Genomic DNA, 186,178 nt, shown 5'->3' with positions numbered 1-186,178 from the left:
AATACTAATTGCCCGTGAGGCTTGACCATATAACACCCAAGCAATTTGTTTCTCGAAAGAGCATCAGATTGCGGTGTGTGAAGACGAAATGAACCGAAAGTTCGAATCTCACAAAACACCGAAAGCTATCACATACCCAATTTGCTGAAGCGAGGCACTTGCCGCGACTCAGTACCCGAATTTCTTGACGACCATAGAGCATTGGAACCACCTGATCCCATCCCGAACTCAGCAGTGAAACGATGCATCGCCGATGGTAGTGTGGGGTTTCCCCATGTGAGAGTAGGTCATCGTCAAGATTAAATTCCGAAACCCCAATTGCGAAAGCAGTTGGGGTTTTGTTTTGGGCGGTCGAAAACCGGAAAATGCTTGGTCGGTTGTCTAGTTGAGGTTGCTCTATCGCCTGTTATGTTGCTTTCTATGCAATGGCTCTGCGCATGGCTATCATGCGTGCCTCATTGTGAGGCGAGACCTGCATGCTGACGTTGTTAAAACTTCTGAAAGATGGCCGATTCCACTCGGGTGAAGCGCTAGGTGCGGTCCTGGGTGTCAGTCGTAGTGCTGTGTGGAAACAGCTCCAGCATCTGGAGGTTGAGCTGGGCCTGACGATTCATAAGGTCAGGGGGAAAGGCTATCAATTGGCATCCCCGCTGGTTCTATTGAGTGCTGACGAGATCGCCTTGAAGTCGCCGGTCTGTGCGGGTTCGGTTTTCATCTCGGATACCATCGATTCCACGAATGCCGAAGCTTTGCGTCTAATCGATGCGGGGCAGGCGGCGCCGTTCCTGGTTCTGTCGGAGCAGCAGACTGCAGGCAGGGGGCGTCGAGGGCGTAAGTGGGTCAGTCCGTTTGCACAGAATGTTTACTACAGCCTTGTACTTCGTATCGATGGTGGTTTGCGACAGCTCGAGGGTTTGAGTCTTGTGGTGGGCTTGGCGGTAATGCAAACCCTGCGCGACTTGGGTGTTCAGGGTTCGGGTTTGAAATGGCCGAATGATGTTCTTGTTGGGTCAAAAAAGATTGCGGGCATCCTTCTTGAGTTGGTAGGCGATCCTGCTGATGTGTGCCATGTAGTGCTCGGTATTGGTATCAATGCCAACATGCAAAGCGCCGCAGAAGTTGATCAGCAGTGGACATCGATACAGCTCGAAACGGGTCGCAGGGTAGATCGAAATCATCTGGTCGCTCACCTGGGTCAGGCATTGCAGGCTTATCTCGAGCGTCATAGAGATTCCGGCTTCTCGGTGATCCGCGAGGAGTGGGAGCGGAGTCATCTATGGCAGGGCAGGGCGGTGTCATTGATCGCCGGTGTTAACCAGGTAAACGGGGTTGTGCTAGGTATTGACGGTCAGGGCGCGCTGCGTCTCGAAGTGGATGGTGTTGAGAAAATATACAGTGGCGGTGAGTTAAGCCTGAGGTTGCGTGATGATTCTTGAGCTCGACTGTGGGAATAGCTTCATCAAATGGCGAGTTCTGGAGGCGAACCAGGCGGTCGTTTTCGCTGAAGGCGTTGTGGATTCCGATGTGGCGTTGTTGGGTGGTCTCCATTCATTGGCTGGTCTTTCACTGCAACACTGTAGGTTGGTGAGCGTGCGCGCCCAGGAGGAGACGAATCGTCTGGTCGGCGTGTTGGTTGCCGCTTTTGGTGTCTCTATAAGCTGTGCTGCGCCGTCGCGTGAGATGGCGGGTGTGCGCAATGGATATGAGGAATATGCCCGTCTGGGGCTGGATCGTTGGTTGGCAATGCTGGGAGGCTTCCGCCTGGCCTCTGGAGCATGTTTGGTGCTGGATTTTGGTACGGCGGCCACTGCTGATTTCATTACGGCGGATGGCGAGCATCTTGGGGGATTTATCTGCCCTGGCATGCCGCTGATGCGCAATCAGCTGCGAACCCACACCCGTAAAATACGTTATGACGATGTTGCAGCTGAGCGTGCGCTGGAAAGCCTGGTGCCTGGACGTACGACTGCACAAGCCGTAGAGCGTGGTTGTACGCTCATGCTTCGCGGCTTCGCTGAGTCGCAACTGGAGCTGGCCCAGAGTTACTGGGGCGAAGACTTCTCAGTATTCCTTACGGGTGGTGATGCTGAGTTAGTCGCCGATGCTCTGCCAGGCGCTCGGTTCGTTCCGGACCTGGTATTTGTTGGTCTGGCGATGGCATGCCCTTTGTCTTGAGGTTTCTATGCGTTGGTTGTTTCTGTTGTTGCTGGTTCTCAATGTCTTTTATTACATCTGGCACCAGCAAGAGGCCCCGTTGCGTGCGAAGGATGTAACGCCCCTGGCGCTATATCGGGGCTCTCAGCAGGATATTCAATTGCTGAGTGAGTCGGCCGACGCAATGACCCGTCGTGATCGGCCCAGGGCGTCAGAAGCGCCGGCCGATTGCTTGTATATTGGCGGCTTTGCCAGTCAGGAGCAGGCGCAGTTCCTCGAGCAGCGCCTGACCAGTCTGGATATCAAGGTCAGGATCCAGTCATTGGCTGGTGCAGGTATGCCCGCTTTTTGGTTGCGTGTGGCACCTGAAAGTCGCCGCTTGGCTGACGATCTGCCGTTTGAAAGCCTTGCTAATGAATTCAATGAGTTAAAACATAAAATAATGCCGTGCGAAGGCATTGCAAGTGTCGAATAGTTTGCATAGAATGGCGCCCGCTCCACAGCGATGACCTACTTGGGAAATTGATGTGAAGCGATCGTCACGCAGCTAACCTCATATTTTTAATGAGAAAATGCTTGACAGAAGGTCGGCGTAATGTAAAATGCCGGCTCGCTTAGGAGGGGTTCCCGAGCGGCCAAAGGGATCAGACTGTAAATCTGACGTCTACGACTTCGAAGGTTCGAATCCTTCCCCCTCCACCATTTTTAGCGTGAGCTGCAAGCTCCGCGGGTATAGTTTAGTGGTAGAACCTCAGCCTTCCAAGCTGATGATGCGGGTTCGATTCCCGCTACCCGCTCCAAGTTTGCAGGTTGTGCAAGGTGTTTTGCTCTTGTAGCTCAGTTGGTAGAGCACACCCTTGGTAAGGGTGAGGTCAGCGGTTCAAATCCGCTCAAGAGCTCCATATAACAAGGCAGATATGAAAATATCTGCCTTTGTTTTAACAGCTGTCTCGGCTTGATTCTTTTTTACCTGGTGTTGTCGGGTTGTTTCAAGTCTCTTGGGGTTGGTTGTTGTAAAGTCTTTTTCAGGCCTGCATAATGGTCGGCCTGATTTTGTTTTAGGTCAGTAGCTCAATTGGCAGAGCGACGGTCTCCAAAACCGTAGGTTGGGGGTTCGATTCCCTCCTGACCTGCCAGATTCACGTGGTGTATCTGGCTTTCTTTTCACAGGATCTTCATAGATGACTCCTAAGGCTGAAGCTCAAAGCTCTCGTTTCGATCTGGTTAAGTGGCTCGCTGTCGTCGCTTTGGTGGTCGTAGGCGTTGTTGGCAATCAGTATTATTCTGCTTCGCCGATCCTGTACCGCGTACTCGTATTGCTCGCTCTCGCTGCTGCGGCTGTCTTCATCGGTCTGCAGACTGTAAAGGGTAAGTCTTTCGCCGTACTGGTTAAGGAAGCTCGCACCGAAATACGTAAAGTCGTTTGGCCGACTCGCCAAGAAACCACGCAGACCACGCTGATTGTTGTGGCTGTTGTTTTGGTTATGGCGTTGCTGTTGTGGGGGCTTGATTCCCTGCTCGGCTGGCTTGTTTCCTTGATTGTTGGCTAAGGGTGTCCCGTGGCTAAGCGTTGGTACGTTGTGCATGCTTACTCGGGTTACGAGAAGCATGTCATGCGCTCTTTGCTAGAGCGCGTAAAGCTGGCAGGCATGGAAGATGGCTTCGGCGAAATTCTGGTTCCCACTGAAGAAGTGGTTGAAATGCGTAATGGCCAGAAGCGCAAAAGCGAACGCAAGTTCTTCCCTGGCTACGTGCTGGTACAGATGGACATGAATGAGGGTACTTGGCACTTGGTCAAGGATACCCCTCGCGTCATGGGCTTCATTGGCGGTACCGCCGATAAGCCTGCGCCGATCACTGACAAGGAAGCGGAAGCGATTCTGCGCCGTGTTGCTGACGGTAGCGACAAGCCGAAGCCTAAGACGTTGTTCGAGCCGGGCGAGGTTGTTCGTGTCACTGATGGTCCGTTTGCTGATTTCAACGGCACTGTCGAAGAAGTTAACTACGAAAAGAGCCGGATCCAAGTGGCGGTGCTCATTTTCGGTCGCTCTACCCCGGTAGAGTTGGAGTTCAGTCAGGTCGAAAAGGTCTAGCTGACAAAGCATCCCAACCCCGCAGCCTTAGGCTGTGGGGTTTTGTCGTCACTGGGATAAACGCGCAAGTAACCGGGGAGCCTTTCGAGGCGCTTGAACCCGTAATTGGAGTGCCTCATGGCCAAGAAGATTACCGCTTACATCAAGCTGCAAGTGAAGGCCGCACAGGCCAACCCTAGCCCACCCGTCGGTCCAGCTCTGGGTCAGCACGGCGTGAACATCATGGAATTCTGCAAGGCCTTCAACGCCCGTACTCAGGGTATTGAGCCAGGTCTGCCGACTCCAGTGATCATCACTGTATACAGCGACCGTAGCTTCACCTTCGAAACCAAGTCGACCCCGGCTTCGGTTTTGTTGAAGAAAGCTGCAGGTCTGACTAGCGGTTCCGCTCGTCCGAACACCGTTAAGGTTGGCACCGTAACTCGTGCTCAGCTGGAAGAGATCGCGAAAACCAAAAACGCGGATCTGACTGCAGCTGATATGGATGCAGCCGTGCGTACCATCGCCGGTTCTGCTCGTAGCATGGGCCTTAACGTGGAGGGTGTGTAATGGCTAAGCTGACCAAGCGCCAAAAGGCTATCGCCGGCAAAATCGAAGCGGGCAAGTCCTACAATTTTGTAGACGCTGCTGCTCTGCTGACCGAGCTGTCGACTGTCAAGTTCAGCGAGTCCGTTGACGTTGCTGTAAACCTGGGTGTTGACCCACGTAAATCCGACCAGGTCGTTCGTAGCGCTACTGTGCTGCCACACGGTACTGGCAAGACCGTACGTGTTGCTGTCTTCACCCAAGGCCCGGCAGCTGAAGCTGCTCTGGCCGCTGGCGCCGATCGCGTTGGCATGGACGACCTGGCTGCCGAAATGAAGGGCGGCGACCTGAACTATGACGTAGTTATTGCCTCCCCGGATGCAATGCGCGTTGTAGGTCAGTTGGGTCAGATCCTGGGCCCACGTGGTCTGATGCCTAACCCGAAAGTCGGTACCGTAACTCCAGACGTAGCTACCGCGGTTAAAAACGCCAAGGCTGGTCAGGTTCGTTATCGCACTGACAAAAACGGCATCATTCACACCTCCGTTGGCAAGGTCGGCTTCGACGCCGTCAAGCTGAAGGAAAACGTTGAAGCCCTGATCGCTGATCTGAAGCGTATCAAGCCAGCTTCCTCGAAAGGTATCTACGTCAAGCGCGTTACCCTGAGCACCACTATGGGCCCAGGTCTGGTCATCGACCAAGGCTCGCTGGACGTATAAGACACAAACTGGCGCGAGAGATCGCGCCAGTTGAAAAAATTGGGGTCCCTGCCTGGCGGGGGCTATCCAAGACCGTAGGCGACGCAAGTCTTAAACCATCAAGCCTACGCAGATGGTGCTCCCGGTTCCTTACCGAATCAGACACCAAAACGACATCCGGCCTAGGCCAGATGAAACGGTAACAAGCAGGAGTTAAACCCGTGGCAATTAATCTCGAAGACAAGAAGGCCATCGTCGCTGAAGTCAACGAGGCTGCCAAAGCTGCTCTGTCCGCTGTCGTGGCTGATGCCCGTGGTGTGACAGTAGGCGCTATGACCGGACTCCGTAAAGAGGCTCGTGAAGCTGGCGTATACGTACGTGTTGTACGTAACACCCTGCTCAAGCGCGCTGTTGCTGACACTGAATACAGTGTCCTCAACGACGTGTTCACCGGCCCGACTCTGATCGCGTTCTCCAAGGATCATCCAGGCGCTGCTGCCCGTTTGTTCAAGGAATTCGCCAAGAGTCAGGATAAGTTCGAGATCAAGGCAGCTGCGTTCGAGGGCAAGTTCCTCGCAGCTAACCAAATCGACGTACTGGCAACACTGCCGACCCGTAACGAAGCTATTTCGCAGCTGATGAGCGTGATTCAAGGCGCTACCAGCAAGCTGGCTCGTACTCTGGCCGCAGTTCGCGAGCAAAAAGAAGCTGCAGCAGCCTAAGGCTGAGCAACTTCTCTCGCGTTTTTTTGTTTATTTCGATGGCCGCGTAGGCCGTCCCCCAATTCAGGAAATACAGCAATGTCTATCTCCCAAGACGATATCCTCAACGCCGTAGCTGAAATGTCGGTTCTGCAGGTTGTTGAGCTGATCAAAGCTTTCGAAGAAAAATTCGGCGTTTCCGCTGCCGCTGCTTCCGCTGGCCCAGCTGTTGCTGCTGTTGCTGCTGAAGAGCAAACCGAATTCAACGTCATGCTGCTGGAAGCTGGCGAGAAGAAAGTAAACGTGATCAAGGCAGTACGTGAACTGACCGGTCTGGGCCTGAAAGAAGCCAAGGCTGTAGTTGACGGCGCTCCTGCCCAGGTTCTGGAAGCAGTGTCGAAAGACGCCGCTGACAAAGCCAAAGCAGTACTGGAAGAAGCAGGCGCTAAAGTCGAGCTGAAGTAAGCATCGACCTTGCGTTTCCAGCCCAAGCGTTAAGCTGAAGGCTGATGGCTGGTGGCTCTTGCCACCGGCCTTTTTCCGTTCTTGGCTGTCGACTCGGTCGCCGCCACTAACGCGCTGTAGCCACCCGATGCGGTGGTGCAAACCATGGGGTTTGCAAGATTTTCTGGCTGCTCCCGTCGGGAGGGCCAAACAAGCAGGTGACCAAGCTGGGGAACGCTGATGGCTTACTCATATACTGAGAAAAAACGTATCCGCAAGGACTTTAGCAAGTTGCCGGACGTCATGGATGTCCCGTACCTTCTGGCTATCCAGCTGGATTCGTATCGTGAATTCTTGCAGGCGGGAGCGACCAAAGATCAGTTCCGCGACGTGGGCCTGCATGCGGCCTTCAAATCCGTTTTCCCGATCATCAGCTACTCCGGCAATGCTGCGCTGGAGTACGTCGGTTATCGCCTGGGCGAACCGGCATTTGATGTCAAAGAATGCGTGTTGCGCGGTGTTACGTACGCCGTACCTTTGCGGGTAAAAGTTCGTCTGATCATTTTCGACAAAGAATCGTCGAACAAAGCGATCAAGGACATCAAAGAGCAAGAAGTCTACATGGGCGAAATCCCATTGATGACTGAGAACGGTACCTTCGTTATCAACGGTACCGAGCGTGTAATCGTTTCCCAGCTGCACCGTTCCCCGGGCGTGTTCTTCGACCACGACCGTGGCAAGACGCACAGCTCCGGCAAGCTCCTGTACTCCGCGCGGATCATTCCGTACCGTGGTTCGTGGTTGGACTTCGAGTTCGACCCTAAAGACTGCGTGTTCGTGCGTATCGACCGTCGTCGCAAGCTGCCGGCCTCGGTACTGCTGCGCGCGCTCGGCTACACCACCGAGCAGGTGCTGGACGCTTTCTACACCACCAACGTATTCAGCCTGAAGGATGAAACCCTCAGCCTGGAGCTGATTGCTTCGCGTCTGCGTGGTGAAATTGCCGTCCTGGATATCCAGGATGAGAAGGGCAAGGTCATTGTTGAGGCTGGCCGTCGTATTACTGCGCGCCACATCAACCAGATCGAAAAAGCCGGTATCAAGTCGCTGGACGTGCCTCTGGACTACGTCCTGGGTCGCACTACCGCCAAGGTTATCGTTCACCCGGCGACAGGCGAGATCCTGGCTGAGTGCAACACCGAGCTGAACACCGAGATCCTGGCAAAAATCGCCAAGGCCCAGGTTGTTCGCATCGAGACCCTGTACACCAACGATATCGACTGCGGTCCGTTCGTCTCCGACACCCTGAAGATCGACTCCACCAGCAACCAATTGGAAGCGCTGGTCGAGATCTATCGCATGATGCGTCCTGGCGAGCCACCAACCAAAGACGCTGCCGAAACCCTGTTCAACAACCTGTTCTTCAGCCCTGAGCGCTATGACCTGTCTGCGGTCGGCCGGATGAAGTTCAACCGTCGTATCGGTCGTACCGAGATCGAAGGTTCGGGCGTGCTGTGCAAGGAAGACATCGTTGCGGTCCTGAAGACTCTGGTCGACATCCGTAACGGCAAAGGCATCGTCGATGACATCGACCACCTGGGTAACCGTCGTGTTCGCTGCGTAGGCGAAATGGCCGAGAACCAGTTCCGCGTTGGCCTGGTGCGTGTTGAGCGTGCGGTCAAAGAGCGTCTGTCGATGGCCGAAAGCGAAGGCCTGATGCCGCAAGACTTGATCAACGCCAAGCCAGTGGCTGCGGCGGTGAAAGAGTTCTTCGGTTCCAGCCAGCTCTCGCAGTTCATGGACCAGAACAACCCGCTCTCCGAGATCACCCACAAGCGCCGTGTTTCTGCACTGGGCCCGGGCGGTCTGACCCGTGAGCGTGCAGGCTTTGAAGTTCGTGACGTTCACCCGACGCACTACGGTCGTGTTTGCCCGATCGAAACGCCGGAAGGTCCGAACATCGGTCTGATCAACTCCCTGGCTGCCTATGCGCGCACCAACCAGTACGGCTTCCTCGAAAGCCCGTATCGTGTGGTGAAAGACGCCCTGGTCACCGACGAGATCGTTTTCCTGTCCGCCATCGAAGAAGCTGATCACGTGATCGCTCAGGCTTCGGCCACGATGAACGACAAGAAAGTCCTGATCGACGAGCTGGTAGCTGTTCGTCACTTGAACGAGTTCACCGTCAAGGCGCCAGAAGACGTCACCTTGATGGACGTATCGCCCAAGCAGGTAGTTTCTGTTGCGGCGTCGCTGATCCCGTTCCTGGAACACGATGACGCCAACCGTGCGTTGATGGGTTCCAACATGCAGCGTCAAGCTGTACCGACCCTGCGCGCTGACAAGCCGCTGGTGGGTACCGGCATGGAGCGCAACGTAGCCCGTGACTCCGGCGTTTGCGTCGTGGCTCGTCGTGGCGGCGTGATCGACTCTGTTGATGCCAGCCGTATCGTGGTTCGTGTTGCCGATGACGAAGTTGAAACTGGCGAAGCCGGTGTCGACATCTACAACCTGACCAAATACACCCGCTCGAACCAGAACACCTGCATCAACCAGCGCCCGCTGGTGAGCAAGGGTGATCGCGTTCAGCGTAGCGACATCATGGCCGACGGTCCTTCCACCGATATGGGTGAGTTGGCTCTGGGTCAGAACATGCGCATCGCGTTCATGGCGTGGAACGGCTTCAACTTCGAAGACTCCATCTGCCTGTCCGAGCGTGTGGTTCAAGAAGATCGCTTCACCACGATCCACATCCAGGAACTGACCTGCGTGGCGCGTGACACCAAGCTTGGGCCTGAGGAAATCACTGCAGACATCCCGAACGTGGGTGAAGCTGCTCTGAACAAGCTGGACGAAGCCGGTATCGTTTACGTAGGTGCTGAAGTTGGCGCTGGCGACATCCTGGTCGGCAAGGTCACTCCGAAAGGCGAGACTCAACTGACTCCGGAAGAGAAGCTGCTGCGTGCCATCTTCGGTGAAAAAGCCAGCGACGTTAAAGACACCTCCCTGCGCGTACCTACCGGTACCAAGGGTACTGTCATCGACGTACAGGTCTTCACCCGTGACGGCGTTGAGCGTGATGCTCGTGCACTGTCCATCGAGAAGACCCAGCTCGACGAGATCCGCAAGGACCTGAACGAAGAGTTCCGTATCGTCGAAGGCGCGACCTTCGAGCGTCTGCGTTCCGCCCTGGTAGGCCACAAGGCCGAAGGCGGCGCAGGTCTGAAGAAAGGTCAGGACATCACCGACGAAATCCTCGACGGTCTTGAGCACGGCCAGTGGTTCAAACTGCGCATGGCTGAAGATGCTCTGAACGAGCAGCTCGAGAAGGCCCAGGCCTACATCGTTGATCGCCGCCGTCTGCTGGACGACAAGTTCGAAGACAAGAAGCGCAAACTGCAGCAGGGCGATGACCTGGCTCCAGGCGTGCTGAAAATCGTCAAGGTTTACCTGGCAATCCGTCGTCGCATCCAGCCGGGCGACAAGATGGCCGGTCGTCACGGTAACAAAGGTGTGGTCTCGGTGATCATGCCGGTTGAAGACATGCCGCACGATGCCAATGGCACCCCGGTCGACGTTGTCCTCAACCCGTTGGGCGTACCTTCGCGTATGAACGTTGGTCAGATCCTTGAAACCCACCTGGGCCTCGCGGCCAAAGGTCTGGGCGAGAAGATCAACCGTATGATCGAAGAGCAGCGCAAGGTCGCAGACCTGCGTAAGTTCCTGCACGAGATCTACAACGAGATCGGCGGCCGCAAAGAAGAGCTGGACACTTTCTCCGACCAGGAAATCCTGGATCTGGCGAAGAACCTGCGCGGCGGCGTTCCAATGGCTACCCCGGTGTTCGACGGTGCCAAGGAAAGCGAAATCAAGGCCATGCTGAAACTGGCAGACCTGCCAGAAAGCGGCCAGATGCAGCTGTTCGACGGCCGTACCGGCAACAAGTTCGAGCGCCCGGTTACTGTTGGCTACATGTACATGCTGAAGCTGAACCACTTGGTAGACGACAAGATGCACGCTCGTTCTACCGGTTCTTACAGCCTGGTTACCCAGCAGCCGCTGGGTGGTAAGGCTCAGTTCGGTGGTCAGCGTTTCGGGGAGATGGAGGTCTGGGCACTGGAAGCATACGGTGCTGCATACACTCTGCAAGAAATGCTCACAGTGAAGTCGGACGATGTGAACGGTCGTACCAAGATGTACAAAAACATCGTGGACGGCGATCACCGTATGGAGCCGGGCATGCCCGAGTCCTTCAACGTGTTGATCAAAGAAATTCGTTCCCTCGGCATCGATATCGATCTGGAAACCGAATAACACGTGACGCGAATCGAGAGCGGGGCTGTTTAGCCCGCTCTCTGCTCCGCCAGGAGGAAAGGCCTTGAAAGACCTACTGAATTTGCTGAAAAACCAGGGTCAAGTCGAAGAGTTCGACGCCATCCGTATTGGATTGGCATCGCCTGAGATGATCCGTTCGTGGTCGTTCGGTGAAGTTAAAAAGCCGGAAACCATCAACTACCGTACGTTCAAACCTGAGCGTGACGGCCTGTTCTGCGCCAAGATCTTTGGCCCGGTAAAGGATTACGAGTGCCTGTGCGGTAAGTACAAGCGCTTGAAGCACCGTGGTGTGATCTGCGAGAAGTGCGGCGTTGAAGTTGCGCTGGCCAAGGTTCGTCGTGAGCGCATGGCGCACATCGAGCTGGCTTCGCCGGTTGCCCACATCTGGTTCCTGAAATCGCTGCCGTCCCGTATTGGCTTGCTGATGGACATGACCCTGCGTGATATCGAACGCGTTCTCTACTTCGAGAGCTATGTCGTTATTGATCCAGGCATGACCACCCTTGAAAAGGGTCAGCTGCTCAACGACGAGCAGTACTTCGAGGCGCTGGAAGAGTTCGGCGACGATTTCGATGCCCGCATGGGTGCTGAAGCTGTCCGCGAACTGCTGCACGCTATCGACCTGGAACACGAGATTGGCCGCCTGCGTGAAGAAATTCCGCAAACCAACTCCGAAACCAAGATCAAGAAACTGTCCAAGCGTCTGAAGTTGATGGAAGCCTTCCAGGGTTCCGGCAACCTGCCAGAGTGGATGGTGCTGACCGTTCTGCCGGTTCTGCCGCCAGACCTGCGTCCGCTGGTACCGCTGGACGGTGGTCGTTTCGCGACGTCCGACCTCAACGACCTGTACCGCCGCGTGATCAACCGTAACAACCGCTTGAAGCGCCTGCTTGATCTGTCCGCTCCGGACATCATCGTGCGCAACGAAAAGCGTATGTTGCAAGAAGCGGTCGATGCCCTGCTCGACAACGGCCGTCGTGGCCGCGCTATTACCGGTTCCAACAAGCGTCCTCTGAAGTCCTTGGCTGACATGATCAAGGGTAAGCAAGGTCGTTTCCGTCAGAACTTGCTCGGTAAGCGTGTTGACTACTCCGGTCGTTCGGTAATTACCGTAGGCCCGACCCTGCGTCTGCACCAGTGCGGTCTGCCTAAGAAGATGGCTCTCGAGCTGTTCAAGCCGTTCATCTTCGGCAAGCTGGAAATGCGCGGTCTCGCGACCACCATCAAAGCGGCCAAGAAAATGGTCGAGCGCGAACTACCAGAGGTTTGGGACGTTCTCGCTGAAGTGATTCGCGAACACCCGGTCCTCCTCAACCGTGCACCGACCCTTCACCGTCTGGGTATCCAGGCGTTTGAACCGGTACTGATCGAAGGTAAGGCTATCCAGCTGCACCCTCTGGTCTGTGCTGCGTACAACGCCGACTTCGACGGCGACCAAATGGCCGTGCACGTACCGCTGACACTGGAAGCCCAGTTGGAAGCGCGTGCGTTGATGATGTCGACCAACAACATCCTGTCGCCAGCCAACGGTGAGCCAATCATCGTTCCGTCGCAGGACGTTGTATTGGGTCTGTACTACATGACCCGTGAAGCGATCAACGCCAAGGGCGAAGGTCGTGTGTTCGCTGACCTGCAAGAAGTTGACCGTGTGTTCCGTGCTGGCGAAGCCGCACTGCACGCCAAGGTCAAGGTGCGCATCCACGAAACGGTCAACGACCGTGACGGCGGCAGCGTGAGCAACACCCGTATCGTCGACACCACTGTCGGCCGTGCGCTGTTGTACCAGGTTGTGCCAAAAGGTCTGTCGTACGACGTCGTCAACCTGCCGATGAAGAAAAAGGCGATCTCCAAGCTGATCAACCAATGCTACCGCGTGGTTGGTCTGAAAGAGACCGTGATCTTCGCTGACCAGTTGATGTACACCGGTTTTGCTTATTCGACCATTTCCGGCGTTTCCATCGGTGTTAACGACTTCGTTATCCCGGATGAAAAAGCCCGCATCATCAGTGCTGCCACTGATGAAGTGAAAGAGATCGAGAGCCAGTACGCCTCCGGCCTGGTAACCCAGGGCGAGAAGTACAACAAAGTGATCGACCTTTGGTCCAAGGCCAACGACGAAGTTTCCAAGGCGATGATGGCCAACCTCTCGAAAGAGAAAGTCATCGACCGTCATGGCGTCGAAGTCGATCAAGAGTCTTTCAACTCGATGTACATGATGGCCGACTCGGGCGCACGGGGTTCTGCTGCGCAGATCCGTCAGCTCGCCGGTATGCGTGGCCTGATGGCCAAGCCGGACGGCTCCATCATCGAAACGCCGATTACTGCGAACTTCCGTGAAGGTTTGAGCGTACTTCAGTACTTCATCTCTACTCACGGTGCTCGTAAAGGTCTGGCGGATACCGCGTTGAAAACCGCTAACTCCGGTTACCTGACTCGTCGTCTGGTAGACGTTGCACAAGATCTGGTTGTAACCGAGATCGATTGCGGCACCGAGCACGGCCTGCTGATGACTCCGCACATTGAAGGCGGTGACGTTGTAGAGCCGCTGGGTGAGCGCGTATTGGGTCGTGTTATCGCCCGTGATGTGTTCAAGCCAGGTACCGAGGAAATCATCGTTCCTGCCGGCACCCTGGTGGATGAGAAGTGGGTCGAGTTCATCGAACTCAACAGCATCGACGAAGTGATTGTTCGCTCGCCGATCAGCTGCGAAACCCGCTACGGTATCTGCGCCAAGTGCTACGGCCGTGACTTGGCTCGTGGTCACCAGGTGAACATCGGTGAAGCGGTCGGCGTTATCGCTGCCCAGTCCATCGGTGAGCCGGGTACCCAGCTGACCATGCGTACGTTCCACATCGGTGGTGCGGCAAGCCGGACCTCCGCAGCTGACAGCGTTCAGGTGAAGAATGGCGGTACTGTCCGTCTGCACAACCTCAAACACGTTGAGCGAGTGGATGGCCACCTGGTTGCTGTGTCCCGTTCCGGTGAGCTGGCGATCGCTGATGACTTCGGTCGTGAGCGTGAGCGTTACAAGCTGCCGTACGGTGCTGTGATTTCGGTTAAAGAAGGTGACAAGGTCGACGCTGGCGCAATCGTGGCCAAGTGGGATCCGCACACTCACCCAATCGTTACCGAAATGAAAGGTACCGTGACCTACGTGGGCATGGAAGAAGGCATCACGATCAAGCGTCAGACTGACGAATTGACCGGTATGACCAACATTGAAGTCCTCGACGCCAAAGATCGTCCAGCTGCCGGTAAAGACATCCGTCCTGCCGTGAAGATGGTCGATGACAACGGCAAGGATCTGTTGCTGCCAGGCACTGACGTTATCGCTCAGTACTTCCTGCCAGCCAACGCCCTGGTCGGTGTGGCGGATGGTGCGAAGATCGCGATCGGTGATGTTATCGCGCGTATCCCGCAAGAAACTTCGAAGACCCGTGACATCACCGGTGGTCTGCCGCGTGTTGCCGACTTGTTCGAAGCTCGTCGTCCGAAAGAAGCGTCGATCCTGGCTGAAGTCAGCGGCACCATCGCGTTCGGTAAAGAGACCAAGGGCAAGCGCCGTCTGGTCATTACCCCGAACGACGGTAGCGATCCGTATGAAGAGCTGATTCCGAAGTGGCGTCACCTGAACGTCTTCGAAGGCGAACAGGTAAACCGCGGCGAAGTTATCTCCGACGGCCCGAGCGATCCACACGACATCCTGCGTCTGCTGGGTGTGAGTGCGCTGGCCAAGTACATCGTTAACGAGATCCAGGACGTTTACCGTCTGCAAGGCGTGAAGATCAACGATAAGCACATCGAGACCATCCTGCGTCAGATGCTGCGTAAAGTTGAAATCGCTGAATCCGGCGATTCGAGTTTCATCAAGGGCGACCAGATGGAACTGACTCACGTACTGGTAGAAAACGAGCGTCTGGCAACCGAAGAGAAATTTGTTTCCAAGTTCACTCGCGTGTTGCTGGGTATCACCAAGGCGTCGCTGTCCACCGAATCGTTCATCTCGGCGGCCTCCTTCCAGGAGACCACTCGCGTACTGACCGAAGCGGCGGTAACCGGCAAGCGCGATTACCTGCGCGGCCTGAAAGAAAACGTGGTTGTGGGTCGTCTGATCCCGGCCGGTACCGGCTTGGCCTACCACAGCGAGCGCAAGCGTCGCCGTGAACTCGACAAGCCGCTGCGCGTAAGCGCCAGTGAAGTGGAAGCTGCACTGACCGAAGCGCTGAACTCTAGCGGTAACTGAGTTCTGCGATAAATGAGTCCGGGCCCTGGCAGCCCCGTTCGTCGGAACAAGACAGTTTTGTCGGGTTTCGATGGAGGGGGAGGTCGGGGCCTTGCCTTGACTGGGGGCAAGATCCTCTTTAGACTCTTGTACCCCTAAATTTGGCGGGAATTCGTTCCTGCCATTTTGCTTTTCTTGCAAGACAATAGCGTCGCAAGACAACAGTGGAGCTAGTAGATGGCAACTATCAACCAGCTGGTACGTCAGCCGCGTAAGCGTATCGTCGAGAAATCCGACGTACCTGCGCTGCAGAACTGCCCGCAACGTCGTGGCGTATGCACTCGCGTGTATACCACTACGCCGAAAAAACCTAACTCGGCACTGCGTAAAGTATGCCGTGTGCGCCTGACCAACGGTTTCGAGGTTTCCTCGTACATCGGCGGTGAAGGCCACAACCTGCAAGAGCACAGCGTGGTACTGATCCGCGGCGGTCGTGTAAAAGACTTGCCAGGTGTTCGTTACCACACCGTACGCGGCTCCTTGGATACTTCCGGCGTTAAAGGTCGTAACCAGGGTCGTTCGAAGTACGGTACCAAGAAGCCTAAGTAGTAGCGGCTTTTTGTAAACTGAATCATCTTATTTTCTGAGTCGATAAGAGTAAGGTCGGAGGCGTCCCGCAAGGGCACCGATTCCGAACGAACCTGAAGACCGTTTGAGGGCTTATCCATGCCAAGAAGACGCGTAGCAGCCAAGCGCGAAGTGCTTGACGATCCAAAATACGGAAGCCAAATCCTGGCCAAGTTCATGAACCACGTGATGGAAAGCGGCAAGAAAGCCGTTGCCGAGCGTATCGTTTATGGCGCGCTGGAAAAGGTTAAAGAGCGCAAGAACAGCGACCCCCTGGAAATCTTCGAGAAAGCTCTCGACGCCATCGCTCCGCTGGTCGAAGTGAAGTCGCGCCGTGTAGGCGGTGCTACTTACCAGGTTCCGGTCGAAGTTCGCCCGTCCCGTCGTAACGCCCTGGCAATGCGCTGGTTGGTAGACTTCGCCCGTAAGCGCGGCGAGAAGTCTATGGCTCTGCGTTTGGCCGGCGAGCTGTTGGACGCTGCTGAAGGTAAAGGTGCTGCTGTTAAGAAGCGTGAAGACGTGCACCGTATGGCTGAAGCTAACAAAGCTTTCTCGCACTACCGCTTCTAATCTTAGCTTCACTAATTTTGCGAGGGCTTTATGGCTCGTACTACTCCGATTAGCCGCTACCGTAACATCGGTATCGTTGCTCACGTGGATGCTGGTAAAACCACCACCACCGAGCGCGTACTGTTTTACACCGGCAAAAGTCACAAAATGGGCGAGGTGCATGATGGCGCCGCGACCACAGACTGGATGGTTCAGGAGCAGGAGCGTGGTATTACCATTACTTCTGCTGCTATTACCGCCTTCTGGAAAGGTTCTGCCAAGCAGTACAAGGACGAGCACCGCTTCAACGTAATCGATACCCCGGGCCACGTTGACTTCACTATTGAAGTTGAGCGTTCCCTGCGTGTACTCGACGGCGCCGTCGTTGTGTTCTGCGGTACTTCGGGTGTTGAGCCTCAGTCGGAAACCGTATGGCGTCAAGCCAACAAGTACGGTGTTCCACGTCTTGTTTACGTAAACAAGATGGACCGTGCTGGTGCCAACTTCCTGCGCGTGATCGGTCAGATCAAGCAGCGTCTGGGTCACACTCCGGTGCCAATCCAATTGGCTATCGGTTCCGAAGACAACTTCCAGGGTCAGATCGATCTGATCACCATGGAAGCGGTCTACTGGAATGACGCCGACAAAGGCATGGTTCCTGTTCGCAAGCCTATCCCTGCAGAACTGCAGGAACTGGCTGACGAGTGGCGCAACAACCTGGTTGAGGCTGCTGCCGAAGCCAGCGAAGAGCTGATGAACAAGTACCTCGAAGGTGAAGAACTCACCAACGTGGAAATCAAGGCTGCTCTGCGTCAGCGTACTATCGCTGGTGAGATCGTCTTGGCTGTTTGCGGTTCTTCCTTCAAGAACAAGGGTGTTCCCCTGGTTCTCGACGCCGTTATCGACTACCTGCCTGCTCCAACCGACATTCCTGCTATCAAGGGTACTAACCCTGATAACGAGGAAGAAGAGATGGAGCGTCACGCTGACGACAGCGAACCGTTCTCGGCTCTGGCGTTCAAGATCGCTACCGACCCATTCGTGGGTACCCTGACTTTCGTCCGCGTTTACTCGGGCGTGTTGGCCTCCGGCGACGGCGTGATCAACTCGGTCAAGGGCAAGAAAGAGCGTGTGGGTCGTATGGTGCAAATGCACGCAAACGCCCGCGAAGAGATCAAGGAAGTGCGCGCTGGTGACATCGCGGCCCTGATCGGCATGAAGGACGTCACCACTGGTGAGACTTTGTGCGACGCTGCTAAGCCAATCATCCTGGTTCGCATGGACTTCCCGGAGCCGGTTATCTCGGTTGCCGTAGAGCCTAAGACCAAGGATGACCAGGAAAAAATGGGTATCGCTCTGGGCAAGCTTGCTCAGGAAGATCCATCTTTCCGCGTCAAGACTGATGAAGAGACTGGTCAAACGATCATCTCCGGCATGGGCGAGCTGCACCTGGACATCCTGGTTGACCGGATGCGCCGTGAGTTCAACGTCGAAGCCAACATCGGTAAGCCTCAGGTTTCCTATCGTGAGCGCATCACGAAGAACTGTGAAATCGAAGGCAAGTTCGTTCGTCAGTCCGGCGGTCGTGGTCAGTTCGGTCACTGCTGGATCCGTTTTGCTCCTGCTGACGAAGGTCAGGAAGGTTTGCAATTCGTGAACGAAGTAGTAGGTGGTGTGGTTCCTAAGGAATACATCCCTGCTATCCAGAAGGGCATCGAAGAGCAGATGAAGAACGGTGTTGTTGCCGGCTATCCGCTGATCGGCCTGAAAGCAACCGTTTTTGACGGTTCTTACCACGACGTCGACTCCAACGAGATGGCGTTTAAGGTGGCTGCTTCCATGGCAACCAAGCAACTGGCCCAGAAGGGCGGTGGTGAGTTGCTTGAGCCAATCATGGCGGTAGAAGTTGTTACACCTGAAGACTATATGGGTGATGTCATGGGCGACCTTAACCGTCGTCGCGGCATGATCTTGGGTATGGAAGACACGGTTTCCGGCAAAGTGATTCGCGCCGAGGTTCCGTTGGGTGAGATGTTCGGTTATGCGACCGACGTTCGCTCCATGTCCCAGGGTCGCGCAAGCTACTCTATGGAATTCAAAAAATACAACACAGCTCCGGCGCACATCGCTGAAACTGTATCCAAAAAACAAGGCTGATTCAGTCCTTTAGGCAAGGAGTTAATTGTCGTGGCTAAAGAAAAATTTGATCGTTCCCTACCGCACGTCAACGTTGGCACTATCGGTCACGTTGACCATGGTAAAACCACTCTGACTGCTGCTCTGACTCGCGTTTGCTCCGAAGTATTCGGTTCCGCAATCGTTGATTTCGATAAAATCGACAGCGCACCAGAAGAAAAAGCTCGTGGTATCACCATCAACACCGCGCACGTTGAATACAACTCGCTGATCCGTCACTACGCTCACGTTGACTGCCCAGGTCACGCCGACTATGTGAAGAACATGATCACCGGTGCTGCCCAGATGGACGGCGCAATCCTGGTTTGCTCGGCCGCTGATGGTCCGATGCCACAAACCCGTGAGCACATCCTGCTGTCCCGTCAGGTAGGCGTTCCGTACATCGTGGTTTACCTGAACAAGGCAGACCTGGTAGACGACGCTGAGCTGCTGGAACTGGTTGAGATGGAAGTGCGCGATCTGCTGAGCACTTACGACTTCCCAGGCGACGACACTCCGATCATCATCGGTTCTGCTCGTATGGCTCTGGAAGGTAAAGACGATAACGAAATGGGCACCACGTCCGTTCGTAAACTGGTTGAGACTCTGGACAGCTACATCCCAGATCCAGTTCGTGTTATCGACAAGCCGTTCCTGATGCCAATCGAAGACGTATTCTCGATCTCCGGTCGCGGTACTGTTGTAACTGGTCGTATCGAGCGCGGTATCGTCAAGGTTCAAGATCCACTGGAAATCGTTGGTCTGCGTGACACTACCGTCACCACCTGCACCGGTGTTGAAATGTTCCGTAAGCTGCTCGACGAAGGTCGTGCTGGCGAGAACTGCGGCGTTCTGCTGCGTGGTACCAAGCGTGACGACGTTGAGCGTGGCCAGGTTCTGGTCAAGCCAGGTTCGGTTAAGCCGCACACCAAGTTCGAAGCTGAAGTGTACGTGCTGAGCAAAGAAGAAGGCGGTCGTCACACTCCGTTCTTCAAAGGCTACCGTCCACAGTTCTACTTCCGTACTACTGACGTGACTGGTAACTGCGAACTGCCGGAAGGCGTTGAAATGGTAATGCCAGGCGACAACATCAAAATGGTTGTCACCCTGATCAAAACCATCGCAATGGAAGACGGTCTGCGTTTCGCAATCCGTGAAGGCGGCCGTACCGTTGGTGCTGGCGTTGTAGCTAAAATCATCGAGTAAGCATCTCTTCTGAGATAGCTTCGATGCTTTGAAAAGCCCCCGCTCAGCGGGGGCTTTTTTATTGGGTTGACACCTATCTGGGGCGTCTATAGAATTGCGCCTCCTTTTAACGGGCGCAGTGCGCTCGGTGGGAATAGCAGCCGGAGTCTGAAATCCAATGCAAAATCAGCAAATCCGTATCAGGTTGAAGGCTTTTGACCATCGCCTGATCGACCAATCCACCCAGGAAATCGTGGAAACCGCGAAACGTACTGGGGCACAAGTGCGTGGTCCTATTCCACTGCCTACCCGCAAAGAGCGGTTCACCGTTCTGGTCTCCCCGCACGTCAACAAAGACGCGCGTGACCAGTACGAGATCCGTACTCATAAGCGCGTTCTGGACATCGTCCAGCCAACGGATAAAACCGTTGATGCACTTATGAAGCTTGATCTGGCGGCCGGTGTGGAAGTACAGATCAGCCTCGGCTAAGACTCGGGTCTTAGTCGTGTAACGCTCTGAAATGGGCGGCCATAGCGGGTGAAAGCCCCGTACACTCATGAGGTTTACAACATGACTATTGGTGTAGTCGGTCGTAAATGCGGTATGACCCGTATTTTCACCGAAGAAGGTGTCTCCATTCCGGTCACGGTCATTGAGATCGAGCCGAATCGCGTCACCCAGTTCAAAACTGAAGAAACCGATGGCTATCGTGCAGTGCAAGTCACTGTCGGCGAGCGTCGTGCTTCGCGCGTGACTGCTGCTCAAGCAGGTCACTTCGCTAAAGCAAACGTTGCAGCTGGTCGTACTGTCATGGAGTTCCGTCTTGAAGATGGCGACTACCAGGCTGGCGATCTGATCAACGCTGAAATCTTCGCCGCTGGTCAACTGGTTGATGTAACCGGTCAGTCCAAGGGTAAAGGCTTCCAGGGTACGATCAAGCGTTGGAATTTCCGTGGCCAAGACAACACTCACGGTAACTCCGTTTCCCACCGCGTCCCGGGCTCTATTGGCCAGTGCCAGACTCCTGGTCGTGTATTCAAGGGCAAAAAAATGTCCGGTCATATGGGCGCTGAGCGCGTGACCGTGCAGTCCCTCGAAGTAGTGCGCGTCGACGCTGAACGCAATCTGTTGTTGGTCAAGGGTGCTGTTCCTGGCGCTACTGGCGGCAACCTGGTTGTACGTCCAGCGGCCAAGGCTCGCGGTTAAGGGGAAGCTGACATGCAATTAAATGTAAATGACGCTCAAGCGATCGAAGTTTCCGAACTGACATTTGGCGGCGAATTCAACGAGACGCTCGTTCACCAAGCAGTCGTGGCCTACATGGCCGGCGGCCGTCAAGGTAGCAAGCAGCAAAAGACCCGTTCCGACGTTCGTGGTGGCGGTAAGCGCCCTTGGCGTCAGAAAGGTACTGGCCGTGCTCGTGCCGGTACTATCCGTAGCCCAATCTGGCGTGGCGGCGGTACCACTTTCGCAGCTCGTCCGCAGGATCACTCTCAGAAGCTCAACAAGAAGATGTATCGCGCAGCACTGCGCTCCATCCTTGCTGAACTCGTGCGTACTGATCGTCTGGTCGTGGTTCAGGACTTCGCTGTTGAAGCGCCGAAAACCAAAGATCTGCTGAACAAGCTGAACGGCATGGGTCTGACTGATGTCCTGATCGTGTCCGAAGCTGTTGATCAGAACCTGTACCTGGCTGCTCGCAACCTGCCACACGTTGATGTACGTGACGTGCAAGGTTCCGATCCAGTTAGTCTGATCGCATACGACAAGGTGTTGATCACCGTGTCGGCCGTGAAGAAATTCGAGGAGCTGCTGGGATGAACCAGGAACGCGTATTTAAAGTTCTGCTTGGCCCGCACGTTTCCGAAAAGGCTACGGTTCTGGCTGACAAGAAAGGCCAGTTCGTTTTCAAGGTTGCAACTGACGCAACCAAGCTGGAAATCAAGAAGGCCGTCGAAAGCCTGTTCAGCGTGAAAGTAGAGCGTGTTACTACCCTGAATGTTCTGGGTAAGAGCAAGCGCACTGCTCGCGGTCTGGGCAAGCGTAATGACTGGAAGAAGGCAGTTATCTCCCTTCAGCCAGGCCAAGATCTCGATTTCAGCAGCAGTGCTGAGTAAGGAAGGGGTGCATCATGGCAATCGTTAAATGCAAACCGACTTCCCCTGGCCGCCGTTTTGTGGTCAAGGTGGTCAATCAGGAGCTGCATAAAGGCGCTCCTCACGCACCGCTGCTCGAGAAGAAATCGAAGACTGGTGGTCGTAACAACAATGGTCGTATTACCACTCGTCACATCGGTGGTGGCCATAAGCAGCATTATCGTCTGGTCGATTTCCGTCGCAACGACAAAGATGGCATCTCTGCCACTGTCGAGCGTATCGAATACGATCCAAACCGTACTGCTCACATCGCTCTGCTGCTGTACGCAGATGGCGAGCGTCGCTACATCATCGCGCCTAAAGGCGTGAGTGCTGGCGACCAGCTGATCGCAGGTGCCCTGGCACCGATCAAGCCGGGCAACGCTCTGCAACTGCGTAACATTCCAGTTGGTAGCACCGTACACGGCATCGAATTGAAGCCAGGTAAAGGCGCACAGATCGCTCGTTCCGCTGGTGCTTCGGCTCAGCTGATCGCTCGTGAAGGTGTCTACGTGACCCTGCGTCTGCGTTCTGGTGAGATGCGTAAAGTATTGGCTGAATGCCGTGCGACCCTGGGCGAAGTCTCGAACTCCGAGCACAGCCTGCGTTCGCTGGGTAAAGCTGGTGCCAAACGCTGGCGTGGCGTTCGCCCAACCGTTCGTGGTGTTGCCATGAACCCGGTTGACCACCCACACGGTGGTGGTGAAGGTCGTACCTCTGGTGGTCGTCATCCGGTATCGCCATGGGGCTTCCCGACTAAGGGCGCGAAGACTCGTGGTAATAAGCGTACCGACAAAATGATCGTCCGTCGTCGCAAGTAAATAGAGGGATACGACAGTGCCACGTTCTCTGAAAAAAGGTCCTTTTATTGATCTTCACCTACTGAAGAAGATCGAAGTGGCGGCGGAAAAGAACGATCGCAAACCAGTTAAGACCTGGTCGCGCCGTTCTATGATCCTGCCACAAATGGTCGGTTTGACCATCGCAGTACACAACGGTCGTCAGCACGTCCCAGTTCTCGTTAACGAAGACATGGTCGGCCACAAACTGGGCGAGTTTGCCGGTACCCGCACTTATCGTGGGCACGTGGCAGACAAGAAAGCCAAGCGTTAAGGGGTTAGGAAATGGAAGTAGCCGCTAAGTTGTCGGGCGCTCGAATCTCCGCCCAGAAAGCCCGCTTGGTCGCCGACCAGATCCGCGGGAAGAAGGTGGGCGAAGCGCTCAACTTGTTGGCTTTCAGCAGTAAGAAAGCCGCCGAGATCATGAAGAAAGTGCTGGAGTCGGCCGTAGCCAACGCCGAGCATAACGAAGGCGCAGACGTTGATGACCTGAAGGTCAGCACCGTTTTCGTCAACGAAGGGCGTTCGCTGAAGCGTATCATGCCGCGTGCCAAAGGCCGTGCTGATCGCATCGTCAAGCGGTCTTGCCATATCACTGTCAAGGTTGCTGACAAGTAACGGAGTCGAAGAGATGGGTCAGAAAGTACATCCCATTGGCATTCGCCTGGGAATCGTCAAGGAGCACACCTCCGTCTGGTACGCAGACGGTCGGACTTATGCGGACTATTTGTTCGCTGATCTGAAGGTGCGTGAGTATCTCCAAGACAAACTAAAAAGCGCGTCCGTAAGCCGTATCGATATCCATCGTCCGGCCCAAACTGCACGTATCACCATCCACACCGCTCGTCCAGGTATCGTTATCGGGAAGAAAGGTGAAGATGTTGAGAAACTGCGTCAGGACCTGACCAAGCAAATGGGTGTGCCTGTGCACATCAATATCGAAGAGATCCGCAAGCCGGAGCTCGACGGTATGCTGGTTGCGCAGAGCGTAGCTCAGCAGCTGGAGCGCCGCGTAATGTTCCGTCGTGCTATGAAGCGCGCTGTACAGAACGCCATGCGCATTGGTGCCAAGGGCATCAAAATCCAAGTGAGCGGTCGTCTCGGCGGTGCTGAAATCGCACGTACTGAATGGTATCGCGAAGGTCGTGTGCCGTTGCACACCCTGCGTGCCGACATCGACTATGCCAACTACGAAGCTCACACCACTTACGGTGTGATCGGTGTAAAGGTTTGGATCTTCAAGGGCGAAGTAATTGGTGGTCGCCAAGAAGAACTGAAACCACAAGCACCAGCGCCTCGTAAAAAAGCTGCTAAGTAAGGGGTACGCCAAATGTTGCAACCTAAGCGTACGAAGTTCCGCAAGCAGATGACAGGCCACAACCGTGGTCTGGCTCAGCGCGGTAGCAAAGTCAGCTTCGGCGAGTTCGCGCTGAAGTCTGTAGCTCGTGGTCGTCTCACCGCTCGTCAGATCGAGTCAGCGCGTCGTGCACTGACCCGTCACGTAAAACGTGGTGGCAAGATCTGGATCCGTGTATTCCCGGACAAGCCGATCTCCAAAAAACCTCTCGAGGTTCGGATGGGTAAAGGTAAGGGTAACGTGGAATACTGGGTAGCCCAGATTCAGCCAGGCAAAGTCCTGTATGAAATCGAGGGTGTAACTGAAGAGCTGGCGCGTGAGGCTTTTGCCCTGGCTGCTGCAAAGCTGCCGCTCGCCACCGCCTTTGTTAAACGGACGGTGATGTGATGAAAGCGAATGAACTTCGTGAAAAATCCGCACAGCAGCTGAACGAGCAACTGCTCGGCCTGCTGCGCGACCAGTTCAATCTGCGTATGCAGAAAGCAACTGGCCAGTTGGGGCAGTCTCATCTGCTCTCGCAAGTTAAGCGTGACATCGCTCGCGTGAAGACTGTGCTCAACCAGCAGGCAGGTAAGTGATCATGGCTGAAGCCGAAAAGACTGTCCGTACGCTGACTGGCCGTGTTGTCAGCGACAAGATGGACAAAACCATCACCGTTTTGATCGAGCGTCGCGTTAAGCACCCGATCTACGGTAAATATGTTAAGCGTTCGACTAAGCTGCACGCGCACGACGAAACCAATCAGTGCCACATCGGCGACAAAGTCACTATTCGTGAAACTCGTCCGCTGGCCAAGACCAAGTCTTGGGCACTGGTTGATGTTCTCGAACGCGCTGTGGAAGTCTAAGGACTAGGGGTCGGAGAAATTATATGATTCAGACTCAATCCATGCTCGATGTGGCCGATAACAGCGGCGCTCGCCGTGTTATGTGCATCAAGGTGCTGGGTGGCTCCCATCGTCGTTACGCTGGTATCGGTGACATCATCAAAGTTACCGTGAAGGAAGCAATTCCTCGCGGTAAAGTGAAAAAAGGCCAAGTGATGACTGCTGTTGTAGTCCGCACTCGTCACGGCGTACGTCGTGCTGATGGCTCCATTATCCGCTTTGATGGCAACGCTGCTGTTCTTCTGAACAACAAGCAAGAGCCGATCGGCACCCGTATCTTTGGGCCAGTGACCCGTGAACTTCGTACTGAGAAGTTCATGAAGATCGTCTCGCTCGCCCCAGAAGTGCTGTAAGGAGATCCGACATGCAAAAGATTCGTCGTGACGACGAGATCATCGTGATCGCCGGCAAAGACAAAGGTAAGCGCGGTAAGGTGCTGAAGGTTCTTGCTGATGACCGTCTGGTCATTGGTGGTCTGAACCTGGTCAAGCGTCATACCAAGCCAAACCCCGCGTCGGGCGTACAGGGCGGTATCGTCGAGAAAGAAGCGCCATTGCACGCTTCTAACGTCGCCATCTTCAACGGCGAAACCAACAAGGCTGATCGCGTTGGTTTCAAAGTAGAAGACGGTAAGAAAATTCGTGTCTTCAAGTCGACCCAAAAAGCGGTTGATGCTTGAACACTGCTAGGTAGATAAGACCATGGCACGACTAAAAGAGATTTACCGGAAGGAAATCGCTCCGAAGCTTAAGGAAGAACTTAAGCTTTCGAACGTGATGGAAGTTCCGCGCGTTACCAAAATCACCCTGAACATGGGTCTGGGCGAAGCGATCGGTGACAAAAAAGTCATCGAGCACGCTGTTGCTGACCTGGAAAAGATCACCGGTCAAAAAGTCGTTGTGACTTACGCTCGGAAATCCATCGCTGGCTTTAAAGTCCGTGAAGGTTGGCCGATCGGTGTCAAAGTGACTCTGCGCCGTGAGCGTATGTACGAGTTCCTGGATCGTCTGCTGTCGATCTCCCTGCCTCGGGTTCGCGACTTCCGCGGCCTGAATGCCAAGTCCTTCGATGGTCGTGGTAACTACAGCATGGGCGTTAAAGAGCAGATCATCTTCCCGGAAATCGACTACGACAAGATCGATGCTCTCCGCGGTCTGGACATCACCCTGACCACCACTGCCAAGAACGATGATGAAGGCCGCGCTCTGCTGCGTGCGTTCAAATTCCCGTTCCGCAACTGATTGGAGTAGGACCATGGCCAAGATGAGCATGAAAAACCGCGAGCTGAAGCGTCAGCTCACGGTTGCCAAGTACGCCAAGAAGCGTGCAGCACTGAAAGCTATCATCGTTGATCTGAACGCAAGTCCAGAAGCGCGTTGGGAAGCTACAGTAGCTCTGCAGAAGCAGCCACGTGACGCAAGCGCTTCGCGCATGCGTAACCGCTGCCGCCTGACCGGTCGTCCACACGGTGTTTACCGCAAGTTCGGCCTCGGCCGTAACAAACTGCGTGAAGCTGCAATGCGTGGTGACGTACCAGGTCTGGTTAAAGCCAGCTGGTAAGTACTTTCGAAGTCTCGGTGGCCAGGATCGCAAGATACTGACCGCCGGTGGCCTAGAATCTGGAACAAGCCCCTTTTGGGGCTTGTTTCATTTCCGGAGTGTGTCTAAAATACGCGGCTCGCCTGAGCCCGTGTGTTTTATGCCCGGAGATTCTCGGTGACATATGTAGCCGCAAGGCTAATTTTTTTGTATTAGGAGCGTCTAGCCCATGAGTATGCAGGACCCGTTAGCGGACATGCTAACTCGTATCCGTAATGCCCAGATGGCTGAAAAGTCCGTCGTAAGCATGCCATCTTCCACGTTGAAGGTAGCTGTTGCCAAAGTCCTGAAAGACGAAGGCTACATTGCGGGTTATCAGATCAGCAGCGAAATCAAGCCACTGCTGTCCATCGAGCTGAAGTACTTCGAAGGCCGTCCGGTCATCGAGGAAGTGAAGCGCGTTAGCCGTCCAGGCCTGCGTCAGTACAAGTCCGTTGAAGATCTGCCGAAAGTTCGTGGCGGTCTTGGCGTGTCTATCGTCTCCACCAACAAAGGTGTGATGACGGATCGTGCTGCGCGCGCTGCCGGTGTCGGCGGCGAAGTTCTTTGCACTGTGTTCTAAGGGGGGATAAGCATGTCTCGCGTCGCTAAGAACCCCGTTAAGCTGCCAGCCGGTGTCGAAGTAAAATTCGCAGGCCAACAGCTTTCGGTGAAGGGTGCCAAGGGTACTCTTGAACTGAACATCCATTCGTCCGTTGAGATCGTTGAAGAAGCTGGTGAGTTGCGTTTCGCTGCTCGCAATGGCGATCAACAAACTCGCGCAATGGCCGGTACCACGCGTGCGTTGGTAAACAACATGGTCCAAGGCGTAAGCCAAGGCTTCGAGCGTAAGCTCCAGCTGGTCGGTGTTGGTTACAAAGCGCAAGCAAAAGGCACGGTTTTGAACCTGGCCCTTGGCTTCTCGCACCCAGTGGATTACGAACTGCCGGAAGGCATCACCGCTGAAACTCCTAGCCAGACCGATATCCTGATCAAGGGCATCGATAAGCAGCTGGTAGGTCAAGTGGCTGCCGAGATCCGCGACTTCCGTCCACCAGAGCCGTACAAAGGCAAAGGTGTGCGCTACGCGGACGAAGTCGTCCGTCGTAAAGAAGCCAAGAAGAAGTAGGGCATAGCAAATGACCGACAAAAAAGTTACTCGACTGCGTCGCGCTCGCAAAGCACGCCTGAAAATGCACGAACTCGAAGTCGTGCGTCTCTGCGTGTTCCGCTCGTCGCAGCACATCTACGCCCAGGTCATCTCGGCCGACGGCAACAAAGTCCTGGCAAGCGCCTCGACTTTGGATAAAGAACTGCGTGATGGTGCCACTGGCAACATCGACGCGGCCACTAAGGTTGGCCAGCTGGTCGCTACGCGTGCTAAGGCCGCTGGCGTCTCGCAAGTGGCTTTCGACCGCTCTGGCTTCAAGTACCACGGCCGCGTTAAAGCGCTGGCTGATGCTGCTCGTGAAGCTGGGCTGGAGTTCTAAGTTATGTCAAATAACGACCAAAAGCGCGACGAAGGCTACATTGAGAAGCTGGTTCAAGTTAACCGCGTAGCCAAAACCGTTAAAGGCGGCCGTATCTTCACCTTCACCGCGTTGACCGTGGTTGGTGATGGTAAGGGCCGTGTTGGCTTCGGCCGTGGCAAGTCGCGTGAAGTGCCTGCTGCGATCCAGAAGGCAATGGAAGCTGCTCGTCGCAACATGATCCAAGTTGACCTGAACGGCACCACCCTGCAGTACGCAATGAAGTCCGCTCACGGCGCTTCGAAGGTGTACATGCAGCCTGCCTCTGAAGGTACCGGTATCATCGCTGGCGGCGCTATGCGTGCTGTCCTCGAGGTTGCTGGCGTTCAGAACGTTCTGGCCAAGTGCTACGGCTCGACTAACCCGGTAAACGTGGTTCATGCCACTTTCAAAGGTTTGAAAGCTATGCAATCTCCTGAATCCATTGCCGCCAAGCGTGGCAAAAGCGTCAAGGAGATCTTCTGATCATGGCTACCGTTAAAGTAACGCTGATCAAAAGCATGACCGGCCGCATCCCTAACCACAAATTGTGCGTTAAGGGTTTGGGTCTGCGTCGCATCGGTCACACTGTAGAAGTCCAGGATACTCCCGAGAATCGCGGGATGATCAACAAGGCTTACTACATGCTGCGTGTCGAGGGTTAATCGATGAAACTCAATGATCTGAGTCCAGCGCCGGGTTCCCGTCGCGAAAAGCATCGTCCGGGCCGTGGTATCGGTAGCGGTTTGGGTAAGACTGGTGGCCGTGGCCACAAAGGTCAAACCTCCCGCTCCGGTGGCACCATCGCTCCAGGCTTTGAAGGCGGTCAACAGCCGCTGCATCGTCGCCTGCCGAAGTTCGGTTTCGTTTCCCTGAAGGCCATGGACCGCGCAGAAGTGCGTCTGTCCGAGCTGGCTAAAGTGGAAGGCGACATCGTTACCGTGCAGACCCTGAAAGATGCCAACGTGATCAACGTCAACGTACAGCGTGTGAAAATCATGCTGTCCGGTGAAGTGACTCGCGCTGTCACTATCGGCAAGGGAATCGGCGCCACCAAAGGTGCGCGTTCGGCTATCGAAGCAGCTGGCGGCAAGTTCGAGGAATAAATGGCTAAGCAAGGTGCTCTCTCAGCGCTCGGCAAAGGCGGTATGTCTGAACTTTGGGCTCGTCTGCGTTTTCTGTTCCTGGCGATTATCGTCTACCGAATAGGCGCACACATCCCGGTTCCAGGTATCAACCCGGACCGACTCGCAGACCTGTTTCGACAGAATGAGGGGACCATTCTTAGCTTGTTCAACATGTTTTCCGGCGGCGCGCTGGAGCGGATGAGCATCTTTGCACTGGGGATCATGCCGTACATTTCGGCATCGATCATCATGCAGTTGATGAGCGCCGTCAGCCCGCAGCTGGAGCAGTTGAAGAAGGAAGGTGAAGCTGGTCGTCGCAAGATTAGCCAGTACACCCGCTACCTCACTGTCGTTCTTGCTCTTGTCCAGGCTATTGGCATGTCCATTGGTCTGGCGGGGCAGGGCGTAGCGTTCACTGGTGACTTTGGCTTCCATTTCGTTGCAGTAACCACATTTGTGGCTGGTGCGATGTTCATGATGTGGCTGGGTGAGCAGATTACTGAACGTGGTGTTGGCAACGGTATCTCGATGTTGATTTTCGCAGGTATCGTCGCCGGTCTTCCGAGGGCAATCGGGCAGTCTTTCGAGTCTGCACGTCAGGGTGATATCAATATCTTCGCCTTGGTTGCCATCGGTTTGCTGGCAGTAGCGATTATCGGTTTTGTGGTGTTCATTGAGCGTGGTCAGCGTCGTATCGCTGTTCACTACGCCAAGCGTCAGCAGGGCCGCAAGGTCTTCGCTGCGCAGACCAGCCACTTGCCGCTGAAAGTGAATATGGCCGGTGTTATTCCTGCTATCTTCGCGAGCAGCATTTTGCTGTTTCCGGCTTCGTTGGGTGCCTGGTTCGGTCAGTCTGAAGGTATGGGCTGGTTGCAGGACATCTCGCAGTCGATCGCTCCTGGTCAGCCGTTGAATATTCTGCTGTTTAGTGCAGGGATTATTTTCTTCTGCTTCTTCTATACGGCGTTGATGTTCAATCCGAAAGACGTAGCGGAAAACCTGAAGAAGTCCGGTGCCTTTATTCCGGGTATTCGTCCAGGCGAGCAGTCGGCGCGCTACATTGATGGCGTTCTGACCCGCTTGACCCTGTTCGGTGCTCTATATATGACGGCCGTGTGCTTGTTGCCCCAGTTCCTGGTGGTTGCAGCAAACGTTCCGTTCTACCTTGGCGGGACCTCGTTGCTGATCGTGGTCGTGGTTGTGATGGACTTCATGTCCCAAGTACAATCGCACCTCGTTTCGCACCAGTACGAATCCCTGATGAAGAAAGCCAACCTGAAGGGCTACGGCAGCGGCATGTTGCGCTGAGTACCCCATAAGGTTCGAGGAGTTGGTGATGAAAGTTCGTGCATCGGTGAAAAAGCTGTGCCGTAACTGCAAGATTATTCGCCGCGAAGGTGTTGTTCGAGTAATTTGCAGCGCGGAACCGCGTCACAAACAGCGCCAAGGCTGAGTGTGATCCGCTTGAAGCCCGGCAGCTAGTGCGCTGCCGGGTTGATTATTTGTTATTACAGCGATATTATCTCGCGCCCTATTTCTTGGCTTCCGGGGCGTAGGTAGCTGTCAATTGGAGTCCCACTGAATGGCCCGTATTGCAGGCGTTAACATTCCAGATAACAAGCACACTGTTATCTCGCTGACCTACATCTATGGTGTTGGTCGCACTACTGCGCAGAAAATTTGCGCAGTTGCTGGGGTAAACCCAGCCGCTAAGATCAAGGATCTGAGCGACGAGCAGATTGAATTGCTGCGTGGCGAAGTGGCGAAGTTCACCACTGAAGGTGACCTGCGTCGCGAAATCAACATGAAAATCAAGCGTTTGATGGACCTCGGTTGCTATCGCGGTCTGCGTCATCGTCGTGGTCTTCCAGTACGCGGTCAGCGTACCAAGACTAACGCGCGTACCCGTAAAGGTCCGCGTAAGCCGATCCGCAAGTAATCGCCCCAGCGAATCGACAGGAAAATTATCATGGCAAAACCTGCTGCTCGTCCTCGTAAAAAAGTTAAAAAGACAGTGGTTGATGGCATCGCCCACATCCATGCATCTTTTAACAACACCATCGTGACCATCACCGACCGTCAAGGTAACGCGCTTTCTTGGGCTACCTCTGGTGGTTCGGGTTTCCGCGGTTCCCGCAAGTCCACCCCGTTTGCTGCTCAAGTAGCTGCTGAACGTGCTGGTCAAGCTGCGCTGGAATATGGCCTGAAAAACCTCGACGTTAACGTCAAGGGTCCAGGTCCAGGTCGTGAGTCTGCTGTCCGTGCTTTGAACGGCTGTGGCTATAAGATCGCCAGCATCACCGACGTGACGCCAATCCCGCACAACGGGTGCCGTCCGCCGAAGAAGCGCCGCGTGTAATCCAGGAGATTGTAAAGAATGGCTCGTTACATTGGTCCAAAATGCAAACTCGCTCGTCGCGAAGGCACCGATCTCTTTCTGAAGAGCGGCGTGCGCGCGATCGAATCGAAGTGCAACATTGAAGCAGCACCTGGTATCCACGGCCAACGCCGCGGTCGCCAGTCCGACTACGGCACCCAACTGCGTGAAAAGCAGAAGGTCCGTCGTATCTACGGCGTTCTCGAGCGTCAGTTCAGCGGCTACTACAAAGAAGCTGCTGGCAAGAAAGGTGCAACCGGTGAAAACCTGCTGCAACTGCTCGAATGCCGTCTGGACAACGTTGTATACCGTATGGGCTTTGGTTCGACTCGTGCCGAATCCCGTCAGCTGGTATCGCACAAATCCGTTAGCGTAAACGGCCAAACCGTTAACGTCCCGTCCTACCAGGTTCGTGCTGGTGACGTGGTCGCGATTCGCGAGAAAGCAAAAAACCAACTTCGCATTGTCCAAGCTCTCGATCTGTGTGCCCAACGTGGCCGCGTAGAATGGGTAGAAGTAGACACTGAGAAGAAGTCGGGCGTTTTCAAGAACGTTCCTGCTCGCAGTGATCTGTCCGCCGACATCAACGAAAGCCTGATTGTCGAGCTCTACTCCAAGTAAGGGCTAGAAAATAGGTGCATCCATGCAGATTTCGGTAAATGAGTTCCTGACACCCCGCCACATTGATGTGCAGGTTGTCAGTCCAACCCGCGCCAAGATCACTCTCGAGCCTCTCGAGCGTGGTTTTGGCCACACCCTGGGCAACGCGCTGCGCCGCATCCTGTTGTCCTCAATGCCCGGCTGTGCAGTAGTCGAGGCCGAGATTGACGGTGTGCTCCACGAGTACAGCGCCATCGAAGGTGTACAGGAAGACGTAATTGAAATCCTGTTGAACCTTAAAGGTCTGGCTATCAAGCTGCACGGCCGTGACGAAGTTACGCTGACCTTGTCGAAGAAGGGTTCGGGGGTGGTTACCGCTGCCGATATTCAGCTGGATCATGATGTCGAGATCGTTAATCCCGATCACGTAATCGCTAACCTGGCGTCTAACGGCGCCCTGAACATGAAGCTCACCGTAGCTCGTGGTCGTGGTTATGAACCGGCCGACTCGCGTCAGAGCGATGAAGACGAAAGCCGCAGCATTGGTCGCTTGCAGCTTGACTCTTCGTTCAGCCCGGTTCGCCGTATCGCATACGTGGTGGAAAACGCCCGTGTCGAGCAGCGTACTAACCTGGACAAGCTGGTTATTGATCTGGAAACCAACGGTACTCTGGATCCTGAAGAGGCTATTCGCCGCGCTGCAACCATCCTGCAACAGCAGTTGGCTGCGTTCGTCGACCTCAAGGGTGACAGCGAACCAGTGGTAATCGAGCAGGAAGACGAGATCGATCCGATCCTGCTTCGCCCGGTTGACGATCTGGAACTGACTGTACGTTCGGCTAACTGCCTTAAGGCGGAAAACATTTACTACATCGGTGACCTGATTCAGCGTACCGAAGTAGAACTGTTGAAGACTCCGAACCTGGGCAAGAAATCCTTGACTGAAATCAAGGACGTTCTGGCCTCCCGCGGTCTGTCCCTCGGCATGCGCCTCGACAACTGGCCGCCTGCAAGTCTTAAGAAGGACGACAAGGCGACTGCCTGATCGTCGTAATCACCGAACGTGAGTTTGGTAAGGAATGAACCATGCGTCATCGTAAAAGTGGTCGTCACCTGAGCCGTACCAGCTCGCACCGCAAGGCCATGTTTCAAAACATGGCGGTGTCGCTGTTCGAGCACGAGCTGATTAAAACTACACTGCCGAAAGCCAAAGAACTGCGTCGCGTTGCTGAGCCGCTGATCACTTTGGCCAAGACAGACAGCCTGGCTAACCGCCGTCTGGCTTTCGACCGTACTCGCTCGAAAGCTATCGTTGGTAAGCTCTTCAACGACCTGGGCAAGCGCTACGCTACCCGTGAGGGTGGCTACCTGCGCATCCTCAAGTGCGGTTTCCGCACTGGCGACAACGCGCCTATGGCGTACGTCGAGTTGGTTGATCGTGCTACTGCTGGCGAAGCTGTATCCGCCGAGTAAGACGACAGTCTGCTACGAAAAACCGGGCCTAGTGCCCGGTTTTTTGTGGGCGATAGGAAAGTTCATGACGGGTATTGATTGAGTTGTGGCTATGCGAGCCAAGTCATCGTTAGTAATTAACTATCGATAAGCATGATTTAATAAATTTGATGGTGTCATCTTCCTGGTCAATACTCCCTCCAAGCCGATTAGCCGGCAGTTCCAAGACTGACCTGAGGAGATTGAGCATGAGCCAGAATAAAACCCTTACAACCGCCAGCGGTGCTCCCGTTGCCGATAACCAGAATTCACGTTCCGCAGGTCCGCGTGGCCCGCTGCTGCTCGACGACTTTCATCTGATCGAGAAGCTTGCCCATTTCAACCGCGAAAACATCCCAGAGCGTCGTGTACACGCCAAAGGCTCGGGAGCCTATGGCACGTTCACGGTCACCAAGGACATCACCCAGTACACTAGCGCCAAGCTGTTTGACGCTGTTGGCAAGCAGACGCCAACCTTCCTGCGTTTCTCGACAGTGGGTGGCGAGCGCGGCTCCGCAGATACCGAGCGCGACCCACGTGGCTTCGCATTGAAGTTCTACACCGAAGAAGGCAACTGGGACATCGTTGGCAACAATACCCCGGTGTTCTTTATCCGTGACCCACTGAAATTCCCCGATTTCATCCACACCCAAAAGCGTCTGCCGCAAAGCAACCTGAAAAGTGCGCAGATGATGTGGGACTTCTGGTCGCATTCGCCTGAGGCGCTGCACCAGGTCACCATCCTGTTCTCGGACCGGGGTATCCCGGACGGCTACCGCCACATGCATGGCTTTGGTAGCCACACCTACAGCTTGATCAACGCCAATGGCGAGCGTCACTGGGTGAAATGGCACTACAAGACCAAGCAAGGCATCAAGAACCTGGCGCCTGCCGATGCTGCGCGCCTGGCCGGTACCGATCCGGATTATGCTCAGCGCGATCTGTTTGGGGCCATCGAGCGCGGCGACTTCCCGAAATGGCGCGTGTGTATCCAGATCATGACTGAGGCCCAGGCCAACGCGCACTACGAGAATCCCTTCGACGTGACCAAAACCTGGTCTCAGAAAGAATTCCCGTTGATTGAGGTGGGCGAGTTGGAGTTGAACCGCAATCCGCAGAACTACTTCGCCGAAGTGGAGCAAGCCGCGTTCGGTCCAAGCAACATGGTGCCAGGTGTCGGTTTGTCGCCAGATCGCATGCTGCAGGGGCGTGTCTTTGCTTACGCCGATGCGCATCGCTACCGTATCGGGACCAACCATCAGCACCTGCCGGTGAATGCTCCACGCAGTCCCGTCAATACTTACCAGCGTGACGGTTCCATGGCGTTCGGCAGCAACGGTGGCGCGGCCCCGAACTACGAGCCAAACAGCTACGCCGATGCCCCCAAACAGGCGCCGCAGTACGCAGAACCTGCCCTGGCTCTGAGTGGTGCAGCTGATCGCTACGATCACCGCGAAGACACGGATTACTACAGCCACGCCGGTGCGCTGTTCCGCCTGATGAATGCTGAGCAAAAGGCGCTGTTGATCAACAACATCGCGGGCGCGATGGCGGGTGTTTCCAGCGATGTGGTTCAGCGTCAGTTGCAGCACTTTTTCAAGGCCGATCCGGCGTATGGAGAAGGGATCGCAACTGCACTGGGTGTATCGCTTAACTAACTCTAAGTGATAAGCAGAACCGCCCTCATTTGGGCGGTTTTTGCGTTATTTCAGCTACTTTTCTCCGAAAAACATCACTTTTATGCCGTTCATCCCGTGACCTGCGGGTCCGCTTGGTTCAAACTACAGTCTTTCAAGTAGGGAGATGTAGGGCGATGCAAGGTCACCCCGACGTAATCGATTACCTCAACACGTTGCTGACGGGCGAACTGGCAGCTCGTGACCAATATTTCATTCACTCGCGTATGTACGAAGACTGGGGCTTTACCGAGCTCTACGAGCGTATCAATCACGAAATGGAAGAAGAGGCACAGCACGCCGACGCGCTGATGCGCCGTATCCTGATGCTCGAAGGTACGCCGCGTATGCGTCCTGACGACCTGGATACCGGTACCACTGTGCCTGAGATGCTCGCCAGCGACTTGCGCCTGGAATACAAGGTTCGTGCAGCACTGTGCAAAGGCATCGAGCTTTGCGAGAAGCACAATGACTACGTGACCCGGGAAATCCTGCGCGTACAGTTGAACGATACTGAAGAAGATCACACCTACTGGCTGGAAAAGCAGCTGGGTCTGATCAAATTGATCGGCCTGGAAAATTACCTGCAATCGCAGTTCTGATTCCGTCGGCAATAAAAAAGCCCCTGTCACCGCTACGGTGACAGGGGCTTTTTGTTGGGCCTGAAGAGTCAGGCCCGGTCGCGCGCCAGCAACGGCTTCAGATAGTAGCCCGTGTGGGATTGCGGCATCTCGGAGACCTGCTCCGGCGTGCCCACCGCAATAATCTGCCCACCCTTGGAACCGCCTTCCGGCCCCAGGTCCACCAGCCAGTCGGCCGTCTTGATCACATCCAGGTTGTGTTCGATCACCACCACGGTGTTGCCGTGGTCGCGCAGGCGATGCAGCACGTCGAGCAATTGCTGGATATCCGCGAAGTGCAGGCCGGTGGTCGGTTCATCGAGGATATACAGGGTCTTGCCGGTATCGCGCTTGGACAGCTCGCGAGACAGCTTCACCCGCTGCGCCTCGCCACCGGACAGCGTGGTCGCCGACTGCCCCAGCTTGATATACGACAAGCCCACGTCCATCAGGGTCTGGAGCTTACGCGCCAAGGCCGGTACCGCGTCAAAGAACACCCGCGCTTCCTCGATGGTCATCTCGAGGGTTTCGTGGATGTTCTTGCCCTTGTACTTGATCTCCAGGGTTTCGCGGTTGTAGCGCTTGCTCTTGCACACATCGCACGGAACGTAGATGTCAGGCAAAAAGTGCATCTCGACCTTGATCAGGCCGTCGCCCTGGCAAGCTTCGCAGCGCCCACCCTTGACGTTGAAGGAAAACCTCCCAGGCCCATAACCACGGGAGCGGGACTCCGGCACACCGGCGAACAGTTCGCGTATCGGCGTGAACAGCCCGGTATAGGTCGCCGGGTTGGAGCGGGGAGTGCGACCAATCGGGCTCTGGTCGATATCCACTACTTTATCCAGCAGCTCCAGGCCCTTGATGCTGTCATGGGCGGCTGCTTCCAGGGTGGTGGCACCGTTCAATGCCGTGGCGCTGAGGGGGAAGAGGGTGTTGTTGATCAGGGTCGACTTGCCTGAACCGGATACACCGGTCACGCATGTCAGCAGGCCCAGGGGGATTTCCAGGTCGACATTGCGCAGGTTGTTGCCGCGCGCGCCCTTGAGGTGCAGCGCCTGTTTTTTGTTGCGTGGCGTACGCTTGGCGGGCACTTCGATTTTTACCCGGCCAGACAGGTACTTGCCGGTCAGGGAGTCCGGGTGGGCCATGACTTCAGCCGGGGTGCCCTGGGCAACAATATGCCCGCCATGCACGCCCGCACCGGGACCGATATCGACCACGTAGTCCGCCAGGCGAATGGCGTCCTCATCGTGTTCGACCACAATCACCGTGTTGCCGATGTCGCGCAGGTGCTTGAGCGTGCCCAGCAAGCGATCATTGTCGCGCTGGTGCAGGCCGATGGACGGCTCGTCGAGGATGTACAGCACGCCCACCAGGCCGGCGCCGATCTGGCTGGCCAGGCGAATGCGCTGGGCCTCGCCGCCGGACAGGGTGTCGGCACTGCGATCCAGGGACAGATAGTCCAGGCCCACGTTGACCAGAAACTGCAGGCGCTCGCGGATTTCCTTGAGGATCTTGTCGGCAATCTCGCCACGTCGCCCGGTCAGCTTCAGTACGGCGAAGTATTCGCAGGCATCACCGATCGGCAGGTTGGTCACCGCCGGCAGGGTCTTCTCGCCGACCCACACGTGGCGGGCTTCGCGACGCAAGCGGGTGCCGCGGCAATCCGGGCAGGGCTGGGTGCTGAGGAACTTGGCCAGTTCCTCGCGCACGCTGGCCGACTCGGTTTCCCGATAGCGGCGCTCCAGGTTGGGCACGATCCCTTCGAACGGGTGGGAGCGCTTGACGATGTCGCCACGGTCGTTCAGGTACTTGAAGTCGACGTTCTGCGAGCCGCTGCCATGGAGGATGACTTTCTGTTGCTCGGCCGGCAGTTCGTTGAATGGCACTTCCAGGCTGAATTTATAGTGGGCAGCCAATGACCCGAGCATCTGGAAGTAATACACATTGCGCCGGTCCCAGCCACGTATCGCGCCTTCCGCCAGTGTCAGGTCACCATTGACCAGGCGCTTGATGTCGAAGAACTGCTTGACCCCCAACCCATCACAGGTCGGGCAGGCGCCGGCCGGGTTGTTGAAGGAGAACAGCTTGGGCTCCAGCTCGCTGATGGCATGGCCGCAGATCGGGCAGGCGAAGCGCGCGGAGAAGATGATTTCTTCGCCTGGCTCGTCGTCCATCGGCGCCACCAGGGCGATACCGTCCGCCAGTTTCAGCGCGGTCTCGAACGACTCCGCCAGACGTTGTTGCAGATCGGCGCGCACCTTGAAACGGTCGACCACCACATCGATGGTGTGCTTCTTCTGTTTATCCAGCTTTGGTGCTTCATCCAGCTCATAGAGCTTGCCGTTGATCCGGGCGCGGACAAAACCCTGGGCGCGCAGCTCTTCGAACACCGACAGGTGCTCGCCCTTGCGCTCGCGAATTACCGGGGCCAACAGCATCAGCTTGGCGCCTTCCGGCTGGGCCAGCACCAGGTCGACCATCTGGCTGACGGTCTGCGCTTCCAGAGGGATGTCGTGGTCCGGGCAGCGCGGAATACCGACGCGTGCGTACAGCAGGCGCAGGTAATCGTAGATTTCGGTGATGGTGCCCACGGTGGAACGCGGGTTGTGGGAGGTCGATTTCTGTTCGATGGAAATGGCTGGCGACAAGCCTTCAATGGTGTCGACATCAGGCTTTTCCATCATCGACAGGAATTGCCGGGCGTAGGCCGATAGCGACTCCACATAGCGACGCTGGCCTTCGGCATACAGCGTATCGAACGCCAGCGACGACTTGCCGGACCCGGACAAGCCGGTGATGACAATCAGTTTGTCCCGGGGCAGGGTCAGGTCGATGTTCTTCAGGTTGTGGGTTCTAGCCCCACGAATCAGGATCTTGTCCAAGATGGCCTCGCACGGCGGGCGTATAAATAATGCAGGAGTATACGGCTAAAGACTGGATGAATATACACTGTCAATTTGCCCATTTCAGCCTTACATGAAAGCTGCGCGGCAAAGCGCCGCATATACCCTCTCAATCGATGGGACTGGTAGAATCGCCGCCGGTTCACACGAGGTTTTTCCATGCACGATCCCCACAGCGAACGCATGAGTAGCGGCGAGACCCGAGCAGCAAGCGGTCTGGCCCTGGTGTTCGCCTTCCGTATGCTGGGCATGTTCATGGTGTTGCCGGTACTGGCGACCTATGGCATGGACCTCGCTGGCGCGACCCCGGCCCTGATCGGCCTGGCGATTGGCGCCTATGGCCTGACCCAGGCGATTTTCCAGATTCCGTTCGGGATCATTTCCGACCGCATTGGCCGCCGGCCGGTGATCTACCTGGGGTTGATCGTCTTCGCCCTGGGCAGCGTGCTGGCGGCCAATGCCGATTCGATCTGGGGCGTGATCGCCGGACGCATCCTGCAAGGCGCCGGGGCGATTTCCGCGGCGGTGATGGCGCTGCTGTCGGACCTGACCCGCGAACAGCATCGCACCAAGGCCATGGCCATGATCGGCATGACCATCGGTCTTTCGTTTGCCGTTGCGATGGTGGTTGGCCCGCTGTTGACTCGTGCGTTCGGTTTGCACGGCCTGTTCCTGGCCACCGGTGGCCTGGCGCTGTTCGGCATCCTGATCGTGGCCTTTATGGTGCCGCGCTCCACCGGGCCGCTGCAGCACCGTGAGTCGGGCGTGGCCAAACAGGCGCTGCTGCCGACGCTCAAGCACCCCGACCTGTTGCGCCTGGATTTAGGTATCTTCGTATTGCACGCCATGCTGATGTGCAGCTTCGTCGCCTTACCCCTGGCGCTGGTGGAAAAGGCCGGGTTGCCCAAGGAGCAGCACTGGTGGGTCTACCTGACCGCGTTGCTGATTTCGTTCTTCGCCATGATCCCGTTCATCATCTACGGCGAGAAGAAACGCAAAATGAAACGAGTTTTGCTCGGCGCCGTCGCGACATTGATGCTCACTGAACTATTCTTCTGGCAGTTCGGCGACAGCCTACGGGCGCTGGTAATCGGCACGGTGGTGTTTTTCACCGCGTTCAACCTGCTGGAGGCGTCACTGCCTTCGCTGATCAGTAAAGTTTCACCGGCGGGCGGCAAGGGCACGGCGATGGGGGTGTATTCCACCAGCCAATTCCTCGGTTCGGCGCTGGGCGGCATCATGGGCGGCTGGATGTTCCAGCATGGCGGTTTGTCGGTTGTGTTCCTCGGATGCGCCGGGCTGGCTGCACTTTGGCTGGTCTTTGCTGTTACCATGCGCGAACCTCCCTACGTCACAAGCCTGCGTTTGCCGCTATCGCCCGAGGCGATCCGTGAAAGCGGTCTGGTAGAGCGCCTGAAGGCCGTCGTAGGGGTAACAGATGCAGTCGTGGTCGCTGAAGAGGCGGCCATTTACATCAAATTGGACACCGAACTATTGGATCGCGCGACGCTCGAGCAACTGGTAAATCCAGTGCCGACAGCGCGCCCAGCCTAGGAGAACGTTATGGCCCGTGGGGTTAACAAAGTCATATTGGTCGGTACATGCGGCCAGGATCCCGAAGTTCGCTACTTGCCTAACGGTAACGCCGTGACCAACCTGAGTCTGGCGACCAGCGAACAGTGGACTGACAAGCAGACTGGCCAGAAGGTCGAGAAAACCGAATGGCACCGTGTGTCGATGTTCGGCAAGGTCGCAGAGATCGCCGGTGAATACCTGCGCAAGGGTTCGCAGGTCTACATCGAAGGCAAACTGCAGACCCGCGAGTGGGAAAAAGACGGCATCAAGCGTTACACCACTGAAATCGTGGTCGACATGCAAGGCACCATGCAACTGCTGGGCGGCCGTCCACAGGGCGACCAACAGGGCCAGGGTGGCATGTCCAACTCGGCTCCGCGTCCACAGCAGTCCCGTCCGCAGCCAAGCCAGCAGCCACAGCGTGAGTCGCGTCCAGCGCCACAGCAGGCGGCACCGCAGCCAGCGGCTGACTTCGATAGCTTTGATGATGATATTCCGTTCTAAGGCTACCTCGGCACGGACTATCCAGTAACACCAGGAACCCCCGCTGGCATTTGCCTCGGGGGTTTCTTGTTTTTGAGTGGGAAAAGTCCCGAGCCCTGGCATTTGTCCCTGGGCGCCACAAGACTTAGGCTGTAGCGCATTCCCTTACCCAAGAAGGAAGCCCCGATGACCTGGTCTGCCAAGCAGTATTCGATGTTTGAACAACAGCGCACCCGTCCCGTCCAGGACCTGGTCGCCGCCATCCCCGCGGGCGATGTGCGAACGGCGGTCGACCTGGGTTGTGGCCCGGGCAATTCCACCGAGGTGTTGGCCGGGCGTTTCCCCCAGGCGACGATTACCGGCTTGGACAGCTCGCAGGACATGCTGGTTAGTGCCCGCGAGCGGTTGCCGGCACTTAACTTTGAATTGGCCGATATCGGCGCCTGGAAGCCTGCGCAACAGTTCGATGTGATCCTCGCCAACGCCTCACTGCAATGGGTGCCGGACCACGCCAGCCTTTATCCACACCTGGTGGCGCAATTGACAGCGGGCGGGACGCTGGCGGTGCAAACCCCGGATAACCTCAACGAGCCGGCTCACCGCCTGGCCCGTGAGGTGGCAGCGCAAGGCCCTTGGGCGGGCAAGATCGGCGCGGTCAAACATGAAGCGCGTCACCCGGCGAGTTACTACTACGAGTTGTTGAGCAAACATTGCAGCACCGTGGATGTATGGCACACCACCTATTACCACCCGCTCACCGGTCATGAGGCGGTGGTGGAGTGGTTCAAGGGCACGGGCTTGCGGCCATTCCTGGCGCCGCTGGATGAGGCCGCGAAAGGCGCCTTCCTCGACGCCTACCTGGCGCGCATCCGCGAGGCTTACCCGGCCCTGGCCGATGGCACAGTGTTGCTACCGTTTCCACGGCTGTTCATTATCGCTACGCGCTGACAGTCTTCAGGAACTCCTCCGCCGACACCACGCTGGCATAGGCAAATGCCAGCGATGCCATGTAGGCATCATGTACCTGGGCGGCGGCAATGGTCTTGCCATTGAATTCCAGGTCGCGCGTGGCACAGGCGTCATGGATCACCGTCACGTTGTAGCCGTAGTCCGCTGCTGCCCGAACCACTGCGTCAATGCACATGTGGCTCATGCTGCCGACCACCACCAGGTCGGTGATGCTGCGTTGTTCCAGTACCTCGCGCAGGTTGGTTTGGCGAAACGCATTTACAAAATGCTTGAGCACCACCGGCTCGTCGTTTTCGTTCTGCACCTTGGCATGTATATGTGCGCCTTCGGAGCCTGGGGTGAAGAAGGGCGCATCCTCGGAGGTGAACTCATGGCGCACGTGGATCACCGCGTCGCCGGCCTGGCGAAATGCCTGGAGCACCTGTTGCGCCTTGTCGGCCGCCGCTTCCACGCCGGTCAATGGCCACTTGCCCTGGGGGAAGTAGTCGTTCTGGATATCGATTAGGATAAGTGCTTGCTTGGCCATGTGTATGTTCTCGTGATGGGTTGATGCGCCCAGTATCGTGACTGGCGCGTGGCACGGGGATTGGCCGTACCGACAATAACAGGGGGAAAACTGACAATGGCTCTGGAACGCTCGATCGTCGAGCTCGGCGTGCTGATTTATCGCGGTGCGCAGATGGCCGCAGTACATGGCTTGACCGACTTGTTTGGCGTCGCCAATCGCATTGCCGCCGAGCATCAGAGCCAGCAGTTGCCCTTGTTACGTGTCAGCCACTGGCAGGTCAATGACGATGGTACCCCTGTTCGAGGTTTCGATAGCCAGCCCGGCCCCGATCAACCCCTGATGGCCGTGCTGGTGCCGCCGTCGATTGGCGAGTTTTGCGAAGAGCAGGCGCCGCCCGCGCTGCTGCACTGGCTGCGCGAGCAGCATGCGGCCGGCACCGTGCTGGGAGGCGTGTGCATCGGTTCGATCATGCTGGCGCGCAGTGGTTTGCTCGATGGGCGCAGCGCCACCACCCACTGGTCTTCGGCCAACACCTTCGCCAGCCGGTTTCCTGCGGTGCGCCTGGAGGCCGACAAACCCATAGTCGACGACGGCGACTTGATCACCTCCGCCGGGCTGATGGCCTGGTCCGAACTGGGCCTGCGCCTGGTCGACCGTCTCATGGGCCCCAGCATCGCCGCCGACACCGCGCGCTTTCTGGTGATTGAGCACAGCGACAGCGCCAGCCAGTGCGGCAGCAATTTTGCACCGATTCTCAGCCATGGTGACGGAGCGATCCTCAAGGTCCAGCACGCGTTGCAGGCCAGTGGTGCGGTGGATGTCTCGCTTGCGGCGATGGCCCAGGCGGCCGGCCTTGAAGAGCGCACCTTCCTGCGCCGTTTTCGCAATGCCACCGGCTTGAAACCCACCCAATACTGTCAGCACCTGCGGGTCGGCAAGGCGCGGCAGATGCTTGAATTCACCAATACCACCATTGATCAGATTGCCTGGACCGTGGGTTATCAAGACCCGAGCGCCTTTCGCGCGATCTTCAAGAAAATCACCGGCCTTGCGCCCAGCGATTACCGCAACCGATTTGGCGTGAAGGCCCCTGCTTGATTGCCGGACACGCCACCCCACCAATGTGGGCGCGAGCAAGCCCGCGGCCACATTTTTGATCGCCTGCGCGCCCTGGATCGTGCAGAACGCCGGCCGCTCCATCGCCCTTCGTGCAAAATGAAGCAGGCCAAATGCCACTGCTCTTCCCCTAACCGCTTGATCCACCAACCCTTTGCCTGGGCCGCGCCTTGGCCTGATCCCTGCAACCTTTGCGCTACACACCCGCAAGCCTTGCCCAAGGGGGACGCATGACCCCGACCAACCGCAAAAAGATCGTGGTGGCGCACTCGGTCCGGCCCGATGCCCCGCTCCATGAAGTGGAAAGCAACCGCGCCCTCGCTCGCTGGCTGGCGCAGATCCTCGGGCTCGACTACGGCGGCAGCTACAGCGCCGAGCTGCATGCCCATACCGATCTGTACCTGCTGCCTACCCAGACCCTGGTCGGGCCGGCCCAGGCACTCAGCCTGGGGGTGAAGGGGCCGGAGGATTTGTGGGGCGGTTATGTAGACCACGATTTCATCTGCACCAAGGCCATCACCCATGGCTTGCACGACACGGCTGCCCTGGCGCCCGAGGGTTGGTCGCCGCTGTTTGCCGAGCGGGTGCGCGCCGTGGTGCTCGACGGCTGGAGTGTGTATGGCGTGGAAGATGCCCGCGCTGCCGCCATCCAGTTGCTGGCGCTCGGGCCGATTCGCCTGAAGCCGGTACATGCTTGCGCCGGTCGTGGTCAGGAGGTGGTCGACAACCTCGAGCAATTGCATGCAATCCTCGCCCGTGCCGATGCAGCGCAGCTGTTCGACCAAGGCGTGGTGCTGGAGCAAGACCTGCAGGACGTAGTGACCCACAGTGTCGGCCAGAGCTTTATCGGCGGGCATGTATTCAGTTACTGCGGCGAGCAGTACCTGACCCAGGACGGGCAGGGCGAGGCGGTCTACGGCGGCTCCGACCTGCTGGTGGTGCCGGGTTATTACGAAGCATTGCTGGCCCTGGCGCTCAACGAGGACGTGCGCCTGGCCATTGAGCAGGCACAAGTCTTCGATAACGCCGCCGATGAGGCCTATCCTGGTTTCTATGCCTCGCGGCGCAATTACGACATCGCCCAGGGCCTGGACAGCCAAGGCCAGCGCCGCAGCGGGGTGCTCGAGCAATCCTGGCGCATGGGCGGTGCCAGCAGCGCGGAGGTGGCGGCATTGCAGAGTTTTATCAACGACCCCGGCCTGCGTGCGATTCGCGTCTCGTCCGTAGAGACCTATATCGAGCAGTCCTTGCCCGCCAATGCCATCGAGATTTATCGCGGCCCGGCAGAAAACAGCGACTTTCTTCTCAAGTACGTAACGGTCAAATCCTATGACGGCTAGAAGCGAAACCATCACCATTGATATCGACGACGAACAGATGAGCGCCACCTTCCTCAGTCCCAAGTCAAAAGTGCCAGGGGTGTTGTTTGTGCATGGCTGGGGCGGTAGCCAGGAGCGTGACCTGGAACGGGCCAAGGGCATCGCCGGCCTTGGCTGTGTGTGCCTGACCTTTGACCTGCGCGGGCATGCTGGCAACGGCATTCCCTTGTCGCGGGTCACCCGGGACGACAACCTGCGGGACTTGCTGGCGGCCTATGATCGACTGCTGGCGCACCCGGCCATCGATACCTCGGCGGTGGCGGTGGTGGGCACCAGTTATGGTGGCTACCTGGCGGCGATCCTCACCTCATTGCGCCCGGTGCGCTGGCTCGCACTGCGGGTGCCGGCGCTGTATCGCGACCAGCAATGGCACACCCCCAAGCGCGACCTGGATAAAGCCGACCTGATGGATTACCGCAGCACCCTGGTGCAGGCCGAGACCAATCGCGCGCTGCACGCCTGCGCCGCATTTACCGGGGATGTGCTGATTGTCGAATCACAAACGGATGACCATGTACCCCACGCCACCATCATGAGCTACCGGGCTGCGTGCCAGCAGACCCATTCGCTGACGCACCGGATCATCGACGGTGGCGATCATTCATTGAGCGACCCGGTATCCCAGCAGGCCTACACCTCGATCCTGGTGGACTGGATCACCGAGATGGTGGTGGGCGAGCGGTTGAGCATCATCCAATCCCAATGATGCGTTTCACGCCGGTGTTTTTTTCACCCGCAAGGCCTTGGCTTTCGCCTCCACCGCGAGGTACATCACCAGGGCGATCAGCAGCGGCAAGATAAAATAGATCGCCCGGTAGGCAATCAAACCGGCGAGCAAGCTGCCCCGTGAGGCCTCATGTTGCAGCAGCGCGATAAACACCGCCTCCAGCACGCCAAGGCCGGCCGGAATGTGCGTGACCACGCCGGCAATCGCACTGATCAGCAACACCCCCAGCACCAGCGGGTAGTCCAGCTTCGCCGGCAACAAGGTGAAAATCACCGCTGCCATCAGCGACCAGTTCAGCGCGCCGAGCGCCAGTTGCAGGCACGCCATGCGTAGCGACGGCAGGTTGATCTCGATCCCGCGAATCGACCAGGCGCGCTTCTTCGAGAACTGACAGGCAGCCAGATAGCCGAGGCTTGCCAATACCAGCAACACCCCAACCCCTTGCAACGCGCCACTACTGAGCTTCCAGCCCGGCGGCATGGTCACCAGGCCGCTGCTGAACACCACGCCGGCCAGGGCCATATAGCCAAACCAATTGGTGGCCAGGCTCAAGCCAAGGATTTTCGCGATGTTGCCGTTGCTCACCCCCAGCCGTGAATACAGCCGATAGCGCATGGCAATCCCGCCGACCCAGGCGCTGAGGTTGAGGTTGAACGCATAGCTGATGATGCCCACCGGCAGGATCTGTTTCCAGCGCAAGGGCTGGCGGATGTAGGTTCGGCCGACCAGGTCAAAGCACGCATACACGAGGAAACTGCACAGGGTCAGCCCGGCTGCGATCCCCAGGGTGCGCAGCTTGAAGTCGCCGAGGGTGTCGAACACTTCGCTCCAGTCGATACGCCGCGCGAGCAGGGTAAACAGCACAATCAGCAGCACAAAGAACGCGACGGTCAGCGGCTTCTTCCAGCGTTTGAACGCATGGGGGCGGGTATCATCCGCGCGGGCTTGGCTCATGGATGCACAAAGGGTTTCAAACGCGGTTTATGCGCGGGCAGCCAGCCGGTCCAGGCCGGGAAATGGCGCAGCACATGGAACACCACAAACCCCACGGTCACCCGCCACAACCAGCCGCGGGGGCTGCGGTTTTCCGGCATGGTCTTGCAGTGGTTGCGGCTCAGGTCTTGCAGGCGCTCGAACAACAGTTGATTGAACCCTCGGTCACGAATCAGCACGTTGGCTTCCAGGTTCAGCGACAGGCTCAACGGGTCGAGGTTGCTCGAGCCCACGGTGCTCCATTGCTCATCCACCAGGGCCACCTTGCCGTGCAGTGGGCGCTGGCAATACTCGTGGATCACCACGCCTTCCTTGAGCAGATAGTCGTAGAGCATGCGCGCCGCCAGCTTGGCCAGCAGCACGTCCGGCTGGCCCTGCATGATCAACTGCACCTGCACGCCGCGCCGCGCGGCATTGCGCAGTTCCCGTAGCAGGCGATAACCGGGAAAGAAGTAGGCATTGGCGATCACCACGCGCTGGCGGGCGTGGCGCAGGGCGTGCAGGTAGGCTTCTTCGATATCCGAGCGGTGTTGCAGGTTATCGCGGTAGATCAGGCGCACCAGGCCGTCACCTTCCTCCGCAGCCCAGGCAGGTTGTTGCCGGCGCCGCCAACCGCGCCGCATGCGCACCGGGCGGCCGCTTTGCGCGAGGGCAAAGTGATGCAGGTCCGCCACCGCCGGCCCGATCACCTGCACCGCATAATCCTGCTTGGCCTCGGGGCCGAAGTCCGCCAGATGGTCGGCGGAAAAATTGATCCCGCCGATAAACCCCACTGCCGCGTCTACCACCACGATCTTGCGATGCAGGCGGCGAAACCAGTTGGTACGAACCCCCAGGGTCTTGGGCGCCGGGTCGAACATCTGCACCGTGACCCCGGCCTGGGCCAACTCGCCGAGAAACCCGGGGCTCAGTTCGCCGCAGCCAAAGCCATCGAGGCTGACCACCACCTTCACCCCACGCTGCGCGGCTTCGATCAGAATCCCGTGCAATTCATGGCCGACCTTGTCTTCGAACAGAATAAAGGTCTCCAGGAGGATTTCCTGGCGGGCCAGGCGCAGGGCCTCGAACACCTTGGGGAAGTACGCCTCGCCGTTTTCCAGCAATTGCACCTGGTTACCGGCCTGCCAGCCGTAGTCCAGGTCCCTGGCCCTGGCGTCACCCGGTGGCTGGTCGGTGGCGATGTGTTCCACGGCGCTGTTCATAACTCAATCTCCACCGACAGCGGCGCGTGATCCGACAGGTGCGACCAGGGGCGCGCCGTCAGCACTTGCGGCTGATGGGCCTTGAGGTTGCGCACATAAATGCGGTCCAGCGCCAGCAGTGGCAGGCGCGCCGGGAACGTACGCGCCGGCTTGCTGTGGGCCTGCACGAACACTTCCTTAAGGCCGCTGCGGCTCAGGTCGGCCTGCTGGCGCCAGTCATTGAAGTCACCGGCGACAATCAGCGGCGCTTCGCCGGGAATCTCGGCAACCCGCCGGGCCAGTAATTTCAGCTGTTGTTGGCGGTGCACCTCGCGCAAACCCAGGTGCACGCAAATGGCATGTACCTCCTGGCCGGTGCCGGGCAGGCGCAGGATGCAATGCAACAGCCCGCGGCTTTCGTGGCCGCTCTGGGAGATGTCGAGGTTGTCATAGCGGATGATCTGGAATTTCGACAGCAGCGCATTGCCATGGTCACCATGGGGATACACCGCGTTGCGCCCGTAGGCGAACTGCGGCCAGATGCTGTCGGCGAGAAACTCATACTGGGGCATGCTCGGCCAGTTGCTGTAGCGCCGGGGATGGTGCTCATGGGTGCCGTGCACCTCCTGCAGGAACACCACGTCGGCCGCCACACCGCGCACCGCCTCGCGCAACTCCGGCAGGATGAAGCGTCGATTGAGGGCAGTGAAGCCCTTGTGGGTATTGACCGTCAGCACCTTGAAGCGGGTGATGGCAGCGCTGGGCGTGACAGGCACCCATTCTGGAATCACAGCCATGGTGGCTCCCGTGGGTTGGCGGGGCAGTGGCCTCCGTTCGTTAACGGCTGACTGTGGTGCTAGCGCGAAAGTTTCGACGATCCTACCAACGGCACTCCCTCTGAAGGCGCCTGAGCCTTGTGCCGTCAATCGCGCAGCGCGTGCCACAGATTGAAGAGGAAGCAGCGCCACTCAACGCCACTTAGTAAGTGACGGTTGCGCTACAAACCCGCAAAATGCAACGATTCTGGCAAATACTAACGGCACGGCATCAACGCCTGTCGATAATAGCCATCGTTCCAAACAGACCGGGCCTGCTCAATCTATGCGAATGCGCCTTATGTTACTGGGCGGCGGGAATGCCCTCGGGCAGGCGCTGATTCGCCTCGGTGCAGAGGAAGATATCGGTTTCCTCGCCCCGCGCCCGCCACAAGACGGCTGGGATGCCGCCAGCCTTACCCAATTGCTCGACGACACCCGTCCCGATGCCTTGATCAATCTCGCCTACTATTTCGACTGGTTCCAGGCCGAAAGCGTGAACGAGGCGCGCCTGGCCGGGCAGGAATCTGCTGTCGAGCGCCTGGCGGAACTGTGCCAGCACCACAACATCACCCTGCTGCAACCGTCCAGCTATCGGGTGTTCGATGGCTCGCGCGCCACCGCCTACAGCGAAAAAGACGAACCCGTGCCCCTGGGCCTGCGCGGCCAGGCGTTGTGGCGCATTGAGCAAAGCGTACGCGCGACCTGCCCGCAACATGTGCTGCTGCGCTTTGGCTGGTTGCTCGATGACAGTGTCGACGGCGCGCTCGGGCGTTTCCTGGCGCGTGCCGAGAAACCCGAGGAGTTGTTGTTGGCCGACGATCGACGGGGCAACCCGACGCCGGTAGACGATGCGGCACGGGTGATTATCTCGGTGCTCAAGCAGCTCGATTGTGCGGCGCCGCTGTGGGGCACCTACCATTACGCGGGGCAAGAGGCGACCACCCCTGTGGCCCTGGGCCAGGCGATCCTCACCGAAGCGCGTAACTTCCATGCGCTGGCGGTCGAAGCACCGACCGCCCAGGCCCACGCCGCGCGGCCAGATGCCGCCGACGAACCGCAACACGCAGTGCTGGCCTGCAAGAAGATCCTGCATACATTCGGCATCAAGCCACGGGCGTGGCGTGCGGGGCTGCCGGCGTTGCTGGACCGCTTCTACCGGCATCACTAGCTGACAGAACGCAAAAAAAATGTGGAAGCTGGCTTGTGTAGGAGCTGGCTTGCCTGCGATGCAGACACCTCGGTCTATCAAAGACACCGAGGCGATGCTATCGCAGGCAAGCCAGCTCCTACACAAGCCAGCTCCCACATTTTTTGTGGCGTTTATTAAGCCGGGTTTAGAACTTGTAGCCGATACCGACCATGTAGACCATTGGATCCACGTCCACATTGACCTTGGCACGAGTACCCGCCGCCAGGGCGTTGTTGTCCACGGTGGCTTTGGTGCTGATGTCGATGTAGCGCACCTGGCCGTTGATCATCCACTTGTCGTTGATCATGTAGTCCGCACCGATCTGCGCGGCCCAACCCCAGGAGTTCTCGGCCTTGAAGTTGCTGAAGCCTTCGCCCTGGGCGCGGCTGCCGACGTGTTCGTCATAGATCCAGGTGTAGTTGATACCGGCACCGACGTAGGGCTGGAACGCCGACTTGCTGTCCAGCGGGTAGTACACGACGCTCAGGGTTGGCGGCAGGTGCTTGAGGGTACCGAGCTTGCCGTTGGCGGCGCCGAGGGCGGTGTTCTTGATCTTCACATCATGCTCGAACGGCGTGGCCGCCAGCAGCTCGATACCGACGTGGTTGGTCAGCATGTAGGCGAAGTTGAGGCCCAGTTGCGTGTCGCTGCTCATGGTCGCCTTGCCGCCCAGGTTGGTGCCGGCCAATGGACCCTGGTCAACCTTGACACTGCCGCTGTCGGCCTTTGGGTTAACGGTGATGGCACCGGCGCGAACGAGGATGTCGCCAGCTTCGTGGGCGTGGGCGAGAGGGGCGGCGAGTGCAAGCGCGAAGAGGGAAGCGCTGAGCAGTGACTTGTGCATGGGTGGCTCCAAAGGACGTTTTTAGTTGGCTGTGTCCAATGGTAAAGATCGCTGCGGCGGGGCTTTTGACTCAGCTCAATGAAACGGTGATCAGCCAAGTCCGCCGCCAATCAACAGTGTGGGCGCGGGCTTGCCCGCGATTGCAGACTGTCAGTCGCTGCATTTGTCGCTGACCCACCGCCACCGCGGCGATGCGGCGACCCGACAAGCCCGTTCCCACACAAGCCCCACATTTGATTGGTGGTGCTATTCCGGCAACTCATAGATGTAGATCTTCTCGGCCTCCATCTGATAGCCAGCATCTGCCAATTCGCTGGTGGACGGCTTGACCTGCATCTGCCCTTCGATCCAGTACGGCTGGTACAGCTCTTCCAGCTTCACGCCGATCTCGCTGCGCACATGCACGATCTGGTTCGACGGCGGTGGCGGCACATGGATGCAGGCGCCGAAGTACGGCACCAGCAGGAACTCGGTGGTGCGGCCTGCCTCGCTGACTTCCAGCGGCACGATATAACCCGGCAGGCGGATATGCTGGCCGTTGAGGGTCGCCACCACCGGCGCGTTGGGCAAGTCCTGTCTGGCCGCTGGCGCGGCTTCCGCCGACAGGGCGTCGGCCATGTTCGACAGGTCGTGCAGCGGCGTCATATTCGGCACTTCCACCGGCGCATCCGGCGGAATCATTTCTTGCCACGACAAGTCCCGGGGCGCCTCGGCCCAGGCGGGCAGGGCCGCCATCAATAACAGCGCAAGCAGGGCACGGCGCATCAAAGCCTTCCTCATAAACGGATCGACAGACCATCGGCCAACGATTGGCGATAGGCGCGCCAGGCCGGCACGCTGCCCATCAGCAGGGCAGCGGCCAGGATACCGGCGAGCAGCGTCCATTCATACGGGCTGGGCAGCGCCAGCGGCAGGTCCAGGCCGTAATTGGCCTGCAAATAGCCACGGGACGCGGCGATGCACACATACAGCAGGCCGACCCCCGCGACCACTCCGGCCAGTGCCAGGGCGAACGCCTCGAAAACCAGCAGGCTCGCAATGTGCCACGGCCGTGCGCCCACTGAGCGCAGGATCGCCATTTCCCGGCGGCGCTCGTTGAGGCTGGTGAGGATTGCGGTGAGCATGCCGATCAACCCGGTCAGCACGACAAACAGCGAGATCACGAACAGCGCTTTTTCGGCGGTGCCCATCATGCTCCACAGCTCTTGCAGGGCCACGCCGGGGAGGATCGCCAGCATCGGCTCGCCACGGAATTCGTTGATCTGCCGTTGCAGGGCAAAGGTCGAAATCTTGTTGTTCAGCCCCAGCATAAACGCGGTGATGGCTTGCGGCGTGAGGTCCATATTGCGCGCCTGGTCGGCACTGATCCGGCCCTTGCCCTGGGCCGGCACGCCGTTGTGCCAGTCGATGTGGATCGCCTCCATGCCGCCGAGGCTGATGTGCAGCGTGCGGTCCACCGGGGTGCCGGTGCGTTGCAGGATACCGACCACGGTGAACGGCTTGTCATCGTGCTTGACCAGGCTGACCACCGCCACGCCGTGGGCCAGCACCAGCTTGTCTCCGAGCTTGTAGTGCAGGGCGTCGGCCACTTCGGCGCCGAGCACCACTTCAAACGGGTCGGTATCAAACGCGCGGCCACTGGCCAATTGCAGGTTTTGCTTGCGGCCGTACTGGTAATGCTCGAAGTAGGCCCGAGTGGTGCCCATCACCCGGTAGCCGCGATGGGAGTCGCCGAGGGACATGGGGATCGCCCATTTCACCTGCGGGCTGGCGGCAAAGTGCTCGAAGCTGTCCCAGCGGATGTTGTTGGTGGCGTTGCCAATGCGAAATACCGAGTACAACAGCAGGTTGACCGAGCCGGAACGGGCGCCGACGATCAGGTCGGTGCCGCTGATGGTGCTGGCAAAGCTGGCGCGGGCCTCGGTACGCACGCGCTCTACCGCCAACAACAGGCACACCGACAGGGCGATGGCGAAGGCGGTGAGGATCGCGGTAAAGCGGCGGTTTGCCAGGCTGGCCATGGCTAGACGGAACAAATACATCTCAAACCTCGAGCGGCGTGGCGGCGCGATTGAGCTCGGCCAGCGACAGGTTGCGGTCGAACAGCGAAGCCAGGCTCTGGTCATGGCTGACGAACAACAGGCTGGCGCCCGCCTCGCGGCATTCGGCGAACAACAGTTGAAGGAAGGCTTCCCGGGCGTCGTGGTCCAGGGCCGAGGTCGGTTCGTCGGCGATCACCAGTTCCGGCTGGCCGATCAATGCCCGGGCGGCGGCCACCCGTTGTTGCTGGCCGATCGACAGCGCATCGGCGCGGCGCCCGAGCAAGTCCGGGTCCTTGAGACCCAGGTGTGCGAGCAGGGTCGCGGCGGCCTGGTCGACACTGCCATGGCGCTGGATCGCCCGCTGCGCGCGCAGCTTGGAGAAGTGGCAAGGCAGTTCGACGTTCTCGCGGACCGAGAGAAACGGCAGCAGGTTGAACTGCTGGAAGATATAGCCGGTGTGGTCGACCCGAAACCGATCACGGGCGCCGGCCGACAAGTCGGTCAACTCCTGGCCCAGCAGGCGGATGCTGCCACGGCTGGGTGTCTGCACCCCGCCCAGCAGGCCGAGCAAGGTGGTTTTGCCGCTGCCGCTGGGGCCCTTGAGGAACAGGGTTTCCCCCGGCTCCAGGCGAAACGCCGGGATGTCCAGCAACTGCGGGTGACCGGGCCAGTTAAAGCCCAGGTCGGACAGTTCGATCAGTGCTTGGGTCATGGGAACTCAATATCACCTGCAGAGCGCGGTCACCTGTGGGAGTTGGCTTGCCTGCGATGCAGACGACGCGGTGTATCAGTGACACCGCGTCGATGCCATCGCAGGCAAGCCAGCTCCTACATCAACCGTGTGGGGTCAGAATTTCAGGGTCGCGGCAGCCGCCGTTGCTTCAACACCCTGCTGGCCGCTTGGGCCGATCAGTTGTACCTGAATTTTCTGGGTGGCGGGGAAGGTCTTGAAGATGTTCGCCAGGTCGAGATTTTTCAGCGCAGTGGGGTTGGCGCAGGTGAACTGGTAGTGAGCGTGGATTTCACTGTGATCGTGGTCATGGGCGGCCGCGCCTTTGCCATCGGTGGCGTGGTCATGATCATCGTCTGGCTTGTCGCCAAACAGCGGGCTTTCCAGCTCCTGGGTGCTGACCACGCAACCGGCAGCCTTGGGCAGGCTGAACAGCACCAGCGGTTGTTCCAACTGCTTGCGGGCGGCGGCGACCTTGGCTTTGTCGGCGTCGGTGGTGGCCAGGTGTTCGAAACCCACCAGGTTCATCGCCGGGCTTTCCAGCTCCAGTTCCAGCGCCTTGCCGTCCAGCACCGCATTCAGGCGGCCAACGCCGTGTTCGTGGGCGTCCAGGCTGCCATGTTCATGGTCATGATCGTGGTTATGTTCGTCGGCGGCCTGGGCGGCCAGTGGCAACAGGGCAAACGGCAAAGCGAGCAACAGGCGGCGCATAGGGAGACTCCAGGGCGTGAATGAAGATTTTGTTATGTGATCTTATAACAAAAGTGCCGAGAGTTTGACCCTCTGCTTGGCGTTGCGCAAGACGCGTGGGAGCATGCTCGTCAGAAAAGTGCTGGAGGACGAGCAATGATGCGAATTCGTGGAACCATCGGCGAGCTGCCCGTGGACTTGACCCTGGAGCTGGACGCCAGCGATTGGGCGCGGTTGGGCGTGCACCTGCAGACGGCCACGCCGGCGCCGGAGGCAGTGCCCGCTGCTGCGCCGGTCAATCAGGATGAAAATCTGTGGCAGGCCGCCCAGGACCTGCTGCGCGAGGCCGGGCAACTCAGCGGGTTGGAGTTGTCGGATCGCCTCGAAGCGCTGGCCGGCAGCGCCCAGGCCGGCAAGCGCCTGCTGGTGCGCTTGCGCCATAGCGCCAAGGTGAAGGTGTCCAGCGGCGGGGATACGCCGCAGTACAGTTGGATCGCGGATTAGTACAGCGCGGCAAACAACTTGCGGCGATACACCGTGACCAGCGGGTGGTCGTTGCCCAGCAACTCGAACACTTGCAGCAGCGTCTTGTGCGGCAGGCCTTCGTTGTAGCTGCGGTTGCGGATAAACAACTTCAGCAAACCTTCCAGCGCCGCGTCGTATTGCTGGCGGGCCAATTGCTGCACGGCCAGTTGATACGCCGCTTCATCGTCTTGCGGGTTCTGCGCCAGGCGTGCCTTGAGGTCAGCGGTGTCCGGCAGGTCGGCCGCCTGGCGCAGGAAAGTGATCTGCGCCTTGGCGCCGGCGAGGGCCGCCTTGTGCGCGTCGCTCTTGACCGCATCGAGCACGGCCTGCGCTTCGCCCAGTTCGCCACGCTCGGCCAGGCAGCGGGCGTAGAGGATCAACGCGGCGGCGTTGGTGTTGTCTTCACCGAGCAAAGCCACCAGCACCGCCTCGGCCTCACTGATCCGGCCTTCGGCAAACAGCGCCTGGGCCTGTTCCAGCGGATCCGCCTCAGCCGGTGGCGGCATCTGCACATGGGGCTCCAGCAGCGCGCGAATCTCAGACTCAGGCTTGGCCCCGGCAAACCCATCCACCGGCTGGCCGTCCTTGAACAGCACCACGGTCGGCAGGCTACGAATGCCAAAGCGCGCGACAATATCCTGCTCGGCTTCGCAATCGACCTTGGCCAGCAGTAACTCGCCCTGATAACTCTCGGCAATCTGCGCCAGCAACGGCATCAACGCCTTGCACGGCGCACACCATTCGGCCCAGAAATCCACCAGCACGGGTTTGTGGAACGAGTTTTCGATGACCGCCTGGTCGAAGGTGGCGGTGGTGACATCGAAAATGTAGGGCGTGGGCTCACTCATGGGGTATCTCGAAGAAAGCGGGAATGGGGCAACTATAAGGCTTGGTGGGGTTGGCTGAAAGCGTGGGCAGGTCAAACAGGCTTTGTAGGCGCCGGCTTGCCGGCGATGGCCTCAAGACCTGCGCGAATGGTACAGACTCACTTTACGAAACTCCCAAGGTTCCGCCAGGTCCGGCAGCGTCAGCGCCTCGAGGATCCCCAGCCGTTGGTAATCGGGATGTTGGAAATCGCGTACCCGCGAATCGGCGACCAATGCTTGCCGTCCGCGTGTGAGAAATTGATCCAGCAGCGGCAGGTTCGCCCGGTCGTACAGCACGTCGGCCACCAGGATCAGGTCGAAACGATCGGCTTCGGCAAAAAAATCCGCCGAATAACCCAGCGTTACGCCATTTAGTTGCGCATTCGCACGGCAGGCGCCGAGTGCCAGTGGGTCGAGGTCGCAAGCCACCACTTCCAGGGCGCCGGCTTTCACGGCGGCAATCCCTGCCACCCCGGAGCCGGCGCCAAAATCCAGGACGCGCTTGCCCGCCACCCACTCGGGGTTGGCGGCCAGGTAGCGGGCCAGTGCCAGGCCACTGGCCCAGCAGAAGCTCCAGTAGGGCGGCTCATGGAGGATGCGCCGAGTTTCTTCGGGGCTGAAGGCGCGGTCCATGTTGTCGGCGTCCAGCAGCCACAACGACAGGTCGGTGCCCGGTAACGGGCAGGGCACCAGTTGCGCGTCGCCGATCAGTTCGCTCAAGGCCCGTTGCAGGTGCAGCGGTGGCGTCATGGTGCGCGAACGAGTTGCAGCGGCCCGGTGGTCTGGGTGATCGGCTGTTGGATGCGCACCGCCGGCAGGTGCAGGATCAACTGCCCGGACTGGCTGGCACGCCCTCGCAGCTCAACGCGGGCACCGGCGGGGAACGCTTGCGGGTTGAAGCGCAGGCGAAAGGCCAGCGGTTTGTTGTTGCCGATCAGCACGCTGCTGGCCAGCAGTTGTTGCGGGCGGCTGCGGTCGTCGATCACCAGCAGTGCCAGTTCCACTTCGGCGCCGGCCGGTACGCCGTTGAGGGTGCCGCTCACTTCGCGCTGGTAGGCCGGCAATGGCCCGAGCGGTTCCTGGCCGGGGATTTTTTTCTCTTGTTGCGGCGTGGGTTGCGGGGCCGCTGGTTTTGGCGCTTCGCTGCTGCACGCGACCAGGAAACTGAACATTGTGAGTAAAACCAGCGGTCGTAACGGCATGTACGGCTCCAAAAAGGGCAAAAATCCGTGAACTAAACATAAGAAACATAATAGTCAGCCTATATACCGTAAAGGCTATGGCTTGTCTTGCCACGGGGATGCGCTACCATGGCCCTCCCTTTTTTTGTTGCCTGCCACCATGCACTGTCCCTTCTGCGGTGCCAACGACACCAAGGTCATTGACTCGCGTCTGGTCGCCGAGGGCGATCAAGTACGTCGCCGGCGCGAATGCCTGGCCTGCGGTGAACGTTTCACCACCTTCGAAACCGCCGAACTGGTACTGCCACGCCTGATCAAGTCCGACGGCAGCCGCCAGCCCTTTGACGAAGACAAATTGCGCGCCGGTATGCAGCGCGCCCTGGAAAAACGCCCGGTGAGTGTCGAGCGGCTGGAGGCGGCGCTGGCGCATATCAAGCACAAGCTGCGCGCGACTGGCGAGCGCGAGGTCAAGAGCCTGGTGGTGGGAGAACTGGTGATGGGCGAGCTGCAAAAGCTCGACGAAGTTGCCTACATTCGTTTCGCCTCGGTGTATCGACGCTTCCAGGACCTCAACGAGTTCCGCGAAGAGATCGACCGCCTGGCCCGTGAGCCGGTCAAAGAATGAACCCTCCTTCTGTAGAACAGGCTGTGCTCGACGCCCATTACATGGCTCGCGCCCTCGAATTGGCGCGCAAGGGCCTGTACACCACCCATCCCAACCCTCGGGTCGGCTGCGTGATTGTGCGCGATGGGCAGATTGTCGGCGAAGGCTGGCACGAGCGCACCGGCGAGCCCCATGCCGAGCCCAACGCCTTGCGCGCCGCTGGCGACAAAGCCCGCGGTGCCACGGTGTACGTGACGCTTGAACCGTGCAGCCATTATGGTCATACGCCGCCCTGCGCCGATGCGCTGGTGAGCGCTGGCGTGGCACGGGTGGTCGCGGGTATGCAGGACCCGAACCCGGAAGTGGCCGGGCGTGGCATGCAGCGCCTGGCCCAGGCCGGCATCGAGGTGCTCAGCGGCGTGCTGGAAAGCCAGGCGCGTGCCCTGAACCCAGGGTTCCTCAAACGCATGGAACATGGCCTGCCGTTTGTGCGGGTCAAGCTGGCGATGAGCCTGGACGGCCGCACCGCGATGGCCAGTGGCGAGAGCCAATGGATCACCGGCCCCGCCGCCCGCGCCGCCGTGCAGCGCCTGCGTGCCCAGGCCAGTGTGGTGCTGACCGGTGCCGATACCGTGCTGGCCGATGGTGCGCGCCTGACCGTGCGTGCCGCCGAACTGGGCCTGGATGCCGAAACCACGGCCCTGGCCATGTCGCGTCCACCGCTGCGCGTGCTGATCGACGGTCGCCTGCGGGTGCCGCTCAATGCGCCGTTCTTCAAGGCCGGGCCGGCCCTGGTCATCACCTGCGTGACCCCGGAGAACCAGTTCCCCCGTGGCCCGGAATGCCTGGTGGTGCCGGGTGTCGACGGCCAGGTCGACCTGCGCTCGGCGCTGGTGGCGCTGGCGGCCCGTGGTGTCAACGAGGTGCTGGTGGAAGCCGGCCCAAGCCTGGCAGGCGCGTTTGCCCAGCAGGGCCTGGTGGACGAGTATGTGATTTTCATCGCCGGCAAGTTCCTGGGCTCCGCCGCCCGGCCTTTGCTCGACTGGCCGCTTGAGAAACTGGCCGACGCCCCCCAACTCAAGATCACTGAAATGCGCGCTGTAGGCGACGACTGGCGAGTCACTGCCATACCTGTGCCAGCAGCGAGCGTATAATTCCGACCGGGCGCCCAGGCGCCCGTACCGTTTTCCAGGAGAAGGCCATGTTCACCGGCATTATCGAATCCATCGGCAGCATCCGCGCCATGACCCCCAAAGGCGGCGACGTGCGCCTGCTGGTTGAAACCGGCAAGCTGGACCTTGGCGACGTCAAGCTGGGCGACAGCATCGCCGTCAGCGGCGTGTGCCTGACCGTCATCGAACTGCCGGGCAATGGCTTTGCCGCCGACGTCAGCCGGGAAACCCTGGACTGCACCGCGATGAATGACCTCAAGGCCGGCAGCCCGGTCAACCTGGAAAAAGCCCTGACCCCGACCACCCGCCTGGGCGGCCACCTGGTCAGCGGCCATGTCGACGGCGTCGGCGAAGTAGTGGCACGCAGCGAAAACGCGCGGGCCGTGGAATTTCGCATCCGTGCGCCGAAAGAATTGGCCAAGTACATCGCCCACAAAGGCTCGATCACCGTCGACGGCACCAGCCTGACCGTGAACGCCGTGAATGGCGCCGAATTCGAACTGACCATCATTCCCCACACCCTCAGCGAAACCATCATGGCGTCTTACCAGCCAGGTCGCCGGGTGAACCTGGAAGTCGACTTGCTTGCCCGTTACCTGGAGCGCCTTCTGCTTGGCGATAAGGCCGCAGAGCCAACCACTGGGAACATCACCGAAAGTTTTCTGGCCGCTAACGGCTACCTGAAATCCTGACCAAGGGGGTGCCGCGTGGCGCTCAATAGCATCGAAGAACTGGTTGAAGATATCCGCCAAGGCAAGATGGTCATCCTGATGGATGACGAAGACCGCGAGAACGAAGGCGACCTGATCATGGCCGCCGAGTTGTGCCAGCCTGAACACATCAACTTCATGGCCAAGCACGCCCGTGGCCTGATCTGCATGCCCATGAGCCGCGAGCGCTGCGAACTGCTCAAGCTGCCGCTGATGGCACCGCGCAATGGTTCTGGGTTTGGCACCAAGTTCACCGTCTCGATTGAAGCGACCACCGGCGTGACCACCGGCATCTCTGCCGCTGACCGCGCCCGCACCGTGCAAGCCGCGGCTGCCAAAGACGCCAAGGCCGAAGACATTGTCAGCCCTGGCCACATTTTCCCGCTGATGGCCCAGCCCGGTGGCACCCTGGCCCGTGCCGGCCATACCGAAGCTGCCTGCGACCTGGCGCGCATGGCCGGTTTCGAGCCGAGCGGGGTGATCTGCGAAGTGATGAATGACGACGGCACCATGGCCCGTCGCCCGGAGCTGGAAGCCTTTGCCGCCGAGCACAACATCAAGATCGGCACCATCGCCGACCTGATTCACTACCGGATGATCCACGAACGTACCGTTCAGCGGATTGCCGAGCAGCCGCTGGACAGCGAACTGGGGCATTTCAACCTGGTGACCTACCGTGATTCGGTGGAAGGCGACGTGCACATGGCGCTGACTCTGGGCAACATCTGCGCCGAAGAGCCGACCCTGGTGCGCGTGCACAACATGGACCCGCTGCGCGACCTGTTGATGGTCAAGCAGCCGGGCCGTTGGAGCCTGCGAGCCGCCATGGCTGCGGTTTCCGAGGCGGGTAGCGGGGTCGTGCTGCTGTTGGGCAACCCGGTGGATGGCGACGTGCTGCTGGCGCATATCCGCGAAAGCGCTGACCAGGTGCCGGTGAAAAAACCGACCACCTACAGCATCGTCGGCGCCGGTTCGCAGATCCTGCGTGACCTGGGCGTGCGCAAAATGCGCTTGATGAGTGCGCCAATGAAATTTAATGCGATATCCGGTTTCGACCTGGAAGTAGTAGAATACGTGCCCTCCGAATAAAGGCCGGCGATTGTCGCACCTTGTTCGCGGTTCAAATATCACTAAGGGGCGCGTCAGATACGCGTCCCGGCTCTTTAAGAGATTTGTCGAATGACCCTGAAGACCATCGAAGGTACCTTCATCGCCCCCAAAGGCCGCTACGCCCTGGTGGTTGGCCGCTTCAACAGCTTCGTGGTTGAAAGCCTGGTAAGCGGTGCCGTGGACGCCCTGGTTCGCCACGGTGTGAGCGAAAGCGATATCACGATTATCCGTGCCCCTGGCGCCTTCGAAATTCCACTGGTTGCGCAGAAAGTCGCGCAACAAGGCGAATACGCAGCAATCATCGCCCTGGGCGCGGTCATTCGTGGCGGCACCCCGCATTTCGAATACGTGGCTGGCGAGTGCACCAAGGGCCTGGCCCAGGTGTCCATGGAGTTCGGCGTGCCAGTGGCCTTCGGCGTCCTGACTGTTGATTCCATCGAGCAAGCCATCGAGCGTTCCGGCACCAAGGCCGGTAACAAAGGCGCTGAAGCTGCCCTGTCCGCGCTGGAAATGGTCAGCCTGCTGTCGCAGTTGGAGGCCAAGTGATTTCCGACGAGAGCGATCGTTTCAACCCGCGCGAGCCACGTCCTGCGGACGCCGGCAAACCATCGAAGAACGAAAAGCGCCGGGCTGCCCGTCAGTTGGCGACCCAGGCGCTGTATCAGCGTCAGATGGCGGGTACTTCGCTGAACGAAATCGAAGCGCAGTTTCGCGTCGACAACGATTTTACCTTCGCCGACCTGCCGTACTTCCACGACATCCTGCACGGTGTGCATGCCAACCTGAGCGAGATCGACACGGCCCTGGCACCCTGCCTGGACCTGACTCTCGAAGAGCTGGACCCGGTTGAGCTGTGCGTGATGCGCCTGTCCACCTGGGAGTTGCTCAAGCGCGTTGACGTGCCTTACCGCGTAGTGATCAACGAAGGTATCGAACTGGCGAAAGTCTACGGTTCGACCGACGGTCACAAGTTCGTCAACGGCGTGCTCGACAAGCTGGCCCCGCGCCTGCGTGAAGCCGAAGTGAAGGCGTACAAGCGCTAACCTGCGCTTGGCTCCCTGATGGGCGAGTTCGAGCTGATCCGCACCTACTTCGCCGCCGCGCCCTGTGCGCAAGGCGGCGAGGGCATTGCCCTGGGGATCGGCGACGACTGCGCCTTGCTGGCGGTTCCCCCCGGGGAACAGCTGGCGATCTCCACCGATACCCTGGTGGCCGGCGTGCACTTTGCCGACCCCTGCGACCCGTTCCTGCTCGGCCAGCGCTCGCTGGCGGTGGCAGTTAGCGATCTGGCGGCCATGGGCGCCAATCCCCTGGCCTTTACCCTTGCACTCACCCTACCGACGGTCGCGGCCGATTGGTTGCAGCGCTATGCCCAGGGTTTGAACGCCATGGCCCAGCGCTGCGGCGTGGGCCTGGTGGGCGGCGATACCACTCGTGGGCCGCTGAGCCTGACCGTCACCGTGTTTGGCCGTGTCCCGGCGGGCCTGGCGTTGACCCGCAGTGGCGCGCAGCCGGGCGACCTGCTGTGTGTCGGCGGTGACCTGGGCAATGCCGCCGCAGCCTTGCCGTTGGTGTTGGGCCAGCGTAGTGCCGCGGCGGATGTCGCCGAACCGTTGCTGGGCCATTACTGGTCGCCGCAACCGCAGTTGGCCCTGGGCATAGCGTTGCGTGGCAAGGCGACGTCTGCGTTGGATATTTCCGACGGCCTTCTAGCCGATTGCGGGCATATCGCCAAGGCGTCAGGCGTAAGCCTGGTGATCGAGCGGCAACGGCTGCCGCTGTCGGCGGCGCTGCTGGCCTTTCTCGGCGATGACGGTGCGCGGGCTGCCGCCTTGAGCGGTGGCGACGATTATGTCCTCGCGTTCACCCTGCCGCCCGCTGAGCTGGCGCCGTTGCTGGCCGACGGTTGGCCGGTGCAGGTTGTCGGGCGTGTGGAAGAGGGGGCGGGCGTCAGGCTGCTGGATGCCCGCGGCCACGACATCACCCCAGCCGTGCGCGGCTATCAGCATTTTCGCCAGGCGCCGTGACACGGCGGGCTGCGCTACCCTTTACAGCGTTGTAGAACAGATCGCTTTTCCCAGGAGGACGTCATCATGGGGCTACGTCGCTGGTTGCTGATCCTGCTGTGTGTTGTCGCGCCTGGCGTGTGGGCCGATGACAGCTCTGAAGTGCCCAGCCAGATCCGTCTGGCCAGTGAAACCTGGAATGACTACACCAACGCCGACGGCAGCGGCCTGGCCTGGGATGTGTTGCGGGAAATCTTCGAGCCGGCCGGGGTCAAGGTCAAGATTCGCAGCGTGCCCTACACCCGCTCAGTCGGCCTGGCACGGCGGGGCGAAGTGGATGCCTGGGTCGGCTCCTATCATGATGAAACCGAAGGCGTGCTGTACGCCCGCTGGAACTATGACGCCGACCACATCTACGCCCTGGGCCTGGCGGGCAGCCCCGTACCGACCCTGGTGACCCTGGGTACTTACCGCCTGGCCTGGGTGCGTGGCTACAAGTACGAGGAGTACCTGCCCAATATTCATCGTTTCAACCAGATCGAGCGTCGTGGCGGGATTTTGCCGATGCTCCAGCACGGGCGGGCCGACTTCTACATCGATGCCCTGGCCGAATTGAAATACATCCTGGGCCAAGCCGACGACCCGTCCGCGTTCAAGCTCACGCACATTGCCGAACTGCCGTTGTTCCTGGGGTTTACCGACAATGAGCGGGGGCGGGCGCTGATGGCGTTGTTTGACCAGCGCATGGAGGCGCTGGTGAAAAGTGGCGAGTTGAAACCGATTTTCCAGCGCTGGAATCAGCCGTATCCGTTTTGACGCCCATAGAACCAAGGCAAAGGCCAATCGAACCGATTGATCTTTATCAGCGATAATTCAGCTTAAGCGTCTGTAGGAACGTGCTGTTACAATGCCTGCCTCTGTGAAATCTGAAATCAGGAGCACACGGTGCCCGTCGTTTTCGTCGCTGCTTCCAAGCTGCCTACCCCTTTTGCCACGTTTACCATGCATGGCTTTCTTGAAAAAGCCTCCGGGCGCGAGCATGTCGTGCTCAGCCTGGGCGATGTGGCCGATGGCGCCCCGGTCCTGGGCCGCGTGCACTCCGAGTGCCTGACCGGTGACGCACTGTTCAGCCAGCGCTGCGACTGCGGTTCGCAACTGGAAGCCGCCTTGCAAGCCATCGCCCGTGAAGGCCGTGGCGTGCTGCTGTATCTGCGTCAGGAAGGCCGGGGCATTGGTTTGCTGAACAAGATCCGCGCCTACGAACTGCAAGACGGCGGCGCCGACACCGTAGAAGCCAATGAGCGCCTGGGCTTTGCCGCCGATCAGCGCGACTACGGCATCTGCCTGCCGATGCTCGAACACCTGGGCATCCAGTCCCTGCGCCTGATGACCAACAACCCGCGCAAGGTCAACGCCTTGACCGAGATGGGCATCACCGTTGCCGAGCGCGTGCCGCTGCACACCGGGCATAACCCGCACAACAAACTCTACCTGGCGACCAAAGCCAGCAAGCTCGACCATATGATGGGCAACGAGCATCAGGGCGAGGTCGACCGGGCGTGACGCGCGGCCAGGTCAAGCGGCGGCTGTCCTTCAGTTGGTGGCAGTACCTGGCGCTGGCGTTGCTGCCGTTGTTCGTGATCAACCTGGTGTTTGGTCAGGGCGAGCCGCTGTTGCCAGTGTTGGCGATGCCGTTCTTTATCGCCGGCGTTGCCTCGATGTTTGCCAGCCTGCGTTACTTCCATGGCTATAAACATGCGCTGATTGCCACCTCCAAGGCCCTGGATACACCTGAAGAGCCCGCCGCCTGGATCACCCTCGCGGCTCGTCGACGCACGGCGCTGCTGGTCGCGGCGTTCCCGGCCTGGATCGGTGCGCTGGCCGTGTTCGTCGGCCTGGAGGCAGTGCCGCTGTTTCTCCTGGCCTTGTCGACCCTGGTGCTGTTCTACCTCTATCGCATCCCGCGTCAGCTCGGTTGATGCGCTTGTGGCTGGCGGTTCTGCTGCTGGCCGCCAGCGCGTCGGCGGCGGCGGTCGAGCGGGTGGTCAGCCTCGCACCGTCCCTATCTGAAATCGTCGTTGAGCTGGGTGCGAGCGATCTGCTGGTGGGCGTGCTCGACGGCGGCGAACGGCCTGACGCGCTGCGCAATGTGCCCTCGGTGGGCCGTTATGGGCAGTTGGATCTGGAGCGGCTGCTCAGCCTGCAGCCTGACTTGTTGCTGCTCTGGCCCGGCAGCGTCGGCCCCGCCCAGCGCGAGCAGCTCAAGCGCTTGAACATCCCGATCTACGTCGCCGAACCCCATAGCCTTGAACAACTGAGCAGCCAGGTCGAAGCCATCGCCCAACAGTTGGGCCGCGCCGAAGCCGGTCGCCAACTGGCCGACCGCTTGCGTCAACGCTTGGCCGAGTTGCGCCAGCGTTATCAGCGTAGCGAGCCGTTGCGCGTGTTCTACCAGGTCTGGAACCAACCGCTGTACACCGTGGGCGGTGGGCAGATCATCAGCGATGCGCTCAGCGTATGTGGCGCGCGCAATGTGTTTGACGACCTCAAGTTGCCAGCCCCGCAGGTCAATATCGAGTCGGTGTTGCAGCGTGATCCCCAGGTGATCCTGGCGGCGGATCAAGCGCAACTGGACGACTGGAAGGCCTGGCCCCAGGTGGCGGCGGTGGTCCAGGGGCGCTTGCTGATCGTGCCGGATAAAGGGCTGGAGCGGCCCAGTGGGCAGATGGTGGAGGCGGTGGCGAGGTTGTGTCAGGTGATTGCGCCGAACCGCTAAGACCGCTATCGCAGGCAAGCGAGCTCCCACATTTGACTGTATTCACACATCAAAAGGTGGGAGCTCGGCAGTGCAGAATATTTTGGCCACACCACAGAACAAATGTGGGAGCTGGCTTGCCTGCAATGGCGTCGGCCCGGACAACCTCAGAGCTGCGGCGTCCACGTCACCCCAAGCATCCACGTCCGGCCTTCTTCGCGGTACGGCTGGTTGTTCGCGAAGTTCGGATCGTCATAGCTGTACCACGCCCGTGTATAGCGGCGATCCAGCAGGTTATCGACCTTGAGCGAAAGCGCCACTTCCCGGTTCAGCGCCCAACCGCTGCGCAATCCCAGCAGGTAATAGCCCGCTAGCCGGTTCTGGTTGTCTTCGGCGTCGTAGCTGCTGCTGATGGCCTGCCAACTGGCGCCCAGGCTCAATTGGTCGAACTGCCGATCCAGGTCCAGGTTCAGGGTGCGCCGGGCACGACGGGCCAGGGTGTGGCCGCTGTTGCGGTCGCGCGGGTCGATGATCGACAGGCCGAGGTTGCCTTGCCAGCCGAAGAACTCCTGCTTGAGGGCGGCTTCGAAGCCGTTGATGCGGGCGGTGGCGACATTGTGCGGACCCGAATTGTCGTAGATGATCGCGTCCTTGATATCAGTCCGATATAGCGAGGCTTCTAACCGGCTGACGTCGCTGAGCTGGCTACGCCATTGCACCTCGTAGCTTTTTGAGGTTTCAGGTTTAAGGTCTGGATTGCTGCTTATAAACCCGTTTTCGTTCGGGTAGTACAGATCATTAAACGTCGGCGCACGAAAGCCTTCGCTGTAACTCAGTAGTAAGTCGTTATCGCTATTGACCGGCAAGGTCAGCGTGCCGCTCCAACTGTTCTGCCCGCCGAATTGCTGGTTGTCGTCGCGGCGTAGCCCCAGTTCGGTGGAAAACCACTCCCCCTTGAAACGATGCTGGATAAACGCGGCACGGTTCCACCGGCTGTTTTCGTTGTACGGTTTGTCGCTGTGAATGCGGTCCTCGTACCAATCACCGCCCAGAATCAGGCTATTCTGCTGGTCGAGCGTCAGGTCGTTCTGCCAGTTGATCGAGTCGCGATAGGTGTTGAACACACTGAAGTCAGTGCTGAGCTTGTCGCGCTTGGTGTCGCGGTTTTCGCTGTGGCCCAGCTCTACACGGGTCTGCCAGGCCTCGTTGAGTTGGGCGTCGATGTAAGCGCTGGCGCTGCTGACGGTGTAGTCGGTATAGGGTTTTTGGCCAAAAGTTTGTTTGCTGACGTCGTCGTAGCGCCCAGCGCTGTTATCAAATTCCGATTTGCCCCGGCTATCCAGCAGGTTAAAACCCACCTCCAGCTCATCGCTGAACTCATGGCTGAGGTTCAAGCTCAGCGACTTATTGCGATAGGCATCATGGTCGCGGTCGCTGGGGAAGGAGGCGTGGCTCCAGTCGATACCGGCCGTGTCATCCAGGCTCGCGCCCAGGTTGAAGCGCGTGCGTTGATCACCGCCCGACAGGCCCAGGCTGCGCTCCCAGGTGTTGTTGCTGCCAAAGCCCAACTTCAGGCGCGGTTGCAGGCCTGGTCCGGCATTGCGTCGGGTAAATATCTGGATCACCCCGCCAATCGCGTCACTGCCGTAAATCACCGAGCGCGATCCGCGCAGCACTTCCACCCGTTCAATCTGGTCGACATTCAAGTATTGCAGGCCACTGTCGCCAGAGGTGGCATTGGCGATCCGCTGGCCATCCACCAGCACCAGGCTTTGCGCCGACTTTGTGCCGCGTATGAAGATCCCCGGCAAGCTGCCCCGGCCACCGGTCCGCGCCACTTGTACACCGGGCACGCGGCTGAGCAGGTCGGTCACGCTGGAGGGTTGCAGGCGGTCGATATCGTCGCGAGTGAATACGGTGTTGGCGGCGCTGCTGTCATTGCGCGCCTGCACCTGGCGGTTGGCGCTGATGACCACATCGGGGAGCTTCAGGGCGGCGTCGCGGGTGTCGGCGAGCAGCTCTGGAGTGGGTAGGAGCAGGAGTGGCAGGGCAAGTCGAAGGTGTTTCATGGGCCGTCCATGGTTTCCAAGGCAATACAAAACAAATGTGGGAGCTGGCTTGCCTGCGATGCAGACACCTCGGTCTTTCTGATAGACCGGGGTGATGCTATCGCAGGCAAGCCAGCTCCCACAGTTTGATCCGGTTTACAGGCCGAGCAAGGCCATGCGCTGGCGAACCGCAGCCTCGATCCCCGCTTCATCCAGCCCGCACTCAGCCAGCATCTGCGCCGGCTTGGCGTGCTCCACATAAATGTCCGGCAAACCCAGGTGCAGCACCGGCTTGAGGATATTCTCCCGCGCCAGGAACTCACTGACTGCCGCACCGGCGCCGCCCATGATGGCGTTTTCTTCAACCGTTACCAGCAATTGATGGCTGCCGGCGATCTCGCGCACCAGGGCTTCATCCAGGGGTTTGACGAAGCGCATGTCGATCACGGTGGCGTCGATTTTTTCCGCCACTTTCAGGGCTTCGGCCAGTTGCACGCCGAATACCAGGAACGCAGTCTGGCTGCCCTGGCGCCGCACGATGCCCTTGCCGATCTCGATCGGCTCCAGGTCTTTCTCGATCAGCGCATTCGGGCCGTTGCCACGGGGGTAGCGTACCGCTGCGGGGCCGTTGTACAGGTGGCCGGTGCTGAGCATCTTGCGCAGCTCGTTCTCGTCGCTTGGGGTCATCACCAGCATGCCGGGGATGCAGCGCAAGTACGACAGATCAAAGCTGCCGGCGTGGGTCGGGCCGTCTTCGCCCACCAAGCCGGCGCGGTCGATGGCGAACAGCACGTCGAGGTTCTGCACCGCCACATCGTGGACCAGTTGGTCATAACCGCGTTGCAGGAACGTGGAGTAGATCGCCACCACTGGCTTGGCGCCTTCGCAGGCCATGCCAGCGGCAAAGGTCACCGCGTGTTGCTCGGCAATCGCCACGTCGAAGTAGCGCAGCGGGAAACGCTCGCTGAACGCCACCAGGTCGGAGCCTTCCTTCATCGCCGGGGTAATGCCCACCAGGCGCGGATCGGCGGCGGCCATGTCGCACAGCCATTCGCCAAACACACCGGAGTACTTCGGCCCACTGGCCTTTTTCGGCGCCGCCACGGGCGCGTCCAGCGGTTCGAGCTTGGTGATGGCGTGGTAGCCAATCGGGTCGACTTCCGCCGGGGCGAAGCCTTTGCCTTTCTTGGTGACGATATGCAGGAACTGCGGGCCCTTGAGGTCGCGCATATTGCGCAGGGTAGCGATCAGGGTCGGCAGGTCGTGGCCGTCGATGGGGCCGATATAGTTCCAGCCCAGCTCTTCGAACAGGGTGCCGGGGACCAGCATGCCCTTGGCGTATTCTTCGGTACGGCGGGCAATTTCCCAGGCGCCGGGCAGGCGGGACAGCACTTTTTTGCTGCCCTCGCGCATGCTGGCGTAGGTGCGGCTGGACAGGATCTTCGCCAGGTAATTGGACAAACCACCGACATTGCGCGAGATCGACATGTCGTTGTCGTTGAGGATCACCAGCATGTTGGCGTCCACTTCCGGCGCATGGTTCAGCGCTTCAAACGCCATGCCGGCTGTCAGTGCGCCATCACCGATCACGGCAATCGCCTTGCGATCGCTGTTTTGCAGACGGGCGGCAATCGCCATGCCCAGGGCTGCGCTGATCGAGGTGCTGGAGTGGCCGACGCCAAAGGTGTCGTATTCGCTCTCGGAGCGGCGCGGGAAGGCGGCGATGCCGTCCTTCTGGCGCAAGGTGGCCATGCGCTCGCGGCGTCCGGTGAGGATTTTGTGCGGATACGCTTGGTGGCCCACGTCCCACACCAGCCGGTCGTCCGGGGTGTCGAATACGTAATGCAACGCGATGGTCAGCTCGATGACGCCAAGGCCAGCACCAAAATGCCCACCGGTCTGGCCGACCGTGTAGAGCAATTCCAGGCGCAACTCATCGGCCAGGGTTTCCAGCTCGGCTTCACCCAGGCGGCGCAGGCCGGCCGGCGTGTTAGCACGGTCCAGCAGAGGCGTGGTCGGGCGCTTGCGGGGAATCTCTTGAAACGTCGTGGGCATCAGGCGAATCGTTATAGGTATAGAAGAGGCGGCAGTTTACCTCAAGCATCGCAAACTGCCCACGCAGAGCACCGAACTTGGCCGATATGCGGCGGTAAAGGCCGCTGTAATCAGTGGCGGCGTTCGACGATATACCGCGCCAGGTCACGCAGCGGCTCGGCTGCCGCGTCGAATGGTCGCAGGGCGGCCAGGGCCAGGTCGCGCAGCTCCAGGGCATAGGCCTTGGCGGCTTCGAGCCCCAGCAGTGACGGATAGGTCGGCTTGTCACGGGCAATATCGGCGCCCTGGCGCTTGCCGAGGGTCGCGGTGTCGCTTTCTACGTCGAGAATATCGTCCTGCACCTGGAACGCCAGGCCGATGGCCCGGGCATAGGTCTGCAAGGCGGCCAGCTGCGCCGCTTCGGCGCGGCCACTGGCCAGGGCGCCGAGGTGCACGGCAGCCTCGATCAGCGCACCGGTCTTGTGCCGGTGCATATATTCCAGGGCTTGCTGGTCCAGCTTGAGGCCCACCGACCCCAGGTCAATCGCCTGGCCCCCGACCATACCGGCCGGGCCCGCAGCGCTGGCCAACGCGGTGACCATACGCAGGCGGATCTCGGCATTCACGCCGCTCAGGCGCGGATCAAGCAAGGCGCTGAACGCCAGGCTTTGCAGGCCGTCACCCGCGAGGATCGCACAGGCTTCGTCAAAGGCTTTATGGGTGGTGGGCTGGCCGCGCCGCAGATCGTCATCGTCCATCGCCGGCAAATCGTCATGCACCAATGAATAGGCATGAATCAACTCCACCGCACACGCCGCGCCATTGGCTTGCGCGGCGTCCACGCCCAGCGCCTCGCAGGCCGCATAGGCGAGCAATGGCCGTACGCGCTTGCCGCCGTTCATCACGCTGTAGCGCATGGCCTCATACAACCTGGCCAGCTCCGGGCTGGGTGCCACAAACAGCGGTTCGAGCGCAGCATTGACCCGAGCCTGACTGCTGGCCTGATAAACGTCGATCATTGCGCTTGTTCCGCGTCGAAAGGTTCTTCGGCCAACTCCCCATCCCGTTCCAGCAATACCTGGACCTTCTGCTCCGCCTGCGCCAGGGCGCTCTGGCAGTCGCGGGTCAGGCCGATACCTTGCTCGAACGCCGTCAACGAGTCTTCCAGCGACAACTCGCCGTTCTCCAGACGCTCGACCAGGGTTTGCAGGTCGGCGAGGGATTGTTCGAAATCGAGTGCAACTTTTTTGCGGGCCATGGCGGCTATTCCGGTTGACGGTAAACGGGCGCGACACTAGCAGATAGGGGGTGGAGGGGCAAATGAGGGGCGTTTTGGCACGCCGGGGTTTTTCAGTCATACAGCCAAGGCTTCAGCTCCTAAGCAGCTCAATGAAATGGTCAGGAAGATGCTGGATGAGCATCAGGACGTGGCCCAACCCGGCGACTTCGAGCTCGATGACATCGTACTGCTGCGTGAAGCTAATGGTTTTGCCCAGCAATGGGTTGGCAGCATGACGCGGGAAATCCTGGCAGAAGAGCGCGTCCTGCGAAACAAATGGGGCGACCTGCTGAACTAGCCGATGCGCGCCGTGCCGGTTTCCACCAGACGTGCAAACTGGCACTGACCCTGGGCCTGTTCCAGGCTGCCCTCAAACGCCACCAGCCCTGCATGCACTTGCTGCAGGGCTTGGATCTGCGTCATCAACTCGAGTTTCTTTTGTGCTATCGCCTGGTTGGCGCGCTGCCAAGGCAGTTCATTGCCACGGTACCCGTGAAGAATCCCCTGCAACTCCTTGAGCTTGAAGCCCAACTGCTGCGCGCACTTGATAAACGTCAGCAGCTCAACGCTCTGCGCCGAATACACCCGATACCGCCCCTCGCGTTGCGGCTGCGGTAGCAAGCCGATGTCCTCGTAGTGACGAATCGCCTTGATCGTCGTGCCTGACAACTGCGCGGCTTTACCGATGTACATGCAGGTCCTTTCCTAAAAGAGTGTGCGGGCCTTCTTCAGCCACTTGTCGCGCTGCGCTGCAGTAGAGCCCTGCAGTGGGCCGAACATCAACGTCTTGATCGGCTTGATGCCACAAAACTCAAGGGTGGTCTTGCGCATTTGGTGCAGGCCGGGCATGCGGTAGAACCAGCGGTAATACCACGGTGGCGTATCCATGGTCACCAGCAGGTGGGCGGTGCGGCCCTTCAAGAGCTTGTCGGGGAACGCCTTGCCCTTGCGGTATTTGAAGGCGAAGCCGGCAAGGAAGATCCGATCGATAAACCCCTTCAACAACGCCGGAACACCGCCCCACCAGATGGGGAACACGAACGTCAGATGAGTAGCCCAGAGGATGTCGGATTGGGCGCCGAGCAAGTCGGGCTCCAGGGGTTGGGCCTGGTGATAGGCATGGTGCAGGATCGGGTCGAACGTCAGCTCGCCCAGGCGCAGGAGACGTACCTCATGCCCGGCGTTTCTGGCCGATTGCAGGTAGGTCTCGGCGAGGGCCGAGCAGAAGCTGGTGCTGGAGGAGTGGCCGAGGATGACCAGGATGCGCTGAACCACGGGAAAGCCCTTGGGGAAATGATCTTCAGCGTAGGGTCTGCCGTATAGGGGAGAGTCAAGGGCCCTACAAAAAAGCCTGCCGTGTAAGGCAGGCTTGGCGCTGTTGCTCACATCAGTCCGGGAGGCTGGAAAGTGGCGACAGAATATCGCTCCACACCTTGTCCCGCAGATGGGGCAGTTGGCTCTTCTCCAACTCGGTCAGCCCGTAGCCATCCGGGTTCTCCAGCACATCGAAGAATTTGACGATGCGGCAGTTGAAACGCGTGTCATCCAATCTTTCGTTAACGATGTAGATAGGCAGTGCCTTGACGTTGAACAGGCGAGTAACACCCAGGAATTTCCCGATGCTGAATTTGAGGGTGTAGGCCAGTTTTGAGTTACGGCTTTCGGGGTGATAACTGACGAAGTCGCCGAACGCGTAGATCACCAGCGCATCCTGCTTGCCAGGGCGCGGGATAAGTTCTGCGGGCTGGCTGACATGCGCATGGTTGCCAAGGATCGTGTCTACACCGCAGGCAATCACCTTGCGTGCGGCTTCCACGATATTGAGGTGGGGGTACATCTCGAACTCCCAGCCCCAGTGGCAGTAGGCGATGATCCAGTCCGCCCCCTTGGCTTTGGCGCGGGCGACCTGTTTTTCGATCAGTGAGTAGTCGGGCGCCGGGTTTACATCGTTGAAGCGCACCACGTTGGCCAGGTACGCCTTGTCAGGCGATGGGTCGCGGCCATTGAGGTCAAAGGTGTAGGCCAGCAAGGCAACCTTGATGCCGTTTTTTTCCACCACCACCACGTCATCCTGCTCGGCCTGGCTGGCGGCAGTGCCGGCATAGTAGGCGCCGGATTTTTTCAGTACATCGAGGGTGGCGAGTACGCCTTGTTCATCCCAGTCCATGGCGTGGTTGGTCGCGGTACTGAAGAAGTTGATTTTCGCCTCGTCACGGAACTTGCGGAACATCGCCTCGGATGTATTCATCTGGGCCGGTTGCCCTTTGGCCTGATGGCGTCCCGGTTTTCTGTGGCAGTCAACGGTCGATTCCAGGTTGGCGCTGACGATGTCTGCGCTGCTGTAGAAATCCGTGATGTCGTCGAACAGGTGCGGGGTGTTTTCCGGGGTCAGGACATCGACCGCCAGCAGGTCTCCGGCACATGAAACCGAGACCGAACGCAAAGGCGGGTTGCCGAAGCCTGGGTCTATCGGCGATTGATTCAGGTTGAAGAAGTTGAACGCCTGGGACTCAAACAGCTCCTCCAGCCCGGAGCCTTTCTCGGCCACTTCAAGTTGATTGAACCAGTAGCGGTAAAGCCATTTGAGTTTTTGGAAAGGCTTGCCCGAGATGTCGTACACCCCGGTTTCTGGCTGTGGGTAGTGGAATTGCTCATAAAAGATGTAGCTGGCCAGAAGTACCGCGAGTCGGGTCAGGGCGCGCAGGTCAATGTGCTTGAGAGCCGGCGGGATGATCCCGAACGGCGGGCCTTCGATGATTTCATCGAGGGTGATGCCGGCGCTCAACTTGGCAGGATCGGCCAGCACGGGCTGGATCGCGGCAAACACCTTTTGCGGGCCCTCCTGCGCCACCCAGCCGAACAGCAGTCGGGCGCACTCCTGCTCATCGGGGCTGAGCGTCTCGGTCATCTTCAGCTCGCCCGTGGCTACGCGGCTGAGTGTGGTGACGACCTCATCCTGATGCTGGTCGAGACGGGTCTGGACCTTTTGCATGACCTCTTTTAACGCTTGCACCAAATATGCACTCATCATGAACATCCTCTGTGGTTTGAGTGGGTACCCCACCGATAGTGGGCATTTTTGTCATTCAAGGCGCGTGGCAAGACCGCGCAGGGTCAGCGCAGTCACTTCTCGGGCTTGTTCCAGGACCCGGCGCTTCCAGAGTTCGGTGTCGATGTAGAAGGCATCGCGCAACTGGCGCTTGATCTGCACCCGTCGGGCTTGTGCCGTATCCGGATGGGCGTGCAGCCAGTGATCGGCACGTAGCGCTTCAAGTACCCGTGGCCCTGGCTGGGTGCCGTATTCCAGGGTCAAGCCGTTGTATTGCGCGTGCGGGCATTCCTCCATCACGGCCAGATCCAGGGTGCCATTGAGCATGGCCGACGAGGAGGTTCCGTCTGCGCTGGCCGTGACCTGTGCGCCCCACCAGCTTCGTGCCCGCGCAATATCGTTGGGGTGGTTGAGCCCTTTATAGATCCGCTCACCCACGCCACACGGGCCTAGCCCGGTGTGCACATCGATCCAGCCGATGCGCCGGCAGTGGTTGCCTAGGCGACGGATAATCTGGCGTAGTTGCAGGTTGCTCCAGGCGGGGGCCGCGCCTGCGTAAAACAGGCCTTCAGGGTGGCTGTGTTGGCCCCGGGTAATGGCTGACTGCAGGGCTTTGGTGCCATGCCGCAGTGCATATCCGGCCAGGCCCAACGTGCTGAGCAGGGTGGGTGGTTGCCGGCGGGGAAGCAGCAGCGGGGCGAGGGCGCGGTAGTCTGGGTTGTCGGGCAGCGGTTGGTTGAAGTCAATGAAGTTACGATTGAGGTCGATATTGTCTTCGTTGACCCGGCGTAGCCAGGAGAAGCCGTAGGGGTTGATCGCATGCAGGTACAGCATCGCCAGGTCCTGGCGCTGGCAGTGCTCCCGCCACTCGCGGTTGCGCAGGTGATCAACCTGTACGGCCGAGCCGCAGAAGCCTTCCACACCATGTACGCCGCTGCTCAGGACCAGCAGGTTGGTGGCCTTTGGTGAGCCGGCAAATACCACATCCAGGGCCAGTTCCTCGCCATCAATACCCGGTAGTGGGTGAGGATGAGATTGAGCCTCCAGACCCGCATTGGCACAGGCCTGGAGGAATTTTTGCCGAGCTTCGGCGTAGCTTTGTGAAAAGCAGGATAAGTCCATCGGGTGTTCCCTATTGGCAGTCGTGCTGGGCGCCGCGCGCAGCGCTCAAGGTGGTGGGCAATCACTGCGCGGTTTAGGCCGGGCTGGTGGCCTCAAAAGCTGCGCTGGGAGTGCTGGCAAGGAGTTCACGACGACTGCGCTCCGGGTCGATCAGTACCAGGCCCAGCAGGCTGAACACCAGCAGGGCAATGCCGAACAGGCCGATCGCCAGCTCGAAGCCGGTCACCAGGTCGCCGTTCTGCCAGCCAATGGCCTGGCCGACCAGCACTGGCGCGAGCATGCCGGCAGTGGTAAGCAGCGCAATATGGATCGCCAGCATGCTCCCGCGCTGGCGGGCCGGGGCGATGTGGGCAACGATGCTGAAACCGAAGGCCGACAGCAGGTTGAGGAGGATGCTGCCGAGCAGGAAAAACCCCAGGGTCACCGTCAGGCTGGTGCTGGTAAAACCCATCAGGATGTAGGTGACGGCGGCGACCAGGCACGCCAGCAGCGGCGGCACAACCATCGCCTTGCGCAGGCTGGCGCCGCGTTTCATCGCGCGTTGCGCCAGGCTGGAAACCAGCAAGTTGATAAAGATCACCCCCAGGGTGGTGGCCAGCACCAGGTACCCCGATTGCATCGGGGTCATGCCCAGGCCCCTTTGCAGGTAGGTGGGCAGCCAGCTGTAGAGCAAGGCATTGGGCAGGTAGCTGCAGAACGCGACCAGGGTAATGCAGACAAACGTGCGGTTGAGCAACAGGCGCTTGTAGGGCAGCGTGGGCAGCAGGTCGCCCTGGGTGTCCCGTGTATCGTCATGCTGGCCTTCACGGCCATAACGTTGCCACAGCAGCAGCCACACCAGGCCGACACCGGCCAGCAGCACATAGCCCGTGCGCCAGCCGTACTGCTCGATCAGCTTGGGCAGGGCGACCGCTCCGGCAATCGCGCCGAGCATGATTGCGACCTGGATCAGCGCTGCTGGCAGCACCCGCTCTCGGCTGGTGTACCACTTGAAGCAGGCGTGCTGGGTCACCGCCGTGCCCGGGCCGCAACCGGCACCGAGCAGGATGCGGCTGGCCAGCAGGGTGAAGAAACTGGTGGACAGGGCCGCGAGCAATTGGGCGGTCATCCATACCAGGGCCATGCCGGAGAGAATCCAGCGACTCGGCATACGGTTGGCGAGAAAACCCACCAGTACCCCAGAGATCGAATAAAGAAAAAAGAACGCGCTGCTAATAAAACCGAACTGTGCTGGCGTGAGCTTTAACTCATCAATGATCTGCGGGCCGGCGAAGGCAAAAATGGTCTTGTCCAGCACGCTGATAATCACCACTGTCATCAGCAGGGCAACGACGAGCGGGCGTCGGCTATCGGTAAATGAACTCATGGTTATGGCCTTGTTTTAAGGGGGGCTGCTAGAAGCGAATACCGACACTGGCCTCTAACAGGCTGCGATCTGCCACCAGGTTGTAATCGCCGCCACCGGTGTTCAGGTAGCTGAGATCGAAGGTGTAAGTGCTTTTGTAATCACCCTTCACACCGAGTATTTGCGCGTAGCGGCCTTCGGAAAATACCCCGTCATAGGCGTGCCCCTCGATGTCATAGACGAGTGTCAGCGAAGGTGTCAGGTCCAGCCCCGGCAATACATTCCTGTAGTTGATTTCCCCTTTGATACGGGTACCCCAGGCAAACGGCGTGATAAATCCGTCATCCGCACATCTGGCCGCAGGGCCTGTGCACTTCGCCGCTTTGCCGTAGGGCGCGCTGCCAAAACCGGGGCGTCCGTAACGGATCTGGTCGGTGTCGGGCAGGTCATGTACATATTTCAACCCGGCTTCTGCCGATAGCTTCATCGCACCGCCCAGCACTTGGCCAAAAGGGTGGCTGGCGCCGAGATTCAATTGGCTGACGTGGAAGCGGTCGTAGCCGCTTGCCAGGTAGCCCGTCGGGGTTTTGGACAGGTAGCCCATCGGCCCGCTGCCGGCGAGCAGCCCGGCAATAAAGTCAGCGCCGTTCCAGGCGATCGGTTGATTGGGGCGGTAACTGTATTCGGCATAAATCCCGGTGCCGCCCGGTAGCCGTGTCTTGAAGTTGAGGGCGTACAGGCGAATGCGGGTTGGGTAGGCGCGTTGATAATAAGCCGCCACTCCAGTGGGTGTTGCCAGCCCCACGTTCGCGGCCGGTGGTGTCAGTACGCCGGGGCCGGTACGCATGACTTGTGTCAGCGCTTCCCGGCTGCTGTAGTCGGCGAAATACAAGCCGAACAACCCGACGTCCTTCCATAAATACTGCAGGCTGGCGCCGTATTGATTATTGCCTGGGCGATGGTCCGGGCCACGGGCCACGTGATCCAAGGGGTTGTTGAGGGCCTGGCCGTCAGTGGTCGAGATCGGTCGGCCTGCTATCGCGCTCATCACGCTGCCGTTAAGGATAAATTGATTGCAGCCGGGTTGGGCGTAGTCGCTGGTCGACAGAAATGTGCCACAGCCAGAGTAGGCACTGGGGCGCAATTCAAACTGATTGAACGCATCCACCGACAGGTTCTCGGTCAGGGCCAGCTTGGCGTACAGGGTCGGCATCGGCACGGTGCGGGCTTCGGCAATCGAGGTGGCGCGGCGTGCGGCGGCCCAGTCAAACGCGTTCACTGCCTGCAAGCCACCGCTGATGGTGGTGGGCGTGACCCAAGGGATCGCCTGGTCGCCCAGGCGCACCAGCAGATCATGCCCGGCGGGCTGGAAATTGCCGTAGACATAGGCGTCGTTGAACACCGCATTGGAGAAGCGCGCCAGGGAATCGAACCCCGAATCACTGAGTGGTTCTCCCGAGCGATAGCCGTTGGGGACGCTGCCATGCCCGACGTCCTGGTGTTTCTGGGTGTAGTCGTACCAACCCTTTGCGCTGACGAAAACCCCGAGGTTACGGTGGCTTAGGTCCGCTTGCAGGTAGGCTTCGGCCGACGTGGAAACCGCATCGCCGCGCTTGTAGTTGAGGTTGCCGTCGTTGAACAGGTTCATACCGTATTCGGCACTGGTCAGGCGGTGGCTCGGGTCGTCCATGCGTCGCACTGTGCCCAGGGCCAAGGCGCCTTTTACCTGCAGACGGGTGTCTTCATGTTGCCATTGCATGCCATTCCCCAGCCCTGACTTGAGGTCACTGAACACCAGTTCTCCTGCGGTGACTGGAGTGCCGATGCCAGCACTGAGCAAGGCCGTGGCCAACCCTGCCATCACAGGCTTGCCGGTGTTTCTTATTGTTGTTTTCACTGACTGATACCCTTGTTTTTTCTTTGCGCAGCTCAGGTGTTTTTCAGTCTATCGTCGAAGCGGTCTCGGTAATAAGGCGAGTACCGACAGCGATAAAGCCAATATCGCCAGTAAAAATCCCGGGCAATTGACTGTTAAAAGCCAGGTGAAAAGGCGGTTCGACCCTGTTTTTAAAGGAGCATCACGCAGGCCGGGCGAGCGGTCGGGAGACAGCGTGAAAAGGCAGGGCTAATATCGCCAACAATAAATCTAATATCGCCAGGTAAGCCCATGAATGTCCGCGTCGATTTATTGCATGGCCCGCACAGTCTCACTGGCACGCTGTTTAGCGTGATCGACATGCTGCGCACCTTTAACAGCCTCTGGCAGTTGCGCAACCCGGATAAGCGCGGCGCGTTTTTTCACTGGCGCCTGATCGATGCGGCGGGCAATGAGCTGCCGCTTCCCGACTGGCTGGCGCAAATGCGCCCGCCCAACGCCGGCCGCAAAACCCTGCGGCCCTCGCAGACAGCCCTGTTTGTTCCCGGCGTGCAGATGAAAAGCGTGCCGGACCTGAACCATGTTCTCGATCAATGCACCGCCGAGCTGAACTGCATCGCGCGTTACCACGCCCAAGGGCGCGTGATTGCTGCCAGCTTCAATGGCGCGGTGATGCTCGCGCGTGCAGGTGTCCTGGATGGCCGGCGCGCGACGGTCACCTGGATGATTGCCAATTGGTTCGCGTGCGCCTTTACGAAGGTGCAATTGGCGATGGAAGGCCCGGTGGTGGTCGACGGCCCGGTGTTCACCGCTGGAGCCCCGGCGGCGGTCTGCGATTTGATGGTGGAGTTGATCCGGCACTTCGCCGGCGAAGAAATGGCCCAGGTCGCGACCAATGGCCTGCTTTATCACCCGATGCGCTTTGAACACTCAAGCCTGAATTTCCCCGGCATCTCGGTAAAAACCCGCGACAGTGTGGTGTTCCGCGCCAAGCAGTGGCTGCAACAGCATATTCAGACGCCCTACAGCCTGGACGAGGTCGCCCAGGCCGCGACCGCCAGCCCGCGGACCTTGCTGCGTCACTTCAAAGAGGTGGAGGGCATGACCCCCCTGGATTACCTGCATCGCCTGCGGGTTGAGCGCGCCAAGCAGTTACTGGAAGTGACCCTGATCGACCTGACGGAAGTCATGGAGTACTGCGGTTATCAAGATGCCAGTGCATTTCGGCGCCTGTTTTTGCGCAGTACGGGGCTGACGCCTTCGGAGTATCGGCGGCGCTACACCATGCGCATCTCCAGTCGGCGCTGGCGGGCGGATGAAGCAGGGGAGGATTTGATTGAGGGGTTGGGGCTGGAGCGCCTGTGATGTTCGGCCTCAACTGCCCCGATGGGTCTGCCGATACTCGCCCGGCGGCACACCGGTGCGGCTCTTGAAGGTGCGGTGGAACGAGCGCGGTTCGGTGAAACCCAGGTATTGGGCGATGTCCTGGATCGGCAGGTCGCTGTGCAGCAGGTAGTGCTCGGCCAATTCCTGGCGCAGGTCGTCGAGGATCTGCTGGTAGGACGTGCCGGCCTGCTGCAACTGGCGTTGTAGGGTGCGCACCGACATGGCGAACTGCTCGGCCACCTGTTCCTTGCGCGGCAGGCCTTCCTTGAGCAACTGGCGCAGGGCGTTTTTCACCCGCAGCGCCAGGGTTGAATCGTCCAGTGAGGCCATCAGGGCCAGGGCATGTTCTTCCAGGGTGCGCAGCAATTGCGCATCGGCCTGGCGCAGGGGCGTTTGCAGGTAGCTCAAGGGCGCCACCAGGGCCGAGCAGGGCTGTTCGAACAACACCGGGCAGCCGAAGAAGTCCTCGTACTGGCTTAGTTGTGCGCCGTCCGGCAGCGGGTGTTCGAGCAACACCTGGCTTGGCGACAGTTCGGTGTCGGCGATCCAGCGGGCATACACCAGCCAGGACGCCAGGACGTTTTCCACCATGTGCCGACGGATCTGCGGCTGCTGGTGGCGGCAGTTCCAGATCAGTCGCACCTGGTCATGGACCATTTCCGCGCGGCTGGTGCCCATGTCGCCCACCAGTTTTTCGAACGGCATGATGCGGTTCATCGCCTCGCCCAGGGTCGCGCAGTTCATGGTGATGTAGCCGAGCACGCTCCATGAGTTGGGCAACACGAAGCGCGCCGAATTGAGCCCGAACAGCAAGTCCCCGGAATGTTCGCAGAAGTACCCCAGCAGGCGCTCGTGGGCTTCCACGGGCAGGCGCAGGCTGTTGTCGTCCAGTTGGCCGACAGTGAGCCCGGCCGCGTCCAGTGCGGGGGCTGTTGCCACCCCAAGCTGTTCGGCATGGCGCAGGTACTTCAGCAGAGGGGGGACGGAGGTAGAGCCGAGTGTCTGCATGATCGGGTTCCTTGCGGGGTGTTGCTGGCGGCAGTGCCTTGCGCGCGTCGATGGCAGGCAAGGTAATTTGAAATCGTGACTAAAGTAAATGCTCCCGTGGATACATCCGGTAATACAGCGATTGACCCAATTGGCTACTCCATCTGTCCCGATGCGACCGTGACAGCGCGCACCGGCTGTTTAGTATGGGGGCACTGAAAATCATAAGATCTGCTGGGAGAAACAGGCATGCGACGCTGGAACGGCTGGGGCGAAGAAACTACGCAGATGGAGATGCCCGCCCATGGGGCCGCGTTTCTGCGCGAGCGATTGGGCGACGGGCACACCCTGCCGGACGCCAGCCTGGAGCGCGCCCTGGCCGCGGTGCCCGCGTCGCGCCTGGCGCCCCATCCGCTTTACAGTATCGAGCCCCGGGATCGCCTGATGCATGCCCGCGGCCAGAGCCTGCCGGACTGGCTGGCCCTGCGTGAAGGTGCGCTGGGCCGGTACCCGGACGCCGTGGCCCTGCCGGAAACTGTCGAGCAGATCCGCCAGTTGCTGGCCCTGGCCGACAGTGCCGACCTGTGCCTGATTCCCTACGGCGGCGGCACCTCGGTGGCCGGGCATATCAACCCGCCGGCATCCACGCGCCCGGTGCTGACGGTGTCCCTGGCCCACATGAACCGCCTGCTCGACCTCGACGAACAAAGCCTGATCGCTACCTTTGGCCCCGGTGCCAGTGGGCCCCAGGTGGAGAGCCAGCTGCGTGCCAAAGGCTACACCCTGGGGCACTTCCCGCAGTCCTGGGAGCTGTCGACCCTGGGCGGCTGGGTGGCCAGCCGCTCGAGTGGCCAGCAATCGCTGCGCTATGGGCGGATCGAGCAACTGTTTGCCGGCGGCACCCTGGAGACTTTCGCCGGGCCCCTGGAAATCCCGAGCTTCCCGGCCTCGGCCGCGGGCCCCGACCTGCGGGAAGTGGTGCTGGGCAGTGAAGGGCGGTTCGGCATCATCTCCCAGGTCAAGGTCCGGGTCAGCGCGTTGCCCGAGGACGAGCGCTTCTACGGCGTATTCCTGCCAGATTGGCCCAAGGCCCTGCAGGCGATCCGCCAACTGGTGCAGGCCCGGGTGCCGCTGTCGATGCTGCGCCTGTCCAATGCCATGGAAACCCAGACCCAACTGGCGCTGGCCGGCCATCCCCATCAAATCGCCTGGCTGGAACGCTACCTGGCGCTGCGCGGGGCTGGCGAGGGCAAATGCCTGCTGACTTTCGGCGTCACCGGCAATCGTCGGCAGAATGCCTTGTCGCTGCGCCAGGCGCGCCAGCACCTCAAGGCTTTTGGCGGGGTGTTTACCGGCACCCTGCTGGGCAAGAAGTGGCAACAGAACCGCTTTCGCTTCCCCTACCTGCGGGAGAACCTCTGGCATGCCGGCTACGTGGTCGACACCCTGGAGACCGCGACCGACTGGTGCCATGTCGACGCCCTGCTGCACGCGATCGAGGCCAGCCTGCGCGACTGCCTGGCGGCCGAGGGCGAGCGTGTCCATGTGTTCACCCACCTGTCCCATGTCTATGGCGAAGGTTCGAGCATCTACACCAGCTATGTGTTCCGCCCGGCGGCGGACTACCCGGCCACCCTGGCGCGCTGGAAAGCCCTCAAGCAGGTGGCCAGCCGCACCATCGTCGAAAACCACGGCACCATCAGCCATCAGCATGGTGTGGGCAAGGACCACGCGCCTTACCTGCCGAGGGAGAAGGGCGAATTGGCGATGGCGGCGTTGCACAGCCTGAGCCGGCATTTCGATCCGGCCGGGCGTATGAACCCCGGCACCCTGCTGGAAGACTAGGCCCATGAGCGATGACTGGAATGCACAATGGCGCGAGGCCGTGTTGCCGCAACTGGCGCGTGAACCCTGGGACTTGATTGTGATTGGCGGCGGCATCAGCGGCGCCGGGATCCTGCGCGAAGCGGCCCGGCGCGGCTGGCGCTGCCTGCTGCTGGAGCAACGGGATTTTGCCTGGGGCACCTCCAGCCGTTCTTCAAAAATGGTCCATGGCGGCCTGCGCTACATCGCCAAGGGCCAGTGGCGCCTGGCGCGCGATTCGGTACGCGAGCGTCAGCGCCTGATGGGCGAAGCACCGGGGTTGGTGGAGCCCCTGAGTTTTTTGATGCCGCACTATCGTGGCGGGTTTCCCGGGCCGCGGGTGTTCGGCGGCTTGCTGCGGGTGTATGACGCCCTGGCCGGTTGCCGCAGCCGGCAGTTCCACCGGCCTGCACAACTGCGCTACTTGGCGCCGGGGCTGATGGAGCCGGGGCTGCTGGGGGCATCGCAGTTTCGCGATGCGCTGACCGACGATGCCCGCCTGGTCATGCGCGTGTTGGCCGAGGCCCGCGCCGATGGCGCCTGGGCGCTCAATGGCCTGCGGGTACGCCAGTTGCTGCGCGAGGACGGGCGGGTGTGTGGGGTCGAGGTCGAGGACGCGCAAGGCGGCGCCGTTATGCAAGTGCGTTGCGCGGTGCTGGCGGTCGCCACCGGCGCCTGGGCTGAACGCTTGCAACCGGGCGGCGGGCAGCGGCAGTTGCGGCCCTTGCGTGGCAGCCACTTGTTGTTGCCGGGCTGGCGCTTGCCGGTGGCCCATGCCTTCAGTTTTATGCATCGGCGCGACGGTCGCCCGGTGTTCGTCTTTCCCTGGGAAGGGGCCACCGTGGTGGGCACCACCGACCTGGATCATCGCGAGGACCTGGACCTCGAGGCGAGCATTACCCGTGAAGAACTCGACTACCTGCTGGAGGCTTGCGCCCAGCCCTTTCCCCAGGCCGAGGTGACGGCGGCGGACGTGCTGTGCACCTGGTCCGGGGTGCGCCCGGTGGTGGGCGCCGCCGATTCCCAGGCCAAGCCCTCCAATGAAACCCGCGAACATGTGCTGTGGCAGGAACCAGGCTGCGTGACCTTGGCGGGGGGCAAGCTGACCACCTTCAGGCCCCAGGCCATCGAGGTGCTGCGGGCCTGTGCCGGGATGCTCGGGAAGACCCTGGAGGATGACGGCGCGCCAGTGTTCCAGGCTGTGTCGCGGCAGGCGATCCCCGGGCTGAGCGATGCCGGCAGGCGGCGCCTGGCCGGGCGCCATGGCCGCGATCTGCCCCGCCTGGCCAGCCTGATACATAGCCTGGGCAGCGAGTGTGTCGGCGCCAGCGATACCCTGTGGGCAGAGCTGGCCTTTGCCGCCGAGGCCGAGATGGTCCTGCACCTGGACGACCTGTTGTTGCGGCGCACCCGTCTCGGCCTGCTCCTGCCCGGCGGCGCCGCCCACTACCTGCCAGACATCCGCCGGCTATGTCAGCCGCGCCTGGGCTGGGACGACGCGCGCTGGGAACAGGAACAGCAGCGCTACCTGCAACTCTGGCAACGCCATCACAGCGTCCCGTCCGCCTCGATCTGAAGAGCGCGTCATGAATAAAGAGAGCTTCGTGGATAACAATTCCCCCGACAAACACTATGTGCTGGCGATCGACAACGGCACCCAGAGTGTCCGCGCGCTGTTGTTCGACCTGCAGGGCAACCTGCTGGGCAAAGGCAAGGTCGAGTTGCAGGCCTACTACTCCACTCAGCCCGGCTGGGCCGAGCAGGACCCGGATTACTACTGGAGCAAGCTGGGGGAGGCCTGCCAGCAGTTGTGGGCGCAGACCGGCATCGACCGCAGCCTGATCCGTGGCGTGTCCCTGACCACCCAGCGCGGCACCTTGATCAATGTCGATGCCCAGGGTCGGGCGCTGCGCCCGGCCATCCTTTGGCTCGACCAGCGCCAGTGCGAGCCGGAGGGCGGGATCAAGGGCCCCTGGGGCTGGCTGTTCAAGTTGATCGGTGCCGAGGCCACGGTGGACTACTTCCGCGCCCAGGCCGAGGCCAACTGGATCGCCCAGCATCAGCCGGATATCTGGGCCGCCACGGACAAGTTCCTGCTGCTCTCGGGCTTTCTCAGCCATCGCCTGACCGGGCGTTTTGTCGACTCGGTGGGGTGCTGCGTGGGCTACTTGCCCTTCGACTTCAAGCACCTGCGCTGGGCCGCGCCCCGGGACTGGAAATGGCAGGCCCTGGCGGTGCGTGCGCAGCAACTGCCGCGCCTGTACAAGCCAGGAGAAGAACTGGGCCGCATCACCGCCGAGGCCAGCCGCCATACCGGGATCCCCGAGGGCCTGCCACTGATTGCCGCCGGCTCCGACAAGGCCTGCGAAGTGCTCGGTTCCGGCGTGGTGGAGGCGACGACTGCGTGCCTGTCCTACGGCACCACGGCGACCATCACCACCACCCGCTCGCGCTACCTGGAGATAGTGCCGCTGATCCCGCCTTATCCAGCGGCAATCCCCGATCACTACAACTGCGAGGTGATGATCTATCGCGGCTACTGGATGGTCAGCTGGTTCAAGAACGAGTTCGGCCTGCGGGAAATGCAGCAGGCCCGGGAGCAGGGCCTGGAGCCGGAGCAGTTGTTCGATGCGCTGGTCAACGCGGTGCCGCCCGGCTCCATGGGCCTGACCCTGCAACCCTACTGGTCGCCGGGCATCCGCGAGCCGGGGGTGGAAGCCAAGGGGGCGATGATCGGCTTTGGCGACGTGCACACCCGGGCCCATATCTACCGGGCGATCCTCGAGGGCCTGGCCTATGCCCTGCGCCAGGGCAAGGAGCGTATCGAGCGCCGTTCGAAACTGTCGATCAAGCGCTTGCGCGTGGCTGGGGGCGGTTCCCAGAGCGATGCGGCGATGCAACTGACCGCCGATATCTTCGGCCTGCCCGCCGAGCGCCCGCATGTCTACGAGGCCTCTGGACTGGGGGCGGCGATTGCCTGTGCGGTGGGGCTTGGGTTGTACGCGGACTTCGATACCGCCATCGCGGCCATGACTCGCACTGCCGAGGTGTTCATGCCCCAGCCCGAGGCGCAACAGATGTACGACCGCTTGTACCGTGAGGTCTACCTGCACATGTATCGCCAGCTCAAGCCGCTGTACCAGAGTATTCGCGAGATTACCGGCTACCCGGCGTAGACCCAGGCTGTATGGCGCTATTGGAGAGTCTTTTTGGCAAGATCGGACAGTGTCGGGGGGTACCCGGATTGTTAGGCTGAACGCATCTACAACAAGAGCGTAAAGCCATGAAGTTGCCGTCGTTGCTGCTGTGCCTGGGGCTGTACAGTCTGTCGCCCTTGGCCGGTGCATGGTCCAATCACAGCGTGGGCAGCTACCTGGCCTTGCGGGATTTGCCCGCCTTGCGCGAGGCGCCCGAGGTGGCGGTCGAGTCCCTCGAGCAGTTTGTGTCCGAGCAGTATCCAGGCCTGGTGGCCTTGCTGGACGAGCAGGAGAACTTCGCCCGCAGCCACTTCCCCGACTATCCGCCGCGCCCCGACAACCTGCGCCTGGCGCCGCAACCTGGGGCCGATCTGCGCCGGGACTTGCTCATGGCCCTGCGGGTCAACCCGCAGATCCACCTGGCCCAGGTGATCCAGCCCATGCCCGGCGAGGACCTGGCGGGACGCCCGCAGCTCAAGGCCGCCGAAGTGATGGTCGAGCAGACGCTTTCGCCGTGGAATCGCCAGCGCTTCATTCAACTGCAGCCGGGGCAGCAGGTCGCGCCACTGGCCGTGCTGGCGACCGCTGCGGACGAGCCGGACTACGGTCACGATATCAATCTGTTCAGCGATAACCCGGGGGCCGTCGGCGCGTTGTATGGCTTCGGCGTGCAGTCGTTTGGCGACGCGCGTTTCCAGTACAGCTCCCAGGCGCCGTTCCATATGGGCTTCTTCCACGAGAGCGCGGTGGTCTACGTCGCGGCGCCCTTCCTGCTGCGCAACTGGCCGGACTGGCGGGCCTACCAGTACTTCGGCCTGGCGCGTTTTGCCTTCGCCAATGGCCATCCCTACTGGGGCTATCGCTTCCTGGGCTGGGGCATGCATTACCTGCAGGACCTGACCCAGCCGTATCACGCCACGACCCTGCCGGGCGATGACCTGACCAGCATGCTGCTGATGGAGGGCAAGGCCCTGGCTGGCTATGACAGTGACAAGCGGGCGGTGATCGAGCGTGTCGCCACGCGCCACAACGAGGTGGAGCGCTACCAGTTCGCCTGGCTGCGCCACCTGCTGCTGACGGGGGCGAGCAACCCGATGCTGACGGCCTATGCCGACGCCTCCCGGGACGCCGATTACCCGGTTTATTCGACCGATTACCTGCGCCAGGTAGTCAGCGCCGAGGCGGATGCCCAGGCGGTGGCGTTCGACGAGGCCATCGGCCAGTGGCTGGCGACGCCCGGGGCGACCCAGAGCTTCAGTGCCGGCAACAAATTGCCCGCCGAACGCTACGACCATGCCCAGCTCAACGAACAGTTGGTGCAGTTGCTGCGCCACTTTGGCGCCCACAGTCGCAACTACGTCAGGGCCGGCCTCGACCGCCCGGCGCCGTGACAACAGACATCGCAGTGCAATAACAACAAAAAAGTTGCAGGGGAGAGACGGCAATGAGCACCACAGTGCGCGCGCAAGGCTCGGGATCCGAGGGTAAATGGTCCATTAAATCCACGGGGGCCGGCGTCGGCCTGGTGGGCCTGCTGCAACTGTGCAGCGGCGGGGACGTGCAGGCCATGGAGTTCAGTGTGCTGGACAACCAGGTCACCGGCTCGTTCGACAGCACCCTGTCGTATGGGCGCCTGTGGCGGGTCCAGGGGCGTGACAAGGGCAACGATGACGTCAACACCAACGACGGCAATCGCAACTTCGATACCGGGCTGGTTTCCGAGGTGTACAAGATCACTTCGGAGCTGGAAGCCAACTATCAGAACTACGGGCTGTTCGTACGTGGCACGGGGTTCTATGACACCCAGATCATGGACAAGCGCAACGACTACTACCGCAACAACAACCCGTCGCAACCCAGCCAGAGCCATCCCCAGGATGACCACTTCACCGACCAGACCCGCGACATCGCCGGTAGCCGCGTGGAGATCCTCGACTCCTACATCTATGGCAACTGGGACGTGGGCCAGATGCCCCTGACCGCGCGTCTGGGGCGCCAGGTGTTCAACTGGGGCGAGGGCATTTTCTATCGCGGCGGGGTCAACACCACCAACCCGGTGGACGCGGCCAAGTACCGGCTGCCGGGCGCCGAGGTCAAGGAAGTGCTGATGCCGGTGGAAGCCATCAGCTTCAATATCGGCTTGAGCGACAACCTGTCGATGGAGAGTTTCTACCAGTGGAACTGGAAGGAGACCCGCATCGATCCGGTCGGCACCTTCTATTCCCAGAGCGACCTGTTCGCCGATGGCGGCCGCACGGGCTACAACAACTTCACCGGCAGCGCCCTCGACACCCCGACGCCCATCGGCGGCAACGTCATCGGGTTATACGACGCCCTGGGCAACAACCCGATGCTCGGCGGCATGCTGCGCAGTACCGGGCTGTATGCCAACGGCATGACCCCGGCCTACGGCAACACCCTCAAGGTGGCGTCCATCGGCAAGGACTACAACGCGCGCAACGATGGCCAGTACGGCTTTGCCTTCCGCTACATCGCCGAGGAACTCAACAGCACCGAGTTCGGCCTGTACCTGGTCAACTACCACGCCAAGGAGCCGACCATTGCCGCTGACCTGGCGGGCTACAAAGGCATCGACATGGCAGCGCTGACCAGCATGCTGTCGTCGGTGGCCGGCAGCCAGGCGGCGGCCTTGGCCAATGGCCTGGCGACGGTGGACGTGATGGGCAATATCCAGGCGCACCGACGCTATGCCGAAGATATCCGCATGTACGGCTTCAGCTTCAACACCACCCTGGGCAAGGCCTCGGTGTTTGGTGAGCTGGCCTACCGGCCGAACCTGCCCATCGGCGTCGCCGCCACCAACGACCTGATCGGCGACCTGGCCAATGGTGCCGGCGCGGCGGCGGGCGGGCAGTACATCAATGTCGGCGGGCAGATGGTCAACCTCAACAGCCAGATCGACAACTCCGAGCGCGTCGAGGCCTTCAACACCTCCTTGGGCAGCATCTACAACTTCGGTCCGGGCCTGAGCTTCGACTCGCTGTTTGGCGTGTTCGAACTGGCCTCCGAGCACCTGCGTGGCAGCAGCCTGAAGTACCAGGCCTACGATGGCAGCACCCGCTACTACGCGGGCAGCGGCAACACCTCCTATGTGTCTGGTGGTGAGCGCGATGACCAGGTCAGCCGTGATTCCTACAGCTATACGGTGATGTTCAACGGTACCTGGAACGACGTGTACGCCGGGGTCAACCTGTCGCCCTACGTGGTCTACAAGGACGACTTCAAGGGCAACTCCTATCAGGCCGGCAACTACATCGAGGGACGCAAGGCCTACACCCTGGGGCTCAAGGCCAACTACCAGAACAAGCTGGAAGCCGAGCTGCAATACACCGAGTTCTTTGGTGGCGGCCAGAACAACGTGATCCGCGACCGCGACAACATCGGTTTCAACCTCAAGTACTTCCTGTAAGCCGCTGCCGTGCTGCGGCGCGAGGGTGGCTGCCCGCCCTCGTTTTTTTGGAGATTTGCCATGTTCCACACACCTCGAATGCTCACCGCCAGCCTGGCCCTGGCCCTCGGCCTGGCCGCTGGCAACGCGCTTGCTGCGCTCTCGCCTCAAGACGCACAACAGCTCAAGGCCCAGCTCACCCCGTTCGGCGCCGAGCGCGCGGGCAATGCCGCCGGCACCATCCCGACCTGGGAAGGCGGCATCACCCAGGCACCCAAGGGCTATGAAAAGGGCAAGCACCATGTCGATCCCTTTGCCGGCGACAAGCCGCTGTTCACCATCACCAAGGCCAACCTGGAACAGTACAAGGCCCACCTGACGGCGGGCGAAATTGCCTTGTTCAACAGCTACCCCGACACCTTCCAGATGCCCATCTACCCAAGCCGGCGTTCCGGCTCGGCACCCCAGTGGGTGTATGACAACACCTTCAAGAACGCCACCAGCGCCAAGCTGCTGGACGGTGGCACCGGCTTCGCCGACGCCTTTGGCGGCGTGCCGTTCCCCATTCCACAAAGCGGTGTCGAGGCATTGTGGAACCACATCACCCGCTACCGTGGCACCTACGTGGTCCGCCGCGCCTCGGAAGCGCCCGTGCAACGCAATGGCAGCTTTGCCCTGGTGACGGCGCAGCAGGAAGGGCTGTTCAACTACTACCGCCAGGGCGGGCAGTACGCCGACCTGAAGAACATCCTGTTCTACTACCTGACCTTCGTAAAAAGCCCGGCCCGCCTGGCCGGTGGCGCGACCCTGGTACACGAGACCCTCGACCAGATCAAAGACGCGCGCCAAGCCTGGATCTACGACGCCGGCCAACGCCGCGTACGCCGCGCGCCGAACCTGGCCTACGACACACCGATCTCATCCTCCGATGGCCTGCGCACGGCGGACGACACCGACATGTTCAACGGCTCGCCGGATCGCTACGACTGGAAACTGCTGGGCAAGAAGGAAATCTACATCCCCTACAACAACTACAAAGTCGCCAGCGCCGACGTGAAATACGCCGACCTGCTCAAGGTCGGCCACCTCAACCCGCAATACACCCGCTACGAACTGCACCGCGTGTGGGTCGTCGAAGGCACCCTGAAACCGACGGCGCGTCACCTGTACTCCAAACGCGTGCTGTACCTCGACGAAGACAGCTGGGGCGCAGCAGTGGTTGATCAGTACGACGGCCGTGGCGAACTGTGGCGGGTGTCGATGGCTTACTTGAAGAACTTCTACGACTTGCCGACTACCTGGAGTGCACTGGATGTATTCCACGACCTGCAGGCGCGGCGGTACTACGTGCAGAACCTGGATAACGAAGAACCGCAGACGGTGGATTTTGGCCAGGCGATTCCTGAGGATTCGTACTTTATGCCGTCGGCGTTGCGGTTGCGGGGTACTCGGTAGGGCTGTTGTTATTGCTTAGTTTGCGAGAGCTGCACGTTAGGGTGCGGCTCTTGGCTTTTGGTCGCAAGCCTTGCGTGAGTAGTTGGGCTGATGGGGGGCTTTTAGATGGGATTAGATTGTTTTGGGTAATTAAAAAGCCGGCTTGTGGCCGGCTTCTCGGGGACTGGTTAAGTCTATTTTTGGTAAACCTCACCAGCCTTCAATCGTTCACTCAAGCGCTCGCCCAAGTGATAAAAGGGGCATCAGCGGGAACTCCTCCGCATCGCCGGGCAGGGTGTGTCGACGCTACGCCAACCCCTGCCAAATGTGCCGCGCATGATACTGACACTCCTCTCAGTTTTCCAGCGTCTGGTCTGATTTAGAGCTGTCGTAGCCGATCAAGTGCTCGTCCAGCGGGACCGGTGGGCGGCGGTTGTTGAGGGTGGACCACCAGAAGACCCAGCCCAGGATCTGTAGGTTTTGCTCGAAGCGTTGGTCGTAGGTCAGGAGTTCGTCGGGGTGTTCGTTGCTGTTGTGGCTGCGCATGCGCAGGCCGCCGCCGGGGCGGTTGTAGAGGTATTTGATACGGAGCATGCCGTCGTGCTCGAGGGCGTATATTTCGCCGTCGATGATTTGGGTGCGGCCGCGGTCAATGGCCAGGGTGGCGCCGTCCTGGATGATGTCGATCATGCTGTTGCCGACCATGTAGGCCCCCAAGGCGCGGTCGGCGGTGACGTTGAGTTGTTCCAGGGTGCGCAGGGAGAGGCGTAGGCTTTCCTGGGTGTTGAAGGAGGCGTGGAGGGGGATTTCCACGTCGATTTTTTCCGGGCCGCTGCTGGGGCCGCAGCGGTAGTGGCCGCAGTCTTCGCGGGCGGTAGCGCTGTTTGCGTGGTTGGGGCCTTCCAGCTGGAGGTTGGTCGGCGGGTATTTGGGGCCTTCGCCGGTGCGCAGCCAGCGGCTGGTGACAGACAGCAGTTCTGCTATTTCGTCGAGCCGGGCCATGGGCACGCCGCGCTTGAACCAGTTGTTCACGTGCTGGGGCGTGACGTCGCGATTCTTGGCGAAGTCGGATGCGGAAAGATGAACTTCCCGAAGTAACGTTCTTAAGCGATCACCTGATGTATTCATAAACGCAGAGTTTACTGGCCGGAAAATAAGATCAAATAAACTATGTGTTGAGTTGGTGTATGTAGGTATTTCCTTATTGGAAGTAAAGTCGCACTCCAACTTGATCAAGTTAAACGGTAGTTGTGTTTTTGTTTATCTAATTGAACTTGTCGTTTAAATTTTCCCACAAAAAAAGCCCCGAATGATCGGGGCTTTTTTGACTGCCTGGGCAATGAGTCGTGGTATCAGCCTTTGTAGGCCGCTACCGACTTCATGATCTCGGCACGGGCGGCGTCTGCGTTGCCCCAACCGTCGATCTTCACCCATTTGCCTTTTTCGAGGTCTTTGTAGTTCTCGAAGAAGTGCTTGATCTGTTCCAGCAGCAGTGGCGGCAGGTCGGTGTATTCCTTCACGTCGACATACAGCTGGGACAGCTTGTCGTGTGGCACTGCGATAACTTTGGCATCGCCGCCGCCGTCGTCGGTCATGTTCAGGATACCAACCGGGCGGGCGCGGATGACCGAGCCTGGGGTGACCGGGTAAGGGGTCACGACCAGCACGTCGAGGGGGTCGCCGTCGTCAGCCAGGGTGTTGGGGATAAAACCGTAGTTGGCCGGGTAGAACATCGGGGTGGCCATGAAACGGTCAACGAACAGGCAGTCGCTGTCTTTGTCGATTTCGTATTTGATCGGCGCGTGGTTGGCCGGAATCTCGATGGCGACGTAGATGTCGTTCGGCAGGTCTTTGCCAGCCGGAATCTTGCTGTAGCTCATTGGGCGTTGCCCCCGTAGTTGGCCAAGTAAATTGGCCGGATTGGCCTAAAAGTGGCGGCGATTATAGGCATATTCCTGCGCCGATGCCACGCGCCAGACGTCGTACGGTACTTAGCCTTCAGTCTGATAGCGTGGGTCGCTGGCTTGCAGATGTTTGAGGCGGGCCAGTGGATCCTGGCGGTAAAAGTAGCTCAGTTGCTCGTAGACCTGTGGATAACTGTCGGCGAGCAAATCCGGCGCACTGAAAAAATATTCGCTGGTGACCGCAAAAAATTCCGCGGGGTTTTCCGCAGCATACGGATCGATGGCGGTTTCGGCGTCGGGGTTGTGGTCGAGCTGGCGGTTGAGGTCATCAAACGCGCTCTGCATCACGCTGGCCCACTCTTGTACGCGCATGTCGTGGTGCAGCGGCGGTAGGCCGTTGGCGTCGCCATTGAGCATGTCGAGCTTGTGCGCCAACTCGTGGATCACCAGGTTGTAGCCTTCCCAATTGCCGCTGGCCAGTACGCCCGGCCAGGCGAGGATCACCGGGCCTTGCTGCCAGGCTTCGCCGCTGTGTTCGCCATCCCATTCATGTTCCACGCCGCTGGCGTCGCGATGGCGCTGGGGGCTGCGAAAGTCATCGGGGTAAAGAATGATTTCATGGAAGCCCTGGTACCACTCCAGGTCGCCCAGGTTCATCAGCGGCAGTTGCGCCTGGGCGGCGAGCAGCAGGCGTTGTTCCTGATGAAGTTCGACCCCGGGCAGGGCAGTCAGGTGTTTTTCGGCGAGGAACAGCACGCTGGCCTCACGTAACCATTGGTCCTGTTCGGCGCTGATGCCGTCGAGGAAGGTCAGGTGATGGCGCACCCGTTGCCAGGTTTCATCGGCAACCGGGTGCTTGGCCAGGACGCGCCGGCGACGCCAGGCGCTGAGGGACCACATGGCCGATCAGTGCGGCTTGGCTTCGGAGGAGGTGCGGCCAAAACGGCTACGGACCACGCCAATGATCATCGGCACCAGCGACAGCAGGATGATGAACACCACCAGCAGCGACAGGTTTTTCTTGATGAACGGTACGTTACCGAAGAAGTAACCGAGGGTGACCAGGCCACCGACCCACAGAATGGTGCCCAGCACGCTGAAGCCGAAGAAGCGCGGATACGGCATTTTGGCGACACCGGCGACGAATGGCGCGAAGGTGCGCAGGATCGGCAGGAAGCGCGCCAGGGTCACGGTCTTGCCGCCGTGCTTGTCGTAGAAGTCGTGGGTTTTTTGCAGGTAGTCGCGGCGGAAGATTTTCGAGTTGGGGTTGCTGAACAAGCGTTCCCCGGCGGTGCGGCCGATCACGTAGTTGGTGCTGTCACCAAGGATCGCCGCGAGCATCAGCAGGCCGCCCAGCAGGACCGGGTCCATGCCGCCACCCGCAGCTACCGCACCGGCAATAAACAGCAGGGAATCGCCGGGCAAAAATGGCATGACCACCAGGCCGGTTTCGCAAAAAATCACCAGGAACAGAATGGCGTAGATCCACGGACCATAATTGGTTACCAGCAAGTCGAGGTAAACGTCGAGATGCAGGATAAGGTCGAGCGGGTTGAAATCCATGGATGGCACCTGTGTGAATGGCCCGACTCAGCGGGCCTGTGCGGAGGCAGCGGGTAATAAGGCTACGCGTGTATGCCGTTTTTCTTACAACCCTAAAAGGTCGGCATTATACGGATTGAATGATGAAAAGCGTGTTGGTTTTGTAGCGGGGGATGTCGCAGCTATTCTGACTAGCACTGATCCAAATGTGGGAGCGGGCAAGCCCGCTCCCACATTTTTTTTGGTGTTTGGGTGAATGGCTTTTAGTCTTCGCTGATCGGCAATGTGTAGTTCTTGAACTCGGTGTCTTCACGAAAGCCCATGGACTCATAGGTCTTCTGCGCCACGGCGTTATCACTGCTGGTCGACACGCGCAAACGCACGGCATTGGTTTCCTTGGCCATTTTTTTTGCGGTGCGCATCAGGTTGTCGGCCACCAGTTGGCGGCGGGCATCTTCGGCGACGTAGATGTCATTGAGGATCCACACCCGTTTCAACGACAGCGAAGAAAAGCTCGGATACAGCTGGCAAAAGCCCAGCAGTTTGTTGTCGTCGTCATCCGCCAGGGCCAGGTAAATCACCGATTCCTTGCGCCGCAGGCGCTTTTCCAGAAAGGCCCGGGATGAGTCAGGAAAGGGCAGCGCGCCATAGAATTCGCGGTATTTGACGAATAATGGGGTCAACAGGTCCAGGTGTTCCAGAGTCGCTTGAGTAATCCGCATGCTAGGCCTCAACTTCTATAGGAATACGACGGCAAACGGTCCATTACTCGGGCGCCCGCTGCTTGATGCTGCCTAAAGCGGCGAAAAATCGCAATCGTGCCGGCATCACTCCTTGGGTGGGCTGAGCAGGAAGTTGCCTTTCATCAGGTCAGGATCGTCCGACTCCAGGGTCTGAACCTGGGCCTCATCCTTGAGGTTGACTCCCGACAACTGCCGCCGACAGGCCTCGCGCATCAAGTACAGCAGGCGATGCGCGGCCATCCCGTAACTCAGGCCCTCCAGGCGCACATTGGAAATACAGTTGCGGTAGGCATCGGTCAGGCCAACCTTGGGGTTGTAGGTGAAATACAGCCCCAGGCTGTCCGGTGAACTGAGCCCCGGCCGTTCGCCGATCAGGATCACCACCATTTTGGCCCCAAGCAACTGGCCGATCTCATCGGCGACCGCCACCCGGCCTTGTTCCACCAGGATCACCGGCGACAATGACCAGCCTTCGGCGTGGGTCTGTTCTTCCATGCGTGTCAGAAACGGCGCGGTATGTTTATGCACCGCCAGCGCCGATAAACCATCGGCCACCACCACCGCCAGGTCCACCCCGCCCGGGTTGGCCAGGGCGTAGTCGCGCAGTATCTGTGCCGACTCATCGCTCAGGCGCCGCCCCAGGTCCGGGCGTTGCAGGTAGCTGTGGCGATCGGGCGCGGCGCTGTGCAGCAACAGGCTGTCGCGGCCGCGCTCGGCCATTTGGTTGCTCAGGCCGGCATGGTCAAACGGTAGGTGTACCGCGTCGCGGGCCTGGGCGTGGGCGAACTGGAAGTCCAGTTGCGCGCCCGTGGGAATGCTAGTGCCGGTACGGCCCAGGGCGATCCGCGCCGGGGTCAGGCGCCGCAGTTCCAGCCATGGATTATCGCTTTCAGGTGTGTCGATTTGCACTGGAGGCTCCTTCATCCCAATTGCGCCAAGGCGTGGCGGAAGGCCGGTGGCAGATTGTTGCCAAACCGCACCTTGCCATCGGCTTGGGTGAAGATGCCCATTTTCGCCAGCCACTGTTCAAATTCCGGCGCGGGCTTTAAGCCCAGGGTTTGCCTGGCATAGAGCGCGTCGTGGAAGGAAGTGGTCTGGTAATTGAGCATGATGTCGTCGGAGCCCGGGATGCCCATGATGAAGTTGATCCCGGCTACGCCCAGCAGGGTCAGCAGGGTGTCCATATCGTCCTGGTCGGCTTCGGCATGGTTGGTGTAGCAGATGTCGCAGCCCATGGGCACGCCCAGCAGCTTGCCGCAGAAATGGTCCTCGAGGCCGGCGCGGATGATCTGCTTGCCGTTGTACAGGTACTCGGGGCCGATAAAACCGACCACGGTGTTGACCAAAAACGGCTTGAAGTGCCGCGCTACCGCATAGGCGCGGGTTTCGCAGGTTTGTTGGTCAATCCCAAAGTGGGCGTTGGCCGACAGAGCGCTGCCCTGGCCGGTCTCGAAATACATCAGGTTTTGCCCCAGGGTCCCGCGATTCAGGCTCAAGCCCGCGTCGTAGCCCTCCTGCAGCACACTCAGGCTGATCCCGAAACTGGCGTTGGCCGCCTCGGTGCCGGCAATCGACTGGAACACCAGGTCCAGCGGCACGCCACGGTTGATGGCTTCGATGGAGGTGGTGACGTGGGTCAGCACACAGGCCTGGGTCGGGATTTCGTAGCGCTGGATGATCGCATCGAGCATTTCCAGCATGGCGCAGATAGAGGCGATGCTGTCGGTGGCCGGGTTGATGCCGATCATGGCGTCGCCGTTGCCGTACAGCAGGCCGTCGAGGATGCTCGCGGCGATGCCCGCCGGCTCATCGGTCGGATGATTGGGTTGCAGGCGCGTCGACAATCGCCCGCGCAGGCCCAGGGTGCCGCGAAACTGGGTGACGACGCGGATCTTCTGCGCCACCAGCACCAGGTCCTGCACGCGCATGATCTTCGACACGGCGGCGGCCATTTCCGGGGTCAGCCCTGGCGCCAGGGCGCGCAGGCTGTGTTCGTCGGCCGCGTCGCTGAGCAGCCAGTCCCGCAGGCCGCCGACGGTCAGGTGGCTGACCACGGCAAAGGCCTGCTGGTCGTGGGTGTCGATGATCAGGCGGGTGACTTCATCGCTTTCGTACGGGATCAGCGCCTCCTCAAGGAAGTGCTTCAACGGGATATTGGCCAGGGCCATCTGCGCCGCCACCCGTTCGCCGTCGTTCTGCGCGGCGACGCCGGCCAGAAAGTCCCCGGAGCGGGCGGGACTGGCCTTGGCCATCACGTCCTTGAGGCTATCGAAACGGTAGGTCAATGCACCGACCGAGTGGGAAAAACTTGCCATACAGACTCTCCATGACGGCGCGGGCGTTGGCCCGCGCCGTGGTTTACGGCGTTTAGTGCAAGGCGGCCTCTGCGGCCTGGATCGCCGCGAATTCCTCTTCCGGCGTGCCTGCTACCAAGTGATGCCGACTGTAGAAAGCAAAGTAAGCAATTAATACTCCATAGATGATCGCGGCGCCAATCACCACGCGCGGATCCACCAGGAAGCCCGCCACTACAGCGATGCAGGCCAGTACCAACGCCAGGCCCGAGGTGAAGATGCCGCCCGGTGTGCGGTATGGCCGCTCCATTTTGGGGCGACGGATGCGCAGGGTGATATGCGCGGCCATCATCAACACGTAGGAAATGGTTGCGCCAAATACCGCCACCAGGATCAGCAGGTCGCCCTGGCCGGTCAGCGACAGGCCAAAACCGATAATCCCGGGAATGACCAGGGCCAGCACCGGCGCCTTGCTTTTATTGGTTTGCGACAGTTTGCGCGGCAGGTAGCCCGCGCGGGACAGGGCGAAAATCTGCCGGGAGTAGGCGTAGATGATCGAGAAGAAGCTCGCGATCAGCCCGGCCAGGCCCACCAGGTTGACGAAGCTGCCCATCCAGGTCGAGCCGCCATAGGCCAGGGCCAGGGATTCCACCAGCGGGTTGCCGGACTTGACCAATGCCAGGGTGCCGGCACCGCCCGGAGCGATCACCAGGATCAGCAGGGCGAAACTGGTGAGCACCACAATCGCGCCGATCAGGCCACGGGGCAGGTCGCGCTTGGGGTTCTTGGTTTCTTCGGCGGCCAGGGGCACGCCTTCGACGGCGAGGAAAAACCAGATCGCATAAGGGATCGCGGCCCACACGCCCACGTAGCCGAACGGCAGGAAACTGCTGGCGCCCTTGGCCTCGGTCACGGGAATGTCCAGCAGGTTGGCGACGTTGAAGTGCGGCACCATCGATACCAGGAACACGCCCAGGGCAATGGCGGCGACGGCGGTGATCACGAACATCAACTTCAGCGCTTCACCGACGCCAAAGATATGGATGCCGATAAAGATGATGTAGAACGCCAGGTAGATCATCCAGCCGCCAATGCCGAAGAGCGACTCGCAATAGGCGCCGATAAACACCGCGATCGCGGCGGGGGCGATGGCGTATTCGATCAGGATCGCCGTGCCGGTAAGGAACCCGCCCCAAGGGCCGAAGGCGCTGCGGGCAAAACCATAGCCGCCGCCCGCCGTAGGAATCATGGAGGACAGTTCGGCCAGGGAGAAACACATGCACAAGTACATGGTGGCCATCAGCAATGTGGCGAGAAACATCCCGCCCCAGCCGCCCTGGGCGAGGCCGAAGTTCCAACCGGCGTAGTCGCCGGAAATCACATAGGCCACGCCGAGGCCGACCAGGAGCACCCAGCCGGCGGCGCCTTTTTTCAATTCTCGTTGCTGGAAGTATTCGGAGCCGACTTTTTCGAAGTCGACGGAGGATCCTGTCGGTTCGCTAGGCATGGGGAAGTACCTTTCATTGTTATTGTTTTAGCTCGACATCTTTGTGCCGGATGAGGAAGCAAGCACTTGGCGACGTTCATTGTAGGAGCTGGCTTGCCAGCGATGGGGCCGGTCAAGTCAGCATCTTTGCTTAATGTGGAATTGCTATCGCTGGCAAGCCAGCTCCTACAGTTGGTTGCATTTCAAATGTAGGAGCGGCGTACCATTTAGAGGCTTAGAAGAAGCCCAGTGGGTTGATGTCGTAGCTCACCAGCAGGTTCTTGGTCTGCTGATAGTGATCCAACATCATCTTGTGCGTCTCACGGCCCACACCGGATTTCTTGTAGCCACCAAACGCCGCATGCGCGGGGTACAGGTGATAGCAGTTGGTCCACACACGCCCGGCCTTGATCGCCCGGCCCATGCGGTACGCGCGGTTGATGTCGCGGGTCCACAAGCCGGCACCCAGGCCAAACTCGGTGTCGTTGGCAATCGCCAGGGCTTCGGCTTCATCCTTGAAGGTGGTGATGCTTACCACCGGGCCAAAGATTTCTTCCTGGAACACGCGCATCTTGTTGGTGCCCTTGAGCAGGGTCGGTTGGATGTAATAGCCGGTTGCCAGGTCGCCGGTCAGTTTCTCCACTTTGCCGCCGGTCAGCAGCTCGGCGCCTTCGCCTTTGGCGATTTCCAGGTACGACAGGATCTTGTCGAACTGCTGCTCGGACGCCTGGGCGCCCACCATGGTGTCGGTGTCCAGCGGGTCGCCACGTTTGATCGACTCGACCTTCTTCATCACCACTTTCATGAAGTCGTCGTAGATCGACTCTTCCACCAGCGCGCGGGATGGGCAGGTGCACACTTCGCCCTGGTTGAAGAACGCCAGCACCAGGCCTTCGGCGGCCTTTTCGATAAATTGCGGTTCGGCTTTCATGATGTCGGCGAAGAAGATGTTCGGCGACTTGCCGCCCAGCTCAACGGTGGACGGAATAATGTTCTCGGCCGCGCAATGCATGATGTGCGAGCCCACCGGGGTGGAGCCGGTGAAGGCGATCTTGGCGATACGCTTGCTGGTCGCCAGGGCTTCGCCTGCTTCCTTGCCGAAACCGTGTACCACGTTCAGTACGCCCGGTGGCAGCAGGTCGCCGATCACTTCCATCAGCACGTTGATGCCCAGCGGGGTCTGCTCGGCGGGCTTGAGTACCACGCAGTTGCCTGCGGCCAGGGCCGGCGCGAGTTTCCAGGCGGCCATCAGCAGCGGGAAGTTCCACGGGATGATCTGCCCGACCACGCCCAGGGGTTCGTGGAAGTGATAGGCGGCGGTGTGTTCATTGATCTCGGCGCTGCTGCCTTCCTGGGCGCGGATGCAGCCGGCGAAGTAACGGAAGTGGTCAGCCGCCAGGGGGATATCGGCGTTGAGGGTTTCGCGCACTGCCTTGCCGTTGTCCCAGGTTTCGGTGACGGCCAGCAGTTCGAGGTTCTGTTCGATGCGGTCGGCAATCTTGAGCAGCACCAGCGAGCGGTCCTGGGCCGAGGTCTTGCCCCAGGCGTCAGCGGCGGCGTGGGCGGCGTCCAGTGCCTTGTCGATGTCCTTGGCTGTGGAGCGTGGGAATTCGGCGATGGGCTTGCCGTTAACCGGCGAAGTATTGGTGAAGTAGTTGCCATCGACCGGGGCCACAAATTCGCCACCGATGTAGTTGCCGTACTTGGCCTTGAACGAAACGATAGCGCCTTCAGTACCGGGGTGTGCGTAACGCATGGTGGGTATCTCCTGACTTCTTATGTTTATTGGAGTGCAGCGTGGCTGCGCTTGATAAAGCGTAGAGCAAAGGTCGGGCCAGTGCCTTGCAGGCCAGGTAAATCAAGGGTTCTGGGTTTGTTGCAAGGCGTTGTTGTGACAGGTCTGGTACAGCCTGTGTGACACTTTGTGCCATGCAAGGTACAGCCTGTGACCCATGGGTCGCCCCGGGATTGCAATGCGCCAAGGCCTGGAGGATGCTGGGTGCCCCGGTCCGCGGTGTGTCCCACGCAACAGGAGAACAATAAGAATATGCACAACGATCATTTCAGCCGCCATGCCCGGCAAGTCCTGACGGTCACCCGTGGGCAAGACCCGCTGCACGGTCCCGGCAGCGACCCCTCGATTGCCCGCTCCTGGCTGCGCTGCCTGGAGGATTACCACCTTGACCCGGCCCTGACCGTCGCTCCCACGGTGCTGGAGCATGATCGCCTGCTGGAAAGCCGCGAGCGCCTGCAACAGGTGCTGCACATCGCCGGCACTGAAATGAACAATTTGCATCAACAGCTTTCCGGCGCCGGGCACGCAGTGCTGCTCACCGATGCGCGAGGGGTGATCCTCAATTGCGTCACCGCGCCCAGCGAACGCAAGGTGTTCGAGCATGCCGGCCTGTGGCTCGGCGCCGACTGGAGCGAGGCCTGCGAAGGCACGAACGGTATCGGCACCTGCCTGGTGGAGCGCCAGGCCCTGACCATTCATCGCGACGAACACTTTCGCGGGCGCCATACCGGGCTGACCTGCTCGGCCAGCCCGGTGTTCGACCCCCATGGCGACCTGCTGGCGGTGCTCGACGTGTCCTCGGCCCGCGAAGCGGTGTCGCGCCAGAGCCAGTTCCACACCATGGCGCTGGTCAATCTTTCGGCGAAGATGATCGAGAGCTGCTATTTCCTGCGCCACTTTGAAAACCACTGGCTGCTGCGTTTCCACCTGCAGGCCGAATCCGTGGGCCTGTTCAGCGAAGGACTGTTGGCGTTCGACGGTGAAGGGCGGATCTGTGCGCTCAACCAAAGCGCGCAGAACCTGCTGGGCCAGCCACGCGGACGCCTGTTGGGCCTGCCGGTGGAGATGTTTTTCGACTGCACCCTGGATGACTTGCTTGGGCGCGCCAGTTCCAACGCCAGCGCCAGTTGGCCCTTGCGTACCCGTGATGGGCGCGGCCTGTTTGCGGTGCTGCGTGGCGAAGCCCGGCGCGCGCCCAGCCCGGTAGTAGCGCCGCCGCCCAAGGTCGAGCGGCCGCACTTGCCGGGCATCTGCCTGGGCGATGAGGCGCTGCAGAATGATTTTCGCAAGGCCCTGCGGGTTTTTGAGCGCGACGTGCCACTGCTGATCAATGGCGAAACCGGCTCCGGCAAGGAGGCCTTCGCCAAAGCTGTACACCACGCCAGCCAACGCGCTGACAAAGCCTTCGTGGCCCTGAACTGCGCGGCCATCCCGGAAAGCCTGATTGAGAGCGAGCTATTTGGCTACCGCGGCGGCAGCTTCACCGGCGCCCGCAAGGAAGGCATGCGCGGCAAGCTGCAACAGGCAGATGGTGGCACGCTGTTCCTCGACGAGATCGGCGACATGCCCCTGGCTTTGCAGACCCGGCTATTAAGGGTGCTGGAAGACCGGTTGGTGGTGCCCATTGGTGGCGAGCCGCAAGCGGTGAACGTGCGCATCATCAGCGCCACCCACCGGGACTTGCTGGCGCGGGTCGCCAACGGCACCTTCCGTGAAGACTTGTACTATCGCCTCAACGGCCTGGAAGTGGCGTTGCCGCCGCTGCGCGAACGCAGTGACAAGTCCCAGCTACTGGACTTTCTACTGGCGCAAGAAGCAGACGGACAGGCGATAGCACTGGCTGTCGAGGCTCGTCAGGCGCTGCTGGATTATTCCTGGCCGGGAAACGTGCGCCAACTGCGTACGGTGCTGCGCACACTGGCCGCCCTGTGTGACGGTGGGCGCGTTGGGCTGGACGACTTGCCGGCGGTCATCCGCCAGGTTCCTTCTCAGGCACATATCTCCGTACAGCGGGGCAAGCAACCTTTGGAGGACGCCGAACGCTTGGCATTGCTGACCACGCTGGAGCAGCAGCGCTGGCATATGACCCTGGTCGCGGAGCAGTTGGGCGTTAGCCGCAATACGCTGTATCGCAAGCTACGCAAGCATGGCATCGCTCTGCGCTCAGCGGGCTGAATTGAGACGAGGGCAGCGCCAGCCCTCTTGCGCCTTTCTTGGCGCATTCAGTCGCGCGTCGGCGCCGTACGGGTTAAATCTGTAGTCAACCGGCTTTTAGATAAGTGTGTTTTAACTTGGGGGTGTGAGGTTTTTTGTTGGAAGTGAATGTGAAGTAATTATTTAATGCGGGCGTTCTGCTTTTTTAAGCTTGAATCTATTGCCGCTAATGTGGAATGTTGCGAGTTGTAATGACTGCTTTAATTTCCCCGCTCAGTGGAACTGAACGCTAGTTTATTCGTACTCAAGGTGAAAGGACGGTTCATTATTTTAGAGCGATTGGCTCTAGGCGTAGGCAAGTTTTGTTCAGGCGTCATGAACGTATTTTTACTATTGAGGTGATGATATGAATGTTACAGGTTTGCCTGTTTCGGTTCCGTTGCAAGTGAAAGATTTAATGCCTGGTATTTCCAATCAACAGGCGTCAGCCAGTACCCAAGGTGCTCCGAATTTAAATGAAGTAGCGGATGAGTTACAGGCCCAGGGCTCCAGCGCGGCCAATAGCACGGGTGAGCATTCGGGTGATGGTTCTATGCGTGTTAAAAGAGGGTTTAAAGTCCGTGGTTTTCCCAGGGGAATGACCTCGGTCAGTCTTAATTCGCCCAAAATCCCAACTATTGGGCTCGAAGGCAAGTTTGTACCTACATCAAGTTTGGGCCCCCGTGTGCCTGTCGGCCCTCGCAACAGCAAGGCAATCAGTGACTTCAGGGAGATTGCGTTCAAGACGCAGCACCCCGGCTCGTCGCTCTCTGGGCCGGCAAAGCCCGTGGTCGCACAACCCAAGACATTTGGTGATGTGGCAGCCAACCTGATTGCGGCAGATCGCCTAGTCAAGGCGGGCGTGTTTAAGACCGATACTTCCCTGAAGACTGTTACCCGTGATGCTTTTGTGAATGCTTCTATAAATGGGCTTGTCAGCACGCCGTTGAGTGTTGGCACTTACGCGGGGTCTGTCTGGAGTGGTGAAAGTATCAAGGGCAGTTTTACCGCTTCTACCCCATTACTACCTCCTGCTCACCTGCCAGCCCCGAGTAAACTCCCTAATGGCGTGGCGGCAGCAGGTAGTACTGGGTCGCAAGACGCCTCAATGGTGAGTTTGCGCCTGGAAAACGCCGAGATAAAATATTTGTATGCGGCTAATACGATCCAGACATTAGCTGAAGGTGGCGAAGCCGCGGCTCTTGGGAAAAGTCCGAACTGGCCAACCGAGACCGATGCTCGCCTTGACACTCTCGAGAAACTGTACGGTGCAGCAGAGAAAAACCTGGAGGCGGTCGCCACGCAAAACGATTTTGTTTTCAGGCCCTACAAAGCAGAAGCGACGCCCGGGACCCAAGATGCTGCTGGACGATTAGACGCGCTTGATAAAAGGAATGAAGCGATCAATAAAGGGATTGGCAGGTTAGTGGCCATTCGAGAGTTGGAGACGCAGCGCAAAGAATGAGGGTTTTTAAGTAAGGCTTTCTTGTTTTCGATTCGTTAGTTTGAGTGTGATTGTATATTTCCTTGAGTCGCTTTCCAGGCCCCGGTGTTGTAGGGAAGTCCCGAACTCCGGGCCTGATTTCAGCTTATAAACACCCAATGGCGGTGGGTCCCGGCTAGCCACGATCAATGACTGAAAAGATCGCACGTCAATCGCTAAAAGAGTGCGATTTTTCCCACCCTACGCTAACCTGCCTCGATGTTTTACGAGGTCGACTATGCACATTCATATTCTCGGTATTTGCGGCACCTTCATGGGTTCGATGGCGGTCCTGGCCAAAGAGCTGGGTCATCATGTCACCGGCTCCGATGCCAACGTCTATCCGCCCATGAGCACGCAATTGCAGGCCCAGGGCATTGAGCTGACCCAAGGTTACGACCCGGCGCAGTTTGATCCGGTGCCGGACCTGGTGGTGATCGGCAACGCGATGTCCCGTGGCAACCCCGCCGTGGAATACGTGCTGAACAAAGGCCTGCCTTATGTTTCCGGACCGCAATGGCTGGCTGACCATGTGCTGCAAGGCCGTTGGGTGTTGGCGGTGGCCGGTACCCATGGCAAGACCACCACCAGCAGCATGCTGGCCTGGGTGCTGGAACACGCGGGCATGAGCCCCGGCTTCCTGATTGGCGGCGTACCGCAGAACTTCTCGGTGTCGGCGCGCCTGGGCGATACCCCGTTTTTTGTTATCGAAGCCGATGAATACGACAGTGCGTTCTTCGACAAACGCTCCAAATTCGTTCACTACCGCCCGCGCACGGCGATCCTGAACAACCTGGAGTTCGATCATGCGGATATCTTCCCCGATCTGCCGGCCATCGAGCGGCAATTCCACCACCTGGTGCGCACCATTCCCAGCGAAGGCCTGGTGATTCATCCCACCACTGAGCCGGCCCTGCAGCGCGTGATCGAGATGGGCTGCTGGACCCCGGTGCAAACCACCGGCGCGGGCGGGCAATGGCAGGTCAAGCTGTTGAGCGAGGATGGCTCCAAATTCGAAGTACTGTTTGAGGGCGAGGCCCAGGGCATTGTCGATTGGGACATGACCGGCCAGCACAACGTTGCCAACGCCTTGGTGACTCTGGCGGCAGCCCGGCATGTCGGCGTGGTGCCGGCCATGGGTATTGCCGCGCTGAGCGCGTTCAAGAGCGTCAAGCGGCGTATGGAAAAGGTCGCTGAAGTGAATGGGATTACCATCTACGACGACTTTGCCCACCACCCCACGGCGATTGCCACCACCCTCGACGGCTTGCGCAAGCGTGTCGGCGATGCGCCGGTGATCGCGATTATCGAGCCACGCTCCAATTCCATGAAACTGGGCGCGCACCGTGATGGCCTGCCGGAAAGCGTCAACGATGCCGACCAGGTGGTGTGGTACGCGCCGGCCAACCTGGGTTGGGACCTGGCAGCCGTGGCCAGGCTTTGCACCGTGCCCTCGATTGTCAGCGACTCCCTGGAAGGCATCATCGAACGGGTCAAGAGCCAGGCCAAGCCCGGTACCCACGTGGTGATCATGAGCAATGGCGGCTTTGGCGGCCTGCACGGCAAACTCGCCGAGGCGCTGCGATGAACGGGCCGGAGCGCATCACCCTGGCGATGACCGGCGCGTCCGGCGCACCTTATGGGCTGCGCTTGCTCGATTGCCTGGTGCGCGAAGACCGCGAAGTGCATTTCCTGATTTCCAAGGCGGCGCAATTGGTGATGGCCACCGAGACTGATGTCTCGCTGCCGCCCAAGGTGCAGATGATGCAAGCCTTCCTCACTGAATACACCGGTGCGGCGGCGGGGCAGATCAAGGTCTATGGCAAGGAAGACTGGATGTCACCGGTCGCATCCGGTTCCGGTGCGCCAGCGGCGATGGTAGTGGTGCCATGTTCCACTGGCACCTTGTCGGCGATTGCCACCGGGGCGTGCAACAACCTGATCGAGCGCGCGGCGGATGTGACCTTGAAGGAGCGCCGCCAGTTGATCCTGGTGCCGCGCGAGGCGCCGTATTCGAGCATTCATCTGGAGCACATGCTCAAGTTGTCGAACATGGGCGTGACCATCTTGCCGGCGTCGCCAGGCTTTTATCACCAGCCGCAGACCATTGATGACCTGGTGGATTTTGTGGTGGCGCGGATTCTCAACCTGCTGAACATCCCTCAGGACATGCTGCCGCGCTGGGGCGAGCATCATTTGAGCAGCGATGAATAAAACCCTGCTGATCGTGCTGGCGCTGCACCTGACGGGCTGCGCCACCGCACGCACCCTGGATGCGGCGAAACCCGGTGCGCCGGTGGTGTATGCGGGCACGCGCCTGGATCTCTATGCGATGCAGGGTGGTTGCTGTGCGATGGATCGCTTTGGTGCCGAAGCGCCGAGCTATCCGGGCCTCGACCTGCCGGCGAGCGCGCTGCTCGACACGCTGCTGTTGCCGCTGTCGGCGTTGACGGTATTGGGGGTTGGGTTTAATGCGACGGGTGGGTTGTAGCCTGTAGCGGTGGATGTTGTGTGGGCGGGCCCCATCGCAGGCAAGCCAGCTCCTACAGGTGATCGGTGAATACATTCGAGTGCAGGAGCCGGGCTTGCCCGCGATGAGGCCCGCCCGGTCAGCGCAGATTCACTTGCCGAGCTTACGCAACTCATCCGACTCGACAATCCGCACCCCATCCTGCTCTTCCAGCGCCAGGCGCCACATGGCCCGGGCCAGTTCACACACTTCGATGCCGCGATACTTGCCGGGAATCAGCCGCGACAACGGCCCCGCAAGTTTCTCCGCCAGGCGTGTCTCCAGGCGTTCGCCCAGTAGCAGCGAAGGCCTCACGATGGTCAGTTGTGGCCAGCCCTGGGCCTGCAGGGCCTGCTCCATCTCGCCCTTGACCCGGTTATAGAACACCGAGGATTTTGGGTCGGCGCCTATGGCGCTGATTACGATCAGGTGCCGTGCGCCCATGTCCCGGGCGCGCTTGCCGAATGCCACGACCAGATCCAGGTCAACCGCGCGAAAGGCCTGTTCGGAGCCAGCCTGCTTGAGGGTGGTGCCCAGGCAGCAGAAGGCCAGGTCGACCCGTCCGCTCAGTTGTGGCAGCAATACGCTGGGGTCGCCGACCGGGTTTTCCAGGTGCGGGTGTTCGGCCAGCGGGCGGCGGCTGGGCGCCAGTACGCGGGTGACGGTGGGCTCGTTGAGCAGGCGGTCCAGCAGATGTTCCCCGGTCAAGCCCGAGGCTCCGGCAAGCAATATATGCTGAGGCGTCAAGTACATGGTGTTTCCCCCCTTGATACAGTTTCAGCTTAGTTGCTCTTTGCTTCCTTGCTATTGATAGAGACGCTTTCCAGCGCCTTTCGTGCCTGCTGTTTACGCAATAATTGCCAACGCGCGATCACGCCCTTGGGCGCCCAGATCTGAGGTTCGGAGGCTTCGAAGTTGTCAGCCATTTCGCGCTCGGTCACATGCCGTTGCGCCAGCTTGAAGGCGTGCTGCAAGTCGTCGGTCTGGGTCAGGGCCTGGGCAAACAAGGCGTCGCCGAAGTAGGTGAAATTGACCTCTTCGGAGCAACCGAACGACACGCGATCGGCGCGGGAGGCGGTCATGATCAGGGTGTGCTCATCCTTGAGCGCCGGGATGAAACCACCGGAGTAACACGCGGAAATCACGATGACCTTGTCGCGGTTTTTCAGTGGTGCCATCACCGCAGCCAGTTCGTCGCTTGGCAGGTCGGCCAGCTCCATGCGGGGTTGGTCGAGCACCAGTTGGTGTTCATGGGTGCCGTGGCTGGTCAGGTAGATAAACACCAGGTCTTCGGGGCCGGTGCGCTCGGCCAGGGTCTGCACGGCGCGGCGCAGGCTTTCGCGGGTCGCCATCGGGCGGTCGGCGATATGGTCGCGGTGGTTGACCAGGCGGATCTGCCCGCGCGCGCCGAAGCGGCTGGCCAGCAGGTTGCTGACATAATCTGCCTCACGCAGGAATACGCTTTGCTTGCCGTCACCGGCCACCACCAGGCTGTAGAGCTCGACGGCCGGGGTGGACGCTGGCACGGCCGCGAGGGCGTCGTCGAGCAAATGGCCCTGGGCCAGGACTCCGACTTCCAGGGCGTCGGGCAACAGCTTGCCGTCGGCATCGCGCACGCGCAGGCCGTTGGCCCAGGTCCCGGCCTGCACCGTGCCATCGGTGAGCACCAGGGTGCCCTGGCCGTGATAGCTGTCGTTGTCGAAACCGCCGATATAGAAGCTGCCATCACTGAGGTTCAAGCGCCCTTGACCGGTAAAGCGCCAGTCACTGAAGTGCCCGATGTAATGGCTGCCATCCACGCCGGTCAGTTCGCCTTTGCCACTCAGGGCGCCTTCGCGGAATTCGCCGGTCCACACGTCGCCGTCGGCGTTTTCGTAGCGGCCCTTGCCGTTGAGCTGGTTCTGTTTGAAGTGGCCGATGTACATGTCGCCTTCGGCGCTGTTGAAGGTGCCGTTGCCTTCCAGCTGGCCGTCGACGAAGCGCCCGCTGAACTGGTTGCCGCTGTCGTCGTTGCGCTGGCCTTCGCCGTTGGGTTTGCCGTGGGCGAACAGGCCCTGGTATTGGCTGCCGTCTGCCAGCTCCAGGCGGCCGAGGCCGGAATACTGGTCGTCCTTGAATTCGCCGCGATAGGTCATCTGCCCCTCTTTGAGGGTGCCTTCGCCGTTGCGCCGGCCTTGCTTGAAACCGCCGACGTAGGTGTTGGCCGAGGTGGTCAAGGTGCCTTGGCCATCGAACAGGCCTTGCTGGAACTGGCCTTTATAGACCTCGCCATTGCTGCCATGCCATTCGCCCTGGCCGTGCCACTGGCCCTTGTCGAATTGCCCGGCGTACCAGCTGCCATTGGGGTAATCCACCCGGCCCTGGCCTTGCAGCAGCCCATCGACCACATCTCCGCGATAACGCCCGCCGTCCGGCAGCCGGGCATCGGGCGGCAACAGGGATTCGCCGTCGCCGCAAGCGGTGAGCAACAAGGCGAGAGCAAGGGGGACGATTGGGCGCATAGCGGGATCCGGATAATTGAGCGCCGAGTATGCCGCAGCGGGCGAAGCTATACCTAGTGGTCTATGTGTGAATTAGGACTTGTCGGCGATGGCGCGCCTGCTGGCGCTATCGCCGGCAAGCCGGCTCCTACGGGTGTATCAGACGAAGCACAGTGACAACGACTCGGCGATGTAGGCCGGTTTTTCCTGGCCGTCGATTTCCAGGGTGCAGGTGGCCTTGAGCAGCCACTGGCCGGGCTTTTTCTCGGTGGCGTCGGTGAGGGTCACCGCCAGGCGCACCTTGGAGTTGACCTTGACCGGCTGGATAAAACGCACGCTGTCCAGGCCGTAGTTGACCGCCATCTTCAAGCCCTCGGGCATGATCAGGATGTCTTCGATCAATTTGGGGATCAGCGACAGCGACAGGAAACCATGGGCGATGGTGCTGCCGAACGGGGTCTGGGCGGCTTTTACCGGGTCGACGTGGATGAACTGAAAATCGCCGGTCGCCTCCGCGAACAGGTTGATACGCTCCTGGTCGATGGTGAGCCATGCGGAACGTCCCAGTTCCTTGCCGACATAATCATTGAGCTGCGCTACAGGTACGAAGGGCATTGCGACTCTCCTTGGTTCATCGATCTCTCCCTGGCGGCGCGGGCACGCATGTACCGGCAGGGGTGTTGTTGTTTTAGGTAGATTGCAGAGAACCAATGTAGATCATCATGGGCAAATGGCCCGGTCAACCCACCATGCTTTTGGCGAATGCCAGTTCATAGGGGCGGCATGCTTATAATGCCCGGGGGCTTTTGGGGAGAAGGCGGATGTTGTTACGCGGTCTTACATGGTTGGTGTTGTTTCAATTGCTCGGCACGGCGATCAATCACTTGTTCCTGCCGGTCTTGCCGGGGCCGATTGTCGGCTTGCTGTTGCTGCTGGCGTACCTGGTGTGGCGCGGCGAGGTCGGTGAACCGCTGAGCCTCGCGGCCGGCAGCCTGTTGCGTTACCTGCCATTGCTGCTGGTGCCGCCGGCGGTGGGGGTGATGGTGTATGCCAAGGACATTGCTGCCGACTTCTGGGCCATCGTCGGTGCGCTGGTGTTGTCGCTGGTGATCGCCATGGCGTTTGTCGGCGTGCTCATGCAAAAACTGGTCAAGCGCCAGGCACAGCGGGAGGAGGGGCAATGACCTTCGATTGGCAGGGTGCGTGGGCGGCGGTCATCCACCATCCGTTATTTGGCATCGGCATCACCCTGGGCGCCTATCAACTGGTGCTGGCGGGGTTCGAGAAAACCCGCTGGATTTTCCTGCAACCGGTGCTGGTCTCGATGTTGCTGGTGATCGGCGTGCTGCTGGGGTGTGGCCTGACCTATGTCGAGTACCGCAAAAGCACCGAAATCATGAGCATCCTGCTGGGCCCGGCCACCGTGGCGCTGGCGGTGCCGCTGTATCTGAACCTGCGACGGATTCGCCAGTTGTTCTGGCCGATTTTTACTACGCTGGTGGTGGGGGGCGTGTTTGCCACTGGCCTGTGTGTATGGCTGGGTTGGTGGTTTGGTGCCGAACACATGGTGCTGATGACCATGGCGCCCAAGTCGGTGACCTCGCCGATCGCCATGCTGGTGGCCGAGCAGATCGGCGGCGTCGCGGCACTGGCGGCGGTGTTCGTGCTGATCACCGGGGTGATCGGTGCGATGATCGGCCCGGCCTTTTTGTCGCGCCTGGGGGTGCATAGCCCGGAGGCACGGGGCATGGCCCTGGGCATGACCGCCCACGCGGTCGGCACTTCGGTGGCGTTGCAGGAGAGCGAGGAGTGCGGTGCCTTTGCGGCATTGGCGATGAGTCTGATGGGCGTGGCCACGGCGGTGTTCCTGCCATTGGCCGTGTCTTTAGTGATCTAAGTCGGGTTTAAGGAACGCTTTATGAGTCTGGCACTGTTCCCTCTCAATACCGTGCTGTTCCCGGGCTGCACCCTCGACCTGCAGCTGTTCGAGGCGCGCTACCTGGATATGATCAGCCGCTGCATGAAAAAGGACGAAGGCTTTGGCGTGGTGTGCATCCTCGATGGCCAGGAAGTCGGCCTGGCCCCGGACGGCTATGCGGTGATTGGCTGCGAAGCCCTGATTCGTGATTTCAAGCAGCAGGACAACGGCTTGCTGGGGATTCGGGTCGAGGGTGGGCGCAGGTTTCGCGTGCGCGAGGCCCAGGTGCAGCGCGATCAGTTGTTGGTGGCCGATGTCGAGTGGCTGCAAGAGCAGCCCGAACGAGCGCTGGACGAAGAAGATGCCGATCTGTTGGCCCTGCTTGAGGCCCTGGCGCAACACCCGATGGTCGCTTCGCTGGACATGGGCGCCGATGCGCAAGGCCAACAGGAGTTGAGCCACCGCCTGGCCTACCTGTTGCCGTTTACCGATCCCGACAAGATCGAACTGCTGCAACTCGACGACCCCCAGCAGCGCCTGGACGCCATTCAATTGCTGCTGGACGAGTTGCAGGGCGAGCTGTTCCCGTGAGCCTGGCAGGCTCGGATTTATCCGCGCCAGCTTGGGATTTTTCAGCGGTGCCGCGTGCCCATCGCCTGAAATAGTGGAGCCTCAGCCACCACTATCAGGGAATGAACATGATTCGATTGTCGCCATCGGAGCAATTGGTCTGGGACGCTTTTTTCGTCAGTGTGACCGCACAAGTGATTCAGCAGGCAGGCGAGCGTGGCCCAGAGTACATTGCCGAGCGCGCTGCGCAAATTGTCGATGAAATGTTGCTGGAGCGCCGGGAGCGCTGCGCCGAGCGGCGTTACGCTCCCGTGGATTGGATGAGCCCGGCGTAGCTCAATAAGCGTAGCGCAGCAAGGCGTGGGAGGTGCCCGTCAGGGCAAAGAACCCCAGGACCGCCACGCACCCCGGCACGATCAACCACCACACCTTTGGCGCCATGGCCGGTAGCAGGCTGTGGCGCTGGCTCAAGGTCAGGCTGAAGGCGCAGACCGTCATGGCCAGCAAGGTGCCGGCGAGAATATCGCTCGGCCAGTGGGCCCCCAGGTACACCCGCGACAGGGCAATGGCAGCGGCCGGAATGGCGCCCAGCAGCAGCCAGGCCAGGCGCATGCGGGTCGGTTGGCCGCGACCGGCCAGCACTGCCAACGCGAGGAAGAACGCAAACGAGCCGGAGGCGTGGCCGCTGGGCATGCTGAAGCTGGTCAGCGGGTCGACGAGGATTTCTGGCCGGCCGCGGGCAAAGAACAGCTTGCTCCCGGTATTGATCAGTGCGGCCCCGAGCAGGGTGGCACCGACGAAAATCCCCTGGCGCCATTGGCGTGCCAGCAACAGCAGGCCGGTCAGCACCGCGCTGGCGACGAACATCTTCTTGAACTCACCCAACTGGGTGATCATCACCATGGCCCGGTCCATGGCCGGGCTGCGGTGTTCCTGGACCAGGGCCATCAAGCCTTGGTCAAAATGGTTCAGGTACGGGTAGCCGATAAACATCGCGATCAACAACGCCAGGCTGGCGCAGCCCATCCACAGCGTGGCCCGGCGGTGGCCGCGCAGGGTGCTGTTGAGGGCGATGCCGAACAATACGGCCAGGCAGGCGGCGACCACCCCGGCTTCGGGCCAGAACCCTTCGGGCAGCGGCAACCGAAACGCCGCACCGGCGGCCCAGCCAGGCAGCAGATAGGCTATTGACCAACCGGTGGCGGCCAGCACGCTGACGGCGGCAAAGCGCGGGAAGGGCATGTCGCACATCCCGGCGACCATGGGCAGCATCGGCCGCAATGGCCCAATGAAACGTCCTACCAGCAAGCTGACGATGCCGTACTTCTGAAAGTAAGCCTCGGCCCCGTCCATCCACTCGGGATGATGGCGCAGGCCGGGCAGGCGCCGGATATTCTGGTGGAAATGCCGGCCCAGGTAGTAGGAAATACCATCGCCCAGCAGCCCGCCGAGCAAGCCCAGCAGCAGGGTTTCACCCAGGGACAGCGCGCCGCTGCCGGCCAGTGCGGCAATGGCGAACAGCAACACCGTGCCTGGCACGATAATCCCGGCGATGGCCAGGCATTCCACAAAGGCGACGATAAACACCGCCGCGGCCAGCCATTGCGGGTTAAGGGTCAGCCAGCCAGTAATGCCATCGAGCCATGGGCCCATACAATCTTCTCCATCAGTGGTGATGTCCCTCTGTAGGAGCGAGCTTGTGTGGGAGCGGGCTTGCTCGCGATGCAGGCGACTCGGTATGACTGACAGACCGAGGTGATGCTATCGCGAGCAAGCCCGCTCCCACATAAGCCCATTCCTGCAGGGCATATTTCAAATCAAAACGTAATCGCGGCCTTCGACCTGACCGCGTCGCAACGGGTTCCGTGTGCAATAGGGCGCGAAGCCAGCATCGACGAAGCGATACATCAAGTGTTCATCCCGCCCACCGGGAATGCCCAGGCGGGTGGTCTGGATAATTTGCGCGGGCGCCACGCCCACATCTTCGACGTACAGCTGCTCCTGGTCGAAGCGCTTGGCGTCCCACATCGGCACCTTCAAATCCAGGGCCTTGCACAGCAGGGTTTGTCCGGCGCAGAGCTTGTGGGCCGGGCGCGGGCGGCCGTTGGCGTCGGGGTTGTTGAGGAGCATTTGCGCCAGGCTGGCAGGTCCCGAAACGTCATCTACCCAGGGGTAAGCCGACTTGATCAGCACAGCGTTGCCCGGCCCCTGCGCGCTGAAGTTCAGGGAGTCGCCGCCGCGGGCGTAGTACATATAGATGTGGCCGCCATCCAGAAACAAAGCCTTACGCTTTTCTGTGTAGCCTAAGGACGCATGACTGCCTTTTTCGGCCAGGTAATAGGCTTCGGTTTCAATAATTCGCGCCGACAGCCACAAATCGCCGACCCGATGGCGGATGACTTTGCCCAGCAAATCTTTCGCGAGCGTTTGCGCGTCGCGGTCGAAAAAGCCATCAGGCAGGGGGTTGGCGGGGATCTTGGGGGGGGAATTGGACATGACGATGGACGGTTGCACAGGCCAAATGTGACAGGATGATATCAACTTCAGCCTTAATCACCGCTGAACGTCGAGTTTTTACAGTTCATTTCGACCATCCGCCCCTCACCGCTGTCCGTAGGACGGCGCGACAGCTATAATCTGCCGCTTTCCTCTTTGCCAAGACCCCACCAGACCATGACTGAGTCCGTTCTTGACTACATGACCCGCCTGGGTCGCGCTGCCCGTCAGGCCTCGCGGTTGATCGCCCGTGCGAGCACCGCGCAGAAGAACCGTGCCCTGCTGGCCGCCGCCGACGCTCTGGATGCCGCGCGCTCCGAGCTGACCGCCGCCAACGAGCTGGACCTGGCCAACGGCCGGGCCAATGGTCTGGAGCCGGCATTGCTGGATCGCCTGGCGCTGACGCCGGCACGTATCGACGACATGATCGAAGGCCTGCGCCAGGTAGCCAAGCTGCCTGACCCCATCGGTGAAATCCGCGATATGCGCTACCTGCCTTCAGGTATCCAGGTCGGCAAGATGCGCGTGCCCCTGGGCGTGATCGGCATCATCTATGAGTCGCGTCCCAACGTGACCATCGACGCCGCGAGCCTGTGCCTGAAGTCCGGCAACGCCACCATCCTGCGTGGCGGCTCCGAAGCCATCCATTCCAACCGCGCCATCGCCGCCTGCATCCAGCAAGGCCTGGCCGTGGCCGAGTTGCCGGCTGAAGTGGTGCAAGTGGTGGAAACCACCGACCGCGCCGCAGTCGGGGCGCTGATCACCATGCCGGAATATGTCGACGTGATCGTGCCGCGCGGCGGCAAGAGCCTGATCGAACGTGTCAGCCGTGATGCCAAGGTGCCAGTTATCAAGCACCTGGATGGCGTCTGCCATGTATTTATCGACGTGGCGGCCGATCTCGACAAGGCGATCCGCATTGCCGATAACGCCAAGACCCACCGCTACGCGCCGTGCAACACCATGGAAACCCTGTTGGTCCACGCCGGCATTGCCGAGCGCGTGTTGCCGCCGCTGGCTGCAATCTACCGTGACAAGGGCGTGGAGCTGCGGGGTTGCGAGCGTACCCGGGCATTGCTGGGCAGCGACGTGATCGAAGCCACCGAGCAGGACTGGTACACCGAATACACGGCGCCGATCCTGTCGATTCGTATCGTCGATGACCTGGACCAGGCCATCGAGCACATCAATACCTACGGCTCCAAGCATACCGACGCCATTGTTTCCGAGCATTTCAGCGATGCCCGGCGTTTTCTCACCGAAGTGGACTCTGCTTCGGTGATGATCAACGCCTCGACGCGTTTTGCCGACGGCTTCGAGTACGGCCTGGGGGCGGAGATCGGGATTTCCACTGATAAGCTGCATGCCCGTGGCCCGGTTGGCCTGGAAGGCCTGACGAGTGAGAAGTACGTGGTCTTTGGAGACGGTCATGTGCGCACTTGATGGGTAAACGCATCGGGCTGCTCGGCGGTACCTTCGACCCCGTGCACATCGGCCATCTGCGCAGTGCCCTGGAAGTGGCGGATACCCTCGGGCTGCAAGAGCTGCGGCTGATCCCCAATGCCCGGCCGCCGCATCGGGACACGCCGCAGGTCAGCGCGCAGGAGCGCCTGGCGATGGTGCAGTGCGCGGTGGCCGGGATTGCCCCGCTGGTGGTGGACGACCGCGAGCTCAAGCGCGATAAACCGTCCTACACTATCGACACCCTGGAACAGACGCGGGCCGAGTTGGCCGCCGATGACCAGTTGTTTCTGCTTTTGGGCTGGGACGCATTTTGCGCACTGCCCACTTGGCATCGCTGGGAAGAGTTGCTCCAGCATTGCCACATCCTGGTTTTGCAACGCCCGGATGCCGACAGCGAACCGCCGGATGCCTTGCGCAACCTGCTGGCAGCGCGGTCGGTAAGTGACCCACAGGCCCTGACCGGGCCGAGCGGGAATATTGCATTCGTCTGGCAGACCCCGCTTGCGGTGTCCGCCACCCAGATCCGTCAACTGCTGGCCAGCGGTAAGTCGGTACGTTTCCTGGTGCCTGACGCGGTCCTGGCCTACATCGATGCGCACGGGCTTTACCGTGCGTCGAACTGAAAAGGCGCGCTTGAAGGCACGAATAGTCGTGTATTGAAGCGCCCGAACTAATGAGCAAAACGAGTTTTATATGACGAACAAAGACGTAAGCAAAGTTAAGCGCAAAGGCACGTTCAAGAGCGCACCGTTGCCGGTAGAAGCCCTGCTGGTCCCGGCTCCAGAAGGCGAAGCGCTGGTAGCGCTGGCTGTAGCCGCCCTGGAAGACGTGAAGGCCCAGGACATCCAGGTCCTGGACGTGCGCGACAAGCAAAGCATCACCGACTTCATGATCATCGCCACCGGTACCTCCAACCGCCAGATCGGCGCGATGCTGGACAAGGTGCGCGAAGCCGTCAAAGCCCAGGGCGTCAAGCCACTGGGTGAAGAAGGCAAGGGCGACAGCGACTGGGTGCTGGCTGACCTGGACACCGTGATCGTCCACATGATGACCAGCAACGCTCGCCAGTTCTACGACCTGGAGCGCCTGTGGAAAGGCGCCGAGCAGAGCCGTGCCGCCGATGGCAAGCACCACAGCCCTGAAGTCGGTCACGCGCACTTCGACAAGCTCAACAAAGACCAGGAATAAGGAACGGCTGTGCGCCTGCGTCTGATTGCTGTCGGTTCACGCATGCCCAAGTGGGTGGAAGAAGGCTGGCATGAATATGCCAAGCGTCTGCCATCCGAATTGGCGCTGGAGCTGGTGGAAATACCCCTCAACACCCGGGGCAAGAACGCCGATGTGGCGCGCTTTATCCGTCAGGAGGGCGAGGCGATGCTGGCCAAGGTCGGTGCCAACGAGCGCATCGTCACCCTTGAGGTGCACGGCAAACCCTGGAGCACCGAGCAGTTGGCGGTGGAACTGGATCGCTGGCGCTTGGATTCGCGCACGGTCAACTTCATGGTCGGCGGCCCCGAGGGGCTGGCGCCGGAAGTCTGCGCGCGGGCCGATCAGCGCTGGTCGCTGTCGCCCCTGACGTTGCCCCATCCGCTGGTGCGGATTCTGATTGGTGAACAGCTGTATCGCGCCTGGACAGTCCTGTCCGGGCACCCTTACCACAAATAGTCTGCGCCCTGCCTGATGACCCAGCCGATCCGCATCAAGGACCACGAGAAAGACGCACGTCTTGTACGCGCGCGCGTGATCTTTGGCGCGATCGCGGTGGTGGCGTTGATGTGTGTGTTGATCGCCCGCCTGTATTACCTACAGGTGATCCAGTACGAGTATCACTCCACGTTGTCGGAAAACAACCGGGTGCATGTGCAGCCGATTCCGCCGACCCGTGGCCTGATTTTCGACCGCAATGGTGTGGTGATCGCCGATAACCGGCCCAGTTTCAGCCTGAGCATGACCCGCGAACGTTCCGGTGACTGGCAGCAGGTCCTCGATGTGATTGTCGAGGTGCTGCAACTGACGCCGGAAGACCGGGTGATCTTCGAGAAGCGCATGAAGCAGGGGCGGCGCCCGTTTGAACCGGTGCCGATCCTGTTTGAGCTGACCGAAGAGCAGATCGCCAGGATCGCGGTGAACCAGTTCCGTCTGCCGGGGGTGGAAGTGGTGGCGCAGCTGGTGCGCCATTACCCGCAAGGGGCGCACTTTGCCCACTCGGTCGGTTATATGGGGCGGATCAACGAAAAAGAGCTGAAAACCCTCGATCCGGTCAATTACAGCGGCACCCACCATATCGGCAAGACCGGCATCGAGCGTTTCTACGAGCCGGAACTGCACGGCCAGGTGGGTTACGAGGAGGTCGAGACCAACGCCCGTGGCCGTGTGCTGCGGGTGCTCAAGCGCACCGACCCGATTCCCGGCAAAGACATTGTCCTGAGCCTGGATATCAAGCTGCAGGAGGCCGCGGAAATGGCCCTCGGTGGCCGTCGTGGCGCGGTGGTGGCGCTGGATCCGAACACCGGCGAGGTGCTGGCGATGGTCAGCCAGCCGAGTTTCGACCCCAACCTGTTTGTCACCGGGATCAGCTTCAAGGCCTATGCCGAGCTGCGCGATTCCATCGACCGGCCGTTGTTCAACCGGGTGCTGCGCGGCCTGTATCCGCCAGGCTCGACCATCAAGCCGGCGGTGGCGATTGCCGGCCTGGATGCGGGGGTTGTCACTGCTTCCAGCCGGGTTTTCGACCCGGGTTACTACATGTTGCCCAACTACGATCACAAGTACCGTAACTGGAACCGCACCGGTGACGGCTATGTGGACCTGGATACGGCGATCATGCGATCCAACGACACCTACTTCTATGACCTGGCCCACAAGCTGGGGATCGATCGTTTATCGACCTACATGGGCAAGTTCGGCCTCGGTCAGAAAGTGTCCCTGGACATGTTTGAAGAATCCCCTGGCTTGATGCCTTCCCGCGAGTGGAAGCGTGCTACCCGGCGCCAGGCCTGGTTCCCGGGGGAAACCCTGATCCTGGGGATCGGCCAGGGCTATATGCAGGCCACGCCCTTGCAGCTGGCCCAGGCTACGGCGCTGGTCGCCAGCAAGGGCAAGTGGATCCGCCCGCACCTGGCCAAGACTATCGAGGGTGAGAAACCGGTGGATGAAAACCCGATCCCGGACATCGTCCTGCGTGATTCTTCCGACTGGACCAAGGTCAACCATGGTATGCAGCAAGTGATGCACGGCGCGCGCGGTACTGCGCGCAAGGCCGCTGCTGGCGCGCAATACCGGATCGCCGGCAAGAGCGGTACCGCCCAGGTAGTGGCGATCAAGCAGGGCGAGAAATACGACCGCTCCAAGGTTCAGGAACGCCATCGCGACCACGCCTTGTTTGTCGGTTTTGCCCCGGCCGACAACCCGAAAATCACCGTGGCGGTGATGGTCGAGAACGGCGAGTCCGGTTCCGGCGTGGCCGCCCCGGTGGTGCGCCAGATCATGGACGCCTGGTTGCTGGACCAGGACGGCAAACTCAGGCCTGAGTTTGCCAACCCTTCAAGCGCGGAGGCTACGGCCCGTGAAGAGTAATTTCGACCGCATTCTCTCCAGTGAGGATGTGATGCGTCGCCGCGCCACCTTGTTGCAGCGCATGCACATTGATGGCCCGTTGCTGATCCTGCTGCTGACCCTGGCGGCCGGCAGCCTGTTCGTACTGTATTCGGCCAGTGGCAAGAACTGGGACCTGCTGATCAAGCAAGCGTCGTCGTTCGGCCTGGGCCTGTTGTCGATGGTGGTCATTGCCCAGCTGGAGCCGCGTTTCATGGCGCGCTGGGTGCCGCTTGGATACGTCGCAGGCGTGCTGCTGCTGGTGGTGGTGGACGTCATGGGGCATAACGCCATGGGCGCCACCCGCTGGATCAATATCCCGGGGGTGATTCGCTTCCAGCCGTCGGAATTCATGAAGATTTTGATGCCGGCGACCATCGCCTGGTACCTGGCCAAGCGCACCTTGCCGCCCCAGCTCAAGCACGTAGGCATCAGCCTGATCCTGATCGGCATTCCGTTCATCCTGATCGTGCGCCAGCCCGACCTCGGCACCGGCCTGCTGATTCTCGCCGGCGGTGCGTTCGTGCTGTTCATGGGCGGCCTGCGCTGGCGCTGGATCATCAGCGTGCTGGTGGCAGCCGTGCCGGTGGCCGTCGCCATGTGGTTCTTCTTCATGCACGATTATCAGAAGCAGCGGGTCTTGACCTTCCTCGATCCCGAGAGCGATCCGTTGGGCACCGGTTGGAACATCATCCAGTCCAAGGCGGCCATCGGTTCCGGCGGCGTGTTTGGCAAGGGCTGGTTGCTGGGCACCCAGTCGCACCTGGACTTCCTGCCGGAAAGCCACACCGACTTTATCATCGCGGTGATGGGCGAGGAGTTCGGCCTGGTGGGCATTTGCGCACTGCTGCTGATCTACTTGCTGTTGATCGGGCGTGGCCTGGTGATTACCGCGCAAGCGCAGACGTTGTTCGGCAAATTGCTCGCCGGTGCGCTGACAATGACTTTTTTTGTTTACGTTTTCGTCAACATCGGTATGGTCAGTGGCCTGCTGCCGGTGGTTGGGGTGCCGTTGCCGTTCATTAGCTACGGCGGAACTTCGCTGGTGACATTACTGTCAGCGTTTGGGGTTTTGATGTCGATCCATACCCATCGCAAGTGGATCGCACAGGTTTGAATAAGGTGAAGATGTCAATGCAAGTAATGCGCGGCTGGGCTGCTCGATATGCGTCCTGCCTGGGCTTGTTGGGCGCCTTTGGCGCTGCACAGCCAGCCCTGGCCGGCGATTACGACGGCTCGCCCCAGGTCGCCGAATTTGTCGGTGAGATGACGCGTGACTATGGTTTCGCCGGCGAACAACTGATGGGCGTGTTCCGCGAGGCGCAGCGCAAGCAGGCGATACTCGACGCCATTTCCCGCCCCGCCGAACGCGTCAAGCAGTGGAAGGACTATCGCCCGATGTTCCTCACCGACGCCCGGGTGGCGCGGGGTGTGGATTTCTGGCGGCAGCACGAGGCCGTGCTGGCCCGTGCCGAGCAGGAATATGGCGTACCGGCCCAGGTGATCGTCTCGATCATCGGCGTTGAAACCTTTTACGGGCGCAACACCGGCAGTTACCGGGTGATCGACGCCTTGTCGACCCTGGGCTTCGATTACCCGCCCCGCGCCGAATTCTTCCGCAAGGAACTGCGTGAGTTCCTGCTGCTGGCCCGTGAAGAGCAGGTCGACCCGCTGACCCTCAAAGGCTCCTACGCCGGGGCCATGGGCCTGCCGCAGTTCATGCCCAGCAGCTTTCGTGCCTACGCCGTGGATTTTGACGGTGATGGCCATATCAACATCTGGAGCAACCCCGATGATGCCATCGGCAGCGTTGCCAGCTACTTCAAGCGTCATGGCTGGGTGGCTGGCGAGCCGGTGGTGATCCGCGCCGATGTCACGGGCGATCGCGCCGATGAAGGCCTGACCCAGGGGATCGAGCCGGTGAAAACCGTCGGGGAGTTGCGGGCGCTGGGCTGGTCAAGTCATGATGCGCTGCGCGATGATATGCCGGTTACTGCCTTCCGCCTGGAAGGTGCAGACGGCCCGGAGTACTGGATGGGCCTGAAGAATTTTTACGCAATCACGCGTTATAACCGCAGTGTGATGTACGCCATGGCCGTGCATCAGCTGTCAGACATGCTGGTTCAAGCACGGGGCGTCAAGTAATGCGGGTATCGCCGATCAATAAACCGCTCAAGCTGGTGGCGCTGGCCGCATTGTCCTTGCTGGTTGTCAGTTGCTCCACCAGCCGCGCGCCGGCGCAGAAGGCCAGTGGCCCGGTAGTCCGCGCGCAGCCGGGGCTGGATATCAACCGGGCCCACAAGGACGGCGCGCCGTGGTGGGACGTCGATGTCTCGCGCATCCCGGATGCCACGCCGACCCTGCATACCGGCAACTATAAAGCCAACCCCTACACGGTGCTGGGCAAGACCTACTTCCCGCTGCAAGAGTCCAAGAACTACGTGCAGTCGGGCACCGCATCCTGGTACGGCACCAAGTTCCACGGCCAGAACACCGCCAACGGCGAAGTGTATGACCTGTATGGCATGAGCGCGGCGCACAAGACCCTGCCGCTGCCGGCCTACGTACGGGTGACCAACCTGGACAACAACCGCGTGGTAATCCTGCGGGTCAACGACCGTGGGCCGTTCTACTCCGACCGAATCATCGACTTGTCCTACGCTGCCGCGAAAAAACTCGGCTATGCCGAATCCGGCACGGCGCGGGTCAAGGTCGAAGGCATCGATCCGGCCCAGTACTGGGCCCAGCGCGGCAAGCCAGCGCCATTGATGCTCAACGAACCACAAAGCGCACAACCGCAGATCACCGCTTCGGCGGGCAAGGTCGAGCAGTGGACGCCGCCGCCCCAGCAGCACGCCGCGCCAGTCGTGGCGGTGCCACAGGCGGCGCCGGGCAATGCAGCGGGCGGGCAGTACCTGCAAGTCGGCGCTTTCGCCAACCCGGATGCGGCAGAACTGTTAAGGTCCAAGCTCAGCGGGATGGTCAGCGCGCCAGTGTTTATCAGCTCCATCGTGCGTAACCAGCAGACCCTGCACCGGGTACGCCTGGGCCCCATCGGCTCGGCGGGCGAGATTGCCCAGGTGCAGAACAGCGTGCGACTGGCCAACCTGGGTCAGCCCAGCGTGGTCAGCGCCGAATAAGCAGTAGCGGATCTGGGGTGCTGGCGCGTTTGCGTGCCGGGGCCCTGGTTGCAGGCTCGTCGAATAATAAAAACCCGAAGGCAAGGGTTGAGCTGGCAACTGAATACGCGACAGCCTGGCAACGGGCTGTCTGAATAGTTTTGCCCGCGAGGGCAAGTTTCCATAAGCAATTTCGAGAGACGGATGAACATCACCACCTTAGCCAAACGCCTGTGCCTGCTTGTCCCGCTGATCATCGCGCCCGCTGCCTGGGCCGTCGAAATGATGCCAGCGCCACCGCAACTGGCTGCCAAGTCCTACGTGCTCATGGATGCCGCAAGCGGCAACGTGCTGGTCGAAAACAACGGTGACCAGCGCCTGCCGCCGGCCAGCCTGACCAAGCTGATGACCGCCTACATCGCGACCCTGGAAATCCGTCGCGGCCAGATCGGTGAAAACGATCCGGTGACCGTCAGCGAAAACGCCTGGCGTACCGGCGGTTCGCGGATGTTCATCAAGGTCGGCTCCCAGGTGACTGTCAGCGACCTGCTGCACGGCATCATCATCCAGTCCGGTAACGACGCCAGCGTCGCCCTGGCCGAGCATATTGCCGGCAGCGAAGATGCATTCGCCGACATGATGAACAAAACCGTGACTGACCTGGGCATGACCAACAGCCACTTCATGAACCCGACCGGCCTGCCAAACCCAGACCACTACTCGTCGGCCCATGACATGGCGATCCTGGCCCGCGCGATCATTCGTGTCGACCCGGTGCACTACGCCATCTACTCCCAGAAAGAGTTCTTCTGGAACAACATCAAGCAGCCTAACCGCAACCTGTTGCTGTGGCGCGACAAGACCGTCGATGGCCTGAAAACCGGCCACACCGACGAGGCCGGCTACTGCATGGTGTCTTCGGCTGTGCGTGATGGCCAACGCTTGATCGCCGTGGTGTTCGGCACCAACAGCGAGCAGGCCCGTGCGGCTGAAACCCAGAAGCTGCTGACCTACGGTTTCCGCTTCTTCGAAACCCAGACCTTCTACCAGAAGGGCGCTGAGCTGGCCCAGGCTCCTGTGTGGAAAGGCACCGAGCGTCAAGTCAAGGCCGGCCTGGCTGACGACCTGACCCTGACCATGCCTAAAGGCCAGCTGAAGAAACTGGCTGCCAGCATGACCATGAACCCACAACTGACCGCGCCTATCGCCAAGGGCGATGTGATCGGTAAAGTCGAAGTGAAGCTGGACGACAAAGTCGTACACAGCGCCGATCTGATCGCACTCGACGCCGTTGAGGAAGGTGGTATCTTCCGCCGCGTGTGGGATAGCATCCGTCTATTCTTCTACGGCTTGTTCAACTGATTGTGTGCACCCGCAAAGCCCTGCGTTGATCCGACGCGGGGCTTTGCTCGTCGCCACGGCTTACCGCTTACGAGGCCGTTACGCCATGACCGATAAAGAAGTAAAGGCGCCAAAGATCGAATTCCCGGTGACGGACTATCCCGTCAAGGTGATCAGCGATACCGGCGTGGGCAACAAAGACAAGATCCTCGAGATCATGCGTAAACACGCAACGATCAACGACAACCGTGTGGATGAGCGCTTGAGCACCAACGGTAAGTACACCACGATCCAGTTGCACATCGTTGCGACCGGTCAAGACCAGCTTTACGACATCAACAGCGAACTGCGAGCCACCGGTTTCGTACATATGGTGTTGTGATGTCACAGGTCCTGGGCTTTCGCGAGCTCGGCCAGATGGCGTACGAGCCTGTCTGGCACGCCATGCAGCGCTTTACCAATGAGCGCGGCAGCTCGGCTCCCGACGAAATCTGGCTGGTGGAGCACCCGCCGGTATTCACCCAGGGCCAGGCTGGCAAGGCCGAGCATCTACTACTTCCGGGTGATATTGCGGTGGTGCAGGTCGACCGGGGTGGTCAAGTGACTTACCATGGGCCCGGACAACTGGTGGCTTACTTGCTGCTGGATGTGCGCAAGCTGGGTTATGGCGTGCGTGAGCTGGTCAGTCGCATGGAGAACTGCCTGGTCGAGCTGCTGGCCAGTTACGGTGTGACTGCCGCGGCCAAGCCCGATGCTCCAGGTGTGTATGTCAACGGCGCGAAAATCGCCTCCCTGGGCCTGCGTATTCGTCATGGCTGTTCCTTTCATGGCCTGGCCCTGAACGTGGACATGGACCTGGCGCCGTTTCTCCGGATCAATCCCTGTGGTTACGCCGGTTTGGCCATGACCCAGTTGAGCGATCACGCAACACCCATAGAATTTGCCGAGGTAAGTGCCCGGCTGCGCGCGCAGCTCGTCAAACACCTCGACTATGCTGAGCAGACGACCCTGACGGGCGGAATCGACTGATATGACTACTGATGTTGTGCAAACCATGATCCCGACGCTGGACATTACCGACCGTCCGGCCCCGGCTCCGCGTGCCAAGGTGGAAGCCGGCGTCAAGCTGCGCGGCGCCGAGAAGGTTGCACGCATCCCGGTGAAGATCATTCCGACCACCGAACTGCCGAAAAAGCCCGACTGGATCCGTGTGCGCATCCCGGTCTCGCCGGAAGTCGACCGTATCAAGGCGCTGCTGCGCAAACACAAACTGCACAGCGTGTGCGAAGAAGCCTCCTGCCCGAACCTGGGCGAGTGCTTCTCTGGCGGCACCGCGACCTTCATGATCATGGGTGACATCTGCACCCGTCGCTGCCCGTTCTGCGACGTTGGCCATGGCCGGCCCAAGCCACTGGACGTCAACGAGCCAGAAAGCCTGGCCATCGCCATTGCCGACCTGAAACTCAAGTATGTGGTGATCACCTCGGTAGACCGCGATGACCTGCGCGACGGCGGTGCCCAGCACTTTGCCGACTGCATCCGTGAAATCCGCAAATTGTCGCCGAATGTGATGCTCGAGACCCTGGTCCCGGACTACCGTGGCCGCATGGACGTCGCCCTGGAAATCACCGCCGCCGAGCCGCCAGATGTGTTCAACCACAACCTGGAAACCGTGCCACGCCTGTACAAGGCCGCGCGCCCGGGTTCGGACTACCAGTGGTCGCTGACCCTGCTGCAGAAATTCAAGCAGATGATGCCGCACATCCCGACCAAGTCCGGCCTGATGCTGGGCCTGGGCGAAACCGACGAAGAAGTCATCGAAGTCATGAAGCGCATGCGCGAACACGACATCGACATGCTGACCCTCGGTCAGTATCTGCAACCGTCGCGCAGCCACTTGCCGGTGCAGCGTTTCGTGCACCCGGACACCTTTGCCTGGTTTGCCGAAGAAGGTTACAAGATGGGCTTCAAGAACGTCGCGTCGGGCCCGCTGGTGCGTTCGTCGTACCACGCCGACGAGCAGGCCAAGCTGGTCAAGGCTAGCCTGGTTTCCTAAGCCTTGGCGCCGATCCATCGGTCTGGATGGGTGTGTATGGAGCTGGCTTGTGTGGGAGCGGGCTTGCCCGCGATAGCATCGCCTCGGTGCAACTGATACACCGAGGCGTCTGCATCGCGGGCAAGCCCGCTCCCACAGTTCGTTGCGCTGTACAGAATAGGGAGAACCAAGGATGACTGACCCGCTTGCCACCGCCGTACCCGCCCTGCGCGCCGAAGGCGTGATCGGCCTCATCGCTCCCGCCGGTCCCGCCGCGCTGGATGTTGAAAAGGCCGGGCAATGGATGCGCGCCCGTGGCTACGAGCTGCGGATCTTCTCGGGGGTGTATGAGCGCGATGGCTACTTGGCCGGCAGCGATAAAGTCCGCCTGCGTGACCTGCATGCGGCCTTTGCCGACCCCGAGATCGACGCCATCTTCTGCCTGCGCGGCGGCTACGGCACCCCACGCTTGCTCGACAGCGTGGATTTCGCGCTGCTGGCGGCCAATCCCAAGCCCTTCGTCGGCTACAGCGATATCACCGCGCTGCACTTGGCGATCAGTCGCTACGCCGGCTTCGTGACTTTCCACGGCCCGATGCTGAATGCCGACCTGCTCGGTGACAAGCAACAACCCACCGAATCATCACTGTTCAGCCTGCTGCGTGGGCGGCTGGGCGCTGGCAGTGTGCTGGCGCACCCAGTGGCGTACCCGTTGACCACCGTTGAGCCTGGCATCGCCTGTGGGCGCCTGTTGGGGGGCAACCTGTCGATGATCGCGGCCGTGATGGGCACGCCCTTTGAGCTTGATGCCGACGGCATCATTCTGTTTATCGAGGACGTCAACGAGCCGATCTACCGCATCGACCGCCTGCTGACGCACTTGCGCCTGGCGGGCAAGCTGGCGCAGGTGCGCGGTGTGCTGGTGGGGGATGTGGCGGGGGTGGATAGTGTGGCGCTGGAGCGGTTGTTGAAGCAGACCTTCGAGCCGTTGTGCATCCCGGTCCTGTCCGGCTGGCGCAGTGGTCATTGCGACCCGAACCTGACCTTGCCGATGGGTGCGGTGGTGCGCCTGGATGCGGGGGAACAGCGGCTGGTGCTGGAGCAGGATGTGGTGTGTAGGCTCTGAGTGTTTTGCCGCCTGTCAGCACGCTATCGCGAGCAAGCTGGCTCCCACAGGGAATTGCATTCCAAATGTGGGAGCGGCAGTCGCCCTACGCCGATCTAGCGGCTACGCAACGACTCCAACAACTTCACTGTCGGATACCCATCCGCCGGCCAGCCCAACGACTGCTGCGCCGCCCGAATCGCCTTGCGCGTATTGGCGCCGATAATCCCGTCCGGGTTGCCAGCCTCATAGCCCTTGGCACTCAACACCGTCTGCAATTCGATACGCTGGGAGCGGGTCAGCGGCAGTTCGTCCGTTGGCCAATCCCCGCGAATCACCCCACCACCGCCAAAGCGCTCGGACAACAGGCCGACCGCCAGGGCGTAGGACGACGAGTTGTTGTACTTGAGGATTGCGCGGAAGTTATCCAGCACCAGGAACGCCGGGCCACGATGGCCGGCCGGCAGCAGCAGGGCGGCCGATAGCGTTTCTACGTTGGGTGGCACGCTGGCCCCGGCCGGCACCTGCAGGCCGAGTTTCATCCACTCGCCGACCGGCTTGCGCACTGCACCATCCGCCAGGGCATAGTCGAAGTTCGCCGGCAATTGCCGCACCTCAAAGCCCCACGGTTGGCCTTTCTGCCAGCCCGAGCTTTGCAGGTAGTGCGCGGTGGAGGCGAGGGCGTCGGCCGAGCTGTTCCAGATGTCGCGGCGACCGTCGCCATCGAAGTCCACCGCGTGGGTGTTGTAGGTGGTCGGTATGAATTGGGTCTGGCCCATGGCACCGGCCCAGGAACCGCGCATTTGCTCGGCCGGGATATCACCGTGCTGGATGATTTGCAGCGCAGCCAGCAACTGCGCCTGGGCGAATGCCGGGCGACGGCCTTCGTAGGCCAGGGTCGCCAGGGAGCGGATCACCGAGTTATTGCCCTGGAACGAACCGAAGTTGCTTTCCATGCCCCACACCGAGACCAGTACCTGGCGATCGACACCGTAGCGCTGCTCAATGCTTTGCAGGATATCGGCGTGCTTGACCAGCAGGGCCTGGCCGTTGCGCACACGCAGCGGCGACAGGGCGCCGTTGAGGTATTCCCATACCGGGCGGGAAAACTCCGGTTGGCTGCGGTCGGCACGGATGACCGCCATGTCAGGGGTGACGTTGGCGAAGGCCGTGTCGAATACTGCAGGGGTGATACCGGCTTTCAGCGCTTCGACGCGAAAACCTGCCTGCCATTGGGCAAAGGTCTGGGTCGGCTGGATATCGAGATTGCTCACGGCCAGGGGCGCAACTACGGCGGGTGCGGCAACCGGTGCGGTCTGGAGCGTGGGCAGGGGCTGAGCGTCGGCGGCGGTGGGTTTTTCGGCGCAGGCGACTAACAGGATCAGGCTGGAGGCAGCAATCAATTGGCGAAGGTGCCAACGACGGGAAAGACTAGAGGGCATGCACAGGTCCAGGAAATACGAATCAGGTGCAGACCTTATCATGCCAGAGGGGCGCTTGCCTTCAGGCAGCCAGAAAGTAAGAAGCCTCCCAGCTATTAGACTGGAAGGCTTCGCGGCGGTAGCTGCCTTTGCCTTTGCCGGCGGGTTCCTGGCGACTGCGGAACAACGGCTGGGCGATGATGGATTTGGCCTTGTTGGGGCCATGCTTGGATGGCTTTTTGCTCATAATCGGGACTCTCCGATGGGGTGGGGGATGCGGTGCGAATCATCTGCCGAAGTTTGGCTGCTGTCCAGCCCGGCGCGATGAGGGAAATATCAAAAACTGAATACGGCGGCGATCAAAACTGTAGGCGCTGGCTTGCCTGCGATGGCATCACCACGCTATGACTGACCCACCGAGGTGCCTGCATCGCAGGCAAGCCAGCTCCCACAATAGTTTTGTGGTGTTTGGGCGAGCGTGCTATTCGGCTGGCAGTGCCAGGCGCTGGCCGGACATCAGCAGCGACAAACGGCTCAAGCTCATCCACGGTGACCCAGCCGCCTGGCCCTTGATCTGCGCATCGATGCGCTGGGCTTCGAGCAACAGTTGCGCCCAGCGTTGCGCCGAGTGCCGTTGCAGGGCCTTGCTCATCAGGGGCTTGCGCTTGTCCCATACCGGCGGGCGGGCTTGGCTGAAAGCCTTGTCCAGCGGCGTACCCTGGCTGTATTGCAGGGCGATATTGGCCAGCAAGCGCAACTCCCGCGCCAGGGCCCAGAGAATCACCGGCGGCTCGACCCCTTCACCGCGCAGCCCTTCGAGCATGCGCAAGGCATGGGCCGCGTCGCCATTGAGGATCGCATCCACCAGCCCGAACACGTCAAAACGCGCGCTGTCGGCCACCGCGCCTTGCACTGTCTCGACGGTGATCTGGCCACCTTCGGCCATCAGCTTGAGCTTTTCGATTTCCTGGGCGGCGGCCAGCAAGTTGCCTTCAACCCGGGCGGCGATCAACTCGACCGCGTCCTGGCTGGCAGACAACCCGGCTTGGGACAGGCGTTGGCGAATCCATTGTGGCAACTGATTGCTGTCGACTGGCCAGATCTGGATGAACTGGGTTTGCGCCCCTTCCACCAGGGCCTTACCCCATTTGGTCTTCTGCGCACTGCCATCGAGCTTGGGCAGGCTGATCAGCAACAGCGTGTCCTCGGCGGGGCGGGCGCAATATTCCATCAGGGCCGCCGCGCCTTTGTCGCCGGGCTTGCCCGAGGGCAGACGCAGCTCCAGCAGGCGTTTTTCGGCAAACAGCGACATGCTCGCCCCGGCCTGGAGCAGGGTGCCCCAGTCGAAGCTGGCATCGGCGCTGAACACCTGGCGCTCATCAAAGCCTTGCTGGCGCGCAGCCTGGCGGATGGTGTCGGCAGCTTCCTGGCACAACAGCGGATCATCGCCACTGACGATGTACACAGGCGCGAGGTTGCCTTGCAGGTGTTTGGCGAGTTGGGCGGGGGCGAGTTTCATAGGCTGGATGGACGGGGCGCATGACGCGCCCCGCCTGGTTTACTCGGCAGGGACTTCAACAGGCGATTGCTTGGGAATGCTGTTTTCGTAGTCCTGCGCGGCTTTCAGCGCCTCGGCATCTGCCTTGGCCTTGGCGTCGGCAGTCTGTTGCAGAGCGTCGAGCTGGGCCGGGCTGATCATTTGCAGGCGCAGGACCATACGCTGGACCAGGTCACGGCGCATTTCATTGCGCACCTGATTGACCTCCGTGTCGGAGCCCACCAGGTTGTTGCCGTCATGCGTCACGACTTTCTGCACTTGCAGCTTGTCGCTGATCAGCGGCAACTGGTCGTGGCCCTGGATCTGGAACATGAGCACGCTGCTCAACTCGATGTCCGAAGACCGGCCGGCACTGGCGTAGCTGAGGTTACGCTGGGTCTCTTTCTCGTCGATCAGTACCAGCTTGTAAGCGGCACCGTTATAGACTTTGACGCCGCTGTTTTCCAGGGTTTGGCGCAGCTGGGTCACGGTTTCGCCATAGGCGTTGCGCGCGCTGACATCCAGTTCCTTGATCGCCAGTTCCGTGGTGCCAGTGCCGCGCAGCTGGAAGCCGCAAGCGCTCAGCAGTACGGCAAGGCCCATAACCAGCAGGTTGCGTTTGATCATTTTGTTGCTCCCCTTGAAACCATGTGGGCCTTATCGAGGCCCTGGAGGTTTTGTTCGGCGCCGGGGCTCTTGCCCTGGCGCCCGATCCGATTAGCTAGCGACGATATTGACCAATTTGCCGGGCACCACGATCACTTTGCGGATCGTCAGGCCTTCGGTGAAGCGCAGCACGTTCTCGTTGCTACGCGCGGCGGCTTCGACTTCTTCGCGGCTGGCGCTGGCAGGCATGTCGATCTGGCCGCGCAGCTTGCCGTTGACCTGAATCACCAGTTGCAGCGTGTCCTGTACCAGGGCGCTGTCATCCGCGACCGGCCATGCAGCATCGATCACCGCGCCGCTGTGGCCCAACTGGCTCCACAGGTCGTGGCTGATGTGCGGAGTAATCGGTGCCAGCAGCAACACGACAGTTTCCAGGCCTTCCTGTACCAGTGCGCGGTCCTGTTCGGTAGCCTGTGGCGCTTTTTCCAGCACGTTCATCAGCGTCATGACCTGGGCGATGGCGGTGTTGAATTTGTGGTGCTGGCCCACGTCCTGGCTGGCTTGCTTGATGGCCAGGTGGGTGCTGCGGCGAATGAGCTTCTGCTCGTCGCTCAACGACGCCACGTCCAGCTTGCCCGGCAAGCCCTGGCTGATATGGGCATGCGCCAGGCGCCAGACGCGCTTGAGGAAACGGTGCGAACCTTCGACACCGGAGTCCGACCATTCGGCGCTCATGTCAGGCGGCGAGGCGAACATCATGAACAGGCGGCAGGTGTCGGCGCCGAACTGGTCGATCATCGACTGTGGGTCGACGCCGTTGTTCTTCGACTTGGCCATCTTCTCGGTGCCGCCGATTTCCACCGGCAGGCCGTCGGATTTCAACTTGGCACTGATCACCTTGGCCTTGCTGTCACGCTCAAGCTCCACGTCCGCCGGGTTGAACCAGGTGTAGGCGCCATTGGCTTCGCGGCGATAGTAAGTCTCGGCGATCACCATGCCCTGGGTCAGCAGGTTCTTGAACGGCTCGTCGGAGCTGACCAGGCCTTCGTCACGCATCAGCTTGTGGAAGAAGCGTGCGTACAGCAGGTGCAGGATCGCGTGTTCGATGCCACCAATATACTGGTCCACCGGCAACCAGTGGTCGGCCGCAGATTTTTCCACCAGGCCGCCTTCATAGTGCGGCGAGGCGTAGCGGGCGTAGTACCACGAGGACTCGACGAAGGTGTCCATGGTGTCGGTTTCACGCTTGGCAGGCTGGCCGCATTTCGGGCAACTGCACTCGTAGAACTCGGGCATGCGCGCCAATGGCGAACCGGCGCCGTCCGGCACCACGTCTTCAGGCAGTACCACCGGCAATTGGTCTTCCGGTACCGGTACGTCGCCACAGCTTTCGCAGTGGATGATCGGGATCGGGCAGCCCCAGTAGCGCTGGCGGCTGATGCCCCAGTCGCGCAGGCGGAACTGGGTGCGCGAGGCACCGAGATTTTTCTTGATCAGGGCGACTTCCATGGCGTCGAAGGCGCCTGCGAAGTCCAGGCCGTCGAACTCGCCGGAGTTGATCAGGGTGCCGTGTTCGTTATAAGCGTCCTGCCACGGGGCCGGGTTGGTTTCACCGGAGCTGGTGCGCACCACGGACTTGATCGGCAGGTTGTACTTGGTGGCGAATTCGAAATCGCGCTCGTCGTGGGCGGGCACTGCCATTACTGCGCCATCGCCGTAGTGCATCAGCACATAGTTGGCGACCCATACCGGCAGTTTTTCGCCGGTCAGCGGGTGCTCGACAAACAGCGAGGTCGGCAGGCCCTTTTTCTCCTGGGTGGCGACGTCGGCTTCGGCCACGCTGCCGCCTTTGCATTCGGCGATAAAGGCCTGCAACTCAGGGTTGTTTTTTGCGGCCAGGGTGGCCAGCGGGTGTTCGGCGGCCACGGCGACGTAGGTCGCGCCCATCAGGGTGTCTGGACGGGTGGTGAAGACTTTCAGTGCGCCAGCAACGCCTATGGAATCCACGTTGTACGGGAACTGCACTTCCATGCCCTTGGACTTGCCGATCCAGTTGCGCTGCATGGTCTTGACCTGTTCAGGCCAGCCCGGCAGGTCGTCGAGGCTCGACAAGAGCTCATCGGCATAGGCGGTGATCTTGAAGTAGTACATCGGGATTTCGCGCTTCTCGATCAGCGCGCCGGAACGCCAGCCGCGACCGTCGATCACCTGCTCGTTGGCCAAGACGGTCTGGTCGACCGGATCCCAGTTCACGGTGCCGCTTTTTTTGTAGATCACGCCTTTTTCGAACAGGCGAGTGAACAGCCATTGTTCCCAGCGGTAGTAGTCCGGCTTGCAGGTGGTCACTTCGCGCGACCAGTCCACGGCCAGGCCCAGGCTGCGCAGCTGGGTCTTCATGTAGGCGATGTTTTCGTAGGTCCACTTGGCGGGCGCTACGTTGTTTTTCATCGCGGCGTTTTCCGCAGGCATGCCGAAGGCGTCCCAACCCATAGGTTGCAGGACGTTTTTGCCGAGCATGCGCTGGTAGCGGGAAATCACGTCGCCGATGGTGTAGTTACGCACGTGCCCCATGTGTAGTTTGCCGCTGGGGTAAGGGAACATCGATAGGCAGTAGTAAGTCTCCTTGCCTGGCTGTTCACTGACTTCAAAGGACTTTTGCTCATCCCAGAAAGTTTGGGCGGCATTTTCTATTTCACGGGGCTGATATTGTTCGTGCATGGCTACTTTTGAACTGAATAGGGGTGGCCTAATCCTCTTCGGTGCATTGTCCGGGTTGATCGACACCAAAAAGCGGCGCGTCCGTGCCCAAACCCTGCGGGAAGTGGAGTTACAGGAAGCGCCGTAGCATACATGACCCCACTCTATCGAGGGAAACCCTGATTGCGCAGCGCAGGCCGTTGGTCGCGGCGTGCGGTTGGTTGCGTCAGCGCAGCTACGCTGTTTATTGGGGAGTGAGACTTATCTTTAATGAGGTGAGGGGATGGTTGATTCGCAGCGAATGAGAACGAAACCGGAAGTGTATGAAGGACTGATCGACCGCTTGGGTCGAGCATTGGACGCAGCAAGAACCGCGGGCCGATTGCGTGACGAACGGCCCGATGAGCTGGAACTGCGAGGCTTGAGCCCTGCAGAGTTTGAAGTGATCAAGGCCTACCTGGACTTGAACGCGCGCCCAATCCCCCAATGGGTGGCTCCTGTGCCAGCCAGGGAGGCGGTGCGATCGTCCAAGGTGGTATGGCTCAAGGACTTGTCGGCCGGCCGCGGCCCGGAAAAGCTGCGGTCTGTACGATTCAAGTAACCTGCTCAGCGTTATCCGCCGCTGGTAAAGATTGTCGCTAAACCCCGTTACACCTTAGGCTTCGGGCATCTTTGGAGATGCTCGATGCCTATTCGTTATTTCATCAAACAATTATTGCTGCCGCCCGGCATTCTCTTGCTGCTGCTGGCCCTTGCCTGGTGGTTTCGCCGCACTCGCCCACGCTTGGCTGGCGTGTGCTTTGCCCTGGGGTTTGGCGGGATGTGGCTGATCAGCCTGCCGGTGATGGTGGAGTGGGGCGCGCGTGCCCTGGAAACCGAGCCGCCATTGGCCCTGGACGACTGGGCCAGCCTGGCACAACGGGCCGATGCCATTGTGGTGCTGGGCTCGGGCCGCGAGCGCGGTGATCCGGCCTGGGGCGCTGATCAGCCGACTGGCGTGGGCCTGGAGCGTCAGCGCTACGCGGCGCGATTGGCCAAGGCCTCGGGCTTGCCGGTGCTGACCACCGGCGGCCTGCACTATGGCACGCCGCCCAGCGAGGCAGAGTTGATGGCGGTGTCGATGCAGCAAGACTTTGGTGTGGCCGTACGCTGGAAGGAAGAGCGCAGCCGCACCACCTGGGAAAATGCGCAGATGAGCGCCGAGATCCTGTTGCCCCAGGGCGTCAAGCGCGTGGTAGTCGTGACCCAGGCCTGGCATATGCCGCGTTCCGTGTGGAGCTTCGAGAAGGCCGGCTTTACCGTGGTGCCGGCGCCGGTCGGCTTCCTGGGAGTGGACAATGCCCGGCCGCTGGGCGGCTGGATGCCGGAGTTCAAGTCGATCTGGCAGAGCGGGCAGTTGATCAATGAGGCGGTGGGGCAGGTAGGTTACCGCCTGTTCTATCGTTGATGGCGCAAATCAAAATGTGGGGCTTGTGTGGGAGCGGGCTTGCCCGCGATGGAGGTGGGTCGGTCACTAAAAATGCTGACTGATATACCGCCATCGCGGGCAAGCCCGCTCCCACATTGGGTCTTGTATGTCTGTCAGACGGTCTTGGCCATGCGCCCGGCCAGCAGCGCCCAGCCAAACAGCCCCAGGCACAGGATGATTAGCGGCCACGAACGCCATTGCAGGTACGGCGTCAGGTTGTGCATCGGTACGACCTCGCCGTAGAGAATGCCGCGTTCGAACTGCGGGATCTGCTCGGTGATCTGCCCGAATGGGTTGATCAGGCCGGTCACGCCGTTGTTGGTCGCGCGAATCATCCAGCGGCCGGCTTCCAGGGCGCGCATCTGGGCCATTTGCAGGTGTTGCAAGGGGCCGATGGAGGTGCCGAACCAGGTGTCATTGCTGATGGTCAGCAACAAGTCGCTGCGGGCGGCGAGGCCGGCGGCAAACTCCGGGTAGACCACTTCGTAGCAGATATACGGCGCGATCTGATAACCCTTGGCTTGCAGCATGGCCTGGTCCTCAGGCCCGCGGGCAAAGTCCGACATCGGCAGGTCGAAGAACGCAATCAGGCCGCGCAGCACATCCTGCAGCGGCACGTACTCGCCAAAGGGCACCAGTTTCTGCTTCAAATAGGTGCCATCACCCTGGCCAACCACGGTGATGCCATTGAAATAGCGCTTTTCGTGGCGTACTTCCTGGCGGATCGGCACGCCGGTGATCATCGCCGCATCCCGGTCGGCGGCGAACTTGCCCATCATTGCCAGGTAGCCCTCGACGGACTCCTTGAGCACCGGCACGGCGGTTTCCGGCCAGATCAGCAGGTCCACGCGCTTGGAGGCAAAACTCATGTCGCGGTACAGCGCCAGTTGCTCATTGAGCTGCGCCGGATCCCACTTCATGCTCTGCTCGACATTGCCCTGGATCGCCGCGACGGTCAGCGGTTCACCGGCAGGGCTGGTCCAGGCGTGGTGCTTGAGCGCCAGGCCAATCGCCCAGGGCGCAACCAGCAGCACCAGGCCCGTGGCGATGAACGCGTTGCGCCTGGCTGCCAGCAAACGCGGCAGGTTGACGATCAGCGCCGCGCTCAAGGCCAGGGCAAACGAAATTAGCCACACCCCGCCCAGCGGCGCGAGCCCGGCCAGCGGGCCGTCGAGCTGGCTATAACCGGAGTACAGCCAGGGAAAGCCGGTGAGGAACCAGCCGCGAAATGCTTCCTGGCCCACCCACAGCGCGGCAAACGCCAGGGCATCGGCCAGCGGCGCTTCGTTACGGCGCAGCCAGCGGGCCCAGAGCCAGGCAGGCAGGGCAAAGAACAGCGCGATCGCGGCGGTAAAGGCGAGCATCAACAGCCCGGCCAGCAACACTGAAGCGCCACCAAAGTGGTGGATGCTGTAATAAATCCAGCTGGTGCCCGCGCCAAACAGGCCAAAACCGAAGCACCAGCCACGCCCGAAGGCCTGGCGTGGTGTCAGTTGGCGCATTCCGGCATAGAACACCCCGACCGCCACCAGTGCCAGCGGCCAGATATCGAACGGCGCCAGCGCCAGGGTGGTGATAGCACCGGCCACCACGGCCAGCAGGTTACCGGGCCAGCCGGGTGCGGTGAGACGGCGCATATCAGTCCTTAGCGGGCAATAGGTGTCAGGCGGATCAGGTGGATGCGACGGCTATCGGCATTGAGGATGCGGAAGCGATAGGCGCCGATCTCGGTGGTTTCGTTACGCTTGGGCAGATGGCCAAACGCACTCATCACCAGGCCGCCGACGGTGTCGAATTCATCGTCGGAGAATCCGCTGTCGAAGAACTCGTTGAAGTTCTCGATCGGCGTCAGCGCCTTGACCAGGAAATCACCGCTGGGCAGGGGCTTGATGTAGCTGTCTTCTTCGACGTCGTGTTCGTCTTCGATATCGCCGACGATCTGTTCCAACACGTCTTCGATGGTCACCAGGCCCGCGACGCCGCCGTATTCGTCAATGACGATGGCCATGTGATTGTGGTTGGCGCGAAACTCGCGCAGCAGCACATTCAGGCGCTTGGATTCAGGCACGAAGGTCGCAGGACGCAGCAGGTCCTTGATGTTGAAGCTGTCGCCGTTCTCCTTGAGGATCAGCGGCAGCAGGTCCTTGGCCAGCAGGACACCCATGACGTCGTCATGGCTTTCGCCGATCACCGGGTAGCGCGAGTGCGCCGAGTCGATCACGGCCGGGAGGAATTCCCGTGGGGTCTGGGTCGCCTTGATGCTGATCATCTGCGAACGCGGGACCATGATGTCCCTAACTTGCAGGTCAGCCACCTGGATGGCGCCTTCGACGATGGCCAGCGCTTCGCTGTCCAGCAACTTGTTCTGATGGGCCTCGCGCAGCAGCTCCAGCAGCTCCTGGCGGTTTTTCGGCTCGTGGGCAAAAGCCTGGGTCAGTTTACCCAGCCATGACTTTTGCCCGTTGCTCGATCGGTCTTCGCTCATAGCGATTACTCTAAATCCTTGATTGTTTCAGTTGAGTGTCGATTAGTGTTCGTCGTCTGCATAGGGGTCAGGATGACCCAACTCTGCAAGCAACGTTCGTTCCAGTGCTTCCATTTCTTCGGCTTCTTCATCATCTATATGGTCGTAGCCCAACAGATGCAAGCAGCCGTGCATGACCAAATGGGCCCAGTGGGCCTCTAGTGCCTTGCCTTGTTCTTGCGCCTCGCGCTCCACCACGGCGACGCAGATCACCAGGTCACCCAGCAGCGGGATATCCAGCAGTTCGTCCGGTACATCGGCGGGGAACGACAGCACATTGGTCGCGTAGTCTTTCTGGCGCCAGGTGTGATTCAGCTCGCGGCCTTCAGGTTCGTCCACCAGACGGATGGTCAGTTCCGAGTCAGCGCTGCGCTGGCGCAGGGCCAGTGTGCACCATTGGCGGAACTGCGCTTCGCTGGGGGCTGGCGCTTCGGTGGCCAGTTGCAGGTCAAGCTCAAGCATCGCGGCGGTTGTCCTTCGACAGGCCGTCGTCGCGGTGTTCGAAACGCTCGTAGGCCTCGACAATGCGCTGTACCAACGGGTGACGCACCACGTCCTTGGGCATGAAGTGGGTAAAGCTGATCCCCGGCACGTCCTTGAGCACCTCGATTACTTGGCCCAGGCCCGACTTGGTGCCCTTGGGCAGGTCGACCTGGGTGATATCGCCGGTGATCACGGCCGTGGAGCCGAAGCCGATGCGCGTCAGGAACATCTTCATCTGCTCGACCGTGGTGTTCTGGCTTTCGTCGAGGATGATGAAGCTGTTGTTCAACGTGCGGCCGCGCATATAGGCCAGCGGGGCGATCTCGATCACTTGGCGCTCGATCAGCTTGGCCACGTATTCGAAGCCGAGCATTTCATACAGTGCGTCGTACAGCGGGCGCAGGTACGGGTCGATCTTCTGGGCCAGGTCGCCGGGCAGAAAGCCCAGTTTCTCGCCCGCTTCCACCGCCGGGCGCACCAACAGGATGCGTCGCACCTGTTCGCGCTCCAGGGCGTCTACCGCACAGGCCACGGCCAGGTAGGTCTTGCCGGTACCGGCCGGGCCGATGCCGAAGTTGATGTCGTTGCCGAGGATTTCCTTGACGTACTTCTGCTGATTCAAGCCCCGTGGGCGAATCATGCCTTTTTTGGTACGCAGCGCCACGCTGGCTTCGGCCACCGGGTTGTTGGCCAGGTCTTCCACGGCCGATTCCTGCAGGTACAGGTGCACCGTTTCCGGCGATAGCTCGCTACCCTTGGTCTCGCGGTAGAGGCGACGCAGCAGGTTTTCTGCAGACGTGGTGTGCTGGGGTTCACCAATAAGCTCGAACTGATTGCCGCGGTTGCGGATCTCGATGCTCAGGCGTTGTTCGATCAGGCGCAGGTGCTCGTCGAACTGTCCGCACAGATTGGCGAAACGACGAGCCTCAAACGGCTCGAGGAGGAAACGATGGGGTTCTGCTATGGGTGCGTTCAAGGTTGCTTTTAGCCGCCCTTTGGCTGTTTAGGTGAAATAGAGGATAACGCCAGCTGCCGGTGTGCGAAAGCACTTAAGTAATCGGAATGCTGCGCGGTTCCCATGTGGGAGCGGGCTTGCTCGCGAAGGCGGTGTGTCAGTCAATGCATCTGTCACTGATCCACTGCCATCGCGAGCAAGCCCGCTCCCACATTTAGATCTCCACCAGTCAGGAATATTGATGGGTTACTGGATCAGCGAGCCGCGCAGCGAGTGCGGTTGCGCCGCGTCGATGTGCACGTCGGCGAACTGGCCGATCAGCGTCGGGTTATCACAGCGGAAGTTGACGATCCGGTTGTTCTCGGTGCGCCCCTGCAACTCGCCCGGGTCTTTCTTCGAGTAATCGGTGACCAGGATACGCTGGGTCGAACCGACCATCTGTCGGCTGATCTCGAAGCCTTGCTGGTTGAGGCGATGTTGAAGCGCGTTCAGGCGCTCTTTTTTCAGCGCTTCCGGGGTCTCGTCTGCCAAGTCGGCAGCCGGGGTGCCCGGGCGCTGGCTGTAGACGAAGGAGTAGGAGAAGTCGAAACCGACGTCTTCAATCAGCTTCATGGTCTGCTGGAAGTCTTTCTCGGTCTCGCCGGGGAACCCAACGATAAAGTCCGAGCTGATGCAGATGCCCGGCACGGCGGCCCGCAGTTTGCGCAGCTTGGACTTGTACTCCAGCGCCGTGTGGTTGCGCTTCATCGCCGAAAGGATACGGTCCGAACCCGATTGCACCGGCAAGTGCAGGTGCTTGACCAGCTCCGGCACTTCGGCGTGGGCCTGGATCAGGCTGTCGGAGAACTCCAGCGGGTGCGAGGTGGTGTAGCGAATCCGCTCGATGCCATCTACCGCCGCAACCACGCGAATCAGCTCGGCCAGGTCCGCCAGGCGCCCATCGTGGGTCTGGCCGCGGTAGCCGTTGACGTTCTGCCCCAGCAGGGTCACTTCACGCACGCCGTTTTCGGCCAGGTGGATGATTTCTGCAAGCACATCGTCGAACGGCCGGCTGACTTCTTCGCCACGGGTATAAGGCACCACGCAGAAGGTGCAGTACTTGCTGCAACCTTCCATCACCGACACATAGGCGCTGGGGCCGTCGATGCGTGGCTCGGGCAAATGGTCGAATTTTTCGATTTCCGGGAACGAGACGTCCACCTGCGGCAGCTTGGTGATACGCGCAGCGTCGATCATTTCCGGCAGGCGGTGCAGGGTCTGCGGGCCGAAGACCACGTCGACGTAGGGCGCGCGGTCACGAATGGCGGCGCCTTCCTGGCTGGCCACGCAACCGCCGACGGCGATTACCATGTCCGGGTTGGCCAGTTTCAGTTCGCGCCAGCGGCCCAGCTGCGAGTAGACCCGGTCCTGGGCCCGTTCGCGGATCGAGCAGGTATTGAGCAGGATCACGTCGGCATCTTCGGCGCGAGCCGTGACTTCCAGGGCCTGATGTTCACCCAGCAGATCGACCATGCGCGAGCTGTCGTACTCGTTCATCTGGCAACCGTGGGTTTCGATGTAAAGCTTCTTGGCCATGGGAATCGTCAACTGGTGGTAAAGAACCGCGCATTATAGGGGGCATGCCCATTGGTTCCTAGCACTGTGCATCGGGTGCCATGCTATAGTTCGCGCCCTCATTTATATCCGCCGATGTGCTGCCCGCCCCCCATGACCAAACGTGAAGCTCCAATCTACAAGGTGATTTTCCTTAACCAGGGCCAGGTGTTCGAAATGTACGCCAAGCAGATCTATCAAAGTGATCTGTGGGGCTTCCTGGAAGTGGAAGAGTTCGTCTTTGGCGAGCGCACGCAACTGGTCGTCGATCCGGGCGAGGAAAAGCTCAAGGCCCAGTTCGAAGGCGTGGTGCGCAGTTTTGTGCCGATGCATTCGATTGTGCGTATCGATGAAGTCGAACGCTTGGGTACGCCGAAGATCAGCGAAGCGCGGGGCATGAGCAATGTCATGCCGTTTCCGATGCCGATGCCTGAGAAGTAGGCTTTTAGACCGCGTCGCGCCCATCCCAGGCAAGCCAGCTCGCACATTTTGATTTGTGAACGCATTCAAATGTGGGAGCTGGCTTGCCTGCGATGACGTCAGAAGGGTTTAGACAACCTCAAGGCAGCGGCGAAAAGGGCGAACGCCCATCCGCACTCTGCAATTCCTGCAAGTAATTGCGGAAAATCTGCCCCAGTACCTGGGTCGCCACTTCCAGCTCATCACGCTGCATGTGCTCGGCCACTTCGTCAGCGGTGTCGAGGGCATCTTCGGCGCCGTTGACCGCCGCCATCTTCAGCACGATATACGCCTGCACGTTATTGGCCGGCACGCCTTCGCCGTGGAAGAACATGCTGCCCAGCTTGAACTGCGCCTGGGCATGGCCCTGCAACGAGGCTTTCTCGAAGAAGCTCAGGGCTTTGTTCAGGTCGCGGGCAGGGTTTTTGTCGTCGTAGAAGAATTCGCCCAACTCGTATTGCGCCTGCGCATCCCCGCTATCGGCCAGGGCCTGGCAGGCGTTCAGCGCCTCGGCCTGGCTGTCGGGCTGAGTATTGAGGGTGCAACGACCCATCGCTGGGATCAACAACGAGTTGCCGCCCGCTTGTGCATGTGCAAGCAGCGGTTGAAGGAGCAACAGGCAGCCCAGAACCAGGGTGCGGCCGGTGCGTTTCATGGGAATCGACTTACCTCTGACGGGGCGCGTGGAGCCACGTGGGGATCCAATAAGCGCGCATTATGAAATAAGCAGGCCTCTGCTTACAAAGTCTTTACTCGTTTTTCTGCTGCGTGGGCAAGTTATCTGCCGGATTGCAGGTGATTTCTCGAAAAAACGAGGAAATTTCTGTAAGCAAGGTAGCAAATCTGACGCCACCAGGGGCGGCGTCAGGTTGTGGCTGTCTTACTTCAAAGCGGCGAAGGCACGCTCGGCAGCATCCAGGGTCAGTTTCAGCTCGGCTTCGCCATGGGCGATGGAGGTGAAACCGGCCTCGAAGGCACTCGGTGCCAGGTACACACCGCCTTCGAGCATCAGGTGGAAGAAGCGCTTGAACAGGTTGGCATCGCTGCCCATCACATCGTCAAAGGTGACGATATCGTCGGCGCCGCTGAAATACAGGCCGAACATGCCGCCGGCCTGGGTGGTGACGAACGGGATGCCCGCCGCATCGGCGCGTTGTTGCAGGCCGTCCAACAGGCGGGTGGTGTAGTCGCTCAGTTCGGCATGGAAGCCCGGGCGGCTGATCAGGCGCAGGGTGGTCAGGCCGGCGGCCATGGCCAGCGGGTTACCGGACAGGGTGCCAGCCTGGTAGACCGGGCCCAGTGGCGCGATGTGCTGCATGATCTCGCGCTTGCCGCCGAAGCAGCCTACCGGCATGCCGCCGCCGATGATTTTGCCGAAGGTGCTGAGGTCCGGCGTTACACCGTAGTGAGCCTGGGCGCCGCCGAGGGCGACGCGAAAACCGGTCATAACTTCGTCGAAGATCAACACCACGCCGTGCTTGTCGCACTGCTCACGCAGACCTTCGAGGAATCCCGGGGCCGGTGGCACGCAGTTCATGTTGCCGGCCACCGGCTCGACGATGATGCACGCCACCTCCTGACCGACTTCGCTGAGCATCTGCTCGACGGCGCCGATGTCATTGAACGGCAGGGTCAGGGTGTGCTTGGCAAACGCTGCTGGCACGCCCGCCGAACTCGGTACGCCCTGGGTCAGCAGGCCGGAGCCGGCCTTGACCAGCAGGCTGTCGGAGTGGCCGTGGTAGCAGCCTTCGAACTTGATGATGCTGTCGCGGCCGGTGAACCCACGGGCCAGGCGAATCGCGCTCATGGTCGCTTCAGTACCGGAGCTGACCATGCGCACCATCTCCATCGACGGCACGATCGAACACACCAGGTCCGCCATCTCGGTTTCCATGGCGGTGGGTGCGCCATACGACAAACCATGCTCCAACTGCTTGCGCACCGCGTCCAGCACGTCGGGATGGCTGTGGCCGAGGATCATCGGGCCCCATGAACCGACGTAGTCCACGTAGCGCTTGTCATCTTCGTCGGTGACGTAGGCGCCTTCGGCGTGCTTGAAGAACAGCGGCGTGCCGCCGACGCTCTTGAACGCACGCACGGGGGAGTTCACACCACCGGGGATGTGTTTCTGGGCATTGGCAAACAACGTTTCGGAACGAGACATGGGCAGGCTCTCTGAATTCAGGATTTGAGGAGTTCGTTGAAGGCGCGGGCGCGGCGCGTCACTTCCTGGGTGCTGTCGGCACCGAACAGGCCGTGGACCACCGCCAGCAGATCGGCGCCGTGCTCCACCAGGGGCGCGGCGTTTTCCAGGGTGATGCCGCCGATCACGCAGATCGGCAGCTGCAAGCGGGCGCGGGCCTGGGCGAGCATTTCAACGGTGGCCGCGGGCGCGCCGGGCTTGGTCGTGGAGTTGAAGAAACGGCCAAAGGCAACATAGCTGGCGCCTTCGCGCGCGGCTTGTTCGGCCAGTTCGATCTGGCTGTGGCAGGTGGAACCGATGATGGCATTGCGCCCGAGCAGCGCCCGGGCTGGGGTCAGCGGGCCGTCGGTCTGGCCCAGGTGGACGCCGACGCCAAGGCGCGCGGCCAGTTCGGCATCGTCATTGATGATCAACTGGGTCTTGTAGCGCGCGCACAGTTCACGCAGGGCCTCGGCTTCGCGCAGGCGACGGGCCTCGTCGCTGCTCTTGTCGCGGTATTGCAGCAAGGTCACGCCGCCTTCCAGCGCGGCCTCGACGTAGGACAGGAACTTACCGGCCAATAGTTGGCTGTCGGTAATGGCATACAGGCCACGTAATTTCATCGAGCAGGCCCCTTGGTGTTACGAACAGAAATCCAGTGGCAGGCGCCGCGGCACAAATTGCCCTTGGCCCAGTTGTTCGGCGTCCCGCAGGGTGCGCCAGGTGTAGTTGAGTGCCGACTCCACGGCGCTGGCCAGGCCTTCGCCCTGGGCCAGGCGGCCGGCCAGGGCGCTTGCCAGGGTGCAGCCGGAGCCATGATAGCTACCGGGCAGGCGCTGGCAGGTGAAGGTGCGGCGCGTGCCGTCGCGGCTGTACAGGCGATTGTGCACCTCATGCTCGTCGCCATGACCGCCGGTGATCAACAGGTGCTTGATAAACGGCAGCAGCTTTTCGGCGCATTCGTCTGCCGTGCCTTCGGGCAGTTCGGCGAGGATGCGTGCTTCAGGCAGGTTGGGCGTGGCGATCAGCGACAACGGCAACAGCCGCTCGCGCATCGCATAACCGACCTCATCCTTGCCCAGGCTGCCGCCGCCACCGGCGCGCAGCACCGGGTCGCAAACCACCGGCAGGTGCGGCTGCTGCTGGAGCAGTTCGACCACGGTATCGACCATCACGGTGGAGCCGAGCATGCCCAGCTTGACCGTCGCAACTTGCGAGTCGCCGAGCACGGCATTGGCCTGGGCCAATACCCACTCGCGGTCGAGCACGCGAAAATCACTGACATTGACGGTGTTCTGCACGGTCAGCGCGGTCACGGCCGGGGCCGCATGACAGCCTTGGGCGAGCAGGGCTTCGATATCTGCCTGCAAGCCGGCGCCACCACTGGGATCATGGCCGGAGAGACAGAGGACAACGGGGCGGGAGCTGTAGATATTCATGGTGCGCGAGCTTACCACCAAACGCTTTTTGCGTGGCTGTCGGGCAGTGCTTGTATTTTACGCCGGAGCATGCGCAAAAATGGCTATAAGCCATCATTCATTTGTGGGCGATTGAACGCTGAAAGCCCCGTCCTAGAGCCTTTCAAAAAATTATTTCAATGGTGTCTTTTGGCCTTTACCGGCTATGCTAGAGTGGATCCAAACAACTTAAATGTATCGCCGGTGTACGTCATCTCAAAAGGAATGGGGGGCTTTTGACATAACCGGACAGGCCACGCTGGGGCTCTATGCGCTATTTGCTGATGTTTCTCTTGTGCGGGCTGCCGATGCTGGCCGACGCCGTCGAGTTCAATGAAACCACCCGCAGCCTTCCCCTCGGCCGGATCATGCAAGTCCTCGAAGATCCCAGTGGCAGCGTCACTATCGCCGATGCCCGTTCCGCGGCACTGGCCAACCGCTACACCCGCCATGATAAAGACACCCTCAATGCCGGCTATTCACGCTCGGCGTTCTGGCTCAAGGTCGACCTGCATTACTTGCCCAAGGATCCCCACGCCCAGCGCACCTGGCTGCTGGAACTGGCCTATCCGCCCCTGGATCATCTTGAGTTGTACGTGCCCGATGGCGCCGGTGGCTACCGCCTGGCCGGGCGCACCGGGGATGCATTGCCGTTTGCCAGCCGGGAAATCCGCCAGAACAACTACCTGTTCAATGTCGATTTCAAGGCGGGCGAGGAGAAGACCCTCTATCTGCGCCTGCAAAGCGAAGGCTCGATCCAGGCCCCGTTGACCCTATGGTCGAGCACCGCCTACCTGGAAGACCAGCCGCTGCGCCTGTATGTGCTGGGCCTGATCTACGGTGTGCTGCTGGGGATGCTGGTATACAACCTGTTCATCTACCTCAGCGTGCGCGATACCAGCTACCTCTATTACATCCTTTATATCGCCTCGTTCGGCATGTACCAGCTTTCGGTGAATGGCGCGGCGGTGGAGTATTTCTGGCCGGACAACCCCTGGTGGGCTAATGCGGCGACACCGTTCCTGATCGGCGCGTCGGCATTGTTTGGCAGCCTGTTTGCCCGCAGCTTCCTGCACACCGCCCTCTATAGTCGCTGGGTGGACCGGCTGCTGCTGGTGCTGGTGGGCACGGGGGCGGTGGTGATGGTGTTGTCGCTGATGACCAGCTATGCCCTGGCCCTGCGCCTGGCGACCGCGCTGGCGCTGATTTTCACCGTGACCATCTTTGTCGCCGGGATCAGGGCCTGGTGCTGTGGCCAGCGCGTGGCGCGGTATTTCATCATCGCCTGGTCGGCGTTCCTGATCGGCGGGGTGGTCAACACGATGATGGTGTTGGGCTACCTGCCCAATGTGTTTCTCACCATGTACTCCAGCCAGATCGGCTCGGCCATCGAAGTCGCCCTGTTGTCCCTGGCCCTGGCCGACCGGATCAACGCGATGCGCGAACAGCAGGCGCAAATCCTGTTTGATGCCAGCCAGAAACTGGAAGTGCTCAACCAGCAACTGGCCCACAGCAACCAGTTGAAAGACGAATTCCTCGCGACCCTGACCCATGAACTGCGCACGCCGATGAACGGGGTGATTGGTTCGTTGGAACTGATGCAGACCGAGCCCCTGGCCGGCGACCTCGCGCAGTACCAGCAAACCGCCGCCGGCTCGGCGCGGGACATGATGCGCATGGTCAACGGCATCCTCACCCTCACCGAGCTGCAGGCCGGCCGCCTTAGCGCGCAGCCGCAGGTGTTCAGCCTGCGCGGGGTGCTCGATACCTTGCGCCAGCAGTTCCTGGGTAATGCCCAGGGCAAGGGCCTGGAGTTTTCCATTGATGTGGCGGGCGAGTTGCCGGATCGCCTGGAGGGCGATGCTGGCAAACTGATGCAGTGCCTGGAATGCCTGCTGGATAACGCGTTCAAGTTCACCCACGAAGGTGCCGTGCGCGTACGTGTGGTGGGGGTGCCCCGGGCTGATGGCCATCTGCATCTGACCTTTATCGTCACTGACTCCGGGATTGGCTTTGCGCAGTTGGATGAGGCGACCCTGTATCAGCGTTTCTTCCAGGTGGATGGCTCGACCACCCGCGAATACGGCGGCCTGGGTATTGGCCTGGCAATCTGCCGGCAGTTGATCGAGTTGCTCGGTGGGCGCCTGACCCATCATTCCGAACCGCGCAAAGGCAGCCGTTTCCAGCTGGAGGTGGCGGTGATCGCGGTGCCTCCGGAGCCGTCCCGGGCCGTGGAACTGCACCGTGCGCCACAGGACTGCACGGTACTGCTGGTGGACGACAACAGCGTCTCGCAATTGGTCTTGCGCGGCATGTTGCTCAAGTTGGGCTACCGGGTAAAAGTGGCCGACAGCGGCCCCGTAGCCCTGGCGATGCTGCAGGAAGGGGCGTTTGATGCGGTGCTGCTGGATGTGCCCGAGGACGGCTTCTCCCTGTGCTGCCAGGTCCGCGCCTTGCCAGGCTGCGCTGAGCTGCCGGTGATCGCCTTGAGTGACTCTCTGCAAGGCAGCGCGCGCCAGCATTGTCATGGCATCGGCTTGACCGAGCAGTTACTCAAGCCGGTGCGTTTCGAGCTGTTGCAGGCGGTCTTGCAGCGGCGCCTGCTGTGCCCGCTAGAGGGTGAAAGCGCCGGCAGTTAGGCGCATATGCCACTTTTTTAAGGGGGGTGACGATGCTTAACTGAATTCAAGGCCCCAATGAACGTGGCCTTTTATCAGGAGGCCCGTCATGAATCTGCACCAGTTCGCCGAAACCCACGACGTTACCAACCAGCCGCCGTCCCTGGACGGCGCCAATTTGTATCGCCTCGACCTGCCCTTGCAAGAGTGGTCGCGGCGCTTCGGGGCGGGCTGGGCCGAAGCGCGTATCGATACCTACGGCGCCTTGGCAGGCGGGCCGCTAATGGAGGCGGGGTTCCTGGCGAATCAGAACAAGCCAGTGTTCAGCAGCCATGATCGCTATGGTCACCGCATTGACCTGGTGGAGTTTCATCCGGCCTATCACGAGCTGATGCGCACCGCCGTTGAACATGGCCTGCCGTCGTTGCCCTGGGCCCATCCGCAGCCTGGCGCGCATGTTGCCCGTGCGGCCATGACCTACCTGCACAGCCAGGCCGAAGCCGGCACCGGTTGCCCGCTGACCATGACCTTCGCCTGCGTACCGGCCCTGCGCCTGCAGCCAGACCTGGCTGATAGCTGGCTGCCAAAAATCCTCAACACCGAATATGACCCGCGCAATGTCGGCATCGCCCACAAGGCCGGCGCAACCATCGGCATGGCCATGACCGAGAAGCAGGGCGGCACCGATGTGCGCGCCAACACCACCCGCGCCTATCCCGTGGGCGCCGGCGGCCCTGGCCAGCCCTATGAGCTGGTGGGCCACAAGTGGTTCTGCTCGGCACCGATGTGCGATGCCTTCCTCACCCTGGCCCAGACTGACAAGGGCCTGACCTGCTTCCTACTGCCAAGACAGCGTCCGGATGACACGCGCAATCAGTTCTATATCCAGCGCCTGAAAAACAAGCTCGGCAATTGCTCCAACGCCTCCAGCGAAGTCGAATTCCGCGGGGCCCTGGCGTGGATGGTCGGCGAAGAAGGCCGTGGGGTGCCGACCATTATCGAGATGGTGGCCATGACCCGGTTCGATTGCATGGTCGGTTCCAGCTCCTTGATGCGCCAGGCGCTGACCCAGGCCAGCCATCATTGCGCTCATCGGTTGGTCGGTGGCCGGGTGCTCAGTGAGCAACCGTTGATGCAAAACGTGCTGGCCGACCTGGCCCTGGAAAGCGAGGCGGCCCTGGCCTTGAGCCTGCGCATGGGGCGGGCGTTGGATCATCTGGATGATGAGCAGGAGGCCAAGTTCGCGCGGCTGGTGACGGCGGTGGGCAAGTATTGGATCTGCAAACGTGCCCCGGCGATGATCAACGAAGCCGCCGAATGCATGGGCGGCGCCGGGTATGTCGAGGACAGCATCCTGCCGCGCCTGTACCGTGAGGCGCCGGTCAATTCGACGTGGGAAGGTTCTGGCAACGTGCAATGCCTGGACGTGCTGCGGGCCTTGTCGAAAGAGCCGGGCGTGCTGGAAACATTGTTTGTCGAGTTGGGCGACGGGCATGGTGATAAACGCCTGGCTCGGCATATCGAGCAGTTGAAATCGGCGTTTATGGACACCCAGGACATCCAGTACCGGGCGCGACAGCTGACCGAGGACATTGCCGTGGCGTTGCAGGCCAAGTTGTTGCTGGAGGCGGGCAATGCCAGTGTCAGCGATGGATTTATAGCCAGCCGCCTGGGTGAGTCGTCGGGGCGGGTATACGGCACCTTGCCACGGGGTGTGGATGTGCAGGCCATCGTCGCCCGCTCAACCCCGTCTCTCTGAATAAACCCGGTAAAAAATGTGGGAGCTGGCTTGCCTGCGATAGCGCTGGGTCAGCTACCTATGTATTGGCTGACCCGCCGCCATCGCAGGCAAGCCAGCTCCCACAGAGATTGCATTGATCTTGAGTGGGCGTGCCAATTCAGAGTTTGCGTCTGGCGGCGATGCAGGCAAGATGACCTCCTGCATGTAAGAAAACAGGAAGCCTACCGTGACCGAAGCTTTTGTTGTCGTTCAAACCGCCGAAGAGGCCGTGGACCGGCTGGCGGCTCTGCATGAGCGTGCTACCGGCGCGCTCAACCAGGCCCTCAAGCAGTATCTCAAGGATCGCGTCGAGCCCGACGCCGCACAACGTGCGCTGTTTCGTTACCCGGAACTGCGCCTGACCTACCACTGTCACGGCGAAGTCCCACAGACCACTCGCGCTTACGCCAAGGTGCAGTTGCCGGGTACCTACAGCGTCACCGTCACCCATCCGGCGGCGTTCCGTAAATACCTGCTGGAACAACTGGTGCCGCTGATGCACGACTTCACCGTGACGGTGGAAGTGGGCGTCAGCCAGCAGAACATCCCTTATCCATACGTGGTGGAGCAGGGCGACGAACTGGCTGGCTCCGGGGTGACCGCCGCGACCCTGGCGCGGGTATTCCCCAGCACTGACCTGTCCGCCGCCACCGATGGCATCGCCGATGGCCTGTATGACTGGGAAAACACCGACCCACTGCCCCTGGCGCTGTTCGATGCGGCCCGCGTGGATTTCTCCCTGCGCCGCCTGGTGCACTACACCGGCAGCGATTGGCGCCATGTGCAGCCGTGGATTCTGCTGACCAACTACCACCGCTATGTCGACCAGTTCATCGTCCATGGCCTGGAGCAGTTGCGCAGCGACCCACGCTTTATCCGCATGGTGCTGCCGGGCAACGTGATCATCGAAAAAGGCATGGACCATGGCGAAGCGTCTGCCATTGCCGCAGGCGTGGTCTGGCACCGTTATCAGATGCCGGCCTACCACTTGCAGGCCAGCGATGGCCACGGCGTGACCCTGGTCAACATCGGAGTCGGCCCGTCCAATGCCAAGAACATCACCGACCACCTGGCGGTGCTGCGTCCCCATTGCTGGTTGATGATTGGCCACTGTGGCGGCCTGCGCCAATCCCAGACCATCGGCGACTATGTGCTGGCCCACGCTTATATGCGGCGTGATGGCATTCTCGACCGCGTGGTGCCGCCGAACATCCCGATCCCGGCCCTGGCCGAAGTGCAGATGGCGTTGCAACAAGCGGCGGCCAACGTCACTGGCGAGAAGGGCGAAGAGCTGAAAAAACGCCTGCGCACCGGCACCGTATTGACCTACGACGACCGCAACTGGGAACTGCGCTGGGCCCAGGAACGGCCGCTGATCAACCTGTCCCGCGCGGTGGCCGTGGATATGGAAAGCGGCACTATCGCCGCGCAAGGCTACCGCTTGCGGGTGCCTTACGGCACGTTGCTGTGTGTCTCGGACAAGCCGTTGCACAGTGAAATCAAGTTGCCAGGTTCGGCCAACGCGTTCTATGAGCGGGCCGTGAGCCAGCACCTGAAGATCGGCATCGAGGCGGTGGACTTGTTGCGCACCGAGCTCAACTCGTTGCATTCGCGCAAGCTGCGCAGCTTTGACGAGCCGCCGTTCCGCTAAGTAGCGGGGTGGTTATTTAACGGTCAGGCCACTAGCATGGTCGGCCCTGACCGTTAGATATTCCGTTGCCATGTCCCGTCCGCCCCGTCCCGACTCGCGCCGCCCTGGCGTGAAACCTCCCCATGTCGCTGCTCGCCGTGTCGCCAAGGCGCCGCCGGCCGAGCCGAAGTTGATCCTGTTCAACAAACCTTTCGACGTGCTGACCCAGTTCAGTGACGAAGGCGGGCGGGCGACCCTCAAGGACTTCATCGACATCCCGGGCATCTATCCGGCCGGGCGCCTGGATCGGGACAGCGAAGGCCTGTTGCTGCTGACCAATGATGGCCAGTTGCAGGCGCGGATTGCCGATCCCAAGCACAAACTGGCGAAAACTTATTGGGTGCAAGTAGAGGGCGAGCCCACCGAGGAGCATCTGCAACGCTTGCGCGCGGGGGTGGAGTTGAATGACGGCATGACCTTGCCGGCTGAAGCCCGTCGACTGGACGAGCCGGCGCTATGGCCACGCAACCCGCCGGTACGCTTTCGTAAAAACCTGCCGACCTATTGGTTGGAACTGGTGATCCGCGAGGGGCGCAACCGTCAGGTGCGGCGCATGACCGCCGCCGTGGGTTTGCCGACGTTGCGCCTGGTGCGGGTGAAAATCGGCGACTGGTCGATTGAAGGCCTGGGCCAAGGCCAGTACCGCGAAGTGCCGGCGCGCTTATAAAGCCCCGGACTCGATCAGGCCGATGACCACGCTCTTGATGATAAACGCGGCCACGCCCAGGCCCAGCACGAAGAACAGAATCAGCGAGCCAAAGCGCCCGGCCTTGGACTTCTTCGCCAGGTCCCAGACGATAAAGCCCATGAAAATGATCAGGAGGGTGACCAGGCCGGTCATCATCCACTCTTCAAACAGCACGGGGTCAATCGAATTCATTGGGCAGTTTCCGACAAAGGCAGGCGCGAAGTATAAGGCAAGGCGGCAGGTGCAACGTTGACCTGCGTCGGTGCGTCGCACCCAGGTGTCACTGCCTGAGCGCGCTCAAAATGTGGGAGCTGGCTTGCCTGCGGTAGCGGACTGTCAGCTGGCATATCAGCGACTGAAATTTCGCTATCGCAGGCAAGCCAGCTCCTACAGGGGGTTAGTGGTGAGTTTCAGGTGCGCAGGTGAGTCAACGGCAACTCGGTGCTGTTGAGCACCTGGTTCAGCACAAAGCTGGAGCGCACGCTGGTCACGCCTTCGATCCGGGTCAGGTGGCCCAGCAGCAGTTTTTGATAGTGATCCATGTCCGGCACCACCACCTTCAGCTGATAGTCGGCATCCATCCCGGTGACCAGGCTGCACTCCAGCACCTGCGGCAAGGTGCGGATCGCCGCTTCAAAGTTCTCGAAACGCTCGGGTGTGTGTCGGTCCATGCCGATCAATACGTAGGCCGTCAGGCTCAGGCCGAGCATCTTGCGGTCGAGCAGGGCGACCTGGCGTGAGATGTAGCCGTCGTCCTCCAATTGCTTGACCCGGCGCGAGCAGGGTGACGGCGACAGGCCAATCCGCTCGGCCAGCTCCTGGTTGGAGATCCTCGCGTCGCGCTGTAATTCCGCCAAAATACTCAGGTCGTATCGGTCAAGTTTGCTCATGGGGCTGGCCTTTGTCGTAACTATTGCTGCGAATTATCTATCCAGGGTTAAAAATTGCGCAAGCACTGTTTATTGACGCAATCTTCGCAATCATCTACCAGCGCCTCACGCCTATGATTACCAACAGAATCACTGCCCGGACATAGAGTCCACTGCAGCCCGCCCAATCAGGCCGGCTGCGGCCCGCCAACCCCACCAGGTTGCGCCGGCCCCCGGGCTGCACACTGTCCACAAGACGGCGTGAGGTGAGCCAACGTCATAAGCGTTGAGCCAGGACGAAGTTCTCAAGGGGCGACCGACGGGTCGCCCCTTTTCTTTTGCCGGCGAAAATTGTGCGGGTGACTGTTAACCTGTTGCAGAACCGGGCCCGGCTTTTCCAGTCTCATGCGTAGGCCCTAATCCGCAGTGAGGAATAGCATGAAGCCCATCTGGCGTTTGGCAGGTGTAGGTGTGTTGATGGTCACCATGGGTTTTCAGGTGATGGCCGACGAACGAGACAATTCACCCCGCCAGGGCCAAGGCCCGCAGGGTGGTGGTGGGCAGCATGAGCGAGGGCCGGGGAACAACCAGCCGCGCCCGGAACACAACCAGCCCCGCCCGCAAAACCAGCAGGGCGAGCGCGGCGGCCAGAATGGCCAGTGGCAGGCTCGTCCGCAAGGCAATCAAGCCCCGCACCCGGCACCCCAGGCGGGAAGCAATCTGCCGATCCAGGCCCGGCCCGATTCTGTCGGCCAGACCCAGGAGCCGCGCCAGGGCAACTACCGTGACATTCCCCGGCGCAATGATGGCAACCCACATTGGCAAGCTGGCGGCCCCGGCTCGCGTCCTGGCTACGACGGCCACCCCAATGACAACCGCTGGCCAGGCCGCCCCGACGGGCACGGCAATGGCTGGGGCCCGGGCCCGCAGTATCGGCCCGGCTACACGGTGGATCGCTTCCCTGACCGCAATTACCGCGTGCCCTATCGCGGCCAGGACTATTTCTTCTCGGGTGGCTATTGGTATCGCCCCCAAGGCCCGCGCTATGTAGTGGTTACGCCGCCCTATGGGATTCGTGTGCATTACCTGCCGGACTATGCGCGGGAAGTGTGGGTCGGCAGCGCGCTGTTTTTCCTCGCCGCTGGCGCCTATTACAGCTACGAGAGCAGCACCCAGCAGTACGTGGTGGTGCAACCGCCGGTGGCCAGCCTGCCGCCGCAGCCGGCGCCCCAAGGCAACGGCTATGACGTGGTGGCCTATCCCGCCAACGGGCAATCGCCCGCCCAGGTGCAGCAGGACGGTTACGATTGCTATCGCTGGGCGGTGCAGCAGAGTGGTTTCGATCCGCAGACAGTCACCTACGCGCCTGCGCCGGCGGTGGTGCAAACCTACCGCCAGGCCCAGGGCAACTGCCTGAGCAGCCGCGGGTATCAGGTGACCTACTAGGCCTTGTTCCCGGTGACCACTTCCTGCGGGTCGGCGTGCACCAGCACTTCGGCCCGTGGATAGGCCTGGTGGATGGCATCGGCGGCCTGGTCGCTGATGCCATGGGCCACCGACAGGCTCAACTCTCCCGGTAACTCCAGGTGCAACTGCACAAACCAGTGGTTGCCGGAGATCCGCGTGCGCAAATCGTGGGCGCCCAGCACGCCAGGCACGCCCTGGGCCAGTTCGAGCATGTGCTGGCTGACTTCGGCCGGCAGCTCTTCATCCATCAGCACCGCAAAGCTTTCCCGGGCGATCTGGATCGCGCTCCAGATGATGTAGACGGCGATCCCCAGGCCAAACCAGGCATCGACTTGATGCAAGCCGAAGGCGGCCAGCACCAGCGCCAATAGAATGCTGCCGTTGAGCAGCAGATCCGAACGGTAGTGCAGCGAGTCGGCGCGCACCGCGTTCGAGCCGGTTTCGCGGATGACCCGGTGTTGCAGGATCAGCAGCGCCACGGTCAGCGCCAGCGACAGCACAATCACCGCAATACTCAGCCAGGGCGCACCCACCGGTTCCGGGTGCTGCAAACGCTGGTACGCCTGGAAGGCGATCAACACCGCACTGCCGGCGATAAATAGCGCCTGGGCCATGCCCGCCAGGGATTCCGCCTTGCCATGCCCATAACGGTGATCGTCATCCGCCGGGCGCAGCGCGTAGTGCACCGCCAGCAGGTTGACCAGCGAGGTCACGCCATCGAGCAGCGAGTCGGTCAACCCGGCGAGCATGCTCACTGAACCACTGAGCCACCAGGCGATGGCTTTGCCGACAATCAAGACACAGGCCACGCCGACCGAGGCGCGGGTAGCCAGGCGCAAGAGCCTGGCGTGTTCGGTGCTGGTGCTCATGGGGCGCTCAAATCCTTATGCCGCAGGTTGCAGGCCCAGGGCGGCAAGTTGTTGCACGCTGCCCTTGAACTGGATCAGGCGCGGGTCGTCTAGCGGCAGGCTGCGGCCGGTTTCGTGCTCGATGATGGTTTGCAGCTTGGTGTTATCCACCTTGCCGTCGGCGCCGATGGCTTCTTGCAGTTTTTCGGGGGCCACTTGTGCGGTTTTGCCGGGCTCGAAGTAAATCGCGCCGGTGGCGAAGTCCACGCCAAAGGCGATCAGGCCGGGGATCACATAAAACAGCAAGCCGACCGCATCGAGCACGGCAATTGCCGGGTCGATCTTGCCGTCGATCTGGCCACGGCGATCAGGATAGAAAATCGAACCGCAAGCCGTCAGTTGGCTCAGCAGGGTGACGGCCAGAACACCGCCGATGACACGGGAAGCAATACGCATGGGACTCTCCTGAACACTTGTAGGGTGTGACTATAAAGCAGATCTGCCTGGTGCCATCGCTCAAATGTGGGAGCTGGCTTGCCTGCGATAGCGGTGGGTCAATGAACAAATCCGCTACTGGCCCAGCGCTATCGCAGGCAAGCCAACTCCCACATGTGGCCGTATTTGAGCACCTGAGAGACCATCGATATCCAGCCGTTCGCCGTTATACTCGCCGTTCTGCCTTGGAGCCAGTATGAATTCGTTGCCAATCGATGATGTTTTACCCGCCTTGCGTGAAGCCTTGGCGACGCGCCATGAAGCGGTGCTTGAAGCACCGCCCGGCGCCGGTAAAACCACACGGGTGCCGTTGGCGTTGTTGCAGGAAACCTGGCTGGCCGGGCAAACCATCCTGATGCTTGAACCGCGTCGGCTCGCCGCTCGCGCCGCCGCCGAACGCCTGGCCAGTGAGTTGGGGGAGAAGGTCGGCGAAACCGTCGGCTACCGCATCCGCCTGGACAGCAAGGTCGGCCCCAACACGCGGATCGAGGTGGTCACCGAAGGCATCCTCACCCGCCGCCTGCAGGATGATCCTGCGCTGGACGGCGTGGGTCTGCTGATCTTCGACGAATTCCACGAACGCAGCCTCGACGCCGACCTGGCGCTGGCCCTGAGCCTGAACGGCCGCGAGCTGTTTCGTGACGAGCAGCCGCTGAAAATCCTCCTGATGTCCGCCACCCTCGAAGGCGAACGCCTGTCGGGTCTGCTGGGCGACGCGCCGATCCTGCGCAGTGAAGGGCGCATGTACCCGGTGCAGATGCGCTGGGGCCGGCCATTCCAGCCCGGTGAATTTATCGAGCCGCGGCTGGTGCAGACCATCCTTGAAGCCCTGCACGACGAAACCGGCAGCGTGCTGGTGTTCCTGCCAGGGCAGGCGGAGATTCGCCGGGTCAATCAGCAGTTGGCGGACGCCCTCGGTGAGCGCAGCGACGTGCTGCTGTGCCCGCTGCACGGCGAACTCGACCTGACAGCCCAGCGGGCAGCCATCGACCCGGCGCCGGCGGGCAAACGCAAAGTGGTGCTGGCCACCAACATTGCCGAGACCAGCCTGACCATCAATGGCGTGCGGGTGGTGATAGACGCCGGGTTGGCACGGGTCCCGCGTTTCGACCCAGGCAGTGGCATGACCCGCCTCGACACCCAGCGCATCTCCCGTGCCAGTGCCACTCAGCGCGCCGGCCGGGCCGGGCGATTGGAGCCTGGCGTATGTTATCGCCTGTGGTCCGAAGACCAGCATGAAGGGCTGGCGGCCTATGGCAGCGCAGAGATCCTCTCGGCGGACCTGGCCGGCCTGGCCCTGCAACTGACGCGTTGGGGCGTGACGCCGACGCAACTGGTGTGGCTCGATGTGCCGCCCACCGCCGCCTATGCCCAGGCCCAGGATCTGCTTGAGCGTCTGGGCGCGTTGAAGGACGCGAGCTTGACCACCCACGGGCAGAAAATGGCCAGCCTGCCGGCGCACCCACGTATCGCGCATTTGTTGTTGCGCGGTCAGGACCTGGGGTTGGCGAATATGGCCTGTGATGTCGCCGCGCTACTGGGCGAGCGCGACATCCTGCGCGGCGCGGGCGCGGATTTGCACAGTCGCCTGGCATTGCTGTCCGGCGAGGAGCGGGCCCGTGGCACTCAAGGTGGCGTGCAGCGGGCCAGGCAGTTGGCGCGGCAATATCGCGGCTATCTCAGAGGCAAGGCCGAGCAACCGGTGGCCGATCCCGATCATCCGCGCTGGCTGGGTGCCTTGCTGGCGTTGGCCTACCCGGACCGGGTGGCCCAGCAACGCCGCGCCGGCGGCGCTGAGTATCGCCTGGCCAATGGCCGCGCGGCGCTGTTTGCCGAAGCCGACAGCCTGATGAAACAGCCGTGGCTGGTCATCGCCGACCTGGGCAGCCGCCAGGGGCAGCGTGAGGAGCGGATCTACCTGGCCGCCGACTTCGATCCGGCATTGTTCGATTCGGTATTGGCCGAGCAAGTGCGCAGCTTCGATCAGCTGGATTGGGACGAACGCGAAGGTGTATTGCGTGCCGAGCGCCAGCGCAAGGTCGGTGAATTGGTGCTCAGCCGCGAGCCACTGACTGGCCTGGACGAGTCCGCCCGCAGTCAGGCGCTGGTCAACCTGGTGCGACGCAAAGGCCTGGAACTGCTGCCCTGGACCCCGGAACTGCGCCAGTGGCAGGCCCGTGTCACGTTGTTGCGCCAACTGGACGCCGGCAAACCCAGCGAATGGCCCGACGTCAGTGACAGCGCCTTGCTCGCCAGCCTGGAGCGCTGGTTGATGCCGTACCTGGGCAAGGTCTCGCGCTTGAGCCATTTCGCCAACCTGGACATCTCCAGCTTCCTGCACAACCTGTTGCCCTGGCCGCTGCCCCAGCGCCTGGACGAATTGGCGCCCCAGCATTTGAAAGTGCCGTCGGGCTCATCGGTACGCCTGGACTACAGTGAGCAGCCGCCGATTCTTGCGGTGCGCCTGCAGGAGCTGTTCGGCCTGGCCGACACTCCGCGCATTGCCGGTGGGCGGCAGGTGGTGAAGTTGCACCTGCTGTCGCCAGCGCGGCGGCCGGTGCAGGTGACCCAGGATCTGGCGAACTTCTGGCGCAGTACCTACGCCGAGGTGAAGAAGGATCTGAAAGGGCGGTACCCCAAGCTATTCCATAAGTTGGACCCATGGGTTGAATCGCTTAACTCAAAAGATTTGACAAAAAAGGATCTCAAATGAGCGCTTAACATCCCATGTTTGACAGTCGTAGCCTCTTGGCACGGTGCCTCTATCATCAGTACTCCAGCTTTTCACCTTTGGTGCAGGAAATTGAAGCGCTACTCCGCCAGTGAGCATCGCGCCCGAGTAGAGTGGGGCCATATTTCATGAATGGATAAGATCGACTCACCCCGTTTGGAGTGAGCCATGTCCTATTCTAATCCACGCCATGAAGGCCGTATGGTGCTTATTGACCATATGGCAGATGCATTCGCCACCCTGCACGTGCTGGCACCTTCGCCAGAGTGCTTCGAGGCTGCCCTTGAGGGAGCCGCATCCAAGGCTATTCGCAAGGTTCCAGAAATCGGCTTACGGGAAGGAAGAGGTGATTTATTCAACTTTCCATTCTTATTCCATGCAAACGCTGAACCTTGGGTAGAGGCGAATTCATACTTAAGGCATCTTGCTGAGCTGAATGTTTCTAAAATGAGACCTTCAGATGAACTACGACGTCGAGCAAGTAAGTTGCTAGACTACTTAGTGTTCTGTGAAACTGAATCTCTGAGCTGGCTTGATTTCTCAGGCCGCCGCCCCGCACTGCGACCGACGTATAGATACTTTGCTTTTCTTTTAAGTAACGGCAGGCGTAGTGTGGCGGTCGTAAATCAGTACACTGGTGTGATATATGACTTCTATAAGTTTGTTAGTGCTAATTGGCACTGCGTAGATATGCGGCGTGTGGATAGTGTTAGCGATGTAAGGTTTTTAGTTAAAAACTCATACGGCGCTTCTAGGATGATAAAGGCTGAGAAAAGAAGTCAGACGAGTATTAAACCCCCTAAAAATTCTGTGCCAATGGGGTTTGTTCGTGAGTCTGGTGAGGATTTAAGGCCTCTCACCAATCTTGAATTAGGGAAGTTGATGTCCACTCTGAAGTCTAGTGAGTGGTCGGCCCAAGAGCGCCTAATCTTGTTGGCCTCATTGATGACTGGGGCGCGTAAGCAAACAGTACTGACCCTTCGGATAAAGCACCTAAGGTCTTTCGTTCCAGAAAATCTGCAAGGCGATGGTTGCTATATTCTACATGCTGGCCCAAAAACAGGTATTGATACAAAGAAAAGTCGCAGCCAGCGCTTGTATGTTCCTAAACAACTAGCAGAAGAGTTGAGGGTTTTTGCTTATAGTCCTTTGATGGTCGAGCGCCGGTTAAAATTTGAGAAAAATCTTGCTCATGTAATTCCTGAAGTCTCTATGGATAAGGAAGATTATTATCTGTTTCTTTCGGATCAAGGTGGTTGCTACTACATGGCAAAAGACGACCCTCGTTACGAGGCAATTAAGTCGCCAGCGACAGGTCAGGTTACTGATACGATAAAAAGAAAACTTCTTTCTAAAATTTCTGAAGGGTTTCCTTTTGATTTTTCTTATCACTGGTTGCGCGCCACCTTCGCTTTTCAACTTTACCAGCGGCTGAATGATCTTGTTGTGGCCGGGGTTATGCGTCCGGGGGACGTCATAGAATTTATCAAAGATCGGATGCATCACGCATCCAGAGAAATGACAGAGCACTACCTCCAACTCTTTAAAATGCTTCCCGATATTTTTGTCGCTCAAGAACATTACGAGGGGGTTTTATTCTGGGGTAAGTACGATGAGCTCAAGCTGGATGGGCGAAATGAGTACTGATGAATTATTGAGTTACCGTAATACAACTATTGTAACGGTGGACGAATTGGGGCAGGATTTTCTACATCCTGAACTCCTGTGTTTGCGTCTGAAGGATTCTAAGGTAAGAAAGGCTCCCATCGATATTGGTAGCTTTGCCTATTTGAGGAGGAGTAGCAAAGCTGATCTGAAAGGCGGTCGGGGAAATGCTGTGGATGTATCATCTCTTGAAGTAAGTCGGCGTGGGCTTGTTGTAAACTTGTTGGACTCACTTGTTGGACTCAGGGATACGTCAATTCGCTATTTTTTGTACCATGCTGAAAGTATTTTAGTTTGGCTGAACAGCAATGGTTACATTGAAGTCTTCCTCGATGGGCGTCAAGCGTCTGCTGCATATGTATCTTATACAAACCACCTCAATGACTCGGTGATGCATGGAAAAATCACGCCGCAATACGCTAATGGCGTGCAGCGAGTGTTTCAGGCTATAGTCAAAATGCAGTGTCCGGAAGAGTGTGAATATATACTCAGTAACGCACCAGCAATCCCTGCTCTTAGGGAACCAATAAGACCGCCACGCTCCTCAGATGTCGAACTTTTCAAAGACGTTTGTCTAGCTATAGCGCGTAATTTTCGCAGATTTATCCTCGATAGAGAAAGTTATCCATGCGTAGTGAGGATTAGGGGCTATGAAGTTGTTAGATTTCCTTCTCATCAAGGGGTAATCGGCCCATTTAGCAACGGTGCTCCTTGCTACAACGCAGAAAAGCGACGAATAGCCACGATTGAAGAGTATTTAGCGCACCCTATAAAACAAGCTATAAGACCTCGATTAGATGCCGCTCGCGCAACCTTAAAAAGTGTAAATGCAAATCTGATAGATGCTAACGTAGATAGCCGGTGCCACGATCGTATGCTCATGGCGGCGCTATCTATGAAAGCATATGCTGCGCTTCTCCTTCTTATAACAGGTGCATCACCTGCTGAGTTGGAACAGTTTGACTACGAAGAAGCTATTGAGGTAGAAAAATCTGTTGTAAATAAGCAGTTTACTGCTATTAAATTTCGCGCCAATGGGAGAAAAACCCGTTACGTGATTGGTCGGAAGGAAGGATTGCCTCTGCTTCGTGAGTATTTGGCTTTACGGGAGTGGGTACTTGATGGTCGGGAGTGTGAAAAGTTATTTTTCGCATTTCCGCAGGTAAGTGCGTTTACCTCCATGCGTATTTTTCCCAGGATGAGTGCGACAAACGCCTTAAAGTCCTTTTATGACTCTGTGTCTGGCACGTACCTTGATCCAAGTTGTCCGAATATTACTTCTAGAAAGATTCGTAAGTATAAAAGTAATGTCCATCACTCGGCTGGCTTTTCACCAGAGATCGTTGCGAACTCTCTCAATCACACTGAAGCTATAAATGTTAAGGTTTACGGCGAAGCCACCATCGAGCAACAGGAGGGCGAACTAGATAAGTACTGGGACGCCGTACGTAAGGCGGCGCAGATGGTCCGAGACCGTAGCGAGCCTTCCTCTCAAGATAATGTTGCTACCGCTGCGGGGCATTGCAAATTATTTGATCTTCCAGAAGCTGACTCCAGCCTCGGAGCTGTTGTGATCGCTCCAAACTGTCGGCAGCAGTATGGGTGCCTATACTGCGTAAACTACTTATGTCACTCAGATGAGGAAGATGTGCACAAGCTACTGAGTCTACAGTATGTAGTTGAAGCTGTACGTCACTCGGCGAGCGACCACAGTCATGCAGACTCATTGTACATGGATCTATCTATGAGAATTAAATTCATCGTGGATTCTATTGGTGGGCGCTCTATAGAATTGTCGGATATGGTGGAGAGCGTAAGGGGCAATGTGTTTGAATTGGGGGAACTCACTCCGTTTTGGGAAAGTCGGTTGCAGCGGTATGAAAAGCTAGGAGTAGTCTTTTGATTAGTGAGGAAATTAAATGCGTTGAACATATCGGAAGTGGATCTTTTTCATTTGACAGTAATTATTCATCTGCAGAGATTGATTGTGAGCCGAGAGGCGATCTTGTACTGTGTCGAGATCAACATGGAAACCCAACGGCTGTTTATGATTGGGATGTATGGGACTTCAATCCATACAGGCTAGGTGTAAAAAAAATTAATAAAATTAGTTTCTGCAAGGTGTTTGAGTCGGACGGGCCTGAACAACGCAGTTTGATCAGTGAGACTAAATATAGTTTGTATTGCTTGATTTATTATTCTGGGTCTGGCCGTCTTGGAAAATTAGGTCCGGCAACGGTTGTTCGTTATTGGCGCACGCTTGTTTCAATCTTACGATTTTGTTACCTGCAAAAACAGAAGCCAGCTGTTGGTGTGCTCTCATTGAGACAGATTTTGACAACGCCAATTTATATGGCCGCATTTATAGCGTCACTGAATGGTCACCAAAGCGCGCAGGCGAGAGTTTCGCAACTGCTTCTTAATTTAATTCATATAGGCGAGAAGCGCTTAGGCTATAGAGTGCTTAGTGCTGCTGATCTACGAGTTTCAAATGTCGCTTACAAGCAACATCCAGTTATACCTACTAGGATTTATCTTGAATTAATCAACACGCTGTCCGATTTGCTAAATCAAGTTTATCAAGGGGTAGGTGCTCTTGAGGCATTCATAACCGAGTTTCGCGATGAATTTTATGGCATTCACTATGTCAGGCAAAAATCTCTGGGTGTGGGAGGGAAGGCCTGCTATCGGCCCAGCATGGTTGACGCGATTGAAATACATGGTTTGCGTAACGTTTTCGTTGGAGACTTCGCCTGCGCGCATAAAAAGCTGCTGAGTGGGGCTCTTCTACGCATCCAAAGTATGGTTAAACACGTGCTACAACTGTACACGGGAATGCGCGAGGACGAGGTAATGCGTATGTCCTATGACTGCTTGATTAATGAGGTTTTTGGAGTTGATTTAATCGATGATCATGGCTTTACCCGGGATGAAGCTAGATCAGTAAATATTTTGTCCACTACTTCAAAGTTCTCAGGTTATAGAAAGTCGGTGTCCTGGCTCGCTCCAAACGAGGTGATAAGAGCTATAGAAGTTGCTCAGTCAATATGTCGTGGGCTCGCTAAACATTACGGCTTAGAAAAAGAAAACTGTCCCCTGTTTCTCAATCCGGCAATACTGAGTTACAGAAAGACTGAGGTTGGCGTCGGAAGAGTAAGTGGTAATAAGGTGAAGTTGGAGTCAATCCAAATGCACGTGATCCAGTCGTCCGATTTACAAGAACTTTCCCAAACTGACACTCGGCGAGACTTTTATAACGAAGCTAAATTTTCGGTGGGGCGACCGTGGCCGTTGACTAGCCACCAGTTTCGTCGCTCACTGGCATTTTATGCTAGCAATAGCGGGTTTGTATCGTTGCCAACTTTAAAGTCGCAGTATAAACATATGACAATAGAGATGTCGCGTTATTATAGTAATGGGTTTGAGAACCTCAAAACAATTTTTGGGTATTACGATTCAAATAAGAAAGAATATCTGTTGCCTGCCAGTCATGTAGCGCTCGAGTTTCAGATGGGGATGCCTATGGCGATCGCCAATCAACTTGTCTCAGATGTATTGTTCAAAGAAAATCCATTGTTCGGTGGTACCGGCTCTTACTTGGAGAAGCAGAAGCTACGCATTGAGTCTGGTGAAATTAGTATCGAATATTTTCGTGCTGAAACTGCGGCTCGTGTAAGAAATGGTGAAATGAGTTATCGCTCTACCCTTTTGGGCGGCTGTACCAAATTTGGTCGTTGTGACTCATTCCTGCTGGGGGATTATACCGAGTGTCTCTCGTGTGAAGGTGCCATTATAAAAAAAGATAAAATTTCTGAAGCTATCTACGAAGCAGAAAGTGAAATTAGAAAGTATTTCGCGGGCACGGCAGAGCACCAAATAACAGAGAGTGAGATCAAGCGATTGAAGAGTTTCCAGAAACGGCTAATTTGCCGAGGGCTATCCGATGAATGACGGTCTACGAGCCTGCGAAGAGGCATTGACGCGACTTATGAAAGGTGAACCGGTAGTATCGAAACATGTCGGGCTCAGCCTCAAAAAAATTACCGCAAGCATTGTTAGTTTGGAAGCCGGTTTCGATAGGGGGTACCTGAAGAAATCCCGCAGATTACATCTGCCTATTTTGGCGAAGATTGAGGCATGCCGTAATGATGAGAGCAAGAGGCATGGAGAAGCAAGCGTAAATAAGTCGCAGCACGATATAAAAAGAGCCAAGGATTTAGAACGAAAGCTCGCATTGGCGGAAGCGCAACGAGACCTTGTGCTCACTCAGAATTTACAGCTTTGGGAACGTATCAGAGTATTAGAGCTATCAGCTAAAAATGGTGAAGTGGTCAGCATTCGAGATCACATGAAATATGGGAGCGGAGAAAACTAGCATAAATTGGTGTGGTCGAGCTCTGCCCTGGCGAGGTGTAATCTCGGCCTTTAATGACGTTGATACACCAGGCTGGCAATCACAATGTCGTGGTCCATGTTCCTTGCTGGTCAGTTCGCCAAGGCGGGACACCGGCCTGCATGGAGTTCAGCGTAGATTCTACTTCATCTAGCGGGTGGCCGTAGCTGTTGGCGCCGCATGATATTGGAGTAGTCAGCGATGAAAAGACGTTTTTCCATTCCTTAGCTGAAACGTTGCCGGCAGCTCCTCCATGGTGAGGTGTTACAAGAACACAAGAGGCTCTGCCGTAGCTTGCTACATTTGCCGATGCTGTCAGTACTTTGTCGTAATGGTGATCCCCTGTCAGCAAGGCCACCTGATTAGATCCTTGAACCCCGAGCACAATACCTGTCTGATTACGAGCACGTCCCGATGTGGCACGAAATAGGGTAAAGGCGCCTTGGCGCCAGTGTTGTACTAGAGCAATCACTCGGGAAGAGTTAGCAGGTCTTGCAGCAGGCGGGATTGCTGTTAAAGGCACGTTGTTGTCAGCTAATAGTTGGCAAACACGCGAAAAAGTGGCTGTATTGGGGATCTGACTTGGAACTACTACATTGCGCAACTTGGAAAGTTCGACGGGAGTGAATTCAAGCAACGCCAAGTAGTGATCAACGTCCCAGTGACTAATGAACAGACATATAGGCCGCTTTTCAGTGCCGATTTTGCGGCTGACAATTACATCTCTGACCATAGCCTTGGTGAAATGGCGACCTGCTCCAACATCGTAAATGATTCTGTCACTTGGAGTTTCGATCTCATTCCAATTCGCGTGCCCGCAGTCCACAACTGTAAGAGTGATTGAACCCGTTGGATTCGGATCGACAAAGAACTGGATGGGGGTAGTAGAAACGGTAGCGATTTGAGGGGAGGCAAGTTTCTTGGAGCGTGAGATTGCTTTCCAAGGAACGCTTTTCAGTTCCGCACCTAAGAATGAACCGCCGGCAGCATCTATCTCGACTGGCACATACTCAGCACCATCAAAGGATTTCATATCGATTTCATACCAAGATCCCTCTCGAAAACTGCTGTATCCGTCAGGTTCGTAGGAAAAACGGATCATTGAGGGAGTACTGCCTTGCACCGAGCCATCTGACATTGCTCGGCCGTCGAGGAATTGAGCAAATCTTCGGTGGTCTGAATAGGTTGTGAAATCAAGCAAAACTTGATGGAGGTTAGAACCCTTTTCCTTATTTACCTGCTGGACGTAAAACAACATATTCCACACCATTCACAGAATCTAGGATCGCAGCGTATTAATGATAAGCTGAACAACACAGCCGCGTCGTGACTTTGTCACACATTTTCGAAATCGGTCTAACCTCCAACCAATCTCGACGGATTCGTATTGGTCACTTTTTGCGTGCGCCCTTGACGGTGTCGAGCGAGCAGATCTCTGTGATCATGGTTAAAGATATGTGCCGGGATTATCCAGTCGGGTGCATGGCACGGTGTTCGGGGTTAATCAACAAGCGATGAACTAAAGACGGGCCCCATAAGCCCAGATAATGAATTGGTGTGTTCCTCTATGCGGCTCGCCGTCAGCATGTCCTCTTTGGTAGGGTAGTGGCGTAAAAGAAATTTAGCATCACGGCGAATGCGCTCAGGTAGTGATGTGTCGCGGGATAGCTCGATCAGAAAGTCGCGGGTTTGAATCACTGAACGGGTACGCTCGTGCGGCATTGTCATATCACCTCCAAACAGAGCTGGGTCCTATAAGCTATGGCTTTGCTCCTTCGGCACCTAACGTTTGCTTTGCAATGACTGCGCTTCGTACCGGAGTCTATTCCGGTGAAGAAATAGGCTTGGCGTCGGTAAGGTGATGACTAGATTGGTAAATGATTCGCTCATCTCTGAGTTTGGCGCTTTGGATCATTTCGGCCTCCGTATACCGCTTACCATTCTCCAGCACGTAGATGTAAACGAATTCCCCATTTTTCTGGTTGGACGCTTCTACTAGGGCAGCGAGTCTCTCCATCATCCACGCCCCGCTACCATTTACGTCTCCTGGACTGACGATCATGACATCGTCGATCCAAAGTGCGTCACCACGGTCATTGAGCAACTGCTCAAATTCGCGCAGCTCAGGCATAAGTAGCGTGCATTGGCGCTGGTGTCCTGAGCGTGTATAGCCGATCGAAACGTAAAGCCAAATGCTGTTGAACGAGAGCTCTGCGTAGCGCCAATGGCGTATCTCTGGCTTATTGGCCATGAGTCCCAAAGGAACCTCAGCCTGTGCGTATGTCACCAACACGAGCGGTTTTCCTTACGAAATGAACACTATAGATTGTAGCTCTATGGTGTGCAATGGGGCTCTATCGTTCCTTTTGTGGGACGTATCGATGGAGCTGGGAAAAGCCTTTGGGGTTACATTGAAACGTTATCGAATTAGGGCTGGGCTGTCTCAAGAGTCCTTTTCGACTGTGAGCAGTCGAACGTACATTAGTACGCTGGAGCGAGGGCTCAAAAATCCCACGCTAGACAAAGTTAACGAAATCGCCTCAGTGCTTTCGGTGCACCCACTGTCTCTGTTAACGACCTACTACCTGACCCTCGATGACACACTGTCAATTGATGATCTGATCGCCCGTATTCGTTCCGAGCTGATAGCCGCGAACGGAGACACAAACGATGTTTAGCTTCGGACGCTTCGTTAAGGGATTGTTGATCCGATTGTTGCTCAGTCACAAGTGGGTGTACTTGTCCTCACTTATTGGAAAGTCACCAGGTGTCGGACCGGATGTTTCTATAGATGCGACATGGGAATAGGATACGTTTCCGTGTACTGCCCTTCAGTGCGAATCAGGTAAAAATCGAATAGGCTCAGGAGTGTTTATGAAAGGCCGAAGGAAGGATAAAACCCAGAAGTGGCAGTTGTGCGCTCAGTTCGAAGCTGAGGCTCTCGCTTTGGCTGGCACGAGGTCTGCCAATCAAGAGCGGTTCGTTCGGGTCGCCATTCAGATGGGCCGCAGCTCTGAGCCCGTAGGGGGAATGGCTGGAACCCCTAGCGCAGAATCTTCCGCAGTCTAGAACTCTGAGCGGCTTGCTCGCTTCTTTCATTAATTCATCAAGATAACGCAGATGCCCCGTGGCGGGCCTGCTCTGGGGCGTTACCTCGAAGCTCGAAGTTGCCTACGAAACTAGGGGCGATTCAAACCGGCCAGGCGGGATGCTATTCGGCTGCGTCGTAGTCAAAGACACATGCGAATAGTGCCTCTGTAGCCGCATAGTACCCATAGCGACCTTGGGGACGTCCGCTTTCAGAAATCAAATGTAGATTCTTGCGGGCACGGGAACCTACGACGTAGAGGAGCTTGTTCGCGGCATCCAAGCTTGCTGACTCAGTGAAATGAGGCACCATTCCCTGAAGTAGGCCGAACGCGATGACCACATCGTACTCGGCACCTTTTACCCCATGGATCGTCGAAACTGTGATACCAGTCCGCTCGCGAAATACCTTCCTGAAGAAAGAGATGTCGTTGATGTACGGGGCTCCGTCCTTTTGGAGCCTGTCAATCCGAGATTGTGAGCTGCGAAAGAACGCATCGCGGTGCTCCACCAATGCGGGGAAGCTATTAAGGGCTACGCCGAGTCGTTCAAGCAGCGCGGTGAAGGCTTGGTCAAGGTAGGCAATCCCATCCGTCTCGGAGATTGAAATTGAGTTGCATTCCCTCAATAGGAGCCGCTGCGTCAGACGCGATGTATCAACGCCTAAATCACCAAGGTCGCTGATCACATCCCTGGCCCATCGCATGCGACGAACAAGCATCTTCGGCGATGACTCAGTCAGGATGATTTTCGAAACTTTGAACCAGAAGTTGTCTATATCGTTGCTAAAGGGGACTAGGCCAGGGCCGTCAAATTGCTGATCCGGAAGCATCCTTACTAATTGGCGCGTCGTCGATGCCAATAAAATCCACCATGGGGCGAGCACGCAGATCTCCTCAGGAGGATGCCCCGCAGCAAGGCTTGCCTGGATCAGTCTTACTAGCTCGTCATGCAAATTGGGGAGTGTTACTTGCTGGTTGTACGAAACCTTACTTGGAAACGACGCATTCGATCCCGCGCTCTCGATTGATGTCGGATAAACGTTGAAATTCGAGAAGTGGGAAATGATCCTCTTGCTCGAACGGTAATTCCGGGTAAGCGCCATTTCTCTTATCGGGATTCCAGCCTCGGCACGAAAATCAGCCACCGGAACTGCGTAGCCACCAAGCGAGCCGTAGATAGCTTGGTTTGGATCGCCGACGATGAAGGTCTTCGTTCGCCCCGCTCCGGCACGCAAAATAGCGGTAAGAAGGCCATACTGAATTTGCTTCGTGTCCTGATACTCGTCTACCAGGACATATGAGAAGACCGAAGCGAGAAGTGATGCAATATGCTTTTGATCACGCATCAGGACCTGCGCATACCAAAGGATCAGCTCGAAATCGATCTGACGCGCTTCGGCGAGCTCGTGAAAATACTCACCAAGAATTTTATGAAGCGTCTCATGCTTCCAAGCATCTTTGCAGCCTAGGTGATAGCCCGTTTTGCTGAAGTAGTAATCGCAATCCCAGTGCGTGATCTTTGCGTAGGGCGCGCATAGCCTATCTAGCATGAGTTCGCGGTCGTGCTTGTCTAGGACTCGATAGCCGCGGGAAAGCTCTGGAAGGTAGATGCCATATGGCTTAATGATCCACTCGAGGCAAAATGAGTGAATGGTCCCGATCCACAGCTTTGACGTGTCAACACCGAGATCTTCAATGCGCTCCTGAATTTCATCTGCTGCGCGGTGCGTATAAGTAATCGCCACGACAATCCGCTTGTCCGTGGCCCGCGAAAGCTCATAAGCGATCTTATAGGTCAACGTCCGCGTTTTTCCGCTACCAGGGCATGCAATGAGGAATACGCTCGAAGGTTCCTCGACTGCGGCAGACTGCTCGGCGTTCAATTCACGGGGATCCCAGGCGAACATCAGGCAATGCCTGCCATGAACAAACTAATGGCATCGCCTGGTAGCGCAAGGGCGACAGCAGTTTTTAGGAAAACAAGATCGATTTCGCCGCGTTGGAAACGCTCAACCTCACCCCTCAGGAGTGCTAGTCGTGGCTGTGCTGAAGGATCGGCATGGATTTGGCGGGCAACTCGATACTGTAGGATTCTGGCGAGCAGCAGAGGGGATATGTGCCCATGCGCGAAGTGAAGGGCCTGCAAGATGTAGGGAGGGATTGCTACCTGATGGTCCAGTTCTTCGGCGAGCATAATTGCAAACCAGCCTTTCCCCTCGTACTCAGCCATCAACAGCGCACGAAAACCTACTAGGTGAGGTTGACCTGATCGAAGGGCTTCCACCGCTTCATTGATAGTGTGCGGCGCTATATAGACCTTGCTCGCTGCTCGAACGAACGCCTCCTCGTTGCCCGCTGATACGAGGTCAACTTCAAAGGTGTGTGGTGCATAGAAGGCCGAGATCCAAGGGTTTCCAGCGACAAAGGCATCGAGACCAACCTTGCGTTCGGCGCCAGCTTTTTGGGAGCCTATCGCCTTGCGCTTCTTGCTTGCCAGAAACTCATGGTCAGTGGGCTGCGGCGTCACATCAAAGAAGGTGGTATCAAGGTCAGTGACTATCGCACAGCGCTTGCGGATTCGGAGGTCGTGAAAAAGGACAGCGACGTTTTTGAACCCCGTGCTGCGTATGTTGATGACGCTAATACCCAACTCATCAACGCTCAGCCCAAGCACCTTCTTCACCAAGATCGGGATCAGTATCTCCTCCGCATCGCCTTCAACGAGCAGCACGCTTTTAGCGAAGAGCAAATTGCTACGGACGGCATCCAGATATCTCTGGATGCTTCTCACCTCTGATGGCTCAAGCCCCGTAGCGGGTTGATAAGCCTCGCAATATGAGCCTTGCCGTCCCAGAATGTTGACGTTAGTGACATTGCTCACTTCGGAGATGTGGGTCGAATGCGTTGTGTAGATGATCTGGGCATCGCTGTAGGAAATACGGTCGAATAGAGTCTTCTGGATATGGGTGTGGATGTGCGCTTCGGGCTCCTCGATCAGCAAAAAGTTGGCAATGGCAAGCTTCTCACGCTGATACTTGAACTCAAGAAGCTTCAGCGTGAGGTAGATGAGGTTTGCTCCGCCCAAGCTCAGCTCGTGGATACCACCCTCATACCCGTCATCGGCCTCGCCTACAAAAAGGCGCAGAGACTGAAATAATTTTTCTGCCTCATCTGGTAGGTCAGATTTAATCGAAAGCGAAGCAGGCGAGTAGGTTTCTCCGGCCGCATCCTTGATGGTTTCGCGAATGTGGTTACGAACCGACTGCACGTCTTCGAGCCCTTCGATAGAGGCATTCAGGTCTCTGACCATCTGGGTTATAGGAAGCATCGACACTGGATCGATCTCCCCACTCTTGCTCTTAAGTAGCGCAAACAACGGGTTCGTTCGGTTGTTGTGAAACTCGGCAACGACGTCCCGGAGGGCTTGTATGAAGGTCAGTGACACTTCTTTCGTAACCGAGAGGAATCCAGGTACTTTAGCCCCGATCTGAGGAAATTCAGTTTCAGCACTGAAAGTACACGTATCGAAATCCCCCACAATCGATTGGTAGACGGAAGGGTCGCTGAAGTCGGCGCTGCTTCTTCCAGTGAACACAGTTTCGTAGTCATCGATCGTGATGGTACTGCGTATTTTCGCGAGCATCTCATCATCAAAAATATCGAGAGCAGCCAGCTTGAGCCGGATCTCCTTTTTCGGACGGAAGATGAGGTTATATGTGGCCTTCGCCAGCGGTCCCCCTTCGAGTGCAGCCGTGCCGTGAAGAAATAGCGCCTGCACGGCCTCGTCGGCGCTGATCTCTTCGAACTCCACACTGATTATGATCCAGTGGCCTCGCCATTCGCCGAGCGATCGGCAAAAGTCGGATTCCTCCAGTCGATAAGCCGCACGCACCATGGTGTCATCCAGTAGCAGACGGATTGCACGAAGGATATTGGACTTACCTGAGCCATTCTCGCCGATGATGGTGTTGACGCCACGCTGAAACTTCAGCGTCGTGTTGCTGAAATTCCGGTAGTTGACCAATGTCATTTTGGAAATGTGCATAATTCTCCAGAGCGCCAACGCCCGTGAACAACCTTGTCCGTTTGAGAGCGATGGTAGCGTGAGGAGGCATAGTATTCCCACAGAAACAGCTTGCAGGCGCCCACCAATAGGCGCAGCGATTGCGCCGCTCCGCAATAGCTTTATCAAATGGCATAATCCTAGATATTCCCATGGACGCGGCGAATTAGTGACGAAAATGACAAGAGATGATCAGTTCCCAGACTGTTCTGATGAACCGTCTTCAGCAGGTCAGCCCCAAGGCCAGGCAGCCCCTGCCAGCCCTGAGTTAACGGGTGGAGCGGGCTTCACCTTTGAAGATGGCGTAGTTGCTGTCTACGCCGTGGCGCTTTTGGGAGAAACAACTGCAGCGGGTCTGCCTGGCCGTATTGTCAAAAAAATTTCAGTTCAGCAAGGGGCGTTGGGCCACCCCTTGGATGATCTGATCGTCGATGCTGAAGGAGCTGATGATGTGCATATGCGCCTCAGCCTTCAAGTCAAACGGAAGCTGATTATCAGCGGCGCAAAAACCAATCCTGATTTCAGAGAAACAATCCAGCGCGCTCATCTGACTGTGGTATCTGCCGGGTTCCGCAAAGGGCTTGATCGTGTGGGGGCGATCGTTAACGAAATCACAGACGCCAACAAGCGTGTGTTCGAGACGCTTTGTGAGTGGGCACGTGCTGATGCTGAGACGGCGAGTTTTGTAAACAAAGTGATGACTGAGGGGATTGCCGGCGAAAAAAAGAAACAGTTCCAGGTTGTAAGGGGGCTCCTTGGAGAATTGGTTGAAGAAGAGATGTTGGATTCAGCCACTCACTGTTTGCTCTCGCACTTTGTTCTGATGCGGTTCGAGATGCTCCACGAGGGATCCACTACCGAAGCCAATGCGGTGGTAAGTCTTGCCGGTAGCCTTAATCCTGCTGAGCATTTTCGTGTAGATGATTTGTGGAGGCGCCTGCTTGCGTTGGTGCGCATTTCGGAGGGAGTGGCCGCTTCGTTTGATCGAAAAACTCTGATAGCGAGGCTGAACGGTGCGTTTCGACTGAGGGCCGCGCCTTCTCTTCGAATTGCAACGTCGCGCATTGCAGAAGAGTCGAGCCTGGCTGCCTCAGAAATAATCAATACCATTGCGGGGGTAAGTATCCCGCGGGAGCGTTTTGTTCAGCAGAGCCACGTAGCCTTGGAACGAGGCGCTTTCGTTCTGATCGGTGGTCTGCCTGGGGCAGGTAAGTCCGTTGTGCTAAGGGCTCTCGTTGAGGACGCGCTATTAGCAGGGCCTGCTCTTTTTCTTAAAGCGGACCGCATCAGTGGTGCGTCGTGGGCGCAGTACGCTGTCGCCAGCGGCATTGGAAACCATGCGCTGGAAGATCTGCTGGTCGAGCTTTCTGCAGTAGGGACGGCGACTTTGTTTATCGACGGTATTGATCGAGTTGAGGTGGGAGGGCGTCGAGTTTTACTGGACCTTTTCAACACCATCCTCGCATCACCCCTGTTGAGTTCCTGGAAAGTGGTTGCCACTGTTAGAGATACTGGCATGGAGCCAGTGCGAACCTGGCTGCCGAGGGCGCTATTCGACAGAGGGGTTCAGGTGGTTGATGTTGACGAATTCAACGATGACGAAGCCCACTTATTAGCTAGCGCTCAACCTGCTCTTAGGTCGCTGCTTTTCGGCAGTGAGCAAGTTAAAGCGATCGTCCGCCGTCCATTTTTTGCTGGCATTCTCATTATGAGAAATAGCGCAGACGAGAGCTCTCCTCGGTCCGAGGTTGAGCTCGCTACTACATGGTGGACGGATGGTGGGTACGGCGCCGAAGCTGCGCGTGCTGGCCAACGACGCAAGGCACTGGTGCAGCTTGCGCGTGCAGGAGCAAGCAAACTTGGTCGATCCATACCTTCGCTTGATCTCGATCCGCAAGCGCTTGCCGAGCTTGAGGCCGATGGCATCGTGCGACCTGTCCGTGCTGGTCAAACAGTGCGATTCGTCCATGATATTTACTTTGAATGGGCGTTTCTTCAGTACCTCATTTCGAAGGAAGGGGATTGGGTAACCGTCATTCAGGAAGTGGGAGAGCCACCTGTTCTGGGGCGGGTGGTGGAGCTGTTATCTCAGTCGGAACTTCAGGATGGCGAGGCCTGGGAAACCTATCTGCACCAGTTGGAAGCAACAGAGGGCATCCGATCACAGTGGTTGCGGGCCTGGATGCTGGGGCCTTTTGGACTTCCTACGTTCGCAACGCATCAAGCGGCCTATAGCAGGGTGTTGCTTGCAGATGAGGCTCAAAGAGTTACGAAACTAGCGGTCTGGTTTCAAGCCGAAAAGACCAAGCCCAATCCCATGGCCTTCAGTATGGAGCTGTTCCCGGATCTGGATATGACTGATCGGCTACTGGCAGCTGATCTGATGGCATTCCCGTCTGATTTCAGTTCGTGGCGCTGCTTCTGTCGGTGGCTGATGGATGTTGTGGGTAATCTTCCTGCTTCGATTCGTCCAGATTTAACCTCCGTTTTCGAAGTATGGCAAAACGCTTTATTGCATGTGCCAAATGTTGTGTCTGCAGCCATCATCTCCCAAGTGGACGCCTGGCTTGCTGATGTTGAGATTTACAATCACTCACGACAACAACTTGCGGAAGATAGTGCTTGGGAGTGCCTGAAGCGTGATGAGGCGAGAGAACTCGAGTCGAGGCTGCGCAAAATGCTTCTGCAAGCAAGCAAAACCTATCCCGAGTTCGCGAGAAAATATTTGAGTCGTTGGGAAGCAGAAGATGACGATGAGATACCGGCAGCAGTCAGTAATGCGGTTTTCTCATTTGCGCCAAAACTAAGTGTCATTTGCCCTAATCAACTGGCTGCTTTTACGTTACGAGTTCTGCTCGAACCTCTACCTGATGAAGTCTTACGCCGTTCTGCTGAGTCTGGCGAATACTGGAGGGCCGGGCATACTGCTCATGACTGGCGGACGTTATGTATTGCTGACCACCGTAGTTTTTTCCCGAGCGCACCGACTAGAGAGCCGTTCCACTCGCTGTTTTCCATGGCGCCAGCGTCAGCTTTGGCGTTAGTCGGTCAACTTATAAATCATGCCACGCAGGCGTGGCGTCAACTTCAGTGCTTGCCCGATGAGGAACGTCGTACTCCTATCCCCGTTTCACTTAGCTTTCCCTGGGGAGATCGAGTTTTTTGGGGAACAGAGCAAGAGTACGCATTGGTAAAAGGTGGGACAGGGTCGTACGTTTTAGGTACAGCGTTGATGGCGCTTGAGGCATGGGCTTTCAGGCGGCTGGGGGCTGGAGAAGCTGTTGATGATATTCTCAAAGATGTTTTGGCGGAACATAACAGCGTTGCTGTGTTAGCTATTGCGGTGGCAATTGTTCTTGAAAGTCAACACTTCTCCGAATGTAGTTTTCCTCTTTTGGCAAATCAACGGCTCTGGTACTGGGATATTCAGTCAAAGGTGTCTGGGGGCGCTAATCTATTCGGGTTCCGAACGGAGAGTAGAGAGCACGCTAAGGCTGTGAAAGCGATGAATGCCCGACCATGCCGGAAGAGAGAACTGCGGTCATTTGCTTCTGCGAACGTGCTCAGTGAGAGCGAATTGAGTCTGCGTCTTTCCAAGGCCATCACAGCGTTTACTACAGAGCTACCATTTGACTATAAGGAGGATCGTTCGAACTCAGTTATGGTGGACCGATTAAAGCGCACAGCAGGGCTCTGGGCTGAACTAGGAAAGGTAGAGAACTATACTGCCAACTTTAGTGAAGACGGTTCTGCGATTGTCGTGCAACATGTCAATCCAAAGGCGAAGGACGCCGAGTTCGAATCGCTCAACCGTGAGTACTCGGAACTGACAGGGCGTTTAGGGCTGCTCCATTGGGTAGATAAGTTTTTAGAGAATCGCCAGAACAATGCTATGGGTGTTGAGCAGGCCATAGCACGGGCAAAACAGATGGATTCGGAGACTTTATTTGCCGCCGCCGCATACTACACATCTACTGAGTTTCAACAGCAAGGTGCCGTAGCCGGTGTAGCAGCTGTGCTCCTGATACAGGGGCAGGCAGATGCTGACGACCTAGACTGGGCAATCAGTGTTTGTTCTCGAGTTCTCCATATGCCCACGTCTATGATGGGCTTATCCAGAAGCTCGAAACTGCTCCACCATCCTGTGCTCTATACCGTTCACGCCTTAGGTGCGCTACTGCAGGATCCATCGTTCCATGATGACGCTCGGGCCTGGCTTATCAATCTCATGGCTCATCCGTTTGAAGAAATAGGAATTGAGGCTTCGAGGGCAATGTTACGCGCTAACGAAGGGTGTTCAGGCAGCGCATGGCTGGCATTGAGTCTAGCCATGTCATTCTCGATAATCAGACCTCCACACGACAGGAATCCGGAAGACCAGGCTCGCTATCAGGCAGAGATTAAGTCTGCTATTGATGATGCTCTTCAACAAATAGAGTCGAATGTGTCTGCAGCTTTGCCGGAGATGCCTCCTGCTTGGTTAAAGCTTGATGTGCCAAGGGTTAGACGAGTTCCTACATTCAGCCTACTCAACACAGAGCCTCGCACAGTAACCGTAGAATGGGAGTTCCCGCCTATTGAGCCGGATACCGAATGGCTTTCAAAGGTGCTTGAACTCGCCCCGATTTCGGCATTCATGGCTGATACCGTGACAAGGGATTTGCTTCTAACGTGGTGTGATTCGCTCGTCCTCTGGACCTGTGAGCGCCTTTGTCCCGACTGGTCACGTGGTGCAGGCCGTCAAGATTTTAAGGCGAAATCTCACGGTTATTTCGAATGGCGAAACGCTTTGTATCTATTCCTTGCTCGTATCTCGATGATTCTTGATCCTGAGGTGAGTTATCGTCGCTTTATCGCCCCGGTGGTGGGGAAGGATGACGAAACGTTCTGTACGCTGCTGCAGTGTTATGTTGATTACTTAGTCAAAAAAATCAGGAATGAGCCAACTGTTCAGACAACTGCATTACTGTTACTTGAGAAAATCGTTTCTCGGATTCTAGAGTGCGCAGATTGGAAGAGTGCGGTGTGGAGTGACGGACGCTTACGCTGTTCGGAGCTTGAACAAATAATTAGGGCTCTCTTCTCTATCGATATCAAGAATTCACAAAATGCATCCAAGTTTAGTAATAGCGATTGGAGCGGTATTGCGCCTATTCTGGCGTTAACTGACCCTTTATTGGCCCATCATGGAAAAATACCTTTAGTAGCCTCCTTGTTTGTGAACCGCTGCGAGCGGAATTTTGACACTTATCCTATTGAGCATTTTGTGACTCACCTTGGCCATGTGCTCGGTCGAACCGATGGGATGCCACCCGGTTGGCGTGGAACAACGCTTCCAGCGAGGCTAGCGGGCCTGATTCAGCGATTTTCCGAGCGGACTCAACCTATTCCTGCGTCTGTGGCGCAGATGCTACTAAGTGGATTGGATACGCTGGTAGATCTAGGGGATCGGCGAGCCGCTGCTGTTCAGATTAGTGAGGTATTCAAGGATGTTAGGTCAGGCTGACTATGGGGGGTGGTTAATGTTGATATCCTTCACGCCCATGGCCTCAACATTACTTGTAACCGCCATCCCGTGTTATGAGGGACTTTCTCAAGCTGATACCACGCGTGTCGGTAGTTGATGGCAAGATGGATTCGTTCCTCTACCTGCGTCCGAGTCTCACCCTCAATGAACCGCTTCATGATCACCCCCGATACGATCTAGACGATCAGAAGGTTAGACAATCACTAGCGTTTTCACACAGCCTGGACCCAATCCGGACGTTCGTCGGTTTAGGCTCCAATGGCAGGGGTGAATCGCCCCGGATTTCGTAGACACCTCCATGCCTTAAACTGAGGCCAATTAGGAGGTGCCATGAGCAACCCGCGTTACCCCGAAGAATTCAAAATCCAAGCGGTCAATCAAGTGACCGAAAAGAAGCTGCCTGTCGCTGATGTGGCGGCCCGTCTCGGCGTGTCGACGCATAGTCTCTATGCCTGGATAAAGCGCTACAGCAAACCTCAAGAAGAACGGCGGCAGGATGATGATCAGCACGCTGAACTACGTCGTCTGCGAGCGGAGCTCAAGCGCGTCACTGAAGAGCGAGACATCTTAAAAAAGGCCGCCGCGTACTTTGCCAAGGAGTGCGGCTGAAGTACGCCTTTATTAAGCAGCAAGCGGGTCATTACGCGATTCGACGGCTTTGCCTGACGCTCAAGGTTCATCCCAGCGGCTACTACGCGTGGCTATCAGAACCAAAATCTGCGCGAGCCAAGGACGATCAGCGACTGCTTGGATTGATCAAACACTCCTGGCTGGAAAGCGGTGGCGTTTATGGCTATCGAAAGATCCATGATGACCTGCGAGAGGTTGGTGAGAGCTGTGGCCGTCACCGGGTGGCTAGGTTGATGCGCCTTGAAGGTTTACGTTCTCAGACTGGGTATCGACGGAGGCCTGGAAAATACGGCGGTAAGCCAGCCGTTGCCTCACCGAACTTACTGAAGCGCCAATTCGATGTCAGAGAACCCAACAAAGTTTGGGTCACAGACATTACCTACATCCGAACATATGAAGGCTGGCTGTATTTGGCCGTGGTGCTCGATCTGTTTTCACGCCAGATCATTGGTTGGTCAATGAAGTCGCAGATGACCAGCGACGTAGCCATTGATGCACTGCTGATGGCGGTTTGGAGACGTAAGCCGAAGCAAGAGGTGATGATCCACTCGGATCAAGGCAGTCAGTACAGCAGCTCAGACTGGCGAAGCTTCTTGAAAGCTAACAACCTGGTAGCCAGCATGAGTCGTCGAGGTAATTGCCACGACAACGCTGTGGCGGAGAGCTTTTTCCAGTTGCTGAAGCGGGAACGGATCAAGCGTAAAATCTACACTACACGCCAGGATGCTCGAGATGATGTGTTCGATTACATCGAGATGTTTTACAACCCAAAACGACGCCACAGTTTCAACAATCAGCTGTCACCGGTAGAGTTTGAAAAGCGTTACGCAGCGAGCCTTGAGAGTGTCTAGAAAACCCGGGGCGATTCAGGGCGAGAGGACGAAGACCCCAGCTTTTGTCCGAGAGCACCCAGTTCGAAGTGGACAGCCGACCGTATCGGGTTGCGCGTCTGCAATAGGCTAAAAGTCGTCGATTGGTGCCTCGCCGTCTTCCGCAAAACATCGAACACGGCTTTCCCCTATACAATGGAGGCATCGTGCCGACATCCCGCGCCCGACCGCATAATCGACAACAACCCCTACGCGAGCGCATATGTCCAAGTCCCTAGTCGAATTCAAACGCTTCTTGGTCAAGTCGGCCCCGAATCTATCCGAATACGAGAAAAAACTAGCCAACCTGATAGTGGGCGGTTTCCAGGAAATCGCGGCGGTCGGGTCAGCCGGAGGCCGGCGCGGGAAAGTCTTGGCAAAACTGATCGTTGAAAAGGGGGAGGCAGCGCCTCCGGCGCTCGAAATCGCGGTCGACGAAGTGGACGCCGACGAAAGCGAGATCGTCCGGCTAACCAAGGTGGAAGTCGAGCACTTTCGTGGTTTCTCCGACAAGCATACTTTCGAATTCAAGAATCCGTACACCTTCGTCTATGGACCGAACGGGACGGGAAAGTCGAGTCTATGCGAGGCACTCGAATACGGATTGCTCGCATCGATCCACGAAGCGGACTCGAAGCGTATCCCTGTCTCGGACTACATCAGGAACGCCACATCGAGGAGGTCGGCGAAACCTGTTCTGTATGGAGATACCGCCAAGGAGAAAGGAATCGAAGTAAAAGCGGCCCCCCGAAGTTTCGAATTCTGCTTCATCGAAAAGAACCGGATCGACGGATTCGCGAGAGTGGCGGCCAATACCCCGGTCGCCCAGCAGGCGCGGTTGGCGGCGCTGTTCGGCTTGGAAGAATTCAACACGTTCGCTACGCAGTTCAACGATAGCCTCGACACTTACTTGGCCGAGTTAGTTGGAAAGAATGGGAGGGATCTCGCGGAACGGGAGAAGGTCCTCGCCGGACACAAGGCAACCCTCGAAGGCCTCCCGGAAAAAGCCAAAGCCGCTGAAACGCGAGGCGCTGCGCTGCTATTGAAATATCCGCAGTGCAAGAACCTCGAGGAAATCAAGGCCGTCCTAACCGGACCCGAAAGCAATGGTGGCAAGCAAAAGGAGAACAACACCGAAATCGGCCGCCTGCAGAACCTTAAAACGGCCACCGATCCCGGAACAGACGTTATCCTTACCAGCGTCGACGAACTACTCCGACTCATCAAAGATAAGGCGGAATCGGAAGCGTTCCTCAACCAGTACAAGGACCAACTTTCTCTTCGGGACCTTTACGCCGCGATCCAGGGGAACCGCGAAAAGTTTGAGAACGAGTGCCCCGCGTGCGCCTCCGAACTCTACCGAGACGGACGACTCGTAGTTCCGGTCGATCCGTACAGCAATGCGGAGGAAAAGCTGAAGTACTTCGACGCCGCCCTGAGGGCCGAAGAACGGATCAAGGAAATCCGAGAGGCACTGGATCTCGGCTGGCGGGACTTGATTTCAACAATCGCCAAGCTTCCGGCGTCCGCCACGGCAGTCGGGTTCGCCAAAGCGCCCGAGCTTGGCTCGTTCAGCGCTGAGGCTTCCAACGCTAAGGACGCGGCGGGCATCGAGACCTTCCTCCGAGCCGTGCCAGCAATGCGCGAGCTCTTACAGGAGCTGAAGGACGCGACCGCCACACATAACGGAAAGGTCGAACAATCCAAAGTCGCGATCAGGAAGCTCGAGGACGATAACCTCGCGATCACCAAGGACCTCGAGGAAATAGTGGCCATCTCGACCCTCGGCGCTGCGAACGCGAAGAGCGAGAAGGAGGCGACGCAGGCTATCCAGAAGTTCAAACAAGAGAACGAAGATCTCATTAGGGAGGCGGAAGCCGAGAAACAAGGGGTCGCGAGAAGCTGGAGCTACAGCATCTCTTACGACTCGCTCCGCCAGAAACTCCTGGCCTACAACGCCGGACTGCCCTTGGCTTTGGCAGCGGATCTCAACGAGAAGACCCTCAAGTTCTACAACGAGATCAACAAGAACGACCACCCTTCCGACAGGCTCAAATCCCTGAAGTTGCCGACTGCCGCCGGGGAGAGGATAGAGATTGAGTTCGAGAACGGGGACAAGTGTGACGCGCTCCAAGTACTAAGCGAAGGTCACATTCGGTGCCTCGGGCTCGCGATCCTGTTGGCGAAGATCACCAGGGACTGCCTCCCGTTCCTGATATTCGACGATGTCGTGAACTCGATCGACGATGAGCACAGGGGCGCGATCATCGACCTCATATTGAATCCAGAAGAGGTCGGCAAGAGGCAACTCATCGTCACGACCCACGGTGAGGATTTCGTGAAGCGCCTCGAGAACGCCGTGCCGATGAAAAAGTACAATGAAACGGTGACCCGGATCGACTTCCTCGTACCGTTCATCGCAAAGAAGATCACCGTGAAGCTCGACTCGCCCCGCCACTACCTCACGGTGGCGACCCGCAGCTACGAAGAAGGGCGTATTCGCGACTCCCTGAGTTACATCCGGAAGGCCTTCGAAGAAGAGCTAAACCGTCTCTGGAAGAAGATTGCAAGTAAGAATTTGCAGGCGCAGATCAGTGTTGGAATGAGGGGGCCGGGAGACCCTGACCTTATGAGCTTGGCGACGGGGCTCCACAAGTTCCTCGGCGGGAAGGACGTGGCCGTTTTCCAGGAAGTCGTGCCGCACCTGGGTGAGATACTTGGATACCGCGATAAGCACAAAGTCGAGTGGAATTGCCTGAACAAAGGGACCCATGAAGGGGATCGGGCGGAAGAGTTCGATGCAGTTATCGTTCGGCGCATGCTTGAGACCGTCATCAAGCTTGACGAGGCGATCGAGGCCCCGCAGGCCTGATGGTGGGACAATGCGCCGATGGAGCGTGTGTTCCGCAACTTGAAAACTGAATGGATACCGACCGTGGGCTACATGACAGCTCAAGAGGCGCACCGCGACATCAGTCATTACCTGGTGCATCGGTACAATTGGATTAGACCGCACCAATTCAACAACGGACTGGCCCCATCTCAGGCCGAGAAAAAACTTAATGTTGTGTCCGGGATTAGTTGACCACTACAGATTGATGATTGAAATAAATACCCAACCAGCAGACAGCAGGGAAGCACGTTAAAATGAATTTAAAAGAATTACTAGTTGATGCCCGCACGAGTCTGCAGGATGGATCAGTCAACGCGGCGGAGTTCGCAAAAGATCTGAAGGTATTAAAGAAATTCAGCTTTTGGGCGGGGGGAGAAGGAGAGTCCCAGCTTTGGGAGCATCAGCGGGCCGCAATCAGTACCATTGTTGCCTATCTTAATGGTGACAAAGTAGTGCCCGAATGGCCTTCTCAAAAAGAAGCCGCGCTGCTCAAACTTCCTACCGGAACTGGCAAGTCTGGAGTAATAGCTGTCTTGGCCCGATGTATCCCCAAAATTCGTCGTGTACTTATTTTGACCCCGCGTACTGCCCTAACTGAGCAACTCATCGCGGATATCCGCTTTCGTTTTTGGCAGCATATGGGGCTACATGCTAACGGTTCTGAATTGTTTGTAGGGAGCGTGGAGTCAACCGGAGTACCACTAGAGAATACATCCATCCGACAGTTGCTTCCAAGCAATGTCTCCAAAATAGTGCAACATTTGAATCATGATACGACTGACCGGGCTGTTATCGTAGGCACTCACCAAGCGCTCGCTGCTATTCGCAATACCTCTCTTGCTCTCGAAGATCCAAACTCTGAAAGTTGTGGCGCTCTGCTTAAGCTAGTAGCGCAGTTTGATCTCATTGTTGTTGATGAAGGCCACTACGAACCGGCGATATCATGGTCTCACGGCGTCCGAGAATTAAATATTCCTACAGTGCTATTGAGTGCAACACCATACCGCAATGACTACAAGTCATTCTGCGTACGTGGGCGCTATGTTTTTAACATGCCTTATCAGGAAGCGTTGGATCGACGGGTGATTCGTCCAGTAGAGCTTGTCATGCCGAGGATGGCCGATGTCGCGGAAGACGTTCAGCCCGCAGTAAGCCGGTTTGTCGAGATGCTTAAACAAGAGTTACCTGAAAGATTGAGGGAAGCCGAAAGGTGGTTTCGAGAAGGTGTGGTTCCGAAAGTAATTGTACGAGCTAATGATCTAGAGACGCTCACCTTGCTTCAAGCAGAAATAAATCGTGTATTTGAAACTCGCGCCGTGGTTATCCACGATAGGGCAAAAGAGTTGGCGGGGAATCTGGATTGTTTCTCGCAGGTTTCGTCAGCGCAGCGTGTTCGGCCGGATGCTGTTTACTGGATACACCAAAACAAGCTTATGGAAGGGATCGACGATCCTGCTTTCGTTGCGATAGCTATCTTCGACCTGATGGGAAGTGCGAGGCAACTAGTGCAACAAATTGGCAGGGCCACAAGGTACTCATCGGACGCACCTGGTTCGCAACAGACTGGCTGGGTTCTGGGCTCCTCAGCGAATGCTGCCAGGATTCACGCATCATGGGAGGGATATCAGGCATATGAAGATTATGCAAAGCGAAACGCCGCACACATTGTCAGCAATGAAGTCGCACTGCCTGATCGCCTGCTCGAATATATGGCCGAGTACCAATACATTAATGGAGAGTTTCGAAAGCGTTTTGGAATTGAACAACCGTTAACTATTTCCGACATCCAGTTGCCACGTACTGCGGTAGTTCTAAAGTCTGAGGAGCCCCTTGCCGATATCCGGCTTTTAGATACGGCGATCAAGGAGGAAATTATGGATAAGGATCGCTTCAAGATAACCCCCGTAGCGAACATGCCAGCCGAATCGTTTGGGTTTTCATATTATGCGTGGCGTACCTCTCCGTATCTAGTTGGCCGTTTTTTCTCCGAGTGGAAATTGGGTATTTTTATAGCCGTAAAACAGGGCGATTTAATCTTCATGCACGACACAGAAGGTCTTGTTGTTGATCTAGTTGACTTGAAGCTTAAGCGCGTTAGCAGGGCGCAAATGGAAAGGACGTTCCCTTCAAATGAACAGGGGAGTAATTCGCGCCTTTCAAGGATGTCATTCTCTTCGCTCGATATGTCGCAGCATGCTATTCGAGGAATGGCAATGCGAACACGGTCCTTTGCAGACGTGTTTACGGATTTACTTGACCCGTCTTTAGTGCCTTCAACTGCTGCAGGCTTTGTTAATGGTAGTGCTCGCTACGTTGGTTTCGCGCGCTCGCGATTGCGCGATGCATCCGAGCGTTATGTATCGCTAGCCGGTTTTATACAGTGGACATCGGATATTGCACAGGAGTTGGGTAACGAAGATCAACAGCGCAGCCGAGTGTTTGAACGGTATGCCGTGGTGGTTGAGAGTGTGGACGAACAAGAAGCGCAGCCGGTTTCTGTTTTGCTCGATCCTTCGTTAGGTAGTATGCAAGGCGACGAATCGGATGGCGCGGCTTGGGTGCTTCAAGAGGGCGTCGATTACTTTGATTTGTGCGCAGATGTGACTCCAGGGACGGGCGAATTTATAGTCAAAATTGGCGAAGAGGATGTGCGTTGCAAGGTTGAGTTCGTTCCCGGGACTCGAAAGTACCGGCTTACCAGTGACAGGCTGAACGAGCTTGTCCGTGCGCCGGAAGGTGACGACCGTGCGCAGCAACGGACGTTGGTGCAGCGGCTTAATAAAGAGCAGGCATTTCGCATACTTATTCAGCGCCCGGGCGTAGTGTATTCCGAAGGCACCTTTTACGAACCGCGCAATCGCTGGATTCTCGAAGATGAATCCAAACCTATCCTCGACTATATTCACTCCTCGACATCACTCGGCGAGATAATCTCCGAAAAGGGGGAGAATTTCCATGCGGATAAATTGGCGTGGCATCGGCAGTCTATCTTTGGACTCTTCTCCGCAACGTGTGATGCACAACGTGCAGCTGCCGGCATCGATGACGATGAATTGACAACGGCTATTGAGTCTATCCCTTTGTGGTTCTGCGACGACGACAGCCGAGAGGTTGCTGATTTTATTGGCGTTGATACAGTCAATAAAAAAATAGTGTTAGTTCACGCTAAGGTCGGTAAGCAGGATGCAGACGGTCGGGGCTTCAATGTTGGGGGGTTGCAGGACGTTGGGCGCCAGGCACTCGCTAGCTTAGGATTTATATCGCGTGGACAGCCGTCACCTATTTGGACGCCGCAGCGATGGGGGACACCTGTTCAGGCAAACACTGTCACCCTAACTGATGTGAGCCGTATCTTTCGCAATCCCGATCAACTCCCCGTTGAGCAGTTGAACGAAATTCTGAGCACCTCTTGTCGGAATCCTTCGTTTAATAAAGAAGTTTGGATTGTCGGCGCGAAGATGGCCCGAAAGTCGGCCCTTGAAGAAGGACTGGCTCAAGTTTCGCTAACCAACCGGCTTCGCCAGTTTTTGATGCATTGGGACTCGATGCAGACGGCTTGTGCTCGAGCGAACACTCGCTTGAGATTTTTTTGTTGAACTCAAACATCTGGTGCAGGGATAACGCGCATGTCGAAAGCTGTCTTGGGACTTTTTGATAATGAAGACGAGTTGCGTGACTATCTGGCGAAGGATCTGACGATCATCGAGCCGGAGCTTGTGCTAATTGGTACGAATTTCATTGTCGATAATCCGATTGGTTCGGGCGGTGCTTTCGATATCTTGGCCAGAGACCGCTTTGGCAACTTCGTGATCATTGAGATCAAACGTAGTGAACAGGCTGCACGGCACGCTTTGCATGAGCTGAGCAAATACATCGCGCTGTTCATGGAGGACCAGAAAGTCGATAGCCACAGAATTCGCTGCTTCGTGGTGTCCACCCACTGGCGAGAACTGGATGTGCCTCTGTCGTTCTTCCAAGATCTCTGTCCCGTGCAGGTTAAGGGGTTCGAAGTCAAAGCGCATAACCAGACAGTCATCGTTCAGGAACGGCCCTTGCCGCAGGTGAGCCTAGAATCCCGCTTGTCACCCGACATGCGGTTCTCTTTCTTCGACTCTCCAGAAAGTCAGCGGGGGTATTGTGATGATCTTCAGTTGGCCTTGCGCGATGTCCCGCACGTACGTGCGGCGCTGATAGTCATGGAGCCCATTGCTGAGCGTGAGCGCATGTCGCTGCTGTGCGCCTGACGGGTGCCCGATCTGGTCATGGACGATGTGAAAGAGCGGATCTTCAATCCTGAGTTTCAGGAAGAGCACTATTTGTTCCCGGGATGGGAGCTTGAGACAGATTTGTGTGATTGGCTAGAAGATCAGAGCAGCAAAGCCGGTGTGGTTTTGGGCTCAGACTCGCGAGCAACCCCGGAGAAAGTCGAAAACTACAAGGCGCATCACCGTTACATTCAGCTCGTCAAACTAGGCGACTGGCCCCGTAATGACCTTGTGAATAATCTAGCGGAGGTCATGCGATGCCTAGAGGCCAAGGACGTCAGTGGCAAATCAAGCCGGGCGAACCGGCATCATTTCACCAAGACCTCCAGCAAATCCGCTGGCAAAGCTTGGGATTATGCATCAGGAGCCTTTGAAGCATTCATCGGGCATAACCCATTCTGGTTGTCGATGTATCGGCAGATGGCCTCAGAAATTCCAGAGGAGGCAACTGTTCAGTTCGCAGGCTTTGACATGCGGCATTTCTACTATGCCGTGCACCAAGGTGTTGAATATCACCAAGCGGAGCTGTCAATGTTTAGCATCACTATCACCGGAAGTGATCTACATACCACGGCTGTCGGTGGCTGGATTTGGGATGGGTTGACCCGGCCGCAGAATGCACGCGCCAACATCGAACAGACGTACGGTAATCTCGCAACTTTATGGGTGCTTCTTCATAGTGCAGTGGATCAGGAGAGGTACGAGTCAGTGTACGAACAACATGGGTTCTTTCCTTATGTTCTCGTCAACGATCTGACGAATAAGTCGACCAAATTGTACGGTCCGGATAATGCACCGTCCCATGGCAGCATATCACTGAGCCTAAGGGCGTTCATAGCAGCTAACCCTGAATACTGCGATGAGGTCTCGCAGTGTTTAGAGCCTATCCCGCGTAATTTTGCCAGCGTGAGTTGAACCTGCTGAAGTCGATACCTATCCTGGGATAGACCCAATGGTCTACCCAATAGTGGCCGAAGTATACCGCGAAGGGCGCCCCGGGCTACTAGAATAAGTATTTATTCCGCGACCCCATAATTTATAAGTGTGACGAAAAGCGACTGTATATCAGTGTCCGAGACTTCTGGTGTTTTTAATGGACGTGCCACTGGTGTGTAACCTTCCTCCGAAGGCTCTGATTCTTTTTCTATCAAGTAGTCTCTGTGCTCCTGTATCTTTGTCTCCATCCAGGTTTCGAATGGAACATCGAATTGTTTAAGCGCTGAAATTAATTCATGCTCGAATATGTCCAGTTCATCGGATGAAGTGACATCCCATAATCTATCAGTCAACTCACCTAAGAACCCCCGCATCGCGGCTGCGGCCGCGGTACTAGCAGCATTGGGGGCCTCGCCGTATACATCGATCGCTTGTGCAATAGCTCCAATGTCCTCGATCGAAAGTTCATCACCGCTAGAGCTAAGCATTTCAGCAGTAGCTTCGACAAGGATTTCACTCCCAAGTAAATTTTGTTGATCCTCAAGAGATAAGGCTTGATAACGCTCCAAGGCGTGACGGCAATACATTTCGTCAACTGCGCTGATTGGATCATTGTCTAGCGTTTTAAGAGCTTTACTAATGACGCTGAACATTTTCTCATTGGAGTGCAAGCTGGCGCACATTTCAAGTCCGGAGTTCACAATTGCAATCGCCGGCGCCTTCCCTATGTAGGTAATACGCTCCAGCGCCGCCGACCAAGCTTCGTCGTTTGGGATCTGAGAGCTGCACACTTTGTGATTTCTTCTAAAGAAATTCCATATGTTGTTCAGCTCTTCGAGAGTTCCGACGGCAGCCAATACGGATGGGAGTAGTAGATCGCTAATGATTACATTGCTCAAAAAATCCTTGAGTCCAGGATTGTTGAAGTAAACATAGCCATTCGCAAGAGAAGCGATTGAGCCTTCAAGAGGTTTGAGTGCTTGTCGAAAGCTGACGATGGCTACCGAGTCTGTAACAGGATGCGTTGAAGCGCCAAGGAGGCGTTTGTATGATTCAGTAAGCTTTTCAAGGGTATCCGTCCGGCCAACTCACCTTCCGAACTCCAGCATTAAGGACGATGGTGTCCGCGTATTTTTAAGCGGACGCGATAGCCCTTATCGCCGGGATTTCCATGCGCCAACGAAGCTCTTACCCCAAA

At 58.9% G+C, this 186,178-nt stretch carries 175 protein-coding genes, 4 tRNA genes, 1 rRNA gene and 2 pseudogenes; 120 read left to right on the top strand and 62 right to left on the bottom strand.

The genetic code is table 11. The features are described 5' to 3' along the window. The first annotated feature begins 183 nt into the window (after positions 1 to 183). The 50 genes from rrf (at position 184) to bfr (ending at position 35,885) form a co-directional block, all read left to right on the top strand. Positions 184 to 299 (top strand): 5S ribosomal RNA (gene rrf, locus HBO19_RS24855). Positions 300 to 476: 177 nt separating this feature from the next. Beyond that, the gene (birA, locus tag HBO19_RS24850) at positions 477 to 1,436 is read left to right on the top strand and encodes a bifunctional biotin--[acetyl-CoA-carboxylase] ligase/biotin operon repressor BirA (protein WP_170058495.1); all 960 of its coding nucleotides are present in this window, start codon (positions 477 to 479) and stop codon (positions 1,434 to 1,436) included. Further along, positions 1,426 to 2,175, top strand: coding sequence for a pantothenate kinase (locus tag HBO19_RS24845; protein WP_170041632.1), 750 nt, complete (start codon positions 1,426 to 1,428; stop codon positions 2,173 to 2,175). The genes birA and HBO19_RS24845 overlap by 11 nt, the downstream gene beginning before the upstream one ends. 7 nt (positions 2,176 to 2,182) lie before the next feature. Continuing rightward, on the top strand, positions 2,183 to 2,629 hold the full coding sequence (locus tag HBO19_RS24840) for a hypothetical protein (protein WP_170041633.1): 447 nt from the start codon (positions 2,183 to 2,185) through the stop codon (positions 2,627 to 2,629). A 142-nt stretch (positions 2,630 to 2,771) separates the two neighbouring features. Beyond that, positions 2,772 to 2,856: transfer RNA gene (locus tag HBO19_RS24835), tRNA-Tyr, on the top strand. 24 nt (positions 2,857 to 2,880) lie between these two features. Next, positions 2,881 to 2,954: transfer RNA gene (locus HBO19_RS24830), tRNA-Gly, on the top strand. A gap of 26 nt (positions 2,955 to 2,980) precedes the next feature. Further along, a tRNA-Thr gene (locus HBO19_RS24825) sits at positions 2,981 to 3,056 on the top strand. Positions 3,057 to 3,214: 158 nt separating this feature from the next. Beyond that, positions 3,215 to 3,290, top strand: a tRNA-Trp gene (locus tag HBO19_RS24820). Positions 3,291 to 3,335: 45 nt separating this feature from the next. Beyond that, entirely contained in the window at positions 3,336 to 3,704 is a 369-nt protein-coding gene (secE, locus tag HBO19_RS24815) for a preprotein translocase subunit SecE (protein WP_076964128.1), read from the top strand. Between the two features lie 9 nt (positions 3,705 to 3,713). Next, positions 3,714 to 4,247: a transcription termination/antitermination protein NusG gene (gene nusG / locus HBO19_RS24810; protein ID WP_003176436.1), complete on the top strand. Its 534-nt coding sequence runs from the start codon at positions 3,714 to 3,716 to the stop codon at positions 4,245 to 4,247. Between the two features lie 117 nt (positions 4,248 to 4,364). After that, a complete protein-coding gene (rplK, locus tag HBO19_RS24805) occupies positions 4,365 to 4,796 on the top strand; it encodes a 50S ribosomal protein L11 (RefSeq protein WP_003210097.1) in 432 nt (143 codons plus the stop codon). After that, positions 4,796 to 5,491, top strand: a complete 696-nt coding sequence (rplA, locus tag HBO19_RS24800) for a 50S ribosomal protein L1 (RefSeq protein WP_003176434.1) — start codon at positions 4,796 to 4,798, stop codon at positions 5,489 to 5,491. Before rplK ends, rplA begins: the two co-directional genes overlap by 1 nt. Before the next feature lie 200 nt (positions 5,492 to 5,691). Next, complete coding sequence (gene rplJ / locus HBO19_RS24795; RefSeq protein WP_003176433.1) at positions 5,692 to 6,192, top strand: 50S ribosomal protein L10; 501 nt, start codon at positions 5,692 to 5,694, stop codon at positions 6,190 to 6,192. 78 nt (positions 6,193 to 6,270) lie between these two features. After that, on the top strand, positions 6,271 to 6,636 hold the full coding sequence (rplL, locus tag HBO19_RS24790) for a 50S ribosomal protein L7/L12 (RefSeq protein ID WP_003210093.1): 366 nt from the start codon (positions 6,271 to 6,273) through the stop codon (positions 6,634 to 6,636). 219 nt (positions 6,637 to 6,855) lie between these two features. Beyond that, on the top strand, positions 6,856 to 10,929 hold the full coding sequence (rpoB, locus tag HBO19_RS24785) for a DNA-directed RNA polymerase subunit beta (protein ID WP_029299252.1): 4,074 nt from the start codon (positions 6,856 to 6,858) through the stop codon (positions 10,927 to 10,929). A 64-nt stretch (positions 10,930 to 10,993) separates the two neighbouring features. Then, on the top strand, positions 10,994 to 15,193 hold the full coding sequence (rpoC, locus tag HBO19_RS24780; RefSeq protein WP_169951377.1) for a DNA-directed RNA polymerase subunit beta': 4,200 nt from the start codon (positions 10,994 to 10,996) through the stop codon (positions 15,191 to 15,193). A 216-nt stretch (positions 15,194 to 15,409) separates the two neighbouring features. Continuing rightward, positions 15,410 to 15,781, top strand: coding sequence for a 30S ribosomal protein S12 (gene rpsL, locus HBO19_RS24775; protein WP_002555494.1), 372 nt, complete (start codon positions 15,410 to 15,412; stop codon positions 15,779 to 15,781). Positions 15,782 to 15,898: 117 nt separating this feature from the next. Then, positions 15,899 to 16,369: a 30S ribosomal protein S7 gene (gene rpsG / locus HBO19_RS24770; RefSeq protein WP_002555493.1), complete on the top strand. Its 471-nt coding sequence runs from the start codon at positions 15,899 to 15,901 to the stop codon at positions 16,367 to 16,369. A 30-nt stretch (positions 16,370 to 16,399) separates the two neighbouring features. Beyond that, entirely contained in the window at positions 16,400 to 18,505 is a 2,106-nt protein-coding gene (fusA, locus tag HBO19_RS24765) for an elongation factor G (protein WP_029299268.1), read from the top strand. A gap of 30 nt (positions 18,506 to 18,535) precedes the next feature. After that, entirely contained in the window at positions 18,536 to 19,729 is a 1,194-nt protein-coding gene (gene tuf / locus HBO19_RS24760) for an elongation factor Tu (protein WP_003176426.1), read from the top strand. A gap of 157 nt (positions 19,730 to 19,886) precedes the next feature. Then, the gene (gene rpsJ, locus HBO19_RS24755) at positions 19,887 to 20,198 is read left to right on the top strand and encodes a 30S ribosomal protein S10 (RefSeq protein WP_003186070.1); all 312 of its coding nucleotides are present in this window, start codon (positions 19,887 to 19,889) and stop codon (positions 20,196 to 20,198) included. A gap of 81 nt (positions 20,199 to 20,279) precedes the next feature. After that, positions 20,280 to 20,915 (top strand): 50S ribosomal protein L3, encoded by a 636-nt coding sequence (gene rplC, locus HBO19_RS24750; RefSeq protein WP_003194649.1) that lies wholly within the window; start codon positions 20,280 to 20,282, stop codon positions 20,913 to 20,915. 12 nt (positions 20,916 to 20,927) lie between these two features. After that, entirely contained in the window at positions 20,928 to 21,530 is a 603-nt protein-coding gene (rplD, locus tag HBO19_RS24745) for a 50S ribosomal protein L4 (protein ID WP_057438746.1), read from the top strand. Then, positions 21,527 to 21,826, top strand: a complete 300-nt coding sequence (gene rplW / locus HBO19_RS24740) for a 50S ribosomal protein L23 (protein WP_002555488.1) — start codon at positions 21,527 to 21,529, stop codon at positions 21,824 to 21,826. Before rplD ends, rplW begins: the two co-directional genes overlap by 4 nt. A 14-nt stretch (positions 21,827 to 21,840) precedes the next feature. Beyond that, positions 21,841 to 22,665, top strand: coding sequence for a 50S ribosomal protein L2 (gene rplB / locus HBO19_RS24735; RefSeq protein WP_003176423.1), 825 nt, complete (start codon positions 21,841 to 21,843; stop codon positions 22,663 to 22,665). A 16-nt stretch (positions 22,666 to 22,681) separates the two neighbouring features. Beyond that, positions 22,682 to 22,957 (top strand): 30S ribosomal protein S19, encoded by a 276-nt coding sequence (gene rpsS / locus HBO19_RS24730; protein WP_002555486.1) that lies wholly within the window; start codon positions 22,682 to 22,684, stop codon positions 22,955 to 22,957. 11 nt (positions 22,958 to 22,968) lie between these two features. Beyond that, entirely contained in the window at positions 22,969 to 23,301 is a 333-nt protein-coding gene (gene rplV, locus HBO19_RS24725; RefSeq protein WP_003103908.1) for a 50S ribosomal protein L22, read from the top strand. A 13-nt stretch (positions 23,302 to 23,314) separates the two neighbouring features. Continuing rightward, positions 23,315 to 24,001 (top strand): 30S ribosomal protein S3, encoded by a 687-nt coding sequence (gene rpsC, locus HBO19_RS24720; RefSeq protein ID WP_003176422.1) that lies wholly within the window; start codon positions 23,315 to 23,317, stop codon positions 23,999 to 24,001. A gap of 12 nt (positions 24,002 to 24,013) precedes the next feature. Continuing rightward, on the top strand, positions 24,014 to 24,427 hold the full coding sequence (gene rplP / locus HBO19_RS24715; RefSeq protein WP_003232424.1) for a 50S ribosomal protein L16: 414 nt from the start codon (positions 24,014 to 24,016) through the stop codon (positions 24,425 to 24,427). Next, positions 24,427 to 24,618, top strand: a complete 192-nt coding sequence (gene rpmC, locus HBO19_RS24710; protein WP_002555481.1) for a 50S ribosomal protein L29 — start codon at positions 24,427 to 24,429, stop codon at positions 24,616 to 24,618. Before rplP ends, rpmC begins: the two co-directional genes overlap by 1 nt. 2 nt (positions 24,619 to 24,620) lie before the next feature. After that, the gene (gene rpsQ / locus HBO19_RS24705; RefSeq protein ID WP_003176419.1) at positions 24,621 to 24,887 is read left to right on the top strand and encodes a 30S ribosomal protein S17; all 267 of its coding nucleotides are present in this window, start codon (positions 24,621 to 24,623) and stop codon (positions 24,885 to 24,887) included. 23 nt (positions 24,888 to 24,910) lie between these two features. Beyond that, the gene (rplN, locus tag HBO19_RS24700) at positions 24,911 to 25,279 is read left to right on the top strand and encodes a 50S ribosomal protein L14 (protein ID WP_002555479.1); all 369 of its coding nucleotides are present in this window, start codon (positions 24,911 to 24,913) and stop codon (positions 25,277 to 25,279) included. Positions 25,280 to 25,290: 11 nt separating this feature from the next. Then, positions 25,291 to 25,605, top strand: a complete 315-nt coding sequence (gene rplX / locus HBO19_RS24695; protein WP_029299388.1) for a 50S ribosomal protein L24 — start codon at positions 25,291 to 25,293, stop codon at positions 25,603 to 25,605. A gap of 22 nt (positions 25,606 to 25,627) precedes the next feature. Beyond that, entirely contained in the window at positions 25,628 to 26,167 is a 540-nt protein-coding gene (gene rplE / locus HBO19_RS24690; protein WP_003210069.1) for a 50S ribosomal protein L5, read from the top strand. Positions 26,168 to 26,180: 13 nt separating this feature from the next. Continuing rightward, the gene (rpsN, locus tag HBO19_RS24685; protein WP_003176414.1) at positions 26,181 to 26,486 is read left to right on the top strand and encodes a 30S ribosomal protein S14; all 306 of its coding nucleotides are present in this window, start codon (positions 26,181 to 26,183) and stop codon (positions 26,484 to 26,486) included. Between the two features lie 208 nt (positions 26,487 to 26,694). Next, entirely contained in the window at positions 26,695 to 27,087 is a 393-nt protein-coding gene (gene rpsH / locus HBO19_RS24680) for a 30S ribosomal protein S8 (protein ID WP_017848802.1), read from the top strand. 12 nt (positions 27,088 to 27,099) lie between these two features. Continuing rightward, positions 27,100 to 27,633 (top strand): 50S ribosomal protein L6, encoded by a 534-nt coding sequence (rplF, locus tag HBO19_RS24675; protein ID WP_003176412.1) that lies wholly within the window; start codon positions 27,100 to 27,102, stop codon positions 27,631 to 27,633. A gap of 10 nt (positions 27,634 to 27,643) precedes the next feature. Continuing rightward, positions 27,644 to 27,994 (top strand): 50S ribosomal protein L18, encoded by a 351-nt coding sequence (rplR, locus tag HBO19_RS24670; RefSeq protein ID WP_003186037.1) that lies wholly within the window; start codon positions 27,644 to 27,646, stop codon positions 27,992 to 27,994. Between the two features lie 3 nt (positions 27,995 to 27,997). Further along, positions 27,998 to 28,498: a 30S ribosomal protein S5 gene (gene rpsE / locus HBO19_RS24665; RefSeq protein WP_003186035.1), complete on the top strand. Its 501-nt coding sequence runs from the start codon at positions 27,998 to 28,000 to the stop codon at positions 28,496 to 28,498. A 2-nt stretch (positions 28,499 to 28,500) separates the two neighbouring features. Next, positions 28,501 to 28,677: a 50S ribosomal protein L30 gene (gene rpmD / locus HBO19_RS24660; protein WP_003176408.1), complete on the top strand. Its 177-nt coding sequence runs from the start codon at positions 28,501 to 28,503 to the stop codon at positions 28,675 to 28,677. 3 nt (positions 28,678 to 28,680) lie between these two features. Beyond that, on the top strand, positions 28,681 to 29,118 hold the full coding sequence (gene rplO / locus HBO19_RS24655; RefSeq protein WP_003176407.1) for a 50S ribosomal protein L15: 438 nt from the start codon (positions 28,681 to 28,683) through the stop codon (positions 29,116 to 29,118). After that, positions 29,119 to 30,447 (top strand): preprotein translocase subunit SecY, encoded by a 1,329-nt coding sequence (gene secY / locus HBO19_RS24650; RefSeq protein ID WP_053125863.1) that lies wholly within the window; start codon positions 29,119 to 29,121, stop codon positions 30,445 to 30,447. It abuts the gene before it with no gap. Between the two features lie 28 nt (positions 30,448 to 30,475). Then, positions 30,476 to 30,592, top strand: coding sequence for a 50S ribosomal protein L36 (rpmJ, locus tag HBO19_RS24645; protein ID WP_002555468.1), 117 nt, complete (start codon positions 30,476 to 30,478; stop codon positions 30,590 to 30,592). A 129-nt stretch (positions 30,593 to 30,721) separates the two neighbouring features. Beyond that, complete coding sequence (gene rpsM, locus HBO19_RS24640) at positions 30,722 to 31,078, top strand: 30S ribosomal protein S13 (RefSeq protein WP_024077676.1); 357 nt, start codon at positions 30,722 to 30,724, stop codon at positions 31,076 to 31,078. 30 nt (positions 31,079 to 31,108) lie between these two features. After that, positions 31,109 to 31,498, top strand: coding sequence for a 30S ribosomal protein S11 (gene rpsK / locus HBO19_RS24635; RefSeq protein ID WP_002555466.1), 390 nt, complete (start codon positions 31,109 to 31,111; stop codon positions 31,496 to 31,498). Between the two features lie 18 nt (positions 31,499 to 31,516). Further along, positions 31,517 to 32,137 carry a 30S ribosomal protein S4 gene (rpsD, locus tag HBO19_RS24630; protein ID WP_003210056.1) on the top strand — a complete coding sequence of 207 codons (621 nt, stop codon included), beginning with the start codon at positions 31,517 to 31,519 and terminating at the stop codon, positions 32,135 to 32,137. A 22-nt stretch (positions 32,138 to 32,159) separates the two neighbouring features. Further along, positions 32,160 to 33,161, top strand: a complete 1,002-nt coding sequence (rpoA, locus tag HBO19_RS24625) for a DNA-directed RNA polymerase subunit alpha (protein ID WP_003176403.1) — start codon at positions 32,160 to 32,162, stop codon at positions 33,159 to 33,161. 41 nt (positions 33,162 to 33,202) lie between these two features. Then, complete coding sequence (rplQ, locus tag HBO19_RS24620) at positions 33,203 to 33,589, top strand: 50S ribosomal protein L17 (protein WP_007918448.1); 387 nt, start codon at positions 33,203 to 33,205, stop codon at positions 33,587 to 33,589. Between the two features lie 227 nt (positions 33,590 to 33,816). Continuing rightward, positions 33,817 to 35,265 carry a catalase gene (locus HBO19_RS24615; protein ID WP_169951374.1) on the top strand — a complete coding sequence of 483 codons (1,449 nt, stop codon included), beginning with the start codon at positions 33,817 to 33,819 and terminating at the stop codon, positions 35,263 to 35,265. A 155-nt stretch (positions 35,266 to 35,420) separates the two neighbouring features. After that, positions 35,421 to 35,885: a bacterioferritin gene (gene bfr, locus HBO19_RS24610; protein ID WP_029299402.1), complete on the top strand. Its 465-nt coding sequence runs from the start codon at positions 35,421 to 35,423 to the stop codon at positions 35,883 to 35,885. Between the two features lie 68 nt (positions 35,886 to 35,953). Here the strand turns inward: bfr and uvrA are convergent, their stop codons facing one another. Further along, a complete protein-coding gene (gene uvrA, locus HBO19_RS24605; protein WP_169951372.1) occupies positions 35,954 to 38,788 on the bottom strand; it encodes an excinuclease ABC subunit UvrA in 2,835 nt (944 codons plus the stop codon). 180 nt (positions 38,789 to 38,968) lie between these two features. Here uvrA and HBO19_RS24600 point away from each other — a divergent pair, with 180 nt between their 5' ends. From HBO19_RS24600 to tam, 3 genes are all read left to right on the top strand, one after another. Then, positions 38,969 to 40,363 (top strand): MFS transporter, encoded by a 1,395-nt coding sequence (locus HBO19_RS24600; RefSeq protein ID WP_170058494.1) that lies wholly within the window; start codon positions 38,969 to 38,971, stop codon positions 40,361 to 40,363. Between the two features lie 9 nt (positions 40,364 to 40,372). Beyond that, positions 40,373 to 40,888 (top strand): single-stranded DNA-binding protein, encoded by a 516-nt coding sequence (locus HBO19_RS24595; RefSeq protein ID WP_017849542.1) that lies wholly within the window; start codon positions 40,373 to 40,375, stop codon positions 40,886 to 40,888. Positions 40,889 to 41,053: 165 nt separating this feature from the next. Continuing rightward, on the top strand, positions 41,054 to 41,815 hold the full coding sequence (gene tam, locus HBO19_RS24590; RefSeq protein WP_170041634.1) for a trans-aconitate 2-methyltransferase: 762 nt from the start codon (positions 41,054 to 41,056) through the stop codon (positions 41,813 to 41,815). Here the strand turns inward: tam and HBO19_RS24585 are convergent. Beyond that, entirely contained in the window at positions 41,805 to 42,362 is a 558-nt protein-coding gene (locus HBO19_RS24585) for a cysteine hydrolase family protein (RefSeq protein ID WP_170058493.1), read from the bottom strand. The two genes, tam and HBO19_RS24585, sit on opposite strands and share 11 nt — an antisense overlap. Positions 42,363 to 42,458: 96 nt before the next feature. On the opposite strand from HBO19_RS24585, the gene HBO19_RS24580 reads away from it, so the two are divergent. The 3 genes from HBO19_RS24580 to HBO19_RS24570 all read left to right on the top strand — a co-directional run bounded on the left by HBO19_RS24580 (position 42,459) and on the right by HBO19_RS24570 (position 45,545). Continuing rightward, entirely contained in the window at positions 42,459 to 43,442 is a 984-nt protein-coding gene (locus HBO19_RS24580; protein ID WP_170058492.1) for a GlxA family transcriptional regulator, read from the top strand. A gap of 248 nt (positions 43,443 to 43,690) precedes the next feature. Continuing rightward, on the top strand, positions 43,691 to 44,800 hold the full coding sequence (locus tag HBO19_RS24575) for a DUF3182 family protein (protein ID WP_170058491.1): 1,110 nt from the start codon (positions 43,691 to 43,693) through the stop codon (positions 44,798 to 44,800). Then, on the top strand, positions 44,790 to 45,545 hold the full coding sequence (locus HBO19_RS24570) for an alpha/beta fold hydrolase (protein ID WP_169951359.1): 756 nt from the start codon (positions 44,790 to 44,792) through the stop codon (positions 45,543 to 45,545). Before HBO19_RS24575 ends, HBO19_RS24570 begins: the two co-directional genes overlap by 11 nt. Positions 45,546 to 45,551: 6 nt before the next feature. Here HBO19_RS24570 and HBO19_RS24565 read toward each other — a convergent pair whose 3' ends face one another. The 3 genes from HBO19_RS24565 to HBO19_RS24555 are packed head-to-tail and all read right to left on the bottom strand — an operon-like array spanning position 45,552 to position 48,537. Further along, complete coding sequence (locus HBO19_RS24565; protein ID WP_170058490.1) at positions 45,552 to 46,520, bottom strand: lysylphosphatidylglycerol synthase domain-containing protein; 969 nt, start codon at positions 46,518 to 46,520, stop codon at positions 45,552 to 45,554. Continuing rightward, positions 46,517 to 47,761, bottom strand: coding sequence for a cardiolipin synthase ClsB (clsB, locus tag HBO19_RS24560; protein ID WP_170058489.1), 1,245 nt, complete (start codon positions 47,759 to 47,761; stop codon positions 46,517 to 46,519). The genes HBO19_RS24565 and clsB overlap by 4 nt, the downstream gene beginning before the upstream one ends. Then, on the bottom strand, positions 47,758 to 48,537 hold the full coding sequence (locus tag HBO19_RS24555) for an endonuclease/exonuclease/phosphatase family protein (protein WP_170058488.1): 780 nt from the start codon (positions 48,535 to 48,537) through the stop codon (positions 47,758 to 47,760). The genes clsB and HBO19_RS24555 overlap by 4 nt, the downstream gene beginning before the upstream one ends. A gap of 304 nt (positions 48,538 to 48,841) precedes the next feature. On the opposite strand from HBO19_RS24555, the gene HBO19_RS24550 reads away from it, so the two are divergent. Further along, positions 48,842 to 49,726, top strand: a complete 885-nt coding sequence (locus HBO19_RS24550; RefSeq protein WP_169951349.1) for a sugar nucleotide-binding protein — start codon at positions 48,842 to 48,844, stop codon at positions 49,724 to 49,726. Positions 49,727 to 49,892: 166 nt separating this feature from the next. Here the strand turns inward: HBO19_RS24550 and HBO19_RS24545 are convergent, their stop codons facing one another. From HBO19_RS24545 to HBO19_RS24525, 5 genes are all read right to left on the bottom strand, one after another. Further along, positions 49,893 to 50,591 carry an OmpW family outer membrane protein gene (locus HBO19_RS24545; RefSeq protein WP_029299417.1) on the bottom strand — a complete coding sequence of 233 codons (699 nt, stop codon included), beginning with the start codon at positions 50,589 to 50,591 and terminating at the stop codon, positions 49,893 to 49,895. Between the two features lie 246 nt (positions 50,592 to 50,837). Beyond that, positions 50,838 to 51,356, bottom strand: a complete 519-nt coding sequence (locus HBO19_RS24540) for a DUF3299 domain-containing protein (RefSeq protein WP_169951347.1) — start codon at positions 51,354 to 51,356, stop codon at positions 50,838 to 50,840. A gap of 11 nt (positions 51,357 to 51,367) precedes the next feature. Then, the gene (locus HBO19_RS24535) at positions 51,368 to 52,633 is read right to left on the bottom strand and encodes an ABC transporter permease (protein ID WP_170058487.1); all 1,266 of its coding nucleotides are present in this window, start codon (positions 52,631 to 52,633) and stop codon (positions 51,368 to 51,370) included. Between the two features lies 1 nt (position 52,634). Beyond that, positions 52,635 to 53,345 (bottom strand): ABC transporter ATP-binding protein, encoded by a 711-nt coding sequence (locus HBO19_RS24530; RefSeq protein WP_169951343.1) that lies wholly within the window; start codon positions 53,343 to 53,345, stop codon positions 52,635 to 52,637. Positions 53,346 to 53,480: 135 nt separating this feature from the next. After that, complete coding sequence (locus HBO19_RS24525) at positions 53,481 to 54,074, bottom strand: DUF2796 domain-containing protein (RefSeq protein WP_169951341.1); 594 nt, start codon at positions 54,072 to 54,074, stop codon at positions 53,481 to 53,483. A gap of 135 nt (positions 54,075 to 54,209) precedes the next feature. On the opposite strand from HBO19_RS24525, the gene HBO19_RS24520 reads away from it, so the two are divergent. After that, the gene (locus HBO19_RS24520; protein WP_170058486.1) at positions 54,210 to 54,557 is read left to right on the top strand and encodes a hypothetical protein; all 348 of its coding nucleotides are present in this window, start codon (positions 54,210 to 54,212) and stop codon (positions 54,555 to 54,557) included. Here the strand turns inward: HBO19_RS24520 and trxA are convergent. The 3 genes from trxA to HBO19_RS24505 all read right to left on the bottom strand — a co-directional run bounded on the left by trxA (position 54,554) and on the right by HBO19_RS24505 (position 56,646). After that, on the bottom strand, positions 54,554 to 55,426 hold the full coding sequence (trxA, locus tag HBO19_RS24515; protein WP_169951337.1) for a thioredoxin: 873 nt from the start codon (positions 55,424 to 55,426) through the stop codon (positions 54,554 to 54,556). The genes HBO19_RS24520 and trxA overlap by 4 nt on opposite strands. A gap of 111 nt (positions 55,427 to 55,537) precedes the next feature. After that, positions 55,538 to 56,194, bottom strand: coding sequence for a 50S ribosomal protein L11 methyltransferase (locus tag HBO19_RS24510; RefSeq protein ID WP_170041645.1), 657 nt, complete (start codon positions 56,192 to 56,194; stop codon positions 55,538 to 55,540). After that, positions 56,191 to 56,646 (bottom strand): YbaY family lipoprotein, encoded by a 456-nt coding sequence (locus HBO19_RS24505; protein WP_169951333.1) that lies wholly within the window; start codon positions 56,644 to 56,646, stop codon positions 56,191 to 56,193. Before HBO19_RS24505 ends, HBO19_RS24510 begins: the two co-directional genes overlap by 4 nt. A gap of 139 nt (positions 56,647 to 56,785) precedes the next feature. Between HBO19_RS24505 and nrdR the strand changes: the two genes are divergently transcribed. The 11 genes from nrdR to HBO19_RS24450 all read left to right on the top strand — a co-directional run bounded on the left by nrdR (position 56,786) and on the right by HBO19_RS24450 (position 65,003). Next, a complete protein-coding gene (nrdR, locus tag HBO19_RS24500) occupies positions 56,786 to 57,250 on the top strand; it encodes a transcriptional regulator NrdR (RefSeq protein WP_057439031.1) in 465 nt (154 codons plus the stop codon). After that, positions 57,247 to 58,383 (top strand): bifunctional diaminohydroxyphosphoribosylaminopyrimidine deaminase/5-amino-6-(5-phosphoribosylamino)uracil reductase RibD, encoded by a 1,137-nt coding sequence (ribD, locus tag HBO19_RS24495; protein WP_170058485.1) that lies wholly within the window; start codon positions 57,247 to 57,249, stop codon positions 58,381 to 58,383. Before nrdR ends, ribD begins: the two co-directional genes overlap by 4 nt. Positions 58,384 to 58,430: 47 nt before the next feature. Continuing rightward, the gene (locus HBO19_RS24490; protein WP_047543301.1) at positions 58,431 to 59,093 is read left to right on the top strand and encodes a riboflavin synthase; all 663 of its coding nucleotides are present in this window, start codon (positions 58,431 to 58,433) and stop codon (positions 59,091 to 59,093) included. A gap of 15 nt (positions 59,094 to 59,108) precedes the next feature. Further along, the gene (gene ribBA, locus HBO19_RS24485) at positions 59,109 to 60,200 is read left to right on the top strand and encodes a bifunctional 3,4-dihydroxy-2-butanone-4-phosphate synthase/GTP cyclohydrolase II (protein ID WP_169951326.1); all 1,092 of its coding nucleotides are present in this window, start codon (positions 59,109 to 59,111) and stop codon (positions 60,198 to 60,200) included. 90 nt (positions 60,201 to 60,290) lie between these two features. Then, positions 60,291 to 60,767 carry a 6,7-dimethyl-8-ribityllumazine synthase gene (gene ribE / locus HBO19_RS24480; RefSeq protein ID WP_003176356.1) on the top strand — a complete coding sequence of 159 codons (477 nt, stop codon included), beginning with the start codon at positions 60,291 to 60,293 and terminating at the stop codon, positions 60,765 to 60,767. After that, positions 60,764 to 61,264: a transcription antitermination factor NusB gene (gene nusB, locus HBO19_RS24475; protein WP_029299437.1), complete on the top strand. Its 501-nt coding sequence runs from the start codon at positions 60,764 to 60,766 to the stop codon at positions 61,262 to 61,264. The genes ribE and nusB overlap by 4 nt, the downstream gene beginning before the upstream one ends. Positions 61,265 to 61,282: 18 nt before the next feature. Continuing rightward, positions 61,283 to 62,248 (top strand): thiamine-phosphate kinase, encoded by a 966-nt coding sequence (gene thiL / locus HBO19_RS24470; RefSeq protein WP_170058484.1) that lies wholly within the window; start codon positions 61,283 to 61,285, stop codon positions 62,246 to 62,248. A gap of 66 nt (positions 62,249 to 62,314) precedes the next feature. Beyond that, entirely contained in the window at positions 62,315 to 63,043 is a 729-nt protein-coding gene (locus tag HBO19_RS24465; protein WP_169951322.1) for a transporter substrate-binding domain-containing protein, read from the top strand. A 129-nt stretch (positions 63,044 to 63,172) separates the two neighbouring features. Then, positions 63,173 to 63,790 carry a GTP cyclohydrolase II gene (ribA, locus tag HBO19_RS24460; protein WP_169951320.1) on the top strand — a complete coding sequence of 206 codons (618 nt, stop codon included), beginning with the start codon at positions 63,173 to 63,175 and terminating at the stop codon, positions 63,788 to 63,790. Next, positions 63,787 to 64,206 (top strand): nuclear FMR1 interacting 1 family protein, encoded by a 420-nt coding sequence (locus tag HBO19_RS24455; protein WP_169951318.1) that lies wholly within the window; start codon positions 63,787 to 63,789, stop codon positions 64,204 to 64,206. Before ribA ends, HBO19_RS24455 begins: the two co-directional genes overlap by 4 nt. Continuing rightward, a complete protein-coding gene (locus HBO19_RS24450) occupies positions 64,206 to 65,003 on the top strand; it encodes a cobalamin-binding protein (RefSeq protein WP_169951315.1) in 798 nt (265 codons plus the stop codon). The genes HBO19_RS24455 and HBO19_RS24450 overlap by 1 nt, the downstream gene beginning before the upstream one ends. Positions 65,004 to 65,149: 146 nt before the next feature. On the opposite strand, the gene HBO19_RS24445 is transcribed toward HBO19_RS24450, so the two are convergent. From HBO19_RS24445 to HBO19_RS24430, 4 genes are all read right to left on the bottom strand, one after another. Further along, positions 65,150 to 67,051, bottom strand: a complete 1,902-nt coding sequence (locus tag HBO19_RS24445; RefSeq protein ID WP_170058483.1) for a TonB-dependent receptor — start codon at positions 67,049 to 67,051, stop codon at positions 65,150 to 65,152. A gap of 135 nt (positions 67,052 to 67,186) precedes the next feature. Beyond that, a complete protein-coding gene (gene dxs / locus HBO19_RS24440) occupies positions 67,187 to 69,085 on the bottom strand; it encodes a 1-deoxy-D-xylulose-5-phosphate synthase (RefSeq protein WP_170058482.1) in 1,899 nt (632 codons plus the stop codon). A gap of 110 nt (positions 69,086 to 69,195) precedes the next feature. Next, complete coding sequence (ispA, locus tag HBO19_RS24435) at positions 69,196 to 70,083, bottom strand: (2E,6E)-farnesyl diphosphate synthase (RefSeq protein ID WP_170058481.1); 888 nt, start codon at positions 70,081 to 70,083, stop codon at positions 69,196 to 69,198. Then, positions 70,080 to 70,322, bottom strand: coding sequence for an exodeoxyribonuclease VII small subunit (locus HBO19_RS24430; RefSeq protein ID WP_029299452.1), 243 nt, complete (start codon positions 70,320 to 70,322; stop codon positions 70,080 to 70,082). Before HBO19_RS24430 ends, ispA begins: the two co-directional genes overlap by 4 nt. A gap of 136 nt (positions 70,323 to 70,458) precedes the next feature. On the opposite strand from HBO19_RS24430, the gene HBO19_RS24425 reads away from it, so the two are divergent. Beyond that, positions 70,459 to 70,641 (top strand): hypothetical protein, encoded by a 183-nt coding sequence (locus HBO19_RS24425; protein ID WP_170058480.1) that lies wholly within the window; start codon positions 70,459 to 70,461, stop codon positions 70,639 to 70,641. Here the strand turns inward: HBO19_RS24425 and HBO19_RS24420 are convergent. From HBO19_RS24420 to HBO19_RS24395, 6 genes and pseudogenes are all read right to left on the bottom strand, one after another. Next, the gene (locus tag HBO19_RS24420; protein ID WP_169951303.1) at positions 70,638 to 71,036 is read right to left on the bottom strand and encodes a MerR family transcriptional regulator; all 399 of its coding nucleotides are present in this window, start codon (positions 71,034 to 71,036) and stop codon (positions 70,638 to 70,640) included. The genes HBO19_RS24425 and HBO19_RS24420 overlap by 4 nt on opposite strands. After that, positions 71,023 to 71,618, bottom strand: a pseudogene (locus HBO19_RS24415) (NAD(P)H-dependent oxidoreductase). The gene HBO19_RS24420 and the pseudogene HBO19_RS24415 overlap by 14 nt, the downstream one beginning before the upstream one ends. Positions 71,619 to 71,730: 112 nt before the next feature. Next, the gene (locus HBO19_RS24410; protein ID WP_169951299.1) at positions 71,731 to 73,371 is read right to left on the bottom strand and encodes a CapA family protein; all 1,641 of its coding nucleotides are present in this window, start codon (positions 73,369 to 73,371) and stop codon (positions 71,731 to 71,733) included. 54 nt (positions 73,372 to 73,425) lie between these two features. Further along, on the bottom strand, positions 73,426 to 74,514 hold the full coding sequence (locus HBO19_RS24405; protein ID WP_170058478.1) for a M14 family metallopeptidase: 1,089 nt from the start codon (positions 74,512 to 74,514) through the stop codon (positions 73,426 to 73,428). 73 nt (positions 74,515 to 74,587) lie between these two features. Next, positions 74,588 to 75,880: an MFS transporter gene (locus HBO19_RS24400; protein WP_169951294.1), complete on the bottom strand. Its 1,293-nt coding sequence runs from the start codon at positions 75,878 to 75,880 to the stop codon at positions 74,588 to 74,590. A gap of 28 nt (positions 75,881 to 75,908) precedes the next feature. After that, complete coding sequence (locus tag HBO19_RS24395) at positions 75,909 to 77,756, bottom strand: DUF1302 domain-containing protein (RefSeq protein WP_346266511.1); 1,848 nt, start codon at positions 77,754 to 77,756, stop codon at positions 75,909 to 75,911. Positions 77,757 to 78,026: 270 nt separating this feature from the next. Here HBO19_RS24395 and HBO19_RS24390 point away from each other — a divergent pair, with 270 nt between their 5' ends. Further along, positions 78,027 to 79,100, top strand: coding sequence for a helix-turn-helix domain-containing protein (locus HBO19_RS24390; protein WP_169951292.1), 1,074 nt, complete (start codon positions 78,027 to 78,029; stop codon positions 79,098 to 79,100). Positions 79,101 to 79,109: 9 nt separating this feature from the next. Here HBO19_RS24390 and HBO19_RS24385 read toward each other — a convergent pair whose 3' ends face one another. Further along, complete coding sequence (locus HBO19_RS24385; RefSeq protein ID WP_170058477.1) at positions 79,110 to 80,129, bottom strand: AraC family transcriptional regulator; 1,020 nt, start codon at positions 80,127 to 80,129, stop codon at positions 79,110 to 79,112. Positions 80,130 to 80,357: 228 nt separating this feature from the next. On the opposite strand from HBO19_RS24385, the gene HBO19_RS24380 reads away from it, so the two are divergent. From HBO19_RS24380 to HBO19_RS24355, 6 genes are all read left to right on the top strand, one after another. Beyond that, positions 80,358 to 81,953 carry an FAD-binding oxidoreductase gene (locus tag HBO19_RS24380; RefSeq protein ID WP_170058476.1) on the top strand — a complete coding sequence of 532 codons (1,596 nt, stop codon included), beginning with the start codon at positions 80,358 to 80,360 and terminating at the stop codon, positions 81,951 to 81,953. A gap of 4 nt (positions 81,954 to 81,957) precedes the next feature. Beyond that, a complete protein-coding gene (locus tag HBO19_RS24375; protein WP_170058475.1) occupies positions 81,958 to 83,547 on the top strand; it encodes a glycerol-3-phosphate dehydrogenase/oxidase in 1,590 nt (529 codons plus the stop codon). Positions 83,548 to 83,557: 10 nt separating this feature from the next. Further along, on the top strand, positions 83,558 to 85,147 hold the full coding sequence (locus tag HBO19_RS24370; RefSeq protein WP_170041662.1) for an FGGY-family carbohydrate kinase: 1,590 nt from the start codon (positions 83,558 to 83,560) through the stop codon (positions 85,145 to 85,147). A gap of 107 nt (positions 85,148 to 85,254) precedes the next feature. Next, positions 85,255 to 86,559: a phospholipase gene (locus tag HBO19_RS24365; RefSeq protein ID WP_170058474.1), complete on the top strand. Its 1,305-nt coding sequence runs from the start codon at positions 85,255 to 85,257 to the stop codon at positions 86,557 to 86,559. Between the two features lie 53 nt (positions 86,560 to 86,612). After that, positions 86,613 to 88,598, top strand: a complete 1,986-nt coding sequence (locus tag HBO19_RS24360) for a DUF1302 domain-containing protein (protein ID WP_170058473.1) — start codon at positions 86,613 to 86,615, stop codon at positions 88,596 to 88,598. Positions 88,599 to 88,658: 60 nt separating this feature from the next. Then, positions 88,659 to 90,032 (top strand): DUF1329 domain-containing protein, encoded by a 1,374-nt coding sequence (locus HBO19_RS24355; RefSeq protein WP_170058472.1) that lies wholly within the window; start codon positions 88,659 to 88,661, stop codon positions 90,030 to 90,032. A 333-nt stretch (positions 90,033 to 90,365) separates the two neighbouring features. Here HBO19_RS24355 and HBO19_RS24350 read toward each other — a convergent pair whose 3' ends face one another. The 9 genes from HBO19_RS24350 to HBO19_RS24310 form a co-directional block, all read right to left on the bottom strand. Then, positions 90,366 to 91,139, bottom strand: coding sequence for an XRE family transcriptional regulator (locus HBO19_RS24350; RefSeq protein WP_169951277.1), 774 nt, complete (start codon positions 91,137 to 91,139; stop codon positions 90,366 to 90,368). A 224-nt stretch (positions 91,140 to 91,363) separates the two neighbouring features. Continuing rightward, a complete protein-coding gene (gene ppa / locus HBO19_RS24345; protein ID WP_003176323.1) occupies positions 91,364 to 91,891 on the bottom strand; it encodes an inorganic diphosphatase in 528 nt (175 codons plus the stop codon). Between the two features lie 111 nt (positions 91,892 to 92,002). Then, complete coding sequence (locus HBO19_RS24340; RefSeq protein ID WP_170058471.1) at positions 92,003 to 92,815, bottom strand: zinc-dependent peptidase; 813 nt, start codon at positions 92,813 to 92,815, stop codon at positions 92,003 to 92,005. Positions 92,816 to 92,821: 6 nt separating this feature from the next. After that, a complete protein-coding gene (locus HBO19_RS24335) occupies positions 92,822 to 93,478 on the bottom strand; it encodes a DedA family protein (RefSeq protein ID WP_169865984.1) in 657 nt (218 codons plus the stop codon). 242 nt (positions 93,479 to 93,720) lie between these two features. Continuing rightward, complete coding sequence (locus tag HBO19_RS24330) at positions 93,721 to 94,179, bottom strand: GNAT family N-acetyltransferase (RefSeq protein WP_169951273.1); 459 nt, start codon at positions 94,177 to 94,179, stop codon at positions 93,721 to 93,723. A 105-nt stretch (positions 94,180 to 94,284) separates the two neighbouring features. Further along, complete coding sequence (gene eutC, locus HBO19_RS24325; RefSeq protein WP_169951271.1) at positions 94,285 to 95,124, bottom strand: ethanolamine ammonia-lyase subunit EutC; 840 nt, start codon at positions 95,122 to 95,124, stop codon at positions 94,285 to 94,287. Then, positions 95,121 to 96,515: an ethanolamine ammonia-lyase subunit EutB gene (locus HBO19_RS24320; protein WP_169951269.1), complete on the bottom strand. Its 1,395-nt coding sequence runs from the start codon at positions 96,513 to 96,515 to the stop codon at positions 95,121 to 95,123. Before HBO19_RS24320 ends, eutC begins: the two co-directional genes overlap by 4 nt. 52 nt (positions 96,516 to 96,567) lie before the next feature. Further along, on the bottom strand, positions 96,568 to 98,001 hold the full coding sequence (eat, locus tag HBO19_RS24315; RefSeq protein ID WP_169951267.1) for an ethanolamine permease: 1,434 nt from the start codon (positions 97,999 to 98,001) through the stop codon (positions 96,568 to 96,570). Positions 98,002 to 98,215: 214 nt separating this feature from the next. After that, positions 98,216 to 99,736 (bottom strand): aldehyde dehydrogenase family protein, encoded by a 1,521-nt coding sequence (locus HBO19_RS24310; protein WP_169951264.1) that lies wholly within the window; start codon positions 99,734 to 99,736, stop codon positions 98,216 to 98,218. Positions 99,737 to 100,027: 291 nt separating this feature from the next. Between HBO19_RS24310 and HBO19_RS24305 the strand changes: the two genes are divergently transcribed. The 5 genes from HBO19_RS24305 to HBO19_RS24285 all read left to right on the top strand — a co-directional run bounded on the left by HBO19_RS24305 (position 100,028) and on the right by HBO19_RS24285 (position 105,942). Continuing rightward, positions 100,028 to 101,950, top strand: a complete 1,923-nt coding sequence (locus HBO19_RS24305) for a sigma-54-dependent Fis family transcriptional regulator (RefSeq protein WP_170041666.1) — start codon at positions 100,028 to 100,030, stop codon at positions 101,948 to 101,950. Between the two features lie 385 nt (positions 101,951 to 102,335). Next, complete coding sequence (locus HBO19_RS28610) at positions 102,336 to 103,433, top strand: hypothetical protein (RefSeq protein ID WP_262376925.1); 1,098 nt, start codon at positions 102,336 to 102,338, stop codon at positions 103,431 to 103,433. Between the two features lie 256 nt (positions 103,434 to 103,689). Then, the gene (gene mpl / locus HBO19_RS24295) at positions 103,690 to 105,039 is read left to right on the top strand and encodes a UDP-N-acetylmuramate:L-alanyl-gamma-D-glutamyl-meso-diaminopimelate ligase (RefSeq protein ID WP_170041667.1); all 1,350 of its coding nucleotides are present in this window, start codon (positions 103,690 to 103,692) and stop codon (positions 105,037 to 105,039) included. Continuing rightward, positions 105,036 to 105,665: a flavin prenyltransferase UbiX gene (gene ubiX / locus HBO19_RS24290; protein WP_169951254.1), complete on the top strand. Its 630-nt coding sequence runs from the start codon at positions 105,036 to 105,038 to the stop codon at positions 105,663 to 105,665. The genes mpl and ubiX overlap by 4 nt, the downstream gene beginning before the upstream one ends. Further along, positions 105,658 to 105,942, top strand: a complete 285-nt coding sequence (locus HBO19_RS24285) for a YceK/YidQ family lipoprotein (RefSeq protein WP_169951252.1) — start codon at positions 105,658 to 105,660, stop codon at positions 105,940 to 105,942. The genes ubiX and HBO19_RS24285 overlap by 8 nt, the downstream gene beginning before the upstream one ends. Positions 105,943 to 106,071: 129 nt before the next feature. Here HBO19_RS24285 and HBO19_RS24280 read toward each other — a convergent pair whose 3' ends face one another. The 3 genes from HBO19_RS24280 to HBO19_RS24270 all read right to left on the bottom strand — a co-directional run bounded on the left by HBO19_RS24280 (position 106,072) and on the right by HBO19_RS24270 (position 109,055). Beyond that, positions 106,072 to 106,713: an oxidoreductase gene (locus HBO19_RS24280; RefSeq protein ID WP_170041668.1), complete on the bottom strand. Its 642-nt coding sequence runs from the start codon at positions 106,711 to 106,713 to the stop codon at positions 106,072 to 106,074. A gap of 29 nt (positions 106,714 to 106,742) precedes the next feature. Continuing rightward, the gene (locus tag HBO19_RS24275) at positions 106,743 to 108,461 is read right to left on the bottom strand and encodes a C13 family peptidase (protein WP_170058470.1); all 1,719 of its coding nucleotides are present in this window, start codon (positions 108,459 to 108,461) and stop codon (positions 106,743 to 106,745) included. A gap of 138 nt (positions 108,462 to 108,599) precedes the next feature. Further along, positions 108,600 to 109,055, bottom strand: coding sequence for a MaoC family dehydratase (locus HBO19_RS24270; RefSeq protein ID WP_169951243.1), 456 nt, complete (start codon positions 109,053 to 109,055; stop codon positions 108,600 to 108,602). 206 nt (positions 109,056 to 109,261) lie between these two features. Between HBO19_RS24270 and HBO19_RS24265 the strand changes: the two genes are divergently transcribed. The 4 genes from HBO19_RS24265 to HBO19_RS24250 all read left to right on the top strand — a co-directional run bounded on the left by HBO19_RS24265 (position 109,262) and on the right by HBO19_RS24250 (position 111,263). Continuing rightward, complete coding sequence (locus tag HBO19_RS24265) at positions 109,262 to 109,624, top strand: CidA/LrgA family protein (protein WP_057438999.1); 363 nt, start codon at positions 109,262 to 109,264, stop codon at positions 109,622 to 109,624. After that, positions 109,621 to 110,337 (top strand): LrgB family protein, encoded by a 717-nt coding sequence (locus HBO19_RS24260; RefSeq protein WP_076964939.1) that lies wholly within the window; start codon positions 109,621 to 109,623, stop codon positions 110,335 to 110,337. The genes HBO19_RS24265 and HBO19_RS24260 overlap by 4 nt, the downstream gene beginning before the upstream one ends. A 21-nt stretch (positions 110,338 to 110,358) precedes the next feature. Beyond that, on the top strand, positions 110,359 to 110,949 hold the full coding sequence (locus HBO19_RS24255; RefSeq protein ID WP_170041669.1) for an LON peptidase substrate-binding domain-containing protein: 591 nt from the start codon (positions 110,359 to 110,361) through the stop codon (positions 110,947 to 110,949). Between the two features lie 107 nt (positions 110,950 to 111,056). After that, positions 111,057 to 111,263: a hypothetical protein gene (locus HBO19_RS24250; protein WP_169951231.1), complete on the top strand. Its 207-nt coding sequence runs from the start codon at positions 111,057 to 111,059 to the stop codon at positions 111,261 to 111,263. 1 nt (position 111,264) lies between these two features. Here HBO19_RS24250 and HBO19_RS24245 read toward each other — a convergent pair whose 3' ends face one another. Together HBO19_RS24245 and HBO19_RS24240 are read right to left on the bottom strand one after the other, a co-directional pair. Further along, positions 111,265 to 112,581 carry a bifunctional DedA family/phosphatase PAP2 family protein gene (locus HBO19_RS24245; RefSeq protein WP_169951229.1) on the bottom strand — a complete coding sequence of 439 codons (1,317 nt, stop codon included), beginning with the start codon at positions 112,579 to 112,581 and terminating at the stop codon, positions 111,265 to 111,267. Between the two features lie 159 nt (positions 112,582 to 112,740). Continuing rightward, positions 112,741 to 113,424, bottom strand: coding sequence for a DNA-3-methyladenine glycosylase (locus tag HBO19_RS24240; protein WP_170058469.1), 684 nt, complete (start codon positions 113,422 to 113,424; stop codon positions 112,741 to 112,743). 177 nt (positions 113,425 to 113,601) lie between these two features. Here HBO19_RS24240 and HBO19_RS24235 point away from each other — a divergent pair, with 177 nt between their 5' ends. The 13 genes from HBO19_RS24235 to HBO19_RS24175 all read left to right on the top strand — a co-directional run bounded on the left by HBO19_RS24235 (position 113,602) and on the right by HBO19_RS24175 (position 126,103). After that, positions 113,602 to 114,867: a glutamate-5-semialdehyde dehydrogenase gene (locus HBO19_RS24235; protein ID WP_169951224.1), complete on the top strand. Its 1,266-nt coding sequence runs from the start codon at positions 113,602 to 113,604 to the stop codon at positions 114,865 to 114,867. Next, the gene (gene nadD / locus HBO19_RS24230; RefSeq protein ID WP_169866005.1) at positions 114,867 to 115,511 is read left to right on the top strand and encodes a nicotinate-nucleotide adenylyltransferase; all 645 of its coding nucleotides are present in this window, start codon (positions 114,867 to 114,869) and stop codon (positions 115,509 to 115,511) included. Before HBO19_RS24235 ends, nadD begins: the two co-directional genes overlap by 1 nt. 70 nt (positions 115,512 to 115,581) lie before the next feature. After that, positions 115,582 to 116,076, top strand: a complete 495-nt coding sequence (gene rsfS, locus HBO19_RS24225; RefSeq protein ID WP_032861691.1) for a ribosome silencing factor — start codon at positions 115,582 to 115,584, stop codon at positions 116,074 to 116,076. A gap of 9 nt (positions 116,077 to 116,085) precedes the next feature. Next, positions 116,086 to 116,553 (top strand): 23S rRNA (pseudouridine(1915)-N(3))-methyltransferase RlmH, encoded by a 468-nt coding sequence (rlmH, locus tag HBO19_RS24220; protein ID WP_029292262.1) that lies wholly within the window; start codon positions 116,086 to 116,088, stop codon positions 116,551 to 116,553. Between the two features lie 15 nt (positions 116,554 to 116,568). Further along, complete coding sequence (mrdA, locus tag HBO19_RS24215) at positions 116,569 to 118,464, top strand: penicillin-binding protein 2 (RefSeq protein WP_169951222.1); 1,896 nt, start codon at positions 116,569 to 116,571, stop codon at positions 118,462 to 118,464. Positions 118,465 to 118,495: 31 nt separating this feature from the next. Further along, positions 118,496 to 119,599, top strand: a complete 1,104-nt coding sequence (gene rodA / locus HBO19_RS24210) for a rod shape-determining protein RodA (protein WP_169951409.1) — start codon at positions 118,496 to 118,498, stop codon at positions 119,597 to 119,599. 17 nt (positions 119,600 to 119,616) lie between these two features. Next, positions 119,617 to 120,627: a lytic murein transglycosylase B gene (gene mltB, locus HBO19_RS24205; RefSeq protein WP_170058468.1), complete on the top strand. Its 1,011-nt coding sequence runs from the start codon at positions 119,617 to 119,619 to the stop codon at positions 120,625 to 120,627. Beyond that, positions 120,627 to 121,622 (top strand): septal ring lytic transglycosylase RlpA family protein, encoded by a 996-nt coding sequence (locus tag HBO19_RS24200; protein WP_170058467.1) that lies wholly within the window; start codon positions 120,627 to 120,629, stop codon positions 121,620 to 121,622. The genes mltB and HBO19_RS24200 overlap by 1 nt, the downstream gene beginning before the upstream one ends. Before the next feature lie 183 nt (positions 121,623 to 121,805). Further along, positions 121,806 to 122,963 (top strand): D-alanyl-D-alanine carboxypeptidase family protein, encoded by a 1,158-nt coding sequence (locus HBO19_RS24195; RefSeq protein WP_029292257.1) that lies wholly within the window; start codon positions 121,806 to 121,808, stop codon positions 122,961 to 122,963. Positions 122,964 to 123,048: 85 nt separating this feature from the next. After that, positions 123,049 to 123,324 carry a DUF493 domain-containing protein gene (locus HBO19_RS24190; RefSeq protein WP_029292256.1) on the top strand — a complete coding sequence of 92 codons (276 nt, stop codon included), beginning with the start codon at positions 123,049 to 123,051 and terminating at the stop codon, positions 123,322 to 123,324. Continuing rightward, complete coding sequence (lipB, locus tag HBO19_RS24185) at positions 123,324 to 123,971, top strand: lipoyl(octanoyl) transferase LipB (protein ID WP_170058466.1); 648 nt, start codon at positions 123,324 to 123,326, stop codon at positions 123,969 to 123,971. Before HBO19_RS24190 ends, lipB begins: the two co-directional genes overlap by 1 nt. A 25-nt stretch (positions 123,972 to 123,996) precedes the next feature. Continuing rightward, positions 123,997 to 124,998: a lipoyl synthase gene (gene lipA / locus HBO19_RS24180; RefSeq protein ID WP_162237654.1), complete on the top strand. Its 1,002-nt coding sequence runs from the start codon at positions 123,997 to 123,999 to the stop codon at positions 124,996 to 124,998. Positions 124,999 to 125,170: 172 nt separating this feature from the next. Further along, complete coding sequence (locus tag HBO19_RS24175) at positions 125,171 to 126,103, top strand: LD-carboxypeptidase (RefSeq protein ID WP_170041673.1); 933 nt, start codon at positions 125,171 to 125,173, stop codon at positions 126,101 to 126,103. 95 nt (positions 126,104 to 126,198) lie between these two features. On the opposite strand, the gene HBO19_RS24170 is transcribed toward HBO19_RS24175, so the two are convergent. The 5 genes from HBO19_RS24170 to leuS form a co-directional block, all read right to left on the bottom strand. Then, on the bottom strand, positions 126,199 to 127,524 hold the full coding sequence (locus HBO19_RS24170; protein WP_169951202.1) for a lytic murein transglycosylase: 1,326 nt from the start codon (positions 127,522 to 127,524) through the stop codon (positions 126,199 to 126,201). A gap of 61 nt (positions 127,525 to 127,585) precedes the next feature. After that, positions 127,586 to 127,750, bottom strand: coding sequence for an alternative ribosome rescue factor ArfA (gene arfA / locus HBO19_RS24165; RefSeq protein ID WP_056744572.1), 165 nt, complete (start codon positions 127,748 to 127,750; stop codon positions 127,586 to 127,588). A 234-nt stretch (positions 127,751 to 127,984) separates the two neighbouring features. Beyond that, the gene (gene holA / locus HBO19_RS24160; protein WP_169951200.1) at positions 127,985 to 129,022 is read right to left on the bottom strand and encodes a DNA polymerase III subunit delta; all 1,038 of its coding nucleotides are present in this window, start codon (positions 129,020 to 129,022) and stop codon (positions 127,985 to 127,987) included. A gap of 39 nt (positions 129,023 to 129,061) precedes the next feature. After that, a complete protein-coding gene (gene lptE, locus HBO19_RS24155; protein WP_057960695.1) occupies positions 129,062 to 129,667 on the bottom strand; it encodes an LPS assembly lipoprotein LptE in 606 nt (201 codons plus the stop codon). Positions 129,668 to 129,757: 90 nt separating this feature from the next. After that, positions 129,758 to 132,364 carry a leucine--tRNA ligase gene (gene leuS, locus HBO19_RS24150; RefSeq protein WP_169951198.1) on the bottom strand — a complete coding sequence of 869 codons (2,607 nt, stop codon included), beginning with the start codon at positions 132,362 to 132,364 and terminating at the stop codon, positions 129,758 to 129,760. Between the two features lie 262 nt (positions 132,365 to 132,626). Here leuS and HBO19_RS24145 point away from each other — a divergent pair, with 262 nt between their 5' ends. Then, entirely contained in the window at positions 132,627 to 132,944 is a 318-nt protein-coding gene (locus tag HBO19_RS24145; protein WP_169951196.1) for a hypothetical protein, read from the top strand. A gap of 84 nt (positions 132,945 to 133,028) precedes the next feature. Beyond that, positions 133,029 to 133,790, top strand: coding sequence for a YdcF family protein (locus HBO19_RS24140; protein WP_169951193.1), 762 nt, complete (start codon positions 133,029 to 133,031; stop codon positions 133,788 to 133,790). A 134-nt stretch (positions 133,791 to 133,924) separates the two neighbouring features. Here the strand turns inward: HBO19_RS24140 and lnt are convergent, their stop codons facing one another. From lnt to miaB, 5 genes are all read right to left on the bottom strand, one after another. Next, positions 133,925 to 135,448, bottom strand: a complete 1,524-nt coding sequence (gene lnt, locus HBO19_RS24135) for an apolipoprotein N-acyltransferase (protein ID WP_169951191.1) — start codon at positions 135,446 to 135,448, stop codon at positions 133,925 to 133,927. Positions 135,449 to 135,456: 8 nt separating this feature from the next. Then, the gene (locus HBO19_RS24130) at positions 135,457 to 136,296 is read right to left on the bottom strand and encodes an HlyC/CorC family transporter (protein ID WP_169951188.1); all 840 of its coding nucleotides are present in this window, start codon (positions 136,294 to 136,296) and stop codon (positions 135,457 to 135,459) included. A 42-nt stretch (positions 136,297 to 136,338) separates the two neighbouring features. Further along, positions 136,339 to 136,797 (bottom strand): rRNA maturation RNase YbeY, encoded by a 459-nt coding sequence (gene ybeY / locus HBO19_RS24125; protein ID WP_170058465.1) that lies wholly within the window; start codon positions 136,795 to 136,797, stop codon positions 136,339 to 136,341. Further along, the gene (locus HBO19_RS24120) at positions 136,790 to 137,794 is read right to left on the bottom strand and encodes a PhoH family protein (protein ID WP_169951184.1); all 1,005 of its coding nucleotides are present in this window, start codon (positions 137,792 to 137,794) and stop codon (positions 136,790 to 136,792) included. Before HBO19_RS24120 ends, ybeY begins: the two co-directional genes overlap by 8 nt. A gap of 225 nt (positions 137,795 to 138,019) precedes the next feature. Beyond that, on the bottom strand, positions 138,020 to 139,348 hold the full coding sequence (gene miaB / locus HBO19_RS24115) for a tRNA (N6-isopentenyl adenosine(37)-C2)-methylthiotransferase MiaB (RefSeq protein ID WP_076014076.1): 1,329 nt from the start codon (positions 139,346 to 139,348) through the stop codon (positions 138,020 to 138,022). A gap of 132 nt (positions 139,349 to 139,480) precedes the next feature. On the opposite strand from miaB, the gene HBO19_RS24110 reads away from it, so the two are divergent. After that, positions 139,481 to 139,807 (top strand): DUF1820 family protein, encoded by a 327-nt coding sequence (locus tag HBO19_RS24110; protein WP_003215457.1) that lies wholly within the window; start codon positions 139,481 to 139,483, stop codon positions 139,805 to 139,807. Between the two features lie 118 nt (positions 139,808 to 139,925). Here HBO19_RS24110 and HBO19_RS24105 read toward each other — a convergent pair whose 3' ends face one another. The 4 genes from HBO19_RS24105 to HBO19_RS24090 form a co-directional block, all read right to left on the bottom strand. Continuing rightward, positions 139,926 to 140,480 carry a tetratricopeptide repeat protein gene (locus tag HBO19_RS24105; RefSeq protein ID WP_169951182.1) on the bottom strand — a complete coding sequence of 185 codons (555 nt, stop codon included), beginning with the start codon at positions 140,478 to 140,480 and terminating at the stop codon, positions 139,926 to 139,928. Positions 140,481 to 140,705: 225 nt separating this feature from the next. Continuing rightward, positions 140,706 to 141,989: a glutamate-1-semialdehyde 2,1-aminomutase gene (gene hemL / locus HBO19_RS24100; protein ID WP_169951180.1), complete on the bottom strand. Its 1,284-nt coding sequence runs from the start codon at positions 141,987 to 141,989 to the stop codon at positions 140,706 to 140,708. A gap of 17 nt (positions 141,990 to 142,006) precedes the next feature. After that, positions 142,007 to 142,630, bottom strand: coding sequence for a thiamine phosphate synthase (thiE, locus tag HBO19_RS24095; protein WP_170041677.1), 624 nt, complete (start codon positions 142,628 to 142,630; stop codon positions 142,007 to 142,009). Positions 142,631 to 142,648: 18 nt separating this feature from the next. After that, positions 142,649 to 143,446: a hydroxymethylpyrimidine/phosphomethylpyrimidine kinase gene (locus HBO19_RS24090; RefSeq protein WP_170058464.1), complete on the bottom strand. Its 798-nt coding sequence runs from the start codon at positions 143,444 to 143,446 to the stop codon at positions 142,649 to 142,651. A gap of 287 nt (positions 143,447 to 143,733) precedes the next feature. On the opposite strand from HBO19_RS24090, the gene HBO19_RS24085 reads away from it, so the two are divergent. The 4 genes from HBO19_RS24085 to HBO19_RS24070 all read left to right on the top strand — a co-directional run bounded on the left by HBO19_RS24085 (position 143,734) and on the right by HBO19_RS24070 (position 150,219). Then, positions 143,734 to 146,103, top strand: a complete 2,370-nt coding sequence (locus HBO19_RS24085; RefSeq protein WP_170058463.1) for a 7TM diverse intracellular signaling domain-containing protein — start codon at positions 143,734 to 143,736, stop codon at positions 146,101 to 146,103. Between the two features lie 88 nt (positions 146,104 to 146,191). Beyond that, positions 146,192 to 147,841 (top strand): acyl-CoA dehydrogenase family protein, encoded by a 1,650-nt coding sequence (locus HBO19_RS24080; protein WP_169951171.1) that lies wholly within the window; start codon positions 146,192 to 146,194, stop codon positions 147,839 to 147,841. Positions 147,842 to 148,049: 208 nt separating this feature from the next. After that, positions 148,050 to 149,513, top strand: coding sequence for an AMP nucleosidase (amn, locus tag HBO19_RS24075; protein WP_029292211.1), 1,464 nt, complete (start codon positions 148,050 to 148,052; stop codon positions 149,511 to 149,513). 70 nt (positions 149,514 to 149,583) lie between these two features. Then, complete coding sequence (locus tag HBO19_RS24070; protein ID WP_262376926.1) at positions 149,584 to 150,219, top strand: pseudouridine synthase; 636 nt, start codon at positions 149,584 to 149,586, stop codon at positions 150,217 to 150,219. Here the strand turns inward: HBO19_RS24070 and HBO19_RS24065 are convergent. Further along, positions 150,214 to 150,423 carry a DUF2788 domain-containing protein gene (locus HBO19_RS24065; RefSeq protein WP_038448064.1) on the bottom strand — a complete coding sequence of 70 codons (210 nt, stop codon included), beginning with the start codon at positions 150,421 to 150,423 and terminating at the stop codon, positions 150,214 to 150,216. The two genes, HBO19_RS24070 and HBO19_RS24065, sit on opposite strands and share 6 nt — an antisense overlap. 227 nt (positions 150,424 to 150,650) lie before the next feature. After that, positions 150,651 to 151,130: an Lrp/AsnC family transcriptional regulator gene (locus HBO19_RS24060; protein ID WP_003176264.1), complete on the bottom strand. Its 480-nt coding sequence runs from the start codon at positions 151,128 to 151,130 to the stop codon at positions 150,651 to 150,653. 417 nt (positions 151,131 to 151,547) lie between these two features. Between HBO19_RS24060 and HBO19_RS24055 the strand changes: the two genes are divergently transcribed. Next, on the top strand, positions 151,548 to 152,555 hold the full coding sequence (locus HBO19_RS24055) for a DUF6515 family protein (protein WP_170058462.1): 1,008 nt from the start codon (positions 151,548 to 151,550) through the stop codon (positions 152,553 to 152,555). Here the strand turns inward: HBO19_RS24055 and HBO19_RS24050 are convergent. Then, a complete protein-coding gene (locus HBO19_RS24050; RefSeq protein ID WP_169951167.1) occupies positions 152,552 to 153,445 on the bottom strand; it encodes a cation diffusion facilitator family transporter in 894 nt (297 codons plus the stop codon). The two genes, HBO19_RS24055 and HBO19_RS24050, sit on opposite strands and share 4 nt — an antisense overlap. A 15-nt stretch (positions 153,446 to 153,460) precedes the next feature. After that, a complete protein-coding gene (locus HBO19_RS24045) occupies positions 153,461 to 153,880 on the bottom strand; it encodes a polyribonucleotide nucleotidyltransferase (protein WP_169951165.1) in 420 nt (139 codons plus the stop codon). 235 nt (positions 153,881 to 154,115) lie between these two features. On the opposite strand from HBO19_RS24045, the gene hrpB reads away from it, so the two are divergent. From hrpB to HBO19_RS24020, 5 genes are all read left to right on the top strand, one after another. Beyond that, complete coding sequence (gene hrpB, locus HBO19_RS24040) at positions 154,116 to 156,632, top strand: ATP-dependent helicase HrpB (RefSeq protein WP_170058461.1); 2,517 nt, start codon at positions 154,116 to 154,118, stop codon at positions 156,630 to 156,632. A 186-nt stretch (positions 156,633 to 156,818) separates the two neighbouring features. Then, the gene (locus tag HBO19_RS24035) at positions 156,819 to 158,297 is read left to right on the top strand and encodes a site-specific integrase (RefSeq protein WP_170058460.1); all 1,479 of its coding nucleotides are present in this window, start codon (positions 156,819 to 156,821) and stop codon (positions 158,295 to 158,297) included. After that, on the top strand, positions 158,287 to 160,218 hold the full coding sequence (locus tag HBO19_RS24030) for a hypothetical protein (protein ID WP_170058459.1): 1,932 nt from the start codon (positions 158,287 to 158,289) through the stop codon (positions 160,216 to 160,218). The genes HBO19_RS24035 and HBO19_RS24030 overlap by 11 nt, the downstream gene beginning before the upstream one ends. Beyond that, on the top strand, positions 160,215 to 162,266 hold the full coding sequence (locus HBO19_RS24025) for an integrase (protein ID WP_262386317.1): 2,052 nt from the start codon (positions 160,215 to 160,217) through the stop codon (positions 162,264 to 162,266). The genes HBO19_RS24030 and HBO19_RS24025 overlap by 4 nt, the downstream gene beginning before the upstream one ends. Further along, a complete protein-coding gene (locus tag HBO19_RS24020) occupies positions 162,259 to 162,690 on the top strand; it encodes a hypothetical protein (RefSeq protein ID WP_170058458.1) in 432 nt (143 codons plus the stop codon). Before HBO19_RS24025 ends, HBO19_RS24020 begins: the two co-directional genes overlap by 8 nt. A gap of 79 nt (positions 162,691 to 162,769) precedes the next feature. Here the strand turns inward: HBO19_RS24020 and HBO19_RS24015 are convergent, their stop codons facing one another. The 3 genes from HBO19_RS24015 to HBO19_RS24005 all read right to left on the bottom strand — a co-directional run bounded on the left by HBO19_RS24015 (position 162,770) and on the right by HBO19_RS24005 (position 165,001). Next, the gene (locus tag HBO19_RS24015; RefSeq protein ID WP_170058457.1) at positions 162,770 to 163,966 is read right to left on the bottom strand and encodes a hypothetical protein; all 1,197 of its coding nucleotides are present in this window, start codon (positions 163,964 to 163,966) and stop codon (positions 162,770 to 162,772) included. Positions 163,967 to 164,208: 242 nt separating this feature from the next. Beyond that, positions 164,209 to 164,436, bottom strand: coding sequence for a BPSL0761 family protein (locus tag HBO19_RS24010; protein WP_170058456.1), 228 nt, complete (start codon positions 164,434 to 164,436; stop codon positions 164,209 to 164,211). A gap of 94 nt (positions 164,437 to 164,530) precedes the next feature. Further along, positions 164,531 to 165,001: a hypothetical protein gene (locus HBO19_RS24005; protein ID WP_170058455.1), complete on the bottom strand. Its 471-nt coding sequence runs from the start codon at positions 164,999 to 165,001 to the stop codon at positions 164,531 to 164,533. On the opposite strand from HBO19_RS24005, the gene HBO19_RS24000 reads away from it, so the two are divergent. Continuing rightward, on the top strand, positions 164,958 to 165,386 hold the full coding sequence (locus HBO19_RS24000) for a helix-turn-helix transcriptional regulator (RefSeq protein WP_346266510.1): 429 nt from the start codon (positions 164,958 to 164,960) through the stop codon (positions 165,384 to 165,386). The two genes, HBO19_RS24005 and HBO19_RS24000, sit on opposite strands and share 44 nt — an antisense overlap. A 533-nt stretch (positions 165,387 to 165,919) precedes the next feature. On the opposite strand, the gene HBO19_RS23995 is transcribed toward HBO19_RS24000, so the two are convergent. Then, positions 165,920 to 167,704 carry an ATP-dependent helicase gene (locus HBO19_RS23995; protein ID WP_170058453.1) on the bottom strand — a complete coding sequence of 595 codons (1,785 nt, stop codon included), beginning with the start codon at positions 167,702 to 167,704 and terminating at the stop codon, positions 165,920 to 165,922. Then, positions 167,704 to 169,842 (bottom strand): AAA family ATPase, encoded by a 2,139-nt coding sequence (locus tag HBO19_RS23990; RefSeq protein WP_170058452.1) that lies wholly within the window; start codon positions 169,840 to 169,842, stop codon positions 167,704 to 167,706. The genes HBO19_RS23995 and HBO19_RS23990 overlap by 1 nt, the downstream gene beginning before the upstream one ends. Positions 169,843 to 170,029: 187 nt before the next feature. Between HBO19_RS23990 and HBO19_RS23985 the strand changes: the two genes are divergently transcribed. From HBO19_RS23985 to HBO19_RS23955, 7 genes and pseudogenes are all read left to right on the top strand, one after another. Continuing rightward, positions 170,030 to 175,366: a hypothetical protein gene (locus HBO19_RS23985; RefSeq protein ID WP_170058451.1), complete on the top strand. Its 5,337-nt coding sequence runs from the start codon at positions 170,030 to 170,032 to the stop codon at positions 175,364 to 175,366. A 351-nt stretch (positions 175,367 to 175,717) separates the two neighbouring features. Next, a protein-coding gene (locus HBO19_RS23980) for an IS3 family transposase (RefSeq protein ID WP_170058450.1) occupies positions 175,718 to 176,868 on the top strand; the annotation gives its coding sequence in 2 pieces (ribosomal slippage) (positions 175,718 to 175,952 and positions 175,952 to 176,868; 1,152 coding nt in all). A 241-nt stretch (positions 176,869 to 177,109) separates the two neighbouring features. Beyond that, positions 177,110 to 179,758 (top strand): AAA family ATPase, encoded by a 2,649-nt coding sequence (locus HBO19_RS23975; protein ID WP_170058449.1) that lies wholly within the window; start codon positions 177,110 to 177,112, stop codon positions 179,756 to 179,758. Positions 179,759 to 179,761: 3 nt separating this feature from the next. Then, a pseudogene (locus HBO19_RS23970) lies at positions 179,762 to 179,971 on the top strand (integrase core domain-containing protein); the annotation flags it as partial. A 62-nt stretch (positions 179,972 to 180,033) separates the two neighbouring features. Further along, complete coding sequence (locus HBO19_RS23965) at positions 180,034 to 183,375, top strand: DEAD/DEAH box helicase family protein (RefSeq protein ID WP_170058448.1); 3,342 nt, start codon at positions 180,034 to 180,036, stop codon at positions 183,373 to 183,375. A 30-nt stretch (positions 183,376 to 183,405) separates the two neighbouring features. After that, positions 183,406 to 184,023: an endonuclease NucS domain-containing protein gene (locus HBO19_RS23960; protein WP_170058447.1), complete on the top strand. Its 618-nt coding sequence runs from the start codon at positions 183,406 to 183,408 to the stop codon at positions 184,021 to 184,023. Between the two features lie 18 nt (positions 184,024 to 184,041). Then, positions 184,042 to 184,959 (top strand): hypothetical protein, encoded by a 918-nt coding sequence (locus tag HBO19_RS23955; protein ID WP_170058446.1) that lies wholly within the window; start codon positions 184,042 to 184,044, stop codon positions 184,957 to 184,959. Between the two features lie 101 nt (positions 184,960 to 185,060). Here the strand turns inward: HBO19_RS23955 and HBO19_RS23950 are convergent, their stop codons facing one another. Beyond that, entirely contained in the window at positions 185,061 to 185,879 is an 819-nt protein-coding gene (locus HBO19_RS23950; protein ID WP_170058445.1) for a hypothetical protein, read from the bottom strand. Positions 185,880 to 186,178: the final 299 nt, after the last annotated feature.

This window comes from Pseudomonas sp. WS 5021 (genome assembly GCF_012985535.1).
In the GTDB taxonomy this organism is placed as follows: Bacteria; Pseudomonadota; Gammaproteobacteria; order Pseudomonadales; family Pseudomonadaceae; genus Aquipseudomonas.
The sequence above is the reverse complement of the archived record's forward strand: the minus strand, read 5'-3'. Positions and strand labels throughout refer to the sequence as shown.

Bases quoted from the DNA above. Each gene is read 5' to 3' on its own strand.
- HBO19_RS24845 (WP_170041632.1), top strand. From the start codon at position 1,426: ATGATTCTTGAGCTCGACTGTGGGAATAGCTTCATCAAATGGCGAGTT.
- HBO19_RS24245 (WP_169951229.1), bottom strand. From the start codon at position 112,581: ATGGGCCCATGGCTCGATGGCATTACTGGCTGGCTGACCCTTAACCCG.
- HBO19_RS24200 (WP_170058467.1), top strand. From the start codon at position 120,627: ATGCGGGTATCGCCGATCAATAAACCGCTCAAGCTGGTGGCGCTGGCC.
- HBO19_RS24330 (WP_169951273.1), bottom strand. From the start codon at position 94,179: ATGCGGATTACTCAAGCGACTCTGGAACACCTGGACCTGTTGACCCCA.
- nadD (WP_169866005.1), top strand. From the start codon at position 114,867: ATGGGTAAACGCATCGGGCTGCTCGGCGGTACCTTCGACCCCGTGCAC.
- rpmC (WP_002555481.1), top strand. From the start codon at position 24,427: ATGAAAGCGAATGAACTTCGTGAAAAATCCGCACAGCAGCTGAACGAG.
- HBO19_RS24250 (WP_169951231.1), top strand. From the start codon at position 111,057: ATGATTCGATTGTCGCCATCGGAGCAATTGGTCTGGGACGCTTTTTTC.
- HBO19_RS24565 (WP_170058490.1), bottom strand. From the start codon at position 46,520: ATGAGCCAAGCCCGCGCGGATGATACCCGCCCCCATGCGTTCAAACGC.
- rsfS (WP_032861691.1), top strand. From the start codon at position 115,582: ATGACGAACAAAGACGTAAGCAAAGTTAAGCGCAAAGGCACGTTCAAG.
- HBO19_RS24540 (WP_169951347.1), bottom strand. From the start codon at position 51,356: ATGCGCCGTGCCCTGCTTGCGCTGTTATTGATGGCGGCCCTGCCCGCC.
- mpl (WP_170041667.1), top strand. From the start codon at position 103,690: ATGCACATTCATATTCTCGGTATTTGCGGCACCTTCATGGGTTCGATG.
- HBO19_RS24535 (WP_170058487.1), bottom strand. From the start codon at position 52,633: ATGTATTTGTTCCGTCTAGCCATGGCCAGCCTGGCAAACCGCCGCTTT.
- HBO19_RS24340 (WP_170058471.1), bottom strand. From the start codon at position 92,815: ATGTGGTCCCTCAGCGCCTGGCGTCGCCGGCGCGTCCTGGCCAAGCAC.
- HBO19_RS24285 (WP_169951252.1), top strand. From the start codon at position 105,658: ATGAATAAAACCCTGCTGATCGTGCTGGCGCTGCACCTGACGGGCTGC.
- HBO19_RS24335 (WP_169865984.1), bottom strand. From the start codon at position 93,478: ATGGATTTCAACCCGCTCGACCTTATCCTGCATCTCGACGTTTACCTC.
- arfA (WP_056744572.1), bottom strand. From the start codon at position 127,750: ATGAGCAAAAAGCCATCCAAGCATGGCCCCAACAAGGCCAAATCCATC.
- rplA (WP_003176434.1), top strand. From the start codon at position 4,796: ATGGCTAAGCTGACCAAGCGCCAAAAGGCTATCGCCGGCAAAATCGAA.
- HBO19_RS24080 (WP_169951171.1), top strand. From the start codon at position 146,192: ATGAATCTGCACCAGTTCGCCGAAACCCACGACGTTACCAACCAGCCG.
- HBO19_RS24420 (WP_169951303.1), bottom strand. From the start codon at position 71,036: ATGTACATCGGTAAAGCCGCGCAGTTGTCAGGCACGACGATCAAGGCG.
- HBO19_RS23995 (WP_170058453.1), bottom strand. From the start codon at position 167,704: ATGTTCGCCTGGGATCCCCGTGAATTGAACGCCGAGCAGTCTGCCGCA.
- HBO19_RS24400 (WP_169951294.1), bottom strand. From the start codon at position 75,880: ATGAGTTCATTTACCGATAGCCGACGCCCGCTCGTCGTTGCCCTGCTG.
- rplV (WP_003103908.1), top strand. From the start codon at position 22,969: ATGGAAGTAGCCGCTAAGTTGTCGGGCGCTCGAATCTCCGCCCAGAAA.
- lnt (WP_169951191.1), bottom strand. From the start codon at position 135,448: ATGCGCCGTCTCACCGCACCCGGCTGGCCCGGTAACCTGCTGGCCGTG.
- HBO19_RS24390 (WP_169951292.1), top strand. From the start codon at position 78,027: ATGAATGTCCGCGTCGATTTATTGCATGGCCCGCACAGTCTCACTGGC.
- HBO19_RS24840 (WP_170041633.1), top strand. From the start codon at position 2,183: ATGCGTTGGTTGTTTCTGTTGTTGCTGGTTCTCAATGTCTTTTATTAC.
- ppa (WP_003176323.1), bottom strand. From the start codon at position 91,891: ATGAGCTACAGCAAGATTCCGGCTGGCAAAGACCTGCCGAACGACATC.
- HBO19_RS24430 (WP_029299452.1), bottom strand. From the start codon at position 70,322: ATGGCCCGCAAAAAAGTTGCACTCGATTTCGAACAATCCCTCGCCGAC.
- trxA (WP_169951337.1), bottom strand. From the start codon at position 55,426: ATGAGTGAGCCCACGCCCTACATTTTCGATGTCACCACCGCCACCTTC.
- HBO19_RS24615 (WP_169951374.1), top strand. From the start codon at position 33,817: ATGAGCCAGAATAAAACCCTTACAACCGCCAGCGGTGCTCCCGTTGCC.
- ispA (WP_170058481.1), bottom strand. From the start codon at position 70,083: ATGATCGACGTTTATCAGGCCAGCAGTCAGGCTCGGGTCAATGCTGCG.
- rpsD (WP_003210056.1), top strand. From the start codon at position 31,517: ATGGCTCGTTACATTGGTCCAAAATGCAAACTCGCTCGTCGCGAAGGC.
- ribE (WP_003176356.1), top strand. From the start codon at position 60,291: ATGACCCTGAAGACCATCGAAGGTACCTTCATCGCCCCCAAAGGCCGC.
- eutC (WP_169951271.1), bottom strand. From the start codon at position 95,124: ATGAAGGAGCCTCCAGTGCAAATCGACACACCTGAAAGCGATAATCCA.
- HBO19_RS23955 (WP_170058446.1), top strand. From the start codon at position 184,042: ATGGACGATGTGAAAGAGCGGATCTTCAATCCTGAGTTTCAGGAAGAG.
- rpsH (WP_017848802.1), top strand. From the start codon at position 26,695: ATGAGTATGCAGGACCCGTTAGCGGACATGCTAACTCGTATCCGTAAT.
- HBO19_RS24530 (WP_169951343.1), bottom strand. From the start codon at position 53,345: ATGACCCAAGCACTGATCGAACTGTCCGACCTGGGCTTTAACTGGCCC.
- HBO19_RS24305 (WP_170041666.1), top strand. From the start codon at position 100,028: ATGCACAACGATCATTTCAGCCGCCATGCCCGGCAAGTCCTGACGGTC.
- secE (WP_076964128.1), top strand. From the start codon at position 3,336: ATGACTCCTAAGGCTGAAGCTCAAAGCTCTCGTTTCGATCTGGTTAAG.
- HBO19_RS24595 (WP_017849542.1), top strand. From the start codon at position 40,373: ATGGCCCGTGGGGTTAACAAAGTCATATTGGTCGGTACATGCGGCCAG.
- rplN (WP_002555479.1), top strand. From the start codon at position 24,911: ATGATTCAGACTCAATCCATGCTCGATGTGGCCGATAACAGCGGCGCT.
- lipB (WP_170058466.1), top strand. From the start codon at position 123,324: ATGTCACAGGTCCTGGGCTTTCGCGAGCTCGGCCAGATGGCGTACGAG.
- mrdA (WP_169951222.1), top strand. From the start codon at position 116,569: ATGACCCAGCCGATCCGCATCAAGGACCACGAGAAAGACGCACGTCTT.
- hemL (WP_169951180.1), bottom strand. From the start codon at position 141,989: ATGTCTCGTTCCGAAACGTTGTTTGCCAATGCCCAGAAACACATCCCC.
- HBO19_RS24045 (WP_169951165.1), bottom strand. From the start codon at position 153,880: ATGCGTATTGCTTCCCGTGTCATCGGCGGTGTTCTGGCCGTCACCCTG.
- ybeY (WP_170058465.1), bottom strand. From the start codon at position 136,797: ATGCTTGAGCTTGACCTGCAACTGGCCACCGAAGCGCCAGCCCCCAGC.
- eat (WP_169951267.1), bottom strand. From the start codon at position 98,001: ATGCCTAGCGAACCGACAGGATCCTCCGTCGACTTCGAAAAAGTCGGC.
- HBO19_RS24195 (WP_029292257.1), top strand. From the start codon at position 121,806: ATGAACATCACCACCTTAGCCAAACGCCTGTGCCTGCTTGTCCCGCTG.
- rplF (WP_003176412.1), top strand. From the start codon at position 27,100: ATGTCTCGCGTCGCTAAGAACCCCGTTAAGCTGCCAGCCGGTGTCGAA.
- leuS (WP_169951198.1), bottom strand. From the start codon at position 132,364: ATGCACGAACAATATCAGCCCCGTGAAATAGAAAATGCCGCCCAAACT.
- HBO19_RS24090 (WP_170058464.1), bottom strand. From the start codon at position 143,446: ATGAATATCTACAGCTCCCGCCCCGTTGTCCTCTGTCTCTCCGGCCAT.
- mltB (WP_170058468.1), top strand. From the start codon at position 119,617: ATGCAAGTAATGCGCGGCTGGGCTGCTCGATATGCGTCCTGCCTGGGC.
- HBO19_RS24015 (WP_170058457.1), bottom strand. From the start codon at position 163,966: ATGTTGTTTTACGTCCAGCAGGTAAATAAGGAAAAGGGTTCTAACCTC.
- tam (WP_170041634.1), top strand. From the start codon at position 41,054: ATGACCTGGTCTGCCAAGCAGTATTCGATGTTTGAACAACAGCGCACC.
- HBO19_RS23990 (WP_170058452.1), bottom strand. From the start codon at position 169,842: ATGCACATTTCCAAAATGACATTGGTCAACTACCGGAATTTCAGCAAC.
- HBO19_RS24365 (WP_170058474.1), top strand. From the start codon at position 85,255: ATGAAGTTGCCGTCGTTGCTGCTGTGCCTGGGGCTGTACAGTCTGTCG.
- rpsK (WP_002555466.1), top strand. From the start codon at position 31,109: ATGGCAAAACCTGCTGCTCGTCCTCGTAAAAAAGTTAAAAAGACAGTG.
- HBO19_RS24130 (WP_169951188.1), bottom strand. From the start codon at position 136,296: ATGAGCGAAGACCGATCGAGCAACGGGCAAAAGTCATGGCTGGGTAAA.
- clsB (WP_170058489.1), bottom strand. From the start codon at position 47,761: ATGAACAGCGCCGTGGAACACATCGCCACCGACCAGCCACCGGGTGAC.
- HBO19_RS24410 (WP_169951299.1), bottom strand. From the start codon at position 73,371: ATGAGTGCATATTTGGTGCAAGCGTTAAAAGAGGTCATGCAAAAGGTC.
- birA (WP_170058495.1), top strand. From the start codon at position 477: ATGCTGACGTTGTTAAAACTTCTGAAAGATGGCCGATTCCACTCGGGT.
- HBO19_RS24445 (WP_170058483.1), bottom strand. From the start codon at position 67,051: ATGAAACACCTTCGACTTGCCCTGCCACTCCTGCTCCTACCCACTCCA.
- HBO19_RS24505 (WP_169951333.1), bottom strand. From the start codon at position 56,646: ATGCCGTTACGACCGCTGGTTTTACTCACAATGTTCAGTTTCCTGGTC.
- rpsG (WP_002555493.1), top strand. From the start codon at position 15,899: ATGCCAAGAAGACGCGTAGCAGCCAAGCGCGAAGTGCTTGACGATCCA.
- rplQ (WP_007918448.1), top strand. From the start codon at position 33,203: ATGCGTCATCGTAAAAGTGGTCGTCACCTGAGCCGTACCAGCTCGCAC.
- HBO19_RS24585 (WP_170058493.1), bottom strand. From the start codon at position 42,362: ATGGCCAAGCAAGCACTTATCCTAATCGATATCCAGAACGACTACTTC.
- HBO19_RS24510 (WP_170041645.1), bottom strand. From the start codon at position 56,194: ATGACGCCACCGCTGCACCTGCAACGGGCCTTGAGCGAACTGATCGGC.
- HBO19_RS24000 (WP_346266510.1), top strand. From the start codon at position 164,958: ATGAGTCCCAAAGGAACCTCAGCCTGTGCGTATGTCACCAACACGAGC.
- rplX (WP_029299388.1), top strand. From the start codon at position 25,291: ATGCAAAAGATTCGTCGTGACGACGAGATCATCGTGATCGCCGGCAAA.
- HBO19_RS24370 (WP_170041662.1), top strand. From the start codon at position 83,558: ATGAATAAAGAGAGCTTCGTGGATAACAATTCCCCCGACAAACACTAT.
- HBO19_RS24525 (WP_169951341.1), bottom strand. From the start codon at position 54,074: ATGCGCCGCCTGTTGCTCGCTTTGCCGTTTGCCCTGTTGCCACTGGCC.
- HBO19_RS24010 (WP_170058456.1), bottom strand. From the start codon at position 164,436: ATGACAATGCCGCACGAGCGTACCCGTTCAGTGATTCAAACCCGCGAC.
- HBO19_RS24060 (WP_003176264.1), bottom strand. From the start codon at position 151,130: ATGAGCAAACTTGACCGATACGACCTGAGTATTTTGGCGGAATTACAG.
- HBO19_RS24450 (WP_169951315.1), top strand. From the start codon at position 64,206: ATGCGCTTGTGGCTGGCGGTTCTGCTGCTGGCCGCCAGCGCGTCGGCG.
- HBO19_RS24260 (WP_076964939.1), top strand. From the start codon at position 109,621: ATGACCTTCGATTGGCAGGGTGCGTGGGCGGCGGTCATCCACCATCCG.
- lipA (WP_162237654.1), top strand. From the start codon at position 123,997: ATGATCCCGACGCTGGACATTACCGACCGTCCGGCCCCGGCTCCGCGT.
- rplP (WP_003232424.1), top strand. From the start codon at position 24,014: ATGTTGCAACCTAAGCGTACGAAGTTCCGCAAGCAGATGACAGGCCAC.
- fusA (WP_029299268.1), top strand. From the start codon at position 16,400: ATGGCTCGTACTACTCCGATTAGCCGCTACCGTAACATCGGTATCGTT.
- HBO19_RS24190 (WP_029292256.1), top strand. From the start codon at position 123,049: ATGACCGATAAAGAAGTAAAGGCGCCAAAGATCGAATTCCCGGTGACG.
- dxs (WP_170058482.1), bottom strand. From the start codon at position 69,085: ATGCCCACGACGTTTCAAGAGATTCCCCGCAAGCGCCCGACCACGCCT.
- HBO19_RS24580 (WP_170058492.1), top strand. From the start codon at position 42,459: ATGGCTCTGGAACGCTCGATCGTCGAGCTCGGCGTGCTGATTTATCGC.
- nrdR (WP_057439031.1), top strand. From the start codon at position 56,786: ATGCACTGTCCCTTCTGCGGTGCCAACGACACCAAGGTCATTGACTCG.
- HBO19_RS28610 (WP_262376925.1), top strand. From the start codon at position 102,336: ATGAATGTTACAGGTTTGCCTGTTTCGGTTCCGTTGCAAGTGAAAGAT.
- holA (WP_169951200.1), bottom strand. From the start codon at position 129,022: ATGAAACTCGCCCCCGCCCAACTCGCCAAACACCTGCAAGGCAACCTC.
- HBO19_RS24490 (WP_047543301.1), top strand. From the start codon at position 58,431: ATGTTCACCGGCATTATCGAATCCATCGGCAGCATCCGCGCCATGACC.
- HBO19_RS24320 (WP_169951269.1), bottom strand. From the start codon at position 96,515: ATGGCAAGTTTTTCCCACTCGGTCGGTGCATTGACCTACCGTTTCGAT.
- HBO19_RS24310 (WP_169951264.1), bottom strand. From the start codon at position 99,736: ATGCGTTACGCACACCCCGGTACTGAAGGCGCTATCGTTTCGTTCAAG.
- HBO19_RS24275 (WP_170058470.1), bottom strand. From the start codon at position 108,461: ATGCGCCCAATCGTCCCCCTTGCTCTCGCCTTGTTGCTCACCGCTTGC.
- rplK (WP_003210097.1), top strand. From the start codon at position 4,365: ATGGCCAAGAAGATTACCGCTTACATCAAGCTGCAAGTGAAGGCCGCA.
- rpmJ (WP_002555468.1), top strand. From the start codon at position 30,476: ATGAAAGTTCGTGCATCGGTGAAAAAGCTGTGCCGTAACTGCAAGATT.
- HBO19_RS24110 (WP_003215457.1), top strand. From the start codon at position 139,481: ATGACCAAACGTGAAGCTCCAATCTACAAGGTGATTTTCCTTAACCAG.
- rplO (WP_003176407.1), top strand. From the start codon at position 28,681: ATGAAACTCAATGATCTGAGTCCAGCGCCGGGTTCCCGTCGCGAAAAG.
- secY (WP_053125863.1), top strand. From the start codon at position 29,119: ATGGCTAAGCAAGGTGCTCTCTCAGCGCTCGGCAAAGGCGGTATGTCT.
- rplD (WP_057438746.1), top strand. From the start codon at position 20,928: ATGCAATTAAATGTAAATGACGCTCAAGCGATCGAAGTTTCCGAACTG.
- HBO19_RS24030 (WP_170058459.1), top strand. From the start codon at position 158,287: ATGAGTACTGATGAATTATTGAGTTACCGTAATACAACTATTGTAACG.
- HBO19_RS24265 (WP_057438999.1), top strand. From the start codon at position 109,262: ATGTTGTTACGCGGTCTTACATGGTTGGTGTTGTTTCAATTGCTCGGC.
- thiL (WP_170058484.1), top strand. From the start codon at position 61,283: ATGGGCGAGTTCGAGCTGATCCGCACCTACTTCGCCGCCGCGCCCTGT.
- bfr (WP_029299402.1), top strand. From the start codon at position 35,421: ATGCAAGGTCACCCCGACGTAATCGATTACCTCAACACGTTGCTGACG.
- rplL (WP_003210093.1), top strand. From the start codon at position 6,271: ATGTCTATCTCCCAAGACGATATCCTCAACGCCGTAGCTGAAATGTCG.
- HBO19_RS24520 (WP_170058486.1), top strand. From the start codon at position 54,210: ATGATGCGAATTCGTGGAACCATCGGCGAGCTGCCCGTGGACTTGACC.
- HBO19_RS24105 (WP_169951182.1), bottom strand. From the start codon at position 140,480: ATGAAACGCACCGGCCGCACCCTGGTTCTGGGCTGCCTGTTGCTCCTT.
- HBO19_RS24020 (WP_170058458.1), top strand. From the start codon at position 162,259: ATGAATGACGGTCTACGAGCCTGCGAAGAGGCATTGACGCGACTTATG.
- HBO19_RS24555 (WP_170058488.1), bottom strand. From the start codon at position 48,537: ATGGCTGTGATTCCAGAATGGGTGCCTGTCACGCCCAGCGCTGCCATC.
- HBO19_RS24170 (WP_169951202.1), bottom strand. From the start codon at position 127,524: ATGCCCTCTAGTCTTTCCCGTCGTTGGCACCTTCGCCAATTGATTGCT.
- HBO19_RS23965 (WP_170058448.1), top strand. From the start codon at position 180,034: ATGAATTTAAAAGAATTACTAGTTGATGCCCGCACGAGTCTGCAGGAT.
- HBO19_RS24375 (WP_170058475.1), top strand. From the start codon at position 81,958: ATGAGCGATGACTGGAATGCACAATGGCGCGAGGCCGTGTTGCCGCAA.
- HBO19_RS24425 (WP_170058480.1), top strand. From the start codon at position 70,459: ATGGTCAGGAAGATGCTGGATGAGCATCAGGACGTGGCCCAACCCGGC.
- HBO19_RS24050 (WP_169951167.1), bottom strand. From the start codon at position 153,445: ATGAGCACCAGCACCGAACACGCCAGGCTCTTGCGCCTGGCTACCCGC.
- ubiX (WP_169951254.1), top strand. From the start codon at position 105,036: ATGAACGGGCCGGAGCGCATCACCCTGGCGATGACCGGCGCGTCCGGC.
- rpsE (WP_003186035.1), top strand. From the start codon at position 27,998: ATGTCAAATAACGACCAAAAGCGCGACGAAGGCTACATTGAGAAGCTG.
- rpsC (WP_003176422.1), top strand. From the start codon at position 23,315: ATGGGTCAGAAAGTACATCCCATTGGCATTCGCCTGGGAATCGTCAAG.
- HBO19_RS24600 (WP_170058494.1), top strand. From the start codon at position 38,969: ATGCACGATCCCCACAGCGAACGCATGAGTAGCGGCGAGACCCGAGCA.
- rpmD (WP_003176408.1), top strand. From the start codon at position 28,501: ATGGCTACCGTTAAAGTAACGCTGATCAAAAGCATGACCGGCCGCATC.
- lptE (WP_057960695.1), bottom strand. From the start codon at position 129,667: ATGATCAAACGCAACCTGCTGGTTATGGGCCTTGCCGTACTGCTGAGC.
- thiE (WP_170041677.1), bottom strand. From the start codon at position 142,630: ATGAAATTACGTGGCCTGTATGCCATTACCGACAGCCAACTATTGGCC.
- HBO19_RS24085 (WP_170058463.1), top strand. From the start codon at position 143,734: ATGCGCTATTTGCTGATGTTTCTCTTGTGCGGGCTGCCGATGCTGGCC.
- HBO19_RS24145 (WP_169951196.1), top strand. From the start codon at position 132,627: ATGGTTGATTCGCAGCGAATGAGAACGAAACCGGAAGTGTATGAAGGA.
- HBO19_RS24350 (WP_169951277.1), bottom strand. From the start codon at position 91,139: ATGAATACATCAGGTGATCGCTTAAGAACGTTACTTCGGGAAGTTCAT.
- HBO19_RS23960 (WP_170058447.1), top strand. From the start codon at position 183,406: ATGTCGAAAGCTGTCTTGGGACTTTTTGATAATGAAGACGAGTTGCGT.
- HBO19_RS24280 (WP_170041668.1), bottom strand. From the start codon at position 106,713: ATGTACTTGACGCCTCAGCATATATTGCTTGCCGGAGCCTCGGGCTTG.
- HBO19_RS24360 (WP_170058473.1), top strand. From the start codon at position 86,613: ATGAGCACCACAGTGCGCGCGCAAGGCTCGGGATCCGAGGGTAAATGG.
- HBO19_RS24140 (WP_169951193.1), top strand. From the start codon at position 133,029: ATGCCTATTCGTTATTTCATCAAACAATTATTGCTGCCGCCCGGCATT.
- HBO19_RS24575 (WP_170058491.1), top strand. From the start codon at position 43,691: ATGACCCCGACCAACCGCAAAAAGATCGTGGTGGCGCACTCGGTCCGG.
- HBO19_RS24055 (WP_170058462.1), top strand. From the start codon at position 151,548: ATGAAGCCCATCTGGCGTTTGGCAGGTGTAGGTGTGTTGATGGTCACC.
- HBO19_RS24070 (WP_262376926.1), top strand. From the start codon at position 149,584: ATGTCCCGTCCGCCCCGTCCCGACTCGCGCCGCCCTGGCGTGAAACCT.
- HBO19_RS24270 (WP_169951243.1), bottom strand. From the start codon at position 109,055: ATGCCCTTCGTACCTGTAGCGCAGCTCAATGATTATGTCGGCAAGGAA.
- HBO19_RS24235 (WP_169951224.1), top strand. From the start codon at position 113,602: ATGACTGAGTCCGTTCTTGACTACATGACCCGCCTGGGTCGCGCTGCC.
- HBO19_RS24385 (WP_170058477.1), bottom strand. From the start codon at position 80,129: ATGCAGACACTCGGCTCTACCTCCGTCCCCCCTCTGCTGAAGTACCTG.
- rpsN (WP_003176414.1), top strand. From the start codon at position 26,181: ATGGCCAAGATGAGCATGAAAAACCGCGAGCTGAAGCGTCAGCTCACG.
- HBO19_RS23975 (WP_170058449.1), top strand. From the start codon at position 177,110: ATGTCCAAGTCCCTAGTCGAATTCAAACGCTTCTTGGTCAAGTCGGCC.
- HBO19_RS24175 (WP_170041673.1), top strand. From the start codon at position 125,171: ATGACTGACCCGCTTGCCACCGCCGTACCCGCCCTGCGCGCCGAAGGC.
- rpoA (WP_003176403.1), top strand. From the start codon at position 32,160: ATGCAGATTTCGGTAAATGAGTTCCTGACACCCCGCCACATTGATGTG.
- rplR (WP_003186037.1), top strand. From the start codon at position 27,644: ATGACCGACAAAAAAGTTACTCGACTGCGTCGCGCTCGCAAAGCACGC.
- HBO19_RS24405 (WP_170058478.1), bottom strand. From the start codon at position 74,514: ATGGACTTATCCTGCTTTTCACAAAGCTACGCCGAAGCTCGGCAAAAA.
- rpsQ (WP_003176419.1), top strand. From the start codon at position 24,621: ATGGCTGAAGCCGAAAAGACTGTCCGTACGCTGACTGGCCGTGTTGTC.
- HBO19_RS24035 (WP_170058460.1), top strand. From the start codon at position 156,819: ATGTCCTATTCTAATCCACGCCATGAAGGCCGTATGGTGCTTATTGAC.
- rpsM (WP_024077676.1), top strand. From the start codon at position 30,722: ATGGCCCGTATTGCAGGCGTTAACATTCCAGATAACAAGCACACTGTT.
- HBO19_RS24550 (WP_169951349.1), top strand. From the start codon at position 48,842: ATGCGAATGCGCCTTATGTTACTGGGCGGCGGGAATGCCCTCGGGCAG.
- rodA (WP_169951409.1), top strand. From the start codon at position 118,496: ATGCGTCGCCGCGCCACCTTGTTGCAGCGCATGCACATTGATGGCCCG.
- rplW (WP_002555488.1), top strand. From the start codon at position 21,527: ATGAACCAGGAACGCGTATTTAAAGTTCTGCTTGGCCCGCACGTTTCC.
- rpsJ (WP_003186070.1), top strand. From the start codon at position 19,887: ATGCAAAATCAGCAAATCCGTATCAGGTTGAAGGCTTTTGACCATCGC.
- HBO19_RS24380 (WP_170058476.1), top strand. From the start codon at position 80,358: ATGCGACGCTGGAACGGCTGGGGCGAAGAAACTACGCAGATGGAGATG.
- rplC (WP_003194649.1), top strand. From the start codon at position 20,280: ATGACTATTGGTGTAGTCGGTCGTAAATGCGGTATGACCCGTATTTTC.
- HBO19_RS24570 (WP_169951359.1), top strand. From the start codon at position 44,790: ATGACGGCTAGAAGCGAAACCATCACCATTGATATCGACGACGAACAG.
- miaB (WP_076014076.1), bottom strand. From the start codon at position 139,348: ATGGCCAAGAAGCTTTACATCGAAACCCACGGTTGCCAGATGAACGAG.
- rpsL (WP_002555494.1), top strand. From the start codon at position 15,410: ATGGCAACTATCAACCAGCTGGTACGTCAGCCGCGTAAGCGTATCGTC.
- HBO19_RS24255 (WP_170041669.1), top strand. From the start codon at position 110,359: ATGAGTCTGGCACTGTTCCCTCTCAATACCGTGCTGTTCCCGGGCTGC.
- hrpB (WP_170058461.1), top strand. From the start codon at position 154,116: ATGAATTCGTTGCCAATCGATGATGTTTTACCCGCCTTGCGTGAAGCC.
- HBO19_RS24545 (WP_029299417.1), bottom strand. From the start codon at position 50,591: ATGCACAAGTCACTGCTCAGCGCTTCCCTCTTCGCGCTTGCACTCGCC.
- rplE (WP_003210069.1), top strand. From the start codon at position 25,628: ATGGCACGACTAAAAGAGATTTACCGGAAGGAAATCGCTCCGAAGCTT.
- ribD (WP_170058485.1), top strand. From the start codon at position 57,247: ATGAACCCTCCTTCTGTAGAACAGGCTGTGCTCGACGCCCATTACATG.
- HBO19_RS24465 (WP_169951322.1), top strand. From the start codon at position 62,315: ATGGGGCTACGTCGCTGGTTGCTGATCCTGCTGTGTGTTGTCGCGCCT.
- rplB (WP_003176423.1), top strand. From the start codon at position 21,841: ATGGCAATCGTTAAATGCAAACCGACTTCCCCTGGCCGCCGTTTTGTG.
- HBO19_RS24240 (WP_170058469.1), bottom strand. From the start codon at position 113,424: ATGTCCAATTCCCCCCCCAAGATCCCCGCCAACCCCCTGCCTGATGGC.
- HBO19_RS24355 (WP_170058472.1), top strand. From the start codon at position 88,659: ATGTTCCACACACCTCGAATGCTCACCGCCAGCCTGGCCCTGGCCCTC.
- rpoB (WP_029299252.1), top strand. From the start codon at position 6,856: ATGGCTTACTCATATACTGAGAAAAAACGTATCCGCAAGGACTTTAGC.